This window comes from Variovorax sp. YR750, from assembly GCF_900109805.1.
Lineage (GTDB): Bacteria > Pseudomonadota > Gammaproteobacteria > Burkholderiales > Burkholderiaceae_C > Variovorax > Variovorax gossypii.
In genome coordinates this window covers 111890-318380 of record NZ_FOBJ01000007.1, presented here as the reverse complement: position 1 = coordinate 318380, position 206491 = coordinate 111890, and the positions used below count along the sequence as shown (strand labels likewise).

The 206491-nt window shown below is 68.2% G+C and carries 209 protein-coding genes and 2 riboswitches (1 of these 211 only partly in view); of the genes, 105 read left to right on the top strand and 104 right to left on the bottom strand.

Features of this window, described 5'->3' with window-relative positions; genetic code table 11:
- The first annotated feature begins 63 nt into the window (after positions 1 to 63).
- The 8 genes from BMY35_RS16965 to BMY35_RS16935 all read left to right on the top strand — a co-directional run bounded on the left by BMY35_RS16965 (position 64) and on the right by BMY35_RS16935 (position 9587).
- Positions 64 to 3546, top strand: coding sequence for an RHS repeat-associated core domain-containing protein (locus tag BMY35_RS16965; protein ID WP_256228658.1), 3483 nt, complete (start codon positions 64 to 66; stop codon positions 3544 to 3546).
- A 1-nt stretch (position 3547) separates the two neighbouring features.
- The gene (locus BMY35_RS37725; RefSeq protein WP_143080696.1) at positions 3548 to 4153 is read left to right on the top strand and encodes a hypothetical protein; all 606 of its coding nucleotides are present in this window, start codon (positions 3548 to 3550) and stop codon (positions 4151 to 4153) included.
- Between the two features lie 244 nt (positions 4154 to 4397).
- Positions 4398 to 4868, top strand: coding sequence for a hypothetical protein (locus BMY35_RS16960; RefSeq protein WP_093201240.1), 471 nt, complete (start codon positions 4398 to 4400; stop codon positions 4866 to 4868).
- A 38-nt stretch (positions 4869 to 4906) separates the two neighbouring features.
- The gene (locus BMY35_RS16955) at positions 4907 to 5197 is read left to right on the top strand and encodes a DUF7710 domain-containing protein (protein ID WP_093201238.1); all 291 of its coding nucleotides are present in this window, start codon (positions 4907 to 4909) and stop codon (positions 5195 to 5197) included.
- Between the two features lie 361 nt (positions 5198 to 5558).
- Positions 5559 to 6575 carry a sugar ABC transporter substrate-binding protein gene (locus BMY35_RS16950; RefSeq protein ID WP_093201235.1) on the top strand — a complete coding sequence of 339 codons (1017 nt, stop codon included), beginning with the start codon at positions 5559 to 5561 and terminating at the stop codon, positions 6573 to 6575.
- 33 nt (positions 6576 to 6608) lie between these two features.
- The gene (locus tag BMY35_RS16945; RefSeq protein ID WP_093201233.1) at positions 6609 to 7568 is read left to right on the top strand and encodes an ABC transporter permease; all 960 of its coding nucleotides are present in this window, start codon (positions 6609 to 6611) and stop codon (positions 7566 to 7568) included.
- Positions 7568 to 8368 (top strand): ATP-binding cassette domain-containing protein, encoded by an 801-nt coding sequence (locus tag BMY35_RS16940; protein ID WP_093201230.1) that lies wholly within the window; start codon positions 7568 to 7570, stop codon positions 8366 to 8368. The genes BMY35_RS16945 and BMY35_RS16940 overlap by 1 nt, the downstream gene beginning before the upstream one ends.
- Entirely contained in the window at positions 8361 to 9587 is a 1227-nt protein-coding gene (locus tag BMY35_RS16935) for an ROK family transcriptional regulator (protein ID WP_093201228.1), read from the top strand. The genes BMY35_RS16940 and BMY35_RS16935 overlap by 8 nt, the downstream gene beginning before the upstream one ends.
- On the opposite strand, the gene BMY35_RS16930 is transcribed toward BMY35_RS16935, so the two are convergent.
- From BMY35_RS16930 to BMY35_RS16900, 7 genes are all read right to left on the bottom strand, one after another.
- Positions 9584 to 9991 (bottom strand): DUF6194 family protein, encoded by a 408-nt coding sequence (locus BMY35_RS16930; protein WP_093201225.1) that lies wholly within the window; start codon positions 9989 to 9991, stop codon positions 9584 to 9586. The genes BMY35_RS16935 and BMY35_RS16930 overlap by 4 nt on opposite strands.
- Positions 9992 to 10014: 23 nt before the next feature.
- Positions 10015 to 11028: a Bug family tripartite tricarboxylate transporter substrate binding protein gene (locus BMY35_RS16925; protein WP_093201222.1), complete on the bottom strand. Its 1014-nt coding sequence runs from the start codon at positions 11026 to 11028 to the stop codon at positions 10015 to 10017.
- A 13-nt stretch (positions 11029 to 11041) separates the two neighbouring features.
- Positions 11042 to 12469 carry a sensor histidine kinase gene (locus BMY35_RS16920; RefSeq protein WP_093201220.1) on the bottom strand — a complete coding sequence of 476 codons (1428 nt, stop codon included), beginning with the start codon at positions 12467 to 12469 and terminating at the stop codon, positions 11042 to 11044.
- Positions 12470 to 13135: a response regulator gene (locus BMY35_RS16915; protein ID WP_093201217.1), complete on the bottom strand. Its 666-nt coding sequence runs from the start codon at positions 13133 to 13135 to the stop codon at positions 12470 to 12472.
- Between the two features lie 132 nt (positions 13136 to 13267).
- Positions 13268 to 14278, bottom strand: a complete 1011-nt coding sequence (locus BMY35_RS16910; RefSeq protein ID WP_093201215.1) for a Bug family tripartite tricarboxylate transporter substrate binding protein — start codon at positions 14276 to 14278, stop codon at positions 13268 to 13270.
- Positions 14279 to 14345: 67 nt separating this feature from the next.
- Positions 14346 to 15011, bottom strand: a complete 666-nt coding sequence (locus tag BMY35_RS16905) for a hypothetical protein (protein ID WP_093201212.1) — start codon at positions 15009 to 15011, stop codon at positions 14346 to 14348.
- Between the two features lie 8 nt (positions 15012 to 15019).
- Positions 15020 to 15814, bottom strand: a complete 795-nt coding sequence (locus tag BMY35_RS16900) for an IclR family transcriptional regulator domain-containing protein (protein WP_093201210.1) — start codon at positions 15812 to 15814, stop codon at positions 15020 to 15022.
- 199 nt (positions 15815 to 16013) lie between these two features.
- On the opposite strand from BMY35_RS16900, the gene BMY35_RS16895 reads away from it, so the two are divergent.
- The 15 genes from BMY35_RS16895 to BMY35_RS16825 all read left to right on the top strand — a co-directional run bounded on the left by BMY35_RS16895 (position 16014) and on the right by BMY35_RS16825 (position 32340).
- A complete protein-coding gene (locus BMY35_RS16895; protein ID WP_093201207.1) occupies positions 16014 to 16937 on the top strand; it encodes a shikimate dehydrogenase family protein in 924 nt (307 codons plus the stop codon).
- Between the two features lie 28 nt (positions 16938 to 16965).
- Positions 16966 to 17799 carry a shikimate dehydrogenase family protein gene (locus tag BMY35_RS16890; protein ID WP_093201205.1) on the top strand — a complete coding sequence of 278 codons (834 nt, stop codon included), beginning with the start codon at positions 16966 to 16968 and terminating at the stop codon, positions 17797 to 17799.
- Between the two features lie 19 nt (positions 17800 to 17818).
- Complete coding sequence (gene pcaB / locus BMY35_RS16885; RefSeq protein WP_093201202.1) at positions 17819 to 19033, top strand: 3-carboxy-cis,cis-muconate cycloisomerase; 1215 nt, start codon at positions 17819 to 17821, stop codon at positions 19031 to 19033.
- Complete coding sequence (locus BMY35_RS16880) at positions 19030 to 19461, top strand: carboxymuconolactone decarboxylase family protein (protein ID WP_093201199.1); 432 nt, start codon at positions 19030 to 19032, stop codon at positions 19459 to 19461. Before pcaB ends, BMY35_RS16880 begins: the two co-directional genes overlap by 4 nt.
- On the top strand, positions 19458 to 20690 hold the full coding sequence (locus BMY35_RS16875) for an MFS transporter (protein ID WP_177213654.1): 1233 nt from the start codon (positions 19458 to 19460) through the stop codon (positions 20688 to 20690). Before BMY35_RS16880 ends, BMY35_RS16875 begins: the two co-directional genes overlap by 4 nt.
- Positions 20687 to 21451 (top strand): alpha/beta fold hydrolase, encoded by a 765-nt coding sequence (locus tag BMY35_RS16870; RefSeq protein ID WP_093201197.1) that lies wholly within the window; start codon positions 20687 to 20689, stop codon positions 21449 to 21451. Before BMY35_RS16875 ends, BMY35_RS16870 begins: the two co-directional genes overlap by 4 nt.
- Before the next feature lie 134 nt (positions 21452 to 21585).
- Positions 21586 to 23481 (top strand): bifunctional sugar phosphate isomerase/epimerase/4-hydroxyphenylpyruvate dioxygenase family protein, encoded by a 1896-nt coding sequence (locus BMY35_RS16865; RefSeq protein WP_093201194.1) that lies wholly within the window; start codon positions 21586 to 21588, stop codon positions 23479 to 23481.
- Positions 23482 to 23541: 60 nt separating this feature from the next.
- The gene (locus BMY35_RS16860) at positions 23542 to 24951 is read left to right on the top strand and encodes an MFS transporter (RefSeq protein WP_093201191.1); all 1410 of its coding nucleotides are present in this window, start codon (positions 23542 to 23544) and stop codon (positions 24949 to 24951) included.
- 65 nt (positions 24952 to 25016) lie between these two features.
- A complete protein-coding gene (locus BMY35_RS16855; RefSeq protein WP_093201189.1) occupies positions 25017 to 25706 on the top strand; it encodes a DsbA family oxidoreductase in 690 nt (229 codons plus the stop codon).
- 121 nt (positions 25707 to 25827) lie between these two features.
- Positions 25828 to 26298, top strand: a complete 471-nt coding sequence (locus BMY35_RS16850) for a hypothetical protein (RefSeq protein WP_093201186.1) — start codon at positions 25828 to 25830, stop codon at positions 26296 to 26298.
- 53 nt (positions 26299 to 26351) lie between these two features.
- Complete coding sequence (locus BMY35_RS16845; RefSeq protein ID WP_093201183.1) at positions 26352 to 27902, top strand: DUF1800 domain-containing protein; 1551 nt, start codon at positions 26352 to 26354, stop codon at positions 27900 to 27902.
- 158 nt (positions 27903 to 28060) lie between these two features.
- Positions 28061 to 29272, top strand: a complete 1212-nt coding sequence (locus BMY35_RS16840) for a DUF1501 domain-containing protein (protein ID WP_093201181.1) — start codon at positions 28061 to 28063, stop codon at positions 29270 to 29272.
- Positions 29273 to 29615: 343 nt separating this feature from the next.
- Entirely contained in the window at positions 29616 to 30983 is a 1368-nt protein-coding gene (locus tag BMY35_RS16835) for an NHL repeat-containing protein (RefSeq protein WP_093201179.1), read from the top strand.
- Between the two features lie 60 nt (positions 30984 to 31043).
- A complete protein-coding gene (locus BMY35_RS16830) occupies positions 31044 to 31559 on the top strand; it encodes a hypothetical protein (protein WP_093201176.1) in 516 nt (171 codons plus the stop codon).
- Positions 31560 to 31593: 34 nt separating this feature from the next.
- Positions 31594 to 32340: a tRNA-uridine aminocarboxypropyltransferase gene (locus tag BMY35_RS16825; protein WP_093201174.1), complete on the top strand. Its 747-nt coding sequence runs from the start codon at positions 31594 to 31596 to the stop codon at positions 32338 to 32340.
- A gap of 19 nt (positions 32341 to 32359) precedes the next feature.
- Here BMY35_RS16825 and BMY35_RS16820 read toward each other — a convergent pair whose 3' ends face one another.
- From BMY35_RS16820 to BMY35_RS16810, 3 genes are all read right to left on the bottom strand, one after another.
- Positions 32360 to 33187, bottom strand: a complete 828-nt coding sequence (locus tag BMY35_RS16820) for an HDOD domain-containing protein (RefSeq protein WP_093201171.1) — start codon at positions 33185 to 33187, stop codon at positions 32360 to 32362.
- A gap of 155 nt (positions 33188 to 33342) precedes the next feature.
- On the bottom strand, positions 33343 to 33729 hold the full coding sequence (locus BMY35_RS16815; RefSeq protein WP_093201168.1) for a VOC family protein: 387 nt from the start codon (positions 33727 to 33729) through the stop codon (positions 33343 to 33345).
- A 21-nt stretch (positions 33730 to 33750) separates the two neighbouring features.
- On the bottom strand, positions 33751 to 34203 hold the full coding sequence (locus BMY35_RS16810) for a helix-turn-helix transcriptional regulator (RefSeq protein WP_093201166.1): 453 nt from the start codon (positions 34201 to 34203) through the stop codon (positions 33751 to 33753).
- Between the two features lie 180 nt (positions 34204 to 34383).
- Between BMY35_RS16810 and BMY35_RS16805 the strand changes: the two genes are divergently transcribed.
- Positions 34384 to 34806 (top strand): hypothetical protein, encoded by a 423-nt coding sequence (locus tag BMY35_RS16805; RefSeq protein WP_093201163.1) that lies wholly within the window; start codon positions 34384 to 34386, stop codon positions 34804 to 34806.
- A 71-nt stretch (positions 34807 to 34877) separates the two neighbouring features.
- Complete coding sequence (locus tag BMY35_RS16800) at positions 34878 to 36002, top strand: 3-deoxy-7-phosphoheptulonate synthase (protein WP_093201160.1); 1125 nt, start codon at positions 34878 to 34880, stop codon at positions 36000 to 36002.
- A gap of 46 nt (positions 36003 to 36048) precedes the next feature.
- Here BMY35_RS16800 and BMY35_RS16795 read toward each other — a convergent pair whose 3' ends face one another.
- Both BMY35_RS16795 and BMY35_RS16790 read right to left on the bottom strand, forming a co-directional pair.
- Positions 36049 to 36399 carry a nuclear transport factor 2 family protein gene (locus BMY35_RS16795; protein WP_093201158.1) on the bottom strand — a complete coding sequence of 117 codons (351 nt, stop codon included), beginning with the start codon at positions 36397 to 36399 and terminating at the stop codon, positions 36049 to 36051.
- 44 nt (positions 36400 to 36443) lie between these two features.
- On the bottom strand, positions 36444 to 36845 hold the full coding sequence (locus BMY35_RS16790; RefSeq protein ID WP_093201155.1) for a RidA family protein: 402 nt from the start codon (positions 36843 to 36845) through the stop codon (positions 36444 to 36446).
- A gap of 211 nt (positions 36846 to 37056) precedes the next feature.
- On the opposite strand from BMY35_RS16790, the gene BMY35_RS16785 reads away from it, so the two are divergent.
- A complete protein-coding gene (locus BMY35_RS16785) occupies positions 37057 to 37713 on the top strand; it encodes a dihydrofolate reductase family protein (RefSeq protein WP_093201153.1) in 657 nt (218 codons plus the stop codon).
- A gap of 21 nt (positions 37714 to 37734) precedes the next feature.
- Here BMY35_RS16785 and BMY35_RS16780 read toward each other — a convergent pair whose 3' ends face one another.
- Positions 37735 to 38028: a DUF1330 domain-containing protein gene (locus BMY35_RS16780; protein ID WP_093201150.1), complete on the bottom strand. Its 294-nt coding sequence runs from the start codon at positions 38026 to 38028 to the stop codon at positions 37735 to 37737.
- 108 nt (positions 38029 to 38136) lie between these two features.
- On the opposite strand from BMY35_RS16780, the gene BMY35_RS16775 reads away from it, so the two are divergent.
- A complete protein-coding gene (locus BMY35_RS16775; protein WP_093201148.1) occupies positions 38137 to 38571 on the top strand; it encodes a GFA family protein in 435 nt (144 codons plus the stop codon).
- A 14-nt stretch (positions 38572 to 38585) separates the two neighbouring features.
- Here BMY35_RS16775 and map read toward each other — a convergent pair whose 3' ends face one another.
- Both map and BMY35_RS16765 read right to left on the bottom strand, forming a co-directional pair.
- On the bottom strand, positions 38586 to 39377 hold the full coding sequence (gene map, locus BMY35_RS16770) for a type I methionyl aminopeptidase (RefSeq protein ID WP_093201145.1): 792 nt from the start codon (positions 39375 to 39377) through the stop codon (positions 38586 to 38588).
- Positions 39377 to 39634: a ParD-like family protein gene (locus BMY35_RS16765; RefSeq protein ID WP_093201142.1), complete on the bottom strand. Its 258-nt coding sequence runs from the start codon at positions 39632 to 39634 to the stop codon at positions 39377 to 39379. The genes map and BMY35_RS16765 overlap by 1 nt, the downstream gene beginning before the upstream one ends.
- Before the next feature lie 170 nt (positions 39635 to 39804).
- Between BMY35_RS16765 and BMY35_RS16760 the strand changes: the two genes are divergently transcribed.
- The 7 genes from BMY35_RS16760 (at position 39805) to BMY35_RS16730 (ending at position 48016) form a co-directional block, all read left to right on the top strand.
- Positions 39805 to 40158 carry a hypothetical protein gene (locus BMY35_RS16760; RefSeq protein WP_093201140.1) on the top strand — a complete coding sequence of 118 codons (354 nt, stop codon included), beginning with the start codon at positions 39805 to 39807 and terminating at the stop codon, positions 40156 to 40158.
- 250 nt (positions 40159 to 40408) lie between these two features.
- Entirely contained in the window at positions 40409 to 41554 is a 1146-nt protein-coding gene (locus tag BMY35_RS16755; RefSeq protein WP_256228643.1) for a TolC family protein, read from the top strand.
- Positions 41551 to 42189 carry a hypothetical protein gene (locus BMY35_RS16750; RefSeq protein WP_256228642.1) on the top strand — a complete coding sequence of 213 codons (639 nt, stop codon included), beginning with the start codon at positions 41551 to 41553 and terminating at the stop codon, positions 42187 to 42189. Before BMY35_RS16755 ends, BMY35_RS16750 begins: the two co-directional genes overlap by 4 nt.
- The gene (locus BMY35_RS16745; RefSeq protein WP_093201135.1) at positions 42186 to 43328 is read left to right on the top strand and encodes an efflux RND transporter periplasmic adaptor subunit; all 1143 of its coding nucleotides are present in this window, start codon (positions 42186 to 42188) and stop codon (positions 43326 to 43328) included. Before BMY35_RS16750 ends, BMY35_RS16745 begins: the two co-directional genes overlap by 4 nt.
- A 15-nt stretch (positions 43329 to 43343) precedes the next feature.
- Complete coding sequence (locus BMY35_RS16740; protein WP_093201132.1) at positions 43344 to 46487, top strand: efflux RND transporter permease subunit; 3144 nt, start codon at positions 43344 to 43346, stop codon at positions 46485 to 46487.
- A gap of 145 nt (positions 46488 to 46632) precedes the next feature.
- Positions 46633 to 46953 (top strand): hypothetical protein, encoded by a 321-nt coding sequence (locus tag BMY35_RS16735; RefSeq protein WP_256228641.1) that lies wholly within the window; start codon positions 46633 to 46635, stop codon positions 46951 to 46953.
- A gap of 7 nt (positions 46954 to 46960) precedes the next feature.
- Positions 46961 to 48016, top strand: a complete 1056-nt coding sequence (locus tag BMY35_RS16730; protein WP_093201126.1) for a DMT family transporter — start codon at positions 46961 to 46963, stop codon at positions 48014 to 48016.
- A gap of 41 nt (positions 48017 to 48057) precedes the next feature.
- Here the strand turns inward: BMY35_RS16730 and BMY35_RS16725 are convergent, their stop codons facing one another.
- From BMY35_RS16725 to chrA, 3 genes are read right to left on the bottom strand one after another with little or no spacing between them, the layout of a single operon-like run.
- Complete coding sequence (locus tag BMY35_RS16725; protein ID WP_093201123.1) at positions 48058 to 49320, bottom strand: MFS transporter; 1263 nt, start codon at positions 49318 to 49320, stop codon at positions 48058 to 48060.
- The gene (locus BMY35_RS16720) at positions 49317 to 50270 is read right to left on the bottom strand and encodes a Fe-Mn family superoxide dismutase (protein WP_093201120.1); all 954 of its coding nucleotides are present in this window, start codon (positions 50268 to 50270) and stop codon (positions 49317 to 49319) included. The genes BMY35_RS16725 and BMY35_RS16720 overlap by 4 nt, the downstream gene beginning before the upstream one ends.
- Before the next feature lie 10 nt (positions 50271 to 50280).
- Complete coding sequence (gene chrA / locus BMY35_RS16715) at positions 50281 to 51657, bottom strand: chromate efflux transporter (RefSeq protein ID WP_093201117.1); 1377 nt, start codon at positions 51655 to 51657, stop codon at positions 50281 to 50283.
- A 456-nt stretch (positions 51658 to 52113) separates the two neighbouring features.
- On the opposite strand from chrA, the gene BMY35_RS16710 reads away from it, so the two are divergent.
- On the top strand, positions 52114 to 52467 hold the full coding sequence (locus BMY35_RS16710) for a hypothetical protein (protein WP_093201115.1): 354 nt from the start codon (positions 52114 to 52116) through the stop codon (positions 52465 to 52467).
- 14 nt (positions 52468 to 52481) lie between these two features.
- On the opposite strand, the gene BMY35_RS16705 is transcribed toward BMY35_RS16710, so the two are convergent.
- On the bottom strand, positions 52482 to 53057 hold the full coding sequence (locus tag BMY35_RS16705) for a dihydrofolate reductase family protein (RefSeq protein WP_093201112.1): 576 nt from the start codon (positions 53055 to 53057) through the stop codon (positions 52482 to 52484).
- A gap of 243 nt (positions 53058 to 53300) precedes the next feature.
- Here BMY35_RS16705 and BMY35_RS16700 point away from each other — a divergent pair, with 243 nt between their 5' ends.
- Positions 53301 to 54446: a hypothetical protein gene (locus BMY35_RS16700; protein ID WP_093201109.1), complete on the top strand. Its 1146-nt coding sequence runs from the start codon at positions 53301 to 53303 to the stop codon at positions 54444 to 54446.
- Positions 54447 to 54477: 31 nt separating this feature from the next.
- On the opposite strand, the gene BMY35_RS16695 is transcribed toward BMY35_RS16700, so the two are convergent.
- From BMY35_RS16695 to BMY35_RS16680, 4 genes are all read right to left on the bottom strand, one after another.
- The gene (locus tag BMY35_RS16695; protein WP_093201107.1) at positions 54478 to 54918 is read right to left on the bottom strand and encodes a hypothetical protein; all 441 of its coding nucleotides are present in this window, start codon (positions 54916 to 54918) and stop codon (positions 54478 to 54480) included.
- 26 nt (positions 54919 to 54944) lie between these two features.
- Positions 54945 to 55601 carry a DUF1444 domain-containing protein gene (locus BMY35_RS16690; protein ID WP_093201104.1) on the bottom strand — a complete coding sequence of 219 codons (657 nt, stop codon included), beginning with the start codon at positions 55599 to 55601 and terminating at the stop codon, positions 54945 to 54947.
- A gap of 104 nt (positions 55602 to 55705) precedes the next feature.
- Entirely contained in the window at positions 55706 to 56119 is a 414-nt protein-coding gene (locus BMY35_RS16685) for a GFA family protein (RefSeq protein WP_093201101.1), read from the bottom strand.
- Positions 56120 to 56261: 142 nt separating this feature from the next.
- Entirely contained in the window at positions 56262 to 56906 is a 645-nt protein-coding gene (locus tag BMY35_RS16680; RefSeq protein WP_093201099.1) for a DUF2625 domain-containing protein, read from the bottom strand.
- A gap of 189 nt (positions 56907 to 57095) precedes the next feature.
- On the opposite strand from BMY35_RS16680, the gene BMY35_RS16675 reads away from it, so the two are divergent.
- Complete coding sequence (locus BMY35_RS16675; protein ID WP_093201096.1) at positions 57096 to 58397, top strand: UDP-N-acetylglucosamine 1-carboxyvinyltransferase; 1302 nt, start codon at positions 57096 to 57098, stop codon at positions 58395 to 58397.
- A 28-nt stretch (positions 58398 to 58425) separates the two neighbouring features.
- Here the strand turns inward: BMY35_RS16675 and BMY35_RS16670 are convergent, their stop codons facing one another.
- The gene (locus BMY35_RS16670) at positions 58426 to 59328 is read right to left on the bottom strand and encodes a DMT family transporter (RefSeq protein ID WP_093201093.1); all 903 of its coding nucleotides are present in this window, start codon (positions 59326 to 59328) and stop codon (positions 58426 to 58428) included.
- A gap of 59 nt (positions 59329 to 59387) precedes the next feature.
- A complete protein-coding gene (locus BMY35_RS16665; RefSeq protein ID WP_093201091.1) occupies positions 59388 to 60062 on the bottom strand; it encodes a helix-turn-helix domain-containing protein in 675 nt (224 codons plus the stop codon).
- Positions 60063 to 60165: 103 nt separating this feature from the next.
- Here BMY35_RS16665 and BMY35_RS16660 point away from each other — a divergent pair, with 103 nt between their 5' ends.
- Both BMY35_RS16660 and BMY35_RS16655 read left to right on the top strand, forming a co-directional pair.
- Positions 60166 to 61209 carry an NAD(P)H-dependent flavin oxidoreductase gene (locus BMY35_RS16660; RefSeq protein ID WP_093201088.1) on the top strand — a complete coding sequence of 348 codons (1044 nt, stop codon included), beginning with the start codon at positions 60166 to 60168 and terminating at the stop codon, positions 61207 to 61209.
- Between the two features lie 47 nt (positions 61210 to 61256).
- A complete protein-coding gene (locus tag BMY35_RS16655) occupies positions 61257 to 61934 on the top strand; it encodes an alpha/beta hydrolase (protein ID WP_093201086.1) in 678 nt (225 codons plus the stop codon).
- Here the strand turns inward: BMY35_RS16655 and BMY35_RS16650 are convergent.
- A complete protein-coding gene (locus BMY35_RS16650; RefSeq protein ID WP_093201083.1) occupies positions 61924 to 62541 on the bottom strand; it encodes a TetR/AcrR family transcriptional regulator in 618 nt (205 codons plus the stop codon). The genes BMY35_RS16655 and BMY35_RS16650 overlap by 11 nt on opposite strands.
- A 48-nt stretch (positions 62542 to 62589) precedes the next feature.
- On the opposite strand from BMY35_RS16650, the gene BMY35_RS16645 reads away from it, so the two are divergent.
- From BMY35_RS16645 to BMY35_RS16635, 3 genes are all read left to right on the top strand, one after another.
- Positions 62590 to 63708 carry a DUF2855 family protein gene (locus BMY35_RS16645; RefSeq protein WP_093201081.1) on the top strand — a complete coding sequence of 373 codons (1119 nt, stop codon included), beginning with the start codon at positions 62590 to 62592 and terminating at the stop codon, positions 63706 to 63708.
- Positions 63709 to 63835: 127 nt separating this feature from the next.
- Positions 63836 to 64741, top strand: coding sequence for a DUF3014 domain-containing protein (locus tag BMY35_RS16640; RefSeq protein ID WP_093201078.1), 906 nt, complete (start codon positions 63836 to 63838; stop codon positions 64739 to 64741).
- A gap of 142 nt (positions 64742 to 64883) precedes the next feature.
- A complete protein-coding gene (locus tag BMY35_RS16635) occupies positions 64884 to 65135 on the top strand; it encodes a hypothetical protein (RefSeq protein ID WP_093201076.1) in 252 nt (83 codons plus the stop codon).
- 67 nt (positions 65136 to 65202) lie between these two features.
- Here BMY35_RS16635 and gcvP read toward each other — a convergent pair whose 3' ends face one another.
- The 7 genes from gcvP to BMY35_RS16600 all read right to left on the bottom strand — a co-directional run bounded on the left by gcvP (position 65203) and on the right by BMY35_RS16600 (position 72964).
- The gene (gene gcvP / locus BMY35_RS16630) at positions 65203 to 68115 is read right to left on the bottom strand and encodes an aminomethyl-transferring glycine dehydrogenase (protein WP_093201073.1); all 2913 of its coding nucleotides are present in this window, start codon (positions 68113 to 68115) and stop codon (positions 65203 to 65205) included.
- 54 nt (positions 68116 to 68169) lie between these two features.
- Positions 68170 to 68541 carry a glycine cleavage system protein GcvH gene (gene gcvH / locus BMY35_RS16625; RefSeq protein WP_093201071.1) on the bottom strand — a complete coding sequence of 124 codons (372 nt, stop codon included), beginning with the start codon at positions 68539 to 68541 and terminating at the stop codon, positions 68170 to 68172.
- A 72-nt stretch (positions 68542 to 68613) separates the two neighbouring features.
- On the bottom strand, positions 68614 to 69822 hold the full coding sequence (gcvT, locus tag BMY35_RS16620) for a glycine cleavage system aminomethyltransferase GcvT (RefSeq protein ID WP_371287176.1): 1209 nt from the start codon (positions 69820 to 69822) through the stop codon (positions 68614 to 68616).
- 14 nt (positions 69823 to 69836) lie between these two features.
- Positions 69837 to 69943, bottom strand: a riboswitch (glycine riboswitch).
- A 12-nt stretch (positions 69944 to 69955) separates the two neighbouring features.
- Positions 69956 to 70046, bottom strand: a riboswitch (glycine riboswitch).
- A gap of 28 nt (positions 70047 to 70074) precedes the next feature.
- Positions 70075 to 70461: a YkvA family protein gene (locus BMY35_RS16615; RefSeq protein ID WP_093201366.1), complete on the bottom strand. Its 387-nt coding sequence runs from the start codon at positions 70459 to 70461 to the stop codon at positions 70075 to 70077.
- A 73-nt stretch (positions 70462 to 70534) separates the two neighbouring features.
- Positions 70535 to 71089 (bottom strand): hypothetical protein, encoded by a 555-nt coding sequence (locus BMY35_RS16610; protein WP_093201069.1) that lies wholly within the window; start codon positions 71087 to 71089, stop codon positions 70535 to 70537.
- A gap of 99 nt (positions 71090 to 71188) precedes the next feature.
- Positions 71189 to 71692 (bottom strand): L,D-transpeptidase Cds6 family protein, encoded by a 504-nt coding sequence (locus BMY35_RS16605; protein WP_093201066.1) that lies wholly within the window; start codon positions 71690 to 71692, stop codon positions 71189 to 71191.
- A gap of 81 nt (positions 71693 to 71773) precedes the next feature.
- Positions 71774 to 72964: an MFS transporter gene (locus BMY35_RS16600; protein WP_093201064.1), complete on the bottom strand. Its 1191-nt coding sequence runs from the start codon at positions 72962 to 72964 to the stop codon at positions 71774 to 71776.
- A 98-nt stretch (positions 72965 to 73062) separates the two neighbouring features.
- Here BMY35_RS16600 and BMY35_RS16595 point away from each other — a divergent pair, with 98 nt between their 5' ends.
- The gene (locus BMY35_RS16595) at positions 73063 to 73857 is read left to right on the top strand and encodes an AraC family transcriptional regulator (protein WP_093201061.1); all 795 of its coding nucleotides are present in this window, start codon (positions 73063 to 73065) and stop codon (positions 73855 to 73857) included.
- A gap of 9 nt (positions 73858 to 73866) precedes the next feature.
- On the opposite strand, the gene BMY35_RS16590 is transcribed toward BMY35_RS16595, so the two are convergent.
- From BMY35_RS16590 to BMY35_RS16565, 6 genes are all read right to left on the bottom strand, one after another.
- A complete protein-coding gene (locus BMY35_RS16590) occupies positions 73867 to 75159 on the bottom strand; it encodes a TRAP transporter large permease (protein ID WP_093201059.1) in 1293 nt (430 codons plus the stop codon).
- A gap of 11 nt (positions 75160 to 75170) precedes the next feature.
- Entirely contained in the window at positions 75171 to 75683 is a 513-nt protein-coding gene (locus BMY35_RS16585) for a TRAP transporter small permease (protein WP_093201056.1), read from the bottom strand.
- A 105-nt stretch (positions 75684 to 75788) separates the two neighbouring features.
- Entirely contained in the window at positions 75789 to 76763 is a 975-nt protein-coding gene (locus BMY35_RS16580; protein WP_093201054.1) for a TRAP transporter substrate-binding protein, read from the bottom strand.
- A 45-nt stretch (positions 76764 to 76808) separates the two neighbouring features.
- Positions 76809 to 77828 carry a D-erythronate dehydrogenase gene (gene denD, locus BMY35_RS16575; protein ID WP_093201051.1) on the bottom strand — a complete coding sequence of 340 codons (1020 nt, stop codon included), beginning with the start codon at positions 77826 to 77828 and terminating at the stop codon, positions 76809 to 76811.
- A 65-nt stretch (positions 77829 to 77893) separates the two neighbouring features.
- The gene (locus BMY35_RS16570) at positions 77894 to 78652 is read right to left on the bottom strand and encodes an anti-sigma factor (RefSeq protein ID WP_093201048.1); all 759 of its coding nucleotides are present in this window, start codon (positions 78650 to 78652) and stop codon (positions 77894 to 77896) included.
- Positions 78649 to 79254: an RNA polymerase sigma factor gene (locus tag BMY35_RS16565; RefSeq protein WP_093201045.1), complete on the bottom strand. Its 606-nt coding sequence runs from the start codon at positions 79252 to 79254 to the stop codon at positions 78649 to 78651. The genes BMY35_RS16570 and BMY35_RS16565 overlap by 4 nt, the downstream gene beginning before the upstream one ends.
- 117 nt (positions 79255 to 79371) lie before the next feature.
- Here BMY35_RS16565 and BMY35_RS16560 point away from each other — a divergent pair, with 117 nt between their 5' ends.
- Entirely contained in the window at positions 79372 to 79908 is a 537-nt protein-coding gene (locus tag BMY35_RS16560) for a DUF3455 domain-containing protein (RefSeq protein ID WP_093201043.1), read from the top strand.
- A gap of 44 nt (positions 79909 to 79952) precedes the next feature.
- Here the strand turns inward: BMY35_RS16560 and BMY35_RS16555 are convergent, their stop codons facing one another.
- Together BMY35_RS16555 and BMY35_RS16550 are read right to left on the bottom strand one after the other, a co-directional pair.
- Positions 79953 to 80438, bottom strand: a complete 486-nt coding sequence (locus BMY35_RS16555; protein ID WP_093201040.1) for a tetratricopeptide repeat protein — start codon at positions 80436 to 80438, stop codon at positions 79953 to 79955.
- 166 nt (positions 80439 to 80604) lie between these two features.
- Complete coding sequence (locus BMY35_RS16550) at positions 80605 to 82302, bottom strand: electron transfer flavoprotein-ubiquinone oxidoreductase (RefSeq protein WP_093201038.1); 1698 nt, start codon at positions 82300 to 82302, stop codon at positions 80605 to 80607.
- Positions 82303 to 82466: 164 nt separating this feature from the next.
- Between BMY35_RS16550 and BMY35_RS16545 the strand changes: the two genes are divergently transcribed.
- From BMY35_RS16545 to BMY35_RS16530, 4 genes are read left to right on the top strand one after another with little or no spacing between them, the layout of a single operon-like run.
- Positions 82467 to 83249 (top strand): SDR family oxidoreductase, encoded by a 783-nt coding sequence (locus BMY35_RS16545; RefSeq protein ID WP_093201035.1) that lies wholly within the window; start codon positions 82467 to 82469, stop codon positions 83247 to 83249.
- A gap of 20 nt (positions 83250 to 83269) precedes the next feature.
- On the top strand, positions 83270 to 84160 hold the full coding sequence (locus BMY35_RS16540; RefSeq protein WP_256228682.1) for a DMT family transporter: 891 nt from the start codon (positions 83270 to 83272) through the stop codon (positions 84158 to 84160).
- Positions 84157 to 84579 (top strand): acyl-CoA thioesterase, encoded by a 423-nt coding sequence (locus BMY35_RS16535; protein ID WP_093201030.1) that lies wholly within the window; start codon positions 84157 to 84159, stop codon positions 84577 to 84579. Before BMY35_RS16540 ends, BMY35_RS16535 begins: the two co-directional genes overlap by 4 nt.
- A 29-nt stretch (positions 84580 to 84608) precedes the next feature.
- Entirely contained in the window at positions 84609 to 85307 is a 699-nt protein-coding gene (locus BMY35_RS16530) for a M949_RS01915 family surface polysaccharide biosynthesis protein (RefSeq protein WP_143080695.1), read from the top strand.
- A 19-nt stretch (positions 85308 to 85326) separates the two neighbouring features.
- Here the strand turns inward: BMY35_RS16530 and BMY35_RS16525 are convergent, their stop codons facing one another.
- Positions 85327 to 86679, bottom strand: coding sequence for a sensor histidine kinase (locus BMY35_RS16525; RefSeq protein WP_093201024.1), 1353 nt, complete (start codon positions 86677 to 86679; stop codon positions 85327 to 85329).
- Positions 86680 to 86689: 10 nt separating this feature from the next.
- On the bottom strand, positions 86690 to 87364 hold the full coding sequence (locus BMY35_RS16520; RefSeq protein WP_093201022.1) for a response regulator: 675 nt from the start codon (positions 87362 to 87364) through the stop codon (positions 86690 to 86692).
- A 142-nt stretch (positions 87365 to 87506) separates the two neighbouring features.
- Here BMY35_RS16520 and BMY35_RS16515 point away from each other — a divergent pair, with 142 nt between their 5' ends.
- From BMY35_RS16515 to BMY35_RS16505, 3 genes are read left to right on the top strand one after another with little or no spacing between them, the layout of a single operon-like run.
- On the top strand, positions 87507 to 88211 hold the full coding sequence (locus tag BMY35_RS16515; RefSeq protein WP_093201019.1) for a phosphatase PAP2 family protein: 705 nt from the start codon (positions 87507 to 87509) through the stop codon (positions 88209 to 88211).
- The gene (locus tag BMY35_RS16510) at positions 88198 to 88791 is read left to right on the top strand and encodes a phosphatase PAP2 family protein (RefSeq protein ID WP_093201017.1); all 594 of its coding nucleotides are present in this window, start codon (positions 88198 to 88200) and stop codon (positions 88789 to 88791) included. Before BMY35_RS16515 ends, BMY35_RS16510 begins: the two co-directional genes overlap by 14 nt.
- A 46-nt stretch (positions 88792 to 88837) precedes the next feature.
- Complete coding sequence (locus BMY35_RS16505) at positions 88838 to 90589, top strand: phosphoethanolamine transferase (RefSeq protein WP_093201014.1); 1752 nt, start codon at positions 88838 to 88840, stop codon at positions 90587 to 90589.
- Between the two features lie 23 nt (positions 90590 to 90612).
- On the opposite strand, the gene BMY35_RS16500 is transcribed toward BMY35_RS16505, so the two are convergent.
- From BMY35_RS16500 to eat, 5 genes are all read right to left on the bottom strand, one after another.
- The gene (locus BMY35_RS16500) at positions 90613 to 91194 is read right to left on the bottom strand and encodes a peroxidase-related enzyme (protein WP_093201011.1); all 582 of its coding nucleotides are present in this window, start codon (positions 91192 to 91194) and stop codon (positions 90613 to 90615) included.
- A gap of 83 nt (positions 91195 to 91277) precedes the next feature.
- The gene (locus BMY35_RS16495) at positions 91278 to 92546 is read right to left on the bottom strand and encodes an HAD family hydrolase (protein ID WP_093201009.1); all 1269 of its coding nucleotides are present in this window, start codon (positions 92544 to 92546) and stop codon (positions 91278 to 91280) included.
- 115 nt (positions 92547 to 92661) lie between these two features.
- A complete protein-coding gene (gene eutC / locus BMY35_RS16490) occupies positions 92662 to 93450 on the bottom strand; it encodes an ethanolamine ammonia-lyase subunit EutC (protein ID WP_093201006.1) in 789 nt (262 codons plus the stop codon).
- Entirely contained in the window at positions 93447 to 94841 is a 1395-nt protein-coding gene (locus BMY35_RS16485) for an ethanolamine ammonia-lyase subunit EutB (RefSeq protein ID WP_093201004.1), read from the bottom strand. Before BMY35_RS16485 ends, eutC begins: the two co-directional genes overlap by 4 nt.
- Before the next feature lie 19 nt (positions 94842 to 94860).
- Positions 94861 to 96288: an ethanolamine permease gene (eat, locus tag BMY35_RS16480; protein WP_093201001.1), complete on the bottom strand. Its 1428-nt coding sequence runs from the start codon at positions 96286 to 96288 to the stop codon at positions 94861 to 94863.
- Between the two features lie 179 nt (positions 96289 to 96467).
- Between eat and BMY35_RS16475 the strand changes: the two genes are divergently transcribed.
- Positions 96468 to 96836 carry an FKBP-type peptidyl-prolyl cis-trans isomerase gene (locus BMY35_RS16475; RefSeq protein WP_176947602.1) on the top strand — a complete coding sequence of 123 codons (369 nt, stop codon included), beginning with the start codon at positions 96468 to 96470 and terminating at the stop codon, positions 96834 to 96836.
- A 3-nt stretch (positions 96837 to 96839) separates the two neighbouring features.
- Here BMY35_RS16475 and BMY35_RS16470 read toward each other — a convergent pair whose 3' ends face one another.
- The 7 genes from BMY35_RS16470 to BMY35_RS16440 all read right to left on the bottom strand — a co-directional run bounded on the left by BMY35_RS16470 (position 96840) and on the right by BMY35_RS16440 (position 104501).
- Positions 96840 to 97592 (bottom strand): glucose 1-dehydrogenase, encoded by a 753-nt coding sequence (locus BMY35_RS16470; protein WP_093200996.1) that lies wholly within the window; start codon positions 97590 to 97592, stop codon positions 96840 to 96842.
- Between the two features lie 199 nt (positions 97593 to 97791).
- Positions 97792 to 99390, bottom strand: coding sequence for an OpgD/OpgG family glucan biosynthesis protein (locus BMY35_RS16465; RefSeq protein ID WP_093200993.1), 1599 nt, complete (start codon positions 99388 to 99390; stop codon positions 97792 to 97794).
- 216 nt (positions 99391 to 99606) lie between these two features.
- Entirely contained in the window at positions 99607 to 100455 is an 849-nt protein-coding gene (locus BMY35_RS16460; RefSeq protein WP_093200991.1) for a class I SAM-dependent methyltransferase, read from the bottom strand.
- Positions 100456 to 100510: 55 nt separating this feature from the next.
- The gene (locus BMY35_RS16455) at positions 100511 to 100888 is read right to left on the bottom strand and encodes a gamma-glutamylcyclotransferase family protein (RefSeq protein WP_093200988.1); all 378 of its coding nucleotides are present in this window, start codon (positions 100886 to 100888) and stop codon (positions 100511 to 100513) included.
- Between the two features lie 11 nt (positions 100889 to 100899).
- Positions 100900 to 101625, bottom strand: coding sequence for a M24 family metallopeptidase (locus tag BMY35_RS16450; RefSeq protein WP_093200986.1), 726 nt, complete (start codon positions 101623 to 101625; stop codon positions 100900 to 100902).
- Positions 101612 to 102520, bottom strand: a complete 909-nt coding sequence (locus tag BMY35_RS16445) for a nitroreductase family protein (protein ID WP_093200983.1) — start codon at positions 102518 to 102520, stop codon at positions 101612 to 101614. Before BMY35_RS16445 ends, BMY35_RS16450 begins: the two co-directional genes overlap by 14 nt.
- A gap of 94 nt (positions 102521 to 102614) precedes the next feature.
- Positions 102615 to 104501, bottom strand: a complete 1887-nt coding sequence (locus tag BMY35_RS16440; RefSeq protein WP_093200980.1) for a sigma-54-dependent Fis family transcriptional regulator — start codon at positions 104499 to 104501, stop codon at positions 102615 to 102617.
- 236 nt (positions 104502 to 104737) lie between these two features.
- Between BMY35_RS16440 and adh the strand changes: the two genes are divergently transcribed.
- The 3 genes from adh to BMY35_RS16425 all read left to right on the top strand — a co-directional run bounded on the left by adh (position 104738) and on the right by BMY35_RS16425 (position 106907).
- Positions 104738 to 106258: an aldehyde dehydrogenase gene (gene adh, locus BMY35_RS16435; RefSeq protein ID WP_093200978.1), complete on the top strand. Its 1521-nt coding sequence runs from the start codon at positions 104738 to 104740 to the stop codon at positions 106256 to 106258.
- On the top strand, positions 106258 to 106635 hold the full coding sequence (locus tag BMY35_RS16430) for a DUF779 domain-containing protein (protein WP_093200975.1): 378 nt from the start codon (positions 106258 to 106260) through the stop codon (positions 106633 to 106635). Before adh ends, BMY35_RS16430 begins: the two co-directional genes overlap by 1 nt.
- A gap of 62 nt (positions 106636 to 106697) precedes the next feature.
- Entirely contained in the window at positions 106698 to 106907 is a 210-nt protein-coding gene (locus tag BMY35_RS16425; protein WP_093200973.1) for a TOBE domain-containing protein, read from the top strand.
- 1 nt (position 106908) lies between these two features.
- On the opposite strand, the gene BMY35_RS16420 is transcribed toward BMY35_RS16425, so the two are convergent.
- Entirely contained in the window at positions 106909 to 107829 is a 921-nt protein-coding gene (locus BMY35_RS16420; RefSeq protein ID WP_093200970.1) for a LysR family transcriptional regulator, read from the bottom strand.
- A 140-nt stretch (positions 107830 to 107969) separates the two neighbouring features.
- On the opposite strand from BMY35_RS16420, the gene BMY35_RS16415 reads away from it, so the two are divergent.
- The 13 genes from BMY35_RS16415 to BMY35_RS16355 all read left to right on the top strand — a co-directional run bounded on the left by BMY35_RS16415 (position 107970) and on the right by BMY35_RS16355 (position 123458).
- Positions 107970 to 108386, top strand: coding sequence for a YjfI family protein (locus BMY35_RS16415; protein ID WP_093200968.1), 417 nt, complete (start codon positions 107970 to 107972; stop codon positions 108384 to 108386).
- 11 nt (positions 108387 to 108397) lie between these two features.
- Positions 108398 to 109114, top strand: a complete 717-nt coding sequence (locus BMY35_RS16410; protein WP_093200965.1) for a PspA/IM30 family protein — start codon at positions 108398 to 108400, stop codon at positions 109112 to 109114.
- A 5-nt stretch (positions 109115 to 109119) separates the two neighbouring features.
- On the top strand, positions 109120 to 109503 hold the full coding sequence (locus BMY35_RS16405) for a hypothetical protein (protein ID WP_093200963.1): 384 nt from the start codon (positions 109120 to 109122) through the stop codon (positions 109501 to 109503).
- A gap of 25 nt (positions 109504 to 109528) precedes the next feature.
- Positions 109529 to 110182 (top strand): OB-fold-containig protein, encoded by a 654-nt coding sequence (locus BMY35_RS16400; RefSeq protein WP_093200960.1) that lies wholly within the window; start codon positions 109529 to 109531, stop codon positions 110180 to 110182.
- Positions 110183 to 110255: 73 nt separating this feature from the next.
- Positions 110256 to 112442, top strand: a complete 2187-nt coding sequence (locus tag BMY35_RS16395) for a hypothetical protein (RefSeq protein ID WP_093200957.1) — start codon at positions 110256 to 110258, stop codon at positions 112440 to 112442.
- Positions 112439 to 112984 (top strand): TFIIB-type zinc ribbon-containing protein, encoded by a 546-nt coding sequence (locus tag BMY35_RS16390; protein ID WP_093200955.1) that lies wholly within the window; start codon positions 112439 to 112441, stop codon positions 112982 to 112984. Before BMY35_RS16395 ends, BMY35_RS16390 begins: the two co-directional genes overlap by 4 nt.
- A 12-nt stretch (positions 112985 to 112996) precedes the next feature.
- The gene (locus tag BMY35_RS16385; protein ID WP_093200952.1) at positions 112997 to 118246 is read left to right on the top strand and encodes a DNA repair ATPase; all 5250 of its coding nucleotides are present in this window, start codon (positions 112997 to 112999) and stop codon (positions 118244 to 118246) included.
- Position 118247: 1 nt separating this feature from the next.
- Positions 118248 to 118985 (top strand): phospholipase D-like domain-containing protein, encoded by a 738-nt coding sequence (locus BMY35_RS16380; protein WP_093200949.1) that lies wholly within the window; start codon positions 118248 to 118250, stop codon positions 118983 to 118985.
- Positions 118982 to 119764 carry a magnesium transporter CorA family protein gene (locus BMY35_RS16375; protein WP_093200947.1) on the top strand — a complete coding sequence of 261 codons (783 nt, stop codon included), beginning with the start codon at positions 118982 to 118984 and terminating at the stop codon, positions 119762 to 119764. Before BMY35_RS16380 ends, BMY35_RS16375 begins: the two co-directional genes overlap by 4 nt.
- Before the next feature lie 135 nt (positions 119765 to 119899).
- Entirely contained in the window at positions 119900 to 121075 is a 1176-nt protein-coding gene (locus BMY35_RS16370; RefSeq protein WP_093200944.1) for a CaiB/BaiF CoA transferase family protein, read from the top strand.
- Positions 121072 to 122061, top strand: coding sequence for a hydroxymethylglutaryl-CoA lyase (locus tag BMY35_RS16365; protein WP_093200942.1), 990 nt, complete (start codon positions 121072 to 121074; stop codon positions 122059 to 122061). The genes BMY35_RS16370 and BMY35_RS16365 overlap by 4 nt, the downstream gene beginning before the upstream one ends.
- Entirely contained in the window at positions 122058 to 122438 is a 381-nt protein-coding gene (locus tag BMY35_RS16360; protein WP_093200939.1) for a VOC family protein, read from the top strand. The genes BMY35_RS16365 and BMY35_RS16360 overlap by 4 nt, the downstream gene beginning before the upstream one ends.
- A 51-nt stretch (positions 122439 to 122489) precedes the next feature.
- Positions 122490 to 123458: a Bug family tripartite tricarboxylate transporter substrate binding protein gene (locus tag BMY35_RS16355; protein ID WP_093200937.1), complete on the top strand. Its 969-nt coding sequence runs from the start codon at positions 122490 to 122492 to the stop codon at positions 123456 to 123458.
- Positions 123459 to 123474: 16 nt separating this feature from the next.
- On the opposite strand, the gene BMY35_RS16350 is transcribed toward BMY35_RS16355, so the two are convergent.
- Both BMY35_RS16350 and BMY35_RS38315 read right to left on the bottom strand, forming a co-directional pair.
- Entirely contained in the window at positions 123475 to 123945 is a 471-nt protein-coding gene (locus BMY35_RS16350; RefSeq protein WP_093200934.1) for an ASCH domain-containing protein, read from the bottom strand.
- 50 nt (positions 123946 to 123995) lie between these two features.
- The gene (locus BMY35_RS38315; RefSeq protein WP_177213653.1) at positions 123996 to 124142 is read right to left on the bottom strand and encodes a hypothetical protein; all 147 of its coding nucleotides are present in this window, start codon (positions 124140 to 124142) and stop codon (positions 123996 to 123998) included.
- A 224-nt stretch (positions 124143 to 124366) separates the two neighbouring features.
- Between BMY35_RS38315 and BMY35_RS16345 the strand changes: the two genes are divergently transcribed.
- Positions 124367 to 124864 carry a GNAT family N-acetyltransferase gene (locus BMY35_RS16345; RefSeq protein WP_093200931.1) on the top strand — a complete coding sequence of 166 codons (498 nt, stop codon included), beginning with the start codon at positions 124367 to 124369 and terminating at the stop codon, positions 124862 to 124864.
- Here BMY35_RS16345 and BMY35_RS16340 read toward each other — a convergent pair.
- The gene (locus BMY35_RS16340; RefSeq protein WP_093200929.1) at positions 124861 to 125427 is read right to left on the bottom strand and encodes a LuxR C-terminal-related transcriptional regulator; all 567 of its coding nucleotides are present in this window, start codon (positions 125425 to 125427) and stop codon (positions 124861 to 124863) included. The genes BMY35_RS16345 and BMY35_RS16340 overlap by 4 nt on opposite strands.
- A 115-nt stretch (positions 125428 to 125542) precedes the next feature.
- Here BMY35_RS16340 and BMY35_RS16335 point away from each other — a divergent pair, with 115 nt between their 5' ends.
- From BMY35_RS16335 to BMY35_RS16325, 3 genes are all read left to right on the top strand, one after another.
- The gene (locus BMY35_RS16335; RefSeq protein ID WP_093200926.1) at positions 125543 to 126346 is read left to right on the top strand and encodes a CoA transferase subunit A; all 804 of its coding nucleotides are present in this window, start codon (positions 125543 to 125545) and stop codon (positions 126344 to 126346) included.
- Position 126347: 1 nt separating this feature from the next.
- Positions 126348 to 126986, top strand: coding sequence for a 3-oxoacid CoA-transferase subunit B (locus BMY35_RS16330; protein WP_019652014.1), 639 nt, complete (start codon positions 126348 to 126350; stop codon positions 126984 to 126986).
- A 74-nt stretch (positions 126987 to 127060) separates the two neighbouring features.
- Entirely contained in the window at positions 127061 to 128134 is a 1074-nt protein-coding gene (locus BMY35_RS16325; protein WP_093200924.1) for a DUF4241 domain-containing protein, read from the top strand.
- Positions 128135 to 128138: 4 nt separating this feature from the next.
- Here the strand turns inward: BMY35_RS16325 and BMY35_RS16320 are convergent, their stop codons facing one another.
- A complete protein-coding gene (locus BMY35_RS16320; RefSeq protein WP_093200921.1) occupies positions 128139 to 129308 on the bottom strand; it encodes a pyridoxal phosphate-dependent aminotransferase in 1170 nt (389 codons plus the stop codon).
- 33 nt (positions 129309 to 129341) lie between these two features.
- Positions 129342 to 130301, bottom strand: a complete 960-nt coding sequence (locus BMY35_RS16315; protein WP_093200918.1) for a LysR family transcriptional regulator — start codon at positions 130299 to 130301, stop codon at positions 129342 to 129344.
- 153 nt (positions 130302 to 130454) lie between these two features.
- On the opposite strand from BMY35_RS16315, the gene BMY35_RS16310 reads away from it, so the two are divergent.
- From BMY35_RS16310 to mmsB, 4 genes are read left to right on the top strand one after another with little or no spacing between them, the layout of a single operon-like run.
- On the top strand, positions 130455 to 131978 hold the full coding sequence (locus BMY35_RS16310) for a CoA-acylating methylmalonate-semialdehyde dehydrogenase (RefSeq protein WP_093200916.1): 1524 nt from the start codon (positions 130455 to 130457) through the stop codon (positions 131976 to 131978).
- A 12-nt stretch (positions 131979 to 131990) separates the two neighbouring features.
- Positions 131991 to 133145 carry an acyl-CoA dehydrogenase family protein gene (locus BMY35_RS16305; protein WP_093200913.1) on the top strand — a complete coding sequence of 385 codons (1155 nt, stop codon included), beginning with the start codon at positions 131991 to 131993 and terminating at the stop codon, positions 133143 to 133145.
- Between the two features lie 28 nt (positions 133146 to 133173).
- Positions 133174 to 134289: an enoyl-CoA hydratase/isomerase family protein gene (locus BMY35_RS16300; RefSeq protein WP_093200911.1), complete on the top strand. Its 1116-nt coding sequence runs from the start codon at positions 133174 to 133176 to the stop codon at positions 134287 to 134289.
- Positions 134290 to 134329: 40 nt separating this feature from the next.
- Positions 134330 to 135229, top strand: coding sequence for a 3-hydroxyisobutyrate dehydrogenase (mmsB, locus tag BMY35_RS16295; protein ID WP_093200908.1), 900 nt, complete (start codon positions 134330 to 134332; stop codon positions 135227 to 135229).
- Positions 135230 to 135259: 30 nt separating this feature from the next.
- On the opposite strand, the gene BMY35_RS38310 is transcribed toward mmsB, so the two are convergent.
- Both BMY35_RS38310 and BMY35_RS16290 read right to left on the bottom strand, forming a co-directional pair.
- A complete protein-coding gene (locus tag BMY35_RS38310) occupies positions 135260 to 135421 on the bottom strand; it encodes a hypothetical protein (protein ID WP_176947600.1) in 162 nt (53 codons plus the stop codon).
- Complete coding sequence (locus BMY35_RS16290) at positions 135393 to 136703, bottom strand: MFS transporter (protein WP_093200906.1); 1311 nt, start codon at positions 136701 to 136703, stop codon at positions 135393 to 135395. Before BMY35_RS16290 ends, BMY35_RS38310 begins: the two co-directional genes overlap by 29 nt.
- 151 nt (positions 136704 to 136854) lie before the next feature.
- Between BMY35_RS16290 and gcvA the strand changes: the two genes are divergently transcribed.
- Positions 136855 to 137844 carry a transcriptional regulator GcvA gene (gene gcvA, locus BMY35_RS16285; RefSeq protein WP_093200903.1) on the top strand — a complete coding sequence of 330 codons (990 nt, stop codon included), beginning with the start codon at positions 136855 to 136857 and terminating at the stop codon, positions 137842 to 137844.
- Here the strand turns inward: gcvA and BMY35_RS16280 are convergent.
- Together BMY35_RS16280 and BMY35_RS16275 are read right to left on the bottom strand one after the other, a co-directional pair.
- Entirely contained in the window at positions 137745 to 138185 is a 441-nt protein-coding gene (locus tag BMY35_RS16280; protein WP_093200901.1) for a hypothetical protein, read from the bottom strand. The two genes, gcvA and BMY35_RS16280, sit on opposite strands and share 100 nt — an antisense overlap.
- Positions 138186 to 138242: 57 nt before the next feature.
- Positions 138243 to 139169, bottom strand: coding sequence for a LysR family transcriptional regulator (locus BMY35_RS16275; RefSeq protein ID WP_093200898.1), 927 nt, complete (start codon positions 139167 to 139169; stop codon positions 138243 to 138245).
- Positions 139170 to 139270: 101 nt separating this feature from the next.
- Between BMY35_RS16275 and metE the strand changes: the two genes are divergently transcribed.
- The 5 genes from metE to BMY35_RS16250 all read left to right on the top strand — a co-directional run bounded on the left by metE (position 139271) and on the right by BMY35_RS16250 (position 145263).
- The gene (metE, locus tag BMY35_RS16270; protein WP_093200896.1) at positions 139271 to 141616 is read left to right on the top strand and encodes a 5-methyltetrahydropteroyltriglutamate--homocysteine S-methyltransferase; all 2346 of its coding nucleotides are present in this window, start codon (positions 139271 to 139273) and stop codon (positions 141614 to 141616) included.
- Positions 141617 to 141667: 51 nt separating this feature from the next.
- Positions 141668 to 142522, top strand: a complete 855-nt coding sequence (locus BMY35_RS16265) for a hypothetical protein (RefSeq protein ID WP_093200893.1) — start codon at positions 141668 to 141670, stop codon at positions 142520 to 142522.
- A gap of 141 nt (positions 142523 to 142663) precedes the next feature.
- Positions 142664 to 143647, top strand: a complete 984-nt coding sequence (locus BMY35_RS16260; RefSeq protein ID WP_093200890.1) for a tripartite tricarboxylate transporter substrate binding protein — start codon at positions 142664 to 142666, stop codon at positions 143645 to 143647.
- A 41-nt stretch (positions 143648 to 143688) separates the two neighbouring features.
- The gene (locus BMY35_RS16255; RefSeq protein ID WP_093200888.1) at positions 143689 to 144657 is read left to right on the top strand and encodes a Bug family tripartite tricarboxylate transporter substrate binding protein; all 969 of its coding nucleotides are present in this window, start codon (positions 143689 to 143691) and stop codon (positions 144655 to 144657) included.
- 252 nt (positions 144658 to 144909) lie between these two features.
- Positions 144910 to 145263, top strand: a complete 354-nt coding sequence (locus BMY35_RS16250) for an alpha/beta hydrolase (RefSeq protein WP_093200885.1) — start codon at positions 144910 to 144912, stop codon at positions 145261 to 145263.
- 86 nt (positions 145264 to 145349) lie between these two features.
- On the opposite strand, the gene BMY35_RS16245 is transcribed toward BMY35_RS16250, so the two are convergent.
- Positions 145350 to 145934 carry a DNA-3-methyladenine glycosylase I gene (locus BMY35_RS16245; RefSeq protein WP_093200882.1) on the bottom strand — a complete coding sequence of 195 codons (585 nt, stop codon included), beginning with the start codon at positions 145932 to 145934 and terminating at the stop codon, positions 145350 to 145352.
- A gap of 64 nt (positions 145935 to 145998) precedes the next feature.
- Between BMY35_RS16245 and BMY35_RS16240 the strand changes: the two genes are divergently transcribed.
- Both BMY35_RS16240 and BMY35_RS16235 read left to right on the top strand, forming a co-directional pair.
- The gene (locus tag BMY35_RS16240; protein ID WP_371287175.1) at positions 145999 to 147738 is read left to right on the top strand and encodes a dipeptidase; all 1740 of its coding nucleotides are present in this window, start codon (positions 145999 to 146001) and stop codon (positions 147736 to 147738) included.
- A gap of 139 nt (positions 147739 to 147877) precedes the next feature.
- The gene (locus tag BMY35_RS16235) at positions 147878 to 149617 is read left to right on the top strand and encodes a dipeptidase (protein WP_093200880.1); all 1740 of its coding nucleotides are present in this window, start codon (positions 147878 to 147880) and stop codon (positions 149615 to 149617) included.
- On the opposite strand, the gene BMY35_RS16230 is transcribed toward BMY35_RS16235, so the two are convergent.
- From BMY35_RS16230 to BMY35_RS16195, 8 genes are all read right to left on the bottom strand, one after another.
- A complete protein-coding gene (locus tag BMY35_RS16230) occupies positions 149571 to 150158 on the bottom strand; it encodes a MerR family DNA-binding protein (RefSeq protein ID WP_093200877.1) in 588 nt (195 codons plus the stop codon). The two genes, BMY35_RS16235 and BMY35_RS16230, sit on opposite strands and share 47 nt — an antisense overlap.
- A gap of 102 nt (positions 150159 to 150260) precedes the next feature.
- Entirely contained in the window at positions 150261 to 150578 is a 318-nt protein-coding gene (locus tag BMY35_RS16225; RefSeq protein ID WP_093200875.1) for a chaperone modulator CbpM, read from the bottom strand.
- A 2-nt stretch (positions 150579 to 150580) separates the two neighbouring features.
- Positions 150581 to 151543 (bottom strand): DnaJ C-terminal domain-containing protein, encoded by a 963-nt coding sequence (locus BMY35_RS16220; RefSeq protein WP_093200872.1) that lies wholly within the window; start codon positions 151541 to 151543, stop codon positions 150581 to 150583.
- Positions 151544 to 151598: 55 nt separating this feature from the next.
- Positions 151599 to 152243, bottom strand: coding sequence for a histidine phosphatase family protein (locus BMY35_RS16215; protein ID WP_093200870.1), 645 nt, complete (start codon positions 152241 to 152243; stop codon positions 151599 to 151601).
- A 23-nt stretch (positions 152244 to 152266) separates the two neighbouring features.
- The gene (locus BMY35_RS16210; protein WP_093200867.1) at positions 152267 to 154669 is read right to left on the bottom strand and encodes an acylase; all 2403 of its coding nucleotides are present in this window, start codon (positions 154667 to 154669) and stop codon (positions 152267 to 152269) included.
- 94 nt (positions 154670 to 154763) lie between these two features.
- Positions 154764 to 155345: a glutathione S-transferase family protein gene (locus BMY35_RS16205; RefSeq protein WP_093200865.1), complete on the bottom strand. Its 582-nt coding sequence runs from the start codon at positions 155343 to 155345 to the stop codon at positions 154764 to 154766.
- Between the two features lie 54 nt (positions 155346 to 155399).
- The gene (locus BMY35_RS16200) at positions 155400 to 156038 is read right to left on the bottom strand and encodes a CDP-alcohol phosphatidyltransferase family protein (RefSeq protein WP_093201361.1); all 639 of its coding nucleotides are present in this window, start codon (positions 156036 to 156038) and stop codon (positions 155400 to 155402) included.
- A 123-nt stretch (positions 156039 to 156161) separates the two neighbouring features.
- A complete protein-coding gene (locus tag BMY35_RS16195) occupies positions 156162 to 156908 on the bottom strand; it encodes a glutamine amidotransferase (RefSeq protein WP_093200862.1) in 747 nt (248 codons plus the stop codon).
- A gap of 108 nt (positions 156909 to 157016) precedes the next feature.
- Here BMY35_RS16195 and BMY35_RS16190 point away from each other — a divergent pair, with 108 nt between their 5' ends.
- From BMY35_RS16190 to BMY35_RS16180, 3 genes are read left to right on the top strand one after another with little or no spacing between them, the layout of a single operon-like run.
- A complete protein-coding gene (locus BMY35_RS16190) occupies positions 157017 to 157487 on the top strand; it encodes a hypothetical protein (protein ID WP_093200860.1) in 471 nt (156 codons plus the stop codon).
- A gap of 10 nt (positions 157488 to 157497) precedes the next feature.
- Entirely contained in the window at positions 157498 to 157974 is a 477-nt protein-coding gene (locus BMY35_RS16185) for a ribonuclease HI family protein (RefSeq protein WP_093200857.1), read from the top strand.
- A gap of 45 nt (positions 157975 to 158019) precedes the next feature.
- Positions 158020 to 158268, top strand: coding sequence for a DUF3297 family protein (locus BMY35_RS16180; RefSeq protein WP_093200855.1), 249 nt, complete (start codon positions 158020 to 158022; stop codon positions 158266 to 158268).
- Between the two features lie 13 nt (positions 158269 to 158281).
- Here the strand turns inward: BMY35_RS16180 and BMY35_RS16175 are convergent, their stop codons facing one another.
- From BMY35_RS16175 to BMY35_RS16145, 7 genes are all read right to left on the bottom strand, one after another.
- Entirely contained in the window at positions 158282 to 159289 is a 1008-nt protein-coding gene (locus BMY35_RS16175; RefSeq protein ID WP_256228569.1) for a DUF2272 domain-containing protein, read from the bottom strand.
- A gap of 83 nt (positions 159290 to 159372) precedes the next feature.
- On the bottom strand, positions 159373 to 160149 hold the full coding sequence (locus BMY35_RS16170) for a DeoR/GlpR family DNA-binding transcription regulator (protein WP_093200852.1): 777 nt from the start codon (positions 160147 to 160149) through the stop codon (positions 159373 to 159375).
- A 158-nt stretch (positions 160150 to 160307) separates the two neighbouring features.
- Positions 160308 to 162539, bottom strand: coding sequence for a phosphocholine-specific phospholipase C (locus BMY35_RS16165; RefSeq protein WP_371287174.1), 2232 nt, complete (start codon positions 162537 to 162539; stop codon positions 160308 to 160310).
- Positions 162540 to 162554: 15 nt separating this feature from the next.
- Positions 162555 to 162743 (bottom strand): hypothetical protein, encoded by a 189-nt coding sequence (locus tag BMY35_RS16160; protein WP_093200849.1) that lies wholly within the window; start codon positions 162741 to 162743, stop codon positions 162555 to 162557.
- A 70-nt stretch (positions 162744 to 162813) separates the two neighbouring features.
- Positions 162814 to 164901, bottom strand: a complete 2088-nt coding sequence (locus BMY35_RS16155; RefSeq protein ID WP_256228566.1) for a LamG domain-containing protein — start codon at positions 164899 to 164901, stop codon at positions 162814 to 162816.
- Between the two features lie 246 nt (positions 164902 to 165147).
- Positions 165148 to 165684, bottom strand: a complete 537-nt coding sequence (locus BMY35_RS16150) for an SRPBCC family protein (protein WP_093200847.1) — start codon at positions 165682 to 165684, stop codon at positions 165148 to 165150.
- A 66-nt stretch (positions 165685 to 165750) separates the two neighbouring features.
- Positions 165751 to 166098 (bottom strand): ArsR/SmtB family transcription factor, encoded by a 348-nt coding sequence (locus tag BMY35_RS16145; protein ID WP_093200844.1) that lies wholly within the window; start codon positions 166096 to 166098, stop codon positions 165751 to 165753.
- Between the two features lie 174 nt (positions 166099 to 166272).
- On the opposite strand from BMY35_RS16145, the gene bla reads away from it, so the two are divergent.
- Positions 166273 to 167160 (top strand): class A beta-lactamase, encoded by an 888-nt coding sequence (gene bla / locus BMY35_RS16140; RefSeq protein ID WP_093200841.1) that lies wholly within the window; start codon positions 166273 to 166275, stop codon positions 167158 to 167160.
- Between the two features lie 27 nt (positions 167161 to 167187).
- On the opposite strand, the gene BMY35_RS16135 is transcribed toward bla, so the two are convergent.
- Positions 167188 to 168075 (bottom strand): amidohydrolase family protein, encoded by an 888-nt coding sequence (locus tag BMY35_RS16135; protein ID WP_256228563.1) that lies wholly within the window; start codon positions 168073 to 168075, stop codon positions 167188 to 167190.
- A gap of 58 nt (positions 168076 to 168133) precedes the next feature.
- Positions 168134 to 168589 carry a hypothetical protein gene (locus tag BMY35_RS16130; RefSeq protein WP_256228561.1) on the bottom strand — a complete coding sequence of 152 codons (456 nt, stop codon included), beginning with the start codon at positions 168587 to 168589 and terminating at the stop codon, positions 168134 to 168136.
- A gap of 300 nt (positions 168590 to 168889) precedes the next feature.
- Here BMY35_RS16130 and BMY35_RS16125 point away from each other — a divergent pair, with 300 nt between their 5' ends.
- Positions 168890 to 170092 carry an NAD-dependent formate dehydrogenase gene (locus BMY35_RS16125; RefSeq protein WP_093200836.1) on the top strand — a complete coding sequence of 401 codons (1203 nt, stop codon included), beginning with the start codon at positions 168890 to 168892 and terminating at the stop codon, positions 170090 to 170092.
- A gap of 18 nt (positions 170093 to 170110) precedes the next feature.
- The gene (locus BMY35_RS16120) at positions 170111 to 170599 is read left to right on the top strand and encodes an HPP family protein (protein ID WP_093200833.1); all 489 of its coding nucleotides are present in this window, start codon (positions 170111 to 170113) and stop codon (positions 170597 to 170599) included.
- Positions 170600 to 170603: 4 nt separating this feature from the next.
- Here the strand turns inward: BMY35_RS16120 and BMY35_RS16115 are convergent, their stop codons facing one another.
- Positions 170604 to 171518 (bottom strand): LysR family transcriptional regulator, encoded by a 915-nt coding sequence (locus tag BMY35_RS16115; protein WP_093200831.1) that lies wholly within the window; start codon positions 171516 to 171518, stop codon positions 170604 to 170606.
- 149 nt (positions 171519 to 171667) lie between these two features.
- Between BMY35_RS16115 and BMY35_RS16110 the strand changes: the two genes are divergently transcribed.
- The gene (locus BMY35_RS16110; RefSeq protein WP_143080694.1) at positions 171668 to 172174 is read left to right on the top strand and encodes a molybdopterin-binding protein; all 507 of its coding nucleotides are present in this window, start codon (positions 171668 to 171670) and stop codon (positions 172172 to 172174) included.
- Positions 172175 to 172189: 15 nt separating this feature from the next.
- Here the strand turns inward: BMY35_RS16110 and BMY35_RS16105 are convergent, their stop codons facing one another.
- From BMY35_RS16105 to BMY35_RS16090, 4 genes are all read right to left on the bottom strand, one after another.
- Positions 172190 to 173107: a bestrophin family protein gene (locus tag BMY35_RS16105; RefSeq protein ID WP_093200826.1), complete on the bottom strand. Its 918-nt coding sequence runs from the start codon at positions 173105 to 173107 to the stop codon at positions 172190 to 172192.
- A 36-nt stretch (positions 173108 to 173143) separates the two neighbouring features.
- Positions 173144 to 173767: a PAQR family membrane homeostasis protein TrhA gene (locus BMY35_RS16100; protein ID WP_093200824.1), complete on the bottom strand. Its 624-nt coding sequence runs from the start codon at positions 173765 to 173767 to the stop codon at positions 173144 to 173146.
- Between the two features lie 31 nt (positions 173768 to 173798).
- Positions 173799 to 175235, bottom strand: coding sequence for a glycerophosphodiester phosphodiesterase family protein (locus BMY35_RS16095; protein ID WP_093200821.1), 1437 nt, complete (start codon positions 175233 to 175235; stop codon positions 173799 to 173801).
- A 109-nt stretch (positions 175236 to 175344) separates the two neighbouring features.
- Positions 175345 to 176298, bottom strand: coding sequence for an AraC family transcriptional regulator (locus BMY35_RS16090; RefSeq protein ID WP_093200819.1), 954 nt, complete (start codon positions 176296 to 176298; stop codon positions 175345 to 175347).
- Between the two features lie 75 nt (positions 176299 to 176373).
- Here BMY35_RS16090 and BMY35_RS16085 point away from each other — a divergent pair, with 75 nt between their 5' ends.
- On the top strand, positions 176374 to 177192 hold the full coding sequence (locus tag BMY35_RS16085; RefSeq protein WP_093200816.1) for an SDR family oxidoreductase: 819 nt from the start codon (positions 176374 to 176376) through the stop codon (positions 177190 to 177192).
- A gap of 15 nt (positions 177193 to 177207) precedes the next feature.
- Here BMY35_RS16085 and BMY35_RS16080 read toward each other — a convergent pair whose 3' ends face one another.
- From BMY35_RS16080 to BMY35_RS16060, 5 genes are read right to left on the bottom strand one after another with little or no spacing between them, the layout of a single operon-like run.
- Positions 177208 to 177978 (bottom strand): class I SAM-dependent methyltransferase, encoded by a 771-nt coding sequence (locus BMY35_RS16080; protein ID WP_093200814.1) that lies wholly within the window; start codon positions 177976 to 177978, stop codon positions 177208 to 177210.
- A gap of 18 nt (positions 177979 to 177996) precedes the next feature.
- Positions 177997 to 179751 (bottom strand): IlvD/Edd family dehydratase, encoded by a 1755-nt coding sequence (locus BMY35_RS16075; protein WP_093200811.1) that lies wholly within the window; start codon positions 179749 to 179751, stop codon positions 177997 to 177999.
- 48 nt (positions 179752 to 179799) lie between these two features.
- The gene (locus BMY35_RS16070; RefSeq protein WP_093200809.1) at positions 179800 to 180306 is read right to left on the bottom strand and encodes an O-acetyl-ADP-ribose deacetylase; all 507 of its coding nucleotides are present in this window, start codon (positions 180304 to 180306) and stop codon (positions 179800 to 179802) included.
- On the bottom strand, positions 180303 to 180896 hold the full coding sequence (locus BMY35_RS16065) for a hypothetical protein (RefSeq protein WP_093200806.1): 594 nt from the start codon (positions 180894 to 180896) through the stop codon (positions 180303 to 180305). The genes BMY35_RS16070 and BMY35_RS16065 overlap by 4 nt, the downstream gene beginning before the upstream one ends.
- Before the next feature lie 19 nt (positions 180897 to 180915).
- Positions 180916 to 181425: an anthrone oxygenase family protein gene (locus BMY35_RS16060; protein ID WP_093200804.1), complete on the bottom strand. Its 510-nt coding sequence runs from the start codon at positions 181423 to 181425 to the stop codon at positions 180916 to 180918.
- Between the two features lie 193 nt (positions 181426 to 181618).
- Here BMY35_RS16060 and BMY35_RS16055 point away from each other — a divergent pair, with 193 nt between their 5' ends.
- Positions 181619 to 182605 carry a sialic acid TRAP transporter substrate-binding protein SiaP gene (locus BMY35_RS16055; RefSeq protein WP_093200801.1) on the top strand — a complete coding sequence of 329 codons (987 nt, stop codon included), beginning with the start codon at positions 181619 to 181621 and terminating at the stop codon, positions 182603 to 182605.
- Here the strand turns inward: BMY35_RS16055 and BMY35_RS16050 are convergent.
- The 4 genes from BMY35_RS16050 to BMY35_RS16040 form a co-directional block, all read right to left on the bottom strand.
- Complete coding sequence (locus BMY35_RS16050) at positions 182602 to 184026, bottom strand: GTPase/DUF3482 domain-containing protein (protein WP_093200798.1); 1425 nt, start codon at positions 184024 to 184026, stop codon at positions 182602 to 182604. The two genes, BMY35_RS16055 and BMY35_RS16050, sit on opposite strands and share 4 nt — an antisense overlap.
- A complete protein-coding gene (locus tag BMY35_RS16045; protein ID WP_093200796.1) occupies positions 184023 to 185399 on the bottom strand; it encodes a DUF2868 domain-containing protein in 1377 nt (458 codons plus the stop codon). Before BMY35_RS16045 ends, BMY35_RS16050 begins: the two co-directional genes overlap by 4 nt.
- Positions 185400 to 185542: 143 nt before the next feature.
- On the bottom strand, positions 185543 to 185743 hold the full coding sequence (locus tag BMY35_RS38540) for a hypothetical protein (protein ID WP_143080693.1): 201 nt from the start codon (positions 185741 to 185743) through the stop codon (positions 185543 to 185545).
- 2 nt (positions 185744 to 185745) lie between these two features.
- On the bottom strand, positions 185746 to 186351 hold the full coding sequence (locus BMY35_RS16040) for a TetR/AcrR family transcriptional regulator (RefSeq protein ID WP_093200793.1): 606 nt from the start codon (positions 186349 to 186351) through the stop codon (positions 185746 to 185748).
- 70 nt (positions 186352 to 186421) lie between these two features.
- Here BMY35_RS16040 and BMY35_RS16035 point away from each other — a divergent pair, with 70 nt between their 5' ends.
- On the top strand, positions 186422 to 186850 hold the full coding sequence (locus tag BMY35_RS16035) for a VOC family protein (protein ID WP_093201348.1): 429 nt from the start codon (positions 186422 to 186424) through the stop codon (positions 186848 to 186850).
- Positions 186851 to 186857: 7 nt separating this feature from the next.
- Here BMY35_RS16035 and BMY35_RS16030 read toward each other — a convergent pair whose 3' ends face one another.
- Both BMY35_RS16030 and BMY35_RS16025 read right to left on the bottom strand, forming a co-directional pair.
- Positions 186858 to 188714, bottom strand: coding sequence for an ABC transporter ATP-binding protein (locus BMY35_RS16030; RefSeq protein ID WP_093200790.1), 1857 nt, complete (start codon positions 188712 to 188714; stop codon positions 186858 to 186860).
- Between the two features lie 21 nt (positions 188715 to 188735).
- Positions 188736 to 189695, bottom strand: a complete 960-nt coding sequence (locus BMY35_RS16025) for a LysR family transcriptional regulator (RefSeq protein WP_093200787.1) — start codon at positions 189693 to 189695, stop codon at positions 188736 to 188738.
- A gap of 116 nt (positions 189696 to 189811) precedes the next feature.
- Between BMY35_RS16025 and BMY35_RS16020 the strand changes: the two genes are divergently transcribed.
- Positions 189812 to 190651 (top strand): DODA-type extradiol aromatic ring-opening family dioxygenase, encoded by an 840-nt coding sequence (locus BMY35_RS16020; RefSeq protein WP_093200784.1) that lies wholly within the window; start codon positions 189812 to 189814, stop codon positions 190649 to 190651.
- A gap of 4 nt (positions 190652 to 190655) precedes the next feature.
- Here BMY35_RS16020 and BMY35_RS16015 read toward each other — a convergent pair whose 3' ends face one another.
- Positions 190656 to 192119: a glycosyltransferase family 2 protein gene (locus BMY35_RS16015; RefSeq protein WP_093200781.1), complete on the bottom strand. Its 1464-nt coding sequence runs from the start codon at positions 192117 to 192119 to the stop codon at positions 190656 to 190658.
- Positions 192120 to 192258: 139 nt separating this feature from the next.
- Here BMY35_RS16015 and BMY35_RS16010 point away from each other — a divergent pair, with 139 nt between their 5' ends.
- Positions 192259 to 192819, top strand: coding sequence for a cytochrome b (locus BMY35_RS16010; protein ID WP_093200778.1), 561 nt, complete (start codon positions 192259 to 192261; stop codon positions 192817 to 192819).
- Positions 192816 to 193655: an alpha/beta fold hydrolase gene (locus BMY35_RS16005; RefSeq protein ID WP_093200775.1), complete on the top strand. Its 840-nt coding sequence runs from the start codon at positions 192816 to 192818 to the stop codon at positions 193653 to 193655. Before BMY35_RS16010 ends, BMY35_RS16005 begins: the two co-directional genes overlap by 4 nt.
- A 3-nt stretch (positions 193656 to 193658) precedes the next feature.
- On the opposite strand, the gene BMY35_RS16000 is transcribed toward BMY35_RS16005, so the two are convergent.
- Both BMY35_RS16000 and BMY35_RS15995 read right to left on the bottom strand, forming a co-directional pair.
- The gene (locus BMY35_RS16000) at positions 193659 to 194672 is read right to left on the bottom strand and encodes a Bug family tripartite tricarboxylate transporter substrate binding protein (protein WP_093201345.1); all 1014 of its coding nucleotides are present in this window, start codon (positions 194670 to 194672) and stop codon (positions 193659 to 193661) included.
- A gap of 5 nt (positions 194673 to 194677) precedes the next feature.
- Positions 194678 to 195673 (bottom strand): Bug family tripartite tricarboxylate transporter substrate binding protein, encoded by a 996-nt coding sequence (locus BMY35_RS15995; RefSeq protein WP_093200772.1) that lies wholly within the window; start codon positions 195671 to 195673, stop codon positions 194678 to 194680.
- 155 nt (positions 195674 to 195828) lie between these two features.
- On the opposite strand from BMY35_RS15995, the gene BMY35_RS15990 reads away from it, so the two are divergent.
- The 7 genes from BMY35_RS15990 to BMY35_RS15960 all read left to right on the top strand — a co-directional run bounded on the left by BMY35_RS15990 (position 195829) and on the right by BMY35_RS15960 (position 203966).
- Complete coding sequence (locus tag BMY35_RS15990) at positions 195829 to 197289, top strand: FAD-dependent oxidoreductase (protein ID WP_093200769.1); 1461 nt, start codon at positions 195829 to 195831, stop codon at positions 197287 to 197289.
- Between the two features lie 105 nt (positions 197290 to 197394).
- Positions 197395 to 198243: an IclR family transcriptional regulator gene (locus tag BMY35_RS15985; protein ID WP_093200766.1), complete on the top strand. Its 849-nt coding sequence runs from the start codon at positions 197395 to 197397 to the stop codon at positions 198241 to 198243.
- A gap of 51 nt (positions 198244 to 198294) precedes the next feature.
- Positions 198295 to 199590: an aconitase X gene (locus BMY35_RS15980; RefSeq protein ID WP_093200764.1), complete on the top strand. Its 1296-nt coding sequence runs from the start codon at positions 198295 to 198297 to the stop codon at positions 199588 to 199590.
- Positions 199587 to 200039 (top strand): aconitase X swivel domain-containing protein, encoded by a 453-nt coding sequence (locus BMY35_RS15975; RefSeq protein ID WP_093200761.1) that lies wholly within the window; start codon positions 199587 to 199589, stop codon positions 200037 to 200039. The genes BMY35_RS15980 and BMY35_RS15975 overlap by 4 nt, the downstream gene beginning before the upstream one ends.
- Positions 200036 to 201736, top strand: a complete 1701-nt coding sequence (locus BMY35_RS15970; RefSeq protein ID WP_093200758.1) for a dihydroxy-acid dehydratase — start codon at positions 200036 to 200038, stop codon at positions 201734 to 201736. The genes BMY35_RS15975 and BMY35_RS15970 overlap by 4 nt, the downstream gene beginning before the upstream one ends.
- A gap of 119 nt (positions 201737 to 201855) precedes the next feature.
- Positions 201856 to 202989: a porin gene (locus tag BMY35_RS15965; RefSeq protein WP_093200755.1), complete on the top strand. Its 1134-nt coding sequence runs from the start codon at positions 201856 to 201858 to the stop codon at positions 202987 to 202989.
- Positions 202990 to 203003: 14 nt separating this feature from the next.
- Positions 203004 to 203966: a Bug family tripartite tricarboxylate transporter substrate binding protein gene (locus tag BMY35_RS15960; protein ID WP_093200752.1), complete on the top strand. Its 963-nt coding sequence runs from the start codon at positions 203004 to 203006 to the stop codon at positions 203964 to 203966.
- Here the strand turns inward: BMY35_RS15960 and BMY35_RS15955 are convergent.
- The gene (locus BMY35_RS15955; protein WP_177213652.1) at positions 203953 to 204894 is read right to left on the bottom strand and encodes an aldo/keto reductase; all 942 of its coding nucleotides are present in this window, start codon (positions 204892 to 204894) and stop codon (positions 203953 to 203955) included. The two genes, BMY35_RS15960 and BMY35_RS15955, sit on opposite strands and share 14 nt — an antisense overlap.
- Before the next feature lie 91 nt (positions 204895 to 204985).
- Here BMY35_RS15955 and BMY35_RS15950 point away from each other — a divergent pair, with 91 nt between their 5' ends.
- Positions 204986 to 205903, top strand: coding sequence for a LysR substrate-binding domain-containing protein (locus tag BMY35_RS15950; RefSeq protein WP_093200746.1), 918 nt, complete (start codon positions 204986 to 204988; stop codon positions 205901 to 205903).
- Here the strand turns inward: BMY35_RS15950 and BMY35_RS15945 are convergent.
- A protein-coding gene (locus BMY35_RS15945) for a 2-hydroxychromene-2-carboxylate isomerase (protein ID WP_093200743.1) crosses the window boundary here: on the bottom strand, positions 205892 to 206491 show its 3' portion. Its footprint extends 9 nt past the window's final position; only the last 600 of its 609 coding nucleotides appear in the window; its start codon lies off the right edge, out of view — the gene reads right to left on this strand; its stop codon occupies positions 205892 to 205894. The genes BMY35_RS15950 and BMY35_RS15945 overlap by 12 nt on opposite strands.

The window sequence follows — 206491 nt, the reverse complement described above, 5'->3', positions numbered from 1 at the left end:
GCCAGTGACCTCGATGCCTTCGACCGAGGCAGCCTTGGTGCGCGCTGGATCACCCCGTACGGCATGCGCGTGGACGTGGCCACGCCTGTGCGTGGCGCTCGCCAGGGCAAGGCGAGCCTGGTCCATCACGCCGCCGACGGCCGCAGCCATGCCTACCCGCTGCTGGAGGTGGGCCAGACCTGGTTCGACCGCATCGAGGAAGTCAGCCTCTCGCGCCTGAGCGAGAGCCTGCTGGTGCTGGACTTCGGCAAGCCGCTGCCTGCGGGCGAGCAAAGCGAGTGGCGCGAGATCTACGAGTACGTCGACAGCAAGCAGCCTCACTTCCGGCTCGTGACGCAGCAGGCGAAGGACGGCATGTCCATCGGCCTGCGCTACGACCACGTCGTTGCGGCAACGGGCGAGCGCGTGCTCAGCGACATCATCAGCAAGCATGGCGAAGCCGTCATGGCGCACGTGGGCACGAAGCCCGATGCGCAGACAGGGCTCATCCAGTCGCTGTGGGAGCTCAAGGACGGCCAGGTCGTGCGCCAGTTGGCCGCCTACACGCACGACGCGCAGCGCGATCTCGTCGCCGCGCAGGACGAAGACGGCGCGAGCTGGAGCTACACCTACAGCCACCACCTCGTGACCCGCTACACCGACCGCACCGGCCGGGGCATGAACCTCGAGTACGACGGGACGGGAGCAGATGCCAAGGCCGTGCGCGAGTGGTCCGACGACGGCAGTTTCGCACTGAAGCTGGAGTGGGACAGGAACATCCGCTTGACCTACGTGACCGATGCATTGGGCGGCGAGACCTGGCACTACTACGACATCGAGGGCTACACCTACCGGATCATCCATCCCGACAAGCTGCAGGAGTGGTTCTTCCGCGATGACGCGAAGAACGTCACGCGCCACGTGCACACAGACGGCACGACAGACGACTACACCTACGATGCCGACGGCAACCTGCAGACGCACACGCGTGCGGACGGCAGCCGCGTGCACTTCGAGTACGACAGGTTGCACCGGCTCACGGGCATCCGCGACGCGGAAGGTGGCGTGTGGAAGCGCGACTACGACGCCCAAGGCCATCTCACGGAAGAGATCGATCCGCTGGGCCACAAGACCGAGTACGCCTACGACAAGGCCGGCAGGCCCGTGCGCATCACCGATGCGAAGGGGGGTGTGAAGGCGCTGGCCTACTCCGCATCGGGGCAACTGCTCAGCTACACCGACTGCTCCGCCAAGACCAGCCGCTGGGAGTACGACGACCGGGGTCGGCTGACCAAGGCCACCGATGCCGCCGGCAACGCAACCGGATACCGCTACACCGCCGGCCAGCTCGAGGAAATCGTGCAGCCCGACCAGACGATCGAGCATTTCGAGCACGACGCCGAAGGCAGGTTGCTCAAACACACCGACGCACTCGGGCGTGCCACGCGCTACAGCTACACGCGCGCCGGCCTGATCGCCGGCCGTACCGACGCCGCGGGCCGCTCGCTCAAGTACTACTGGGACCTGCTGGGCCGCCTGACCGAGCTGCACAACGAGAACGGCAGCCGCTACGACTTCCGCTACGACCCCGTGGGCCGCCTGCTGGAGGAGAACGGCTTCGATCGCAAGGCCACGCAGTACGTCCATGAAGAAACCACCGGCATCCTCGCTGAAGTGGTCGAGGCAGGCCATCGCACCGAACTCGAATTCGACCCGCTGGGCCGCTTGAGCGAACGCCGTGCCGGCGAGCAGTCCGAGCGCTTCGCCTACGACCGCAACGGCCGCCTGCTCGAAGCGACCAACAGCGACGCGCGCCTGCAGTGGTTCTACGACCCAGCCGGCAACCTGACGCGCGAACATCACCACTACGTGGAGCGCAAGCGCACTGCAGTCTGGCAGCACCGCTACGACGAACTCAACCAGCGCATTGCCACCGTGCGCCCCGACGGGCACGTCACCCAGTGGCTGACGTATGGCTCCGGCCACGTGCACGGCTTGATGGTCGATGGCCAGAACATCCTCGACTTCGAGCGAGACGACCTTCACCGCGAGATTGCGCGCGAGCAGGGCAACGGACTGAGCCAGCGACAGAAGTACGACCCGGCGGGTCGGCTGCTCGAACAGCAGATCTCGCGCACCAAGCCCGGCGTGATCGAATCGATCGCCGGCATCCGGCGCAGCTACAGCTACGACAAGGCGGGTCAACTGGTGGGCATCGGCGACAGTCGGCGCGGCAACCTGAGCTACCGGTATGACCCGGTGGGCCGTCTGCTCGAAGCCAACAGCCGCTTGGGGCGCGAGACCTTCGCATTCGACCCCGCAGGCAACATCGTCGACCCTCCGGCGACCAACGACGCACTCAGGCACCCGGCCAGCAAGTTGCTGGACAACCTGTTGAAGAACTACGCCGGCACCAGCTACCGCTACGACGAGCGCGGCAACATGACGGAACGGATGCGCAACGGCTGGCGCACCGTCTTTGCATGGGACAGCTTCAACCGCATGACGGCAGCGACCGACCAGAGCGGCATCACCACCACCTTCAGCTACGACGCACTGGGGCGCCGACTGTCGAAGAGCTCGGGCGAGACGACGACGCTCTTCGGCTGGGACGGCGACGTGCTCGCGTTCGAGAGCACGCAGAGCCGGTCAGCGATCGAAGAAGGAGGCGAGCACGGCTGGAGCGTGCACTACATCCACGAGGCGAACTCGTTCGTGCCGCTGGTGCAGGTGCGTCGTGCGAGCGCGATGGCGCTGAGCGAGACGACGGATGCGAAGGCGTTGATGGAGGCCAACGGAGGCGTCTACGACATCGAGCAGGATCCGCTGTGGAATGGCGAGCAGAGGCATGTGCCTCGAGCGTTCGACAGGAAGGAGATGGCGTTCTACCAGTGCGATCACCTGGGTACGCCGCAGGAGCTGACGGACCACGGAGGCAGTGTGGCCTGGTCGGCGCAGTACAAGGCGTGGGGAGAGGCGCGGGAGGCGATCAGCGAGGCGGGGAGAAGGGCGGGGTTCAGGAATCCGATCCGGTTTCAGGGGCAGTACTGGGATGAGGAAACCGGGCTGCACTACAACCGGTATCGGTATTACGAGCCACGCCTAGGCCGGTTTCTTTCTCGAGATCCGATGGGCTTGCTGGGAGGAACCAACACTCATGCATATAGCCTCAACCCGACGGAGTGGGTCGATCCTTTGGGGCTGAGCGCAAGAAAGCCCCAGTGTCCGATCAATGGCGCCGCAATCTATGCGGATAAACGCGCTCGGATCGAAGCACTCATTGCGCAGCATGACTATGCTGATGCAGGGCACATCAACTCCAACCCTCAAATCCCCGGCGGTGTATCGGGCGCAATATTGAATGAAAGAACAACTGGGCTACCGACCGGAGGGAAATGGCATACCCAAAAAGGAAGCGATATATTGGGGCGTTTAAAAAAAGAACTCAAGAGTGTGGATAATTCTTATGATATGTCGGATTGCGATAAGAAGAAATTGCACGACCTTGCCGATCCATATGTCATGCGTCTGCAAAATGCCTTGAAAACTCCTATGAAGACTCCATGAAATGAAAAGTGAATACGGTTTTTTTATCTCTACCTTGTCGATTTCAATTTCCATTGAGGAGTTAATTGTGAGGGATGAGGGCGTTGGGCCGTTTGTGTGGGTGCGACCTCAAAACATCTCAGGCATAGATGCCTCTGTGATTCTTGCTAAAAATTTGAAACTAAGACAAGAGGTGGAGCGGCGTTTTGATGATGAGGATGTATTGCCGGAGGCTTCCATCTGTAGCTATCTTGAGTCATGTGTAAGGCATAAATCAGCTCAATCGAATATTAATGTCGATGATGTCATGGATGCTTGTGTAGATATCATGGTGCGATGGGGGAGTTCACTTCCTGCACATGGTTTTTACGGCAATATTGACCTTCTTTCTTTTGAGAATGCGTCCAGGGTTTTGAAGGTTATTAAAGACGTCTACGAAAGTTTGAGTAATGAAGTTTTGCGGCAGAATATTCGTTATTTCGTGGGTGAGCACTATCAGGTAAGTGGAGTGTGGGCATTGGGTGGGAAGTCTAGATTTGCTGACGTGCTAGATACCTCGGATTTGGGATTTGTGTCGAGATTGAAATCTGATGAGGCTAATTCCAGCTTGAACTTTTCTGGTGGATGAAATTGCTAAGCACGCGCGATAACGTCGATGCCTACGACGTCGGGCAGGATCCGCTGAGGAACGACGGGCAGAGGGTGGTGCCGCGGTCATGACCGGAAGATGGCGTTCTACCAGCGATCATCTGCGCGCCGCAGTGAGGGGGCACTGCGCGGCCGGCGAAGTACTAGGCAGGGCGGAGATCTAGCAGGCGGATTCAACTGCGTGCACAGATGATGCTTCTCGTCAGTTTAGCTTTGAGGGAAAAATGATGGATTTCGCCTTGATTGAATGTTCCAGAATTGACTGGAGCAAATATGAAGAGGCCCAAGGGCGAGCCGATTCCATCCCGCTCGCCTTGGAGGCTTTGTTGAGTTCTTCAATAGAAGAGGCGGAAAAATACTATTGGGAAATTGAAAATCATGTTGTTGTTCAAGGGCGTCTCTTTAGTGCTGCTGAGCCGACGCTTCAGGTGCTTATTGCCTCGCTTTTGAATGCTCGCCCTAAGCATGTCAAAATTGACACGCTTGAGCTCATATTCCAGATTGTTGCCGCGTCCAGTGCGGAGGTTTCCAACGAGGAATACAAGGAAATGCAGCGGCGAGTTCGACTTCGCGTTCTCGAAGGGTTATGGATTTTCTATCGGGAGTTGAATGGAGAGCATGCCGAAGCTGCGTGCGAAGTGTTGGATCTGATTGACCCGTCGCGTTTGAAATTTTTTCTTGACGCGGGCAAATGATTTACGTTTATTCTTGTTAAATATAGAAGTTGTTCTTGATGGGTGAAATAAAGGAAGTCTGGGTTTTTAACGGGCCAAAAGCGAGATTTCCTTCGGCCATTTTTACAGCCAAGGCGGACGCGCTGGATTGGATAAAAAATTACAGATTGACCGGCACTTTGACCAAGTACCCTGTGGGTGTTTCGGTCTATGAGTGGTCGATTGAAAGCGGGAATTTCAAAGTGAAGTCGGAAAGAGATTTGACGCCGGACTTCATCGGGAATTTTTCGAGTGCAGCGCAAGAGCACATGCATTTTGAGAACGGGGCCACAGCAAGCGCGGCAACATGATCAAGCGCGGGCGGTCGACGAACCGTCCTTCGCATCGGGCGACCTCCGCATGACCGGGGTGATCGACCAATGGGACATCACCCGTTGCCTTCAACTACGACGCGCCGGCTTCCGGCTGTACAACGCTCACGGGGCAGCCTCGAAACTGTTTGACTGAAGGTCTCCATGAGGCCCTTTCGTCTTCTCGCTGATGCAAGCGCCTCGGTAGCCCCTTCTTCATCTTCGGGTTTTCGATAACTAAATCACCTTGATTTAGTCCCTCGGCTGCTCGATAGTCCCCTTGCGCCCGGATGCCCGCTTTCCACCACGCGATCCGGATCCAAAACCGCAGGCGCAAACCGCCCGCCCAAGGAGACAACCCATGCACACCAGCCCTCGCTCCGTCCTCGCCCTGGCAGCACTGTCGCTCGCCGCACTCACCGCTTCGTCCTCCGCCTTCGCCGCCGACCAGCCCGTCATCGGCCTCGTCACCAAGACCGAAACCAACCCCTTCTTCGTCAAGATGAAGGAAGGCGCGCAGGAAGAAGCCAAGAAGCAGGGCGCGAAGCTGCTTTCCGGCGCGGGCAAGGCCGACGGCGACAACGCGGGCCAGATCACGGCGATGGAAAACATGATCGCGGCCGGTGCCAAGACCATCCTCATCACGCCGAGCGACGCCAAGGCCATCGTTCCCGCGATCAAGAAGGCGCGCGACAAGGGCGTGATGGTGATTGCGCTCGACAGCCCGGCCGATCCGCCGGACGCGACCGATGCGCTCTTCGCCACCAACAACTACACGGCCGGCGTGCTGATCGGCGAGTACGCCAAGGCCGCGATGGCGGGCAAGCCGGCGAAGATCGTCGCGCTCGACCTGCTGCCGGGGCACCCGGTGGGCGCGCAGCGCCACAACGGCTTCATGAAGGGCTTCGGGCTGCCGGCCAACGACGCGAAGTCGAACGAGCTGTCGAAGGCGCCCGAGATCGTCTGCATGGCCGACAGCTTCGGCGACCAGGCCAAGGCGCAGACGGTGATGGAAAACTGCCTGCAGAAGGCACCCGACGTGAACCTGGTCTACACCATCAACGAGCCCGCCGCGGCCGGTGCGTACAACGCGCTGAAGCGCGCCGGCAAGGAGAAGGGCGTGATGATCGTCTCGGTCGACGGCGGCTGCCAGGGCATCAAGGACACGGCCGCCGGCATCATCGCCGCGACCTCGCAGCAGTACCCGCTGAAGATGGCCGCAATGGGCGTGGCCGCGGGCGTCGAGTTCGCGAAGACGGGCAAGAAGGCCTCGGGCTATGTCGACACCGGCGTGACGCTGATCGCCGGCAAGAGCGTGGCCGGCGTCGACAGCAAGGACACGAAGACCGGCACCGAGCTTTGCTGGGGCAAGAAGTAATCAACTGACAGCCCTCCGGGGAGGAGTATCTCGATGGCGAAATCCGCGACGCACCACATTCCGTGGGGCGCCCTGGGGCCGTGGCTGGCCCTGCTCGGCGCATGCATCTTCTTTGCGACCCAGTCCGACCGCTTTCTCACGGGCGGAAACCTGTCGCTGATCCTGCAGCAGGTGATGGTGGTCGGCGTGATCGCCATCGGCCAGACGCTGGTGATCCTCACGGCGGGCATCGACCTGTCGTGCGGCATGGTGATGGCGCTGGGCGGCATCATCATGAGCAAGTTCGCCACCGAGCTCGGCCTGCCGGCGCCGGTGGCCATCCTCTGCGGCATCGGCGTGACGACGCTGTTCGGCCTGCTCAACGGCCTGCTGGTCACCCGCATCAAGCTGCCGCCCTTCATCGTGACGCTGGGCACGCTGAACATCGCCTTCGCGATCACGCAGCTGTACTCGTCGTCGCAGACCATCACCGACCTGCCCGGCGGCCTCACGGGCCTGGGCGCCACCTTCGCCATCGGCGGCGCCGAGGTGGCCTGGGGTTCGGTGCTGATGGTGGCGCTCTACTTTCTCGCGTGGTTCGTGCTGCGCGAGACGGCGGCGGGGCGGCACGTCTACGCCGTGGGCAACAACGCCGAGGCCACGCGGCTGGTCGGCATCCCGACCCAGCGCGTGCTGCTGGGCGTGTACGTGATGGCGGGCGTGCTCTATGGCATTGCCTCGCTGCTGTCGGTGGCGCGCACCGGCGTGGGCGACCCGAACGCTGGCCAGACCGAGAACCTCGACGCCATCACGGCCGTGGTGCTCGGCGGCACCAGCCTCTTCGGCGGGCGCGGCATCGTGCTGGGTTCGCTGATCGGCGTGCTGATCGTGGGCGTGTTCCGCAACGGTCTTACGCTGATGGGCGTGTCGTCGATCTACCAGGTGCTGGTGACGGGCGTGCTCGTGATCCTGGCCGTCACGGCCGACCAACTCTCGCGCCGGGGAGCCCGCTGATGACCTCCGCTGCAAACCCCCGCAAGATCGTCATGCAGGCCAAGGGCCTGGTGAAGCGCTACGGCCAGGTCACCGCGCTCGCCGGCGTCGACTTCGAACTGCGCGAAGGAGAAATCCTCGCGGTGATCGGCGACAACGGTGCGGGCAAGTCATCGCTCATCAAGGCGCTGTCGGGCGCGATCGTGCCCGACGAAGGGCAGATCCTGCTCGACGGCGAGCCGGTGCATTTCCGCAATCCGCTGGAGGCGCGCCGCGCCGGCATCGAGACGGTCTATCAAGACCTGGCCGTGGCGCCCGCCATGACCATCTACGAGAACCTGTTCCTCGGCCGCGAGCTGCGCCGCCCCGGCTTCATGGGCAACGTGCTGCGCATGCTCGACAAGAAGAAGATGCTGCAGGAAAGCACGGCCCGCATGGCCGACCTGAAGGTCGGCATCCAGTCGATGACGCAGGCGGTCGAAACGCTTTCCGGCGGCCAGCGCCAATGCGTGGCCGTGGCGCGCAGCGCGGCCTTCGCGCGGCACGTGGTCATCATGGACGAGCCCACCGCCGCGCTCGGCGTGAAGGAGGGCAACATGGTGCTGGAGCTGATCCGCCGCGTGCGCGATCGCGGCTTGCCCGTGGTGCTCATCAGCCACAACATGCCGCACGTGTTCGAGGTGGCCGACCGCATCCACGTGGCGCGCCTCGGCCGGCGAGCGGCCGTGCTCGACCCGAAGAAGATCAGCATGAGCGACACGGTCGCAGTGATGACTGGCGCGATGCCTGCCGACCAACTGCCTGCGGAGGCGCATGCCTGATGCGCACGCACCCGCTGCGCGCACGCCCGACCTGCTGCGGCCCCGCGGCTCCAACCAGGTCGGCATGCGCCAGTTCAACGAACGCACGGTGCTGCAGGCACTGCGCGTTCACGGCAGCCTGCCCAAGGCCGAGCTGGCCCGGCTGACCGGGCTGAGCGCGCAGACCATCGGGCTCATCACCGCGCGGCTGGAGGAGGACGGGCTCATCGTCAAGCAGAGCCGCGTGCGCGGCCGCATCGGCCAACCTTCGGTGCCGCTGGCGCTGAACCCCGACGGCGCCTTCGCCATCGGCATCAAGGTGGGGCGGCGCGGCGCCGAGTGGCTGCTGATCGATTTCACCGCGCAGGTGCGCGAGCGCCACGCCATCGGCTACGACTTTCCCGACGCGGAAGAGCTGCTGCCCGCCATCGCGCAGCACATTCATCGCCTGCGCGACGGGCTGGGGCCGCTGGCCTCGCGCAACGTGGGCGTGGGGCTGGCCGCGCCGTTCCTGCTCGGCGGCTGGCACCGCACGCTGGGGCTGTCGAAGGCGCAGTCCGACCTGTGGAACCAGATGGACCTGGCTGCCGAGGTGCGGGCGCGCACCGACGTGCCGGTGAGCTTCGCGCGCGACACCGTGGCCGCCTGCGTCGCCGAGCTGGTCGGCGGGCGGGGGCACGACCTCAAGAGCTTCCTGTACATCTTCGTCGACACCTTCGTGGGCGGCGGGCTGGTCATCAACTCGCATCTGCACACCGGCGCGCATGGCAACGCGGGTGCGCTGGCGTCGTTGCCGATGCAGCCGCCGGGCAGCCGCGGCGCGCTACCGCCCCAGCTGGTTGCGCAGGCGTCGCTGTGGGAGTTGGAGCAGCGCCTGAGCGGCGAAGGCCTCGACCCGATGGCCGCCTACGACGACCGCGCGCTGCAGCCGCCTTTTGCGGGCGCCACGCTGGCCTGGCTGGCGAGCGCATCGCAGGCGCTGGCGCATGCCATCGTCTGCGGTACCGCCATGCTCGACCTGTCCGACGTGGTGGTCGACGGCTCCATGTCGCGCCCGCTGCTGCAGGCGCTGCTCGACCAGACCCGCGACGCGCTCGACCACTGCAACTGGGAAGGCCTGTGGCAGCCGCAGCTGCACGGCGGCAAGGCCGGCGCACAGGCCTGTGCGCTGGGCGGCGCGATGCTGCCGCTGCACGCCAACTTCGCGCCGGACCACGACGTGTTCCTGAAGGCTGCCTAGCCTGCCTGGCCGGTCTTCCGCGATCGCGCGAGGCTCAGCGCCTCGGCGATCAGCGGCTTCACCGTCTCGAAGGTCTTCGCGCTCGGGTTGATCACGCTGACCCAGTACATCTTCCCGTACACCGGATGCGGCATCAGCGTGTCGAGCGCGCTGTGGTCGACGGCAGTCGGCTCCTCGCCGAACAGTGCCCGAAAGCGCTCCTTGCCCATGCCGACGTTCAGCCGGAACACGCCAGCGCGGTCCAGCTTCGAGGCGTTGTCGAACTCGTTGTCCTTCGTCACGATGGTGGCGAAAGGGAACTTGTCGTCCCCGTCGTGGAAGAAGAAGGTGTTGTCGTCGGCGATCTGGAAATGGCCGCCGGCCAGCATGTCGATGATGTGTTGGGTGATGGCGTCTTCGGTCATGAACGCGATCTTGCCTGCATTCCTCAGGAGGGCCAGCGCCGCAGGCCCAGTTCGTCCGCCAGCCGGCGGTAGGACTTGATCTGTGCCTGTACGTAGTCGTCGAGCGCGGCGCCTGTGAGCGCGAAAGGGTAGAGGCCGTGCTGCTCGCGCAGCGCGGCGTAGCCGGGTGCCGCGCTCGCCTCGCGGAAGGCCCTGGCCCACGCCTGCGCGGCGGCGTCGGGCACGTCCGCGCTCAGGTACAGGCCCCGCACGGTCGGCCACACGAGGTCCACGCCTTGCTCGCGCGCGGTCGGCACGCCGGTGAGCGCGCCGCCCAGGCGGTTTTCCGACAGCACCGCGAGCAGCCGCACGGCGGCGCCGCCCGCAATGGCCTGCATCGCCTCCGCCGCGTCGCCGGGGAATGCATCGACGTGCCTGCCCTGCAGGGCGCTCAGGGCGTCCCCGCCGCCTTCGAAGGACACGAAACGCATCGCCTTGTGGTCGCGACCCGCGGCGCGCACCAGCAGCGCGGCCTTCACCCAGTCCTGGCTGCCGACCGTGCCGCCCGCTCCGAAGGCGATGCGCGACGGGTCCTGCCGCAGCGCGGCGACGAGGTCCTGCAGGCGCTTGAAGGGCGAGTCGCGGTGCACGGCGATCACGCCGTAGTCGGTTCCCAGCGTGGCGATCCAGCGCACGGCCGAGGGCGAATGCGGACCGAAGCGGCCCTGTGCCAGGTTGAGCAGCGAGCCGCTCGAGAACGCCACCAGCGTGCCCGGCCCGCCGAGCTTGCCGGTGGCGATGCGGTCGAAGGCCACGGCGCCGATGCCGCCCGGCAGGTAGCGTTGGGCAAGCGGCGGACGGGCGGGCCGCACGGCCTGCAGCGCGTCGCGCGCGAGCGCACAGGTCAGCGCGAAACCGCCGCCGGCCTTGGCGGGGATCACGCAGTCGGCGGGCTCCTCGGAAGGATCGCCCGCAGCCAGCGCGCGCATGCCGAGCGACGGCGCAAGCAGCGCGCACAGCACACGCAGTGCATGGCGTCGATTGGAGGAGTGAGGCATGGCGGCGGACTTGTCAGGTGGCAGCCGGGGCGGGAGTACGTGGCCACCAGATGATCGCATGCAGCCCCGGCCCGGCTTCGCGCGCCTCGAGCCGCAACTCGCCCTGGTGCCGCTGCGCGATGGAGCGCGCAATGGCCAGCCCGAGCCCGAAGCCGCCCTTGCCCGCGCGTGCGCCGCGACGGAAGCGCTGGCCCAGCGCGGCGCGCTCCTCTTCGCCGATGCCGGGTCCGCTGTCTTCCACATTCAGGCTCCAGCCCGCTGCGTCGCCCGCGGCAAACAGCGTGATGGTGCCTTCGGCCGGCGTGTAGGTGATCGCGTTGGTCACCAGGTTGCCCAGTGCCTCGCGCATCAGCCCGCGATCGGCCACTGCTGGAAATTCGGGGGAGGGCGAATGGATGCCCAGATCAATGCGTTTTGCGCGCGCCAGCGGCAGCAGGTCGACGGCCACTTCGCGCAGCAGCGCCGCCAGATCGAACTCGGCGGGCTCCACCGACACCGTGTCGCTGCGGCCCAGCGCCAGCAGCTGCTGCGCGCTGCGCGTGGCGCGGCCGATCTCGGTGCCGAGCGCGTCGAGTGCCACGCGCACCTGCGCCGGGTCTTCCTCGCGCCGCGCGTAGTCGGCCTGCATCTGCAGCGTGGTCAGGTGGGTGCGCAGTTGGTGCGAAGCGTCGTCGAGAAACTGGCGCTGCTGGGCCACCAGATCCTGCGTGCGCGACATCTGCTGGTTGACGGCCGCCACCAGCGGGCGCACCTCGGCGGGGAGGTCGGTCTCCGCGATGCGCGTGAGGTCGTCGCTCGTGCGCGCGCTCACCTCGCGCGCCAGCCGCGAGAGCGGACGCAGCGCCGCCGCGAGCGCAATCGCGGTGCCGCACAGCAGCATCGCCAGCACCAGCCCGTCGCGCAGCGCCGCGCTGCGCACGAAGCGCGCGCTGAACTCCTGCCTGGAGCGTGTGCTTTCGCCGACCTGGATCAGCACGCTGCGCCCGGTGCTGCCGGCGGGCGCGCGGTCGAGGTCGCGACGGTAGGCCGCGAGGCGCACCGCCTCGCCGAAGTAAGTGGCGTCGTAGAAGGCCGGCACGCCCATCTTCAACTCGGCTGGCGGGGTGGGCAGGTCGGCGCTGCCGAGCTCGACCAGCCCGTCGGACGTGGAGACACGGAAGAACACTTGGCCGCTCGCCGTCAGCTCGAAGAACTCGAACATCGTGTACGGCAGCTCGACCGAGAGGCCGCCAGAGGCGGTCGAGATGTTGGCGTCGATGGACTTCAGCGCGCCCAGCAGCGAGCGGTCGTAGGCCGCATTGGCCGCGGCCAGCGCGTCGTGCCGCGTCATCCACAGTTCGATGCAGGTCACGACCAGCAGGGCGGGGAAGAGCAGCAGCGCCAGCCGTTGCCACAGGCTCGCGCGCCGCAGGCGGTGCGCCACGTCGGCCACCACGCTCATTCAGTCTGCTTCCAGCACATAGCCCAGCCCGCGCAGCGTGACGATGCGTACGCCGCTGCCATCCAGCCGCTTGCGCAGCCGGTAGACGAAGACCTCCACCGCCTCGGGGTGCACTTCCTCGTCGTCGGAGAACACCCGGTCGAGGATCTGCTGCTTCGACAGCGGCTCTCCGCTGCGCTGCACCAGCACGCGCAGCACGGCCAGCTCGCGCGGCGAGAGCGCCAGCGCCTCGCCGTTGAGCGTGAAATGCCTGCGCGCGCCGTCGTACACCAGCGGGCCGCAGGCCTGGCGCGGATGCTCCACGCCACGCGCGCGCCGCACCAGCGCATGCAGCCGCGCCTCGAGTTCGGCCAGCGCGAAGGGCTTGGCGAGGAAGTCGTCGGCGCCCGCATTGAGCGAGGCCACGCGCTCGTTGAGCGAGTCGCGCGCCGTGAGGATCAGCGCCGGCAGCCGCTGGTCGCGTTCGCGCAGCCGCTGCAGCACCGTATGACCGTCGAGCCCGGGCAGGCCCAGGTCGAGCACCAGCGCGTCATGGTCGCGCTGCTGCAGCGCCCGGTCGGCCAGGCGGCCGTCGTCCACCCATTCGACCTGGATGCCCGCGTGCTCCAGCGCCTTGCACAGCCAGGTGCCCAGGGTGTGTTCGTCTTCGGCAAGAAGGATGCGCATCAGTCGATCCTAGTGGCCCTGGGTCTTTTTTGCGAAACACCGCGGAACCGGCTTTGCCGGGCCGCAGGTGTTGCCCCCTGCAAGGGGGTTGGCGTAGCGACACGAAGTGCGCGAAGCCTGGGGGTTTGCCAATTAGTCGGGCTTGATGTTTGCCCTTGCGATGACCTTCTGCCAGCGGGTTTGCTCGGACGCGATGAATTGCGCGAACTGCTCCGGCGTGCCGCCGATGGCCTCGGCAGCGTCGTTGGTCAGCCGCTGCATCGAGTCGGGCGACTTCACCGCCTTCATCGTCTCGGCCGAGAGCTTGGCGAGCTGCTGCGGCGTGATGCTGGCCGGGGCGAGCATGCCGTACCACTGCGTCATCTCGAAGCCCGGGAAGCCCTGCTCGGCCACGGTCGGCACGTCGGGCAGCTGCGGCAGGCGCTTGGCCGAGCCGGTCGCGATGCAGCGCACCTTGCCCGCCTTGATGAACTGGAGGACCGCCGCCGCCCCGATAGCCGAGGCGTCGAGCCGGCCCGAGAGCAGGTCGGTCACCATCGGGCCGGTGCCGCGGTACGGCACGTGCAGCATGAACACGTCGGCCGTCATCTTCAGGTACTCGAAGGCCAGGTGGCCCGCGCTGCCGTTGCCCGCCGAGCCGTAGCTGAGCTTGCCAGGCTTCGACTTGGCGTAGGCGATGAACTCCTTGAGGTTCTTTGCCGGCACGTCGGGGTGCACCACGTACAGGCTGGGCACCTTGGCCAGCAGGCTCACGGGCTTGAAGTCCTTGTTCGCGTCGTAGGGCAGCTTGGCGAAGATGTACGGGTTGACGGCCAGCGTGCCGATGTGGCCCAGGATGATCGTGTGCTGATCGGTGGCACGCGCCACCTCGCCCATCGCGATGTTGCCGGCCGCGCCCGGCTTGTTGTCGACGAACACGCTCTGGCCCAGGGTGCGCGAGAGCTCGGCGGCGGTCGAGCGCGCGACGATCTCCGAGCTGCCGCCGGGCGCGAAGGGCACGACGAAGCGGATCGACTTGTTCGGCCAGGTGTCCTGCGCGGAGGCCATTGAGGGCAGCAGGCCGCCGAGAGCCAGGGCGCCGCCAGCTTGCAGGAGGCCGCGGCGGTTCAGGCGGGCGTCGTCGGGGGAAAAGAGGTCGGACATGGATTGTCTCCAGCGCTTTTTGGATTGAAAGCGCGCATCCTGCCCGGCGGATGCTGTCGGAATCCTGTCAGTTGCCGTTCGTCCAGTAATCCCGGCCGAATTCGCGCGCGAGCCGGGCGATCAGGGTTTCCACGCGCGCCAGCACGCTCTCGACCTGGGCGCGCACCGGCTCGTAGGCGAAGCACAGGTTGTGGAAGGTCTCGCCTTCGTCGGGGTCGTCGTCGCGCAGGTACAGGGTGCCGTCGTGCAGTCGCAGGTCGAGGAACCAGCCCTGCTCGTAGTCGGAGAAGACCTCGCCGGGCGTGCCCGCGGTGAGCGACTCGATGAAGGCCCGGCCCTCGCTGAAGCGGTCGTGCCACGGAAAGCTCAGCAGGAAGCGGCCGGGCGCATGGACTACCGGCCTGTTCCAGAAGTGAGGGCCCCTGGCCGGGTCCTTTCCATGGCGCGTGGCCTTGGCCAGCACGTCGCGGTAGTGGCTGCAGAGTTCGTCCTCGTGGCCGATGCAGTCGGCCGACAGCACGAAGCCCTGCGCCGCGCCCGGGATGGCCGGCTGGTACAGCGGCTCGCGCAGCCTCTCCCATTGCCCCGCTGTGATGTTCGAGGACGGGCCGTAATAGAACGAGGGCTCGATGATGAATGCGATGTCGATGCGCACGTCCTCCACGGGTTTCGACTGCGCGGCCCAGTCGGGCAGCGCGGTCTGGCTCGATGGCCCGGGCGTGTCGGCGGTCACGGCGACTCTCAGATCAGGTTGCGCATCGCCTGCGCCGTCTCCCGCAGCACCGGCAGCACCCGCGCCACCGCGTCTTCCGAACTCTCGTGCCCCATCGGCATCGTGATGTTCAGCGCGCCCACCAGCGTGCCGTGCCGATCGCGCAGCGGCACCGCGATGCCGCGCGAGTTCAGGTCGAGCTGCTGTTCCGACAGTGCCCAGCCCTGCGCCCGGATGCGCGCGAGCTCGAGCTTCATGCGCTCCATGCTCGCGATGGTGTGCGATGTGAACACGGTGAGCTGCTTCGTCGTCAGCCATCCGTCCAGCTCGGCATCGCTGCGCAGGGCCAGCATCAGCATGCCCGAGGCGGTGACCTGCGCCGGCACGCGTGCGCCGAGCACGTAGCCGGTGCTCATGCTGCGGTTGGGGCCGTTGCGTGCGATGTAGACGACCTCGTCGCCGTCCATCACGCTGAGGTACGCGATCTCGTTGGTGCCGGCCGCCACCCGCTGCAGGAAGGGCTGCACCACGCGCGGCAGGCGCGCCGATTCCAGGTACGACTGGCCCAGTCGCAGCACGCGCGGCGTGAGCCAGAACAGCTTGCCGTCGCTGGCCACGTAGCCCATGTGCTGCAGGGTCAGCAGGTAGCGCCGCGCGGCGGTGCGGGTCATGTTCGTGCGCTGGCCGGCCTGGCTGGCGGTGAGGCGCGGGTTGGCGTCGTCGAAGGCTTCGATGATGCTCACGCCGCGCTCGAGGCCGGCGATCCAGTCGCGCTTGTCCAGGCCGGGAGGCGGCGCCGGGTCGTCCTTGCTGTCCTTGCTCATGGGCGGAAGTGTGCCTTCGCGGAAAGGGGCCGGGTTTGCATTCGGTGCAGGTGAAAACCCTCGAATTGATCGATCAATGCATTTTAAAGATCGATGATCGCACGATTTGATGCCCCAAAGGCTGCAGGGATTGGCCGAAGAGACTATAAAGCTCGCCATCCGGCCTCGAAAAGAGCGATTGACGAACGGAAGCATGCACATGAGCCATTCCATCAGCGGCAGCACCCAGGCTTACCTGATCCCCGGCGACCCGGTTCGCAACGTGCGGCTCCCGCGCATGTTCAACGCGGCCTTCGAGCGCTTCGGCATCGACGCGGTGCTGCTGCCCATGCAGGTGCCGGTGCGCGACTTCGCGGTGTTCTTCAAGTCGGCATTTCTCGCGCGCAACGTGCGCGGCATGGTGATCGCGCCGCCGCACAAGCCGCTGGTGGTCGACCTGCTCGAAGGATGCGGCCTCTTCGGCCGCGTGGCGGGTTCGGTCAACGTGGTGCGACGCACCGAAGGCGACCAGCTCGAGGGCGACCTCTTCGACGGCGAGGGCCTGATCGGCGCGCTCGACCACTACAACATTCCCTTCCGCGGCAAGCGCGTGCTGATCCTCGGCGCGGGCGTGAGCGCCGCAGCCATCGGCGTCGCCCTGGCCGAGGGCGGCACGGTGAACGGCGCGGCGCACATCGCCATGTACGACAAGGCCGCCGGCAAGGCGGCGGGCGTGGCCGCCAAGCTCGACGCCTTCTTCGACGCGAACGTGGTCGTGGCCGACAGCAATGCACCCGAGGGCTACGACCTCGTCGTCAACGCCACCCAGCTGGGGCTGAGCGACGACGACGCGCTGCCCGTCGACGTGGCGCGCATGGACGGCCACGCGGCGCTCTTCGACATCCTGCTGCGCAACCAGCCGACGCCGCTGGTGCGCGCGGCCCGTGCGCGCGGGCTCAATGCGCAGGCTGGCTTCGAGATGCTCATCCAGCAGATGCCGCACTACTTCCGCTATTTCGGCCACATGGACGCGGCGGAGGCGATGCAGGCCGACGCCGGCTTCCTGCGCGAAATCATCTATCCGCCGGCGATGCACGCCGAGATCGCGCAACCCCTGCGCTATCACTCACCAAGCGTGGCCTGAGCCACGCTTCAACCCCGAAACGACCCACATGATTTCCGGCAAGTCCACGCTCATCGCCCACATCGGCTACCCCACGGAGACCTTCAAGGCTCCGATGATCTACAACCCCTGGTTCGACAAGCAGGGCATCGACGCCGTCGTGGTGCCCATGGGCGTGAAACCCGAGGACTACGCGGCGTCGCTGCCGCAGATCTTCAAGTTCAGCAACATCCGCGGCGCGCTCGTGACGATGCCGCACAAGGTGACGACGATGTCGCTGGTCGACGAGGTGACGCCCACCGCGCGCGTGGCCGGCGCCTGCAACGCAGTCCTCAAGCGCCCCGACGGCACGCTGCTGGGCGACCAGTTCGACGGCGCCGGCTTCGTGCGCGGCGTGGAGCGCAAGGGGCGGCTCTTCAAGGGCACGCGCGTGCTGGTGTCGGGCACGGGCGGCGTGGGCTCGGCCATCGCCGCGTCGATCGCCGCTGCCGGCGCCGCGGAGCTGATGCTGTTCGACATGAGCGAGGCCTCGGCCGGCGCGCTGGCTGCGCGGCTGCGCGAGCACTATCCGCAGATGAAGGTGGCCACGGGCTCGAAGGACCCGGCCGGCTACGACGTGGTCGTCAACGCCACGCCGCTGGGCATGAAGGAGGGCGATCCGCTGCCCTTCGACGTGGACCGCATCGACCCGTCCACCTTCGTCGGCGAGGTCGTGATGAAGACCGAGTACACGCCGCTGCTGCAGGCCGCCAAGGCCAAGGGCTGCCAGGTGCAGGTGGGCACCGACATGCTGTTCGAGATGATTCCGGCATACCTGGAGTTCTTCGGCTTCGGCACCGCCTCGCCCGAAGAGCTGCGCGCCGTGGCGCAGCTGAAATACTGAAGAAAGGAAGGCTCGTGCGATGAGTATTTTCGAAGGCTTCCTTTCCACTTCCGAAACGCTAGGCGCCTTCAGCGACCGCGCCTTCGTCGACGCCATGCTGCGCTTCGAGGCAGCACTGGCGCGCGCGCAAGCCGCCGAAGGGCTGATTCCCGAGAGCGCCGCGCATTCGATCGTGAGCAGCTGCAAGGTCGAGCTGTTCGATGTCGCCAAGATCGTGCGCGAGAGCGGCCGCGCGGGCAGCGTCGCGATCCCGCTGGTGAAGGCGCTGCGCGAGGCGGTCGGCCTCTTCAATGCCGAGGCCGCGCCCTTCGTGCATTTCGGCAGCACCAGCCAGGACGTGATCGACAGCGCGATGGCGCTGGTCACGCGCGAGGCGGTCGCGCTCGTCGAGACCGACCTGGCCAAGGCCGCCGACGCGCTGCTGCGCCTGGCCGTGACGCACGCCGAGACGCCGATGCTCGCGCGCACGCTGATGCAGCCGGCCTCGGTCACCAGCTTCGGCTTCAAGTGCGCCGGCTGGGCCGCGCCGCTGGTGCGCAGCCGCATCCGCCTGCGCGACGCCGCGAAGCATGCGCTGCAGCTGCAGCTCGGCGGCGCCATCGGCACGCTGGCGCAGATGAAGGGGCAGGGCGCGGCGGTGCGCAAGCGCATGGCCAAGGAACTCGGCCTGGGCGACCCCGGCGCGACCTGGCACACGCAGCGCGACGAATGGGTCGCGCTCGGCTGCGAGCTGGGCCTCATTACCGGCAGCCTGGGCAAGATCGCGGTCGACATCTCGCTGCTCGGGCAGTACGAGGTCAGCGAAGTCACCGAGCCCAGCGAGCCGGGCCGTGGCGGCTCGTCGGCTATGCCGCACAAGCGCAATCCGGTGGCCTCGATGGTCGCCATCGCCGCCGCGCACCGCGCGCCGCAGCGCGTGGCCGCCTTGCTCGGCGCCATGCCGCAGCAGCACGAGCGCGCCCTCGGCGCCTGGCAGGCCGAGCTGGCCGAATGGCCGCAACTGCTGATGTCGGCGCACGGCAGCGTGCGCGCGATGGCTGCCGCCTTGCCCGGCCTGCAGGTCGACGCCGCGCGCATGCGCGCCAACATCGACCGGCTGCGCGCCGAACTCCCGCGCGACGCGGCGGACGAATGGTTCGACCCCGCGCTCGCGCACAACGCCGGACAGACCGCGCTCGCCGAAGTGAAGGCGCTGCAGGCCCGGCTCGATACAGACAAGGAACTCTCCCGATGACCACCCCCGAAAACCCGCCCGTCCAGCCCGGCGTCTATGAAGCCGGCCTCGTCAACCGCCGCCGCGTGCTCGGCGACGCCTGGGTCGACAAGTCGCTCGCCAACCGCAACGGCTTCAACGCCGAGTTCCAGGAACTCATCACGCGCCACGCCTGGAACGACATCTGGGGCCGCCCCGCGCTGGGCGACAAGACGCGCCGCTACATGGTGCTGTCGATGATGCTGGGCATCCACGCCTACGAGGAGTTCGCGATGCACGTGCGCGCCGCGCTCGACGCGCCGCCCGAGTCGCGCCTCACGCCGGACGACATCAAGGAAGTGATCATGATGGCCGCCATCTACTGCGGCGTGCCGGTGGCCAACCACGCCTTCGGCATCGCGACGGGCATCCTGCGCGAGAAGGGCCTGCTGCCTGCGGCGCCCCAGTGACCGCGCCGGTCACTCCCGGCAAAGACCGGAAAGGCCGCTTCGGCATCACTTTCACTTTGCTGTTGCCGCTGCTGCTGGCGGCGCAGCCGGTGGCCACCGACAGTTATCTCCCCGCGCTTCCCGCCATTGCGAAGGAGCTCGGCTCGGCCAGCACCAGCCTCACGCTGTTCGTGCTGGCCTTCGGCTTTGCGCAGCTGCTGTGCGGCCCGCTGGCTGATCGCTTTGGGCGGCGACCGGTGTTGCTGGCAGGGCTGGGCTGCTACACCGTCGCGGCGCTGGGCGGCGCGTTCGCCGACAGCGTGGCGCTGCTTGCCGGGTGGCGCACGCTGCAGGGCTTCTCGATGGCGGCCATCCTGGTGTGCGCGCGCGCCGCGGTGCGCGACCTCTATCCCGCGCACGAAGGTCCGCACGTGATGGCGCGCGGCCTCACGGGCCTCGGCATCGTCGGGCTGATGGCGCCGCTGCTCGGCGCGTGGCTGGTGCAGGGCGCGGGCTGGCGCTGGGTGATGGCTGCGATGGCCGTCTATGCCGCGGTGCTGTTCGTGCTCTGCTGGCGCTCGTTCGGCGAAACGCGCCGGCCGGTGGGCGAGGGCGAGTCGTCCGCGCCGCGCGGCAGCACGCGCGCCGTGTTCGCCAGCCGCTCGTTCCGTGCCTGGGCCTCGGTGGCCGCCACCACCTACGGCGGGCTGTTCTGCTTCCTGCTGCTCTCGCCGATGGTCTACATCGGCTATCTGGGCTGGTCGCCCGCTTGGTACGGCTGGATCCCGGCCGGCGGCTCGCTGGTCTACATCTTCAGCACGACCATGTGCCGCAGCCTGCTGCGGCGCTACGGGCCCGTGCGCACGGTGAAGCTGGGCGCGTCGCTGAGCCTCGCCGGAGCCACCATCCAGGCGCTGGGCTGCTGGCTCATGCCGCTGAGCGCCGTGCCGCTGCTGTTCGGCCACGCGGTCTACTGCCTGGGCCACGGCATCCACCAGCCCTGCGGGCAGGCGGGCGCGGTGGGCGACCTGCCGCACCTGGCGGGCCGGGCCGTGTCGTGGTCCGGCTTCGGCATGATGATGGTCGCGTTCTGCGCGGGGCAACTGGCCGCGCGTTTCGTCGACGCCGATTTTTCCAACGGCGCCTGGCCGATGGTCGTGCCGATGCTGCTGGCCGGCAGCATGCTGGTGGCCATCGCATTCCTCTGGCTGCCGCGTCTGCAACACCCGAGAAAGGAAACCACACCATGACCCGTTTGAATGTCGTTCGCGAGGGCGATGGCCCGATCGTCGTGCTCAGCCATGCGCTGGGCTGCGACCTGAGCATGTGGGACGGCGTGGCCGCGCAGCTCTCGCGTGCCCACACAGTGCTGCGCTACGACCACCGCAACCACGGCGCTTCGGAAGTGGTGCCCGGCGCGCTGCGCATCGAGACGCTGGCGCAAGACGCGGCAGAGTTCATCCGGCGCGAGGCGGGCGGAGAGCCCGTGCACTTCGTCGGCCTCTCGATGGGCGGCATGACGGGGCAGGCGCTGGCTGTGAGACACCCCGAGCTGCTGAGGACGATGGTGATCGCCAATTCGGCCGCCTACTACCCCGACCAGTCGACTTGGCGCACGCGCGTCGAGACGGTCGCCGCCAGGGGCGTGGCCGCCATCGCCCCCGGCGCCGTGTCGCGCTGGCTCACGCCGGCCTACGTGGGCACACCCGAAGGCGCAGTCGCTGCGAAGACGCTGCACGACGTGCTGGTGCGCACCGACGCGCAGGGCTACATCGAGAGTTGCAACGCCGTCGCGGCCATCGATTTCCGCGAGAGCAATCGCCGCGTTGCGGTGCCCACGCTGGTGATCGGCGGGCTGCAGGACGAGGCCACGCCCATGGCCATGTCCGAGGCCATGGTGGGCGCCATTCCGGGCTCGCGCCTGGCCACCATCGACGCGGCGCACCTCAGCGCGGTCGAACGGCCGGTGGAGTTCACACAGCTGCTGATCGATTTCTGGCGCAGCCTTTGAGGGGCGCGAGCGGGGCGGCCGGCCTAGGTGTATCCCGTATTTCGTGCGAATGATGGACGTATGTGATCGATCATCGATCAAAAGGCCGCTGAATTGATTGTGGAGCGGTCCGGGTGTTCCTAAAGTCCACCCCCATGCATCGCTCCATTGCCACCGTCTCGCTCAGCGGAACGCTCCGCCAGAAGCTCGAAGCCGTCGCCGCCGCCGGCTTCGATGGCATCGAGCTGTTCGAGGCCGACTTCATCAACTTCAAGGGCACGGCCGCCGAGCTGCGCCGCATCGCGGGCGACCTGGGCCTGAGCATCGACCTGTACCAGCCGTTCCGCGACTTCGAGGGCATGCCCGAGCCGCAGTTCCGCCGCAGCCTGGAGCGCGCCGAGCGCAAGTTCGACCTGATGGAGGCCATGGGCGCGCCGATGGTGCTGTGCTGCTCCAACACCTCGCCGCTGGCCATCAACGATCCGTCGTTGGCCGCCGCACAACTGCACGAACTGGCCGAGCGCGCCGCGCGCCGCAATCTGCGAGTGGGCTTCGAGGCACTGGCCTGGGGCCGCCACACCTCGCTGTACGGCCAGGCCTGGGAGATCGTGAAGCAGGCGAACCACCCGCACCTGGGCTTGATCCTCGACAGCTTCCACACGCTGTCGCTGAAGGACGATCCGGCGGGCATCGCCGCCATTCCGGGCGACAAGATCTTCTTCCTGCAGATGGCCGACGCACCGCTGCTGTCGATGGACGTGCTGCAGTGGGCACGCCACCACCGTTCGTTCCCGGGGCAGGGCGACTTCGACGTGGTCGGCTTCTTCGAGCAGGTGCTGCGCGCGGGCTACACCGGGCCGCTGTCGCTGGAGATCTTCAATGACATCTTCCGCGAGACGCCGAACCGCCGTACCGCCGTGGACGCGATGCGCTCGCTGCTGTACCTCGAGAGCGAGGCGCGCCAACGCCTGTCCGCCACCGGCCGCATGCAGCCGCAGCGCGTCGAGCTCTTCAACCCGCCGCCGGTGCCCGCGCTCTCGGGCCTGTCGTTCATCGAGTTCGCAGCCGACGAGGCTTCGGCCGCGACGCTGGCCACGCTGCTCGGGCAGTTGGGCTTCCGCCGCATCGGCAGGCACCGCTCCAAGGCCGTGACGCTGTACCGCCAGGGCGAGATCAACCTGATCGTCAACGCGCAGCCCGATTCCTTCGCGCGCGAGCGCTTCGAGGCGCACGGCACTTCGGTCTGCGCGCTGGGCGTGCGCTGCGACGATCCGCTCGCCGCGGTGGGTCGCGCCACCGCCATGCGCTCGCAGCGGCACGACAGCCCGGTCGGCCCCAACGAGCTGCGCGTGCCGGCCATCGTGGCGCCGGGCGGCAACCTGATCCATTTCGTGCCCGAGGCACTGGGCGCCGACGGCCTGTACGAGGCCGACTTCATCCTCGAGGACGAAGGCGCTGGCGCCAATGAAGCCGGCCTGCAGCGCATCGACCACGTGGCGCTGGGCCTGGCTGTCGACCAGCTCGACACCTGGGTGCTGTTCACGCGCGCCGTGCTCGGCCTGGAGCCCGGCGAGAGCCTGGAGCTGGCCGACCCGTTCGGGCTGATCCGCAGCCGCGGCGTCGCCAACGCCGACCGCAGCCTGCGCCTCGTGCTCAACGTGTCGCTGAGCCAGCGCACCCGCACCGCGCGCACGCTGAGCGTGACCGGCGGCGGCGCGGTGCACCACATCGCGCTGAGCTGCGCCGACATCTTCGAGGCGGCCGCGAAGCTGCGCGCCAACGGCACGCGCTTCGTGCCCATCTCGGACAACTACTACGACGACCTGGCCACGCGCATCGACATCGAGCCCTCGCTGCTTTCGCGCATGCGCGAGGCGGGCGTGCTGTTCGACCGTTCGCCGGCCGGCGACTACCTGCACATCTATACCGAGAGTTTCGAGGGCGGAATGTTCTTCGAGGTCGCGCAGCGCGTGGGCAGCTACGACGCCTACGGTGCCCTCAACGCACCGGCGCGCATGGCCTCGCAGGCGCAGGACCGATCGACAGATTGACTTATTGATTGACCGACAGAGAGCCGATTTCATTTTTTTCGTCACCACTGGAGACAACACATGGCAAGCAACACAGCCCGTGAGCCGCAAGGCAGGCACCAGTCGAAGAAGGCCGCGGCAAGCGGCTGGATCGGCTCGGCGCTGGAGTACTACGACTTCTTCATCTACGCCACCGCCGCGGCGCTGATCTTTCCGCAGATCTTCTTCCCGAAGGGCGACCCGACGACGGCCATCGTCGCCTCGCTCGCGACCTATGGCGTGGGCTATGTCGCGCGTCCCATCGGCGCCTTCGTGCTCGGCCACTGGGGCGACACGCACGGTCGCAAGCAGGTGCTGGTGCTGTGCATGTTCCTGATGGGCTTCTCCACCGTGGCCGTCGGCCTGCTGCCGACCTACGACCAGGTCGGCCTGCTGGCTCCCGTGCTGCTGGTGCTGCTGCGCCTGGTGCAGGGCTTCGCGGTGGCCGGCGAGATCTCGGGCGCGAGCTCGATGATTCTCGAACACGCCCCCTTCGGACGCCGCGGCTTCTTCGCGAGCTTCACGCTGCAGGGCGTGCAGGCCGGCCAGATCCTGGCGGCCGCCGTGTTCCTGCCGCTGGCGCACTACATGCCGGAAGAGGCGTTCAACTCGTGGGGCTGGCGCATTCCGTTCCTGCTGAGCTTCCTGGTCATCGTGGCGGGCTACATCATCCGCCGCGAAGTCGACGAGACGCCGGCCTTCGCCGAAGTCGACAAGAAGGGCGAAACGGCCAAGGCGCCGATCATCCAGGCCTTCACCGACAGCTGGGCCGACATGCTGCGCGTGGTCTGCATGGCGCTGATGAACGTCATTCCGGTGGTGGCCACCGTGTTCGGCGCGGCGTATGCCGTGCAGGCCGCCTACGGCATCGGCTTCCAGAAGGACGTGTACCTGTGGATCCCCGTGCTCGGCAACATCCTCGCGGTGATCGTCATTCCGTTCGTGGGCAACCTGTCGGACCGCATCGGCCGCCGCCCGCCGATCATCTTCGGCGCGCTGGTCTCGGGCCTGCTGTCGTTCGTGTACCTGTACGCCATCAGCATCCGCAACGTGCCGCTGGCCATCTGCATGTCGCTGCTGATGTGGGGCGTGGTCTACCAGGGCTACAACGCGACCTTCCCGAGCTTCTATCCGGAGCTGTTCCGCACCCGCAACCGCGTGTCGGCCATGGCCATCTCGCAGAACATCGGCACCACCTTCACCGCGCTGCTGCCCGCTCTGTTCGCCGCTGTCGCGCCTCCCGGCTCGACCAACGTGTGGTTCACCGTGGGGGCCATCACCCTTGCGGTGACGGTGCTGGCGGCCCTGGCCGCGCTGAGCGCCCGCGAGACCTACCGCATCCACATGCGTGACCTGGGCGACCCGAACGCGGTGCCGGTCGACAAGCAGGAGTACGACCGCATGCGCGAGCAGACGATGCAGGAAGCTCGCCTGGCCAAGGCTGCCGCCTGAGAGGCCATTCGCAGGACGAAGACCTTTCGCCTGCCAAGGGTTGTGGCGCCGGGAAGAATGGCGCCATGACCTCCACATCTTCCCCCTCCCGCCTCAAGATCGACTTCGTCTCCGATGTGTCCTGTCCCTGGTGCGCCATTGGCCTGAGTTCGCTCGAGGCGGCACTGGGGAAGGTGGCACCGGAGATCACCGCGGACCTGCACTTCCAGCCCTTCGAGCTGAACCCGCAGATGCCGCCCGAAGGCCAGGACACCTTCGAGCACCTCAACCAGAAGTACGGCTCCACGCGCGAACAGCAGGCGCAGTCGCGCGAGATGATCCGCCAGCGCGGCGCGGCGGTGGGCTTCGAGTTCAGCCCCGAAGGCCGTCCGCGCGTCTACAACACCTTCAACGCACACCGGCTGCTGCATTGGGCCGAGCTCGAGAGCCCGCAGAAGCAGGCGGCGCTGAAGAAGCTGCTGCTGAAGGCCTACTTCACCGACAGCCAGAATCCCTCCGACCCCGAAGTGCTGGTGCGCGCCGCCACCGAAGCGGGGCTCGACCCGGCCCGTGCACGCCAGATCCTGGACGGCGAGGAGTTCGCGCAGGAAACCCGCGAACGCGAGCGCATGTACACCGACGCCGGCATCCACTCGGTGCCCGCGATCATCATCAACGACCGCCACCTGATCTCGGGCGGCCAGCCCGTCGAGGTGTTCGAGCGGGCCCTGCGCCAGATCGCCGGAGCTGCACCTTCGGGCCTTGCCACAGCCTGACTTGGCCGGTGCTCAGGCGCCAGCTTTGCGCAGCGTTACGACGGTAAAGAGCGTCAACGCGAATGGGCTTGCGGTGGTTGAGGAGGCGTCCCTACAGTCCTCAATCACTGGAGCCCCGAAGATGAATAAGAAAAGCCTAATTGCCGCTCTCGCCCTCATGGCCGCGGCTTCGTTGCCGGCACTGGCGGACGAATACGGAAGGCACCCGTTCTATCTCCACGCCTTGTCCGACCTGCGCACCGCGGCCTGGAAAGTGGAGCACCGCCGTCCCGAGGACGGGCAGGTCTCGCGCGACGAGCAGGTGGTGATCGACGAGATTCACGCCGCCATCGGCGACCTGCAGCACGCCGCATGGCTCGATGGCAAGCCCGTCGAATGGCGCGAGCCCACCGATGCATGGATGCCGCCCGAAGGCCGCCTGCATGCGGCGGTCGACCTGCTGCGCAAGGTGCGCTCCGACGTCGCACGCGAAGAGGACGATCCGCGCTCGCGGCCGTTCCAGCAGCGCGGCCTTGCGCATGTCGACCTTGCGCTCGCCACCGCGCAGCATGCCATCGGCGACGTTCGCCGCCACGACCTGCGCAGGGAGTGAGGGCCGTGCCGGCCACTACCGTCTTGCCGTTTTTCTCCACGCGGCGCGCGTCGATGGCGCTGGGCGCATGCGCGCTGGCGCTGCTCGCGGCCTGCGCGAGTACCGAGGGAGATCGCCGGCCGCTGGTCTCGGTGTCGCTGCCCTCGGCGCAGGTGAACGATGCCACGCGGCTGCGCTGGCTCGATCGCGTGAGCTGGGGCGCCAATGCGAGCAGCGATGCGCAGCTCGCGAAGCGCGGCCTGTCGCTGTGGATGCGCGACCAGCTCAACCCGCGACCCGCGCCGCTGCCGGCGGCCGCGCAGGCGCAGATAGACGCGATGGAGATCTCGCGCATGCCGCTCGACCAGCTCGTCACCGAGCTCGACGCGCAGCGCAAGGCGGCCGACGCGCTGCCCGACGAAGACCAGAAGAAAGCCGCGCGGCAGGCCTACCAGCAGCGGCTCAACGGGCTGGTGCGCGAGGCGCAGCAGCGCTTCGTGCTGCGCGCGCTCTATTCGCCCAACCAGCTGCAGGAGCAGATGACCTGGTTCTGGATGAACCACTTCAACGTCAACCTGCGCAAGGACAACATCCGCGCGATGGTGGGCGACTACGAGGAGAACGCGATCCGCCCGCACGCGCTCGGCAGGTTCCGCGACCTTCTCGGCGCCACGCTGCATCACCCCGCGATGCTGCGCTACCTCGACAACGCGCAGAACGCCGCCAACCGCATCAACGAGAACTACGCGCGCGAGCTGATGGAGCTGCACACGCTGGGCGTGGGCGGTGGCTACACGCAGGGCGACGTGCAGGAGCTGGCGCGCGTGCTCACCGGCGTGGGCGTGAGCTACCAGCCGCTCGATGCACCGCCGCCGAACGTGCGGCCGAACCTGCGCGCCGACTACGTGCGCAAGGGCCTCTTCGAGTTCAACCCGAACCGGCACGACTACGGGCCGAAGACATTGCTGGGCCAGCCGATACAGGGTAAGGGTCTGGCCGAAGCCGACGAGGCGCTCGACCGCCTCGCGCGCGCGCCGGCCACCGCGCGATTCATCTCGCGCAAGCTGGCCGTGTACTTCGTCTCCGACGATCCGCCGCAGGCGCTGGTCGACCGCATGGCTGCGGCCTTCACGCGCAGCGACGGCGACATCGCCGTCACGCTGAAGGCGCTGTTCGAGTCGCCCGAGTTCACCGCCTCGCTGGGCCGCAAGTTCCGCGACCCGGTGCACTACGTGATCGCCGGCGTGCGGCTCGCGTACGACGACCGTGTGGTGTCGAACGTGAACCCGATGCTCGGCTGGATCAACCGCATGGGCGAGCAGCTCTACGGCCACGAGACGCCCGACGGCTATCCGCTCAACGAGGCCGCCTGGGCCAGCGCGGGGCAGATGAACACGCGCTTCGAGATCGCGCGGGCCATCGGCGCGAACGGTGCCGTGCTGTTCCGCGCGGACGACAAGGCGCCGCTGGAGAAGCCTGCGTTTCCGCCGCTGGCCGATTCGCGCGCGGTGCGCACGATGCAGGGCAGCATGAGCACGGACACGCGCGAGGCACTGGCGCAGGCGAAGAACCCGCAGGAGTGGAACACCTTCCTGCTGGCTTCGCCCGAGCTGATGCGCCGCTGAGGTTGGGGTTTTTCTCCCTCCCCCGCTGGGGGAGGGCAGGGGTGGGGGCACAGCGGCGTTCGATGAAGCGCTGAGGCTGAACAAGCGCCGCATGCCCCCATCCCAACCTTCCCCCAGAGGGGGAAGGAGCAAGGCAAGAAGAAAGAAAGGACACCGTCATGCAACGTCGAGAACTCCTGAAGCTCGCGGCCGCCGTGCCGTTCGCGGGCGCCGCCGCCAGGGTGATGGCCGCGCCCTCCGCGGAAGGCGCCAAGCTGCTGGTCGTGTTCCTGCGCGGCGCGTACGACTGCAGCAACCTGCTCGTGCCCACGAGCAGCGACTTCTACTACGCCTCGCGCCCCAACATCGCCATCGCGCGGCCCGGCTCGCCCAACGGCGCGCTGCCGCTGGACGGCGACTGGGGCCTGCACCCCGCGCTGGCGCAGAGCGTGATGCCGATGTTCCAGCAGAAGCAGGCTTCGTTCATCGCCTTCGCCGGCACCGACGACCTCACGCGCAGCCACTTCGAGACGCAGGATTCCATCGAGCTCGGACAGGCGCTCGACAGGCGCCGCGACTACCGCTCGGGCTTCCTCAACCGGCTGGCCGGCGTGCTCGGCGCGGGGCCCGTCACCGACGTGTCGCCCATCGCCTTCACCGATCAGTTGCCGATCTCGATGCGTGGCAGCGCCAAGGCCGCCAACATGGCGCTCGCGGGCAATGCGCGCTCGGGCATCGACGCGCGGCAGAGCCAGGTCATCACGGCCATGTACCGCAACACCCCGCTGGCCCAGCCTGTGGCTGAGGGCTTCCAGGTGCGCGACGAGGTGATGCGCGCGGTGCAGGCCGAGATGGACGCCGCCAGCCGCAACGCCATGTCCGCCAAGGGCTTCGAGCTGGTGGCGCGCCGCATGGCGCTGCTGATGCGTGACCGCTTCGACCTCGGCTTCGTCGACGTCGGTGGCTGGGACACCCACGTGGGGCAGGGCGGCGCCACCGGCTATCTCGCCAACCGCTTCGAGGAGCTGGGCCGGGGCGTGGCCGGTTTCGCGCAGGAGATGGGCGACGACGCGTGGCGCCAGACCGTGGTGGTCGTCATCAGCGAGTTCGGCCGCACCTTCCGCGAGAACGGCAACCGCGGCACCGACCATGGCCACGGCACCGTCTACTGGGTGCTGGGCGGCGGGCTCTCGGCACAGGCAGGCGGGCGCATCGTCGGCGAACAGCAGGCGCTGACGCAGGCCACGCTGTTCCAGAACCGCGACTATCCGGTGCTCAATGAATACCGGGCGGTGTTCGGCGGGCTGTTCCAGCGGATGTACGGGCTTTCTCCGGCGCAGCTCGCGAAGGTGTTCGACGGCGTGGCGCCCAAGGACCTGCGGCTGGTCTAGCCGGCGGCGCCGATGCCGGCCGCAGTGGCGACGGCCGGCCTTCCTTTTCTTCCTTTTCTCTTCCCTCGAGGGGCCTGCGTTTCAGGACGCCGGCCCCGCGCGTGCTTGCGTCCAGATATCCCCAATTTCGGTGATAGCTGGGACACAAATAGTTAACGAAGATAAGGATCTTCAGACTTCTCGGCAGCTCTCGCGGGGGCGTTTTTTGCTCCGTCCGGGGTCTTCGCGCTTCAACCAAGACCTATCGCTGCCTCTGGAATTTTTCTTCCGGAGCCAGCCACGGCTGTCGAAAACCGTCGTTTCGCCGCCAGGCGCAGCGCCCAAGAACAAGAAAAGGAAACCGATGTTCTCGCTCCGTTCGACTCCTCTTGCCCGCTTCTGCGCCATCGCCGCTGCCGTCATGGTCCTGGCTTCCTGCGGGGGCGGCTCCGGAGGAGGCGGCTTCGTTCCGCTGGCGCCCGTCGTACAACCGCAGCCTCAGCCCGAGACACCCATCGCGACGCATGCGATCGGCGGAACCCTCAGCGGCATCACCAGCGGCAAGCTCGTGCTGCAGAACAACGCGGGCGATGACCTGACGCTCACTGCGGACGGCAGGTTCAGCTTCGCGACTCCCGCCAAGGAAGGCAGCGCCTATGCCGTCACCGTGCGCACACAGCCGCTGTGGCAGTTCTGCACCGTGGGGAATGGCAGCGGCAATGCAGCCGCCGAGGTCACCGGCGTGACGGTCACCTGCGCGGAGGCTCAGGCGACGGTCTCGACACTGGCCGGCTCGGGCACCGAGGGCAAGCTCGACGGCGACGGGCTCGCCGCCGAGTTCGCCAGGCCCAGGGGCGTGAGGGTGGATGCAGCCGGCAACCTCTACGTGACCGATACCCGGTACAAGCTGATCCGCAAGGTTTCTCCCTCGGGCGCCGTCACGACCGTGGCGGGCAGCGGCGCTGGCGGAACCCTCTCCGATCCTTTCGACCTTGCCCTGGATGCCGACGGCAACATCTATCTGACCGAGCTCATGGGCAACACGGTTCGCAAGGTCACGCCGGCAGGGGCGGTGAGCACGCTGGCGGGGTCCGGCAGCTTCAGTTCGGTCGACGGGCACGGCACCGGCGCATCTTTCAACCAGCCTTCGGGCGTTGCCTTCGACGCACAGGGCAACCTTTTCGTCGGCGACTCGCAGGGTCAGAAGATCCGCAAGATCGCGCCCGACCTCGAGGTCAGTACCTTCGCAGGGTCGGGCGCCCAGGGCACAGCCGACGGCACCGGCACCAGTGCGACCTTCAGCGTGCCCGCCGGCATCGCGATGGACGCCGCGGGCAACATGCTCGTGACCGACTTCGGCAGCCACGTGATCCGCAAGATCACGCCGCAGGGCGTGGTCACGACGCCGTTCGGCAAGCGGAGCACCAGCGGTTCCGTCGACGGGAAGGGCAACGACGCGACCTTCTCCTTCCCGGTGGGCATCGCGATCGACTCCAGCGGCAGCCTCTACGTGGCCGACAGCACGACCCACGTGATCCGCAGGATCACGCCGGACGGCATGGTCAGGACCCTGGCGGGTACCGCGGGCAGATCCGGGGCGAAGGACGACGTGGGCAAGGCAGCGTCGTTCAACACTCCCTACGGCGTGGCGGTGGACGCCGCAGGCAACGTCTACGTGGCCGACCAGTTCAACCACAAGATCCGCAAGATCACGCCGACGCCCGCGCCCTGAGCCGCCAGGGCCCTCATGCGCCATGATCCGGGCCGACGTGCGAGAAGGATCGAGACAAACATGGCCGTGATCGGTGAACACCTGCGAATGCCCGAGCTGCAGCGGCTCGGCTTGTCTGCCCCGCTGATGCAGCTGGCGGCCGGCCAGTGCATCCACGAGGCGTTCCGCGGCTCCTGCCTGGGGCCGCCGTTCTATGCCTACCGCGGTGCCGGCGTGCCCGAGGGGCCGACGCTGGTTCCGCTGTGGGACCACGGCAGCAGGGTCTGTGGCCTCCGGGAGACGGCGGGCGGCCTGGAGTTCATCGAGTTCAGCATCGAAGACCCTGCCGGGTTCGAGCGCGTCGCCGGCACGGAGCAAGGGTTCTGGGCAACCCGATTCGACTTCCTCTACGAATGCGAGCTGCCCGACGAAACCCTGCGCGAAGCTGCGGCGCGGGTCGGCTTCCGCTTCCTGGAGCGGCATCTGGCGCAGAGAGAGGCCGCCGAGGAGCAACTCGGGGGCTTCAGCAGCCACCGGGCATGGCTGCGAGAACTGGTGGCGGGCATCGACCGCGACGCAGCTGGAACTGCCGCCTGATCGCAGCGGCGGCGACACCGCCGAGAATCCCCGCATGCCCCATGCCGTTTCCCTTCTTCGTGCCGCGCGCCTGGCACGAAGCGCCAAGCCCTTTCTTGCCCGTGGCGGCTTCAAGCGCGAGCGCTGCGCGGGCTGTCGCCTGGTGCCCAGCCATTGCATGTGCGCCATGCGCCCGTCGATCGCAACGCGCGCGGGCGTGTGCCTGCTCATGGCGGACATCGAGCCGCTCAAGCCCACCAATACTGGTTGGCTGGTCGCCGACGTGGTGGCCGATACCTTCGCCTTCGGCTGGGCCCGCACCGAGACCGATCCGGCGCTGCTGGCGCTGCTGAACGACCCGCAATGGCAGCCGTACGTGGTGTTTCCGGGGCAGTACGCGGCGCCCGAGAGGGTGGTGGAGGCTGTTCGGTCGCCCGGCTCCGAGGGCAGCGCTGCCGGGAAGCGGCCGCTCTTCATCCTGTTCGACGCGACCTGGGCCGAGGCGCGCAAGATGTTCCGCAGGAGCCCATACCTCGACCGGCTGCCGGTGCTCAGCCTGCAGCCGCAGCAGATCACCCAGTACAAGCTGCGCAACTCCGGCCGCGACGACCACTTCTGCACCAGCGAGGTGGCCGCGATGTGCATGAACCTGGCGGGCGAGCATGTCGCCGAGCAGACGCTGGAGGCCTATCTGACGGTGTTCACGCACCACTACCTGCGTGCGAAGAACCAGCAGCCCGTCTTGTGGGAAGGCGCAGCCCACCAGAGGCTGCGCGAGGTGGCCGGCCTGCGGCCTGGATGACTGCCGGGCGGCAGCGCCGTCAGGCGATCATCGATTCGAGATCGGCCGCAAGCTCGCGCGGCGCCGGCATTTCCTGGACGATGTCTTCGGTGATGCCGACCGCCATTGCCGACTGGCTCGGCCAGAAGCCGCCGATGTTGCCCAGGTCCACGCCCTGGCGCTCCAGCGCAACGCGCCACACGGCCAGGTGCAGGATGCCGCCGAGCACATCGGGGTGTTCCGACTTGGCCGGGCTCACGAAGCTGGAGAGCGCGCCGACCAGGTCGGGGGCGAAGCCCCAGCGCTGCGCCAGGGAGGCGCTCACGTCGCCGTAGTGATAGCCGAACTCGACCAGCTCGAGCTGCGCGCGCCCCAGTGCCTCGAAGGGGTGGGTTGCGTTCAGCGCCGCGACGCGGGCGGGCATCGCCTGCGCCATGATCAGGTGGCCAATGGCGTGCATGCTGCCCGCGGTGAAGGCCAGGTTGGGGTCGACCTGCCGCGTCTTGGAGGCCAGGTACCTCGAGACCGAGGCCACGCGCAGGCTGTGCGCCCAGAAGGCGGGGAGGCCGACGCCGTCCACCTTTCGGAAGGCGCCCGCCAGGCCCGAGCTCACGACCACCGAGCGGATGGCGGAGAGCCCCAGCATCAGGATCGCGCCCTGTATCGAGGAAATCTTGCGCCGCAGCCCGAAGAGCGGCGAGTTGACCATCTGCAGCACCTTGGCGGCGAGCACCTGGTCGAGTTCGATCCGGTGCGCGATGGCTGCGAAGGACACCTCGTCGTCCCGCAGCATCTCCATCAGATCGGACACCACCCTCGGTACGGTGGGAAGCGACTCGTCATTGGCAAAGAGTTCGTCGAGTGTCATGGCGCTGGGTTTTGTTGTCTGGCCTATGTATGCAAAAGATTGTCCTCCAGCACACCCCCAGGCAAACGCCCGAACAGACGCGAATACGCAATTTCTACTGATTCCGGTAGGTCCGGAGCCACTCCTGCAGGCCCTTTGCGGGGTTCGGCGGGGTTCTACCCTCGAAGCTGGTAGATCTGGATCAGGTTGCCGCAGGTGTCCGCGAAGATCGCGAGCCTGACCTGCCCATGGTCGATGGGGTCGGTCGTGAAGCGCACGCCGTGCTCCCGCAGGCGTTTGACGTCGGCCTCGATGTCGTCGCTCTGGAAGGCGGTTGCGGGTATACCCTGACTCATCAGCGCCTGCTGGTAGGCGCGGGCGGCGGGGTTCGCGTCGGGTTCGAGGGACAGTTCCGTTTCGCCGCCTTCGGGCGAACGGACCGTGAGCCACCTGTACTTGCCGGCGGGCAGCTCCCGGCTTTTCACGAAGCCCAGGACCTGGGTGTAGAAGGCCAGGGCCTTGTCCTGGTCGTCGACGAAGATGCTCGTGAGGTTGATGCGCATGATGTGGTGGGACGAAAGGCGTCAGCGAAGTGCGGGGCCGCCATCCTGCCCCACATCGCCGCGCGCGACTTCGCCGAAATCAAGGTCGCGGGCATGGGCCTGGTTCATGAGCGCGATGCATCCGAGGGGCGCCACGAACGGCTCCGCCGTGCGCCTGTATCTCCTGGGCGGCATGCCGAAGTGCCTGCTGAACAGGCGGGAGAAGCTCCCCTGGCTGGCGAAGCCCAGCGCAAGGCCGATCTGCGTGGCCGGCTCGTCGGTGGACACGAGCATCTCCCGCGCGCGCTCCAGCCGTGCTCGCGTGCGGCATTGCAGCGGCGTCTCGCCGAAGAGGGCGCTGAACTGGCTGATGAAATGCGAGGTCGACAGGCGGGCTTCCGCCGCCAGGTGCGCCACGCTGGCCGGCGGCTCCAGTTCGCACTGGAGGCGCCGGCGGGCATCGCACATTCGCTTGAGCAGGCCGGGGGAGATCATGGCGGGGCAGGGCGGAGGCCGGGCGTGGTTGCGCGCATTGTCGCCACGCCCCGTGCCGGACGCCACCTATGAGCCCGCCTGCCGATGTGGCACCATCGCCGCCTGCGGACAACGGCCCTGCCTGCCGGGGTTGCCGGATTGGCCGCTGCCGGGCTCTCCCACCGCTTGGAGGAAGTCAAGATGTCTGCAGCCATGTTCGCCGCCTTGTTCTTCACGGTGGCACTCCTCGTCACTACGGCGTACTTCATCATGGGCTCCATCCCGCTCCTGGTGCTGAAGCACGACACGCCGCTCGACGCCCGCTTCGTGCGGGGCTTCTTCAACATCTACTACGTCGCGGCATTCGTCACCGCCTCGGCGACCGCGCTCAGCTTCGCCACTGCCGGCCGCCTGTGGATCGCCGCCGGTGCCGCCGTGCTGGCGGCGATCTCGGTCGTCCTGCGCCGGAAAGTCATTCCGAAGATGGACGCGCTCGGGGCGCAGATCCAGTCGAACTACATGGATGCGATACCGGGGTTCCGCAGGACCCACGTCATCGCGATCCTGATCAACATCGCTCAGCTGGCGGCCATCGTCTGGTGCCTCATCGCGGTGGGAAAGTGAGCCTCCGCGCCGCGGGGCGGCGTCGATAGGACAATCGGGGGCAGCCATCAATTCCGAACACAGCCACGACCATGTCCCGTCTCGACGACCCCCTCCACGACGCCGAAATCGGCTCCCGCGACAGCACCCTCGACACCACCCGCATCGACGACGTGCGCATCGGCGCCGTCCGTCCGCTCATCACCCCGGCGCTGCTGCAGGAGCGCGTGCCCGTTCGCGACAACACGCTGGCGCTGGTCGAAGGTAGCCGCGCCGCCATCGCCGACGTGCTGCACGGCCGCGACGACCGGCTGGTGGTGGTGGTCGGCCCCTGTTCCATCCATGACCACGACCAGGCCATCGAGTACGCGCAGCGCCTGAAGAAGGTGGCCGACTCCCTGCAGGACGACCTGCTCATCGTGATGCGCGCCTACTTCGAGAAACCGCGCACCACCGTCGGCTGGAAGGGCTACATCAACGACCCGCACCTGGACGGCAGCTTCGCGATCAACGAAGGCCTGGAGCGCGCGCGCCGCCTGCTGCTCGAGCTGACCACCCTGGGCCTGCCGACCGGCACCGAGTTCCTCGACCTGCTGAGCCCGCAGTTCATCGCCGACCTGATCGCCTGGGGCGCCATCGGCGCACGTACCACCGAGAGCCAGAGCCACCGGCAGCTGGCGTCGGGCCTGAGCTGCCCGGTCGGCTTCAAGAACGGCACCGACGGCAGCATCAAGGTCGCGGCCGACGCCATCCTCGCGGCGCGTGCGCCGCATGCCTTCATGGGCATGACCAAGATGGGCATGGCCGCCATCTTCGAGACCCGCGGCAACGACGACTGCCACGTGATCCTGCGCGGCGGCAAGGCCCCCAACTACTCGGCCGCGGATGTCGCGGCCTGCTGCGACACCCTGGCGGCAAGCGGCCTGCGGCCCCAGGTGATGATCGACGTCTCGCACGGCAACAGCAGCAAGCAGCACCAGCGGCAGATCGTGGTCGCCGAGGACGTGGCGACGCAGATCGCGGGCGGCGAGAGCCGCATCACCGGCATCATGATCGAGAGCCACCTGGAAGAAGGGCGGCAGGACCTGAAGCCGGGCGTCGCGCTGAAGCACGGTGTCTCGATCACCGATGCATGCATCGGCTTCGCGCAGACGGTGCCTGTGCTGGAGGGGCTGGCCTCGGCGGTGAAGGAGCGGCGGAGGTTGTCGAAGGGGTGAGGCTGCGATGGCGCGCCGCGCCATCAGGGCCGATTTCCCTCTGCCCCTACGGTGAGGGAACGACGAAAGCCCGCAGCTCGGCCATCTTTCCATCGCGGAATCGCCAGACATCGCAGTACGCATGGGGCCGTGCGTTTCCCTCCTGGTCCGGTAGCGTGATCTCGCCGAGTGCCGCAACGAAGTCGCCGTCGCCGATCATCTGGTGAACCTCGAACTGGGGCGGCTCCTTGTACGCGACGGCCATCCATTCGCGAACGGCCTGCTTGCCCCGCAGGATCGTGTCGCCCACGAAGTTCCAGACGGTGTCTTCGGTGCAGAACGTCAGGAACCCTTCGAAGTCGCCCTTCATGATTGCGGCGTTGGCGTTCGCGAGGACTGTCTTGTGGTCTTCGGGCATCTTGGCGTCTTCTTCATCAATGGCGGTGGGGCCCGCGCGAGCGGTCAATGAATCACGGCCGTGACGCGCATCTCGAATCGCATCGCCGGTGCCGCGAGCTCAGCGACGCCGACCTCGGTCCAGATGGGGGCGTGGTCCGGCATGTACTGGCGGTACAGCCGCGCGATGGTCCGGTTCACCTCGGGAGGAAATCCTCCGACGTGATACGTGTTCACATGCACGACATGGCCCCAGTGCGCCCCGGCGGTTGCCAGGGTCTTCTCGACGTTCCGGAATGCCTGCGTGATCTCTTCCTCGAGCGACTCGGGGAATTGCATTTCGTCGTTCCAGCCTCCCTGGCCTGAGATTTCGACACGGTCGCCGATCTTCACGGCTTGCGAGTAGTGCAGCGCCTCGTGCAGGGCGGGCCCATATCCGGGAGTGACGAAGAATTCGGGTCGGGTCATGGCAGTCCTTTGATCGGTTGATTGATTTGTTGCTTGGCGAAGGCGCTTCTCCTTCTGCATGGTCTGTACTCTAGTGACCGGACATGCGCCGATAAAGAAGCAATGCCGGCCATCACAATTTGGCCAACCCAAACAATCGCGACCGCGATTCGCGGGGGCCGAACCCTCAAGGTCTAAACTGCAACCCCGCTTCTTGCAGGAGACAAACCTCATGACCCGATTGCTCGTGCGCAGCTTCGGCGTTTCGCTCGACGGTTTCGCGGCCGGCCCCGATCAGAGCCTGCAGCACCCATTGGGCGTTCGCGGCCCCGAACTCATGGACTGGTTCTTTCCCACGCGCGTCTGGCAGCAGATGCAGAAGACGGGCGAGACCAACGGCGAGACCGGTGTCGACAACGAGATGGCCGAGCAGGGCTTTGCCGAGATGGGCGCCTGGATCCTCGGGCGCAACATGTTCGGGCCGGTGCGCGGCCCGTGGCCCGACGAGAGCTGGAAAGGCTGGTGGGGCGACGAGCCCCCGTACCACGTGCCGGTCTTCGTGCTGACCCACCATGCCCGCGCGCCGCTGGCAATGAAAGGCGGCACGACCTTCCACTTCGTCACCGGCGGCATCCACGATGCGCTCGAGCAGGCAAGGGCCGCCGCGGGTGGTCGCGACGTGCGCCTGGGCGGCGGTGCGGCTACCGTGCGTGAATACTTGAAGGCCGGCCTGATCGACGAACTGCACCTGGCCGTGCGGCCGGTGCTGCTGGGCAAGGGCGAAGCACTGTTCGCCGGCCTGGATCTGCCGGCGCTGGGCTACAGATGCGAACGGCAGGTGGCGGGCGAGCGCGCCACGCACATGTTCCTGCGCCGCAACGGGTCTTGATACGAGCGGTCCGCCGCGCGGCTACTCGGCCCCTTCAACAATCCGCATATCCCGCTCCGCGCCATCGCCCAGGGCTGCAAGCGCCGCCTGGTACGCGGGGCTGTCGTGCACGGTCGTGGCTTGCTCGACACTGTCGAACTCGATCAGCGTGGTGCGCTCGGCAAGGCCGTGTTCGTAGACCTTGGCCGGCAGGCCGCGTGCCAGGAAGCGACCGCCGCCGGCGGTGATGGCGGGGGCGGCCAGCTTTGCATAGGCCGCGAGCTTGTCGGTGTCCTTGATGGCGCGGTATGCGCTGATCCAATAGGCTTTTGCCATGGTGATTCCACTCCGTTGTTCGGCGAGCAATATAAAGCGAACACCGTGAACGCATCGGGGCCATGAGCCGAAAGCCCCGTGCCTGTACTGCCCGAAGGAGGCCGATCGATGCTGAGAGGAAGCTGTCTCTGCCAAGGCGTGGCGTTCGAGATCGACGGCGCGCTGAAAGACCCGCTCTACTGCCATTGCTCGATGTGCCAGAAGGCGCATGGCACCGCCTTCCGCGCGCGAGCCAAGGTGCTGGCGAAAGAGTTTCGCTGGAGCAGGGGTGAAGAACTGGTCCGCTACTACGAGTCGTCGCCCGGCGAGTACCGCGGGTTCTGCTCGGTGTGCGGCTCCAGCCTCATCAGCAAGTTCGACGTGAAGCCGGCCGTCTATGGGCTGGCACTCGGCGTGCTCGACGACGATCCGCAGGTCAGGCCTCTGTGCCATGTGTTCGTCGGGTCGAAGGCGCCGTGGTTCGAGATCACCGACTCATTGCCCCAGCACGAGGCGCTGCCTCCCGGTGCAGGCAAGCCCAGGGAGCCGCACGCCGGCACCTGAGTGCCTCGACCAGATCACACCGGCGCGTAGGCCCCCGTGCCTCCGGGCCAGCGCGTGAGCACCTCGTAGCCCTCGGGCGTCACGGCCACCATGTGTTCCCACTGGGCGGACAGCGACCGGTCTTTCGTCACCACCGTCCACCCGTCGGCCAACTGCCTGGTCTCGCTCCTGCCTGCGTTGAGCATCGGCTCGATGGTGAAGATCATTCCCGGCACCAGCCTGAGCCCTTCGCCGCGCCGTCCGAAGTGCAGCACCTGCAGGTCCTCGTGATAGACCTGCCCGATGCCGTGCCCGCAGTATTCGCGCACCACGCTGAAATGCTCGCGGTGGGCGACCGACTGGATGGCGTGGCCGACATCGCCAAGAGTCGCTCCGGGCCTGACCTCGCGGATGCCGGCCAGCATGGCCTCGTACGTCGTCTCCACCAGGCGCCGGGCCAGCACGCTGGGCTCTCCCACGAAGAACATGCGACTGGTGTCGCCGAACCAGCCGTCCTTGATGACGGCGACGTCGATGTTGACGATGTCGCCCTTCTTCAAAATCTTGTCGGCCGAGGGGATGCCGTGGCACACCACCTGGTTGACGGATGTGAGGATGGTCTTGGGATAACCCAGGTACCCCACGTTGGCCGGGATGGTGCCCTGCACGTTCACGATGTAGTCGTTGCAGATCCGGTCGAGCTCTTCCGTGCTCACGCCGGGCACGACATGGGGCTCGATCATGCCCAGGACCTCCGCTGCGAGCCTGCCTGCCTGCCGTGCCAGCTCGATCTGCTCGGCGGACTTGATGACGATGCCGCGTGCCATCAGCGCTTTCCGGCGGCGGAAGGCGACCGGGCCTTCGCTGGTTGGGCTGTGGCAGCCGCGAGGATGTCCAGGCCACCCGAGAGTTCGGCCTGTATCAGCAGCTGGCAGATTTCCCGGTGGTCCAGCTCCGGGTGCAGCTCGGTCAGCATGCCGACGCGCATCCAGTGCTCGGCCTGGCCGTTGATGGACCTGCCCAGGGCGTTGCCTGCCACGCGCAGGTTTTCGTGCATGAGGTCGGAGATTTTGACGATGCCCATCGGTAGATTTTGTATGAAACGTATGCGAAGTGTATATGTTTCGTAGGCGCAATGAAAATCCCGGCAAACCAGCCAGATCCAGCCAGGTCGACTGGGCACACGCTGCAGGAGGCCCATCGGCAGCACGGGCATTTCCGTTGACCGCCGGCCCCGTCCGCTAGACTTCCCCGATGCGTCGGCGTTTCGCAATTTTTCTGGTCCTGCTTTCGGTGCTCTGGCAATCCTTTGCCATTGCCGGGCAAGCGACCGCATTCGCCGACGCGGAGGAAGTCGCCCACGCGGCACTTCACTGGCAGGAAGAGGGCCACCACCATCACGACGATGGCTCGGTCACCCAGGACGATTCCGACGAATCGCTCCAGCATCTCGCCTTCGACGGCTGCCTGAGCACCTCGGTGCTCTGGCAGAGCGCTTCCTTCTCGTTCGCGCCGATCGGCGGCGCGCCTCCCCTGATCGCGGACGAAGCCGCGATTCCTTCGCCGCACCTCGCCGGCCTGCGACGACCTCCCAGACTGACCGCCTGAAAACGTCCTTGCTCACCCTGCGCTCGCGCGGGTGGGTCGTTTTCATGCGGGCGACCACTGCCGACTGATTCCGCACGCCTTTCGCCGCGCGGAGTCGGCGGGCACTGTCGCCGCCACCTCAGTCAGGAGTCTTGTGAAATCCGTCCCATGGTTCGTTCCCTGCGCCATCGCAGGAAGCGTGCTTCTCGGGGCCGTGCCTGCCATCGCGCAGCCGGCTCCTCCCGTTCCTTCTGCCGTTACGCCGGGTGGCGTGACGCTCACTCAGGCCTTCGAGGCAGCGTGGCTGCGAGCCGTGCAGGCCCGGGAGTCCGATGCCCAGAGCCGACGCGCACGCGCCGAGCAGGCGGCGGCGGGCAGCCTCTGGGCCGCGCCGCCGGCCATCGAGGTGAATCACCTCAACGATCGCCTGCATTCCAACGCCGGGCGCCGTGAGACCGAGGTCGGCCTCGTCTGGCCCTTGTGGCTGCCCGGCCAGCGCGACGCCCGTGCCGCGGCAGCCGACGCGGAGTCGAAGCTGGCGGATGCCGGTACCCAGGCCGCGCGACTTCGCCTGGCTGGCCAGGTGCGCGAGTCGGCATGGAGGCTGTCGTCGACTCGGGCCGAAGCCGCATCGGTGGCCGCGCAGGCGCGCTATCTGCAAGGCGTTTCGGACGACGTGCAGCGGCGGGTCCGGGCCGGAGACCTGGCTAGGGCCGACGCACTGGCCGCGCGCGCCGAGCTTCTGGAGGCGCAGTCCGCTCAAGGCGATGCCGATCAGCGATTGCAGGCGGCTCGCGCCCAGTGGCGCACGCTGACCGGGCTCGAGGCCCTGCCGCAGGTTCAACCGCCATCGCCGGCAAGCCTTGCCGATGCGGCCCTGCCCAGCGAAGAGCATCCTGAACTGCGCGTTGCCGCCCAGTCGGTCGAGCGCGCGCGCAAGCGCCTGGATTCGGTCAACCTGTCGCGCCGCGACCCGCCCGAACTCTCCGTGAAGTACCGCGAGGAATCGCCGGGCTACGGTGAAGCGGCCCAGCGCGGCATCGGCATCGGCCTTCGGATTCCGTTCGGCACCGAAAGCAGGAATGCTCCTTTACAGGCTGCTGCCATAGGCGAGCTCGATGTGGCCGAAGCCGCCGAGCAGCGGGTGCGGGCACAGCACGACGCGGACCTGATGCTGGCCCGCAGCGCGCTGCAGAACGCGGCGAGGCAGCTCGACGCCACGCGCGACCGCGCCGGGCTGCTGCGCGAGCGCGCCCGGCTGATCGATGCCTCGTTCAAGGCCGGCGAAACGTCTCTTCCCGATCTTCTGCGCGCCGCCAACGCGGCGGCACAGGCCGACTCGGCGTTCGCACGCCAGCAGGCGGCACTGGGCCTGGCACACGCCCAACTCCAACAAACACTCGGACTTCTTCCATGATCGATTTTTCCAACACCTTGCAGCACGGGTGGCGGCGTCTGCTGTCGCCGCTCGCTGCCTTTCTGGTCCTGCTCTGCACTGCAGGCGCTGCCATGGCCTCACCGGGTGCGCACGGCCCCAACGGCGAGCACCTCGACGGCCCCGCCCAGGCCGTGACCGGCGCCAGCAGCGCGCCGCGCATGGAGGCCAAGTCCGAAGCCTTCGAGCTGGTCGGATACCTGCGCGACGACGAGTTCTCGATGCTGGTGAACCGCTTCGAGACCAATGAGCCCGTGCTCGACGCGAAGGTGGAAGTCGAGACCGGCGCACTGAAAGCACCGGCCAGGTTCCACTCGGACCTCGGCGACTACGCGGTGGACGATGCCGCCTTCCTCAAGGCCCTGAAGGCACCGGGCACTCACGCCGTGGTGGTCACGATCATCGCGGGAGCCGAATCCGACCTGCTCGACGGCACCCTTCAAACCGCTGGAGCAACAGCGGGCTCGGGCGCGCATGCCCATGACGACGGACACGGCCATGGCATCCCGGTGGCGGCCTGGCTTGCCATCGCCCTGGCCGCAATCGGCGGCCTGATCTATGCCCTGAGCCGCTGGCCGGCTCGCAAGGTCGCAGCACAGAACGGAGGTGCCCGATGATCCGCAGCCGCAGAAGCATTGCCGCGGGTATCGCCGTCGCCCTGAATCTGGCCGCATCCAGCGGCGCATTCGCTTCCCCGGGGGCCCACGGCCCCAACGGCGAACACCTCGATGCGCCGGGCAGCGGCAGCACCGCGAGCGGGCTGGCCCGGTTGCCGGACGGCAGTGTGCAGGTGCCGATGCTGGCCCAGCGGCGAATGGCCATCCGCACGATGCTCGCCAGCGAAAGCGACGCCAACGCCACGGTCGAGCTTCCGGGCCGCGTCGTGATCGACCCCAACGCGGGTGGCCGCGTGCAGGCGGTGCATGGCGGCCGTGTCGAGCCGGGGCCGGCAGGCCTCCCGGTCGCCGGTCAGGCGGTGAAGAGGGGAGAGGTACTGGCCTATGTGCAGCACCACGCGGAACCCTATGCGCTCGCCAACCAGCAGGCGCAACTGGCGGAACTGCGCAGCAACCGCGAGCTGGCCGCGCAGCGGCTCCAGCGCCTCCAGTCGCTGGAGGGCACCGTGCCGCGCAAGGACATCGATGCCGCACGGGCCGAATTCCAGAGCCTGTCGGCCCGGGAGAAGAGCATCGGTGCCAGCCTCGGTTCACGCGAGACACTGACCGCGCCCGTCTCCGGCGTCATCGCCCGGGCCGATGCGGTCGCGGGGCAGGTCGTCGATGCACGGGAGGTGCTGTTCGAGGTGGTCGATCCCTCCCGTGTGCTGGTGGAGGCGACTACGGCCGATTCGGCACTGCCGGCGCGCGTCGGCGATGCTTCGTTGCAGGGCGTGGCGGGCGTCAGGCTCAAGCTGCTCGGCGCGGCGCGCTCCCTGCGCGACGGCGTGCTTCCGCTCACCTTCCGGGCGCAGCCGGAGAAGGCGGGCACGGCAATGCCCCTGGCGGTCGGGCAGCCGGTCACGGTGGTGGCCGCACTCGACGAGCGCGTCAAGGGCTTCGTGCTGCCCGCCCAGGCCGTCGTGCGCAACAGCGCCAACGAGCCGGTCGTCTGGATCAAGTCCGGCGCCGAGCGCTACGTCCCGCAGCCGGTGCGATATCGCTCGCTCGATGCCGCCACGGTCGTCGTCGTCCAGGGCCTTGGCGCCGACAACCGCGTGGTGGTGCAGGGCGCACCGCTTATCGCGCAGATCCGCTGAACGGAGCAGCCACTCATGTTCAACTGGATCGTTCGAAACAGCCTGCACAACCGCCTGTTCGTCCTGGCGATTGCGCTGCTGCTGCTGGTCTACGGCGCCATCACCGCATGGCGCACTCCCGTCGACGTCTTCCCGGACCTCAACAAGCCGCTGGTGACGGTGCTGACCGAAGCCGGAGGCATGGCGCCGGAAGAGGTCGAGCAGCTCGTCACCTTTCCGCTGGAAACGGCGCTCAACGGAATGCCGGGCGTGACCCGCGTGCGTTCGACCTCCGGCGTGGGCCTTTCCGTCGTGTATGCGGAGTTCGACTGGGGCACCGACGTCTACCGCAATCGCCAGCTCGTTGCCGAGCGCCTGGCACAGGTGCGCGAGCAGCTGCCCGCGGGCATCGCTCCGATCATGGGGCCCGTCTCCTCGATCATGGGCGAGGTGATGCTGATCGCGCTGCCGCTGTCGGCGGGTGACGGCAAGACCGGTGCCGACCCGATGCGGGCGCGCGAGTACGCCGATTTCGTGCTGCGGCCGCGCCTGCTCTCCATTGCCGGCGTGTCGCAGGTGATCCCCATCGGCGGCGACGTGCGGCAGCTGCGCGTGGAGCCCGACACGGCCCGCATGGCGCAGTTCGGCGTCTCCCTCACGCAGGTCGAGCAGGCGCTTCGCGGCTTCGCGGGCAACGCGGGCGGAGGTTTCATCGACCTCAACAGCCGCGAGTACCTGATCCGGCACCTGGGGCGCACCAACCGCGTGGAAGACCTGCAGGGCATCGCCGTCGCCTGGAAGGATGGCCGCGCCGTCCTGCTCAGCCAGGTGGCCGAGGTCCGCTTCGCGGCGAGCATGAAGCGCGGGGACGCTGGCTACAACGGCGCGCCCGCAGTGATCGTGAGCGTGCAGAAGCAGCCCGCGGCCGATACCGTGCAACTCACGGGTGCCATCGAAGCTGCACTCGGCGAACTCAAGCAGGGTCTGCCGGCGGGCCTGGCAGCGCCGAAGGTGCTCTTCCGGCAGGCCGATTTCATCGAAGCCTCCATCGGCAACGTGAGCGAAGCCCTTCGCGACGGCGCCATCATGGTGGCGATCGTGCTGTTCGCGTTCCTGCTTTCGGCCCGAACCACGATCATTTCGCTGGTGGCGATTCCGCTGTCTCTGGCGGTCACCGCGCTGGCCTTCAAGCTGTTCGGGCAATCCATCAACGTCATGACGCTCGGTGGACTGGCCATCGCCATCGGCGAACTGGTCGACGACGCCGTGGTCGACGTCGAGAACATCGTGCGCCGGCTGAGGCAGAACCGTGCCGCCGGCAGCCCCTTGTCCACGCTGGAGGTGGTGCGCAGGGCCAGTGTGGAAGTCCGCTCGGGCATCGTGTACGCCACGGTGATCGTGGTGCTGGTGTTCGTGCCGCTCTTCGCGCTGCCGGGCATCGAGGGCCGTTTGTTCTCGCCCCTGGGCATTGCCTACATCGTGTCCATCCTGGCCTCGATGCTGGTGTCGATGACCGTCACGCCGGTGCTGTGCCACTACCTGCTGCCGAGGATGAAGCGGCTCGACCATGGCGACAGCCCGCTGGTCGCGCGCCTGAAGCGCTGGGACGAGAAGGTGCTCGGCTGGTCGTTCGGCCGCGCGAAGATGCTGATCGCCATGGCGGCGCTGGCGGTCGCGGCTGCTGCCGCGAGCGTGCCGTTCTTTCCTCGCGCCTTCCTGCCGGCCTTCAACGAGGGCTCGCTCGTGCTGGGCATGGTCTTCAACCCCGGCACGGCGCTGGCCGAGGCCAACCGCATGGGCGCGCTCGCCGAGACCCTGATTGCCGGGGTTCCCGAGGTCACCCAGGTCGGGCGGCGCACCGGCCGGGCCGAGCTCGACGAGCATGCCGAAGGCGTGCACTCGGCCGAGATCGACGTCGATCTGAAGCGCTCCGCGCGCGACCGCGAGGCCGTGATGGCCGACATCCGCGCGCGGCTCTCGGTACTGCCTGCGCAGGTTGCCATCGGCCAGCCGATCTCCCACCGGCTGGACCACCTGCTGTCGGGCGTTCGCGCGCAGATCGCGCTGAAGATCTTCGGCGACGACACCGACACGCTGCGCGGCCTCGGCGAGCAGATGCGGCAGGGCCTCTCGGGCGTGCCGGGCCTCGTCGACCTGACGGTGGAGAAGCAGGTGCTGATCCCGCAGATCACCGTGCGCCTCGATCAGCGCAAGCTCGCCCAGACGGGGCTTGCGCCAGGGGAGGCCATCCGCATCCTGCAGGCTCTGACCGACGGCGCCCACGGCGCGGAGATCGTCGACGGCCTGCGGCGCTACGACCTCGTCCTGCGCCTGCCCGACGGCAAGCGCAGCCCGCAGGACCTTGCCGCGACGCTGATCGACACCCCCGCCGGGCGGCTGCCGGTATCGGCCATCGCAACGGTCGAGGAAACCGACGGGCCGAACCAGATCGGGCGCGAGAACGGGCGCCGGCGCATCGTGGTGTATGCGAACACCGATGGCTCGGACATGGCGCGCGTGATCAAGGACATCCGCGCGGTGATCGCCAGGACGAACCTGCCGCCGGGAACCTTCGTGAGCCTCGAAGGCCAGTTCCAGGCGCAGGAGCAGGCCGTCACGCTCATCGTGGGCCTGTCGCTGATCTCGCTGGCGATGATCTTCCTGGTGCTGTACGCGCGCTACAAGTCGGTGGTGCTGGCCGGTATCGTCATGGCCAACATCCCGCTCGCGCTCATCGGCAGCGTGGTGGCGATGTGGCTCGCGGGCGTGAGCCTTTCCGTCGCCTCGATGGTTGGCTTCATCACCCTGGCCGGCATCGCAACGCGCAACGGCATCCTGAAGATCAGCCACTACATCAACCTGTGCAGGTTCGAGGGAGAAAGCTTCGGGCAGGCCATGATCGTCCGCGGCTCGCTGGAACGCCTGACCCCGGTGCTGATGACCGCGCTGGTCGCCGCCTTCGCACTCACGCCGCTGCTGCTGGCCGCGGATGCGCCGGGCAAGGAAATCCTGCACCCGGTCGCGGTCGTGATCTTCGGCGGCCTCGTCAGTTCGACGCTGCTCGACACGCTGCTCACGCCGGTCGTCTTCTGGCTCGTCGGCAAGGAGCCCATGGAGCGTCTGCTTCGCGACGAGCCGGAAAGCTCATCTTCGTCTTCGGGGCTGCAGGAGGCGTACTGACGCACGGCTCCGGTTCTCCAGGCCCCCTCGGCGCCGCCTTTCGAAGTGCGCCGAAAATGAACACAGGAACCCAGACATCATGAAATTCCCGGCATTCAAAAGCCTTTGCGCAGCCGTCTTGCTGTCCTCGTCGGCAGTAGCCACCATGCCCGCGCTCGCCCACGGCGCGGCGCCGGCCCGGCACGGCGGCGTGGTGCAGACCGCGAGCGACATGTCCTTCGAACTCGTGGCCGTTGCCGATGGCGCGGCCCTCTACGTGGTCGACCACGACGATGACTACGACGCCAAGCAGATGAGCGGCAAGCTGACCGTCCTCAACGGCACCGAGAAGTCCGAGGCCGAGCTGAAGCCGGCTGGCGGCAACAAGCTGGAGGCCAAGGGAGTCAAGCTCGGCAAGGGCGCCAAGGTGGTCGCGGCGGTGACGGAAGGCCGCAAGACCATCACCGTCCGTTTCACGGTGAAGTAGGCCTCTCATGACCACAACGCACCTCTCCCTGCCTGCCGTACGTGGCGGATTGCTCGCGCTGCTTGCAGCGCTTCTCTTCGGCGTCAGCACGCCGCTCGTCCAGCATTTCGGCAAGGGACTGGGTGCATTCACGACCGCCGCGTTGCTCTACGCGGGCGCGGCGGCCGTAGGCCTGGCCTCGCGCCAGCGGATAGAACGGGAAGCCCGCGTGGTGCGAGGCGATGTGCCACGGCTCCTGTCGATGGCTGCGTTCGGCGCCGTGCTCGGTCCCGTGGCGTTGGCCTGGGGGCTGCAACATACGAGCGGCACCAGTGCTTCGCTGATGCTGACGCTGGAAGCGCTGTTCACGGCGCTGCTGGCGCGGCTGCTGTACCAGGAGACGATGGACCGGCGCGTGTGGGCCGCGATGCTGCTCCTGCTGGTCGGCGGTGTGGCGCTGGTGCTGGACCAGGGGCGCAGCGGCGCCACGCAGCTGTGGGGCATGCTCGCCGTGCTGCTCGCCACCGCCGCCTGGGGCGCGGACAACACGCTCTCGCGGGCGCTGGCGGAACGCGACCCGGGGCAGGTCGTGCTGGGAAAGGCGGCCATCGGAACGATGGCGACTACCGTTCTCGCGTGGCTGCTCGGCGAGCCGTTGCCGGGCTGGAGCGCCGCAATGGTGCTGTTCGCAATCGGCGCGAGCGGCTACGGGCTGAGCCTGCGTTTCTATCTGCTCGCCCAGCGAGCCTTCGGCGCGGCGCGCACCGGTTCTGTGTTCGCCTTTGCTCCGTTCATCGGCGCCGCCTTCGCCATTGCGCTGGGCGACCGCAGCGGAACATGGGTGATGGCCGCCGGCGGCATCCTGATGATGCTGGGCGTTGCGTTGCACCTGGCGGAGTCGCATGGCCATGAGCACGAGCATGAGCGCCTGGAGCACGAGCACGCTCATCGCCATGACGACGGCCATCACGATCACACGCACGACGTGCTCCCGGTGGGATCGCACAGCCATCCGCATGTGCACGAGCCGATCCGGCACGCGCATCCTCACGTTCCCGACGTGCACCATCAGCACATTCATTGAGTCGGGGGCTGGCGTGATCCGGCTGCGATGCGTCGCGGCTGCTAGTCCCCGTCCAGCCGATCCCGCCGCATGGCGCGCCAGAGAGTGAGGTCGTAGGTGATCTTCAGAAGCCCGCACGCGATGAGCGGCAACGAGATCCATCCGGCCGCGAACAGCGCGCCGCTGATCGTCGGGCTGATGGCCGCGGCCAGGCTTCGCGGCACGGCGGTGAAGCTCGCGGCCGCGCTGCGTTCGGCCGGCGTCACCACCGCCATCACATAGGCCGTTCGCGTGGGCACGTCCATCGAAGACAGCGAGCTGCGGATCATCAGCAGGCCCAGCGCGACCGGCAGGCTCGGCGCCAGCGCCGCGAGCACGAGGCAGACGTTGGCCGGCAGGTGCGTGAAGACCATGGTGTTGAGCAGGCCGATGCGCTGCGCGACCACAGGTGCCGCCAGTTGCGATGCCGCGCCCAGCAGGCCCGTCCAGAAGAAGAACACGCCTGCCTGGGCCAGCGATAAGCCGAACCGCTCCAGCAGCCAGAGCGACATCAGCGCGTTGACCGTCAGCCCGCCGGCGAAGGCGTCCACGCTGAAGAGCGCCGCCAGTCGCATCACGACACCGCGCGAGGGCCCGAGGGGTGCGGGCGCGACGGGGAGGCTGTCGGCGCTGCCGGCGCCTGCATGGGTCGGCAGATTCCGATAGAGCCAGAAGACGACCAGTCCGATCGCTGCATAGACCACGAACATTCCGCGCAGCGCATCGAGCCGCCCGAACCCGGTGTGCAGCACCAGCCAGTCCGGCACCGCCGCAGCCAGCGCGCCCAGGGCTGCGCACAAGGCGCCGAGCAGGCTGTAGCGGGCGAAGAGCGCGGTTCGTGCGTGGCCTTGCGCCGCGCTTGCCAGCCGTGCGTGCTCCAGAGGAAGGAACACGCTGACATCGCCCGAGCTGGGGTTGAGCGTGCCGACCAGCGCCACGACCAGCAAGGGCCAGAACGAGGAAAGGCCCGCGAAGCCGATGCCGGTGGCGGCCATCAGCAAGGCTGCGCCGCGAAGCAATCGCCCCGCCGCGAAGCGATACCCCCAGGCACCGACCGCGAGCGTCGCGAGTGCCGAGCCCAGCATCGTTGCCGTGCTGACGATGCCGACCTCCAGCGTTCCGAGCCCGATCGACAGCAGGTAGGCCGGCAGCAGCACGGCCATGTAGCCGTCGCCGAAGGCGCGAAGCCCCCGGGCGACGAGCAAGGGCAGGGCGCCCGGGTCGACCCCGGAGGGCAGCAGGCGCGCGAGGCTCATGCGTGAACGAGGAGCAGAAGTCGTGCTCATCGGCCTTGTCCCGGCGGACACGTCGAGCCGGCCGCATTCCCGCCTGGCAGCCTGGCCTCGAGAGGCCGGCCCGCGCTCTGCCACCCGTCGATGCCTCCGCGCAGGTAGCGCGCGTTCAGGCCCGCAGCGCGCAATCGCATGGCCGTGCTGCGCCCGACCTCGTGCCCGTAGACGCAATAGACGATCAAGGCGCGGTCCGGCGGAAGCTCGCCGGCCCAGCGGTCGACCTCGGCCGGGTCGAGCCAGCGCGCGCCCGGGATCGTCGACGTGGCCTTCTCGAACACCCCGGCTCGGCGAACATCGAGCAGCACGGCCCCGGCCACATCGTCCTGCGCCGCGCCGAAAGGCTCGCTGGCGGCATGCACTGCATGCTGGTAGCGCTCGTACACGCGGGCCCAATGGATGTTTTCCATGAAGGCATCGACATAGGCGCCTGCCGCGGCGCCGTGGTCGAGGTGGTAGGCATGCTCGTACATGTCGAGCGCCAGGATCGGCACGCCGCCCGCCAATGCGTGGGTATGGTCCGCGGCCCATTGGTTGACCAGCGTGCCCTCGCGCCGCTGGAAGACCAGCAGCACCCAGCCCGAGCCGCCGCCGAGCGCCTTGCCCATGGCCGAGAACTCCTCGCGCCATCGCTCCATGCTGCCGAAGCTGGCCGCGAGCGCCAGCGCCATGGCCGGCTCCATCGTGTGGCCATCGCCCCCGAGCGATGAGAAGTACAGCTCGTGCAGCAGCATCGAGTTGCTCGCGATCAGCTCTTCCCGCTTGAGGCCGTTGAGCTCGAAGCCCGGGGTGGCTGCGAACGGCGTTGCGGCGAGCCGCGTGCGGATGGCGTTGAGGCGCTTGACGGCGCCACCGTAGTTGTTCTGGTGATGGCTGTTCAGAAGCTTTGCCGACAGGCCACGCAGCGTGGCGGGATCGAACGGCAGGGCCTGGATTCGTGCGTCCATGGCGACTCCTTCAGCGCAGCAAGGGCAGCGACAAGGTCACCGCCAGCCCGACGGCCGCGCAGGCACCGAGCAGCGGCATCACGCCGACCTTGAAGCGGAACAGCGCAATCACCGCGGCCACTGCGATCAGCGCCGAGGCCGCGTCGAAATGGCCGCCGAAGCCCTTGGGCCACAGCACGTGGTAGGCGAAGAAGAGCGCCAGGTTCAGGATCACGCCCACCACCGCCGCCGTGATGGCCGACAGCGGCGCGGTGAAGCCCAGCTTGCCGTGCGTGGCCTCGATGGCGGGGCCGCCCGCCAGCACGAAGATGAACGACGGCAGGAAGGTGAAGAAGGTCACCACCGTTGCTGCCAGCGCGCCCGCCAGGAACAGCGAGTCGGGTCCCAGCACCTGCTTCAGCCAGCCGCCGACGAAGCCGACGAAGGCCACCACCATGATCAGCGGCCCCGGCGTGGTTTCTCCCAGCGCCAGCCCGTCGATCATCTGCGCGCCGGAGAGCCACTGGTGGTGCTCGACGGCACCCTGGTAGACGTAGGGCAGCACCGCGTAGGCGCCGCCGAAGGTCAGCAGCGCCGCCTTGGTGAAGAACCAGCCCATCTGGGCGAGCGTGCTGTCGAACCCCAGTACTGCGACGAGGGCTCCCATGGCCAGCAGCCAGAGGCCCATCCCGAAGGCAATCACCTTGAGCAGGTGCCGGCGCGAGAAGCGGGCATGCGGCGGCGTGGGCGTGTCGTCGTCGATCAACGCGGGGCCGTAGCCCTGCCTTGCGTTGCCGTGGCCACCACCGAGCGCGAAGACGCCGGGCGCCCGTCGTGCGCCGAAGTGACCGATGAGGCCGGCTGCAAGCACGATGGCGGGAAACGGCGTGTCGAAAGCAAAGATGGCCACGAAGGCCGCGCCCGCGATGCCCCACATCCACCCGTTCCTGAGCGCGCGGCTGCCGATGCGGTGCGCCGCGTGCAGCACCAGCGCCGTGACCGCCGGCTTGATGCCGTAGAAGATGCCCGCCACCACCGGCACGTTGCCGAAGCGCAGGTAGATCCACGACAGCGCGATCAGGATGAACAGCGAGGGCAGCACGAACAGCGCACCGGCCACGATGCCGCCCCAGGTGCGGTGCATGAGCCAGCCGATGTAGGTGGCCAATTGCTGGGCTTCGGGGCCGGGCAGCAGCATGCAGAAGTTCAGCGCGTGCAGGAAGCGCTTCTCGCTGATCCAGCGCCGCCGCTCGACCAGCTCGGCGTGCATGATCGCGATCTGTCCGGCGGGGCCACCGAAGCTGATGAAGCCGAGCTTGAGCCAGAAGCGGAAGGCTTCGGCGAAGGAGATGGGCTCGGGGGGCGCGGAAGGCGCGAGTGAAGAAGTGTCGGGCAAGGCGGTGTCCACGGAAGGCTCCGTTGTGAGTCACCAGCGCTTGGACGGGACACCGTCTTTCCTTGCAGACCGGGAGGCTGTTTTCCCGGGGAAACAATCGTAGCAGAGCCAAAGCGCCATGAAACGCGTTGCCCGGGAACGCGCGCCGCGACCAGTGCCATTGCCCCAAGGCCGTGCCGGATTCGAGCTTGACGCCCGCCGTCGGCACCGCTTACATTGCCCCCGCCTCGTGATGAGCGGGGCCGGGTTTGGAAGCCCGCTGACATCCTGCGACGAAAGCCGCAGCTACCGCACATGGTCTGCGGCTTTTTCGTTTGCGCCTATTTTTTAGGCGGCTCGAACGGGAGGGCTCGCGCCCTGCCGGTTTCCGCAAGGATGTCCCGGTCTTCCAACCCGTTCGAGCTGCCGCCTTCGTTTGGAAGCGAGGGCGTCGGTTTCTGCAAATCGACATCCTTGGGAGGCCCACACATGGCCAATGCTTCTTCAAATGACGCGGGCACGAGCACCCGTGCCGCCAGTGCTTCGTATCGCCCCTCGGCCCAGTTCAAGCCCTTCGAATGGGTGCAGGGCGACCGGCTCGATTCTTCCCGGCAGTGCCAGGCCGAATTCCTGAACGTCGCCCGCGACATCGTTCAAGGCGCGCAAACGCTGGTCCAGCTGCTCGGCTGGGACGAAGACAGGCGCGATGCCGCCGCATCAGATGCAGACCCCGCGCCGCTCTTCGAGGCGAGCCAGCGCGACTCGCTGCAGCGGCTTCTGTCCGCGACGCTCGGCATGCTTCACGCCCGGATCGAAGTCCAGTGCGAGGCACTGACGGGCTAGGGCCGGCGCCTGTCCTATCCGGCCTTCAAAGGGCCGGCGAACCTGTAGGTATTGAGAAGGAGCCCGGACGGCGTCGTCTTCGTGCTGACGAATTCGAAGGCGCGTCCCGGCGTTCCCTCGGCGAAGAAGCGTTTGCCCGTACCCACGAGAACCGGATAGACGATCAGCATGACTTCATCCGCGAGCCCGTGCTCGAGCAGCGCAGACGTCAGCGTGGAACTGCCCCAGAGAACCAGGTCCGGGCCGGCCCGCGACTTGATGCGCCGCACGCCCTCGACGGCGTCCGGCCCGACGGCCTCGAACGGCCCCCACGCGAGGCTTTCCGGACGATGGGTGACGACATGCTTCGTTGCCGCATTCAGGCCGTCCGCCATCGGCCCCGTCGCCTTCGGCCAGAAGTCCGACCACATGTCGTAGGTGCGCCGGCCCAGCAGCAGGTCGAAGCGTGCGCCGTGCGCGGCGAGGACTTCATCTCGCCCGGCCGGGGTTCGATAGGGCGCGGTCCAGTCGGCGTAGGGAAAGCCGTCTTCGCCGGACGGCTGGATCACGCCGTCCAGCGATATGTGCTCCATGATCTTGAGCTTTCTCATTCGGGTCTCCGTGTGTGGTTGTTGGGGTTGGAGTGCCGGGGATGCTGAACTGTCCCCGGTATTCGCGCAACTCCATTTCTCATTGCAACTTTCTGTTGATCGACAAGACGTTCATCTGCAGCAGCCGGATGAGATGAATGACTTTCGTCAGATGGCAGGGAGTGCCTTTTCTTCCAGAATCGCGCGCCGGTGCCGCGGATGCCATCCGCGGACGCGAAGCTCGACAACGAAAGGGAAGAAGCAATGGGTTACGACGTCAGCAACCTTGCCGTGGATGTGCGCCTCATCCGGGAGCGCCTTGTTCCGTACATGCGCGCAGCCACCACGGATGGGCTGGATGACGTCGTGCGCGATGCGGCCCGCCGGCAACTCGTGGCCCATCATGCAGGCGCCTGGTGCAAGCGCCTCGTGAACCTGCAGCGCGCCATCTACGCCAGCCAGGAGAAGGCAGTGCGCGAGCGCGCCGGCGTGCCGCCCGGGGAGTCGTTCTCACAGCCGCTCGGTGGTACCGGCATTCCCGGCTTCGACGCGTACCAGGCGCATTGGGGGCGTCCCTATTACATCGAAGCCGACGACGCCGAAGAGGCCCTGCGCGAGCTGGCGGCCTACGAGGCTTGCGACATCGCCGCCGGCAAGTCGGTCGTCGATGCGGTCGCGTTGCGCATGCTCGCGAAGCTCGACGCGCGGCGCCATCTCGTCCGGCCCGATGCCAGACCCGAGGCCCTCGCCGTGCTCGATGGCTTCTATCCGCTGGCCGCGCACCTGCCGCCCGAAGAGGGCGCTCCGGACGAGGCGATGACTCCCGATGCCTTGAGGGACCGGATGCGCCGCCGCCTCGAACAGTGGCGGCACATCTGGGAATGCCGGGAAGACACCACGACCGAGATCGAGGCCGAAGGCTTCATGTGGCCCGAGCCGGCGAGCGAGCTCGTGGGCTCGATCTCCTACGAGATCGTCAACCTCGCGGCGCAGGTGCTGCCGAGCTGGCAGAGCCGGGGGCGGGTCTGGCCGACCGCATTGTTCGAACGCATCGGCGTGGACGTATCGCACGTCTTCGAGACGCCCGCCGCACTGTTCGCCGATCTGCTCCGTGACTTCCCGATGCTTCAGGAGAAGATGCGGACCACCATCCATTTCAACTACTCGCTCGGCGGTTACGTGCCGCCCGAGAAAACGGGGCTGCTGGTGGAGCTGCTGCAGAAGCACCGCCGCGCGCTCATCTTCGCCTGGGACGAAGACCCCGGCGGCGACGACATCGAGGCATTCGCGTCCGACTACCAGATGATTCTGGAGCCCGCGCTGCTGGCTGTGCGCAATGGCTACGGTTTCGTGGAGGCCTCGGAAGTCCAGCTCTGGCCTGCGAAGGATGAACTGGTCGAGGAAGGCTGACGATTGAATTGAAAGGGCGCGTTGGTCTCGCTCACCGGTACGGTGGCCTCTTGATCTGTCGATTGAGCTGATCCAGCCGTTCCATGGGGCTCATTCGCCGCTGCGCAGCGGCACGTTCGTCGCGCTCGCGCTCCCGCGCATCCCGCTGCAGGTTTTCCTTGAACGACTGCATCTGCTGCTCCTTGTCCCGCTGTTCGCGTTCGCGCATGCGCTTGTATTCGTCGTCCCTGCGCTTTTCCTCCTGCCACTTTTCGCGTTCCTCCCTCTCGCTCCATTCGTCGCGCCGGGGGCGACTTGCCGCCGATGTGTCGTCGTTCGAGGTACCTCTTGAAGATGCACACCCGGCGATGCCTACAAGCAGCATCGTCAGCGACAGTGCGCCCAGGCATGCGCGCCTCGACGGCGCCCTGTCCGGATGCATGGCGATGAGTTCCTCCGGTCGGGAATGGTTCTTGTGCTGGATCGGGCGCATGGGGGCTCCGTCTTCTTCCGCATGTCTCAGCTGCTGCTCAGCGATGAAGCAGGATCCGCGAAGCTGCCGCGCACGCGCCAGCCGTCGGGGGTGAGGGCCAGCACCTTGTCCGACAAGCCGTGCGGGCCGGCTTCGGCCCTGATCTTTCCGGCCGCAGCGCACATCAGCCCGAGGATCTGCCCGGGGCCGATCGTTTCGCCCGAAGCCTCGAAGCCGGCCTTGCTGTCCATGAAGTAGATGACGTTGCGGCTCGGGACCACCGTGAGCAGTTCACCCTGGAAGTCGTTGGTCAACTCCTCCCAAAGGCCCGGCACAAGCAGCATGCAGGCCTCGAAGTCGCCGCCGGACACCAGGGCCTTGTAGAGCACCAGGTCCTGCGTGCCGAGCTGGGGCAGCACTTTCGCGAGCATGTTGTCGACTGCCCGGACATGCAGCTCCTCCGGGGTCAGCCCCAGACTCGCCATGCCTTCGTTCGTCAAGGTGATGAACCGGGTCGGCGTGTCGAGCGCATAGGTCACCAGCAGGCCGCCGTCGCCGGCGAAGGGATAGGCCACGGGCGTCTGCGCCTCGCGATCGCCGCCCAATGCCTCGATCTCGTCGAGCCTGGGCTGGACCGACTGGAGGAAACCAGCGGTCCTGATGCGTGGGTAGACGGACGATGGCGAAGGCGGGTTCGACGACATGGCGACGCATTGTCGAAGTGGCCTTCGCGCCGCGATAAGTGCACAAAGTCATGGAGCTGGCGCAGCCCGAGTGCAAGCGGATCGCGCCTTCCTTGGCCCTCGCCTCAGGCTGTCGGCATCTTGTCGAACTTGACCAGCTCCGGATCCAGAAAATCCCACGCATGCCCGCGCACGCCATACGTGACCGCCTGCGGCTTGAACCGGCTGGGGTCATCGAGGCTCGCCGCATGCACGGTGATGACGTCGGGCATCGCCGCATAGGTCATGTACACGGGCGAGCCGCAGGTGGGGCAGAAGGCGCGGGTCTTGACGTTGCCGCTGTCGCCGACCATGTCCCACAGCGTGGCCCGGCCGGTCTGCTTGGCGCCGCCGCGCGGAAAGCTGAGGTACGAGCCGTGGCCGGTGCCGCTCTTGTGCTGGCAGTCGAGGCACTGGCAATGGTTCTGGAAGATCGGTTCGGCCGGAATTTGGTAGCGGATGGCGCCGCAGGCGCAGCCGCCGGTGTAAGCGTGGCTCATTTGTCTTGTCCTTTCGAGGTTGCCTGGCCAGCGGGGCTGGCTGGAGGCGACCAATCTATTTGGACAAGGGTGGGGCGGGTGAGTAACAAGTTCGTCGCGAATCGTGGCCCGACATGAGTTTCACGCCGCGGCGAAGCTCGAGCTACCCACCCATGTTTGCTGCCAGCTCCGTATTGAGCGCATATTGCTCGGCAATGCTCACGGCCTTTCGGGCGCTGGTTTGCACAGCCCCTTCCTTGGTCCACAGGAAGGGGTAGAAGTTGAAACACTGGTCCGCCCCGATGCTCTTCATCTCGGCTTCCCAGCCGCTCCAGCGCAGGTCGGCGTAAAAAGCCTGCAGCCGGTCGGTCGATGCCCATTCGATGAAGTCGCTGTAGCCGATCTCGAGCGGTTCCCACGCCAGGCTATCCGGTGCCCAGTAATACATGGCGCCAGCGTCGTCTCCGAGCCCGCCACCGTTGATGGCGAAGAAGCCTCCGACCACGTCGTCCGCAACCAGCAGGAAGCCGGCGGAGCGCTCCTTGTTCCAGTCAACGATGTTGCGAGGCAGCTTCGGGTGCCCCGAGCCCAGCACACGCAGCCAGCCGTGGTCGAGCAGCAGGCCGCCGGTTTCGTATGCAACGGCACCCATGGTCGAGCGCGTCGTGACCTGGAGTGCGAGCAGCACGCGCTCCCTGTCCTGGGAGGGAGGCAGAACCTCGAATGAATGTTTGGTGCCTTGCGCCCATTCCTTGACCAGAGGCAGGGCGGAGTCTTCGGTGTCGATCAGGTCGTCAAGCGTGCGCATGGGAGTTTGGCTCGAAAAATAAGCTGCATGTAACGCGAAAGAATTGTTATTGCGACGGCTTCTGCTTTGAAGTTCTTACAACTTCAAGGCTGTTCATGCCGCTTTCAGACGGTAAAGTTCCCGCTTCCGGTTTCGGATTGTCTCCGCACCTTTTCTCCACCGCCTCCCGCTTCCGTCTCGCTTTCCTCCATGTCCAACCTCATCGTGCACGGCGGTACGCCGCTGCGTGGCCGTGTCACCCCCTCCGCCAACAAGAACGCCGTGCTGCCGGTGCTCTGCGCCACCTTGCTCACCTGGGAGCCGCTGCGCCTGCATGGCGTGCCCGACATCACCGACGTGCGCAAGATCCTCGACATCTTCCGCACCCTGGGCAGCGACGTGCGCATGGACCACGAGACGGGCACGCTCGAGCTGCACCACCGCGAGACGGCCTTCGACGCGTCGCGCCACCGGCTGCCCGAGGAGATGCGCTCGTCGATCATGCTGGTGCCGCCGCTGCTGGCGCGCTTCGGCGTGGCGCGGCTGGAGGACAACGTCAAGGGCTGCACGCTGGGCGTGCGCGAGATCGATCCGCACGTGGAGGTGTTCCAGCGCTTCGGCGGCGAGGTGGAGCGCACCGAGGGCTCGCTGCTGGTTCGCAGCAAGAGCAGGCTCACGCCCACCGACCACTGGCTGGACTACGCCTCGGTCACGACCACCGAGAACTTCGTACTGTGCGCGGCTGCGACGGACGGCACCTCGACGCTGACCAATGCGGCCTCGGAGCCGCACGTGCAGGAGTTCTGCCGCTTCATGACCATGATCGGCGTGCGCATCGAGGGCATCGGCACTTCGCGGCTCACGGTGCACGGCGGCGGCACGCTCAAGGGTGGGGAGTTCCGCTTCGACGAGGACTTCCACGAGATCACCACCTTCCTGGCGCTGGGCGCCATCACGGGCGGCGACGTGATCGTGCGCAACAGCGCGCCGGAAAACTTTCCGCTGCTGGACCGCACCTTCGCGAAGTTCGGCGTGCAGATCGTCCACGAGGACGGCTGGTCGCGTGCCGTCCGCAGCGGCCCGCTGAAGGTGCAGACGCCTTTCACGAGCAACGTGCTCACCAAGGTGGAGGCGGCGCCTTGGCCTTACTTCCCGGTGGACCTGCTGCCGATCTTCATTGCGCTGGGCGTGCGCGCCCAGGGCAACGCGATGTTCTGGAACAAGGTGTACGACGGGGCGCTGGGCTGGACGGGCGAGCTCTCGAAGTTCGGCGCGCACGTGTTCTCTTCCGACCCGCACCGGCTCATCACCTTCGGCGGCAATCCGCTGACGCCCGCGGTGGTCGAGAGCCCCTACATCATCCGCGTGGCGATCGCGCTGTTCATGGTGGCGGCGAGCATCGAGGGCCGCTCGGAGATCCGCAACGCAGCGCCTATCCGCCGTGCGCATCCGCGCTTCGTGGAGAACCTGCGCAGCCTGGGCGTGCGCGTGGAGTGGACGAGCGAAGAGTAGGCAGGTAGGCCGCCCTGGCCGGGCGGGCTCACGGGGCCCGGCGCGCCTCGGCCCACACCACGATCAGCAGGCCCGCCAGCACCATCGCGAGTCCTGCAAAGGCCGAAGGGGCCTGGCGCTCCTGCACCACGAACATGGCCAGCGCGAAGGCCGTGACGGGTTCCGCCAATGCCAGCGTGACGCCCGAGGCGCCGGAGATGTGCCGCAGCGCATGGCTGAACAGCAGGTAGGCGACGCCGGTCGACACCAGGCCCAGATAGGCCACGAGGACCCAGCCGGAGGGCGTGCTCGCGAAGGGGCCGGAGATCGCGAACGCGGTCGGCATGGCAACCACGGACGCCACCGCGAAGAGCCACAGCGTGACTGTCGCCGGCGGCGCCCGGCTCACGAGGCGCTGGCTGACCAGCGTGTAGATCGCGTAGCAAAGTCCCGAGCCCAGGCACAGCGCCAGTCCGGCAAGGTCGACGCGCAGGTCGCCGCCTGAAGCCGGCAGCACCATCAGGCAGCCACCGCCGATTGCGAGCAGCGTGCCCGCCCACCAGATCGGGGCGGGCGGCTTGCGGTAGGCGAGCGCCTGCAGCAGTCCGGCCCAGGCCGGCCCGCTGCCCACGGCGATCGCGGTGCCGATGGCCACGCCAGTGGCCTTGACGCCCGCGAAGAAGCTCAGGTTGTAGCCCGCCATGCAGATGCCCGCGAGCAGCAGCCATGGCAGTGTGGCCGGTGCCATCGACAGCGGGAGGTGCGCGCCGCGTTGGCGCCGCCAGCCGATGAATGCCGCGAAGAAGAGCGTGGCGATCAGCATTCGCAGCGTGCCGATCCAATAGGGCGATGTGTTCGCGGGCGCGAAGCTCTGGGCGGTGCCGGTGGTGCCCCAGAGGGCGGCGGCGGCAATCACCATGCAGGCGCCGGCGACGGATGCGTTGTTTGTCATGCGCGCATCCTCGGGCCCCGCGGCCCGGGCAAATGTCGAGAGACTCTCGACCTTGGAGCTCAGTCCGCGCGCGTGCGCCGCGCGCCCGACTGCCGGTCGCGCCGCAGCGCGAAGCCGAGGGCGCTGGCCGAGCGGTAGCCGACTCGCAGGGCAGTCGCTTCGAGCGAAAGACCGCCCCGCAAGAGGCGCTGTGCCGTGTCGAGCCGGCGCGAGCGCAGGTAGGCCTGCGGGGACAGTCCCGTCAGCTCGAGCAGCCGTGCGTGAAAGCGCTGTGGGCTCAGGAAGAAGAGGGCGGCCATGCGCGCGGTGTCCCAGGGCTCGTGCGGTGCGCGGTCGAGGGCGGTGTCGAGCCGTGCCAGGTCGATGCTGCGGCGCGAGAGGATCGAGGGCGCTTCCAGCACATGGGCCAGATGCAGCGCGGCCCTGGCGGGATCGACATCGTTCCTGCATGCGGCCGTGACCGCGAAGCGCCGGATGCGGTCGACGCCGGTGTCTTCGGGCGTGTCGATGACCACCATGCGCACGCCGCGCGGAGACATGAAGGTGTGGGCCACGCCCGCCGGAATGATCATTCCGCAGGACGTGTCGGTGAAGGCGGCGCGGCCGCCGATCTCCAGTTCCATGCGGCCGTCCAGCGCGAACATGATCTGCGCGTGCGCATGGTCGTGGCCGGCGTATTCGCCCGCGTAGCTGCGCACGCTGTAGTCGATTCCGGAAGCGGACGGACTGTGCATGCCCGCGATTGTGCCGAAGCGGGCCCGCCATGACCCCGCCGACGGAATGACCTCCGGCTTGGCGAGAGAATGGCCGGCACCGACACACTCAGAGAGATTTCGCATGACCACGCTGACGCAAATTCTCGGCACCGAACTCCCCCTCATCCAGGCCCCGATGGCCGGCATCCAAGGCAGCGCGATGGTCATCGCCGTCAGCAACGCCGGCGGCCTCGGTTCGCTGCCGGGCGCCATGCTGAGCATCGACACCATGCGCAGCGAGCTCGCCGCCATCCGCGCGGGCACCGGCAAGCCCTACAACGTCAACTTCTTCTGCCACACGCCGCCCGAGCCGAGCGCCGAGCGCGAGGCGACCTGGCGCGCCGCGCTGGCGCCGTACTACGCCGAGTACGGCATCGATGCGGCGGGCATCCCTGCCGGCCCGGGCCGCAACCCGTTCAGCGCCGAGGTGGCCGACCTGCTGACGGAGTTCAAGCCGCCGGTGGTGAGCTTCCATTTCGGGCTGCCGCCCGAGGCGCTGATGGCTCGGGTGCACGGCTGGGGCGCGAAGGTGCTGGCCTCGGCCACCACGGTGGAGGAGGCGCAGTGGCTCGAGGCGCGCGGCGTGGACGCTGTCATCGCGCAGGGGCTGGAGGCCGGCGGGCATCGCGGCCACTTCCTGTCGCACGACCTGACGCGGCAGCTGGGCACCTTCGCGCTGCTGCCGCAGCTGGTGCATGCGGTCAAGGTGCCGGTGATCGCGGCCGGCGGCATCGCGGACGCGAACGGCGTGGCCGCGGCCATGGCGATGGGCGCGGCGGGCGTGCAGATAGGCACGGCCTACATGCTGACGCCCGAGGCGACCACCAGCGCGGTCCATCGAGCGGCGCTCAAGGGCAAGGCCGCGAGGCACACGGCGCTCACCAATCTCTTCACCGGCCGGCCGGCGCGCGGCATCGTGAACCGCGTGATGCGCGATCTCGGTCCCATCGGCGCTGCGGCGCCGGAGTTTCCGCTGGCCACCTCCGCCATCGCGCCGCTGCGCGCCAAGGCAGAGGCACAGGGCAACGGCGATTTCTCCCCGCTGTGGTCGGGGCAGAACGCGACCGGCTGCCGCGAGATTCCGGCGGCCGAGCTCACGCTCGAGCTGGCGCGCGGGTTCCGCTGAAGGAAAAAGAAAGAACGAAAGAAAGAACCGAAGAAAGAAGAAGGCCAATGACCCAGCAACTGCACCTGCCCCTGAAGTTCCTCGCGCAAGGCGCGCAACCCGATGTCCGCGAGCCCTGGCTGCTGGTGCTGATGCACGGCGTGGGCAGCAACGAGCAGGACCTGTTCGGCCTGGCGCGCATGCTGCCGCCGCAGTTCCACGTGCTGAGCCTGCGCGCACCGTACGTGCTGTCGCCCGACTCGTATGCGTGGTTCGAGTTCGACGTGCTGCCCAGCGGCGAGCGTCGCATCGACGAGGAGCAGGAGCGCGAAAGCCGCTTCCTCGTCGGCGAGATGGTCGCCTCGGCTTCGCAGCAGCTCGGCGTGCCGCCGGAGCGCATCGTGGTCGGCGGCTTCAGTCAGGGCGGCATCATGGCGTTGTCGCTGCTGCTGACCAAGCCCGAGAGCGTGCGCGCCGCATTGGTATGGCACAGCCGGCTGCTGCCGCAGGTGGTGCCGCACATCGCGCCGCCGGAGGCTTTCGAGGGCAAGGCGCTGTGGGTGAGCCACGGCAGCGCCGACAACGTGATTCCGCCTAGCGCCGCGCAGGCCACACGAGAGCTGGCGCGCACGCTGCCGCTGAAGCTGTCGGGCACGGATTTTCCGGGCGCGCACGAGATCCGTCCTGCCGAGCTGCAGGCCACGCTGGCGTGGCTGCAATCGCTGGGCGCGCCGGCTAGCGTGTAGCCAGCCGCGCCATGACCATCGCCTCCATTTCGGCCACCCATTCGTCGTTGCCCGTTTCGGGCTGCACCAGCAGGCGATAGCGGCGGCCGCCCCACGCCGCGGTCAGCAGCGCGTGGACTGTGGCGGGCGAGGGCTGCGGCTTCAGGTCGGTGCAGGCGGCAAAGGCCTCGAGCCACCTGTCCGCAAGTTCGTCATACACGCGGCGGTGGTGCTTGGGCTCGGCCACGCGGTGTTCGAGCATCAGCATCTGGTGGTCGAAGGCGGGCAGTCCTTCGAGCCGCGTGTCGCAGGTGATGCGCACCAGGCGCTTCACGCGCGCCTGCCAGTCGATGCCGGCGGGTGAGATCGCTTCCGCGTCGAGCCGCGCCAGCAGTGCCTCGATGCAGTGACGCACATAGCCCGAGAGCAGGGCTTCCTTGTCGGGAAAGTAGTCGTAGAGCGTGCCGACGGCAATGCCGGTTTCCAGCGCCACGGCGCGGGTGGTCACGCCTTCCCAGCCGTGCGCGGACCAAATCCGAACAAAGGCGTCGTAGATCGCCTGCACGGTGAACTTCGCGCGTGCCTGCGTGGGGCGTTTCAGGGGCTTGGAGCGGGGTGCTTCCGGCATCGACGGTTTCCGAACCCGCCGCGCGGCGGGCCGCCATACAGTTTGCGAATGAACAACGACGCATTCACTTTAACCCGGCTCCAGACGCGCAAGAACGCCCTCGGCACCACCCGTGTCGTGGCCACGCAGGACAGCGGCGCGCTGCAGCCCGGCGAAGTGCTGATGAAGATCGGCCGCTTCTCGCTGACCACCAACAACATCACCTACGCGGCCTTCGGCGACGCGGTCATGAAGTACTGGCAGTTCTTTCCGACCGGCGATGCCGACTGGGGCCACATGCCGGCGTGGGGCTTCGCGGACGTGGCGGCGTCGAACGTGGAGGGCGTGTCGGTGGGCGAGCGCTTCTACGGCTACTTCCCGATCGCGAGCCACCTGCGCATGCAGCCGGTGCGCGTGACGGCGCGCGGCTTCTACGACGGCGCGCCGCACCGCGGCGAGCTGGTGTCGGCCTACAACCAGTACATGCGATGCAGCAACGACGCAGGCTACGTCGCCGCACTGGAGGACTACCAGATGCTGGTGCGGCCTCTGTTCATCACCTCTTTCATGCTGGCCGACTTCCTGGAAGACAACGCCTTCTTCGGCGCGAAGCAGGTCGTGGTGTCGAGCGCATCGAGCAAGACCGCGTTCGGCACGGCCTTCTGCCTGCGCCGGCGCGAAGGACTGCAATTGATCGCGGCCACGTCCAACGCCAATCGCGCTTTCGTGGAGGGCCTCGGCTGCTACGACCGCACGCTGGCCTACGAGGAAGTGACGACGCTGCCGGCCGACGTGCCCACGCTGTACGTCGACTTCTCGGGCAACGACGAGCTGCGCGCCACCGTTCATCATCACTTCGGCGAAGCGCTGGTGTACGACTGCTACGCCGGCTCCGCGCAGAAGACCGAGTTCCTCGGAGACACAGCCTCGCTGCCCGGCCCCACGCCGCAGCTCTACTTCGCTCCGGTGCAGATCAGGAAGCGCAATGCCGACTGGGGTCCGCAGGAGGTCAACCGCCGCTTCAACGAGGCCCAGGGCAGCTTCATCGCGGAGCTCAGCAGGCCCGGCAACCGGTGGATGGCTCTGGCGCAGGGCGAGGGCTTCGCGCATGCGCAGTCAGTGATCGCGGACCTGCACGCGGGCAGGGTCGATCCGCGGCAGGCGCACGTCGTTCGGCTCGTTGACTGAACGAGGGTGAACTTCCGCGTCGGGGGCGCGTCACAGGGCGTTACGACGACAAGGCTGGCGTGCAGCCCGTTCTGGGGCACCATAGCCGTTCGCTTCCTCTGACATTCCCGCACAAGGAGCCGCCCTCATGCCAGACACCGATACCCGAGAAGCCCCCGAGTTCACTCCCCGCCGCGAAACGCCCGTCGGGGCCATCGTCGCCGTCGTGCTGGTGCTGCTCGTGGCGGCTTTCTTCGGCTGGCGCTGGTATCAGGAGCAGCAGAAGCCCGCCGAGCCCGTGCCGGTGGCAACGGCACCCAATGACGCGCCCGCACCGCCACCGCCTCCTGCAGCGGCACCCACGGGTCCGCAGAACCCGGTCGACGCGCTCGCGCCGCCCGACCCCGCATTGCCCAAGCTGGCCGATTCCGATGCGCGCGTGACGAAGGCGCTGGCCGATCTGATCGGCGGCAAGAACGTCGCCGAGTTCCTGCGCTCTGACGGCATCGTGCGGCGCTTCGTCGCCACCGTCGACAATCTCGCGCGCGAACAGGCTCCCGCCAACGCATGGCCGGTGCAGCCCACGGGCCAGCGCTTCATCACCGAGGGGCCGCAGGGCCAGGTGCAGACCATCGCGGCCAACAATGCCGCGCGCTACAACGCCATCGTGCTGCTGGCGCAGTCGGTCGATCCGGCAAAGGCGGCGGCCGTGTATGCAAAGCTCTATCCGCTGTTCCAGCAGGCGTATGAAGAGCTGGGCTATCCGGGGCGCTACTTCAACGACCGGCTCATCGCCGTGATCGACCATCTGCTGCAGGCGCCCGAGCCCACCGGCCCGGTGCAGGTGCGGCTGGTGGAAGTGAAGGGCGACGTGCCCTCGACCCGGCCGTGGGTGCGCTACGAATACACGGACCCGAAGCTGGAATCGATGTCCTCAGGCCAGAAGATCATGGTGCGCATGGGGCTGGAGAACGAGCGCAAGGTGAAGGCCAGCCTGCGCGGCCTGCGCCAGCAGATCGCCACGGGCGAGGTGGCGAAGAAGAAGCAGCCCTGACGCACACGCGCACGCGCGGCGTGCGATGGCACGGGCGCCGCCGGGCGTTCTTCCGTCGCGCCGTGTAGGCGGGGACCGATTGCGTGCCGCACGGACCTCCCGCAGGCTTGGTTTCCGAAACCAAGCTCCGGAGGACAACCGTATGAACCTGATGAGCGTCGACCTCTACCAGAGTGCCACCGATTCGGAGAAATTCCTCGCGCTTCCCGCGGGCACCGATCCCGCCGAACTCATGGGCCCGATGACCTTCGACCGCGACTATGCGCAGGTCAGGCGATACCGCGAGGCATTCCAGTTCGATCCGTCCGAGGCCTATGCGGGCGTGAATGCCGCGAAGATCGCGGCGGACATCCTGACCGTGAAGTGGGCGACCTACCGCCGCGAGTCGCCGTAGCGCATTGCGCAGAGGTACAAGGCGGCGCGACGGCGGCACCGGGCCGCCGTGCGCCACCGCCTCTTCTTCAGGCCTCTTCGGCTTCCTCGTCGTACTCGGAGACCGGCACGCAGCTGCAGAACAGGTTGCGGTCGCCGTACACGTTGTCGACGCGGCCGACGGGCGGCCAGTACTTGGCGTTCTTGAGCGCGGCCAGCGGGAACGCGCCGAGTTCGCGCGAGTACGGGTGGCTCCACTCGCTGCCCAGCAGGCTCGCGGCCGTGTGGGGCGCGTGCTTGAGCGGGTTGTCTTCCTTCGGCCAGACGCCTTCCTCGATGCGGCGGATCTCGCCGCGGATGGCGATCATCGCGTCGATGAAGCGGTCGAGTTCGGCCAGCGGCTCGCTCTCGGTGGGCTCCACCATCAGCGTGCCGGGCACGGGGAAGCTCAGCGTGGGGGCGTGGAAGCCGTAGTCGATGAGGCGCTTGGCCACGTCTTCGGCGGTGACGCCGCTGGTGTCCTTGAGCGGGCGCAGGTCGAGAATGCACTCGTGCGCAACGTGCCCATTGGGGCTCGCGTACAGCGTGGGGTAGTGGTCCTTCAGTCGCGCGCTGATGTAGTTGGCGCTGAGGATGGCCGTCTCGGTCGCGGCCTGCAGGCCCTTGGCGCCCATCATGCGGCAGTACATCCAGCTGATCGGCAGCACGGCCGCGTTGCCCAGCGGCGCGGCCGACACGGCGCCCACGCCGTTCGACGCCACGCCCGCCGTGGCATGGCCCGGCAGGTAGGGCACGAGGTCTTCCACCACGCAGACCGGACCCACGCCGGGGCCGCCGCCACCGTGCGGGATGCAGAAGGTCTTGTGCAGGTTCAGGTGGCTCACGTCGCCGCCGAACTCGCCCGGCGCGGCCACGCCGACCAGCGCGTTCATGTTGGCGCCGTCGACGTACACGCGTCCGCCGTGCTCGTGCACCAGCTCGCACAGCTCCTTCACGCGGGTCTCGAACACGCCGTGCGTGCTGGGGTAGGTGATCATCACGGCGGCCAGGTTGGCGCTGTGCTTCTCGCAGGCGCGCTTCAGGTCGTCCATGTCGACGTTGCCCTGCGCGTCGCAGGCCGTCACCACCACCTGCAGGCCCACCATCTGCGCGCTGGCCGGGTTGGTGCCGTGCGCCGAGGAGGGAATCAGGCAGATGTTGCGATGGCCCTCGCCCTTGGCCTCGTGGAAGGACTTGATGGCCAGCAGGCCCGCGTACTCGCCCTGCGAGCCCGCGTTGGGCTGCAGGCTGATGCCCGCGTAGCCGGTGGCCTCGCACAGCCAGGCGCGCAGCTGGGCGTCGAGCTGGGCGTAGCCCTGCAGCTGGTCGGCCGGCGCGAAGGGGTGGATGCTGGCGAACTCGGGCCAGGTGATGGGGATCATCTCGCTGGTCGCGTTGAGCTTCATCGTGCAGCTGCCCAGCGGGATCATGCTGCGGTCGAGCGCGAGGTCCTTGTCCGACAGGCTGCGGATGTAGCGCAGCATCGCCGTCTCGCTCTTGTGCGTGTTGAACACCGGGTGCGTGAGGAATGCGCTGGTGCGGCGCAGCTCCTCGGGAATCAGCGGTACGGTGCTGCCCGAGAGATCGTCGAAGCGCGGCGCCTGCGTGCCGGCGGGCGCGAACAGGCCCCACAGCGTTTCGACATCGGCGCGCGTGCTGGTCTCGTCCAGCGAGATGCCCAGGTGCTGCTGCAGGCGCTGGCGCAGGTTGACGCCCGCGGCCTGCGCGCGCTCGATGATCGACTGCGTGTCTTCGCCGGTGCGGATGGTCAGCGAATCGAAGGCGGTGGCGTTCACCGGCTCGCGGCCCATCTGCGACAGGCCCTTGGCGAGCACCGCGGTGAGCGCCGCCACGCGCTGGGCGATGCGGGTGAGGCCGTCGGGCCCGTGGTACACGGCGTACATGCTGGCCACCACGGCCGGCAGCACCTGCGCGGTACAGATGTTGGAGGTGGCCTTCTCGCGGCGGATGTGCTGCTCGCGCGTCTGCAGCGCGAGGCGGTAGGCGGGCTGGCCGTGCGTGTCGACGCTCACGCCCACCAGGCGGCCCGGCAGCGAGCGCTTGAACTCGTCGCGGCAGGCCAGGTAGGCGGCGTGCGGGCCGCCGTTGCAAAGCGGCATGCCGAAGCGCTGCGTGGTGCCGCAGACGATGTCGGCGCCCCATTCGCCGGGCGGCGCAAGCAGCGTCAGCGCCAGCAGGTCGGCCGCGACGATGAATGCCGCGTCGCACTGGTGCGCGTGGCCCGCGAGCGGACGCAGGTCGTGCACGTGGCCGGTGGTTGCGGGGTACTGCGCGAGCACGCCGAAGAAGGCGCCGCTCACCATCAGGTGCGGCAGCGTTTCCGACACGGTGCTGACCTTGACCTCGATGCCCAACGGGGCGGCGCGCGTCTTGATCACTTCGATGGTCTGCGGATGGCAGTCGCCGGAGACCAGGAACACGTTGCTCTTGCTCTTCACGCTGCGCTTGGCGAGCGTCATCGCCTCGGCCGCGGCCGTGGCTTCGTCGAGCATGGATGCGTTGGCGATGGCCATGCCCGTGAGGTCGCACACCATCGTCTGGAAGTTGAGCAGGGCTTCCATGCGGCCCTGCGAGATCTCGGCCTGGTAGGGCGTGTAGGCGGTGTACCAGGCGGGGTTCTCGAGGATGTTGCGCAGGATCACGCCCGGCGTGTGGTTGCCGTAGTAGCCCTGGCCGATGAAGTTGCGGAACACCTTGTTCTTCGACGCCATCGCCTTCAGCTCGGCCAGCGCGTCGGCTTCGGTCACCGGCGCGGGCAGGCGCATCGGCTTCGCGCGGCGGATGGCCGCCGGCACGATGCCGTCGATGAGCTCCGCGCGCGTCTCCGAGCCGATCGCCGGCAGCATGCGCGCCTCGTCCGCCGCGTCGATGCCGATGTGGCGGGCGAGGAATTCTTCGGCGTTCTCTAGTTCTTGCAAAGAAGGAAGGGCGGGCGTCGGCATGGCGGTGAAGGCTCGGAGGGAAAGAACAAAGGTGCTGCTGAAAAATTCAGCGGATCAGGACTCGGCGGCGAACTTGTCGTAGGAGGCCGCGTCCAGCAGGGCGTCGAGCTGCGCGGGGTCGCTCAGCTTGACCTTGAAGAACCAGCCGGCGGCCAGCGGGTCGCTGTTGGCGAGCGACGGATCGGCGCGCAGGGCTTCGTTCACCTCGGTGATCTCGCCCGACACGGGCATGAACACGTCGGCCGCGGCCTTGACCGATTCGACGACGCCGGCGACTTCACCCTGGGCGAAGGTCTTGCCGACTTCAGGCAGGTCGACGAAGACCACGTCGCCCAGCGCGTCCTGCGCATGCACGGTGATGCCGACGGTGGCTGCGTCGCCCTCGGCCGACACCCATTCGTGGTCCTTGGTGTACTTGATGCTCATGGTGGAAAAACTCCTCGTGGAAAAAATGGATCGGGGTGCAGAGCCTAGCCGGTCGATCTGACTGGGCGGCGCTCAGCCCCGGTAGTAACGGGTGGGCACGAAAGGCATGGTCGAGACCTCCATCGGCACCGGCTTGCCGCGCACGATGGCCTGCACGCGCGTGCCCGGCTCGGCGAAGGCTGTGGCCACGTAGCCCATGGCGATGCAGCGGTCGGCCGTGGGGCCGAGCAGGCCGCTGGTGACGAGGCCGATGTCCTGGCCCTCGAAAGACTGGAGCACCGTGCCGTCGCGCACCGGAATGCGCTCGAGGGCGACGAGGCCCACGCGCTTGCGCTTCAGGGTGTCGTGGTCGGTGTGGCCGGCGGCGCCCGCGGTAGCCGCGGCGAGCTGGGCGAGGATTTTCGCGGCGCCCGGGAAGCCGCCTTCGCGTGCCCCGCCCGTGCGGCGCACCTTCTGCATCGCCCAGTTGAGCGAGGCCTCGACCGGCGTGGTGGTGGTGTCGATGTCATTGCCGTAGAGGCACAGGCCGGCTTCGAGCCGCAGCGAGTTGCGCGCGCCCAGGCCGACGGGCTTGACCTCGGGCTGTGCCAGCAGCAGGCGGGCGAGGCGCTCGGCGTCGGATGCGGCCACCGAGATCTCGAAGCCGTCCTCGCCGGTGTAGCCGCTGCGGGTGACGAAGGCCGGAATGCCGCCGATCTGCACAGCGCCGCCCGTCATGAACACGAAGCGCTCGACACCGGGCGACAGCCGCGCCAGCGTGGCCGCGGCCTGCGGGCCCTGCAGCGCGAGCAGCGCGTGGTCGGGCAGGGGGCGCACCTCGCAGCGCGAGCCGATCTTCTGCTGGATGTGGGCGATGTCGGCCACCTTGCAGGCCCCGTTGACGATCACGAAGATCGAGCCGTTGCCCTCGTTGAAGAACATCAGGTCGTCGAGGATGCCGCCCTCGTCGTCCAGCAGCAGGCCGTAGCGCTGCTTGCCGGCGGGCAGGTCGATCACGTCGACGGGCATCAGGGTCTCGAAGGCGGCTGCCGCGTCGGGCCCGACCAGGCGCAGCTGGCCCATGTGGGAAATGTCGAAGAGGCCGGCCGCGTCGCGCGTGTGCTTGTGTTCGGCCATCAGGCCGGCGGGGTACTGGACCGGCATCGAATAGCCGGCGAAGGGCACCATGCGGGCGCCCAGTTCCAGGTGGAGGTCGTACAGCGGCGTCTTGAGAAGCTGGGCGTCGGGGGTAGCGGAGGAAGAAGCAGCCACGGGGCACTCCAAAGGGCAGTCGAAATCCATGACGCAAGCCATGGGCCACCCCTGCTGTCCGCTTTACCTGAGAGATTCGCCCCACGATCGGGGTTTGCTCCTTCGGTGGACCGCCGCCCGTGGGCAACGGCCTCTCTCCAGCAAGGAAACGCCGGCTTTCACCGGCGCCTCGTCAGTCCTTTTGCCTGAGCGTTCGGGAAGTCCCTGCGCCTTCGGCGGCCCCGGCACGCGGGGCTCTCTCCTGACCCCGGGAAGTGTAGTGGATCGCGCGGGCCCTTCGCGCTATCCCGACCAAAGACGCCACGCCCCGAAGCAGGCCGCGGCCCACACGGCCACGACGAAGGCCGCGCCCCAGCGGCTGACCGGCCTGGCGCCGCGCTCGCGCAGCCATTCGTCCGCCCTGGCGCGGCAATCCGCGAGCACCGCGGGGGGAATCAGCCGGATGGCGAGCCAGATCAGCCCCGGCAGCAGCAAAACGTCGTCGACGTAGCCCAGCACCGGAATGAAGTCGGGAACGAGGTCGATCGGGCTGAGCGCGTAGGCGACCACGAAGGCGCCCAGTGCCTTGGCATGCCATGGGGTGGACGGGTGCCTGCCGGCGAACCAGAGCGTGACGCCGTCGCGCTTCAGGCGCTTCGCCCAGCTGCGAAGGCGCCCGGACAGGGGGATTGCGGGAGGCGGCGAGTTCACCCGGCGATGGTGTCACAGCCCCGGCCGGGCATCTCGCGTATCCCTTTTGTCGTCAATGCACGACTTCGGCCGGCGGCAGCAGCCGGTCGATGCGCTCGCGCAGCGATTCGGCACGCTCCACGCCCGCGCTCTTCTCGATCTCGGTGAGCATCAGCGCGGCGATGGTCAGCATGGCGTTGCGGTCACGCGCCTCGCGCAGCGCGTCGCGCATCTGCAGCGCGAACTTGGGGTCGCGCCGCACGAACATGCGCTCGCAGATGTCGAAGAGGAACATGCGGGTGGTGGCCAGCGAACGCTTGCCGTCGAAGGTGTCGGCCGAGGTGGCCACCTGGATCGGCTGGGCGGCGGGGATGGGCGAGGGCGCGGGCTGCGCGGGAGGCTCCGCCGGGGCGGCCGCTGCCGCTGCCTTCGGGCTCTGCAGGTAGCCCTTGTCGATCAGCGCCTGGATCGCCTGCTCGGCCTCATCCCGGTTGGAGAAGAGCGGGCTGAAGTCGGTAAGGGAGCGCCGGCCGTCGGCCATCAGCAGCAGGGCGCGTTCGCGCTGGCTGAGCGTGCGCTGTCCGCCCTGAAGTTCGTCGCGCGCCTTGTCGGTCTTGGTGGGAAACATGGCAGCCACAGCTTTCGGGAATCGAGGGCTGCAGCATCGTTGCAAGTAGTGACATCTCCATGAACCGTTTGGCTTACAGGGGCAATTCCGCGGCGGTCTTCAGCCGGCGCTTTCCTTGCGTATGAGCCACCGGTTGCCCATGCGCTGCAGCTCCAGCGTCTTGCGGCCTTTCTCGCGGAACTTGTCGGCGCTGTAGGTCTGCTCGAAGGTGGCGGTGGCCGATTGACCCTGGACGCTGATGACGAGGCTCTCGATGCCCACGTTGATGACGGCCTTGTCCTCGATGCGCGCGCGGCGGTCGGCCTCCCACGCCTTGCGGTCCTGGCCGCGCGGCGGGGCGAAGTCGGGCGCATAGGCGGCAAGGTAGCGCGCCACGTCCCGCGCGGACCAGGCTGCGGCCCAGGCCCGCACGGCGGCTTCGACTTCGCGGATGCCGGCGGCGGGATCCACCGGCGCTGCCGCCACCGATGCAGGGGCGGCCTGCGTGGCGGGCGCCGCGGGCGGGGCGCCGAAGGCGGCCGGTGCCAGCAATGCGCCGCCCATCACGCTGCCCATCACGCTGCCTGTCACGCCGCTTGTCAGGCAGCTCAGGAATCGATTCATGGCGCAGTCCCCTCCTTGTCGGTTGTCGCCCGATTCTGGCAGCGAACATGCGTGGGGCCGACCGGCCCCCGGGACCCGTATTCAGGCGGCAGCCCCTTCGGTTTCCGCCGGCAAGGCCTGCAGCGTCCGGTTGCGCAGGCGCAGCGCCATCACCGCCGCGGCGCACAGCACGCACAGCACCGTCGTCAGCGTCACGCCGAGCCCGCGCGCGTCCGAGAGCATGCCGAAGAGCGGCGACACCAACCCGCCCACCGACAGCGCCAGCCCCAGCGCGATGCCGCTGGCCGTGGCCGGGTTGCGCGGCAGGTAGTCCTGCGCCAATGTCACCTGCGCGGCGAAGGGCAGGAACATGCAAAGGCCGAAGAGCCCGGTGCAGGCCAGTGCCCAGCCGGCGGTCGGCGCGAGCACGATGCCCGCGAGGGACGGCAGCGCGAGCAGGTAGCCCGCGCGGATCGTGCCCATGCGCCCGATGCGGTCGCCCAGCCAGCCCCCGAGCAGCGTGCCCACCGCGCCCGCGGCCGTGAATGCGGTGAGCGCCGCCGCGCCCTGGAAGGCCGAGCCGTGCAGGTCGCGCGTGATGCGCAGCGACAGCATCGACAGCACCGTGACGTACGGAATCGACCAGCCCACGATGGTCGCCACCAGCAGCGCGAAGGCGCGCCAGTCGTTGTGCGGCTTCATCAGATGGTCGCCGGCCTTCCGGGCTGCCGCGGCGCTGCTGTCCGAGGCCGCGCCGCGCCGCGCGTTCGCGGCGAACCACACCGCGCCCATCGCCAGCGCCGGCAGGCCCAGCAGGTAGCTGTGCGACAGGCTCCCGTTGCCCACCACCGTGGCCGCCAGCACCGGCGCGAACGAGGCGCCGATGGTGCCGCCCACCGAGAACACGCTCATCGCCTTCTGCGAGCCGCCGCCGGCCGCGCGCGCAGCCACCGTGGCCGGCGGGTGGTAGGCCGCGATGCCCAGCCCGCACAGCACCATGGCGATCCAGGTCAGCAGGTAGCTCTGACTGATGCCCGCCAGCACCACGCCCAGCGCGGCCACCAGGAAGCCCGTGGGCACCAGCCAGCTGCGCGGGTGGCGGTCGGCGTACAGGCCGAACAGCGGCTGCACCACGCTCGACAGGCCGGTGGCCGCCAGCATCAGGCCGCTGACGGCCGTGTAGCTGTAGCCGCGCTCCAGCACCATGAAGGGCAGCAGCGCGGGCACGAGGCCCTGGTAGAGATCGTTGACGGCATGGGTGCCGGTGAGCAGCCCGAGTCGGCGCTTGTTCATGACGAATGCTTCTTTCGTTTGCAGGGAGGGAGGAAAAAAGCATCGTAGAAAGCCGTGAGAAGATGTTCTTGCTACGAATCCTCAAGCGTCGTCGAGAAATGGACAAACCGGCCCAGGCAGCGATCAACCTGCGTCCCGAGCAAGGGGAGTCGACCCCGCGCGCCGTCGCGGCGCTGGCGACCGACCCTGTCGGCGACGCCTTCATCCCGCCGCACACGCACCGGCGCGGGCAGCTCATCCACGCGATCTCGGGCGTGATGCTGGTGAGCGCCGCGGCCGGCAGCTGGGTGGTGCCGACCGGGCGCGGCGTGTGGGTGCCCGGCGGCATGGAGCATCAGATCCGCATGGCGGGCGAGGTGCGCATGCGCACCGTCTTCGTCGAGCCGGGCATGCGCGCCGACCTGGGTGGCGAATGCCGCGTGATCCAGGTGAGCGAACTGCTGCGCGCGCTGATCGTCGCGGCCGTGTCGCTGCCGCTGGACTACGCGCCGGGCGGCCGAGACGAGCGCGTGATGGAACTGCTGCTCGACGAGATGGAGGCCGCGCCCGCGCTCTCGCTGCACGTGCCGATGCCGCGCCATGCAAGGCTGGCCGCGTTGTGCGAGGAACTGGTGCGCGACCCCTCGCTGCCCGCCACCCTCGACGACTGGGCCCTGCGCCTGCACATGAACAGCCGCACGCTCGCGCGCCTGTTCCAGCGCGAGACGGGCATGAACTTCGGAGCCTGGTGCCGGCAGGCGCGGCTGCTGCTGAGCCTGCCCCGGCTGGCGGCGGGCGCGTCGATCCTGGAGGTGGCGCTGGCGCACGGCTACGAGAGCCCGAGCGCCTTCACCGCCATGTTCCGACGCACGCTCGGCGTGCCGCCGAGCCAGTACCTGCACCGGTCCGGCTGAACGGCTTCGCTACTTGAACCCGAGCGTGTGCGGCAGCCAGGTGCTCAGCGCCGGCACGAAGGTCAGGATCAGCAGCACCGCGCCGTGCGCCCACAGGAACGGCACCAGCTCCTTCACCAGCGCAGTCATCGGCACCTTCGACACGTTGCAGGTCACGAACAGCAGCCCGCCCACCGGCGGCGTGATCATGCCCAGCGTGAGGTTGAAGATCACGATCATCGCGAAGTGCACCGGATCGACGCCCAGCTTCACGGCCACCGGCGCGAGGATCGGCGCCAGCACCATCACGCCCGGCAGCGGCTCGATGAAGATGCCGAACAGCAGCAGGAACACGTTGACGATGATCAGGAACATCCACGGCGAGAGGTTCATGCCGATCAGCCATTCGGCCATCTGCTGCGGAATGCCCTCGATCGTGAGAATCCACGCGAACGAGGCCGACAGGCCGATGATGATCAGCACCGAGGCCGACAGCAGGGCGGAGCGCGAAAGAATGTCCGGCAGCGCCTTCCATTCGAGCGTGCGGTAGATGAACTTGCCGCACACCAGCGCGTAGAACACCGCCACCACCGATGCCTCGGTGGGCGTGAACCAGCCCGCGCGCATGCCGCCGAGAATGACCACCGGCAGCAGGATCGCGGGAATCGCCTTCCACGTCGTCACCAGGATCTCGTGCAGCGGCGGCGTCTGGCCGTCGCCCTTGTAGTTGCGCTTCTTCGAGACGTGGAAGTTCACCAGGCACATCGCCACCGCGATCAGGATGCCCGGCAGGATGCCCGCGGCGAACAGCGTGCCGACCGAGACCGTCTCGTCCTGCAGCGCGTAGATGATCATGATGATCGAGGGCGGAATGATCGGCCCCACGATCGCGGTCGAGGCCGTGAGCGCCGCCGCGTAGGAGCGGTCGTAGCCGGCCTTGTCCATCATCTTGATGAGCATCGACCCAGGACCCGCCGCGTCGGCCAGCGCCGAGCCCGAGATGCCCGAGAAGAAGGTCAGCGACACCACGTTGGTGTAGCCCAGCCCGCCGCGCCGGTGGCCCACGAACTGGCCCGCGAAGCGAAGCAGCACCTCGGTGAGCGAGCCGCCGCTCATGAGCTCGGCCGCCAGGATGAAGAAGGGCACGGCCATCAGCGGAAAGCTGTCGATGCCGGTGAAGGTTTCCTTCAGCAGCACCATCAGCGGGTAGTTCTCCGCCAGGATCAGCGTGGTGACGGTGGAAAGGCCCAGCGCGAAGGCCACCGGCACGCCGATGGCCAGGAACACGCAGGCGGAAACGATGAGAACGAGGCTTGCATCCATGGCCGTTCTCCTTACAGCGACGCGCTGGCGTTGGCGTCGAAGTGCGCGTCGGACGCGAACTCGCGGTTCATCACGTAGCCGCGCACTACCAGCAGCCAGTGCACGACCAGCAGCACGCCGCCGAACAGCATGGCGCTGTAGATGTAGGCGAAGGGAATCTGCGTGACGGCCGTGAGCTGGAACATCGTGCGCTGCATGTACAGCCAGCCGTACCAGACCATGAAGCCGAAGAAGGCGAAGAGCAGCCCGGCCACCACGATGCGCAGCGCCACGGCGGCGGGGCGGGGCAGCGCGTCCTGCAGGTTCTCGACCGCGATGTGCCCGCCGTAGCGCAGCACCGGCCCGGCGCCCAGGAAGGTGAGCCAGATCATCATGTGGCGCGACACCTCCTCGGCCCATTCGAGCGACTGGCTGGTGGTGTAGCGCAGCACGACGTTGGTGAAGATGATGACCGACATGGCGGCCAGCAGAAGAATCAGCGCCCAGCGGTTGGCGGCGAGAAAGTAGCGCTCGAAGGCTTGCACTTTGAGTTGTTCTCTGTGTTTTGTCGAAGAAGAAAAACGAAGCGCCCGGCGCACGCGTGCGTACCGGGCGCGTTGCCGGAAAGCCGGCCGTAACCAGCTCGCGGCTTACTTGACGTCCGTGATCTTCTTGATGTTGTCCGCGCCGAATTCCTTGGCGTAGCTAACGTACGCCGGCTTCAGCGCCTCGCGGAAGGCCGCGCCGTCGACGGTGCGCGTGACCTTCATGCCGTCCTTCTCGAGCTGGGCGATGCCGTTGTTCTCGTCGTCGTTGACCTTCTTGCGCTGGGCGATGGCGGCCTTCTTCGCGGCTTCGGTGAACACCTTCTTGTCGGCGTCCGACAGCTTGTTCCACACCTTCGGCGACAGCAGCAGCAGCGCCGGCGAGTACACGTGGCCCGTGAGCGAGAGGTGCTTCTGCACCTGCGAGAACTTCGAGGCCAGGATCACGGGAATCGGGTTCTCCTGTCCGTCGACGGTGCCTTGCTGCAGCGCGCCGAACAGCTCGGGGAAGGCCATGGGCGTGGGCAGGATGCCGAAGGTGCGGTAGCCGTCCATGTGCACCTTGTTTTCCATGGTACGCATCTTCAGGCCGGCCGCGTCGGTGGGCTTGACGATGTCGCGCTTGCTGTTCGTCATGTGGCGGAAGCCGTTCTCCGTCCAGGCCAGCGCGATGATGCCCTTGCTCGGGAACTTGGTCAGGATGTCCTGGCCGATCGGGCCGTCCATCACCTTGCGTGCGTGGTCGTAGTCGCGGAACAGGAAGGGGATGTCGACGATCTTCACCTCGGGCACGAAGTTGCCCACCGGGCCGGTCGAGGTGTTGACGAGGTCCTGCGTGCCGAGCTGGATGGCCTCGATCTGCTCGCGCTCGCCGCCCAGCGCCGAGTTGGCGAAGTGCTGGCACTTGTAGCGGCCTTGCGTGCCCTTCTCGATCTCTTCGCAGAACACCGTGGAGCCCACGCCGTAGTGCGACTCCTTGGAAGTCGCGTAGCCGATCTTGAGAACGGTTGGGGCCTGGGCGAAGGCGGAAGTGCCCAGGGCGAGCGAAAGGCAGGCGGCGGCGATGTGGCCGAGTTTCATGATGTCTCCGGGGGTTGAAGTCAGGTGCGCGTCAGGCGCACGCGACTATGCAACACCGGAGAGCTTCACCGCGTCGGGATTTTCACGGACGTACTCGCGGATGACCGCCTCGAAGCTCTCGTCCGCCGAGAGACCCAGCGCCTTCGCGCGCGCGGTCTCGATGCGGCCGGGCCAGGTCTTCACGATACGCATGATCGCCGGGTCGGGCGTGCGGTCGAGCAGGGCGGTGGCCGCCTTGCCGGCCACGCGTTCGAGGGCCGCGGCCATCTCGCCGACCGTGGTGGCCAGCGAGGGCAGGTTGAGCGCGGTGCGCGGGCCCCATTGCGCGTCGCTCGCCTCGGCGGCGCGGATGATGCCCTCGATGGTGCGCGCCGGTGACGCAATGGCGACAGGCGTCTCGTCCGGCACCGGGCAGGCCGCGCGCAGCCCCGCCAGCGGCTCGCGGATCATTCCGCTGAAGAAGCCCGAGGCGGCGCCGTTGGGCTTGCCCGGGCGCACGCTCACCGTCATGAGCCGCACGCTGCGTCCGCGCACGAAGCCCTTGCGCGTGAAATCGGCCACCAGTTGTTCACCAATGAATTTCTGGATGCCGTAGCTGGTTTGCGGCGTGGGCAGCGTGCGGTCCTCGATCACCTTCGGCAGCGGCTGCTCTAGCGAGTCGCCGAACACCGCGAGCGAGCTCGCGAACACCAGCACGGGCCTGGTTCCGAGCGCGCGCACCCGTTCGAGCAGCGCGTGCGTGGCCGCGAAGTTGCTGCGCATGCCGAGGTCGAAGTCGGCCTCGCATTCGCCGCTCACCGCCGCGGCCAGGTGGAAGATGGCGTCGGCTTCGCGCCAGGGCGCGGCATCCGCTTCGGCCGCGAGCTGCGCGTTGAGGTCGCCGGTGATGGCTGCGATGCGCGCGTCGGCCGAGAGGTCCGCCGGCGGGGCCGCGCGGTCGACCAGCGTGATGCGTTCGATGGAACGGGCCGGCTCGCCAGCCAGGGAAAGGCTGCCTTGCTTCAGCAGCGTGCGCGCGAGTCGCGCGCCCAGAAAACCGGCGCCGCCGGTGATGACGATCTGCATGGGTCTTGTCTCCTGTGAGCCGCAAGAATAAGCGAGGCTCACCGGATCGGCTCACGAGACGAAGCTCACCAGAGCTTGGCGCAGGCCCCGCTAAGCACCACGTCGGCGCTGGGCGCGGCGGGCGATGCATTGCGTTCGCGCGTCACGATCAGGCGCGAGACCTTCGACAGGAGCTTCTCGGATGTGTCTGGCAGCGCCAGCGTGCCGGCGCCGCTCGTCGGTACCGTGCCGATGGCGAACGGCGCCGCGTCGGCGGGCAAGGCCCACAGCACGAGCCGCTCCTCGCCCGAGACGGGCAGCGCCGCCCCGCCCAGCACCTTCAGCGTGACCGTGCGGCCGTAGCGCAGCGAACTCACCAGCAGCCGGCCCCGGCCCTCGGTGTCGGTGAGCACGCCCACATAGCTCTGCGGCAGGCGCTCGCCGGAGCGCATCGCGAGCTGGTCGCTGGTGATGAAGATGCCGGGCACCGCGAGGAACAGGGCGCTCGCGGCGATCACGCCCGCGGCCAGTCCGCCGACGCCGAAGCCCGCGGGCCGCAGCCAGCTGGTCCAGCGCGAGGCGCGTGCCTTCGCCGGGGCTCGTTCCGATGTGCTGACGGGTTGAGTGCGCGCCGCGATCGCGCGCCACAGGTCGGGCGAAGGCTTGCGCTGCGGCACCGACAGGGCAAGCTGCCCGAGCCGCTGCTCCCAGTGCGCCACCACGTCGCGCACGTCGGCGCGGTCGCGCATCAGCCGCTCGAAGCGCCGGCGCGCGCCGCCGGCCAGCGTGCCCAGCGCATAGGACGAAGCCAGCGCGTCGAGCAGGCGAGGGTCGGTGTATCTCATGGCACCACCCCCTGCGCGTCGAGGCAGGCGCGCAGCTTGTCGAGGCCGCGCCGTATCCATGCCTTGACTGTGCCGAGCGGCGCATTCAGTTGCGCTGCGACCTCGGTGTGCGACATGCCCTGGTAGTAGGCCAGCGCGAGGCTCTGGCGGAAGCTGCCGTCGAGCGCCGACATGCAGCCTTCGATGCGCAGCGCGTGCATGGCCTGGTCGAAGAGCTGCGCGGCGCCGGGGGCGGGGTCGGCCGTGGTGTCGGCTTCGTCGTCCGCATCCGCATCTACGGCCTGCGGCTGCTCGTGGGCATGGCGCCGCGTGCGGGCGCGCAGCGCATCCAGCGCCTTGTTGCGCACGATCGCGATCAGCCAGGTGATCGGCTGGATCTCCTGCCCGTCGACGCTGGAGCGGTAGCCGCCCGCGTTCTTCCAGATGCTCACATAGGCCTCTTGCAGCACGTCCTCGGCCGCCTGTTCGTTGCCCAACATACGAACCGCCACGCCGAACAGATGCATGTGCGTGCGTTCGTAGACCTGGGCAAAGCAGGCATGGTCGCCACGGGCCGCGCCGGCGATCAGCTCCTGCAGGCTCATCAGAATATTTCTATTCATGCGCTCGAGTATTGCATCCGTTTTCGCGCGGGTGTCGTTTCTGGGGAAGGGCCGGGAGCTCCGGCCCGCATCCGTTCGCTTCTCTTTCCATCTTTTCTTCCAGAACCGGAAAACACCATGACATCGATCTCCACGCGAATCCTTCCCTCGGCGGCTGCCTTGCTGGGCGCCGCATTGCTCGCCGCCTGTGCAACGCCGACCGCCGAACTGCCGGCCGCCATCAAAGCCCCAGTCGGCGAGCGCGCCGCCTTCACCTGGCACGCGACGGGCGTGCAGATCTACGAATGCCGAGCGGGCGACAAGGGCGCGCTGGCCTGGCAGTTCGTCGCGCCTGAAGCGGAGCTCTTCGGCCCCGGCGGAGTGAAGGCCGGCACGCACGGCGCCGGCCCCCACTGGACCGCGCTCGACGGCAGCAAGACGATCGGCACCGTGAAGGCCCGTGCCAACGGGCAACGCGAAGCCGACATCCCCTGGCTGCTGCTGTCCGCCAGGTCCGCGGGTGGTCCCGGCAGGCTGGCCGAGGTCACCGGCGTTCAGCGCATCAACACCATCGGCGGCAATGCGCCGGCGAAGGGGTGCGAGGTGCAGGCCGACGCCGGCAAGCGCATCAGGCAGGACTACAGCGCGGACTACGTCTTCCTGGTTGCCAGGTAGTCTCCGGTTGCCCCATGAAGCGGGCCGGCCGGCCCGCTTCATGCTCAGCTCTTCTTGCCGCCGCTGGCCTTGAAGCTCTCGACCGAGGCCTTCAGGTCCTTGTATTCGGGGCAGGCCATGTTGCAGACCTGTCCCAGCGCGGCCAGGCGTTGTTCGGCCTTGGGCAGGTCGCCCATCGAGATGTACAGCTCGCCCGAGTATTCGAGTGCGCCGACGTGCTTCGGATCGATCTTCAACGCCGCGTCGTAGTACTTCTCCGAGGCGCTCCACTTGCCCGCGCCGGACTTGCGCAGGGTGTAGCCCATCAGGTTGTTCCAGTCGGCGTTGCCGGTGTCGTTGACGCGCTCGAGCTCGCTGATGGCCGCGGTCCACTTGCTTTCGGCGATCAGCGCGCGAGCGGCAGCGAGCTTGTTGGCGGGTGCGGCCTTGGCGGCCGGCGCGGGGGCGGGCGCCGGGTCCGCGGCGAGTGCGTGACCGACGGCGACGGTCAGAGCGGCGGCGATGGCGATGCGATGGAGCAGGGTGTTCATGGCGAAAGATCCTCTTCGAGAAGTTGAATGGGTTGGCGGACGGCGACTTGGACTTGCATCGCCGTCCTGAACCCACTTACGCCACCGGTTTCGAAACGGACGCATCGGCGCGAAAAGAAAAAAGCCCTCCGAAGAGGGCTTTCCATTTCCATGCAGGCGCGGCGCCTTACATCCCCACGTAGTTCGGCCCGCCGCCGCCTTCGGGCGTGACCCACACGATGTTCTGCGTCGGGTCCTTGATGTCGCAGGTCTTGCAGTGCACGCAGTTCTGCGCGTTGATCTGCAGGCGCTGCTTGCCGTCCTCGGTGCCTACGAACTCGTACACGCCGGCGGGGCAGTAGCGGCTCTCGGGGCCTGCGAACTTCGTGAGGTTGACGTTCACCGGCACCGTCGCGTCCTTGAGCGTCAGGTGGGCCGGCTGCTGCTCTTCATGGTTGGTGTTGCTGATGAACACGCTGGAGAGGCGGTCGAAGGTGAGCTTGCCGTCGGGCTTGGGGTAGACGATGGGCTTGCACTCCGCAGCGGGCTTCAGGTACAGGTGGTCGGCCTTGGTGCGGCGCAGCGTCCATGGAATGTGGCCCTTGAGCAGCCACTGCTCGACGCCGTTCATGAAGGTCGCGATGCCCAGGCCCTTCTTGAACCAGGCCTTGAAGTTGCGGGCCTTGTTCAGCTCGGTGTGCAGCCAGCTCTTCTCGAAGGCGGCCGGGTAGGCCGTGAGTTCGTCGTGCTGGCGGCCGGCCACGACCGCGTCGAAGGCGGCCTCGGCGCACAGCATGCCGGTCTTGATGGCGGCATGGCTGCCCTTGATGCGGCTCACGTTGAGGTAGCCGGCCTCGCAGCCGACCAGCGCGCCGCCCGGGAACACCGTCTTGGGCAGCGACATCAGGCCGCCGGCCGTGATGGCGCGCGCGCCGTAGCCGATGCGCTTGGCGGGCTTGATTCCCTTGGACTCGTCGCCTTCGAGGTACCAGCGGATGTTGGGATGCAGCTTCCAGCGCTGCATTTCCTCGAAGGGGCTCAGGTAGGGGTTGCTGTAGTCCAGGCCCGTGATGAAGCCCATGGTGACCTTGTTGTCCTCCATGTGATAGAGGAAGGCGCCGCCGTAGGTGTCGCTCTTCATCGGCCAGCCGGCGGTGTGCAGCACGAAGCCGGGCTGGTGGCGCTTGGGGTCGATTTCCCAGACTTCCTTCACGCCGAGGCCGTAGGTCTGCGGGTCCTTGCCGGCGTCGAGCTTGTACTTCGCGATGAGCTGGCGGCCCAGGTGGCCGCGCGCGCCTTCTGCGAACACGGTGTACTTGCCCAGCAGCTCCATGCCGAGCTGGAAGTTCTCGGTGGGCTCGCCGTCCTTGCCGACGCCCATGTTGCCGGTGGCCACGCCGCGCACCGAGCCGTCTTCGTTGTAGAGCACCTCGGCGGCCGGGAAGCCCGGGAAGATTTCCACTCCCAGGTTCTCTGCCTGCTGCGCCAGCCACTTGGTGAAGGCGCCCAGGCTGATGATGTAGTTGCCGTGGTTCTGGAAGCAGGCCGGCAGGAAGAGGTTGGGGGTGCGCAGGCCCGACTTCTCGCCCAGGAACACCATCGCGTCGTCGGTGACCGGCTGGTTCAGCGGGGCGCCGAGTTCCTTCCAGTCGGGCAGCAGCTCGTTGAGCGCGCGCGGATCCATGATGGCGCCCGAGAGGATGTGCGCGCCGGGCTCGGAGCCCTTCTCGAGCACCACGACCGAAATCTCCTTCTCGTGCTGCGCGGCGAGCTGCTTGAGCCGGATCGCGGTCGACAGGCCGGCGGGGCCGCCGCCGACCACGACCACGTCGTATTCCATGGCTTCGCGAGGGCCGAACTGGGCGAGGATTTCGTCGTGCGTCATGTGGGTTGGATCGATAATGATTTTTCGGGGCGCGGGGGCTTCCCGGGATTGCGGGGCATTTTATGCGGCGTCCGGGCATGCTCCCTGTCGCGTCCAGGCATGCTCCCTACCGCTCGCGGGCGGGGTTTCCCGCGTCACCTGCGCGACTCCACAGGATCCAGTCCATGGCTTACAGCATCGATCTCTCCGGCCGCGTGGCCTTCGTCACCGGGGCCTCCAGCGGGCTCGGCGCCCAGTTCGCGAAAACGCTGGCGCGTGCCGGCGCGGCCGTGGTGCTCGCGAGCCGCCGCGTCGAGAAGCTCAAGGAGCTGCGCGCGCGCATCGAAGGCGAGGGCCACGACGCCCATGTGGTCGAGCTCGACGTGACCGATGTCGACAGCATCAAGGCTGCAGTGGCACGCGCCGAGACCGAGGTAGGGCCCATCGACATCCTGGTCAACAACTCGGGCGTGAGCACCACCCAGCGCCTGCAGGACGTGACGCCCGACGACTACGACTACATCTTCGACACCAACGTGAAGGGCTCCTTCTTCGTGGCGCAGGAGGTCGGCAAGCGCATGCTGGCGCGCGCCAGGGGTACGGCGCCGGGCACCTACATCGGCGGGCGCATCATCAACATCGCCTCGGCCGCGGCGCTCAAGGTCATGCCGCAGATCGGCACCTACTGCATGAGCAAGATCGCGGTGGTGCAGATGACCAAGGCCATGGCGCTCGAGTGGGGTCGCTTCGGCATCAACGTGAACGCGCTGTGCCCGGGCTACATCACGACCGAGCTCAACGAGGAGCACTGGAGCACCGAGGGCGGCGCCAAGCTGGTCAACATGCTGCCGCGCAAGCGCGTGGGCAAGCCGGAAGACCTCGACGGGTTGATCGTGCTGCTGGCCAGCGGCCAGAGCCACTTCGTGAACGGCGCCGTCATCGCGGCCGACGACGGGTTCGCGCTCTGAGCCCGCGGGCGTGGGTCGGCATCGCGGCCGGTTTGGCCGCGGGTGCGCTCTGGGGGCTGACCTTCGTGGCGCCGCGCATGGTGGGCCACTTCGGCATGGTGGACATCACTGCCGCGCGCTTCGCCGTGTTCGGCGCCGTCTCGGCGCTGGCGGTGTTCGGGCGGCCGGCCGCCGTGCGCTGGCCTGACGGGCGGCAGGCGCTCGCGGCGCTGGGGCTCAGCGTGCTGGGCTTCACCGGCTACTACCTGCTGCTGGCCTTCGGCATCCAGGCAGCGGGCACCGAGGTGCCGAGCCTCATCATCGGCACGATCCCCGTCTGGATGATGCTGCTGGGCCGCCCGGCGGGCCTGCGCATGAGCGCTCTGCTGCCGGGGCTGCTGCTCACGGGCGCGGGCATCGCGCTGATGATCTACGGCGCATGGTCGGCGCAGCACGGTGCCGGGGGCGAGACCGGCGCCCGCTTCGGTTGGGGCATCGCGCTGGCGGTGGCCTCGATGGTGAGCTGGACCGTGTACGGTCTGCTCAACGCCGCCTGGCTGCAGCGTCACCCCGGCCTCAACGCGACCGACTGGGCCAACTGGCTCGGCGTTGCGACCGGCCTCGGCGCCTTGCTGCTGTGGGCCGTCGCGGGCAGCGACGTGGCCACGCTCCGGGTGCAGCCCGACGGCATGCTCTTCGTCTGGATCGCGCTGGCCAGCGGCTTCGGCTCCTCGTGGCTCGCGACCATTCTCTGGAACATCGCGAGCCAGCGGCTGTCGGCCAGCCTCTGCGGGCAGCTGATCGTCAGCGAGACGCTGTTCGCGCTCTTCTATTCCTTCGTCTGGGACGGCCGCTGGCCGCAGGCCACCGAGTGGGCCGCGGCGGCGTTGTTCGTGCTGGGCATCCTCGCATCCATCAAGGCGCACCGATGAGAATCGAAATCCCCGAAAAGAAGAAGCTGGTGTACGAGACGTCCATTCCCATCCGCTGGGGCGACATGGACGCCATGGGCCACCTGAACAACGGCACCTACTTCCGCTACCTCGAAACCGCGCGCATCGACTGGATGCACTCCATCGGCTTCGAGCCGCAGCCGAACGGCGAGGGCATGGTGATCGTCAACGCCTTCTGCAACTTCTACCGGCAGATCGAGTACCCGGGCAACGTGCTGCTCAAGATGTACGTGAGCGACCCGGGCCGCACCACCTTCGAGAGCTGGGCCACCATGGCCCGCGAGGCGGAGCCCGACGTGATCTGCGCGGCCGGCGGCGCGACAACGATCTGGGTCGACTTTCCGAAGCAGAAGGCGCTGACCTTGCCGGACTGGCTGCGCGCGCTGGTGAGCGAGTGAACGGGCGAGTGAGCGGGCTGCAGGCACCGGTGAAGCGGAAGTTCGTGGCGCTCGCGCTCCTGGCGCTGTTCTGCACCGGTGTCCACGCCCAGGCCAGGCCCGGCAAGACCGAGTGCGCCGTCGACGAGCCATACCTGCGCGCCGGGCCGCTCGGCCAGGCCGGGTTCGAGCTCCCCGTGTTCAAGCGCTATTGCTATACCGACAAGTCGGGCAGCCACGTCCTGCTGCTCGGCGAGAAGCAGGACCGGCCATTTCCCGGGGAGCAGCTCTCCTCGGCCATACAGGCCTCGCTCTACAAGGTGGGCGGAGACAAGGCCTCGCTGACGCGGGAGTGGTCGATCCGCGATTTCGCCGGCAAGGACGAGGCCGGTGTCAATTTCCGATCGAAGCTCATCGAGCTTTCGGACATCGACGGTGACGGGCTGGTCGACCCGGTTCTCGTCTACCGCTTCTTCGACCCCGACGGTGCCGATCGCATCGACAACGACGACTTCGTGGGGCGCATCAAGATCATCGTGTTCCACCAGGGCAGGAAGGCGACGATACATGCCGTCACCGGCCATCTGGACGGCGATCGCAAGACCGTCGGCAATGACGGCTACTTCGCGCTGCCGAAGCCGGTGCAGCAGCACCTGGTGAAGAAGATGGCGGCGATGTACGCAGCCGGGCAGTTCGGTTTCGACAATTCCTACGGCTTCGTGCCGAAGAGGGAAACCGCCGGCCGCTGACGCTGCCGGCGCGGCTCGTTCAGGCCCGCTGCAGCACGATGCGCGCCTCGAAGCCCTGCGCCGCACCCGCCGGCGGCGACGACAGCTCGAGCTTCGCGCCGTGCTTCTCGACGATGGTGCCCACGATCGAGATGCCCAGGCCGTAGCCGGCGCGGTCGGAGCTGTGGCGCACGTGGCGTTCGCGCAGCGTGGTGAGCTGCTCGGGGGTGACGCCGGCGCCGGAGTCGCGCACGGCCAGCGTGCAGGGTTCCATCACCTCGATGACGACGCGACCGCCGCCGTAGCGCAGCGCGTTCTCCACCAGGTTGCGCAGCGCGATCGCGAGCGCATCGACGTCGCCCAGCGCCAGCGGCGCATTGCTGTCGGGCACCTTGAGCGCAAGGCGCTCGATGTTCTGCGGGTCTTGCCAGAAGTCCTGCGCCACGGTGCCGGCGAGCTGTACCAGGTCGACCTGCATCCGCGTGAGCGAGGCGCCCGATTCAGCGCGCGACAGCTGCAACAGCTTCTCGGTGCGGTGGCTCAGGGTGCGCAGCGCGTCCAGCGCGGCCTGCACGTCGTTGCGCCGCAGGTCGTGCTCGAGCGCGGTCTGCAGCCGCAGCCGGACGGCGGCGAGCGGCGTGCGAAGCTCGTGCGCGGCATTGGCCGCGAGGGCACGCTCCACGTCGAGCGAATGGGACAGCCGGTCGAGCAGCCTGTTGACGTGGTCGCCGACGATGCGCAGCTCCTTCGGCAGCCCCGGCAGGGTGATAGGGCTGAGGTCCGCGCCGCTGCGTTTCTCGATCTCGCCGGCCAGCTGCTGCAGCACCCGCAGTTCTGTACGCGCCACGTTGCGCAGTACCAGCGCGAGCAGCGGCAGCACCGCGCCGAGCGGAATGATCAGGCCGAAGAGCGTGCGGTTGAGCGCGCGCCGGCGCTCGTCGAGCGGGTCGGCCACCTGGAAGAACAGGCCCAGCGTCGGGTGGCGCACGGTGTAGATGCGCCAGGTCGGGTTGTTCGCGAAACCGGCGGCCAGTGGCACGTCGAAGGTGTCGGGCGGCGCTTCGGCGGAGCGCAGCAGCACGTGCTCGTGCAGGTCGACGATCTGGTAGATGACGGCGTCTTCCGAGAAGAGCTGCTTGGGCGCGATCAGCGGCTGGCGCGGCGGCTCCTCGCCCGGGTGCTGCAGCTTCTCGAGCTCCTGCACGGCCATCGCGAACATGCGGTGCGAGACCTCCACCAGTTCGTTGTCGAAGTTGTGGTTGATCTCGCGGTCCACGTACCAGACCACGGCGAACACGCACAGCAGCCATACCCCGCCGACCCACACGATCAGCGTGCGGGTCAGGCGTCCGGCGAGCGAATCGCGGCCGGCCGCGAAGCTGCTGGCGTTCAACGGGCGGGCCTCATTCGTCGTCGTCCGTGGAGAACGACAGCCGGTAGCCGAGGCCGCGCAGCGTCTGGATGTGGCTGCGGCCGAGCTTGCGCCGCAGGCGGCTGATGAAGACCTCGAGCGTGTTGCTGTCGGCCTCGTCGCCGAAGCCGTACAGCGCGTCGGCGAGGTTCTCGCGCGTGTGGATGCGCTCGGGCCGGGTGGCCATCACGCGCAGCAGCGCCCATTCCTTCTGCGTGAGGGTGATCGGCAAGCCGTTCCTGCGCACCATGTCGTGCGCCAGGTCGATCTCCAGAGTGCCGAGTTGCAGCACCGGCGAGCTGCTCGCGCTGCGACGGCGCTCGACGGCGCGCAGGCGCGCCAGCAGTTCGGCCGGGTCGTAGGGCTTGATGAGGTAGTCGTCGGCGCCGGCGTCCAGGCCGCGGATGCGGTCGGTGACCTGGTCGCGCGCGGTCAGCACGATGACGATGGGGCGCTCGGGCAGGGCGCGAACCTGCGGCAGCAGCGAGAGGCCGTCGCCGTCGCCCAGGTGCAGGTCGAGCAGTACTGCCGCGTACTGCACCGAGAGCAGGGCGCCGCGCGCGTCGGCGAGGCTCGGGGCCACGTCGACCACGAAGGCCTTGGCCAGAAGGTAGCTGCAGACGGCATCTGCCAATGCAGTGTCATCTTCGACCAGCAATATGCGCACGCCATGTCCTTCCAGGAAAAATCGAAGTCTAGCGCCACCGAGTTGCACCGGGCCTTTCAGTCAGGTTCGGTTCATCTTGCTTCAGGCTCGGTTCATTCCGCAAACGTAGGCTCGCGGCTGGTTTCCAGTCCTGCCTTCGTTCATGACACGCTTTCCCAATCTCCGTCTGGGGGTCTTCACCCTCGCTGCACTGATTGCATTGATGGCGTGGGACGCGACAGGCGCCGACCTGCTGCTGGCGCGCATGGCGGGCTCCCATCTCGGCTTTCCCCTGCGGGACAACCCCTTCATGGTCCACGTCATGCATGAGGGCGCGCGAAACCTCAGCTGGGCGCTGGTGATCCTGCTCTTCGCGGCGATCCGCTGGCCCTTCGGCCTGCTGCGCCGGCTCGACACGGGCGCCCGCGTGCAGCTGGCCCTGACCGTGCTGGGATCGGTGATCGCGGTCAGCATCCTCAAGCACGCGAGCCACACCAGCTGCCCCTGGGACCTGCAGGAGTTCGGCGGCGTGGCGCGCTACGTATCCCACTGGTCGTGGGGCATCGGCGACGGCGGTCCGGGCGGCTGCTTCCCGGCCGGCCATGCTTCCGCGGCTTTCGCCTACGTGGGCGGGTACTTCGTCCTGCGGCGGGTATCGTCCCGCGCCGCGGCAATCTGGCTGTGGACGGCCGTGGCGGCCGGGCTGGTGCTCGGCGTGGCGCAGCAGCTGCGCGGCGCGCACTACATGAGCCACACCCTGTGGACCGCCTGGGTCTGCTGGACGGTGGGCTTCGCCGTCGAGGTGGCCGTCTCGCGCTTCGGCTCGCACTCATCGAGGCCGGCGGTGCCCGCACATGCAGGGTCTTGATTTCGCGCTCTTTGGAATGATCAACGCGGGGCCCACGGTGCCGCCGTGGAGCTTGGGCTTCGCCGAGTTCTGCTCCGACCTGCTGCCGGCCCTGCTGACCCTGTCCATCGGCGTCTGCGCGCTGTTCAGCCGGCGCTGGCGCTACGCGCTCTTCACGGTGCTTCTGAGCGTTCTGGCCGCATGGCTGGTAGTGAACCTTATCCGTACGCTGGCGCCGATCCCCCGGCCCGCGTTCTACGGCCTTGGCATCCAGTGGGTGCCGCAGGGCGTGCGGCCGGGTTTCCCGAGCATGCATGCGGCCGGCACCTTCGCCGCGGCCTTCGCGCTCTGGTGCCTGCCTTCGCGCGTGCCCATGCTGGCGGCGCTGGTGGTGGCAGCCCTGGTGGCCTGGAGCCGCGTATACCTTGGTCTGCATTTCCCGTCCGACATCGTGGCGGCCACCATGCTGGGGGCGCTGGTGGCGATCCTGGTGGAGCGCGGAATCAGCCGTCCGCTGGGCCAGGCGGCGTCCGGCGCGATGGTTGCGCGGCGGCGTTCGGCGAGGCTGCGGCTGCGCAGGGCGAGTTTGAACACAGACTGAAGGGCCAATTCAGCCTCGCTTCAGGCGGGCTCGTTACATTCGCCCGATGTCTGTTTCGCGAATTGAGCCTGCACCTTTGGAGCGGGAGGGTTTTTCCGAGTCAAAAACGCCACAGTTGCCGCCTTCCGGCGCTCCGTGGACGCGGCTCGACCTCTGGTTGCAGCGGCCGCGCTCGGCCGCCATGGTCGTGCTCTGGCTCAGCCTCTATCTGGTGCTGACCACCAACTGGCCGTTGTGGAACGAGCTGGCCCGCATCGGCGGCGCGCCCAGCAGCTACATGTCCTCCGTCCTGTCCATGAGCCTGCTCACGCTGTGCGGCTCGGCCGCCATGTTGTCGTTCACCGCCTGGTCGCGCTGGATGAAACCGCTGTGGTTCCTGGTGGTGGTGGTGGCGGCCTCGGTCCAGCACTACATGCTCGAGTACCGCGTGGTGATGGACCCCACCATGATCGCCAACGTGCTGCAGACCGATCCGAACGAGGCGCGCGACCTGATGAGCTGGCGCATGGCCTTCAACATCGCGGTGGTCGTGCTGCCCGCGGCCTTGCTGCTGTGGCGGGTGCGCGTGATGCCGATGCGCTTCCTGCCCAAGCTGCTGCGCAACGTGGGCCTGCTGTTGCTGGCGTTGGTCGTGGCGGTGGGCACCATCGTGTCCATGAACCGCGAGCTGGCACCGCTGATGCGCAACAACGTCCACCTGCGCTACATGATGAACCCGATCGCCGCCCTCTACTCGACGGGGGCCGTGTTCATCAGGCCGCTGTTCAAGCACAGCGGCAAGCTGATCTCCATCACCGCCGGTACGACGCTTGGCGCGAGCTACGCCTCGCAGGCCAAGCCGCCGCTCTTCGTGGTGGTGGTGGGCGAGACGGCGCGGGCCGACCACTTCGCGCTCAACGGCTACGCACGCGACACCACGCCCGAACTGGCCAGGCGCGGCGTGCTGAGCTACCGCGAGGTGCGCTCCTGCGGCACCAACACCCTGGCTTCGGTGCCGTGCATGTTCTCGCCGCTGGGCAAGGAAGGCTACGAGTCGCGCAAGGACGATTACGAAACCCTGGTCGACGTGCTGCAGGCTGCCGGCCTTGCCGTGTTCTGGCTCGACAACCAGGCCGGCTGCAAGGGCGTCTGCGAGCGCATCCCGAACGCCTCCGCCTTCGACGGCCTCGACGCCGCCACCAAGAAGGCACTGTGCGACGGCGACGAGTGCCTCGACGACGTCATGCTCAAGGGCCTGGACGAGCGCATCGCCGCGCTGCCGGCCGAGCGCCGCGCCAAGGGCGTGGTGCTGGTGATGCACCAGATGGGCAGCCACGGCCCCGCGTACTACAAGCGCTCGGCGCCCGACGTGAAGCGCTTCCTGCCAGAGTGCAAGACCAATGCGCTGGCCGACTGCGCCCATGCCGAGCTGATGAACGTGTACGACAACTCGATCGCGCAGACCGACCGTTTCCTCGGCCAGACCATCGACTGGCTGAAGACCCAGTCGAAGCAGTACGACCCTGCGCTGCTGTACGTGAGCGACCATGGCGAGTCGCTGGGCGAATACGGCCTGTTCCTGCACGGCGTGCCGTACAGCTTCGCGCCCGACGCGCAGAAGCACGTGCCCATGGTCACCTGGTTCAGCGAAGGCATGAGCGAGCGCCGCAAGCTCTCGCGTTCGTGCATGGAGGCGGGGCTCGACGCGCCGCTCACGCACGACAACCTCTATCACACGGTGCTCGGCGTGATGGACGTGAGCACGCCGACCTACAAGCCTGCCCTGGACGCCCTCGCGTCCTGCCGGGCGAAGGGCTGAGACAGGCAGGCGGCGCTGCCTGCCTACTTCTTCTCGCGGGGCACGCGCCCCATGAGGAAGAACTCGTCGTTCGGCCGCATGCCGCTGAAGCTGGCCAGCCGGTTGCTCAGCCCGAAGAAGGCGGTGATGGCGGCGATGTCCCAGATGTCCTCGTCGTCGAAGCCGTGGGCGTGCAGCGGCGGGAAGTCGCTGTCGTCGATCTCGTGCGAGCGCAGGCAGACCTTCATCGCGAAGTCGAGCATCGCGCGCTGGCGCGGCGTGATGTCGGCCTTGCGATAGTTCACCGCCACCTGGTCGGCCACCAGCGGCTTCTTCTCGTAGATGCGCAGCAGCGCGCCGTGCGCCACCACGCAGTAGAGGCACTGGTTGGCGGCGCTGGTGGTGGTGACGATCATCTCGCGGTCGCCCTTGGTGAGCGAGCCTTCTTCCTTGAGCATGAGCGCGTCGTGGTACGCGAAGAAGGCGCGCCACTCGGCGGGGCGGCGCGCGAGGCCGAGGAACACGTTGGGCACGAAGCCGGCCTTTTCCTGCACGGCGAGGATCGCGGTGCGGATGTCCTCGGGCAGGTCTTTCAGCTCGGCGAGGGGATAGCGGTCTGCAGCCATGTCTGTCTCCGTTGTGGTTTGCCTTGACGGGGCCATCATAGGCAAGCCGCGCGGGAGACCGCGCAACCGCTTCCTTTCCTCGCTTACTTCAGCGCCTTGCCCTGGGTGGCGCCCAGCGGCGTGTGCAACTGCGAGCTCACCCACGAGCCGGTGTTGTCGTCGCGCCCCTGCAGCAGGTAGCGCGTGTCGACCTTGCCGTAGTTCTGCACCGCCAGCGCGGAGAACTTTCCGATGTCGGTCTTCGGATCGCGCAGGCGGTTGACGATCAGCACCTTCTTCGTATCGGCGAAGTCGGCCATCATGTTCTGGTCGCCTTCGCTGTCGCCGGCCACGAAGCTCGGACCGTAGCCGTACTTGCTGACCAGGAAGCGCCGGATGTTCTTCGTCTTGCCCGGGCCCTGCGTCTGGTCGTAGCCGCGGCGGAACTCGGGCTGGATCACGCCCTTGGCGTCGCGTTCCAGCTCCATAGCGAGCACGCGCTCGGGCGGGTTGTTGTAGCCGAAGGCCGGGTTCGACGAGATCTCCTTGATCACGTCGACGAAGGAGGCCGAGCACACCCACACGTCGAAGCCCGCGTTGCGGAAGGCGGCGTAGAGCTGCTGCATCTCGGGCTGCAGGCGAAGACCGTTCTTCCAGTTCACCGAGACCACGCCGGCGCGTCCCGGCAGGGCGGCGGGCGAAGTCCACTTGACCTTGGTCACGGGCTCCTTCAGCTGCCAGGCCACGGTGTCGGCGGTGAGCTTGCGCACCTGCGCCTCGGTCATGCCGGCGAAGAGGTAGGTGACCCACGGGTAGGCCGTGTCATGGTCGAAGGTGTCGCCGATGGCCTCGTAGAGGTAGCGCACCTTGGTGGTGAATGCACCGTAGTGCGGGCTCATCGCCACCACGGCCAGCGACTGGTCGCCCTTCAGGCCCTTGTAGTTCTGGTAGAGCCACGTGTAGCTCGCGACGATGTCGGGCACCACGGCGTCGATGTTCACCGGCTGGCCGGCCGCGTTGTTGTAAGCGGGCAGGAAGTCCTTCTTCGGGATGTTCCGGCGCAACGCCACTTCGAGTTGCGCGGGCGTGGCGCCGAAGACCAGGTTCTCCAGCTGGTAGATGAGCGCGGCTTCCTCGATGTCGAGGAAGACGCTGGTGTTGTCCCAGTCGAACACCACGTACGGCGGCTTCGCGGCGTCGTAGCCCGGGCTGCCCTTGCCGAGGCCGGCGATCAGGCCCTCGATCTGCGAGCGGTTGAAGGCGTCCCAGTTGCCGGGCGCGAGAACCGGGCCCTTCGCGGCCGACAGGCTGGCGCAGCCGGTTGCCGCGAGTGCCGCGGCCAGCGGCGTGAGGAGGACGAGGCGACGTTGCATTGCGTTTTTCCTTTTTGAGTGAATGCGGTGTGCGAAAAGTCATACGGAAAGTCGAGCGAAAGAGATCGGCGAGCGTACGAAGCGCTCGTGACAGTTCCGGCGTTGCCGACGGCGTTCAGCGCGAGATGGAAGGAGTCCGGCCCGGCTCGTCGAGCACCGCGAGGTCGCTCTCGTCCTTGAGCCCGACGCCCGTCAGCCCCCTGCGCAGGGACTCTCGCATCAGCCATGCCAGCTTGAACGCGGCCGCCTCGTAGGGCAGGCCCTCGGGGCGCACGTTCGAGATGCAGTTGCGCTCGGCGTCGTGCCGGCCGCGCTTGGGCGTGTGGGTCAGGTAGATGCCGAGGCTGTCGGGCGAGCTCAGGCCCGGGCGCTCGCCGATCAGCATGACCGACAACGCCGCGCCGAACAGCTCGCCCACTTCGTCGGCCAGCGCCACGCGCGCCTGCGTGGCGACGACCACCGGGGCGAAGCGGATGTCGGGCGGCAGGTGCGAGCGCAGCGCCGCCAGCAGGGGCACCGCGTGGCGGGCGACGGCCAGCGAGGAGAGCCCGTCGCCGATCACCACGCAGACGTCGCAGCCGTAGCGCCGCTCGCCGAGCAGACGGGTGGCGTAGTCCTCGTCGAGCTGGCGGCCGAGGTCGGGCCGGCGCAGGTATTCGGTGCGGTCCGCGGCACGGCTGCGCGCGCGGGCCACTTCCCAGTGCTGCGCGGCGAGCGCCGCCTCGAGCGCGTCCACGTCGAGCGCGGCATGGATCGCGTCGCGCGCCATCGCGTGCGCCCAGCCGAAGCGCAGTGTCTCGTCGGTGGGCATGCCCGAGCCGGCGCGGCCCAGCGCCAGCCGGGCGGGCGTGGCCGAGCGCCATTGAGCCCACGGGTTGGGGGTGACGGGCGATTCGTCGCTCATGGCGCGAGCGCGGAGAGCCCGCTCATGTCGGCCAGCAGCCGGTTGGAAGATGGCGGCGCCAGCCGGCCGGCCGCGTCGGTGATCTGCATGCGCTGCAGCCATGCCTCGAACTCGGGCGCGCGCTTCAGGCCCAGTGTTTCGCGCAGGAACAGCGCGTCGTGGAAGGAGGTGCTCTGGTAGTTGAGCATCACGTCGTCCGCCCCGGGAATGCCCATGATGAAGTTGATGCCCGCCGTGCCAAGCAGCACGAGCAGCGTGTCCATGTCGTCCTGGTCGGCCTCGGCGTGGTTGGTGTAGCAGACGTCGCAGCCGATGGGCAGGCCCAGCAGCTTGCCGCAGAAGTGGTCCTCGAGCCCGGCTCGGATGATCTGCTTGCCGTCGTACAGGTACTCCGGCCCGATGAAGCCGACGACGGTGTTGATCAGGAAGGGCTTGTAGCGTCGCGCCAGTGCATAGGCGCGCGCCTCGCAGGTCTGCTGGTCGACGCCGAAGTTGGCGTTGGCCGACAGCGCGCTGCCCTGGCCGGTCTCGAAGTACATGACGTTGTCGCCCACGGTGCCGCGCTTGAGCGACAGCGCGGCCGCGTAGGCCTCGTCGAGCAGCTCGGGCGTCACGCCGAAGGAGAGGTTCGCCTTCTCCGTGCCCGCGATCGACTGGAACACCAGGTCCACCGGCGCGCCGGCTTCCGCGAGCTTGAGTGTGTTGGTCACGTGCGTGAGCACGCAGCTCTGCGTGGGGATCTCGAAGCGCTGGATGACCTCGTCGAGCATGTGCAGCAGCCGGCCGAGCACGGGCATGCTGTCGGAGGCCGGGTTGAGGCCGATCACCGCGTCGCCCGCGCCGTAGAGCAGGCCGTCGAGCGTGGAGGCCGCCACGCCGCGCAGGTCGTCGGTCGGGTGGTTGGGTTGCAGGCGTACCGAGAGATGACCGGGCAGGCCGATGGTGTCGCGAAAGCGCGTGACCACGCTGCACTTCTTCGCGACCGACACCAGGTCCTGGTTGCGCATGAGCTTGGAAACGGCCGCGACCATCTCCGGCGTGAGGCCCGGTGCGAGCGCGCCCAGCGTCGCGGTGGTGGCAGCCCCGGACAGAAGCCAGTTGCGGAAGTCGCCGACCGTGAGATGCGACACCAGCGCGAAGGCCTGCGCGTCATGGCTGTCGATGATGAGGCGGGTGACGTTGTCGCTCTCGTAGGGAATCAGCGCTTCGGCGAGGAACTGCTTGAGCGGCGTTTCGGCCAGCACGTGCCGCGCGGCCATGCGCTGCTGCGCGGTGGCCGCGCCGATGCCCGCGAGGTAGTCGCCCGAACGGGCCGGGCTCGCGAAGGCCATGACCTGTCGCAGGTCCTCGAAGGCGAAGACCTGGCCGGCGATGGTGGTGCGGTAGAGCATCTTTCTGCGGGATCCGGTGTCAGGCGCCGGTGGTTTTGGAAGACAGCATCTCGTCGGGCGCCGCGGCACTGCGCTGCCCCGATGTCAGCAGGAAGTAGCCGTAGGCGGCGGCCATCAGCACGATGAAAAGCAGCGTGAGCATGCCGTTGAACCACACCATCGCACCCAGGCACACCACGCCGAGGCCGAGCGCGATGGCGGGGAACACGGGGTAGAAGGGCGCGCGGTATGTGCGCAGCAGGTCGGGCTCGCTGCGGCGCAGCTTGAAGAGCGCCGCCATCGAGATCAGGTACATCACGATGGCGCCGAGCACCGCCATGGTCACGATGTTGGCGGTGAGCGTCTGGCCGCCGAACTGCACCCACTCGTCGCTGAAGATGGCGATGACGCCGATCACGCCGCCGGCCAGCAGCGCGCGGTGCGGCGTGTCGAAGCGCGGGCTCAGGCCGGCGAAGTAGCGCGGCAGGTAGCCAGCGCGCGCCAGCGCGAAGATCTGCCGCGAGTAGCCCATGATGATCCCGTGGAACGAGGCGATCAGCCCGAAGAGGCCGATCCACACCAGCATGTGCAGCCAGCCGCTGTTGTCGCCCACCACCGCCTTCATGGCCTGCGGCAGCGGGTCGTTGATGTTGGCGAGCTTTCGCCAGTCGCCCACGCCGCCCGCGAAGATCATCACGCCGAAGGCCAGCACCACCAGCGTGACGATGCCCGTGGTGTAGGCGATGGGAATGGTGCGATGCGGATCGCGCGCCTCCTCGGCCGCCATGGCCGCGCCCTCGATCGCGAGGAAGAACCAGATCGCGAACGGAATCGACGCGAAGATGCCCGCGACCGCTGCGCCGTTCAGCACGCTGCCGCCGGCCCAGCCGTTGGCCACGAAGTTCGCCATGGTCCAGCCCGGCGTGACCACGCCCATGAACACCAGCAGCTCGACGATGGCCAGCACCGTCACGAAGAGTTCGAAGGCCGCGGCGATGCCCACGCCGATCCAGTTGAGCCCGATGAAGATCACGTACGCGCCGAGCGCGAACCACTTCGGGTTGATGCCCGGGAACTGCACGTTGAGATACGCGCCGATGGCCAGCGCGATGGCCGGCGGCGCGAACACGAATTCGATCAGCGTCGCGAAGCCCGCGACGAAGCCGCCGGTGGGCCCGAAGGCGCGTCGCGCGTAGGCAAAAGGACCACCCGCGTGCGGTATGGCGGTGGAGAGCTCGGTAAAGCTGAAGATGAAAGTGGTGTACATCGTGGCCACCAGCACCGTGGCGACCAGGAAGCCGAGCGTGCCGGCCGTGTTCCAGCCGTAGCTCCAACCAAAGTACTCACCCGAAATGACGAGGCCCACCGCGATGCCCCAGAGCTGGACTGGGCCGAGCACTTTCTTGAGATGGCCTGTGCCGGTATGGGCCGGCGACGCGCCCGAGCCGGCAGCGGTGGTGGAGTTCATTCGACTTCCTCTCTTCGTGAATGTTGACAGTGCACATTCGCCAAAGCAAGGGCCGTTCCAACAAGGCCGGCGGCGCATGGCGGGAGCGGCGTGGACCGCTGGCCATAATCGGGGTCTCCCAACCTTCGAGGTGTTCTGTGAAGTCTCTTTTCTGTGCCGCTCTCGTGTCCGTCCTTGCAATGCCCGCCGCGTTCGCGCAGTCCGCGCCCGTGACCACGTCCAGCGGCCTGATCTACCAGTCGCTCAAGGAAGGCACCGGCGCCTCGCCCGCGGCCACCGACGTGGTCAAGGTGCACTACCGCGGCACCTTCCCCGACAGCGGCAAGGAATTCGACAGCTCCTACAAGCGCGGCGAGCCCACCGAGTTCCCGCTCAATGGCGTGATCCCGTGCTGGACCGAGGGCGTGCAGAAGATGAAGCCGGGCGGCAAGGCCAAGCTGACCTGCCCGCCGTCGATTGCCTACGGTTCGCGCGGCGCGGGCGGCGTGATTCCGCCGAACGCCACGCTGAACTTCGAGGTCGAGCTGATCTCGGTCACGAAGCGCTGATCGTCAGATCTGCGCCATGCCGCCGTCGACGAACAGCTCGACGCCGTTCACGAAGCTGCTGTCGTCGGAGGCCAGGAACACCACGGCCTTGGCGATTTCGTCGGGCGTGCCGACCCGGCCGAGCGGGATGTTCTGGGCCTGTCCCTCGATGAAACCCTGCACCTGTTCCGCCGTGAGGCCCAGCAGGTCGTAGGCAGGGGTCGGCACCACGCCGGGGCTCACGGCGTTCACGCGGATGCCGGCGTCCTTCAGGTCCACCGTCCAGCTGCGCGCGAAGCTTCGCACCGCCGCCTTGGTGGCGCTGTAGACGCTGAAGGCCGGATTGCCCTTGATGCTGGTGATCGAGGCGTTGAGGACAATCGATGAGCCCTTGGGCATCAGCGGCAGCGCCTTCTGTACCGTGAAGAGCAGGCCGCGCACATTGGTGCCGAAGATCTTGTCGAAGTGCTCCTCGGTAATCTGCCCCAGCGGCAGCAGGCTGCCGCCGCCCGCGTTGGCGAACAGCACGTCGAGGCGGCCTTTTTCCTGCTTGATGGTGGCGTAGAGCCGGTCGAGGTCTTCGAGCTTCGACACGTCGCCGAGCACGCCTGTCACGTTGCGCCCGATGGCTTTCACTGCCGCGTCGAGTTCGGCCTGGCGGCGGCCGGTGATGAACACGTGCGCGCCTTCGGCCGCGAAGCGTTGAGCGGTGGCCAGGCCGATGCCGCTGGTGCCGCCGGTGACGAGGGCGATCTTGTCGTCGAGCTTGAGGGTCATGACTACTTCCTTGGTTGTTGCTGCAATGCAGCGTTGTCGGTGGGAGGAAGTTTGGGCACGACCCTCGCGCGGACCAAGATGACGCGCGGGATTTGTCTATTCACGAATCACCAACAATCCGGCAACGGGCCGGATCGCCGCCACGCGTGTTTGCCCGTGGCGTATCCGATCAGCCGGCACCTGCGCGCCAGGCTGGGTTTCAGCCTGGCTGGTACTGGTACAGCCAGGTCTCGGTGAGCGTCTGATCGCCGTTCTTCAGGTACAGGCGCATGTCGATCGGCTCGTTGCCTTCGGGCGTGAAGTCGAACTGCGCGCGCCAGTGGCCGGGCACGCCGTTGGGCACGGCCTCGGCGAAGACGTACGAGAACTTGCCCCGTGCCGCCGTCAGCACCACCTCGGGCTTCACGCCGAAGGGCACGGTCGTCAGCGGCTGGCCGATGAACTCCACCATGAACTTGCGCACGCCCTGCGGACGCGGCTGGCCCGGCTGGCCGCCGCGGCCGATGCGCGTGGCCACGCAGCGCGCGAGCGGCGACGGAAAGGGCTCCTGGTCGGTCCAGTGCAGCCGGTACTGCAGGCTGTAGCTGGCCCCCGCCTTCGCGTCGGCCTTGGGCACCCAGAAGGCGACGATGTTGTCGTGGATCTCGTCGTCGGTCGGAATCTCGATGAGCTGCACCGAGCCCTCGCCCCAGTCGCCCAGCGGCTCGATCCACAGGCTCGGGCGCTTCTCGTAGTTCACGCCGTCCTGGTAGTGGTCGAAGGCGCGGTCGCGCTGCAGCAGGCCGAAGCCGCGCGGCTTGGTGTCGGCGAAGGCCGAGGCGCGCGTCTGCGTCGGGTTGTTCAGCGGGCGCCAGATGCGTTCGCCTGCGCCGTTCCAGATGGCGAGGCCGTCGGAGTCGTGCACCTCGGGGCGCCAGTCGATGGCGGTGGGCTTGATGGTTTCCGAGTACCAGTACATCGACGTGAGCGGCACCAGGCCCAGGCGGGCCACGTCCTTGCGCACGAAGATGCGCGCGTCGATGTCCATGATGACGGCCTTGGTGCGCTGCATGACGAACTTGAACACGCCCGTCACGCTCGGCCCTTCGAGCAGCGCGTAGACCGTCATCGAGGTCGTGTTGTTGGCGGCCGGCGTCTCGAAGTAGAAGCGCGTGAAGTTCGGGAACTCCTCGGGCCTGTCGGGCACCGCCACGTCGAGCGCGATGCCGCGCGCCGACAGGCCGTACTGGTAGAGCTCGCCGATGGCGCGGAAGTACGAGGCGCCGAGGAAGGCGACCCAGTCGTTCTTCTGCCAGTCGAGCTTGCCCTGGTCGCCGAGGCGGCTTTCCTGCAGGCGGAAGCCGGCGAAGCCCGCACCCGGCGGCAGCGAACGTGCGGGGCTGTCGGGCGGCATCGAGAAGTACGAGGGGCTGTAGAGCACCTCGCGCGCGAACGCGTCGCCGTCGGTGTTCTCGAGCACGTTCATGCGCACCGGCGTCTGGAAGAAGCGGCCGAGGTGGAAGAAGGTGACGGGGAAGGCGCCCGGGCCGTCGCGGAAGAGCGCGTTGGCGGGGTCGAACCTGATCTTGCCGTGCGCGTCGTAGTCGATGCGGTCGAGCACCTCGGGTGCCAGCGGCGCGGCGGCCGCGTACGGCTTCGCGGCGAGGGACTTCGCCTGCGCGACCAGCGCGTCGAAGGAGAAGGGCGTGGGCTGGCTCAGCTGGAGACCGTTGGCGGCCAGTGCCTCTTCGGGCAGTCCGAGGGCGGCGAGTGCGGCAGCGGCACCACCGGCGGCAAGGAAGGATCGGCGATCAAGCATGTGGTTCTTGAGGGTTGCGAATCTTTGGGGAAGAGGGGAAAGAAAGAAGATCAGGCGGAAGGCGGGAACGATAGAGCATTCTCCGCCCCATCCCCGCCCGATGACCTGGAACACCCCCGAGCTTGACCCGGCCCGGCCGCCTGGCGCGTCAGCCAATCCGCGCAGCGCAGGCCGGACAAAGCCGGCAATCCGCCATGTCGCCGGAAAATTGTGCGTTTATGTATCGGCGGCGGCTTCGTCCGTCGCCGTCAGCGCATAGAGCGCATACAGCGGCACGCCGAGGAACAGCATGACCATCGGTGCGAACAGCGTGTAGGGCAGGCCGATGCCTTCCAGCACGCGGTAGGTGCCGCTCAGCTGCAGGCGCGGATGGGGCTGCGTCAGCTCGGCCGCGCGGCGGATGCCCCACTTGAATTCGGCGCCGGTCACGCGCACGGACGGATGCTGCTTTCCGCGCCCCACCGCGAGCCAGCACATGGCGTCGAAGGCCAGCACGGAGCCTGCGGGCGCGCGCTCGCCGAAGGTGGCTAGCACCGCCTGCACCTGCTCGGGCTCCAGGTACATCAGCACGCCCTCGGTGAACAGGAACACCGGCTGGGCGTTGCGCTTGCGCGGCAGGCCCAGTTGCTCCCACCAGCCGGGGGACGTGAGGTCGAGTTCGCGCACGTCGTGGCGCTCGTTGGTCTCGGGGATCAGCTGGCGGCGCAGTTCGAGCACTTCGGGCAGGTCGGCGTCGGTCATGCGCGACTTGTCGTCGTCCAGCCACTGGAAGTAGTGGCTCAGGCCGCAGCCCATGTTCACCACGCGCGCACCGGGGTGCAGCTTGAGGAAGTCCTGCGCCAGGCTGCGGAAGCGCCGCGTGCGCGAGAGGATGCTGTAGATGGTGGCCCGGTCTTCCGGCAGCGCATGGCCGTCGTCGCGGATCTGCTCGAGGATGCCCGCGGCGTATGCGTCGCGCACCGCCAACTGCGGGAACATGGCGTCGCCCGAGGCCCGTGCGGCCAGGGGAATCCGCAAGGTGGACGGGACTGCCGACAGCCGGCGTACGGATTTGCTGGTGGTCATGAATGCTGGAGTTGCGCCAGCACAAAGTCTGGCGGCTCCGGCACCCAGCGGCAAGTCAGTCTTTGGTTACGCCGGACGGCGGGTGGCGCGCGTCCACGTAGGCCCAGGCCCGTACCCCCGACGCCAGCACGACGCGGTCGCGGCGGTAGTCGTCCACCTCGTAGGCATCGGCATGTGCCAGCTCGGCGGGCGTGATGGCGAAGACCGCGCCGTCGACGCCGTCGTCCGGCGCGGCGCTGGGCGAGACGATGGGGTGATGGGTCTTGCCGCTGGTTGCGACCACGGCTGTGTCCCGGATGGCGAGCTGTTCGAGCCGGTAGCCCGGCAGGCGGTCGGGGTGGCCGTCGAGCAGGCGCCCGAAGGTGGCGATCTGCACCGCGGGCAGCTGCAGCGTGCCGTAAGAGAAAAGTTGCTCGGTGGCTTCGTCTTTCATGGATTCCCTGTTCAGCCCGCCACGAGTTCGGCGGCGGCGGCCGTGCCATTGTCGGGCTGGGCTTCGTCCTCCATCAGCAGGTCTTCGTAGAAGGCGCCGAAGGGGCGGGTGGGGTGCGCGATCTGGATTTCGAGGATCCAGATGCCGGTCGCCGGGCAGAGGCCGAAGTCGCCGAGCCGGCCGGCCTGGTAGATGGCATGCGGAAAGTCGCAGACGCGGTGGCCCTTGATGTCGAGGTTGAGCCGCCAGCCCATGGCCTGGGCGCGTTCGGCCGCCCAGGCATAGAGCGCCTGGCCGCTGAGGCGGTCGGCGCGCCAGCGGTCGGCCACCTCGTGCCACAGCGTGCGCGCGGCCTCGGCGCAGGCGTGCATCTGCGGATCGTCGCCGGTCACGAAGGTGTCGCCGGCATCGCCCTCGTGGCCCTCCCAGACCGGGCCGATGTCGACGAAGAAGATGTCCTGCTCGCCGAGCACGCTAGCGGGGTCGGACTGCTCCCTGAAGGTCTTCAGCGTGTCCTCGCCGAAGCGGATGACGACGGGGTGCCAGTTGCGCTCCATCTCCAGCTTCTGCAGCGTGGCCATCGCCAGGTCGTGCGCCTGCGAGTGCGTCATGCCGGGGCGCATGCCCGAGGCGATGCGGCGAACCGCGAGCTGCGAGAGGGCACGCGCGTTCTGCATCGATTTCAGCGAGAACTTCGCTCCGGTGGCTTCGGTGCGTCCGGCTTCAGGTCTTGTCATTGGCAATGTCCAGTCTCAGGTTCAGGGATTCGGATGGCTGCCGCGCGGGCTGTTCCGTGGCTGCCGCGGGCGGCACCCAGGCGGACCAGACCTGGCCCGGCAGCGCATGGCCGCGCGGCGGCGGGGCCTCGGCCACGCTGCCCAGGCTCACGAAGCCGGCAAGGAATTCGTCGGGGCCGATGCCCAGCTCGGCGCCAAGCACCGGGTCGAAGCAGCGTTCGCCGCTGAGCACGATGGCGCCGAAGCCGAGCTGGTGTGCCGCGTTGAGCAGATTGCCCAGCGCCGCGCCAGCCGACAGCCATTGCTCGCGGGCCGGCACCTTGCTGCGGGCGCGCGGCGCCACGACGAAGGCCAGCAGCACCGGCGGCCGCGTCGCATGCTCGCGCGCCCGGCGCAGGTCGGCGGGCGAGGCCAGCGGATCGCGGCGGCGCTTTTCCGCCTCGAAGCGCTCGGCCAGCGCGGCGCGCTGCGCCTCGCGGAACTCCACCACGCGCCAGGGATGCAGGCCGCCGTGGTCCGGCGCGCGCAACGCGGCCTGCAGGATCAGGTCGATGTGCTCCGGATCCGGGCCCGGCGCGCGCAGGCGCTTGGGCGAGACGGAGCGGCGCTCCAGCAGCGGGGCGAGGGCGGCTTCCTCCCGCGAGGCCCGCAGCTCGCCGCGCAAGGCCTCGCTGTGCCGCAGGAGGCCGCGCGCCCAGCCCAGCACCTGCTCGCCCTGCTGCGTGAAACCCTCGAAACGGGGCCCGGGCTTGACGAGCGCGTGGCCGTATTCGCGCTCGAGCACGCGGATCGCATCGAGCAGTTCGGGCTGCGAAACCTGGCTGGCCTGCGCGGCGCGGCCGAAGTGCCGTTCCTCGTCCAGGGCGACGAGGCAGCGAAGTTGCGGGGTGAGCATGAAGAGCGTTTTCGGGCGGGTGTTCGGACAGTGCTTCGCTGTATTCTAGAAAACATAGCGAAACGTTGCCCGGGCCAAGCCCGTTGTCGCCCCGTCAATGCCCGGCCGGCTTGCCGCGCTGGCGTGCGATATGGCGGTAGATGGTGCTGCGATGAACGCCCAGCCTGCGCGCGGCCTTCGCCACGTCGTGGTCGCTGGCCTTCAGCGCCTCGTCGATGGCGTGGCGCGTGATCGTCTGCAGGGGCTCGACATGCGGCGTGGCGAGCGGTTGCGGCTGGCCAGGCGGAGAAGAGGGCTGGTCACCCGCCAGGTGCGCGGGCAGCGATGCGGCCGTCACGGAGTCGCCCGCGTCGGCCAGCGCCACGATGGAGCGCAGCGTGCTGCGCAGCTCCCGCACGTTGCCCGGCCAGCGCCAGGCGGCCAGCGCCTCGAGCGCATCGGCTTCCAGCCGCAGGTGCTTGGCCGCGCCGCCCGCCTCCAGGAACAGCCGCGAGATCAGCGTGCGCCGGTCGTCGCGCTGCCTCAGTGGCGGCAGGGCGACGGTGAACCCGGCCACCCGGTACATCAGGTCGGCGCGAAAGCGACCGGCCTCCACCAGCGACGGCAGGTGGCCGTGCGTGGCGCAGACCAGGTCGAAATCAACGGCCACGCCCTGGCCGCCGCCCAGCGGCGTGACCACGCGCTCCTCGAGCACGCGCAGCAGGCGCGTCTGCAGGGCCAGCGGTATCTCCGCGATCTCGTCGAGGAACAGCACGCCGCCGTGGGCTTCGCGGATGCGGCCAGCCATGCCCTTGCGCTTTGCGCCGGTGAAGGCTCCCTGTTCGTAGCCGAACAGTTCGGACTCGATCAGCGTCTCCGGCAGCGATGCGCAATCGACGGCGACGAAAGGTCCTGCCGCGCGCCGGCTGGCGGCGTGCAGTCGGCGCGAGAAGACTTCCTTGCCGCTGCCGGTCTCGCCGTTGACCAGCACGGATACGCCTTCGTTGAGCACGCGCACCGCCTTGTGCAGCAGCGGCTGCACGTCGTCGACCTCGACGTCGGAGCACGCCGGCGACGCAGCATGCCTCGCGGACGGACGGGCGCTGCCCGGCGTGCCCGAGCGCTCCATCACCGTCGCGATCTGCCGTCCGCCCGGCAGCGTCAGCAGGCCGCGCCGGTGTTCCATGCGCGGCCAGTTCGCGCCGAGGAAGGTCTCGGCGTCCAGGTCGAGCAGGTCCTTCCACGAGCGGCCGAAGAGATCGAGCGCCACGCGGTTGGCCGCCACGATGCGTCCCCCCTCGATCACCATCAGCCCCTCGCGGGCCGTGCCGATGAGCGCCGGCCGCGAATGGAAGCGCAGCACGTGGCCGCCGGCCTCGGCCAGCATCATCCGGTGCTCGACCTGCTGGGCAGCCATGCGCACCAGCCCCAGCGCGTGGGTGTTCACGCGCACCGTTTCGCCGGAGATGTCGAGCGCGCCCGCCAGTTCGCCGCGCCCGGTGAAGATCGGCGCCGCCGCGCAGCCGAGCCCGCCGTTCTGGGCCAGGTAGTGCTCGCCGCCCAGCACCATCAGCGCCTCGCGCTCCGCCAGCGCGGTGCCGATGGCGTTGGTGCCCCGGTTGTGCTCCGACCATTCCACGCCGGGCTGCAGCGCGATGCGCTGGGCCTTGGGCAGGAAGTCGGCGCTGCCGATTTCCTCGAGGATCAGCCCGCTGGCGTCCGACAGGATCACCACGCAGCCGTTGCCGACCGCATGCTCGGCCAGGCCGTCGAGCTCGGGCTGGGCACAGCTCAGGAGCCGCACGGCCTGTTCGCGCCGCTCGCTCAGCAGGGCCAGCGCCATCGGCTCCGGGTCGATGGCGTGATGGTCCACCGGCCGGCTGCGTTGCCAGGAGCGCGAGATGTGCGGCGCGATCCACGGCGCGGGGTCGCGGCCCTGCCCGAAGAAGAGCTCCCGGGCCTGTGCCACTGCGATCGACGGCAACTGCGCTTCAGCACTCATGCGTGTCTCCGATAGGTTTTCGCCTTGTGCGACATCCTAGTCGCTATGTTCTCGCGAACATGTCGCAGATTGCGAATGAAAACCCGCTGCCACACGCGATTACGGAGTGGTTCCAGGGCGGTTGCCGGGCGGAAGTACTCAGGGATTGTCCCGATCCGGCCGGGTACGCGGCTTGCGGTTCAGCGCGCGGCCGCCGCATGTCGCGGCGCCACCACCCTGCACATGGAGACAACGTCATGAACATGCTCGAACCGGGCAAATTCGGTACCGCGGTGCCGTTCAAGAAGCGCTACGGCAACTACATCGGCGGCGAATGGGTCGCGCCGGCGGACAACCAGTACTTCGAGAACATCACACCTGTCACGGGCAAGGTCTTCTGCGAGGTGCCGCGCTCCACCGCGGCCGACATCGACCGGGCGCTGGATGCCGCCCACAAGGCCAAGGGCGCCTGGGGCCGCACCTCGACCACCGAGCGCGCCAACATCCTGAACAGGATCGCCGACCGCATGCAGGAGAACCTCGCCGTGCTCGCGGCCGCGGAAACCTGGGACAACGGCAAGCCCATCCGCGAAACCACGGCAGCCGACCTGCCGCTGGCCATCGACCACTTCCGCTACTTCGCCTCGTGTATCCGCTCGCAGGAGGGCGGCATCAGCGAGATCGACCATGAAACCTTCGCGTACCACTTCCACGAGCCCATCGGCGTGGTCGGCCAGATCATTCCGTGGAACTTCCCGATCCTGATGGCCGTGTGGAAGCTGGCGCCCGCGCTGGCGGCCGGCAACTGCGTGGTGATCAAGCCGGCCGAGCAGACGCCGGTGTCGATCCTGGTGCTGATGGAAGTGATCGGCGACCTGCTGCCGCCGGGCGTGGTGAACGTGGTCAACGGCTTCGGCGTGGAGGCGGGCAAGCCGCTGGCGTCGAGCAACCGAATCGGCAAGATCGCGTTCACTGGCGAGACCACCACGGGGCGGCTGATCTCGCAGTACGCGAGCCAGAACCTGATTCCGGTCACGCTGGAGCTGGGCGGCAAGTCGCCCAACATCTTCTTCGCCGATGTGATCGACAAGGACGACGCCTTCTTCGACAAGGCACTCGAAGGCTTCGCGATGTTCGCGCTGAACCAGGGCGAGGTCTGCACCTGCCCGTCGCGCGCGCTGATCCAGGAATCGATCTACGACCGCTTCATGGAGCGCGCGCTGAAGCGCGTGGCCGCCATCAAGCAGGGCAGTCCACTCGACATGGCAACCATGATCGGCGCGCAGGCCTCCAGCGAGCAGCTGGAGAAGATCCTGTCGTACCTCGACATCGGCAAGCAGGAAGGCGCCAGGGTGCTGATCGGCGGCGAACGCAACAAGCTGGAAGGCGACCTGGCGGAGGGCTACTACGTGAAGCCGACCGTGTTCAGGGGCAACAACAGGATGCGCATCTTCCAGGAGGAGATCTTCGGCCCGGTGGTCTCGGTGACCACCTTCAAGGATGAAGAAGAAGCGCTGGCCATCGCCAACGACACCCTCTACGGCCTCGGCGCCGGCGTGTGGAGCCGGGACATGAACCGCGCCTTCCGCATGGGCCGCGGCATCCAGGCCGGCCGCGTGTGGACCAACTGCTACCACCACTATCCGGCGCACGCGGCCTTCGGCGGCTACAAGCAGTCGGGCATCGGCCGCGAGAACCACAAGATGATGCTCGACCACTACCAGCAGACCAAGAACCTGCTGGTGAGCTACAGCGAGAACAAGCTGGGCTTCTTCTGATGACCGGCGATGTCCTGCGCGTCACCGCGACCGATGCCGCGCTCGCGTTGATCGACAGGCTCGCCGCAAAGCACGGCCCGCTGATGTTCCATCAGTCGGGCGGCTGCTGCGACGGCAGCGCGCCCATGTGCTACGCCCAGGGCGAGTTCATCGTGGGCGACTACGACCGGCTGCTGAGGCACATCGGCGGCATGCCGTTCTACATCAGCGGGCCGCAGTTCGAGTACTGGCAGCACACGCAGCTGATCATCGACGTGGTGCCGGGGCGCGGCGGCATGTTCTCGCTCGAGGGGCCGGAAGGCCTGCGCTTCCTGACGCGCTCGCGGCTCTTCACCGACGAGGAGTGGGCGGTGCTGGAGGCCGAAGAAGCGAAGTAGGGCGGGGAGGGCGTGGCGCCGATAGACTGGGTCGTTTCCCGATCAACCCCAAGGAGCACCCCATGAAGATCAGCGCCCGCAACGTCCTTTCCGGCAAGGTCATCTCCATCGTCCGCGGACCCGTCACTACAGAAGTCACGCTGGAGATCGCTCCCGGCGTGCAGATCGTCTCGACCATCACCAGCAACTCGGCCGATTCGCTGAAGCTGGCTCAAGGTGCAAATGCCTATGCGGTGATCAAGGCTTCGAGCGTGATGGTGGGTACCGACTGAGTCATTGGCCGGTCGGATGCAGAAGCTGCCGGACCAGCAGCTGAGTCGCCGGCGAGAGAGTGGCCCCCGTCTTCGTCGCCATCAGCAACCGCCGCGTGGCCCACGCATCCTTGAGCCGCACCACCTTCAGGTCGAGCGCCTCCACCTGGGCCTTGCAAGCCGCCAGTGGCACCACGCCGATGCCGAGGTTGGCCGCGATCATGTGGCACATCGCGTCGAAGCTGCGCACCTGCACGCGCAGGCGCATCGGGATGCCGGCCTGCTCGGCCGCGCGGGAGGTCAGCTCCAGCAGCGAGCTGCTGCGATTCAGGCCGACGAACTCGTGCGCGAGGCAGGTCTTGAAGTCGGTCTGCTTCACGCGGCTTCGTGCCAGTGGATGCTGCTTCGCGCACAGCACGACGAGCTCGTCGGTCTGGAAGGGCGCGACGTCCAGGCCATAGGCGGGCGTGTTCTCCGCGAACACGCCGACATCGGCGAGGCCGTCGACGAGTGCGCGAACGATGTCGCCGCTCAGCTGCTCTTCCACTTCGACGCGGATGTCCGGGTGCTGCGCGAGAAAGGTTGCGAGCGTCGTGGGCAGGAATTCCGTCAATGCCGACATGTTGGCCCACAGGCGCACGTGGCCGCGGACGCCGCTCGAATAGTCGTTGAGCTCGTTGCTGAACTGCTCGAAGCCCTGGAAGAGCCGCATCGCATGCTGCATTGCCACATGGCCCGCCGGCGTGAGCGCGATGCCCTGGGAGCTGCGCTCCAGCAGCTTCGATCCCGTCGCAGCCTCGAAGTCCGAGAGCCGCCGGCTCGCGGCCGACAGCGCGAGGTGGCATGCCTCCGCGCCCTTGGTGATGCTGCCGGATTGCGCCACCGCGCAGAACAGGCGCAGCGTCACGAAATCGACACGCGCGGGGTTGATGGTGCTGGCCATCGGCGGATTCTAGAGAGGGCGCCAGTGCCGAAAGTCATGGGTGGCGCGAAAGAAATTTTTTGACATGTTATGTCACCGCGCCTATAGTGAATCCATCGAAGCATCGCTCGCTTCCAACGGTATTCACCACAAGGAGAGGTATGCAACCACTGCTCGATCAACTGAAGGGACTGGATGTGCTGGCAGGCGCCGAGATGGGCGGGCGGTCCGTGCAGCTGCAGCCCATTCCGGGTCATACGCCCGTGATCCAGGTGAGCATCGAGGGGCGCGACGAGCTGCCGATCTTCGTCACGAGTTCGGACATGCAGATCATCTGCATCTGCTACCTCTGGGCTGAGAGCGAAGTGAAGCCGGCGCGCCGCACCGAGCTGCTCGAATCGTTGCTCGACCTGAATCCTTCCGTTCCCTTGTCTTCCTTCGGTCGCGTCGACGGCCGTTACGTACTCACCGGCGCGCTCGGCCGCGACGCCAGCGTGCAGGACATCGCACGCGAGGTGGCGGTGCTCAGCGACAACGCGCTCGATGCACTCGACGCCCTGTCCGAATTCCTGAATTAAGCGGAGGTCCCATGACAGTCATCAAGAAGCTCGTCACCCTGCTGCGCGGCAGCGCGCGCGAAATCGGCGAGAGCGTGGTCGACAGCAACGCCACGCGCATCTACGAGCAGGAAATCATCGATGCCAAGCACAGCATCGAAAAGGCCAAGGGCGACCTCACGGGCGTGATGGCCAAGGAAATGCAGTCCGCCCGCGAGATCGAGCGACTGAAGAACGAAGTCGCGCGCTACGAGGGCCTTGCGCTCGAGGCGCTCAACAAGACGCAGGAAGGCCTGGCGCTCGACGTCGCGGCCAAGGTCGGCACGCTCGAGCAGGAGCTGGAAGAGCAGGCCAAGGCGCACGCTTCGTACGCGCTGCAGGTGTCCAAGCTCAAGGACCTGATCAAGTCCGCCGAGGCCCGCATCCGCGAGCACGAGCGCGAGATCGGCATCGCCAAGACCACCGAGAGTGTCTACCGCGCCACGCAGTCGATCTCCGAGAACATCGGCAGCGGCGGCTCGCGGCTGGCCAATGCGCGCGAATCTCTGGAGCGCATCCGCGCGCGCCACGAAGACCTGTCCGACCGCATGACTGCCAGCAAGCAGCTCGAAGACGAGTTCGGCCACGGCGCGCTCGAGAAGAAGCTGGCTGCCGCGGGCATCGGCAGCGACGCCGACCGTACCGGCAAGGTGATGGAGCGCATCCGCGCCCGCCAGGCCAACAAGCCCTCGGGTCCCGAGGCGCAATAGGCATCATGCGCGTCAAGCCGGTTCGCTGGCAGGGTTCGGACGAGGCGATACGCGCCGTGCAGGTCGCGTTCGACGTGGAAGAGGCCGTGCTCGAGGCCGTGCGCAGCGCGGCCTTCAAGCAGCACGTTTCCACCTCGGACCAGATCCGGCAGGTGCTCGGCCTCGCCACCACCTCGAAACCGAAGCGGCCGCGCCTCACGGTGTCGCTGAACGCCGCGGACTATGAATTCCTGGCGAAGCGCTACGGCCTCGCCGCAGACGACAGACTAGCCATCAAGGAGAGGGCCACGCGCGACCTGATTGCCTTCGCGGGCAAGCCGGCCGCGGCAACGAAGAAGAACAACACCGGCGTGAGGACGCCGGTTCGCAGCAGCAAACAGAACAACTGACAACAACCCGTACGCGGGAGGATCAATGGGCGATTTCATGGGAGCGGTGACGGGGTACCCGACCGCGATCTACACGGTGCTACTGGGCGTCGTGGTGATCTACTGGGTGCTCGCGATGCTCGGAATGGTCGACATCGAACACAGCGGCCTGGATGTCGACGTCGACGTGCACACGCACGCAGACGGCGACACCAGCGACATAGGGCAACTGGCCAGCTACGTCGTGGCCCTCGGGCTGAACGGCGTGCCGTTCTCGGTGGCCGTGAGCCTGCTGGTGCTCGTCGCGTGGACCGTGTCCTGCCTCGGCGGCGAATGGCTGCTGCCGCTGGTGCCGACCATGCCCCTGCAGTTGCTGGCCGGCACCGTACTGCTGGTGGCCAGCGCGGTCATCGCCATTCCGATCACGGCCGTTGCCATCCGCCCCCTGCGCGGCCTGTTCGTGAGCCACACGGCCGTGAGCAATGCGGCCCTCGTCGGCCAGCTCTGCCGTGTAGTGACCGGCGTGGTCAACGAGAAGGACGGCCGCGCCGAGGTCGCGCGGCGCGGCGCCAGCCTGAACATCCGCGTATGGGCCACCACGCCCAACACGCTCAAGCGCGGTTCGCAGGCGCTGATCGTCGAGTACGACGAGGTCGCCGGGCGCTACCTCATCGCGGCGCACGACGAAACCTCCGCCTGAGCGCGCGCTGCCGGGCGGCGCGCCGCACACCCTTCACCCGTTTCTTTCGCTCTCAAGCATTTCTGGAGAAAAAATGGAGCCCATCATCTTCGCCATCGTCATACTGGCCGTCGTCATCCTCGGCCTGTTCGCGATGTTCGCCAAGTTCTATCGCAAGATCGAGCAGGGCCACGCGCTCATCGTGAACACGCTGCGCGCGGAGCCCGAGGTGACCTTCACCGGTCGGATGGTCTACCCGATCATCCACAAGGCCGAGCTGATGGACATCTCGGTCAAGACGATCGAGATCGACCGCTCGGGCAACGAGGGCCTCATCTGCCGCGACAACATCCGCGCGGACATCAAGGTGAAGTTCTTCGTGCGCGTGAACAAGACGGCCGACGACGTGCTGAAGGTGGCGCAGGGCATCGGCTGCGCCCGGGCCTCCAACCACGAGACGCTGGAGGAGCTGTTTTCCGCCAAGTTTTCCGAAGCGCTGAAGACGGTGGGCAAGTCGATGGACTTCGTCGACCTCTACCAGGCGCGCGACAACTTCCGCGACCAGATCGTGAGCCAGATCGGCAACGACCTCTCGGGCTACGTGCTGGAAGACGCGGCCATCGACTTCCTCGAGCAGACGCCGCTGTCGGAACTCGACGCCAACAACATCCTCGATGCGCAGGGCATCAAGAAGATCACCGAGCTCACGGCCGTGGAGCACGTGCGCACGAACGAGCTGCGCCGCAACGAGGAAATGCAGATCAAGAAGAAGAACGTCGAGACGCAGGAAGCCCTGCTCGAACTCGAGCGCCAGCAGGCCGACGCCACCGCGCGCCAGCAGCGCGAGATCGCCAGCGTGCGTGCCCGCGAGGAGGCCGAGACCGCCAAGATCCAGGCCGAGGAGCGCACCAAGTCCGAAACCGCCCGCCTGCTCGCCGAGCAGTCGGTGTCGGTGCAGCAGGAGAACGTGCAGCGCGAGAAGGAAGTGGCCGAGAACAACCGCAAGCGCGCGGTGGCCGTCGAGGAGGAAAAGGTCATCCGTGCCCGTGACCTGGAGATCGTCGACCGCGAGAAGGAAGTGACGCTGCAGCGCATCGAGAAGGACAAGGCCGTCGAAGTGCAGAAGAAGGCCATCGCCGACGTGATCCGCGAGCGCATCGTGGTCGAGCGCACGGTGGCCGAGCAGGAAGAAGCCATCAAGGAACTGCGCGTGGTCGCAGAGGCCGAGCGCACCAAGAAGTCGGTCGTCATCATGGCCGAGGGCCAGGCCGACGAGAAGATGGTGCTCGACCTGAAGGCTGCAGAGACGCAGGAAAAGCGCGCCCGCCACAAGGCTGCTGAAGAACTCACGCTGGCCGATGCCAAGCTGAAGGTGGCCGAGCGCGAGGCCGAGTCGAAGAAGCGCGAAGCCGAAGGCGTGGAAGCCATCTCGGCCGCGCCGGGGCTGGCCGCCGCCAAGGTCGAGATCGCTACCGCGCAGGCCAAGCTCGCGAGCTTCGAGGCAGAAGCCTCGGGCAAGGAAAAGCTGGGCCTTGCCGACGTGCACGTGCGCCAGGCCGATGCCGACGCGATCCTCAAGGCCGGCCAGGCCGACGCGCAGGTGATCGAGGCCCGCTCGCAAGCCGAAGCCGCCGGCATGCGCGCCAAGTTCGAGGCCGAGGCTTCGGGCAAGGAGAAGCTCGGCCTCGCCGAGGTCAACGTGCGCACGGCCGATGCCGAGGCCACGCTCAAGTCGGGCCAGGCCGATGCGCAGGTCATCGAGGCGCGCTTCGGTGCCGAGGCGAAGGGCCTGCACGAGAAGTTCGAGGCCATGAAGGCCATGAGCCCCGAGACGCGCGACCACGAGGAATTCCGCATGCGCCTGGAGAAGTCGCACATCGAGACCCTCAAGGGCATCGACGCGCAGACCGCCATCGCCAAGGAACAGGCCGAGGTGCTGGGCACCGCGCTGGGCAACGCCAAGATCGACATCGTGGGCGGGCAGGGCGACTACTTCGACAGCTTCGTGCGTTCGCTCTCGGTGGGCAAGGGCATCGACGGCGTCATCTCCAAGAGCAATGCGCTGCAGGTCGCCTTCAAGGACCAGCTTTCCGGCGAACGCGACGTGGTGAAGGACCTGCGCGACATCGTTGGCGCGCTGGGCAGCTCGTCGGGCGAGGTCCAGAACCTCAGCGTGGCTGCGCTGATGAACAAGATCGCCAGCCATGGCAACGAGAGCCAGAAGAGCGCGCTGCAGAACCTGGTCTCGACCTTCCGCAACGGTGCCGGGGAAGCGCGATGAACGCGAACCTGAAGTGCAGCTGTGCAGCGCACTCGCCGATGCGGGCCGTGGCGTTGGCCGAGGCGTTGCTCGCGGTGCAGTGCGGCGACTGCCAAGGCATGGTCATGGACATGGAGGACTGGCGCGCCTGGAAGGCCGCCGACGAAAGCCGCGTGCCGCATGCGGTCGACGACGAGATCATCGAGGTGTTCGATGCCGCATCGGTGCGCCACTGCCCCGAATGCGACCGCCTGATGCAGCGCCTGCGCGTGAGCGCGGGCCCCGACTTTCGCATCGACCGCTGCGTGAACTGCCAGAACCTCTGGTTCGACCCGGGCGAGTGGCGCGCCATCGTCAGCCGCGGCCTTGCCGGCCGGCTCGACGAGCTGCTCTCCGACGGCTGGCAGCGCCGCCTGCAGACCGAGGAGGTGCGCGGCGCGCGCGTTGCCGCGCTGCGCCGCCGCTACGGCGACGAATGCATCGACGAGCTGGACCGCATCCGCGCCTGGCTCGATACCCAGCCTCACCGCGACGAACTGCTCGCCCTGCTGCGCGCGGACTGACCGCGCCGACATATGCAACCAACGGATGAAAAGGGCGCGCCGCCCGGCGACGCCGAGTCGCAGACCGAGGCGCTGGTGTCCGGCAGCGGCAGCTACGACCTGCTGAAGAAGCGGCTGGAGAACCAGGGCGAGAGCCTGCTGAAGAAGACACAGGCGCTCAACGAGCAGCGGCTGGCCGAGTTCGGCCGCTCCGACCAGGCCCTGATCCTGCGCACGCGCGCGCGCACCGAGAACAACGCGGTGGCGCGCGACCTGGTGCGCATCGGCGACCTGCTGCTGTTCGGCTACAACGTATTCATCGGGCTGCGCAAGGAAACCGCGGTCGGCGACGTGTTCGGCCTGTACCGGCTGGTGTCGCCCGGCGAGGCCGGGCAAGGCGCGGACAGCGACGAGCTGCAGCCCGTACAGCTGGCGGGCAGCTTCCTGGAAGACCCGCGCTTCGTTTCCGACTTCCGCGAGCTCTACGCCTACTACAAGCAGGCCACGCTGCTGCAGCTGCGCGTGACGCAGGACAAGCTGCTCGCCGCATTCCAGATCGGCCAGCAGCTTACCGACGTGCGCGTGTTCCGCTGGGCCATCGAGCGCGACGGCCGCATCCAGTACATCGACAACCGGGGCGAGCGCGACATCGCGCTGCCGGCGAGCCACGACTTCGAATGGACCGTGGCCACGCGCGAAGACCACGTGGGCGGCAAGCATCCGCACATCAACGTGCTCGACACGGTCTTCGTCGAGACGCTGGGCGGCGACCTCACGATCAAGATCGAGAACAACACCGAGACCGGGCTGGGCATCTACAACGAGCCGGTGGACGACCGCAGCCAGTCGCTCGCCGACGCCGAGATCGCCTGGGCGAAGCTCGGCATGCTGATCCTGCTGCGCGTGAAGCCCTACCGCGAGCAGGTCACGCGCTACCTGGTGTTCAACATCCGTACGCAGCAGGTGGAGCGCATCGACGCCATCGGCGGCTCCTGCGTGCAGCTGCCCGAAGACCACGGGATCATCTTCCCGGGCGGCTACTACCTGCAGTCCGGCGAGTACAAGCGCTTCGACCTGCCGGCGGAGATGGTCGAGAACCTGCGCTTCAAGCGCATGCTGCGTTCGCCCAACGGCGAGGACGTGGCCTACATCTTCTACGACCCGAGGCCTGGCCGCTACGCGCTCTTCAACTACAACCTGATCGACAAGAAGCTCGGAACGCCGATCATCGCGAACGGCTATGCGCGCTTCGCCGACGGCCGCATCCTGGTGTTCCACGACGGCAACGGCGAGCCGACCCGCGTGCACCCGATGCAGCTGTGGCAGACGCCGTTCGCCAGCGAGGAGCATGTGAGCGCGCAGCCGCCCGCTGCCGGCTTCTTCGGCAAGATCGGCAACGCCGAGCTGGTGCGCGGCGTGAGCGACCTGATGGGCATCGCCCGCGCGGTGCGCGAGCAGGCGCCGACCAAGGCCGCTTACGAAGACCTGATCCGCCAATGCACGCGCGTGAGCGACGCCTACTTCTGGCTCGATGCGCCCGAAGCCGCCGGAACCATGGGCGAGCTGCGCAGCATTGCCGAGGTGGCGCGCGGCACGCTGGCGGAGTTCGAGAAGGTCGACACCATTCGCCGCGAAACGGCCCGTGCGCTGGCTCGCGCCGAGGACGAGCAGCACGCGCTGTTGGTCGACATTGCCAGCGCGCTCTGGCGGGCACCCGACGATTTCGTGAAGGCGCTGGGCCGGCTGCGCGAGCGGCGCGGCGCGCTGCAGATGCTCAAGGAGTTGCGCTATGCCGACCTGCCGCGCATCGCCGCGATGGACGGTGCGCTCGAGGCCGAGCAGCAGCGCGTCGGCGAGCGCGCCATGCAGTTCCTGGCGGCGGACACCGCCTTCGCGGGCCAGCGGCAGACGCTGGACAAGCTCGCGGCCGAACTGCCCAACCTCGCCACGTCGCCGGCGCTGGGGCAGTTGCTCGCCACGCTCGACGAGCAGGCGGCCGGCCTCGACCTGCTGACCGAGCAGCTCGGCAGCCTGCCGGGCGGCGATGCGGTCATCCGCACCTCGATCCTCGACCGCATCTCGCTGATCTACGCCGACATCAACCGCATGCGTGCCGATGCGCGCGCGCGGCGCAAGTCGCTGGGCGCGACCGAGGCGCGGGCCGAGTTCGGCGCGCAGTTCAAGCTCTTCGGGCAGGCGGTGGAGAACGCGCTGGAGTTCGCCGACACGCCCGAGAAGTGCGACGACGCGCTCACGCGCCTGCTGGCACAGCTGGAGGAAATCGAAGGCCGCTTCGCGGAGCAGGATGAGTTCCTGGGCGACATCGCCGAGAAGCGCGAGAACGTCTACGAGGCGCTGTCGGCAAGGCGCCAGAGCCTGGTCGAGGCCCGCCAGCGCCGTGCGCAGGGCGTGATCGACGCGGCGGGGCGCATCCTCGACGGCATTCCCCGCCGCATCGCGCAGCTCGCCGAGCTGGGCCAGGTCCACAGCTACTTTGCGGCCGACCCGATGATCGGCAAGCTGCACACGCTGATCGCCGACCTGCGCACGCTGGGCGCGGCGGTGCCGGCCGACGAACTCGACACCCGCCTGAAGACCGCCCGAGACCAGGCCCTGCGCGCGGTGCGCGACAAGCGCGAGCTGGTGAGCGAGGGCGGCGACACGCTGCGCCTGGGCCGACATGCCTTCACCGTGCATCGCCAGCCGGTCGACCTGACGCTGGTGGCCCGCGAAGAAGGCATGGCCTACCAGGTGACGGGCACCGACTACCTGAGCCCGGTGGACGACGAGCGGCTGCGCGCGCTGCAGGCCTACTGGGGCCAGTCGCTGGTGTCGGAAACGCCGGAGCTGTCGCGCGCCGAATACCTTGCCGGCCGCCTGCTCGAGGCCTTGCTCGAAGGCAAGGCCGAGCGCAGCTGGGCCGACGTGCGCACGCTGCTGGCCGAAGACCCGCAGCATCCGCAACTGCTCGAAATGGTCCGGCGCTTCGCCGCCGCGCGCTATCAGGAGGGCTACCAGAAGGGCATCCACGACGACGACGCGCTTCGCCTGCTGGCCGCGCTGGCCGGCATGCAGGACCAGGCCGGCCTGCTGGCCTGGGGCCCGACCGAGCGTGCGCTGGCCTTGCTCTACTGGCAGCACGGCCACCTGATCGCGCACCGCGAGTCGCTGCTGCGGCGCGCGCGTGCCGCGCTGCAGATGCAGGACCTGTTCGGTCGGCGCGATGCTCTCGATCAACTCGAAGCAGACGTCGCCCGCTCGCTGGGCCACTTCGTGCGCGAGGTGCTGCCCGATCTGCTACCTCCGCTCGCGGATGCGGAAGCAGAAGAAGAGCAGGAGTCTCGCAAGGCGCTCGTCGCCACGCTGTGCGACCAGTCCGCAGCCTACCTCGTGCGCGAGCTCGCAGCGCATGGCGGCGACACCTGGGTGGTCTCGGGCGCGGGCGAAGACCTGGCCGCCGCGCTGCTGCGCGAACTGGACCGCGGACGCCGCCGCGAGGCCTGGCAAGCCGACCTCGACGCCGCGCCGCCGGCCGAGCGCTGGCGGCTGGCGCGCGACTGGGTGCGTGCCTACGCCGTGCACCAGTCGCCGCAATCGGTCGACTGGGTCGACGACGCGGCCAGCGTGCTCGCCATGCCCCTGCAGCGCGCCCGCGTGAACGTGGCGCTCGACCAGACGGTCGAGGGGCTGCGCGGCGAGCACCCGCGCGTGGCCGACGGCCGCCTGACGTTGAACCTCAACGATTTCTGGCGCCGCTTCCTGTTCCACACGCAGCATGCGGTGCCGGGCTTCGAGGCGCTGCATCGGCTGCGCCACGAGCTGCTCGAAGGCGAGAAGGCCCGGCTCAAGCTGAGCCAGTTCCAGGCCAGGCCGCTGTCGACCTTCGTGCGCAACCAGCTGATCGACGAGCTGTACCTGCCCATCATCGGCGACAACCTCGCCAAGCAGATCGGCTCGGCGGGCGAGGGCAGCCGCACCGACCGCATGGGCCTGCTGCTGCTGATCTCGCCGCCCGGCTACGGCAAGACCACGCTGATGGAATACGTGGCCGATCGCCTCGGGCTGATCTTCGTGCGCATCAACTGCCCGGCGCTGGGCCATGGCGTGACCGCCATCGACCCGGCCAACGCGCCCAACAGCGCTGCGCGGCAGGAACTCGAGAAGCTCAACCTGGGCCTCGCCATGGGCAGCAACGTGATGCTGTACCTGGACGACATCCAGCACACGAGCCCCGAGTTTTTGCAGAAGTTCATCGCGCTGGCCGACGGCACCCGCCGCATCGAGGGCGTGTGGAACGGCGAGCCGCGCAGCTACGACATGCGCGGCAAGCGCTTCGCGATCGTGATGGCGGGCAACCCGTACACCGAGTCGGGCGACGTGTTCAAGATCCCGGACATGCTGGCCAACCGCGCCGACATCTACAACCTCGGCGACGTGCTCTCGGGGCGGGAGGCGGCCTTTGCGCTCTCGTACATCGAGAACAGCCTGACGTCGAATCCCACGCTGATGCCGCTGGCCTCGCGCGATCCGAAGGACGTGCAGCTGCTGGTGCAGATGGCGCAGGGCCACGAAGTGCCGAGCAGCGCGCTGTCGCATGCCTACAGCGCGGTCGAGCTGGAGGAGATCAAGGCGCTGCTGCAGCGCCTGTTCCGTGCGCGCGATCTGCTGCTCAAGGTCAATCTCGCCTACATCGAGTCGGCTGCGCAGCAGGAGTCCTACCGTACCGCGCCGCCGTTCAAGCTGCAGGGCAGCTACCGCAACATGACCAAGCTCGCGGGCAAGATCACCGCGCTGATGCGCGACGAGGAGCTCGACGCGCTGCTGCGCGACCACTACCGCGGCGAGGCCCAGACCTTGACCACGGGCGCCGAGGAGAACCTGCTGCGCCTGGCCCAACTGCTCGGCAGCCCGACGCCGGAGGAGGGCGCGCGCTGGAAGGAAATCTGCGAGGAGTTCGTGCGCCAGCGCAAGCTGGGCGGCGCCGACGTGGACGGCAGCCAGCGCATCGCCAGCAGCATGCTCGACGTGGCCCGTGCGGTGGATTCGCTCAAGCCCGAGCCCGCGCCGCCTGCGGAGGGGCCGAGCGAAGGCCAGCGCCTGGCCGATGCCATGCTGCAGATCGCCGTCACCTACCGCGAGCTGATCCTGCCGCTGGTAACGGCCACCGAGCGCCGGCTGGAGCTGGACCGCTCCATCGCCCAGAACATGGAGCGGCTCGCGGCGGAGGCGATGACCATTCGAACGGCGCCGAAGCGAGCGCCCAAACCGGACAAGGAGCAATGAGATGGCGGCCCAGCCCGCGACCGCGACCACTGAAGCGCCGCCCGCGCTCCCCGAGCTGCTGGCCCAGCTCGACGACACCCTTGCCGATGCCCGCCTGAGCGACGACGAGCGCCGTGTGCTGGTCCACACGCTGCGCGAGGCCCAGCCGCCCGAGGACGGCCTGCGCCAGCTGCGCAACCGGGCTTTCGACCTGGTGCGGGCACGCACCGCCGACCCCGAGCAGCTGGCCCTGCTGAAGTGGCTCGAAGGCGTGGTCCGCGCCATCGACACGGGCCGCTCGCCCGACAGCGTGGCCGTGCGTTCGCAAGCCTTCTTCAGCCCCGGCACGGCCTGCCTGCAGGCCATCAACCAGCAGCTGCGGTCGGCCAGGCATTCGGTGGACCTGTGCGTGTTCACGCTGTCGGACGACCGCATCACGGCCGAGATACTGGCGGCGCACCGGCGCGGCGTGTCGCTGCGCTGCATCTCCGACAACGACAAGGAGTTCGATCTCGGCAGCGACATAGGCCAGCTGCGCGCAGCGGGCATTCCGGTCGCGGTGGATCGCACCGAGGCGCACATGCACCACAAGTTCGCCATCTTCGACGGTGCCCGGCTGCTCAACGGCAGCTACAACTGGACGCGCAGCGCCTGCGAGTTCAACGAGGAGAACCTGGTGCTGACCAACGACCCATCGCTCGTGCGGCGTTTCGCCGACGAGTTCGACTCCTTGTGGAAAGAACTGCAGGCCTCCCGATGAGCACCCGACGCATCGACTACGACTGGGAGCTGCCCGCCGAGATGCAGCAGCGCCTGGGCAGCTCCAGCTACGGCGCGCAGCGCGTCATTCACGAGCAGGGCCACCTGATGGTGATCCTGCACGAGCCGCCCGCGGGTACAGGTTCGGAGCGCAAGTCGGCGGTGTTCCTGCGCAAGCCCGACGGTACCTGGCTGCACAAGGGCAACAACCCGGGCGAGCGCGCGTTGGGCAAGCTGATCGAGAGCTATCGCGCGTCGCTGGCTACCTTCGAGGTTCGGCACGAGGCTGCCGACAACTCCGAGGCGCTGTTCCAGATCCTCGGGCCGCTGATCCCGCTGGCACGCGCCGCCTCGAACATGCAGGCGGCCCTGCAGTCCGCGCGCGAGGCCGTGCCGGAGGACGCGATGATCACCGACCTGCGCGACCGCGCGGTGGAGATCGTGCGCGGGCTCGAACTGCTGCTGGCCGACACGCGGATGTCGCTCGACTACAGGCTCGCGCATGCGGCCGAGCAGCAGGCGCGCGCGGCCAACGAGGTCAGCCGGGCGCAGCACAAGCTCAACACCATCGCGGCGCTGACCTTTCCGCTGATGGCGGTCGGCGCGGCTTTCGGCATGAACCTGCACAGCGGCGCGGAGAACCTGCCCGGCTGGGCGTTCTGGGCGATCTTCGGTGCAGGGCTCTTCATGGGCGTGCTGCTGCGCGGATGGGTCAAGGCGCCGGAGCCGCCGCCATCGCTACCGCTCGCAACCGGTTCCGGCTTGTCGAAGAAGAAGTAGGCGCAGCAGGCGCAGGCGGCCAGGCCGACCGGCCCCTTCGCGTTTTGCGAAGGGGTGCTGCCGTCATGGCAATTCCGCATTCCGCGATCCGTTCCTAGAGTCGGGGCCAGCCCAACAAAGGAGACGGACGCGGATATGAATGCACTCGAAGGCCTGAAGGTGCTGGAGCTCGGCCAGCTCATCGCCGGCCCCTTCGCCGGCAAGACACTGGCGGAGTTCGGCGCCGACGTGATCAAGGTCGAGCCTGCGGGTGTCGGCGATCCGCTGCGCAAGTGGCGGCTGTTGCGCGACAACGGCACCTCGGCATGGTGGGAGGTGCAGTCGCGCAACAAGCGCTCGGTGTGCCTGGACCTGCGCAGCATTGAAGGGCAGGAGGCCGTGCGTGCACTGGCGATCGAGGCCGACGTGCTCATCGAGAACTTCAAGCCCGGCACGCTCGAAGGCTGGGGCCTGGGCTGGGAGCAGCTGCATGCGCTGAACCCGCGACTCATCATGCTGCGCATCTCGGGGTATGGGCAGACCGGGCCCTATCGCGACAAGCCCGGCTTCGGCGTGCTCGGCGAATCGATGGGCGGGCTGCGCTACCTGAGCGGCGAGCCTGGCCGGGTGCCGGTGCGCGTGGGGGTGTCGCTGGGCGACACGCTGGCGGCGCTGCATGGCGTGATCGGCGTGCTGACCGCGCTGCACCACCGCACCGCCCATGGCGGAGAAGGGCAGTTCATCGACGTGGCGCTCTACGAGTCGGTGTTCAACGTGATGGAAAGCCTGCTGCCCGAGTACGACGCCTTCGGCGCCGTGCGCGAGCGCGCCGGCAGCGCGTTGCCCGGCATCGCGCCGACCAACGCCTACCGCTGCGAAGACGACCACTACGTGCTGGTGGCCGGCAACGGCGACAGCATCTTCCGTCGGCTGATGCGCGCCATCGGCCGCGAAGACCTGGAGAACGACCCCGGGCTCGTGCACAACGACGGCCGCGTGCTGCGCGTGGACGAGATCGACGCCGCCATCGAGGCCTGGACGCTCCGGCGCAGTCGCGACGATGTGTTGGCCACGCTCGATGCCGCCGGCGTGCCGGTCGGGCGCATCTACACCGTGGCCGACATCGCGAGCGACCCCCAGTACCTGGCGCGCGGGATGATCGTGGAGGCGCCCACCTCCGATGGAGCCACGCTGAAGGTGCCGGGCGTGGTGCCCAAGCTCAGCGCCACGCCGGGTCGCATCGCGCACCCCGCGCCGCGGCTGGGCGAGCACGACCGCGATCTGGGCGGTGCCGGCTGGCCCGCGCGCCGCGTGGAAGGGGTTGCGGTATGAAGACGGGCAACGGCACGAGGCTCTTCATCAACGAGGTCGCCACACGCGACGGCTTCCAGATGGAAAGCCGCTTCATTCCCACCGACGACAAGATCGCCCTCGTCGACCGGCTGAGCGGGCTGGGCTACGCGAAGATCGAGGTCACGTCCTTCACTTCGGCGAAGGCGATACCCGCGCTGCGCGACGGCGAGCAGGTGATGCAGCGCATCGCCCGCCGCCCCGGCGTGGTCTACACCGCGCTGGTGCCGAACGTGCGAGGCGCGAAGCGCGCACTGGAAAGCCGCATCGACGAGTTCAACATCGTCATGTCGGCGAGCGAGACGCACAACCTCGCCAATCTGCGCATGACGCGCGAGCAGTCGTTCGCTCAGCTGACCGGGGTGATCGCACTGGCGAAGCAGGCCGGCGTGCCGGTGAACGTGTCGCTGTCGTGCGTGTTCGGCTGCCCGATGGAGGGCGAGGTGCCGCTGGCACAGGTGCAGGGCTTGATCGACCGATTCGCCGCGCTGGAGGTGCAGGGCATCACGTTGTGCGACACGACGGGCATGGCTTACCCCACGCAGGTGCGGGATATCTGCGAGGCGGTCATCTCCAGCAAGCCTGCGATGGAATGGACGGCCCACTTCCACAACACGCGCGGCATGGGGCTGGTGAACACGGTGGCAGCGGTGGAGGTCGGCATCCGCCGGCTCGACATGTCGCTCGGCGGCATCGGCGGCTGCCCCTACGCGCCGGGCGCGACAGGCAACGTGGCGACCGAGGACGTGGTCCACATGCTGCAGTGCATGGGCTATGACACGGGCATGGATCTCGCGGGCCTGATTGCCGCCGCTGGCGAGCTGGAAGCACTGGTGCAGCACGACCTGCCGGCCCAGGTCTCGCGCGCGGGCCACCGGCTGACGCGGCATGCGCCGCCGCCGGATTTCAACGACATCGCGGCTCGCGCCCGGGAGCGCGGGCACGCACCGAAGGAGCTTCATCAATGATCGACCACCTGGACCACCTCGTGCTGACCACCGCGCACGAAGACGCCTGCATCCGCTTCTACGTCGACGTGCTGGGCATGTCGCTGGAGAGCTTCGGCGCCGGCCGCAAGGCTTTCCGCTTCGGCAACCAGAAGATCAACCTGCATGTGAAGGGCCACGAGTTCGAGCCCAAGGCGCAGCTGCCGACGCCCGGCTCGCTGGACCTGTGCTTCATCGCCAGCGTGCCGCTCGAGGAAGTCATTGCGAGCCTTGGCGAGAAGGGCGTGCCCATTCTCGAAGGGCCGGTGATGCGCACGGGCGCCACTTCGCGCATCCGTTCGGTCTACGTGCGCGACCCGGACCTGAACCTGATCGAGATCTCGGAACTTTCGCCCTGACGGCGCGGCGCCGAAGACAGCCAGCAAATACAAAACCACCGGAGACAAACCATGAAACCCATTCACCGCCTTCTCGCGGTCGGCCTTGCGCTGGCCGCTTCGGCCGCGTCCGCCAGCGACGCGTGGCCCTCTAGACCGATCACGATGGTCGTGCCCACCGCACCGGCCGGCTCAACCGACATCATGGCGCGCCTGGTCGGCGATCCGCTGCAGCGCGCGCTGGGCCAGCCCGTGGTGGTCGACAACAAGCCCGGCGCCAGCGGCAACATTGGCACCGAGTTCGTGGCGCGCGCCGCGCCCGACGGCTACACGCTGCTGATGCAGTACTCGGGCTACCACGTGGGCAACCCGTCGCTCTATCCGAACATCAAGTGGAGCCCCACCAAGGACTTCGTGCCGGTGGCGATGGTGATGCGCGCGCCGCACGTCGTCGCGGTGAGCGGCAAGCTGCCGGTGAAGTCGATGAAGGAACTCATCGAGTACGGCAAGAAGAAGGAGGGCGGGCTTTTCTACGCATCCTCGGGCAACGGTTCTATCCAGCACATCGCGGGTGAACTGCTGTCGCGGCAGTCGAAGCAGGCGATGACGCACGTGCCCTACAAGGGCTCGGGGCCGGCGATCAATGACCTGATCTCGGGCAACGTGGACATGTTCATCACCACGCCGCCCTCGGTCATCGGCCATTTCGCGGGCGGGCGCATCAAGCCGCTGGCGTACACGGGCAGCAAGCGCCATCCGTCGATGCCCGATGTGCCGACCTCGGCCGAGGCGGGGTTGCCGGGCTACGAGGTCGAGTCGTGGTTCGCCGTGTTCGCGCCGGCGAAGACGCCGCCTGAGATCGTCAACAGGCTGAGCGCGGAACTCCGCAAGATCGTCGAGAGCGAAGCCTTCCGCAAGAAGGTGGACGAGCAGGGCGCCTTTGCGACCTACATGGACCCGCCGACGCTCGCGAAATTCGTCGACCAGGAGCTTGCGAGCTGGTCGAAAGTGATCAAGTCGGCGGACATCAAGCCCGATTGATCGATACGGCGGCCAATCAGCCTTCGCGGTAGACGACCTCGAAGGTCTCGCACAGCACCGGCATGCGCATGTCGGGCTTCCTGCCGATGCGCTCGCATTCGCCGCTGAAGTACTGCCAGTGGCCTTCGCGCCAGTAGCGCAGCGAGCCGTCGTCTTCGGCCTCGACGGCCGCGAAGTCCTCGCCGACTTCGTCGAAGGGCATGACGACCACGCTGCGTGTCTCGATCACGCACAGCGGCCTGCCATGCCAATCGGTCACCACGCTGAGGTCACCGGGCCTGGGGCGCGGCCTGCCGGTCGATTCGAAGGACCATTCGAGGCTCGCCGTGCCGCGCTTGCGCCCCTCCAGCACGAGCTGCGCCAGCTCGGTGGCGCCGGCCTCGTTGTCGTCGAAGTGGAAGGCTTCGCAAAAACGGGTGGAGGCATCGGCGCCCGCGGCGCTCTGGAATCGCTCCCAGAAGGGGAGGACGTGGGCTGGAATGGTCATGTGTGGCGGGCCTGGAGCCGCAGCGCCGAGCCTGCCACGGGCACGACCGGCTACAGCTTGACGTTGATGATCGACAGGATGATCGCAGAGAGCGTCATCGCGACCGGCAGCTTCTGCACGGCGAGCGCACGGACGCGGGCGACGGATGCCCGGGTCTGCAGCAGAAGGCTGCGTTCGGAATGGATGCGTGTGGACATTTCGGACTCCTGTGTGTTGCGGGCTTCTTGCCCCGGATGGCCTCCACGATAGGCTTCGCAGGGCGCTGCGGCGCAGGCCTTTCGAGGACACGGCGTTTCTGTTTTCGCAACGATCCGTCGGCGTTCGGCCGGAACTTCCGTCAGGTTTTCCGGATCGGCGAGGCTGCGCGCGGCGCGAGAATCCGGCCCCGGCAACGAACGAACAAGAAGGCAGGCAGAGCGAAATGAAGAGCAAGACGGCGACGCTCCGGTCGCAGGTGCGCCGAGCAACTCCCGACGATCCGACACCCTGGGCGCTGCTGCTGGCCGCCGACGGCCCGCGCGCCGAGATCCGCAAATACCTGTCGCGCGGCGAACTCTGGTTGGCCGAGGCTGCCGGCCAGGTCGTCGGGCAGATGGTGCTGCTCGAAACCCGCGTCGGCACATGGGAAATCATGAACATCGCGGTGAGCGACGAACTGCGCGGCCATGGCGTGGGCACCGCGCTGCTGCGCAAGGCGAAGGCAGTGGCCATCGAGCACGGGGCGCACCTGCTCGAAGTCGGCACGGGCAACAGCAGCCTGCGCGAGCTGGCCTTCTACCAGCGCTTCGGCTTCCGCATCACCGGCGTGGACACCGATTTCTTCGTGCGCCGCGCGGGCGGCGGCAGGCTGCAGAAGCAGAACGGCATCGTGCTGCGCGACATGGTGCGCATGCGCATCGAGCTCGCAAGCCAGCCCTAGCCGGCGATCAGCTTCTGCACCAGCTCGGCCGTGGTCGCAGCCGCGTACTTGCGCATCAGCCGGGCGCGGTGCAGTTCGACCGTGCGGTGGCTGATGCCCAGCGCCTTGCCGATCTCCTTCGAGGTCAGCCCGCGCATCACCTGCGCCGCCACCTCGCGTTCGCGCGGCGTGAGCTCGGCCTTGACGGCGCGGCGCGAGCCCAGGTCCTCGAAGGTCCAGATGCCGGCCTCGTGGGGGGCGTCGCGGTTGAGCGCGTGGCCGGTGACGTGGCACCAGAAGGTCTCGTCGGCGATGGCGCCGTGCAGGCTGCCCAGCCGCTTCATCATGCGGTTGTCGGCGTAGTGCCCGCTGGCGTTCAGGAACGGTTCCATGCGCTTGCCGATGCGCTCGAACTCGGCCACGCTGGGATAGAGGATGCTGAACGAATGCCCGACCAGCGCGGAGGGCGTTGCGCCGAAGATCTCGCAAACGCGCACGTTGCACGCCACGATGGTGCGGTTGCTCGACACCACCATGCCGACGGGTGCGTGCTCAAACGCCAGCCGGTAATCGATCTCGGGCATCGGGGGTCTCCATTACGAAATACTACGTATGCGAGTAGGTAGTATCGTTCAGGGGTTTCCCACCCCTTTCAGCCCTTTTCTCCACCCACTCTCATTCATCCATCAAGGAGCCCGAGTGAACAAGATTTTTCCCACCGCTGACGCGGCACTCAAGGGGGTCGTCGCCGACGGGCAGATGCTCGCGGTCGGCGGCTTCGGCCTCTGCGGCATTCCGGAAGCGCTGATCGACGCGCTCAAGGACTCCGGCGTGCAGAACCTCACCGTCATCTCCAACAACGCGGGCGTCGACGGCTTCGGCCTCGGCAAGCTGCTGGAGACGCGCCAGATCAAGAAGATGATCGCGTCCTACGTCGGCGAGAACAAGGAGTTCGAGCGCCAGTACCTCGCGGGCGAGCTGGCCCTCGAATTCACGCCGCAGGGCACGCTGGCCGAGAAGCTGCGCGCCGGCGGCGCGGGCATCCCGGCCTTCTTCACCAAGACCGGCGTGGGCACCCAGGTCGCCGAGGGCAAGGAGCTGCGCGAGTTCGACGGCGAAACCTACGTGATGGAACGCTCGCTGGTGCCCGACGTGGCGCTGGTGAAGGCCGACGTGGCCGACAAGTCGGGCAACCTGCGCTTCCGCCTCACGGCGCGCAACTTCAACCCGGCCGCTGCCATGGCCGGCAAGATCTGCATCGTCGAGGTCGAGAAGATCGTCGAGGTGGGCGAGCTGGCTCCCGACGACATCCACCTGCCGGGCATCTACGTGCACCGCATCGTGCTCAACGCCAACCCCGAGAAGCGCATCGAGAAGCGCACCGTGAGCGCCTCGGTCGACGCCGCCGCCGCGAAGGTCGAGGCCCAGACCGCCATCGCCGTCGCCGCTGCTGCCGGCAGCGAAGTGCCCGCCAAGGTCGTCAACAAGAAAGAAGGAGCCTGAGATGCCCTGGACCCAAGACCAGATGGCGGCCCGCGCCGCCCAAGAACTCGAAGACGGCTTCTACGTCAACCTCGGCATCGGCATTCCCACGCTGGTGGCCAACCACACCGGCGACAAGGAAGTGTGGCTGCAGAGCGAGAACGGCATGCTCGGCATCGGCCCGTTCCCGACCGAAGACCAGGTCGACGCCGACCTGATCAACGCCGGCAAGCAGACCGTCACCACGCTGCCCGGCTCGGCCATCTTCGGCAGCCATGACAGCTTCGCGATGATCCGCGGCGGCAAGATCAACCTGTCGATCCTGGGCGCCATGCAGGTCAGCACCAAGGGCGACCTCGCCAACTGGATGATCCCCGGCAAGATGGTCAAGGGCATGGGCGGCGCGATGGACCTGGTGGCCGGCGTGAAGCGCGTGATCGTGCTGATGGAGCACGTGGCCAAGAAGAAGGACGGCACCGAGGACCTGAAGATCCTCGAGAAGTGCACCCTGCCACTGACCGGCGTGGGCGTGGTCGACCGCATCATCACCGACCTGGCCGTGATGGACGTGGTGCCCGAGGGCCTGAAGGTCGTCGAGCTGGCTCCGGGCGTCACCTTCGACGCGCTGCAGGCCAAGACGGGCGCGAAGCTGATCCAGTAAGGGCAGCCGCAACCGGCAGTACGCAAGGGCCGCTTTCGCGGCCCTTTGTCATGAGGGGGTGAGACACTGCGCGCATGGCCTACCTCGACCTCGACAACCTTCGCACCATTTTTCTCGACGAAGAGGCGCTGCGCGTGCGACGCCTGCAGCGGCAGCCCTGTGGGTCGCTCCATGTCACCAGCGGCCGCATCGTGGCCTGCGATCCGCTGGTGCAGCCCGAGCGCCAGCCCTTCGTTCGCAGCGTGAGCGGTCGCGGCGCCTTCGCCGCGGAGGTGCTGGAACATGAAGGCCGTCATGCCCTGGCGGTGCTCTGGCTGCGCGAGCGCGGTGGACTGGAGCCTGCAAACCTGCGGTGGGAGCCCGCACTGCTCGACGGGCAGTCGCAGGACGACCTGGGCGACGACGAGTTCTACGGTTACCCGGTCGATGCCGGCGTCGGCTGCTTCATGGATGCCGACTGCGCGGCGGCCATCGCCGAGCGCGAGGCGCGCGAGTCAGCGGCCAACCCCGACTACGTCAGCTACTACGACGACGTACTCGACGAGGAGCTGGGCTCCAAGGACATGGCGAATCACTATCCCCTGGGCGAGGGCTGCGCGAACAACGTGCTGATCTTCAGCTCGGGCTGGGGTGACGGCAGCTATCCGAGCTTCTGGGCGCTCGACGCCGCCGGCGAGCCGGTGGCGCTGGTGACCGACTTCATGACGATGCACGGCGGCGATGCGCGCAGCGAGGACGACAAGCGCGACGACGCCTACGCGGCGAGCCTGTCGCCCGAAAGGCTCGCGGCGCTCGAAGCCCTTGGAGCCGCGGCGATCAAGGGAGATGCGGCCACGATCAGATCCCTGCTCGACGGTGGACTCGCGGGGCCGAACGACATCATTCCGTCGCTCGGCGAAACCGCGCTTCTCAGCGCAATCCGCATGAACCAGCTCGAAGCCTTGCGTGTGCTGCTGGGCACCGCACCATGTCCCGCCATGCCCGAGCAACTGCGCATCGAAGGCGAGGCGGAAAGCTACCTGGCCTTTGCACGATGGCTCAGGAAGCCGCGGGTGCCAGGGCTGGTCGAACTGCTCGAACAGTCCGAGGCCGTGGCTCCCGCCGAACCGGCAGCCGGCAAGAGCTTCCTGAAACGCCTCTTCTCATGAGCCGCTAGGCGCCCAGCGCGGCCCGCACCTTGTCTCCCAGCCCGCGCAGCCGTTCCACCGGCTCGTTGGAGAACACGAAGCGCAGGTACTGCGCCCCATGCGTCTCGCCCCAGCCCTTCATCGCGGTGGCGCAGACGCGGTGCTTCAGCAGGCGTTCCGACAGCGTTTGTCCGTCGATGCCGAAGTCGCTCGTGCGCAGCAGCAGCGACCAGCCGCCGCCCGGCACGCCGACCGGCAGGCCCCTGAGTTCGTCGAGGAGCGTGTCGCGCCGCCGTTCCAGTTCGGCCACGTAGGGTGCGAGCGTGCGGGGCGATTGCTCCAGCGCCGTAGCCACAGCATCCTGCGCGATGCCGACGGGCACCACCACGTTGGCCAGCGAGACGGCCACGAGGTCGGGCATGTAGCTCTCGGGCGCCACGGTCCAGCCCACGCGCCAGCCGATCATGCGCAGTTCCTTGGCCGATGAGCCCACGGTGATGGTGCGCTCCGCCATGCCGGGCAGGCCCGCAGGGTGGATGAGCTTGCGGCCATCGAAGAGCAGGCGTTCCATGGCGCTGTCGAGGATCAGCGTGAGATCCTGCTGGACGCACAGCGCCGCGATGGCGCGCCAGTCGTCCTCGTCGAAGCAGCCGCCCGTGGGCATCGACGGCGACATCAGCAGCATCGTGCGCACGCGCGGGCCGACGGCGGCCTGCAGTGCGGCGCGGTCGAGCTTCCATTCGCCGCCGGGCGTGAATCCGAAGGGCACGTACTTCGGCGTGCCGCCCGCTAGCCGGATGCGGTTGAGCAGGCCGGCGTAGGTCGGATCGGTCACCAGCACTTCGTCGCCCACCTCGACCGTGGCGAGCAGCGCGTTGAGGATGCCCGAGAGCCCACCCGCCGAGATCACGCAGTTGCGCGCGCCGCTGTACTCCACGCCCGACAGCGCCGACACATGGCGCGCCGCCACGTCGCGCAGGCGCGACTGGCCGACGAAGGGCAGGTAGCTGTTGTCCGGGTCGAACGAAGCGGCGTGCACGGTGCGTGCGACGGCTTCCGCGTCGGGCGGAATGTCGACGTCGAGGTTCTCGAGCCGCAGGAATGGCGGCCCATCCGCGTCGTCGGCGATGGCGCCCATGCGGTCGACGCCGATGCCGGCGATGTGTTCCAGGCGGGCGGGGCGATGGCGTGGCATGGGCGTGTCTCCGTGTCGGGCTTCCGTGGCTTGTCAGGGGGATGGCTTGCGCGGGCGGGCGGGTCGTTGCGAGGCGCCGCTCGCGTCATTCTCTTCGCCGGGCGGCGTCAGCAGCAACAGCGGCTGCCGCTCCTGCACCGTCTCGCGCAGGAAGCTCCACACCGCCTGCATGCGCGCGAGGTGCTTGGTCTCCGCCGGCATCGACATCCAGAAGGTCCGCGTGAAATTTGCCTGCCCCGGCAGCACGGGGCGCAGCGCGGCGTCGTGTTCGGCGATGAAGGCCGGCAGCACCGCGATGCCCGCGCCTGCCGCCACGGCGCTGTGCTGCGCGAGCACGCTGGTGCTGCGCAGCGCGAAGGCGTCGGGGCGGTGCAGCTCGTCGAGGTACTGCAGTTCCTTGCTGAAGAGCAGGTCGTCCACGTAGCTGATGAAGGTGTGGCCGCGCAGGTCCTCGCGCGTGCGGATGGGCTTGTGCGCCGACAGGTACTGCTTCGACGCGTAGAGCCGCAGCGTGTAGTCGGTGAGCTTGGCGACCACCACCGGGCCGCGTGCCGGGCGTTCGAGCGAGATCACGATGTCGGCCTCGCGCCGCGACAGGTGCACCAGCCGGGGCATCGCGAGCAGGTCGATGGTGAGCTTCGGGTGCCGCACCGCGAACAGCGCCAGTTGCGGCGCCAGCACCACCGTGCCGAAGCCTTCGGTGGCGCCGATGCGCACCAGTCCCGAGAGGCCTTCCTGCGAGGCGGGCGCGGTGCTTTCCACCGCCTGGAACGCACTCTCCATTGCCTCGACCTGCGGTTGCAGCCGCCGGCCCGCCTCGGTGAGCCGGTGGCCGCCTGCCTCGCGCGAGAAAAGCGGGGCACCGACTTCCTTCTCCAACGCCTGGATGCGGCGCGCCACGGTGGTGTGGTCCACCTCGAGCCGGCGCGCCGCGCTCATCAGCGTGCCCGAGCGGGCGAGCTCCAGAAAGTACCGCAGGTTGTCCCAGTCCATGTGCCTTCGTTTCCCCGATTCCGGGCTCTGCATTTTTGCAAAGCCGCCGCGCATATTTGTCTATTGTCATGGCAAATCTGCAAAGCTAGGATGCATGACCGAACCGGCAATGCCGGGCGCCCGATTTCACAGGATTCACAGGAGACAAACCCCATGGACGCCACCACCACGCCCTCGACCCAGGTCGCCACCGTCAAGCTGCTGATCGGCGGCAAGCTGGTCGAATCGAAGACCACCGAATGGCGCGACGTCGTCAACCCGGCCACGCAGGAAGTGCTGGCGCGCGTGCCCTTCGCCACGCAGGCCGAACTCGACGCCGCGGTCGCTTCCGCGAAAGAAGCCTTCAAGACCTGGCGCAAGACGCCCATCGGCGCCCGCGCTCGCATCTTCCTGAAGCTGCAGCAGCTCATCCGCGAGAACATGGGCGAGCTCGCCGCCATCCTCACGGCCGAGCAGGGCAAGACGCTACCGGACGCCGAAGGAGACGTGTTCCGCGGCCTCGAAGTGGTCGAGCATGCCTCGAACATCGGCAACCTGCAGCTCGGCGAGCTGGCCAACAACGTGGCCACCGGCGTCGACACCTACACGCTGCTGCAGCCGCTGGGCGTGTGCGCCGGCATCACGCCGTTCAACTTCCCGGCCATGATCCCGCTGTGGATGTTCCCGATGGCCATCGTCACCGGCAACACCTTCGTGCTGAAGCCCTCCGAACAGGACCCGATGGTCACCATGCGCCTGTGCGAGCTGGCGCTCGAAGCCGGCGTTCCGCCCGGCGTGCTGAACGTGGTGCACGGCGGTGAAGCAGTCGTCAACGGCATCTGCGATCACAAGGACATCAAGGCGATCAGCTTCGTCGGCTCCACCAAGGTCGGCACGCATGTCTACAACCGCGCCACGCTGGCCGGCAAGCGCGTGCAATGCATGATGGGCGCGAAGAACCACGCCATCGTGATGCCCGACGCCAACAAGGAGCAGACGCTCAACGCGCTGGCCGGCGCGAGCTTCGGCGCCGCGGGCCAGCGCTGCATGGCGGTGTCGGTGGCCGTGCTGGTCGGCGAGGCGCGCAACTGGGTGCCCGAACTCATCGAGAAGGCGAAGACGCTGAAGGTCGGCGCCGGCACGGAGAAGGGCGTGGACGTGGGCCCGCTGGTCTCGTGCGCAGCCTACGACCGCGTGAGCAGCCTGATCGAACGCGGCGAGGCCGACGGCGCCAAGCTGGTGCTCGACGGCCGCAAGCCCACCGTGCCCGGCTACGAGAAGGGCAACTTCGTCGGCCCGACGATCTTCACCGGCGTGAAGCCCGGCATGACGATCTACGACCAGGAAATCTTCGGCCCCGTGCTTTGCGTTGCCGATGCCGAGAACATCGACGAGGCCATCGAGCTGATCAACAGCAACCCGAACGGCAACGGCACGGCGATCTTCACGCAGTCGGGCGCGGCGGCGCGCCGCTTCCAGGAAGACATCGACGTGGGCCAGGTGGGCATCAACGTCCCGATTCCTGTGCCGGTTCCGATGTTCTCGTTCACCGGCTCGCGCGCTTCGAAGCTCGGCGACCTGGGCCCGTACGGCAAGCAGGTCGTGCTGTTCTACACGCAGACCAAGACGGTGACGGCGCGCTGGTTCGACGACAGCACCGTGTCGCACGGCGTCAACACCACGATCAGCCTCAAGTAAGAAGTCCGGCGGATGGACTTCGAACTTTCCGAGGAACAGCGCGCCTTCGCAGAGACGGCGCGCGACTTTGCACAGGCCGAGTTCGCGCCGCATGCGGCGCAGTGGGACGCGGAAGCCATCTTCCCGAGGGAGGCGATCGCCAAGGCCGGCGAACTCGGCTTCTGCGGCCTGTATGCGCCCGAGCGCATCGGCGGCCTCGGCCTGCCGCGGCTCGACTCCGCGCTGGTGTTCGAGGAGATGGCGGCGGTCGACCCTTCGACCACCGCTTTCATCACTATCCACAACATGGCGACGTGGATGCTCGGCACCTGGGCCACCGACGAGGTGGCGAAGCAGTGGGGCGAGGACCTGACGAGCGGTCGCAAGCTCGCGTCGTATTGCCTCACCGAGCCCGGCGCCGGATCGGATGCGGGTTCGCTCAAGACGCGCGCCGAGCTGCAGGGCGCCGAGTACGTCATCAACGGCGGCAAGGCCTTCATCTCGGGCGCGGGCTCGACCGACGTGCTGGTGCTGATGGCGCGCACTGGCGGCGCGGGCGCGAGCGGCATCTCGGCCTTCGCGGTACCGGCCGACGCGCCGAGCATCAGCTATGGCAAGAAGGAACACAAGATGGGCTGGAACAGCCAGCCGACGCGCACCATCAACTTCGACAACGTGCGCATTCCCGCGCAGAACCTGCTGGGCAAGGAGGGCGAGGGCTTCCGCATCGCCATGAAGGGGCTGGACGGCGGGCGCATCAACATCGCGACCTGCTCGGTGGGCGCGGCGCAGGGCGCGCTCGACGCGGCGCGACGCTACCTGCACGAGCGCCAGCAGTTCGGCAAGCCGCTCGCGAGCTTCCAGGCGCTGCAGTTCAAGCTGGCCGACATGGCGACAGAACTCGTCGCGGCGCGGCAGATGGTGCGGCTCGCGGCTTCCAAGCTCGACGCCGGCCATGCCGACGCCAGCACCTATTGCGCGATGGCCAAGCGCTTCGCGACCGATGCGGGCTTCAACGTCTGCAACGATGCGCTGCAGCTGCACGGCGGCTACGGCTACCTGGGCGAGTTCCCGCTGGAGCGCCTGGTGCGCGACACGCGCGTGCACCAGATCCTCGAAGGCACGAACGAGATCATGCGCGTGATCGTTGCGCGAAAATTGCTGGAAGGGGACAGCGACATCCGCTGAAGCCCCGCATCCGGAACCTCTCAAGACAATGACAGACAACGTAGTTCTCTTCGACGAAATCAAGACCGCCGGCGGCCAGCGCTTCGCAGTGGCCACGCTCAACGCACCGGCTTCGCTCAATGCGCTGTCGGTGGACATGGTGCGCCTGCTCACGCCCAAGCTGCGCGAATGGGCCAATGACGCCGGCATCGTCGGCGTGCTGCTGCAGGCCGCGGGCGAGAAGGCCTTCTGCGCCGGCGGCGACCTGCGCCAGCTCTACCAGACGCTGCTCGACTGCGGCCCCGCGCGCAACACCTACGCGGAGGACTTCTTCCGCGAGGAGTACGAGCTCGACTACCTGATCCACACCTTCCCGAAGCCCTTCCTGTGCTGGGGCCACGGCATCGTGATGGGTGGCGGCGTGGGCCTGCTGGCCGGCGCCTCGCATCGCGTGATGACGCTGCAGAGCCGCATCGCCATGCCCGAAATCAACATCGGCCTGTACCCCGACGTGGGCGGCAGCTGGTTCCTGCGCCGCACGCCTGGCCGCACGGGGCTGTTCCTGGCGCTCACCGCCGCGAACATCAACGCGGCCGACACCATCTTCTGCGGGCTGGCCGATGTGCTGGTGCCGCAGGAGCGCAAGGGCGAGGTGCTCGAAGCCATCGCCGCGACGCAGTGGGCGGGCGAGCAGAAGGCCGACCGTGCCACGCTGTCGCGCATCCTCGCCAAGGCGGGCGAAGGCACCGAAATGCCCGCCTCGAAGGTGCGCGAGCACTACGACACCATCAACGCCCTGATGGCCGGCGACGACCTGCTCGACATCGCGAAGCGCCTGAGCGAGCTGCAGAGCGACGACGCATGGCTGCAGACCGCCGCCAAGACCTTCGCCAAGGGCGCGCCGAGCTCGGCCGCGCTGAGCTTCGAGCTGTGGCAGCGCGTGTTGCGCATGTCGCTGGCCGAGGTGTTCCGCCTCGAGTACTGGGCCTCGCTGGGCTTCTGCGCGCACAAGGACTTCGCCGAGGGCATCCGCGCGGTGCTGGTCGACAAGGACCGCAACCCGCGCTGGAACCCGGCCACGCTCGAGGAGATCACGCCAGCCTTCATCGAAGACCACCTGCGTCCGCGCGGCGAGATGCCGGCCGAGCTGGCGTCGCTGGCCTGACCCTCACTACTTCCTGCACAGAACAACGGAGACAAGACACATGAAGATCGCATTCATCGGCCTGGGCAACATGGGCGGCCCGATGGCCATGAACCTGCACAAGGCAGGCCATACGCTCAGCGCCTTCGACCTCTCGGCCGAGGCCTGCAAGAAGTTCGGCGCCGATGGCCTGCCCATTGCGAAGTCGGCGGCGGAAGCGGCGGCCGATGCCGAGGTCGTCATCAGCATGCTGCCGGCCAGCGCGCACGTCGAGGGCCTGTTCCTGGGCGGTGCCGGCAAGCCCGGCCTGCTCGACAGCATTCGCGCCGGCACGCTGGTGATCGACAGCAGCACCATCGCGGCGGCCACGTCGCGCAAGGTGGCCGAGGCCGCCGCGGCCAAGGGCATCGCGATGATCGATGCGCCCGTTTCGGGCGGCACCGGCGGCGCCATCGCCGGCACGCTGACCTTCATGGTCGGCGGCGAGACGCAGGACCTCGAGCGCGCCCGTCCGGTGCTCGAGAAGATGGGCGCCAACATCTTCCATGCCGGAGCGGCCGGAGCGGGGCAGACCGCGAAGATCTGCAACAACATGCTGCTCGGCATCCTGATGATCGGCACCTCCGAGGCGCTGGCGCTGGGCGTGGCCAACGGGCTCGATCCGAAGGTGCTGTCGGAGATCATGCGCCGCAGCTCGGGCGGCAATTGGGCGCTCGAGAAGTACAACCCGATGCCGGGCGTGATGGAAACCTCGCCCGCCTCGAAGAACTATGCCGGCGGCTTCGGCACCGACCTGATGCTCAAGGACCTGGGGCTGGCCCAGGAAAACGCAACCGCCGTGCGCGCGGCCACGCCGCTGGGCGGGCTGGCACGCAGCCTGTACGCGGCCCACAGCCTCGCGGGCCATGGCGCGCTCGATTTCTCGAGCGTGCTGAAGCTGGTGCAGAAGAAGGCGCCCTGAACCAGGCGTCGAGCCGGGCGCCGGTGGCGGTCAGCCGTAGCGAGACTGCACGGCCCACAGCAGGCCGATCACCACCACGAACAACACGGCGAAAAGAACCCAGGCGCGCATGATCGCCTGGTTCTCCGTGATCTCGACAGGGGCCGCCGACACGGGTGGCGGGCTAGAAGCGGCGGGCTGTGCTTGGGTCATGCGGCACTGTACTCCGCGCCGGGCCCGCCGTGGCAGGCTTTGCAGGGGCGAAAGCATCCGCCCGCGACATCGTCCACATGATGGCTGCCGCCACCAGGTTGGCTCCCACGCTGAACAGGATCGGCAGCAGGTAGCTGCGGCTGAGGTCGAAGGCGTAGCCCGCCGCGGCCGGGCCGACCAGCGTGCCGAAGGCCACGCTGGTGTAGAGCACGCCGATGATCGCGCTGATGTTTCGCCCGCCGAAGTAGTCCATGACCAGTGCCGGCAGCAGCGCGACGAAGCCGCCGTAGAACGCGCCGTAGAAGAAGGCGAACACCGCCAGTCCCCAGAAGCCGCTGGACGCGGCCCACACGAGCAGCGACAGCGCCATGCCGGTCGACATCAGCAGCATGGTCTGCGCGCGGCCCATGCGGTCGGCCAGCCCGCCAAGGAAGAAGCGCCCGGCCGTGCTGCCCACGCCGATGGCGCCCAGCAGCAGCACCGCCGAGCCGCCGGGCACGCCATGGTCCAGCGCATAGGGCACGAGATGCACGAAGGGCACGAAGAGGCCGAACGAGCTGATGAGGCAGGCCACGTAGAGGCCGGCGAAGCGGCGCGAGCGGACTGCGTCGCGTACCGCGAAGCCCTCGGGCCTGGCCGATGCGGCCAGAGGCTGCGGCGGGTCGCCGTCGGGGCCCAGTCCGCGATCGCGCGGGTCGTTCTCGATCAAGAGCGACATGCCTACGCCCACCACCACGGCCAGGATGCCGAGCGCCAGGTAGGCGTGGCGCCAGCCCAGCGTCTCGATGAAGAGCGATGCCAGCGGCGGCATCACCAGCGTGCCCACGCCGATCCCGCTCACGGCCAGCCCCGAGGCGAAGCCGCGCCGCCTGACGAACCAGCGCTGCACCGCGCCGAGCACCGGCACGTATGAGGCGCCCACTCCCAGCCCGACGCCCAGCCCGTAGGCGAGATAGATCTGCGTCAGGCTGCGCGCCTGCCCCGCGAGCGCCAGGCCCAGCCCGACCAGCACCATGCCGGCGACGGCCAGCCTCCGCGAGCCCCAGCGGTCGGCCAGCGGCCCGCTGAGCACGCCGAGGCCGAAGTAGAGAAAGCCCGCCAGCGAGAACACCAGCGAAACCGAGCCGCGCGAGGCGCCGAAGTCCTTCTGCAGCGATTCGAGAAAGGCGCTGAAGGTGTAGGCGCAGCCGAAGCCCACGAAAGTCACGGCGAAGGCGCCCGCGACCACCAGCCAGCCGCGGAAGAGGCCAGCGCCTTGCGATGGAGAAGGGGTATTCGTCATGCGGATCTCTGGATCAAAATATCTAAGGCTGTGGAGCCGGGTGTTCGAGGCAAGAGGCTTCTTTCCGGCAATGCCGAGGCAGATGTTCCCGCTTCGCGGTCTTCACGGCAAACCAGAATTTCTGCCTTATTCAGATCAGATTGGCTAAACCATGGAACACCAGCTTCCACCGCTCAACGCGCTGCGCGCCTTCGAGGCCACCGCCCGCCATCTCTCGGTGAAGAACGCGGCGGACGAACTCTGCGTGACCCCCGGGGCTGTGAGCCAGCTCGTCAAGACGCTCGAGCTGCATCTGGGCGTGCAGCTGTTTCGCCGCGTCAACCGAGGCATCTTCCTGACCGATGCGGGCCAGGCCTACCTGCCGCCCGTGCGCAATGCATTCAGGCAGATCAGCGACGCCACGCAGAAGCTGGCCGTGCCGGCCGAGAGCGGCCTTCTCACCGTGAGCACCACGCCGTTCTTCGCCTCCGCCTGGCTGGTGCCGCGCCTCAAGTCCTTCCAGGAGGCGCATCCCGACATCGACCTGCAGGTGCAGGCCGGCAACACGCTGGCCGACTTCGCGCGCGACGGCGTGGACGTCGCAATCCGCCACGGCACGGGCCAGTACCCCGGGCTCGCCAGCCAGCTCGTGCTGACGGTCGAGATGGTGCCCGTCGCCTCGCCCGAGCTGGCGGCCGAGCTGGGCAAGCCCGCGAGGCCGGCCGACCTGCTGCGCTGGCCGCGCGTGAACGACGCGCAGCGCAAGGGCTGGCGCCTCTGGTTTGCCGCTCAGGGCGTGGCCGACTCCGGCCCGGCCCGAGGGCCGTCATTCGACGATGCGGGGCTGCTGCTTGGCGCCGTGCAGGCGGGGCAGGGCGTGGGCCTGCTGCCGGCGGCGCTGGTGGCGGACGACGTCGCCGCGGGCCGGCTGGTCAGGCTCTTCAAGGCCGCATGGATCGATGGCTTCGCCTACTACCTCGTGTACCCGCAGGCCAGCCACGACCGCCCGAAGTTGGCCGCCTTTCGTGCCTGGATCGGCGAGGCGATGCGTGGCGGTGGCGGTCAGACCGCGGCGAGAAAGGCGTCGGCGTCTCCGCCTTCGCACTTCCAGTCGGCGAAGACGCCGACGAGGCTGCAGCTGGTGCAGCGGCAGCCGAGGTAGTACCAGCGCACGTCGTTGCTGTCGGTGTAGAGCGCCACTCCTGACAGCAGCTCGAAGGTCTCCTCTCCGCAGACGCATTCGTGGCCCTCGAGCTCGGCCTCGTCCGCGTACTCGGCGCTGTCGCCCATCAGGTGCACGCTGCCGCAGGCGGTGCAGGTGCGCCGTGCCGCGCCTGCTTCCTCGTCGCTTTCGAGCCTGAACGAGCGATGGCCGCAGGTGCATGCCGACGCGGCGAAGCGCGTGGCGACATAGGCGTTTGACTTGCTGTAGCGCTGCACCTCGACTTGCGTGTCTTCGGGGCCGTCGCCGTACCAGTAGCGGCCTTTCTTCCTCAGAGCCATGCGGTTCTTCCTCTGTGTTCCTCGGGTGGGTGTGCGGGCGATTCTGCTGCGCCTGCGCTACAGCAGCTCGATGCCCGGGAGGCTCTTGAAGCAGCTCTCGCGCGTGATGCGCACGAAGTCGGCGAGCCATGGCTGTGCGGACGTGCCTTGCGTGCACGCCATGTAGAGCCGCCCGGTCAGCCCCTTGCTGCCCACGCGGCGCGCCGTGACGTAGCCGCGGTCGAGGTAGTTCTGCACCGCCCACAGAGGCAGCGTCGCCACGCCGCGTCCGCTCGCCACCAGCTGCAGCATTGCCACCGTGAGCTCGGTGGTGCGGCGGTGCGCGGGCTCCACGCCCGCGGGGCCGAGCACCTGGCGCACGATGTCGAGCATGTCGTCGGGCACCGGGTAGGTGATGAGCGTCTGGTCGGTGAAGTGCCGTGCCGTGAGGTATGCCTTGGCCGTCAGCGGATGGTCGTTGGCCAGCAGCGCCATGATCTCGAAGCGAAACAGCGCGTGGTAGTCCACGGTTTCGCCGGGGTCCTGCTCGGACACGATGGCCACCTCGGCGCGGTTCTGCATCACCAGTGCGATGGGGTCGGGGTGGAAGCCCGAGACGATGTCGAGTTCGATCTCCGGCCAGCGCTGGCGGAAGGCGTCCATGGCCGGCATCAGCCAGTCGAAGCAGGTGTGGCACTCGACCACGATGCGCAGCTGGCCGCTGCGTCCCAGCGCGAGCCGCGCCACGTCGCGCTCGGCTTCCTCGACCAGCGGCAAGGCGGCGTCGGCCAGCTGCAGCAGGCGCAGACCGGTGGTGCTGAATTGCGGCGGCACCGACTTGCGCTCGAAGAGCTGCGCGCCATAGCGGTCTTCGAGCAGCTTGATCTGGTGCGACAGCGCCGACTGCGTGAGGTTGAGGAGTTGAGCCGCGCGCACGAGGCTGCCGGTGTCGCGCAGAGCGATGAGCGTGCGCAGGTGGCGAATTTCAAGAATCGATTGCTGCATGAAAAATATTCAATCGAATGGGCAAAAGGTTTCGTTTGAATCATATGCCTCAAACGCCGACCATCGCTGGTTTCCAAGATCAGCGACCGGATTACCTGCAAATGACCACCCGTACCCACACCCTCGGCTTTCCGCGCATGGGCGCCCACCGGGAACTCAAGTTCGCCCTCGAGAAGCACTGGCGCGGCGAGATCGACCGCGCCGCGCTCGAAGCGGTCGGCGAGCAGTTGCGCGCCCGCCACTGGCAGGCCCAGCGCGATGCGGGGCTCGACTTCGTGACTGTGGGTGACTTCGCCTACTACGACCACGTGGCCAACCACATCCAGCTGCTCGGCTGCGAGCCGGAGCGCTTCGGTTTCCATGGCGACGAATCCGAACTTTCGCGCTACTTCAAGATGGCGCGCGGCGTGGAGAGCGAGGTCGGCCATGTGCACGACGAGAGCTGCAATCACGGCGCCGAAGGCACCTTCGCGCTGGAGATGACCAAGTGGTTCGACACCAATTACCACTACCTCGTGCCCGAGTTCAAGGCGGCCACGCAGTTCAGGCTCGCGTCGACGCGCCTCTTCGATGAAGTGGCGCAGGCGCAGCAGGCCGGCCACCCCGTCAAGGCGGTGCTGCTGGGGCCGCTGAGCTTCCTGTACCTGGGCAAGGAAAAGGAAGCCGGTTTCGACCGCTTCTCGCTGCTCGATGCGTTGCTGCCGGTGTACGAGCAGGTGCTCACGCGGCTGAAGCAGCAGGGCGTGGAATGGGTTCAGATCGACGAACCCATCCTCGGCCTCGACCTGCCCGAGGCATGGCGCAATGCCTTCGAGCGTGCCTACTGGCAACTGGCCCGCAGCGCCCCGAAGCTGCTGCTGGCGACGTATTTTTCCGCGCTGTCGGACAACCTGCGCCTGGCCTGCCAGCTGCCGGTGGCCGGCCTGCACGTCGATGCGGTGCGCTCGCCGCAGGAGCTGACCGGCGTGGCCGACTGGCTGCCGGCGCACAAGGTGCTGTCGGTCGGCGTGGTCGATGGTCGCAACATCTGGCGCACAGATGTCGATGCCGCACTGGCCAAGCTCAAGCCCGTGGCGGAGAAGCACAAGGGTGAGCTGTGGATCGCGCCGTCGTGCTCGCTGCTGCACGTGCCTTTCAGCCTCGCGGCGGAGACGAAGCTCGATGCCGAGCTGAAGTCGTGGCTCGCCTTCGCCGTCGAGAAGCTCGACGAATTGCGCGTGCTGCGTGCGGCCGTCGATGGCGACGAAAGCTCGGTCGCTGCCGAGCTGGCAGCCGCCCGCGCCGCGGTGGCGGCACGCCGCGCCAGCCCGCGCGTGCATCGCCCCGACGTGGCCCTGCGCCTTGCGCGCAGCGTGGCCGGCGACGACAGCCGGATCTCGTCCTTCGGGCTGCGCCAACTGGTGCAGCGCACGCGCTTCGCGCTGCCCGCGCTGCCGACCACCACCATCGGCTCGTTCCCGCAGACCGCCGACATCCGCGCCGCGCGCGCCGCATTCAAGCGCGGCGAACTCGACTCGGCCGGCTACAACGAGAAGATGCGCGCCGAGATCGCGCTCGCCGTGCGCAAGCAGGAAGAACTGGGCATCGACGTGCTGGTGCATGGCGAGGCCGAGCGCAACGACATGGTCGAGTACTTCGGCGAGCAGCTCGACGGCTTCGCCTTCACCGCCAACGGCTGGGTGCAGTCGTACGGATCGCGCTGCGTCAAGCCGCCGGTGATCTTCGGCGACGTGGCGCGCCCCGCACCGATGACGGTCGAGTGGACCGCCTACGCGCAAAGCCTCACGAAGCTGCCGATGAAGGGCATGCTGACCGGCCCCGTCACCATCCTGCAGTGGTCCTTCGTGCGCGACGACCAGCCGCGCGCCACCACCTGCGAGCAGATCGCATGGGCGATTCGCGACGAAGTGGTCGACCTCGAAGGCGCGGGCATCGGCATCATCCAGATCGATGAGCCGGCCATTCGCGAAGGGCTGCCGCTGCGTCGCGCCGGATGGCCCGCGTACCTGAAGTCGGCCACGCGGGCCTTCCGCATCAGCGCCTCGGGCGTGCGCGACGAGACGCAGATCCACACCCACATGTGCTATTCGGAGTTCAACGACATCCTGCCGGAGATCGCTGCGATGGACGCCGACGTGATCACCATCGAGACCAGCCGCTCCGACATGGAGCTGCTGCGGGGTTTTGGTGGAGAGAACGATGCGGGCGGCTTCCGCTACCCGAACGAGATCGGCCCGGGCGTGTACGACATCCACTCGCCGCGCGTGCCTTCGGTCGAAGAGATCGTGCGGCTCATGCGCAAGGCCGCCGACGTGGTGCCGCCCGCCAACCTGTGGATCAACCCCGACTGCGGTCTGAAGACCCGCGGCTGGCCCGAGACCGAGGCGGCGCTGTCGAACATGGTGGCGGCGGCGAAGCTGCTGCGCAAGGAATTGGCCCCGGCCTGACGAGGGAGGCGGCGGTGAAGAGGGGAATGCAGCCGTGCCAATAATGGCGCCATGCTTTCCCCGAACCGTCTTTCCCCGTTCCGTTTCCTTCTGTTGCTTTCGGCCTTCCTGGCTCCTTTGTCGGGCTGGGCGCAGAGCCGTGCGGAAGCGCTGCTGCAGTTCGAAGGCGTGCAGCCGCGCTACCAGGCGTCCTACGGGCCCGGTGCCGTCTCGCGCGGTGCGAGGGAGCTGCTGGAGCCCGACGACCAGGCCATCGCCGACAAGGCGCTGAAGGCGCTGGACACGGCCGCGACACGCGCATTCAACACGGCCGCCTCGGTCGCATCCATCCAGCAGGAAGTTGCATCGGCCGGTAACGGCGCAGCCGCACCCAGCCCGCAACTGCTCGCTGCCGTGGCCCGTTTCGTGAAGCTGCGCACCGACTATGCGGCGATGAGCGAAGCCGGCAAGGCGGAGTTCTTCAATCGCGAGCGCGCGAAGCCCGTCGATCCCGCGCGCGCCGAACTGCTCGAACGCATGGCCGTGGCCGACGTGCGCGAGATCGATTTCTCGAGCCAGCTGCTGATGAGCGCCGTGGTCAAGCAGCTGGCGCGCGGCAACGGCGGCCAGTTCAGTTCGCTGCCGGACCGCACGCTCGACATGGCCCTCGACACGCTGTGGTCGCGCGGCGTGACCTCGACCCGCCCGCGCAACCTGATGCTCGTGGCGCGCGAATTCGAGCGACAGGTGACGCAGGCGTTGCTCGCCGCGCTGCCCGATGCCGACGTGGCCGCCTTGCTCGCATGGCGCAACGATCCGCAGGCCGCGGCCGAGCGCGAGGCGCTGGTGGGTACGTACCGCGCCGAGGTCAAGGGCAGTGGCGGCGTGGCGCTGCGCACGCTGATACGCGCCTGGCCGCGCTCCTGAGCGTCGAGGTCGCGGGCGGTCGAAGTCGCTGCTAGGACAAATCCCGAGGCCCAAAACGGGCCCGAGGGCGTGCAATGCTCGGAGCCCTTCACGGGCTTGAGCGGCGCGCGGCTGCGCCCTCAACTTCGGGACAACAACTCCATGAACATCGACCGTCGAAGCTTTGCCGCGCTGGCTCCCGCGTTCGCGTTGGGCGGACTCGTTCCGCGCATCGCACACGCGCAGGCCGGCGCGTTTCCATCCAAGGCCATTCGAATCGTCTGCCCGTTCGCGCCGGGCGGCGGCTCGGACTTCATCGCGAGGCTGACCGCGGCGCGGCTGGCAGAGCGCATCGGGCAGCCCGTGCTGGTCGACAACAGGCCCGGCGCCGGCGGCACGCTCGGCACCGATATCGGCGTGAAGGCCGCACCCGACGGCTACACGCTGCTGCTGGTGGCGGGCAGCTACACGGTGAACCCGGCGCTCTACAAGCTCGGCTTCGATCCGGTGGCTGACATCACGCCGGTGATCCAGCTGTCGCGTGGCGCGTACGTGCTGTGCGTGAACCCGCGCGTCGAGGCCCGCAGCCTGCAGGAGCTGCTGGCGCTCGCGCGCAAGGACCCGGGCAAGCTCACCTTCGCATCGAGCGGTGCGGGTGGGCACCTGCACGTGGTGACCGAGTACATGTTCGAGATGGCGAAGGCCAAGGCCACGCACGTGCCCTACAAGGGCACCGGGCCCGCGGTGAGCGACCTGCTGGCCGGCAACGTCGACATGCTCTTCGCGGGCACCGAGGCGCTGATGCAGCACGTGAAGGCCGGCAAGCTGCGCGCGCTGGCGGTGAGTACCGCGAAGCGGCTGCGGGCGTATCCCGACATTCCGTCTGTTGCCGAGAGCGGCCTGCCCGAGTACGACGTGGTCGCCTGGCACGGCCTTGTGGCGCCGAAGGGGCTGCCGCCGGCCGTGCTCGCGAAGCTCGGCACCGAGCTCAATGCCATGCTGCGTGCCAAGGACGTCGAGGAGCGCCTCGAGCCCACGGGCGTCGGCGCGGCGGGCGGCACGCCGGAAGAGTTCGGTGCGCTGATCCGCGCCGAGATCGTGCGCTATGGCAAGGTGATACGCGAGGCCGGCATCAAGGCCGAATGACGACTCCCCAATCCAACACACAACACACAGGAGAACTCCCCATGCTTTCCACCCGCATTGCTTCGCTCGCCGTCGGACTTGCCGTGTCCGTCCTCGCGCAGGGCGCCGCCGCGCAGGCCTGGCCCACCAAGCCGATCAGGCTCGTCGTTCCCTTTTCCGCCGGCGGTGCCAACGACCTGATGGCGCGTGCGGCGGCCGAAGGGGCGTCGAAACAATTGGGACAACCGGTCGTCGTCGACAACAAGCCCGGCGCCGGCGCGATCCTCGGTGCAGACGTGGTCGCCAAGAGCGCGCCCGACGGCTACACCTTTCTCGTGAGCGCGGCCGGCGTGGTGTCGAACAGCATGATCAAGAAGAGCATGCCGTACAAGGACGATGCGCTGGTGCCCGTGGCCATGATCGGGCTGGCGCCCTCGGTGGTGGTGGTGCCGGCCGATGCACCGTACAAAGACCTGAAGGAGTTCGTCGCCGCGTCGAAGAAGTCGGGCAGCGGCTTCCACTGGGCCACTGCGGGCACGGGCAGCACGCCGCACTTCGTCGAGGGCATCCTGCAGACGAAGTACGGCAGCAAGCTCGACGTGGTGCCCTACAAGAGCGGCTCGGAGTCGATCACGGCCGTGCTCGGCAATCAGGTCGAGGCGACCTCGGAGGCCAGCATCGTGGTGCTGCCTTACGTGAAGAGCGGCAAGCTCAAGGCGCTGGCGGGAACGTGGACGCAGCGCATCTCGGCCTATCCGGAACTGCCGACGGCGGCGGAGGAGGGCTTCCCCGAGATCCGCATCGCCCACTGGGCCGGCGTGCACGCGCCGCGCGGCACTCCCGACGCGATCATGGACAAGATGGCCGCTGCCGTCGACGCGGCGATGAAGTCGCCCGAGATCTCGAAGCGCCTGAAGGACATGGGCATCGAGCCCGTCGGCGGCACGCGCGCGAGCTTCTCGAAGTTCGTCGACGAGGAGCGCGCGCGGCTCGGGAGCGTGGTCAAGGCCACCGGCATGAAGGAAGACTGAGGCAGGGCGCCTAGCACTTTTTTCCGAAAGACAGCGGCTGGCCTGCAAGTTGCTACTTGACGGTCTAGAGGAAAAGTATGCAAACTTCGCGCGTTTTCGACGACTGAAAGGGCACTTGGATTAGCGTTGTCTAAAAGTTCCCGGTCATTGTTTCAATTTCGTGAACACTGCGATTCATTCTTCATAGGGTTTGCCCTAGTGATCGTAGTGCACACTAGCGGCATCAAAAAGCCCAATGAAGAAGGAATTGAAATGAAGACCTCGAACATCCTCGCTGCCGCCGCTCTGTCCCTGCTCGCCGCCGCTGGCGCCCACGCAGAAACCTACGAAGGCGTTCAGCCCCTGACTTCCGGCTACAGCCGCGCCGACGTGGCGCCCCAGGCCGTGGCCGCCGCCCGTGTCGGCAACGCCTATGGCGACAACGAAGGCGCTGCATCGACCGCAACGCCCGCCCTGGCCGCTTCGGTCGATCGCGCCACTGTCCGCAGCCAGGCAGTTGCCGCTGCGCACGCACCGGGCCAGAACCTGCGTCCCGAAACCTTCGCCGGCAGCGTGATCCCCGCGCAAGCCAAGGGCCTGACCTTCACGCGTCAAGCCGGCCTGTAATTCGAAGGCGGCGCAAGCCGCTTTTCATCGAATCACAAGTCACACATCAGGAAAAACCGGACCTGCGAAAGCAGCGTCCGGTTTTTTCATTGGGGCTTCGGTTTGTGTTTCGCCCCGTGCCGGTGGCAGTCGTGCGCATGGTCATCGACAATGCCTGTGGCCTGCATCCACGCGTAGACGATCACCGGCCCGACGAACTTGAAGCCGCGCTTCTTGAGCGCTGCGGAAATGTCCTCCGACAGTGGCGTCTTCACCGGCACGCTGCCCGTGCGGTTCACGATGGGCTTGCCGCCCACCATCCCCCAGATGAATTCCGAGAAGTCCTCGCCCTTGGCCTGCATCTCGAGGTAGGCGCGCGCGTTGCCGATGGTGGCCTCGATCTTCGAGCGCGAGCGCACGATGCCGGCGTCCTGCATCAGCCGCTCGACGTCGGCCTCGGTGAATTTGACGATCTTCTCGGGCACGAAGCCCTTGAAGGCCTTGCGGAAGGCGTCGCGCTTGCGCAGGATGGTGAGCCACGAGAGCCCGGCCTGGAAGCCGTCGAGCATGAGCTTTTCCCACAGCGCGCGGCTGTCCCGCTCGGGCACGCCCCATTCGGCGTCGTGGTAGGCAGCCAGAAGCGGGTCGGTTTGGGCCCAGGCGCAGCGGATCTTGTCGGTGCTGTTGCTCATTGTTCGTTCGATTCTTCGCTCGGCTATCGTCGCGGGATGTTTTCAGAATGAGGGGGAGACCCTGATGCAGCAATCTCGATTTTCATTGTCGGCGCTTTCGCTGGCCCTTGCGCTGACCCTCGGCTCGCAGGCGCATGCCGAAACGATCAGGAAGCCCCAGCTCGATCAGCTCGCCGCCGCATGGCAGGCCGGCAAGCCGCCCGCCGACTTCGATGCCTTCCTCGCGCAGGCGGCGAAGAGCCAGCCCGCACTGCAGGGCAGCGTGAACGCATACCGCGGCAAGAGGACGCCGCTGGCCGGCGACGACCTCGTCAACATCGCTCGCCTGCTCGGCCTCTACAACCGGCTGAAGAACCAGCAGGCCGTGATCGCGAGCATCGGCACCATGGTGGCGATCCCGACGGTGCGCAACGTGCAGGTGCCGCCCCACGAAAGTGCGCCGATCATCGAGTTCGGCCAGCTGGTCGAGAAGATGGCGCGCGACTTCGGGCTTGCCTACCGCAATGTCGACAACCGCATCTTCGAAGTGAGCCTGAAGGGAAGGGGCGCGGAGGAGTTCGGCATCCTCACGCATGCCGACGTGGTGCCCGCCGTGCTGTCCGAGTGGGTGCTCGACGACGGCACGCGGCTCGACCCCTTCAGGATGACGCGCGTCGGCGACTTCCTCTACGGCCGCGGCACCATCGACGACAAGGGCTCCATCGCGGCAGTGCTCTACGCGATGAAGGCTGTGAAGGAAAGCGGCCTGCCCATCGACCGCAGCATCCGCCTGATGATCGAGACTACCGAGGAAACCGGCGGCGACGCGATGCAGTACTACCGCACGAAGACGCAGCTGCCGGCCTACAACATCGTGCTCGACAGCAAGTACCCTGCAGTGGTGGCCGAGAAGGGCTCGGGCGCGCTGAAGGTGCTGTTCCCCGCGGAAGCGGTCGACGCGGCGTCGACCGCGATCACGGCGATGACGGGCGCCGCATCGGCCAATGCGATCTCGCAGACGGCCACCGCCACGCTCAAGGGGGGCGATCTCGCGGCAGCGCTCGCGAAGCTCGAGGCCTCGAAGCCGGTCTTCCTGAAGAAGTACGAGGGCCAGGGCGGCAAGTTCGCCATCGACATCGCACGCGGCACTGACAGCATCGAGCTGAAGGTGACGGGCGTATCCGCCCATGGCTCGCGGCCCGAGGAAGGCGTGAATCCGCTGCCGCGCCTCGCGCTGTTCCTGCAGGAGTCGGGCGTGTCGCTGGCCTCCAATCACTACCTGCAGGCCGTGAAGTACATCGATGCGCTCTACGGCACCGGCTACCTCGGCGAGAAGATGGGCCTCGGCTACGCCGACGACTTCATGGGCCCTCTGACCTTCTCGCCCAACCTCGTGCGCATGGGCAGCGACGGCAGGCTCGAGGTGACGGTCAACGTGCGCATGCCTCGCGGGCGCACGCCCGAGGAGCTCAAGGCGCAGGTCACGCAGAAGATCGATGCCTGGGTGAGCACGAACAGCGTGAAGCTCGAAGTCGCCTACGAGCAAGGCAACTGGATGGCGCGCGACCCGAAGGGCGCGTGGCTGTCCACGCTGCTGAACATCTACGGCGACACCACCGGTCTCGAGGCCAGGCCCGTGCCTACGGCCGGCAGCACCACCGCGAAGCTGATGCCCAACGCGATCAACTTCGGCCCCGCGATGCCCGGCAAGAAGTACACCGCGCACAACGCCAAGGAGTACAAGGAAGTGCCCGACCTCGATGTCGACATGCAGATGTTCACCGAGATGCTGGTGCGCATCGGCAATCTGCAGCAGATGCAATAGGGAGTGCGGCATTCGCGAACTTAAAGACGCGCTTTCTCCCTTGTGCGCAACGTTTCTTCGTAGTGTGTGAGAGCCTCTTGCGAGGCGCGGCTCGGGTATCTTTGAAGGCTTCCATTTTCGTGAACAGGGAGTCACTTTCATGCCCCAATTTCGCTTCTCGTTGCCGGCCCTCACCATGGGCCTGATGGCAGTTGGCCTCACCGCACCGGCCTTCGCAGAGACGATCAAGAAACCTGAGCTCGACCGCCTCGCTGCAAGCTGGCAAGGCGGCAAGACCGCATCGAGCTTCAACGCCTTCCTGGCGCAGGCCGAGAAAGCCAACCCGGCGTTGAAGCCGGCGGTTGCCGCCTATCGCAAGAAGGCGCCGCTGGCGGGCGACGACCTCACCAACATCGCACGCCTGCTCGGGCTCTACAACCGCCTGCACAACCAGAAGGCGGTGATCGCGAGCCTGGGCGCCATGGTGGCGATCCCGACGGCGCGCAACGTGCAGATTCCGCCGCACGAGAACCCGACGATCATCGAGTTCGGCAAGCTGGTGGAGAAGACCGCGCGCAACTTCGGGCTGGAGTACCGCAACGTCGACAACCGCATCTTCGAGGTGAGCCTGAAGGGCAAGGGCAGCGAGGAGTTCGGCATCCTCACGCACTCCGACGTGGTGCCGGCAGTGCTGTCTGAATGGGTGCTCGACGACGGCACCCGGCTCGACCCGTTCACGATGGTCCAGGTGGGCGACCGCCTCTACGGCCGGGGCACCATCGACGACAAGGGTTCCATCGCCGCCGTGCTCTACGCGATGAAGACGGTGAAGGAAAGCGGCTTGCCCATCGAGCGCACCATGCGCCTGATGATCGAGACCACCGAGGAAACCGGTGGCGACGTCATGGAGTACTACCGCGGAAAGGTGCCGCTGCCGGCCTACAACATCGTGCTCGACAGTGGCTATCCGGCGGTCGTGGCCGAGAAGGGCGCAGGCTCGCTGAGCGTGTTCTTCCCCGCGGAGAAGGCCGACGGCAGCGTCACCGCGATCACCGACATGGGGGCGGCCGCCGCGGTCAATGCCATCTCGCAGACCGCCACCGCCACGCTCAAGGGCGGCGACCTCGCGGCCGCATTCGCGAAGCTCGAGGCCGCCAAGCCGGGCTTCCTGCAGAAGTACGAACCGCAGGGCGGCAAGTTCGCCATCGCCGTCACGCGCGGCACGGACAGCATCGACATCAAGGTCACGGGCACCTCGGCCCATGGCTCGGAGCCGCAGAACGGAGTGAACCCGCTGCCGCGGCTGGGCCTTTTCCTGCTGGAGTCCGGCGTGACGCTGGCCGACAACCAGTTCCTCAAGGCGGTGAAGTACGTCGATGCGCTCTACGGCACGGGCTACCTCGGCGAGAAGATCGGCCTTGGCTACAAGGACGACTTCATGGGGCCGCTGACCTTCTCGCCCAACCTGATCCGCACCGGTGCCGACGGCCGGCTGGTGGTGGCGGTCAACACGCGCATGCCGCGCGGCCGCACGCCCGAGGAGCTCAAGGCCCAGGTCACGGCGAAGATCAACGAGTGGGCCGGCGCGAACAAGGCCGCGGTCGAGATCAAGTACGACCAGGGCAACTGGATGGCGCGCGACCCCTCCGGCCAGTGGCTGACGACGCTGCTCAACATCTACGGCGACACAACCGGCCTCGAGGCCAAGCCGGTGTCGGCGGCCGGCGCCACCACCGCCAAGCAGATGCCCAACGCGATCAGCTTCGGCCCGGGCATGCCCGGCAAGAAGTACACGGGGCACAACGCCAAGGAATACAAGGAAGTGCCCGATCTCGACGCCGACCTGCAGATGTTCACCGAGATGCTGGTGCGCATCGGCAACCTGAAGCAGATGCAGTAGCCGTCGGCGGCGGCCGGCCCGCCTCGTGCTCCGACTGCGAGGAGAACGAGGAGGACGAGGGGGACGAGGAGAAGCCCTTGAGCTCCAGCAGTTCGTCGAGGATGGGGCAGGCGGGCTGGTGATCGCCGAGGCACAGCCCGGCGAGGCGCTCCAGTACGCGCTTCATTGCCTGCAGCTCCTCGATGCGCGATTCGAGCTCCTCGGTCCGGTTCAGCGCGATGTACTTCACTTCGGCGCTGCTGCGATGCTCGTCGTGCCGCAGCGCGAGCAGCCTGACGATGTCGTTCATGCCGAAGCCCATCGCGTGGGCCCTGCGGACGAAGCGCAGCACGGCGACGTGCTCGTGCGTGTACCGGAGCCCGTAGGCGCCTTGCAGCAGGCCGTGGGCTTCGCACTGGCGCAGCAGTCTTTCCGAGACGCCCGCGCGGGCGATGACCTCTTCGATGCCCAGTCGCCGGCCTGCCTCCGGCGCGCGGCTCGTGGTCGTTGCTGCTTCGGGCGTGCCGGCGCGTCCGTGCGACGCATTGGTGCGAGGGTTCATGCGAGCTCCTGTTGAAGAGGCTCGCAGTCTTCGGCTTCGCACGGTGTCAAGGTCAAGCGGGCGATCCGCTTTCCCCTGAGGCCGCAGGGGCGATGCGGCGTGTCAGCCCAGCCCGCGCGCGTGCAGCGCCGCCTTCAGCCGCCGCACTTCGTGCTGCAGGTCGAGGATCAGTGCGGCCGCGTCGAGGTTCACGCCGAAGTCGCGCTCCAGCCTGCGCGCCTCGAGTGCGCATTGCAGGTCGGTGCTGGAGAACTGCCAGCGCTCGGGCGCCTTCTCGGCGGTTTCGATATGCAGGATGCCGACCTCGACCAGCTGCACGACCCACGCGGTATCGGCGCCGACGGCATGCGCCAGTTCGTTCGCCGCGAGCGGCTGCGATGCGCTGATGGCGGTGGTGCTCGTGAGAGTGAAATTCACCATGCTCAGACTCCCAGATGCTGGCGTGGATGGAAGGATGCGGTGGCTTGAGCCAGCTGCTCGTAGGCCTTGCGTGCATCGTCGCCGTCGGCGGGCGGCAGCGCGATGTCGATCAGCAGGTACAGGTCGCCCGGCGTCTTGCCCGCGAGCCCGCGACCCTTGAGCCGCAGCTTCAGGCCGCTGCGCGCATTGCGCGGCACCGTCACCTCGACCACTCCGCCGGTCGGCGTGGGCACCTGCACCTGCGCGCCCAGCGCGGCCTCGGTGGGCGTGACGGGCAGCGTCATGTACAGGTCGCGCTCCTCCACGCGGTAGAGCTTGTGCGCCGCGATGCGCACTTCGAGGTACAGGTCGCCCGCGGGCTCGCCGCCGTGGCCCGGCATTCCTTGCCCGGCAAGGCGGATGAACTGGCCCGGGTGCACGCCCGGCGGAATCTTCACGCTGAGCGTGCGGTTGGTCCACTGCGGATGGCCCTGCGCGTCGAGGGTCTGCGCGCGCAGCGTGATCTCGCGCTCGGCGCCGTTGAGCGCGTCTTCCAGCGTGATCTCGATGGCCGCATGGTGGTCTTCGCCGCGCGCGCGGAAGTTCTGCCGCGCGGCGCCGCGGCGCTCGGCCTCGCCGAACAGCGACGAGAAGAACTCGCTGAAGTCGGCATGGTCGGCCGGGCCCTGGTGTGGGCCGCGGTGGAACTCGAAGCCCTCGTCCCAGCCGGGCGGCGGGCGGAAGTCGCCCTCGGGGCTGCCGCCGCGCGCGACGCGGTCGGCCAGCGCGTCATAGGCGGCGCGCTTTTCCTTGTCGCCCAGCACGTCCTTGGCCTCGTTGATGTCGCGCATGCGCTGCTCGGCATCGGGCTCCGTGCTGACGTCGGGGTGGTATTTGCGGGCGAGCTTGCGATAGGCCTTTCGCACGTCGTCGTCGGACGCGGTGCGGTCGATGCCCAGAGCGCTGTAGTAGTCCTTGAAGTCCATGGTGCGTGATGGTTCGTTGGGTGGACGGCATCGCGGTCAGGAAGGTCCCGGGCGGCTAGGCCAGGGCTGCATCGCCGTCGGCATGCCGCAGCAGCGGCGTAACGGCCCATGTGGGGCCGCGGCGCTCGAAACGCAAGGGCTGGGCGTTGCCGAGCAGGCCGAGGTCGACGGGCACGCCCAGCAGGGCGGCCAGCGCGTAGAGCGTGCCGCCGTGCGCCACCACCAGCGCCGGTGCCGGCAGCCGCAGGGCGGTGTCGATGGCTTCGCGCGTGCGCGCGACGAACTGCGTGAGCGTCTCGCCGCCCTCGGGCTCGCAGGCCCAGTCGATGTTGGCGGACGAGGTGCCGATGAGCGCGCCGAAGTTGCGCTCGCGCAGCGTGGCCTGCGCGGCCGGCACGAGATTCAGCGCGGTGGCGACCGCGTAGGCGGTGTCGTTGGCGCGCCGCGCGTCGCTGCACACCACGGTGCGGATCGGCTCGCCAGCCAGCAGCGTGGCGGCGCGCGCCGCCTGCTGCAGGCCCAGCTCGCTCAGGGGCTCGTCCACCGCCTGGAAGATGCGCAGCGCGTTGCGGCCCGTCTGGCCATGGCGCAGGAAGTAGAAGTGGTCGCAGTCGGGCGAAAGCGGTTGCGTCGCCGCGATGCGGATCAGCTCGTCGAGCCCGTTCGGGCTCTTGTGGGAAGTGGCGGTCTGTTGCGACATGGATGGACTGGTGTCAACTGCTGTCAGTACGCGAGCTGCAGCGGCGAGCCCTCGCGCTGTGCCCGCACGTCGGCGGGGTGGAAGGGCAGCGGATGCCACTGCTTGGCCGCGAACAGTGGCAGCTGGTCGTAGGCGCGCGGCGAAGCGAGGTCGCTGCTCTGGCCGTAGGTCAGCAGGCCCTGGGCGACCGGGCCGTTGGCGTCGAAGGTCACGACCTGCATGTAGCTGCTGCCGTAGTTGATGTTGTAGCCCTTGGGGTCGATCAGCGACTGGCCCTGCGACTCCAGCTTGTTGAGCACGCCCTCGAACTCGTCGCCGCCGTGCAGCGCGATCTTCTGGCCGCGCACCAGGCGCGACTGCGGCACGCCCAGCGGCACGTCGGCCGCGAAGCCGGCGGTGCGAAGGATGCCGACCGCGTCGCCCAGCGCCTTGAAGACGACCTCGCGCGTGGCCGGCGTGGCCATGTCGAGCCCGGCCGGCGTGGTCACGGGCTGCGCGGGATCGAAGGGCACGCGCCAGACCTTCGGGATGTCCTTCGTCTTGCGCCAGAACTCGCGGAAGAGCGGCGCGCCCTTCGAGTCGGCATTGCTGGTGCGGTCCCAGGCGGAGAGCACGCGGCAGCCCAGCGCCTGGTCGGCGGTGAGCGCGCCGCCGGCGGCGCTGCAGGCGGCCTGCAGGTCGTTCATCACCAGCATGCCGGCGAGGTTGCGGTCGCGGAAGATCACGCTGCGCAGTTCGGCCGCGCCCATGCGGTTGCCGGGCAGGCCGTCGCTGCCCGCGAGCCGGCCGCGGATTTCCATGATCCCGCTGCGCGTGCGCAGCCGCTGCGGCACGCCCACCGGGCCCACCAGCGGCGAAACGCCCGCCGCCGGCGCGACGTCGGGGTTGCTCAGCCAGAAGCTGTCGTTGCTGTTCTGCACGTAGTCGGGCGTGACGAGCACCGGCATGCGCGCCGGCGGGATGATGCCCGGCGAAGCGGCCGCGCTGTCGCGGTTCCAGGCACAGGCGCCGCGCGAGCCGTCGAGCACCGCCAGCCCGGCCGCGTTGAGCAGAGCGGCGGCGGCGGGCGAGGGCGCGCAGCTCTTGAGCATGTCGGCCGACACGTCGGGCACCACCGACAGGTCGGCATACATCGCGTTGCCGTCACGGTCGGCCGCGATGGTGTTGATCCACGGCATGCCCTGGTTGCCCATGGCTGCGCGCAACTCGGCCACGTTGCGGGCCTGCGCCATCTTCATCCAGGCCTCGGCGGAGCGCACGTTGAGCGTGTTGGCGTCGCGGATGGCGTAGGCCTTCTGCGCGGTCCAGCCCAGGCCGGCGCGCGGCAGCGAGATCACCGGGCCCCAGTCGGTCGAATAGAAGGTGTGCTGCACCGGCGGGGTGCTGCCGCCCGTCGCCGCTGCGGGCAGCGTCACGGTGCGCGCGACCATCTTCCTCGGCCGGCCGTCGACCAGGTACACCGTCGGGTCGGCGGGGTCGAGCTTCAGTTCGTACAGCGTGAAGCGCTTGCCGGTCGAGACGGTGTGGGTCCAGGCCACGTCCTTGTTGAAGCCGATGGCCACCACCGGGCTCAGGCCGCCGGTGGCACCCATCACGTCGAGCTTGCCGGGAATGGTGAGGTGCATCTGCCAGAAGCGGTTGGTGCCGTTCCACGGGAAGTGCGGGTTGCCCAGCAGCAGGCCTTTGCCGTCCGGCGTGGCGTTGCGCCCGAAGGCCCAGCCGTTGGAGCCGAGCTCGCCGCCCTCGGGGTTGGCGTTGAAGCTGTGGCGGCCGATCTCGGCGACCGCTTCCTTCAGCTCGACCGGTGCGGCGCCGGTCTTCGCACCGGGCGCGGGCGGCACCGCGGCTAGCACGGCGCCGGCCAGCGCGCCGAGGCCGCCCTGGATCATCGACATCTCGGTGGCGCGCGACAGGTCGGAGGCCGTCATCGGGCGCACCCAGGGCTTGCCGCGGCAGGCTTCGGGCAGGCCGTTCGGTCCGGCATCCTGCAGGTAGCGGTTGTAGCCCGCGACGTAGCCGCGCAGCGCGGCCTGCACGTCGGGGCTGGTGGTGGCGCCTGCGCGTGCCAGCGCGGCGTCGTCCATGTGGTAGCGGATGAACAGGTCGATCTGCGCGTTCGGCGCGCGGCCCAGGCCCAGGTCTCCGGTGTTCTGCGCGCCCAGGAACTGCGAGCGCTCGCCGCGCAGCGTGAGCAGGTGCTCGGCCGTCTGACAGACGTTGTCCTGCGCGTGCGCATAGGCGCTGCCGTACGCCAGGCCTTCGTAGTCGGGCGCGGTGACGTGCGCGATGCCGAAGGTGGTGCGCTCGATGGTCACGCTGCGCGCGCCGGGCGGCGGCGTGCTCGCGCAGGCGGCGAGCAGGGCGGCCAGGCCCAGGGAAAGGGCCGTGAGCGGAAACCGCGAAGGCGTGGCGTTCTTCGATGTCATGCGGGCGTCTCTCTTCTTGGAATGGAACAAGGAAGCCGATTAAAGGACGTGCCTTCGCCGCGCGTTGTCACCAGCGCGGCACGCCGCGCCGTGTTCAGCCGAACCGCATGGCCTTGGGGCGGGCCTGCAGCCGGTCGATGTAGGCGTCGATCTTCGGGCGGTTGGTGCGGCCGCCGAATGCGCGGTGCCAGATGAACATCGAGCCGATCATCACGTCGGCCGCCGTGAACTGCGCGCCGAACAGGTAGGGGCCGTAGCGCAGCTCGCGCTCGACCGCATCCTTGGCCGCCTCGAAATGGGTCCAGCCGCGCGCGCTGTTGTTGCTGCGGATCTTCAGGATGGCGTCGCCCATCGAGGGCTCCAATTGCGCGGTCGAATAGACCATCAGCGACAGGTAGCGGCCCCGCTCGGGCGAGCCGAGCGGCGGCGCGAGCCGCTTCTCGGGAAACTTCTCGGCCACGTACAGGCAGATGGCGGCGTTCTCGAAGACGCGCGCCTGGCCGTCGACCAGCGCCGGCAGCTTGCCCGCCGGGTTGATCTTCAGGAACTCGGGCGTCTTGTGGGCCTTGTCCTTGATGAGGGTGGTCACGATCTCGTAGTCGACGCCGGCTTCGTCGAGCATCCACTTGGCGACGTGGGAGCGACTGTGCGGGTCGAAATACAGCTTCATGGTCATGGGCGTGTCTCCTGCGGTCTTCTTGCGGTCTTCTTGAGATTGGCGGTCGATCGGTCAGAACTTCGGGATGCGCAGCGTCTTGCTGATCATGAGCGTGCCCGAGAGCGCGAACAGCAGCGCCAGCGGATGCAATTGCCACGGCCCCACGATCCAGGCGCCGCCCCACAGGTCGGCGCCGATGCGGCCCTGCCAGGCGGCATACGCCAGCACGCCCACCAGCACCACGCTGGTCGGGATGGGCGTGCCCTCGAAATACTTCACCTTGTCGGAGCCGGCCGAAAGCGCCTCGGCCGTCACGTTGAAGCGCGCGAGCCGGCTCACGCCGCAGCAGACGAAATAGACCAGGATGACGCAGTCCCAGCCGCCGTTCAGGCCGGCCGCGAAGCCGAGCGCGGCGGGTGCCACGCCGAAGGAGATCACGTCGGCCAGCGAGTCGAGTTCGCGCCCGAGGGCGGACTGCGTCTGGCGCCAGCGCGCGATGCGGCCGTCGAGCACGTCGAAGACGAAGGCGGTAGGGGCGAGCGCGGCCGCCCACAGGAACTGCGCGAGCGACTGGCTCGCCATGAATGCCATCGCCAGGAACACGGCGCCCACGCCACTGGCCGCGTTGCCGAGCGTGAACGCGTCGGCAAGATGGAACTCCCGGATCATCGAAAAATGCTTGCGGGCCGGCACGGGGGAAGGGGTGGTCATGAAAGGGAAGAAAAGGAGCTGGCGGGCGGCCAATGGACCGCACCATAACCGAAGCGGCGAGCGTAGCCTGTAGTCGCGATCCGACGCACGGGCGCCGCCTGTCGGACGGATTTCAGGGGGCGGTCAGGCGACGCCGTGGCGGGTCTCGACGATCCGCGCAAAACGCCCGAGCAGGCTGGCGGCGGCATCGGTGTCGACCACGCGCTCGCGCATCGCGACCGGGTCGGCGCCCTTGGACGCCAGTTCGCCGGCCAGCATCTCGATGTAGCCGCGCATGGCGTCGGCATCGAACTCCGGGTGGAACTGCACGCCCCATGCATGCCTGCCGACGCGGAAGGCATGAATCGGCTCGTGCTCGTTGCCGGCCAGCCGCACGGCGCCTTCGGGCAGGCGCAGCGCGCTCTGCCAGTGCACCGCGTGGGCCGGGAACCGGGCGGGCAGGCCGTTCAGCAGCGGATCGGCGGCTGCTGCTGCTTCGTCGAGGCTGACGGTGACGGTACCGACCTCCGCGCCGTGCGGATGGTCGCCGGCCTCGCCGCCGAGCGCGTGCGCGAGCAGCTGGTGGCCGTAGCAGATGCCCAGCACCGGCGTGTCGAGTGCCACGACCTGCGCGAGCCAGGCGGCGGTGGCCTCGCTCCAGGGCTCGCGGTGCGACACCATCGCATGCGAGCCGGTGACGACCACCCCCGACACGAGGGCCGGGTCGGGCAGGGCGTCGCCGCGGCGCGGATCGACCACCAGCAGGGGCAGCGCCTGCACCCCGAGCCCGTCGGCGATCCAGTGCTCGAAGTCGCCCTGCCGCGCGCGCAGCGCTTCGAAGGTGCTTCCGAGCTTGACGATGACGAGGGGATGCGGTCGTTGAGTGTCCATGCCGCGATCATGCCGCAGGTGCACAACGGGCCCGCAGCGGCTACAGTGGGTGACCCGGGGCTGTTCCCGGGGTTCCGACCTGACTGCGATTCCGCCGAGAACCAATCGATGCGCACCCTGGCTGCTTCCCTCGCGATCTTCGCCGCGGCGCTTGGCGCGCAGGCGGCGGAGGTGGTGCGCTGCACGGATGCCAGCGGGGCCATCTCGTACACGAACGTCGCCTGCCCGCCGGGCAGCAAGCAGTCGCGGCAGGTGTCCATCCTCGAATCGCCGCCGACCGATCCGGCGCGCCGCGACTATTCCGCACCGCAGCAAAGCTCCGCGCCACCTGTCGTGCCGCCCAGCCAGGTGGCGGGCAATCCGCCCTCGGGGCCGGCCATCATTCCGCGCTATCCGGCCGAGACGCAACCGCAGGCCGCGGCCGATCCGCCGGGCGTCGTCATCCTGAGCCCCGATCCGTACTACGACGGCGTGCGGCCCATCCGCAGACCACGGCCGCCGCATGCGCAAGACCCCGGCCCGCCGCCCGGGCAGCGCCCTTGCCAGAACCTGGCGGGCATCAAGCGCTACAACTGCTGAAGAAGGCCGGATGAGTGGTGCAGAGGAGACCGGGGCCGGCAGCCCCGCGTGGACCGTCTATTGCGACGGCAGCGCCATGCCCAATCCGGGGCGCATGGGCATCGGCGCGGTCATCACCGCGCCGGACGGCAGCCGGCACACGCTGTCGCAGGCCACGCACACCACCGGCTGCAACAACGAAGCCGAACTGCTCGCATTGACGCTCGCGCTGCACGACCTGCGCGAGCGCGGCGCGAAGGCGGTTCGGGCCTACAGCGACAACAGCATCCTCGTGGAGCAGCTCGGAGCGACCGGCGGCCAGGCCGTCGCGCCGATCGTGCGGCTGGCCGGCCTGTTCGACGAAGCCCGAGCCCTGCTCGGCAGCTTCGACGACGTGCGCGTGCACTGGATTCCACGCCACCGCAACGGCGAGGCCGACGCGCTGGCACGTGCCGCGCTGGGCTTTCCGCCCAAGCCGCCCGCGCGGCGGACCAGGAAGCGCCGATAGGCGCCGGCAGGGGCAGGCTCCCGGGAGCCCCTATCATCACGCGCCATGACAGAAGCCACTTCCCGCCCACCTCTTCCCGACCACCTCTCCATCGACCCGCGCAGCCCGCACCATGTGGCCGCCGCGTTCGAGCACGACATCGGCATCCGCTTCAACGGCAAGGACCGCCTCGACGTCGAGGAATACTGCATCAGCGAAGGCTGGATCAAGGTGCCCGCAGGCAAGACGCTCGACCGCAAGGGCAAGCCGCTGCTGCTCAAGCTCAAGGGCACCGTCGAGGCCTACTACAAGTAAGCCCACGTCTCCATCAACGCCACTGCAGCAGCAGCGACCAGGGCTGGCGGCTCATGTGGCGATCGACGCACCCGGGCACGCCCGGCGTGCATCCCTCGGGCAGGTAGCTCGGGTCCAGCCAGCGCGTGCCGGGCGCGAAGTCGAGCCGGCGCCGCGTGACCGACTGCAGCACGTTGCCGCCCACCGTGTCGAAGCCAGTGGCATCCACGGCCACCACCACGTCGCAATGCATGGGCAGCGGCTCGCCGCCGGTGTCCCGGGCGGCCAGCACTTCCCCGATCTTGTCGAAGGTGTCGAGCCCGGCGCCCGCGCCGCGCGCCTGGCAGACCAGGTCGCCGACGCGCGGCGGCGTGCGCGTGAGGTCGCAGGCGCGCAGGGCATAGCGCGGATTCCGGCCCGCTGCCTCGTCGATGCCGGCTTGCCACGCGGCCCCCGCGTAATCGGCATGCGCCTCGGAAAACACGAACTCGTCGTCCGCCAGCCCGGCCTGTCGCGCCAGCCAGCTGACGAAGGCGGCGGACCACGGCGTGTCGATCACCGCGACCCGCGCGAGCGCGGCCTGCACGGCGCGCAGTTCCACCGAATCCAGCCCCTCGTCGGGACCGACGCCCATGCCTTGCAGACGCCCGGCCGTCGCCTCGTTGAGTGCCTGCATCAGCAGATGACGGTCGGCGGGGCGCAGGGCGCCGAAGCGCACCTGCGAGGGCAGGCGCGGGTCGACGGCCTGCCAGTAGCCCAGCACCCGTTGCCATGGCGCCAGGCCCGGGACCGTGCGACGCGTGTCTTCGGCCTCGGAGTCGCCGGCTTCGGTCATGCGGCCTTCGGCATCCATCGCCTGGCCGCCGAAGGCTTCGTGCTCCTGCACGGCGAAGCTCGCCATGGCGAGTGCGCGCGAAGGCGAGGGGACTTGCGTGGCCGTATCGAGGCAGCTCGATGCTGCGAGTGCCGTGACGGGCGCGAAGGCGAGCCACAGCGTGCCGAGCAGCGCGGCAACAGTCGGTAGCGGAATGGAGGAAGGCAAGGGTCGCGGCATGTGGTCGCGCAGCATAGCCCGATGGCCGTGCGCGGACCGGGCCGGCGTCACGGTCCGTTCATCGCGGTCGCTCAGGCCAGGATCACCCGCTCGCAGGCCTTGCGCAGCCCCGAAAGCCCCGGCAGCTCGCGCGCCTTCGCGTCGGTGACCACGACGTCGATGTCCGCCGTGCGCGAATAGGTCACGCGGCTGGCCTGGCCGATCTTCGCGTGGTCGGCCAGCAGCACCAGCTGCTGCGCCTGCTCGGCCATGGCGCGTGCCACCGTGGCCTCGTGGTGCTCGAAGCTCATGGCGCCGTGCTTGGCGTGCAGCCCCACCGGCGACAGCAGCGCGACGTCGGCACGGTAGCGGTGGATGGCCTCGACCGTGGTGTCGCCGAAGGTGGCCTGGGTCTTCACGTCTATCTCGCCGCCCAGCAGGATGGTCTGGTTGCCCGTGAGCCGGCCTTCGCCCGCGCCCGCGAGCTTGAGCGCGATGCTCACCGAGTTGGTGATGACCGTCATGCCGCTCAGCGTGGCGAGTTCCTCCGCGCAGATCGACATGGTGCTGCCCGCGTCCATGAAGATGGTCTGCCCCGGCTGGAGCAGGGCGACCGCCGCCTTGGCGATGGCGCGCTTCTCGCGCTGCCGCGCCACCAGCCGCACCGCGAGCGGCGGTTCGGGCTCCGCCCGGATCGAGATGGCGCCGCCGTGCACGCGGCGCAGCTCGCCCAGCCCCTCGAGTTCGAGCAGGTCGCGGCGCACCGTTTCGCGCGACACCGCGAGGTCCTGCACGATGCGCTCCACGCTCAGACGGGAGAAAGTGGCCAGCAGGCTGCGGATGCGCAGGAATCGTTCTTCTTGGAGCATTGGATGCGGCGTATGAAAAATGAAAAGGGCGGCGTCAGTTCGACGGCCGCCCCGGTCTGCATGTGTGTCGGGCAGGCACGGGAAGTCCGCGCCATTTTGCCGTTGCTCGTGCCGCCGGCCAGCGCCCCGATGCGGGCGCCGGCGCGGCCGCCGTGCGCTCAGAGGTCGGCGAGGCCCATGGCCGGATCGCTCACCGAGTGCCTGCCGGTCTCGACACGGCCGGCAAAGCGGCGGTAGAAGGCCGGGTCGGCATCGCAGGTGACCGCGAAGTCGTACCACTGGCCGCTGCTGGCCAGCACCCACGCCTGCTCGGCCTTGGCGCCGCCGGCCACGGTGGCAGTCCACGGGCCGTCGTCGCGGTAGGCCTTGGCGCGCACCGTGAACTTGCAGTTGCCGCCGCCGCCGTTGAGCATTTCCACCGAGACGTTGCCGTTGGTCACGTCGTAGCACACGCGCACCTCGGGGTTGGGCACGCCGCCGGCGCGAAGCCTGTTGAGGTCGCCCTTGAAGTGGCGGTGGAAGCCGTTCGGGCCGAGCACCCACAGGTCGTAGAAGCCGCTGTTGTCGGCAGCGGGGTTCCAGGTGTCGTCGAGCTGCTTGCCGGGCTCGACCATGTAGCGGCGCGGCAGGCGGTCGAGGTTGAGCTTGTCGTAGACGTGGAACACGGCCGCGGCCTTGCCGCTGTTCTTGAAGATCAGCCGCATCTGGCCGTTGATGGCGTCGGCGCGTCCGCTCACGTGCAGTTCGTAGGGCAGGGCGCGCGAGGGGCGGGTGCCGGTGGCCTGGCGCGGCAGTTGGGGGTCGAGCGGCAGTGCCACCTGCGCCAGCGCCTGCTGGTCTGCGCGCAGCTTGTCGGCGTCGGTCCGGGTGGTGCGTCCGGTCAGCGTGGGCAGTGCCTCGTTGTTGGGCGTGGCGAAGTTGAACGCGCTCGTGAGGTCGCCGCACACCGCGCGGCGGAACGGCGAGATGTTGGTCTCCTTCACCCCGAAGCGTGCTTCGATGAAGCGCAGCACCGATGTGTGGTCGAAGGCCTGCGAGTTGACCCAGCCGCCGCGGCTCCACGGCGAGATGACGTACATCGGCACGCGCACGCCGGGGCCGTACACGCGGCCGTCGGGTGCGGGCTGGCTGGTGGTGCCCGGCGGCTTCGGGTGCGTGAAGCGTTCCACGGCGAGGTCGGCATCGGGCAGCGTGGTCTTGCCGGCCATCGTGCCGTCGGGGTTGAGCGAGGGCGCGGCCGGCGAGGGGTAGTGGTCGAAGTAGCCGTCGTTCTCGTCGAAGTTGATGAGCAGCGCGGTCTTGCTCCACACGTCCGGCATGGCGGTGAGGGCGTCCAGCACTTCCTGGATGTACCAGCCGCCCTGCACCGGGCTCGACGGTCCGGGGTGTTCCGAATAGGTGGCGGGCGCGACGATCCACGACACCTGCGGCAGCTTGCCGTTCTTGATGTCCTGGCGGAACTGCTCGAGGAAGCCGCCATCGGGCATGGTGTTGGCGATGCCCTTGTACAGCGGATTGCCTGCATCGTCGCTGGCCGGGTCGTAGGCGGGCGACACGGCACCGTTGCTCACCGGCTTGCCGGAAGCCTCGTTGGCCTTGCGGTACTGCTTGAAGCCGGCCAGCGGGTTGTCGGTGAAGTTGTCGGGCATGTTCTGGTAGATGAACCAGCTGACCTTGGCTTCCTGCAGCCGCTCAGGATAGGTCTTCCATTCGTAGCCTTCTGTCGAGGCACCGATGTCGTCCCACTCATTGACGACCGAGGCAACGCCCGCCACGCCGGTGCCGACCTGGCCCGAGGGGCCGTTGGTGCCGGTCCAGTGGAACATGCGGTTCGAGTTGGTGCCGGTGTGCATGCTGCAGTGGTAGCCGTCGCACAGCGTGAAGGCGTTGGCCAGCGCGTACTGGAAGGTGACTTCGGCTTCCTTGAAGTAGCCCATCGACGGGTTGTTCTTGTAGCGCGGCCACTGGTAGGCGCGCCCGCCGTCCCAGGCGTTCTGGCCATCGTTCCAGGAGTGCGGCGTGCCGCTCACGCGCTGCGCGTTGCCTTTGCGGCTGTCGAGATGGTAGGGGAGGATGACCTTGCCGGTGGCATCGCTTTGCTGCCACACGTTCAGGCCCTTGGGCAGCGGAATGGTGAAGCGGTCACCGAAGCCGCGCACGCCCATCAGCGTGCCGAAGTACTGGTCGAACGAACGGTTCTCCTGCATCAGGATGACGATGTGCTCGACGTCCTTGATGGTGCCGGTCGCGTTGTTGGCCGGAATGGCGAGTGCGCGGCGGATGCTTGGCGGAAACGCGCTGAGCGCGAGGGCGGCCGCGCCCGTGGTGGCGGTACCGGTGAGGAATTTGCGACGGGAGTTCGTCATGGGCTTGTTGTTCTGGTTGGACATGGGGTGTGGCTCGGCTCAGGGTGCGCAGCTCTTCACGGGAGCGGCGCCGGTGTCGGGTTGCGTCGGCGTGGTGGGCGTGGTCGGGGTCGTCGGCGTGCCGCCGACGAAGCCGCCGCCACCACCGCTTCCGCCGCAGGCGGAGAGGGCAGAGGCAAGGATGAGCGCGGACGCGAGGCGCGCGCTGGAGAGAGCTTGGATTCGCATGGGAGGGGTCCTCTTGTTTCGTTATGGCCTCGGGGGCTCTTGGGCTGGGGGTGATCGGGGGTGATTGGGGTTACGGGAGCGTCGACAGCGGCTGGCCCGACTTGAAGATGCTGTTGAGCTCGTCGCTCGTGAGCGCGCGGTTCCAGATCGCGAAGTCGTTGAAGTCCATGGCGCCGCGCGGCGAGGAGGTTTCGCGCTGGTAGTAGAGGCCGGTGCCGTCCTCGTTCAGGCCCAGGCCGTTGCCCAGGCCGCCGAGCTTGTCGACCAGTGCGGTCGTGATGGCGGTGCTGTTCGTCTGCATGGTCCTGGCCGGATCCAGCACGTAGCCCCGCATCGTGAGCGCGGTCTTGTCGATCACCACCGCCACGTAGGCCCACTGGCCGGCGCTCAGGCTGTAGCCGTTGCTGTCGGCGCGGGCGCTGCCCGTGCCCACGTTGAAGCGGATCTCGCAGCTGCCGAACAGGCCGATGGCCAGGCCTGCGTTGCCGCCGGTGGTGTAGTTCTTGTTGCCGATCACCGTGCCGCCGTTGCTCACCCCCTGGCTGCAGGTGTTGTCGGTGCGCATCCAGAAGCCGATGGTGAAGGCGGTGACTGCCGGGTTAGTGGTGACGTCGTTGTTCTGCACCAGGCGATAGCCGGCCGTGCCGCCGGCGTTCTTCACGGTGCTGTCCACGCGCAGCGCCTTGGCCTTGTTGGGTGCCACGAAGCCGTCGTCGACCAGCGAGCCGCCGTTGGCGTCGGCTGCCCAGGGGCCGAGCGTGGATGCGTTCTTCGCGTCGACGGCAGGCAGCGCGTCGAGCGGGTAGTAGTTGACGAGTCCGTTCGCCAGCGTCGGCGCGAGCGTTACCGGAGCCTCGGGCTTGACGTAGGCGATCTGCGCGAACAGCGCCACGCTGGCCTCGCCGCTGACGAGCGTGTACTGGTAGCCGTAGACCCCGTCGCTGTCGGCCACGATGGGATCGGTGTAGGTGGTGGTGCCGGCCGGCAGCGTGGTCACCAGCTTGCCGTCGCGCAGCACCTGCACCGGTGCAGTGGTGGTGCCTGCGAGCGTCCACGACAGCACGATGCTGCGCTTGTCTGCTCCCGTCTTTGCGGACAGCCCGCGCAGCGACGTGGAGGCCTGCAGCGCCTGGCCGTTGAAGCGGTAGTCGGCAGCGGCGGGCAGCGCGCCTAGATGGCGCAGCACGGTCGGCGCGATGTCGGTGGCCGCGGCGAGCGAGAGCAGGGCGGCGTCGGTGGGAGCCGCGGTGCCGACGCCGGGTTGCGCCGCAAGCGTCCTGTTGCTCGCGATGAAGATGGTCTTGCCGTCGTTGTCCTGCAGGCCGGAGGCGCTGCCGAAGGCATCGAGGCCGTGGCCGGTCGTGAGGATCACGAGCCAGTCTTCCTTCGGATCGTTGGCGGTGCGCTGAGCGATGCGCGCGAGCAGCTGGCCCACGCCCGCGGCGGTGTCGGCGATCGCGCGCTGGTAGGCGTCGCTCTTGAGCCCGTTGCCCGCCGCAGCGGCCGGTGCTCCGTACTGCGCCACCAGCAGGTCGTAGCCCGTGTCGATGAGCTGCGCGGTGCGGTCGGTGACGCAGACATCGGCGCCCGCGCAGTCGACGGCGCTGTCCACGGTGCCGGTTTCGTTCGCGAGCAGCAGAGGGTAGAGCGCGCCCGAGGTGACGGATGCCGTCTTGTAGCCGGCCGCCTTGTTGTTCTGCCTGGCGAGAGCGAAGACCGAGGGTGCGAGCTTGACATCGATGCGCTGGTCGGCCGTGTCCCAGCGGACGCCGTGGCGCTGTGCCCATGTGCCGGTCAGGAGCGTGGCCCAGCCAGGGCCGTCGGTGGTGCGTTGTTCGCTGGGCGTTCCGTTGGCGCCGCCGGTCCAGGCCGGCGAGAGGCGCAGCGACTGCAGGGCCGGCACCTTGTTCTGTGCCATCGCATCGCGAAGCGCCGCATGCGTGAGGCCGTCGATCTCGACCACGAGGGCCTTGGGCCCGCTCTTGCCCTGGTTGGTGGTCGGTGCGGGGTTGCTGCCCCCGCCGCCGGGCGACGGCGAGCCCACGGGCGTGAAGCCGATGCCGCCGCCACTACCCCCACCGCCGCAGGCGGCGAGAAGCAGCAGCGCGCAGATGTTTCCTGCCGCCCACACGCCGCGCGTGTTCGTTCCTCTGGTCATGTTTCCCTCGAAGTCTTGAGATGCGCGCCCCTCGGCCATGCGAGGGGCCGTGGGCATTCATCTGCGTTTTTGCAGATCGGTGCATTTGCAACAAAACGCACAAATGCTCTTAATGCCTCAGATATTGCGGTTCGCGGGTGACAACGGTTTGACAGGACCGTGAAGGTTGATGACCAATAAAAACGGGGCCCGAAGGCCCCGTACGAGAGAAACGCAGATGAAGGTGAAGAGAGCTAACGCGCAGGCTCAGTGGATATGCGCCTCGTACTTCTGGCCGATCGCGACGAGATTCGTCCAGAAGCCCTGCGGCTTGCCGCCAGCCAGCGTTTCGATGAGCACGTCGACATGCGCGTGCCAGCCGCTCGCCACGCTGAGCATGCCCTTGCGGTTGGCCAGACGGCTGTGCGTGAGCACGAGCCGCGTGGTGTCGCCTTGCGGCTCGAGTTCGAAGGTGACTTCCGACGGCGTCGCGCCGCCCTCGTTCCAGCTGATTGCCAACAGCCTGGGCGGCTCCACCCGCAGGAGCCGCGACTTCTGCAGGATCGGCTCGCGGCAGTCGGCAAAGCGATCGGGCGCCACTTCACCGGTGAGGCCGGTGTGGTCGAAGCGCAGTTCGAAGAGTTCGCCCGGCGCTCGCGGCAGCGCGCCGCCGGCCAGCCAGGTGGCGCGCTTGTCGGAGTCGGCGAGATAGGCCCATACGCGCTCGATGGGCGCCGGGAGGACGCGTTCCATGCGCAGGGTGGTGGAGTCGACCTGGGTGCCCAGGCTTTGCTTGGTCGTCATTTGCGGATGCTCCTTGGGTTGGATGGGGAGAAGACGTCGTGGCGGAAAAGAAAAAAACTGGAAAGCTCATTTGCGAGGCTGCGAATCGCGCCGCAGCTCCTGCTCCAGCGCATCGAGGCGATTGCTCCAGAAGCCCTCGTAGTAGCGCAGCCACATGTTCGCCATGGCCAGCGCCGCGGGTTCCAGCCGGCAGACGTGTGCGCGGCCCTGCACGGTGCGCGAAACCAGCCCCGCGCGCTCCAGCGTCTTCACGTGCTTGGACGCCCCCGCGAAAGACATGTGGAAAGGCGCGCCGAGTTCGCCCACGCTGCATTCGCCGTGGGACAGGAGCTGCAGCATCGTGCGGCGCGTGCTGTCGGCTAGGGCGTGGAACACGGCGTCGAGCCGTTCGTCTGCGAGTTCTAGTTCAACCATGAGGTTGAATATAGATGCGTTCCGGGTAATATTCAACTATTCGGTTTAATAACCCTGCCCGTTACACCGGATACACCCGGGACGGGAAGCGCCGGCATGAGGCTGGCCCGGGGCAAGGGGCGCTCCTAGGATTCGTTCCGTTCCATCCACTCGCAGAAAGAAAGAGAAAACGAAATGACATCTCCCGTCCAGCGCCGCACCCTGTTGCTTGCCGCCTCCGTCCTGCCGCTTGCCGGCGCCTGCACAGCGTGGTCCGGCACGGGCTCCCAGTCTTCCGCCGAAGCGCAGCTCGCCGAGCTGGAGCGCACGTCGGGCAGCCGCCTGGGCGTGGTCGGCTTCAACACCGGCAGCGGCGCGCGCGTGCAGCACAGGCCGCACGAGCGCTTTCCGCTGTGCAGCACCTTCAAGCTGATGCTGGCGGCCGCGGTGCTCGAGCGCAGCACCAAGGATGGCAGCCTGCTGTCGCGCAACCTGAGCTACGGCAAGAGCGACCTGATCGACCATTCGCCGATCACCGAGAAGCATGTCGCCACCGGCATGACGGTGGCCGCCATGTGCGCAGCGACCATCCAGTACAGCGACAACGCCGCGGCCAACCTGCTGCTGAAGGAACTGGGCGGCCCCGCTGCCGTCACGGCCTTCGCGCGCGGCATCGGCGACCAGGTCTTCCGGCTCGACCGCATGGAGCCCGAGCTGAACACCAGCATCCCCGGCGACCCGCGCGACACCACCACGCCCGCCGCCATGTCCGACAGCCTGCAGCGGCTCGTGCTTGGCGACGCACTGGGCGCGGCACAACGCGACCAGCTCAAGACCTGGCTGCTGGGCAACACCACCAACACCGATCGTTTCCTGTCGGGCGTGCCGGCGGGATGGAAGGTGGGCGACAAGACCGGAGCGGGCTCGTACGGCACCACGAACGACGTCGGCGTGCTGTGGCCGCCCGCCGGTGCGCCGATCGTGCTGTCGGTGTACCTGACCTTTCCCCGCAAGGATGCGAAGGGGCGCAACGACGTCGTTGCATCGGCGACGCGGATCGCGGCAACCGCGCTGGCCGCCTGACGACCGGCCCGGCGGCGCGGCGGCCGTTCAGCGCAGGCCGAACAACCCGGCTGCGTTGCCCCAGGCGATGCACCGCGCCACGTCGTCGGGCAGGTCGCCGAGCCAGGTCCGGTAGCCACGCATCGTCTCGTCGTAGGCGCTCCAGCGCTGGTTGACCCAGGTGTCGGAGCCGACCATGAAGCGCTCCGGGTACTTGAGGATCAGCGCGCGCCATTCGGGGCACAGCCTGCCGCCTTCGCAGGTGAGCCCCGGCCGGTAGGAGAGTTCGCCCATCAGCAGCGGATATCGCTCCAGCAGCGCCTGCACCCGTTCCACCGGCGTGCCGCCGATGCCCGTGTGGGCCCAGATGAGGCGCAACGACTGTCCCTTCGACGGCGCATTCGCCATCAGCAGGTCGACCGCCACGTCGTCGACGTGCGCGAGCACCGCCAGCTTCTCCTTTTCCGCCAGCACGATCAGCTTCTTGGCCACCGGGCCGTTGGCATTGGCGCTGTCGTACAGGTGGAATTCGCCGAGTCCGCGATAGGGGCCGCTCGCGGTGCCGCGAGCGAGCTCGGTCTGCACCATCTGGTAGATGGTTTCGTCGCGGAACCAGTTGGTGTAGTCGTCGCGGTTGCGGTAGAGGCGCACGAAGGGCACGACCGTCACGCCGGCGGCGCGAGTCTCACGCGCAGCGGCCAGCGTCTGCGTGCCTGCGTTGGGGCGCGAGTTCGCGATGATCGCCTTGACGTTGTTGCGCTGCATGCGCGCGAGCGCCTCGGTGGGCGGGAAGGGGCCGGTGTTGCCGTCCCAGGCTTCCTGGTTGTAGTGCAGGTGCGTGTCGAAGAGCGGGCCCGTGTAGTCGCCCTGCGTCCCCTGGGCGAACGCCGTGCCGGCGGCCAGAAGCACGGCAATGGCAGGTGCGATGGCTCTCATGCATACCCCTCGTGATGGAAGGAGCCGGATTATCCGGCCGGCCATGAAGCCTTCGGCGCTAGAGCCTTTTCCAGATGAGGCCATCGGCGGAGCGATAGGTGCCGCCGCTGGCGCAGCAGCCGCCGGCACCGAAGGCGCGTCGACCGAGCCTCGCCGTGACCTGTCCCGCATCGAAGCTCAGCGACTGGCGCTCGCACGAGGTCGGGAACGGATAGGGCTCCGGGGCCAGCACGCTCTTCCATTCGAGCCGGCCCTGTGCGGTCTGCCGAACGCTCAGGACTTCGCAATCGTGGACGACCAGATGCACCGTCTGGCCCGCCAGCGTGCCCTGGAACACCTGCTCGGGAGGTGCGGTGCGGATGGCGATTTCTTCCGCACTGGGTTGCGTGGATTGCGTCGAGGCGGAAGACCCGATGCGGTCGCAGCCGGAGAGAAGGCCGGCCATGCCCGCGATGGTCAGGAACATGGCGCCGGCCGGGCGGGCGATGCGTTGGATGATGCTGTGCGAGGTCATGCTGGGCCGCCAGACTACCAGCAAGCATGCATGCGCGGCCCCGGCTCGGCCGCGCGCTCCTCAGGTGCCGCCGTCTGCGCGTGGGCATTGTGGTGCTGGCGTTCAGGGACGGCAGGAAGGAAGCCTGACCGGCCACTGCCTCCCGTGCGCGACGTGGCCTGATAAGACAGGCCTATCACACGGTCGAATCAAACGATTGGCACCCGGAGCTCCATCCGGGAAACATGCGTTCCAGGCAGCGGCACTGCTGTCGAACAAGGCACGTCATCCGGCGCGCCATTCAAACCAGGAACCAAAGACATGGCCAAGATTGTTTGTGTGCTCTACGACGACCCCGTCACCGGCTACCCCAGGACCTATGCCCGCGACGACCTGCCGCACCTGGAGCGCTACCCCGACGGGCAGACGCTGCCCACGCCGCGGCGCATCGACTTCCAGCCGGGCACGCTGCTGGGCAGCGTCTCGGGCGAGCTGGGCCTGCGCAAGTACCTCGAATCGAACGGCCACGAGCTCGTGGTCACCTCCAGCAAGGACGGCGCCGACAGCGTGCTCGATCGCGAGCTGCACGACGCCGAGATCGTGATCTCGCAACCCTTCTGGCCCGCCTACATGACGGCCGAACGCATCGCGAAGGCGCCGAAGCTCGGGATGATCGTGACCGCCGGCATCGGCTCCGACCACACCGACCTGCAGGCCGCGATGGACCGCGGCATCACGGTGGCCGAGGTCACCTACTGCAACAGCAACAGCGTGGCCGAGCACGTCGTGATGATGACGCTGGGCCTGGTGCGCAACTACATCCCCTCGTACAACTGGGTGGTGAAGGGTGGCTGGAACATCGCCGACTGCGTGGCCCGCTCCTACGACCTCGAGGGCATGCAGGTGGGCACCGTGGCGGCGGGTCGCATCGGGCTGCGCGTGTTGCGCCTGCTCAAGCCCTTCGACGTGAAGCTGCACTACCTCGACCGCCATCGCCTGCCCGAGTCGGTGGAGAAGGAACTCAACCTGACCCACCACACCAGCCTGGAGAGCCTGGCGAAGGTGTGCGACGTGGTGACGCTGAACTGCCCGCTGCATCCCGAGACGGAGCACATGATCAACGCCGAGACGCTGAAGAAGTTCAAGCGCGGCGCCTATCTGATCAACACCGCGCGCGGCAAGCTGTGCGACCGCGACGCGATCGCCGCGGCGCTGGAAAGCGGCCAGCTCGCGGGCTATGCGGGCGACGTGTGGTTCCCGCAGCCCGCGCCGGCCGACCATCCGTGGCGCACGATGCCGAACCACGGCATGACGCCGCACATCTCGGGCACCAGCCTGTCGGCGCAGGCCCGCTACGCGGCGGGCACGCGCGAGATCCTGGAGTGCTATTTCGAGAACCGGCCTATCCGCAACGAATACCTGATCGTGCAGGGCGGCAAGCTGGCCGGCGTGGGAGCGCATTCGTACAGCGCGGGCAACGCGACCAAGGGCTCGGAAGAGGCCGCGCGCTTCGCGAAGAAGTAGGCAGGAAAGGACGCCCGCGTGCCTCTTTTCTCCTCTGCGAGCACGGCGAAGGCCGCGGGCGTGTCGCGGCGCGGCCGGGTCGCCGGCATCCTGCTGGCCGGCCTGGGCGCGTTCGCGGCGCTGGCCACCGTGGGCGCGCTGGCCGCGGCCACGGGCCATGCGTGGGTGCTCGGCTCCTTCGGCGCATCGTGCGTGCTGCTGTTCGGCTTTCCGGATGCGGCGTTCTCGAGGCCGAGGAGCGTCATCGGCGGGCACCTGCTGTCGTCGACGATCGGCCTGCTCTTCCTCCACTGGCTGGGGCCGGGTTGGATGGCGATGGCTGCGGCGGGGGCTTGCGCAGCCATGCTCATGATGGCGACCGACACGGTGCATCCGCCTGCCGGCAGCAACCCCGTCATTGTCTTCCTGTCGCAGCCGGGGTGGGACTTCCTGGTGCTGCCGACGCTGGCCGGCGCATGCCTGTTGGTCGTGATCGGCAGGCTGTACGGCAGGGCCGTGCGGAGGTGAGCGTTCAGGGCTGAGGCAGGAAACCGTCCACCCAGCCCTGCAGGTCGAGCTCGCGGAACTGGCGCATCGCCGCATCCAGCAGCGGTGCGCGCGGCAGCTGTCCCGAGAACACCAGTCCGATGTCGCGCTGGAGCTGCGGCACCATCGGCACCGAGAAGAGCTGCTGCGCCGGCTCCGTCAGGCAAAGCACGCTGTGCGGCAGGATGCTGTAGAGCCCGGCCCGGCGCACGTGGGCCCACAGCGCGGTCATGGAGTCGGTCTCGACCTGCGGCGCGGCCTCCACGCCCGCGGCCGCGAAGGCCGCGTCCATGCCGCGCCGGCACTGCATGTTGGTGGTGAAGAGGCAAAGCGGAAAGCCTGCGGCTTCCGACCACGACATCGATGCGACGCCTTCGAGCATCGACTTCTCGGCCGCGACGAACACATAGCGTTCGCGGAAGACAGGCAGCGTCGCGAAGGCGTCGAGCCGTTCGTCGTCGAGGTAGCTGAGCCCCAGGTCGAGCTCGAAGCCGCCGATCTTGCGCAGGATCTCGGTGGCCGACAGCGTGTAGATCTCGTGCCGCATGCGTGGGTAGCGCTGCAGGCAGCACTGGGTGAGCATCGGCACCAGCGGCAGGGAGGCAGGAATCACGCCCATGCGCAGCGTGCCGACCGGGTCGTCCTCGCTGGCGCGGGCGTCCTGGCGCAGGTTCTCGCAATCCGCCAGCACACGGCGCGCCCATGCGAGCACGCGTTCGCCGTCCTTGGTGAAGCCCTCGAAGCGCCGGCCGCGCTGGACGATGACGACACCCAGCTCCTGCTCGATGCCGCGGATCGCGCCCGAGAGCGCGGGCTGCGACACGTTGCATGCCGCGGCGGCGCGGCCGAAGTGCTTTTCCTGCGCGAGCGCGACGATGTAACTCAGCTGTCGGATGAACATAAGTCGGGCAAGGCTGCCATCACTGTATTCTTATGAATATAACGAAACGAGAATATCCGGATGAGCGCGATATGCGAAAGTGGATCGCGCCTACCGGGTTCCTGCCGCAAGATCCCGCCCATCCGTCAAACGAACACATGGAAGCGACGATGAACACAGATGCCGTTGCAAGCCCCGCACTCCGCGAATCGCCTGTGGATTCATCGTTCCTCGCGGGGAACAGCGTGCTGGAGGTCCTGGGCCTCGTGCCGCGGCCGGGCTCCTTCGCGCTCGAAGCACTCGAAGGGCTGCCGAGGCACGACCTGGGTCCCACGCAGGTGCTGTGCTATTCGGGCCGGCCCGTGGCGCAGGTGGACAGCTATGCCGGCGCGCGTCTCATAGACCTGCTCGATGCCTGCGGGCTCTCGGAGAGGCCGCGCTCGGAGCTCAAGCGCTGCGTGGTGGTCGCGCGCGGCGACGACGGCTACCAGGCCATCTTCAGCTGGAACGAGCTCTACAACAGCACCATCGGCGAGAAGGTGCTGGTGCTCTACGAGAAGAACGGCGAGGCGCTTGATGCGCACCTGGGCACGATCTGCCTGATCTCCGCCGGCGATTCGCGCCTGGGGCCGCGCCACTTGCGGGGGCTGCGGCAGGTGGCGGTGAAGATGCTCTGAGCCGGGCAGGCCCGTTCAGGTCTGCAGGTAGTCGGCGGGTTCGGCCCCGGCCGACGGCTCCGGCTGGTGCTCGCCGAGCATCTCGCGCAGGGTCGACTCGATGGTGCGCGACATCGCATCCAGCGCCAGGTCGTTGGGCTGCGTGCCGAAGGGCTCCTCGATTTCCGCGCCCAATGCTTCCAGCGCGAAGAAGGTGTAGGCGATGAAGGCGACCACCACCGGCGTCATCGGGCCGATGGCATCCACCAGCCCGAAGGGCAGCAGCATGCAATACAGGTAGATGGTGCGGTGGATGATGACGGAGTAGGTGAACGGTATCGGCGTGCTCGCGATGCGCTCGCAACCGCCCAGCGCTTCGGTCAGCCGCCCCAGCGGGAGCTCCATGGCCTGCACCAGCGACGGGTCGAGCCGGCCTTGTTTGCGCTGGTCGCGCATCCATTCGCCCACCATCAGCAGCAGCATCGCCGGCTTGAAGCGCGCGGTGCGCAGGCGGGCGCAGTCCTCGTCGGGCAGCAGGCGGGCCAGGTCGGCCGCCGGATCGGTGCCGCGCAACTGGTGGCGAAGCGCATGGACGAAGGCTATGAGGCGCATCGCGGCCGTGCGGGCTTCGGAAGGGCCTTCCGTGAGGGTCAGTGCCTGCCGGACCAGCGCACGGGTTTCGTTCAGCAGCGTGCCCCACAGCGTGCGGGCCTCCCAGAAGCGTGAATAGCTCGTGCTGTTGCGAAAGCCCAGGAAGATGGCCAGCGTCAGGCCGATGAGGGAGAAGGGCACGAAGTTGAGCGGTACCTTCCACTGGAACAGGCGGCCGTGCAACACCGTCACCAGTACCGCGAAGGCGGTGGTCCACAGGAGCTGGGGTGCGATGTCCGACAGGACGGAGCCGCGCCATACGAAGAGCATGCGCAGCCAGTGGGGGCGGGGTCGGACGATCATCGGTCGGCGATTATCCCCGCGACCGGCAGCGGGGAGCTAAAGCACGAACCAGCCCACCGCCACGTAGTGGCTCGTCGTTCCCGCGAGCACGAACAGGTGCCACGCCCCGTGCGCATGCCTGAAGCCTGACCGGTTGCGATAGAACACCGTGCCCGTCGTGTAGAAGGCTCCGCCGATCAGGAGCCACATCAGGCCCTCCGAGTCGAGCCGCGCGGCCAGCGGCGCGGCGGCCAGCACGACGAGCCAGCCAAGGCCGATGTACAGCGGCAGCGAAGGTTTCTTCGGCATGCCGTTCCTCGCCGGCATCAGCTCGCGCCGGATGCCGAAAAGCGCCACGCCCCAGATCGCCGCCAGCAGCAGGCAGCCCCAGAGACCTTCCATCGTGACCAGCGCGAAGGGCGTGTAGGTGCCCGCGATCAGCAGGTAGATGGCGCAATGGTCGGCGCGCTCCCAAACGCCCTTGAGGCGCCCTCGCGTGCTGTGAAAGAGGGTAGAGGCCGCGTAGAGCGCCACGGCCGAGAGCGAGAACACCAGCGCCCCCGCGATGCGCGCGGGGTCGCCGGTGGGCACGGTCTTCACGAGCAGCAATGCCATGGCCGGCAGCGCGAGCACCAGGCCCAGCAGATGGCTGTATCCGTTGAGCCGTTCGCCTGGGTACATCGCCGTGCTTTGCCTTGCCCGCCGCGGCGCCTCAGCGGCCCGTTTCCTTCAGGTAGGTCTTGCGTGCCGCGAACGCTGTGTTCGCGAAGTCCGAGAACACGCCGTCGATGCCGGCGCGGAAGTAGGCAAGGTACTCGGCCGTCGGGTCTCCCTTGTACACGCCCGCCAGGTATTTCGCCTCGTTGCGGAAGGTGTAGCTGTGCACGAAGAGGCCTGCCTTGTGCGCGTCGGCGATCAGGCTGGTGGGCTTGATGGTGTTCACGTCGGCCAGGCCCTTGCCCGCGACGAAGGGCACGATGGTGTGCGCCATCACCTGCGGCTTCCAGGGGCCGATGCCGTCGGCATAGGTCTTGACCTCGGCCAGGCCGGCGGGCGTGAGCATCTCGCCGAACCACTTCGGGTTGCCGGCCAGCGTCCAGCTGTAGGGGCGGCCGTCGACGAAGGTGTAGACGTCCTTGGTGACGTAGATCATCTCGCCGGTCTGGTAGTTGACGTCGTTGCCGTCCACCAGCTGCACCGCGCGGGCCTTCATGCCGGCCGAGCGCAGGTACTTCAGGCTTTCGGGCTCGAAGCTCTGCACGAAGATCGGCGCGTCCTTGCGGTTGAGGTCGTTGAAGTTCATGACCTTCAGCAGCGCGTCTTCCAGCGGATGGCTGCCCGCCGGGCCGCAGCCGTTGGCGATGGCCTGCGCGTTGTTCCAGATCGGGTTCTTCGTTTCCGGATACACGGTGAGCGTGCGGCCGGTGGCGGCGCTCTTGGCCTTGGCGATGTCGATCAGTTCCTGGAAGCTGATGATCGGCAGCTTGCCGTTGAGGTCGGTGGGGCGCTGGTCCTTGGCGTCGTAGGTGGTGCCGCGGATCCACTGGCGCAGCTCGTCCATCGTGAAGTCGGTGATGGACCAGTCGTTGGTGTGATCCTCGCCGTCGACGATGAGCGACTTGAGCACCGACTTCGGATCGTTGGGGTCGGTCAGGTCGCTCAGGTACTGGGCCGGGCCGTTGGCCTCGATGGGCGGGTACTTCACGTTGACCAGCACGCCGGGCACGGTGCGCTTGCGGCCCGCGACCGTCGCGTTGGTCTGGGCGACGTCGGCGATGTTGGTGTTGTCGCTCAGCCAGGGGTTGTGGCGCGCGACGAGCACGCAGTCCTTGGTGAGGTGCAGGTCGGTCTCGAGCGAATCGGCGCCGGCATCGGCCGCGGCTTCATAAGCAACCTTGGTTTCCTCGGGGTACAGGCCCGGCAGGCCGCGGTGGCCGATGACCAGGGGCACGGAGCCGTCGAGCGTGCCCAGCGGCGTGGGAGCAGGGGGAGCCGGCGTTGGGGCGGGGGCCGGTGCGGGCGGAAGGACCGGAAGCGAGATGCCTCCTCCGTTACCGCCACCGCAGGCGGCTATCACCAGGCTGCCGCCGATGGCTGCGATGGTGGCGAGAACGGGGCGGGGCGCAGGCGCAGGAACGCTCTTTTTCATATGTGGTTTTCAGATGTTGTTGAAAGAGAAACGAAGGCGGCCGGATGCTAGGTTTGCCCCGTGACGGGACAGTGACCAGCCAGGGGCCGCTGCGCCGGAGCGAGCCCGCTCAGGTGCCGCTGCTGCTGCCCACGCGGCCGGTGCGCGCGAACGAGCTCGGAGACTGCCCCACCGAACGGCTGAAGGCGGTGCTGAACGCACTGGCCGATTGATAGCCGATGGCATGCGCGACCTCGCCGAGCGAGAGGCCGTCGTGCCACAGCATGTCCCTGGCAAGCGCCATGCGCCATCGCAGCACGTATTCCATCGGCGGCACGCCGAGGATGCGAGCGAAGTGCGAGGCAAACGCTGCGCGCGACATGCCCACCTTCCTCGCGAGATCCTCGATGGTCCAGCGCCGCGCCACGTCCTCGTGGATGAGCCGCAGCGCCTGCGCCATTCGCGCGTTCGCGAGGCCCGCCAGCAGGCCGGAGATCGGTGCATCGTCCTGCGCCGGATGCCAGCGCAGGGCCTCGATCAGCATGATCTCCACGAGGCGCTGCAGGATGGCGTCGCCGCCGGGCCTGGGCGTCGTGTTCTCCTCGTCGATGGCGCGCGCGATCCAGCTCAGGCGCGCCGCGCCGGCGTCGCTGGCCCTTATGTGGACCACCGCCGGCAGGAGCCCCACGAGCAGCGGTGCGCTCGTCGGATCGAACAGGAAGTAGCCGCCGAGCATCCGGACGGCCGCCTCGTCTTCCTGCGCGCCATGACGAATTTCTCCCACCGGGCTCGCATCGGCGACGCGCATGGTGGGGCGCTTCATGGCCTCGAGGTCGCTGCCCATGCGGAAGCCGGGCGTCGCGGGCAGCAGGACGTAGTCGCCGGCCTCCATCAGGAAGGGCTCCGCGGCATCCAGGCTCAGCCAGCAGGAGCCCTCGAGCATCAGGCAGAAGCTGGGATGCCCGTGGTTCGGGTACTGCACGGCCCAGCTGCCTGCACCGCTGATGAACTTCGAGAGCACGGTCCGCGGACGGAGCAGGGCCACGATGGAAGCCAGTGGGTCCGGATTTAGACGATCACGCATGAAACTGAGATTGCACGCGATGGATCGTCTCTGTCAACAAACCTAGCATCGCCCGGTCTTGAAAGGAAACCGAACTTGAAAACCGCACTCATCACCGGCTGCTCCTCGGGCTATGGCAAGGCCACGGCAGAGCACTTCCTGAAACAGGGCTGGAACGTCGTCGCGACGATGCGCAGGCCCGATCCGTCACTGCTGGGCGAGCCGTCGCCGCGCCTTCGCGTGGTCCGCCTCGACGTGACGGATGCCGGCGGCATCGCGCACGCCATCGGCGAAGCCACGGCAGCCTTCGGCAGCATCGACGCGCTGGTGAACAACGCCGGCATCGGCCTGTTCTCGGCCCTCGAAGTCACGCCGATGGACACCATCCGCGAAGTGTTCGAGACGAACACCTTCGGCGTCATGGCAATGACCCAGGCCGTGGTTCCGCTCATGCGCGAGCGCGGGGACGGGACCATCGTCAACGTCACCTCCAGCGTCTGCTTCGCGGGCATGCCGCTGGTCGCGCCTTATGCGGCGAGCAAGTTCGCCATCGAAGGCTTCACCGAGGCCCTGTTCTTCGAACTCGAATCGGTCGGCGTGCGCGTCAGGCTCGTCGAGCCCGGCTACGGCCCCGGAACGGCCTTCACGGCCAACGGCATGGAGCGCATGAACGGCTTGATCTCGCCGCCGTACCAGGCCTACGCGGGGCAGCTCATGGCGCAGTTCGCGAACGCCGGCGCGGTGACGACGCCCGACCAGGTCGCGGAGGCCGTCTTCGCCGCGGCGACGGAAGAGTCGCAGCGGCTGCGCTTTCCGGCCGGGCCGGACAGCGCGCACCTGGCGGATGCGCGGTGGAACAGCACCGACGAGCAGTTCCTTGCCGGCATGCGCTCGATGCTGCGCATGAAGAGGTGAGCCGGGCCCGAAGGCTCAGCGCCGCGTGCCCACCAGCACCGGCTGGAAGAAGGTGCCGTCGATGCGCCGCACGTCCTGCAGCCCCGCTTCCTGCATCAGCTCGCATAGCCGCGTCGTCGGAACGGCGTAGTAGCGCGAGCGCATCACGCGCGTGCTCACGGCGCCGGTGGCGAGGTCTTCGGTGACGAAGAAGAAGCCCAGGTCGTAGTGATCGCCGGTGCCTCCGTTGTCGAAGTCCCAGACCTGGAACAGCACGTGGCGCTTGCCGTCCTCCACGCGCGCGCCGTAGTGCTTCACGAGGTTGCTGCCGCGCTCTTCCTTCGCGTAGTCGCGCACGCTCACGACGCAGCCGCCGCCGGGGCGCAGGCAGGCCGTCATCTGGCGCAGGGCGGTGAGCAGGTCTGCGTCGGTCTGCAGGTGCGGCATCGAGTTGTCGCACGAGATCACGATGTCGAAGCCGCCGCCGTGGTGCGTGTGCGCCTCGCGCATGTCGCACACCGAGAAGGCGATGTCGAGGCCACGCTGGCCGGCTTCCCGCTTCGCGCGCTCGATCTCTTCGGGCGACAGGTCCGAAGCCGTCACCGCATGGCCGAGCGCCGCCAGTCCCAGCGTCTGCGTGCCGATGCCGCATGACACGTCGAGCACCTTGCGATGCGCGCCAGCGCCGGGCCATTCGGAAGCGATGAGCTGCGAGAGCCTGTCGCCCTGCACGCGGATGCTCTCGTTCCAGTCCGGATAGATCAGGTGATAGAGCGGTGCGAGTTCGTCGTAGAAGTCGTTGGTCATGCGTGCATTGTGCGGGGGCTAGCGCGGCACCTTGCCCAGGGTGTCCGGCGCGCGGAGGAAGTCGAAGTCCACGCCCTTGTCGGCCTGCGTCACCGTCTGCAGGAACAGCTTGCGGTAGCCGCGCTCGGCGGTGGGCTCGATCACGGGGGCTTCCTTCGCACGGCGCGCCAGTTCGTCGTCGGCCACCAGCAGCGAGATCTCGCGGTTCGCGACGCTGAGCCGGATGCGGTCGCCGCTGCGCACGTAGGCCAGCGGCCCGCCGATGGCCGACTCCGGCGTCACGTGCAGCACGATGGTGCCGAAGGCGGTGCCGCTCATGCGGCCGTCGGAGATGCGCACCATGTCTTTCACGCCGGCGCGCGCTAGCTTGCGCGGGATCGGGATGTAGCCCGCCTCGGGCATGCCCGGCGCGCCCTTGGGGCCGATGTTCTTGAGCACCAGCACGTCGTGCGGCGCGACGTCGAGCTCGTCGCTGTCGATGCGCCGCGCAAGGTCTTCCGCGTTCTCGAAGACCACCGCTCGGCCCTCGTGCTCCATCAGCGCAGGGTCGGCGGCCGACTGCTTGATGATCGCGCTGCCCGGCGCCAGGTTGCCCCACAGCACTGCGATGCCGCCCTGCGGGTAGATCGGCCGCGTCGCCGTCCGCACCACGTCCTGTCTGAAGCCTGGCCCGGCGCGCTCGATCTCCTCGCCCAGCGTGCGGCCGGTGACGGTGAGCGCGTCGAGGTGCAGCAGCGGCTTGAGTTCGCGCAGCAGCGTGGCCATGCCGCCGGCGGCGTGGAAGTCTTCCATGTAGTGCTGGCCCGAGGGCTTCAGGTCGAGCAGCACCGGCGTCTCGCGGCCCATGCGGTCGAGCGCGTGCAGGTCGATGTCCAGGCCCATGCGCCCGGCGATGGCCGCGAGGTGCACGATGCCGTTGGTCGAGCCGCCGATGGCCAGCAGCACGCGCATCGCGTTCTCGAAGGCAGCCGGGGTCAGCACCTTGTCGATGGTGAGGCGCTCGCGCGCGATCTGCACCGCCTGTGCGCCGGTCTGCTCGGCGATGCGGATGCGGTCGGCCGTGACCGCGGGCGGAGAGGCACCGCCCGGCACCGTCATGCCCAGCGCCTCGGCGATGCAGGCCATGGTGCTTGCCGTGCCCATGACCGAGCAGGTGCCCACGCTCGCCACCAGCTGGTTGTTGACGTCGGCGGTTTCTTCCGCGTCGATCTCGCCCGCGCGGTACCTGGCCCAGTAGCGCCGGCAGTCGGTGCACGCGCCCACGCGCTCGCCTCGATGGCTGCCGGTGAGCATCGAGCCGGTGATGAGCTGGATGGTGGGCAGGCCGGCCGAGGCGGCGCCCATGAGCTGCGCCGGCACGGTCTTGTCGCAGCCGCCGATGAGCACCACCGCGTCCATGGGCTGCGCGCGCACCATCTCCTCGGTGTCCATGGCCATCAGGTTGCGCAGATACATGCTGGTCGGCGCGGCGAAGCTCTCGTGCACCGAGATGGTCGGAAACTCCATCGGCAGGCCGCCCGCGAGCATCACGCCGCGCTTGACGGCCTCGATGAGCTGCGGTGCGTTGCCGTGGCAGGGGTTGTAGGCGCTGCCGGTGTCGGCGATGCCGACCACCGGGCGGTCGAGCGCGGCATCGGTGTAGCCCGCGCCCTTGATGAAGGCCTTGCGCAGGAAGAGCGAGAAGCCGCGGTCGCCGTAGCTGGTCAGGCCCTTGCGCATGCCGGCATTGCTGCCGGCGGCGTTGTCGTCGGGCTCGAAGGGTGATTCGGACATGGGTGTGGGGCTCGTTGTGTGGGGGATTCTTCCTGTCGGCGGTGCCGGCTATGCCAGCGCCGCCTCGTAGACCGCGAGGTCGCCCGGCGAGAAGCAGCAGAAGACGACTTCCTCCAACGTCGTGGAGCCCGCCAATGCCTCGCGCACGGTGTCCACCGCGATCTTCGACGCCAGCTCGACGGGATAGCCGTAGATGCCGGTACTGATGCTGGGGAATGCGATGCTGCGCACGCCTTGCCCGGCGGCCAGCGCCATCGAGCGGCGGTAGCACGACGCGAGCAGTTCGGGCTCGCCCGATTCGCCGCCTCGCCAGACGGGGCCGACCGTGTGGACGATGAAGCGCGCGGGCAGGCGATAGCCCTTCGTGAGCTTCGCATCGCCCGTCTTGCAGCCGCCCAGCAGCCGGCATTCGTGCACCAGCTCGGGCCCCGCCGCGCGGTGGATCGCGCCGTCCACGCCACCGCCGCCGAGCAGCGAGGAGTTGGCCGCGTTGACGATGGCGTCGACCTGCAGTGTCGTGATGTCGGCGCGAATGGCGCGAAGCGTGGCTGTCATGGCGTGGCCTGCGATTTCTTTTCCGATACGGCGAGCGAATTGAGCACGGCGGTCACGGTTTCGCGATTGGAGTTGCCGGCGCCGAGAGTCGTCACCGAAATGTGCACGTCGATCCAGGTGCCTGCGCGGACGTAGTGGGCCCGCACGTGGGAGTTGGAGATGCCGGGCAGCTGTTGTTCGTAGAAGACCACGGCCCAGTCGTTGACCTTGCCGGAAGAGACGTCGGTCGGCGGCGGCAGGCCGTTTTTCTTCGATGCGGCCAGGTCGGCCTGCCATGCCGAGTCGGCACCCGGGAACTGGCTGGCGGGCTCGAACCAGCCCGAGATGACCAGGCCGCGTGCCTCGTCCGAGAAAAAGAAGTACCGCGGATTGTTCGTTGCGCCGCCCGCGCGCGGGTTGCCCTGGACCAGCCTGTCCGAGGGAACCGCGAGGCTCAACCGGCTGGCCGGCACCGTGAGCACATAGGAGCCGGGCTGTTGCGTGAGGGAGATGCGATCGGGCGACGACTGCGCCAGCGAGGCTTGCTGAAGCAGCATCAGCATGCCGATGGCGACGAGAAGCCGGTGAAGGATGTGGCGGAGGGCGGGCATGGCGGGTCCGGGTTTCTCGTCACGCCGCGGTGGCGCGGCTCATCTGGACTGCGGCCAGCGTGAAGGCCAGCGCCGCCACGATGGAGGCCACCGTGCGCACATGGTTCCAGCGCAGCCACGGCTCCACATACGCCGGCCACTGCACGGCCGCGACGGCCGCGGTGGCGTCGGCCCGCGCGAGCGCGTCGTTCATCGGCACGTTGACGATGCGCGTGAGCGCGAAGGAGCCCACCACGTAGGCGAGCGCTCCCACGATCAGCCACACGGAGATCCAGCCGGCCGGCGTCAGCACCGCGCGCAGCCCCAGCACCACGCCCAGCACGGCGGTGCCCACGAAGATGCCGAGGAACACCGGGTTGAGGATGACGACGTTGATGTGCTGCATCGCCGCCATGCCCTGCTCGGGCGGCATGCGCGAGAGCGCCTTCATGATGGTGTTCGAGAAGGTGAAGAACAGGCCCGCGATGAGCCCCGATCCGAGTGCGGCGAGCACGGTGAGCGGAAGCACGTAGGCATTCAGGAACGACATGCGGGGTCTCCTCCGGTTCTGGTCTGGTGGGCAGGCATCGTAGGCGCGCCGACAGGAGTCGGGCAAACCCGCTCCCGATGTTTGTATCAAATCCTTACGATTCCCGCGCCGGACGAATTCGCCCGGCGTCCGCCTGCAGCCATGGCGCCGATCTTGCATGTGGCCGGACTGTTTTCAACCCGAGGGAGAGTCGATGAAAAGCTTGTTGCCGCGGCGCCGCGCCGGCTTGCTCTTTTGCATGGCGTTCGCCGCAGTGGCGGTGGCCCATGCCCAGGTGCTGCAGTTCAAGTGGGGCCATGTGTACGAGCCCGCGAGCATCTTCCACCAGCAGGCCGAGCTGGCGGCGCGCAAGATCGCCGAGCAGTCCGAAGGCAAGATCAAGATCGAGGTGGTGCCATCCTCGAAGCTGGGGCAGGAGGGCGACTTTCCGCTGATGCTGGCGAACGACTCGGTGCAGATCGCCTACGTCGGGCAGGCCACGCTGGCCGAGGGCTATCCGCCGCTGAGCCTGGGGAGCTATCCCTTCGCCTTCAAGGACCTCGACCACATGCGCAAGTACCTCGCGAGCCCGTTGCTGGCGGAGCTGATGAAGGGCTACAACGAGAAGAGCGGCAACCGCATGGTCGCTTCCGTCTACTACGGTGCGCGCCAGGTCACCTCGGCGAAGCCCCTGGCCAGGCCCGAGGACTTCCGCGACCTGCGCCTGTACGTTCCCGCCGCTGCCGCCTACCAGCTCTTCGCCACCGCGCTCGACGCCAAGCCGGTGACGCTGCCCTTCATGAGCCTCTACGGCTCGCTCAAGAAGAACGAGGTGGAGGCGCAGGAAAACCCGCTGGACATCGTCAAGTCGAAGAAGCTCTTCGAGGTACAGAAGTACGTGCTGCTCACCGCGCACGTCTACGACACGCTGGGCATCGTCATCGGCAAGGCCGCGTGGGGCCGGATGACGCCGCAGCAGCAGGCGATGGTCGAGAAGGTGCTCGCGGAAACCGCCAAGTGGACCAACGTCGGCGTGATCGCGGGCGAGCTGGAAGACGAGAAATTCCTGCGCGACAAGGGCATGACCGTGACGCAGGCCAACCGGCAGCCGTTCCTGGAGCGGGTCGTCAAGCGCTCCACGCCCGAGCAGCTCGGTGCGCGCCCGGGCGACTACGCACGGCTGCAGGCGCTGGCGAACTAGGGCGTTTCGACGAAGGCGCGCTGCAGCGCCAGCGACAGCTCAGCCACCAGCGCCTCGCGCTGCGGCGAAGGGCGCCAGAAGCTGCGCGTGGCGATGCCGCCCGACTCCCACTCGGGGTGGTTGCGTGCCGGCTGCGCACCGCGTACGGCAGCCGCGGCGGCCCGCGTGGGGGCGTCGCCGTCCCTGGGCGACTCGGCGGCGATGCGCTGAGTGGCGGCGTGGCCGCGCTGCTCCAGCGCCTGCGTGAGCTTCAGCTGCCACGCGACCAGCGTGAACAGCACGCCGTCTTCCACTGTGAGCTCGTGCACATCGCGCAGCTTGTTGGCCAGCTTGCGGCCCAGCGGCCCCCAGCCTTGCGACACCGCGCCGCCGATGGCACCGCCGAGGGCAGCGCCCGCGCCGAGCGAGATGCCGGCCACGGCGAGGTCGGCCACCACGCCCACAGCGGCGCCGATGACCGCGCCCTTGCCCAGGCGCAGGCCCGCGTCCTTCATGGCCTCGGGGCTGAAGAAGTCGAGCGTCCAGCGGCCTTCGATGATCGGCAGCGGGGCTTCGTCGGCGTCGCCCTGGCGGAAGCCGTAGAGCGCGAGCAGGTCGTCGGTGCAGCGCTGGGCCTTGTCGAACACGGCCTTCTGCAGCGCCGCGACGAGCGCCTTGCGGCGCGCATCGTCGGCGAATTCGGTGGATGAGACCGTGCGCCGCACCGCGGCGGCATCGACCAGCAGGCCGGCGATGCGCGTGCATGCCGACTGCCTGCGTTCGGCCGCTTCGGAGGCCAGCGCGTCGACCACGCCGCGCAGCAGGTCGCGGCGATCGCGCAGCAGCGTGGCGAGGTCGTCGTACAGGTCCTGCTCGGCGCCGACGAAGGGCGCCGCCGCATCGAAGCGCACCTGCACGTGCAGGCCGTAGGCGGAGAGCAGTTCTTTCCAGGCGGGCTCGCGGCTGGCGGCGTCGCGCACGAAGTTCAGCACCGGCAGCACCGGGCGCGCGCAGGAGTTGAGCAGCTCGATCTCGTCTTGGAACTTGGGCAGCACCGGCTCGCGCACGTCGATGACCAGGAAGGCCGCGTCGATGTCGAGCATGGTGCGCAGCACCTTGGCCTCCTGCTCGAACACGCCGTGGGCCTCGGGACCCTGCAGGAACTTGCGGATGCGCTCCGGCGGTGTCGCCTGCGCGTCGAAGCCGGCAAGGTGCTCGCGCAGCGCGACGGCGTCCTCGAGGCCGGGCGTGTCGAAGAAGCGCACGGCGGCCTCGCCGTTCACCTCGAGATCGACCGACTCGACATGGCGCGTGGTGCCCGGGCGCTGCGACACCTCGCCGAAGTCGACACGCCGCGTGAGCGTGCGCAGCAGGGAAGTCTTGCCCGCGTTGGTGTGGCCAACGACGGCGATGCGGACGGCTTGCTGTTGCTGCTGCGTCATGGCGCGATGTCCAGGCGGTCGCTGGCCGTGATGCGCTCCAGTCCGGTGTCGCGCAGCCAGTCGAGCCAGCGTTGCGTGGCGCCGGCATCGGGGGCGCCAGTCAGCCACAGACGGCATTCGCCGCAATGCATCAGCACCTCGCGCAGGAAGCGTTCGGTGCCCCGGTCGGGGCTCGATGCCGCATGGCAGACCACCAGCGCCGTGCGCGGGCGGGCCTGCGCCAGCTGGTCGAGCAGGGCGCGTCGCGCGGGGGCACTGCCGTCGATGCGCTGCGCGTGCGTTGCGAGTTCGGCGGGAAGCGCGGCCGGCGGCCAGGGCGTGTCCGGCGGCAATTCGAAGCCGATGACGAAGAGGGCGTCATGCAGTTGCGAGTCCGGCAGGCTTGCGGGCATGGCGCCGCGCAGGCGGCCCGGGTCGGCGTCGACGATGGTTGCCGGCGCCAGCGCGGTGAAGCGGGCCGCCAGCTTGCGGTAATAGGGCTCGTGCCATTCGGGTTGCAGCGCCTTGCGCCGGCTGCGCAGGACGGCCGCGCTGAGCAGCGCCAGCACGAGGCGCGGCAGCAGTCCGTAGACGACGATGCAGCCGGTGAGCCACAGCGCCCAGGTGCGCTGGCCGGCGGAGCCGGGGGCGGCGGCCATCACGGTGGCGGCATCGGGCACGGGAAAGCCGAGCTTCGCCGGCGCCCAGCCCAGCGCCTGCACCGCGCGCACGAAGAATTCCGGATCGAGGATCGTCGTTTCCCAGCTCAGCGTGTAGCTGCGGAACGCGAGCGCGAACAGCATCGCGGCCAGCACCACCGCGAACGACAGCGACCAGATGCCGTGGCTCACCAGCCCGAAGGCCCAGGGCAGCAGCTTCGCGCGCGACAGCAGCCCCGTGGCCGCGCGCACCAGCACGGGAGCCTGCCCGCGCTTGCCGCCGGCAACTCGCGCGGTGAGCGACAGCCAGATCCAGCCGAGCGACGCGGTGTTGACGGAGCCGAGCGGCAGCCACAGGCCCAGGAGCCAGAGCAGCAGCGTCAGCGCATGCAGGCCCAGCAGGCTCGCGAGCGCGACGATCACGTTGATGTGGCGCTCGCCGCCGCCGACCACGTTGCCCGCCAGCCCCAGACCCGCGACCACGATCAGCGCCGCGAGTCCGAGCAGCACCCAGGGCGCCCATTGCCGGGCACGCGCGAGTTCGGGCTGGAGGCCGATGCGCTCGCCGAGCAGCAGCGCGCGCTGGGTGATTCGCCCGTGGGCATCGGCTGTATGGGAAGCAGCCAGGCGCAGGGCCTGCGCGTCGTCTAGCGGACCGCTTTGTTCGGTCCATCGGATCGCCTCGGTGATCACCGCATCCGGAAAGGCAGGTTCGCGCAGCGCGGTGTTGGTCAACAGGGTCCCTTCGCAGCCAGTCGATGTCGCTCAATGAGGCCCCGTGCGGTGCAGGGGCGCGCAAATTATGCCCGGCACGTTCCGGCCGGCCACGACGAAGAACGGGGCCGCGAACGGCCCCGTTTCAGGGGATGCGCGTGGGCCTAGCGGAGGCCGAAGAACGAGAGAACGGCGACGACGACCACGACCAGACCGACGATGTAGATGATGGAATTCACGCGATGACTCCTCTGCTGTGTTGAAGACGAAATCAGCATTGCGCTTCCTTCGAGGCCTTGCTGTCGGCAGGGGGCGGCGGGCGCTGTAGGCGCGTGCGAAGCGCGGCACCACGGCTTGTCCGGCATCGTCAGCGCTTCCTGGCAGGGCCCAGCGTGCGTTCCAGCAGCCACAGCATCGCCGTGCGGGTTTCCTCCACGCCGGCACCGGCGTCGATGGCCAGCGCGGCCCGGTCGAAGGCCGCCGCGAGCAGGGGGGTGATGGCGTCGAGCGAGACCTCGTCCTTGCCCACGCCGGCGCGTGCCAGTCCCTCTCGAAGCGAGGCGGCCGAGGTCGCGTTGTCCATGGCCACGATCTCCTCCATGCCCAGCACCGCGGGGCCGTCGATCAGCAGCAGCCGCGTGCGGCCCGGCGCCGTCATCGCGTTCAGGTAGGCCTTGCTGCCCTCGAGCAGCGCCTCGCGCGGCGTGAGCTGCTCGGGCGCGGCCGCCTCGATGTCGGCCGCCACGGCCTGGCCCTCGCGCAGCAGCACCTGCCGGAACAGGTCGCGCTTGTCGGTGAAGTGGTGGTACAGCGCGCCGCGCGTGATGCCCGCGGCCACCGCGATCTCGGGCGTGGAGGTGTCGCCGTAGCCCTTGTCGACGAAGAGGGCGCGCGCGGCATCCAGCAGCGCGAGGCGGGTGGTTTCGGTGCGCTCGCGGTTGGTCCTGACCGTTGCCGATGTGGTCTTGCTCATTTACATGCAGTCTGTCTGTAAGTTATATTCAATTTACATGCAGTCTGTATGTTAAATGAAAGGACTCACCGTGAAAGTGACGAGCTACTACCCCGTTCTCATGACCAACGACGTCGCCGGAACGGCGGATTTCTACAAGGCGCATTTCGGCTTCGTGCCGTTGTTCACCAGCGACTGGTATGTGCACCTGCAACTGGCGGACGAGCCCTCGGTGAACCTCGCCGTGCTCGACGGCCGGCACGAAACCATCCCCGCCGCCGCGCGCGGGCAGGTGGCGGGCGGCACGCTGCTGAACTTCGAGGTGGACGACCCCGACGCGGTGCACGACAGGCTCAAGGCCGCCGGCCTGCCGATCCTGCTGCCGCTGCGCGACGAGGCCTTCGGGCAGCGCCACTTCATCACGCGCGACCCGAACGGCGTGCTGATCGACGTCATCAAGCCGATCCCGCCGAGCGGGGAGTTCGTCGCGCAATACGAGGCCGGCGCTTTGCCGACCTGAGGACCCCTCAGGCGCGCAGTGCCTCGTCTTCCTCGAGGCTGTCGCCCAGGAAGCCGCCGCTCTGGTGCGCCCACAGCCGCGCGTACAGGCCGCCTTGCGCCATCAGCGTGCGGTGGTCGCCTTCTTCCACCACGCGGCCCTCGTCGAGCACGATCAGCCGGTCCATCGCGGCGATGGTCGAGAGCCGGTGTGCGATGGCGATCACGGTCTTGCCTTCCATCAGTGCATAGAGGCTCTGCTGGATGGCGGCTTCCACCTCGGAGTCGAGCGCGCTGGTGGCCTCGTCGAGCAGCAGGATCGGTGCGTCCTTCAGCATCACGCGCGCAATCGCCACGCGCTGGCGCTGGCCACCCGAGAGCTTCACGCCGCGCTCGCCCACGTGCGCCTCGTAGCCGCGCCGGCCGCTCGCGTCGCCCAGCGTCTGGATGAAGTCGTGCGCCTCGGCGCGCTTCGCGGCCGCCTCGATCTGCTCCTTCGTGGCATCGGGCCGGCCATAGGCGACGTTGTCGGCCACCGAGCGGTGCATGAGCGAGGTGTCCTGCGTGACCATGCCGATGTGGCTGCGCAGCGAGTCCTGCGTGACGTGCGCGACGTCCTGCCCGTCGATCAGGATGCGGCCGCTTTCCAGGTCGTGGAAGCGCAGCAGAAGGTTGACCAGCGTCGACTTGCCCGCGCCCGAGCGGCCGACCAGGCCGATCTTCTCGCCGGGCTTCACCGTCAGCGTCAGGTCGTCGATCACGCGGCGGCCCGCGTCGCCATAGCGGAAGCTCGCATGCTCGAAGCGCACCTCGCCGCGCGGCACCTCGAGCGCCTTCGCGTCGGAGGCGTCGATCACCGTGCGCGGGCGCGACAGCGTCTTCATGCCGTCCTGCACCGTGCCGATGTTCTCGAACAGGCTGGTCATCTCCCACATGATCCAGTGCGACATGCCCTGCAGCCGCAGCGCCATCGCCGTGGCAGCCGCCACCGCGCCCACGCCGACCGAGCCGTGCGACCACAGCCACAGCGCAACGCCCGCCATGCCGGCCGTGAGGCCCATGCTCAGCGTGTGGTTGACGATCTCGAAGGCGCTCACCAGCCGCATCTGGCCGTAGCCCGTCTTCATGAATTCGCGCATCGCGTCGCGCGCGAAGCCGGCCTCGCGCTGCGTGTGCGAGAACAGCTTGACGGTAGCGATGTTGGTGTAGGCATCGGTCACGCGGCCGGTCATCAGCGCGCGGGCGTCGGCCTGCTCCTTGCCGACCTTGCCCAGGTGCGGCACGAAGTACACGAGCGAGCCGATGTACAGCGCCAGCCAGATCAGGAAGGGCCAGACCAGCTGCGCGTCGAGCACGCCCACCAGGATGATCATGGTGGCCACGTACACGCCCATGGCCACCAGCACGTCGGCCAGCACGAACACGGTGTCGCGCACCGCCAGCGCGGTCTGCATCACCTTGGCCGTGATGCGGCCGGCGAACTCGTCCTGGTAGAAGGCCATGCTCTGGCCCAGCATCAGCCGGTGGAAGTTCCAGCGCAGGCGCATCGGCAGGTTCACCGCGAGCGTCTGGTGCTTGACGATGGTCTGCAGCGCCACCACCAGGATGCTGATCACCAGGAACGCGGCCAGCCACATGAGCGTGTCGCCGCGGTCCTGCCACAGGCGCGAGGGCTCCTGGCCTGCAAGCCAGTCGACGATGCGGCCGAGGATCGCGAACAGCGCCGCCTCGAAGATCGACATCACGGCGGTGAGCAGCGCCATCACCCCGATCTTGCCCCGCACGCCGTGCGTGCAGGCCCAGAGGAAGGCGAGGAAGCCCTGCGGCGGCAGCGCGGGTTCGGCGGCGGGGTAGGGGTGAAGGAGTTTTTCGAAGAAGCGGAACAAGGGCGGAGTCTCCCGGAGAGCTCAGGACTTTAGCCGCGCATGCATGACCTTGCCCCGAAAAGGTGCGTTCTTCAGGAAGCGTTCAGCAGGCTCCATGCTGCCGAGCCTTTCGCCCAGGAAGTCGATGAAAGTACGCAGTTTGGGCGACATGTACTGCCGGCTGGTGTACACCGCGAAGAGCGTCACGGGCGTGGCCTCGAACTCGGGCAGCAGCCGCACCAGACGGCCCTGCGCGATGTCGTCGTCGATCAGCCACGCCGGCATGTAGGCGATGCCCATGTCCGCGCGCACCGCATGCAGCGTGAGCGTGGTGTCGTCGGAGCGCATGGCCGGCACCAGCCGCAGCGGAAACATCCGCCCGCCCGGCCCCTTGAGCGCGAGGTTGTCCAGGTTCACGTAGCTGGGCACGATCGCGCCCAGCCTCGCGAGGTCGGCCGGCACCGAGGGCAGGCCGCCCATGCGTTCCAGGTAGGCCGGCGTGCCCGCGAGGAAGAAGGGCACCCGGCACAGCGGCCGGGCGATCAGCGCGGGCGAGGGCTCCTGCGTGGCGCGCAGCGCGAGGTCGTAGCCGTCGGCCGCGAGATCGACCTTGCGGTTCTCCAGGTGCATGTCGACCAGCACTTCCGGGTACTTCTCGCGATAGTCGGCCAGCACCCGGGCGAAGCGCGGCGTGGCGCACCACACGGGCGCGCTCACCTTGAGCTGGCCGCGCGGCGTGTCGTGCGCCTGGCCGATGGCAGCCTCGGCCGCGTCGAGCAGGTCCAGCGCGCGACGGCTCTGCTCGTACCACGCGGTGCCGGCCTCGGTCAGGCTCAGGTGGCGGCTGGAGCGGTGCAGCAGGCGCGCCCCGAGCGACTTCTCCAGCTGCGCGACATGCTTGCTCGCCATCGGCGGCGACATGCCCATGCGCTCGGCCGCCGCCACGAAGCTGCCCGCCTCCACGACTTCTCGGAATACCCGCAGGCTGGTCATCCGGTCCATGAAAGAACGTCCTTCTCGAAGATTTCCTGGGAGGAACTGATTCGATGCATCGTAGCCTGTCGATTTCTTCCGGGGAAATGTCTAGAGTCGATGCAACGCTTTCAAGGAGCATCGACTTGACCCAGGACAACGCTACCGCCACGAATACTTCGTCTTCGCGCCTGCCGACCTACTTCATCTCCCACGGCGGAGGCCCCTGGCCCTGGATGAAGAAAGAAATGGGCCCCACCTACGACCAGCTCGAAGCCTCGCTGGCCGACATGCCGCGCCAGATCGGCCGCACGCCCAGCGCCATCCTCGTGGTGTCGGCGCACTGGGAGGCGCCCGCCTTCACGGTGCAGGGCAACCCCAAGCCACCCATGATCTACGACTACGGCGGCTTCCCCGCCCACACCTACGAGGTGCACTACGACTCGCCGGGCTCGCCCGAACTGGCGCAGCGCGTGCAGTCGTTGATCGCCGCGGCCGGCCTGCCGGCGCAGATCGACCCGCAGCGCGGCTACGACCACGGCATGTTCTCGCCGATGGCCGCGATCTACCCCAAGGCCGACGTGCCCGTGGTGCAGCTCTCGCTGCGGCGCGGACTCGATCCGGCCGAGCACCTGGCGCTGGGTCGAGCCATTGCGCCCTTGCGCGACGAGAACGTGCTGATCGTCGGCAGCGGCCTGAGCTACCACAATCTGCGCAACTTCGGCCCGCAGGCGCACGGCGTGTCGAAGGCCTTCGACGACTGGCTCGAAGCGGCGGTGGCGAAGAGCTCCGCCGGCGAGCGCAGCGCGCAGCTGCTCGACTGGGAGTCAGCCCCCGCGGCGCGCATGGCGCATCCGCGTGAGGAGCACCTGATTCCGCTGATGGTGGCCGTCGGCGCTGCCGAGGGAGAAGCCGGCGAGCGCGTGTATCACGAGGATGCCTTCATGGGTGGGCTCGTGGTGTCGAGCTTCCGGTTCGGCGGCTGAAGGTTCATCGATCGCGCCGCACCCCATCGGCATCCACCAGCCCCACGCGCGTCTGCCTTCCCCACGTACCGCGCCCCGTCAGAAACATCCACCACCCCCACGCCGCGCCCGTGTGCCGCAGGATCTGGAAGGTGAACGGCTCGATCAGCGCGGCCGCGAAGGCCTGCCCGAAGCCGGCCTTGCCGCTGCCGGAGCCGATCCAGCGCCGGTAGAGGTGCACCGACCACAGGTGGAAGGCAAGGTCGAGCACGATCTTCGCGCCGATCACGCCGGCCACTGGCGCCAGCACGCCGAGGTTGCCGCGCACCAAGTACACCAGCAGCAGCCCGAAGGCTGCCAGGCCGTAGAGCGGCTGCAGGGTGTCGACGGCCTTCACCGGCAGCATCGCGACGCCGAGCCAGCCGTAGCGCCGGTCGCCGACCATTGCGCGGTACCAGAACTGCGTCTGCAGGAAGCCGCCGAACCAGCGGCGGCGCTGGCGCAGGAAGGCGCCGGTGCTGCTCGGCGCGTCGGTGTGCGCTTGTGCTTCGCCGAGCACGCGCACCGTCCATGGCAGGCCGTGTGCCTGGGCGTGGCGATGCAGGCGGTGGATGAGCTCGTAGTCTTCCACCAGGCAGTCGGTGTCGAAGCCGCCCACGGCGCGCACCGCCTCGGTGCGAAAGCCGGCGAAGGCGCCCGAGATCAGCAGCAGGCCGTTGACGCGCATCCATGCATAGCGCGAGAGGAAATTGCGGATGTACTCATAAGTCTGGAACCACTGGAAGCAGCGGCCGGCCAGCGTGCGGCTGCACACGGGCGTGATGACGCCGGTGGCTGCGACGAGCCCCGGTTCTTCCGAGAAGGCGCGGCGCACGGCGCCGATGGCTCGGCTGTCGAGCAGCGTGTCGCCATCGACGGTGAGCACGATGTCGGTGTCGATGCACAGGACGGCCGCGTTCAGTGCCACCGCCTTGCCGCCATGGGGCAGGCGCAGCCAGTACAGCGAAGGATGCGTGGCGCTGGGGGCGCTCAGTTCGCCGAGACCCGGCGCTACGAGTCCGTATTGCGTGGCGAGCAGCTCGGCCGTGCCGTCGGTCGAGCCGTCGTCGGCGATCACGATGCGGTCGGGCGCGTCGGTCTGGCCGAGCAGGGCGGCGAGCGTCACCGGTAGCACGGCCGCCTCGTTGTGCGAGGCGACGATCACGCCAAGCGTGTTGCGTCGCGCGGTGGCCGCAGGTGAGGGCGCGGGCCGGGGCCGCAGTATCGGCAGGGTCATCCACGCGACGAACAGCAGCAGCACGGTGTCGTACAGCACGTAGGCCACGCCCACCGACCAGGCGCCTACGTTCACGGCCTTGAAGGCCATGGCGAAGAGCAGGGCCCACAGCACGAGCACGCTGCCGTGGATGAGCCAGCTTCTCAGCGGCGTGCCGGGTGGAGACAGGCGCGGCGAGGCGGCCAGGAAGGCGCGTTGGAGAGAGTCGTTCAAGGGATGTCGTCCGGGCGGCTGTCGGTCGGTGGTTCGCTGGTACGTAAAGACTCGGCCTGCGGTTTCGAAAAGCCCGGGGAATGCCGGGACAATCGCACGCGCTCCCGACTGAGTCGGCCCACGCCCGAAAATTCCCCGCATGCTCGCACAAACCCGCTACACCCGAACCGCCATCGCGCTGCACTGGCTGATCGCGGTGCTCATGATCTTCAACATCGCCCTGATCCTGCTGGTCGACCGCTATCCCGACGACTGGGTGCGTCCGGCCATCGACACCCACAAGTCCATAGGCATCACGGTGCTGGGCCTGGTCATCATGCGCATCCTCTGGCGTGCCACGCACAAGCCGCCGGCCATGCCGGGCTCCTACGGGGCCTTCGAACGCTTCGCGGCCCATGCGGCCCATGGCGTGCTCTATCTGCTGATGATCCTGCTGCCGCTGTCGGGCTGGATGCACGACTCGGCCTGGAAGGACGCCGCCACGCATCCGATGCAGCTCTTCGGCCTGTTCGAATGGCCTCGCATCGGCTGGATCATGGCCATCGAGCCGACTGTGAAGGAGGCATGGCACACCGTGCTGGGAGGCGTGCACGCATGGGCCGGCTATGTGCTGTACGTTCTCTTCGGCCTGCACGTGCTGGCCGCGCTCAAGCACCAGTTTCTCGACGGCGAACGTGAACTGCAAAGGATGTGGCCATGAACGCCGACCTCATCGCGCGCATCGACGCGCTCTCGACCCATCATGATCCGGTGCACGAGGGCGTGCGCGTGCGCTGGCGCCGCTTCGGCACGGACACCTCCCGCCCGCCGCTGGTGCTGCTGCACGGCGGCCACGGCAGCTGGATGCACTGGCTGCGAAACGCCGAGGCGCTGTCGGCCGGCCGCACGCTGTGGCTGCCCGACATGCCGGGCTTCAATGAATCTGACGCACCGCCGCGCGTGGCGTCCGGCGAAGACCCGCTGAAGCCTTTGCTCGCCGCGCTCGGCGGCACGCTCGACCAGCTCATCGGCGCGGGCACCGTCATCGACCTCGGCGGCTTCTCGTTCGGCGGACTGACGGCCGCGCGCTTCGGGGCCGGTCGCGGCGCGGTCCGCCGCCTCGCGCTCATCGGCAGCGGTGGCCACGGCACGCTGAGGCGCATGACGGCGCAGATGATCAACTGGCGCGCCGCCCCCGACCGCGAGGCTGAACGGGCCGCGCTGCTGAACAACCTCGCGGCGCTGATGCTGCACGACCCGGCCGCCATCGACGCGCTGGCCTTCGAGATCCACGATATCTCCTGCCATGGCACGCGCTTTCGCAGCAAGGAGGTGTCGCAATCGGGCGGGCTGCAGCAGGCGCTCGGCACATTGAATGTGCCGACGCTGCTGCTGTGGGGCGAATTCGACGTCACCGCCGACCCGCGCCCGCTGGTCGCGCAGCTGGCAACCGAAGGGCCTGCGCGCGAGGGCGTGGTGGTCGACGGTGCCGGCCACTGGGCGCAGTACGAGCGCGCCGACGAGGTCAACGCGCGGCTGGTGGACTTTTTCCGCTGATCCTTACTGCGACTGCTTCACCAGCCCCAGCTTGCGGATGATGTCGCCCCACTGGTCGTAGGTCGCGCGCGTCAGGTCGGCCAACTGCTGCGGGCTCGACGACTCGGCCTCGTACGCACCCTGGCGGAAGAACTCGCGAGTAGCCGGCATCGCCAGCACCTGCGCCAGCGCGGCGTTGAGCTTTTCGACCACCGGCGCCGGAATGCGTGCCGGTCCGTAGAAGCCCAGCCAGCTCGGCATGTCGACGCCGCTCACGCCCTGTTCGCCCATGGTGGGCACGTCGGGCAGCATCGGGCTGCGCTTGGGCGCTGCCACCGCCAGCATGCGCACCTTGCCGGTGGCGGTGTTCTGGATGGCGTTGGGTGCCGCGTCGAAGTAGTACTGCACGCGGCCTGCGAGAAAGTCCTTGGCCGCGTCGGCGCCACCCTTGTAGGGCACGTGCACCACGTCCAGGCCGGCCTGCCGTGCGAAGGCCTCGCCGTAGATGTGCGACGAGGTTCCGGTGCCGAAGGAGGCGTAGCTCATCTTCCCCGGGTTGGCCTTGATGTACGCCACCAGCTCCTGCACCGTTCGCGCCGGCACGCTCGCGTGCACCGTCAGCACCAGCGGGCCGCGCGCGCCGAGCGAGATGGGCGTGAGGTCCTTGAACGGGTCGTAGCGAACCTGCGCCAGCGTCTGCGGGTTCTGCGCCACCACGGAGGAGGGCGCGTACATGAAGGTGTAGCCGTCGGGCGCGGAACGGATCACTTCCTCGGTCGCGAGGATGAAGCTCGCGCCCGGCCGGTTCTCCACGATCACCGGCGTCTGCAGCACCTCGCCGAGCTTGTTGGCGACGAAGCGTGCCTGCGCGTCCGAGGCGCCGCCGGCCGCCAGGCCCAGCACGATGCGGATGGTGCGGCCCTTGTCCGGGAAAGGCGCGGCGGCATGCGCCGGCAGCAAGGGGCTCGCGGCGCCGAGCGCGAGCCAGGCGGCGAACCGGCGCCGGTGTAGCGGAAAGGAGAAAGAAGAAGCCTGCATGTCGCTCATTGTTTGACCAACCCGACCTGCTGCACCATCGCGCCCCAGCTGTCGTAGGTCGAGCGCGTGATGCCGGCGAATTCCTCCGGCGTGGTGGCGCCCGCCTCGTAGCCGCCGCTGCGATAGAACTCCTGCACCTGCGGCATCGCCAGCACCTTCGCGAGCGCCGCGTTGAGCTTCGCGACCACCGGCGCCGGCATGCGCGCCGGCCCGTAGAAGCCCAGCCAGCTCGGCAGGTCGAGCCCCGCGTAGCCCTGCTCGGCGAAGGTGGGCACGTCGGGCAGCGCGGCGATGCGCGCGCCGGCGGCCACCGCGAGGATCTTCACCTTGCCGGAGGAGGCGGTGATGATGGCCGAGGAGGCCGAGTCGAACATGTACTGCACGCGTCCGCCGATCAGGTCCTTCGCCGCGTCGGAGCCGCCCTTGTACGGGATGTGCACCGCATCGATGCCGGTCTTCTTCACGAAGGCCTCGCCGTAGATGTGCGAGGAAGTGCCTGCGCCGAACGAGGCGTAGCTCACCTTGCCCGGGTGCGACTTCACGTAGGCCACGAGCTCCTTCACGTTGTTGACCGGCACGCTGGTGCTCAGCGACAGCACCAGCGGCCCGCGCCCGCCCATCGAGATGGCGGTGAAGTCCTTGAACGGGTCGTAGGGCACCTGCGCGAATGTGTGCGGGTTCTGCGCCATGGTGGACGAGGGCGCGTACAGCAGCGTGTAGCCGTCGGGCAGGGCGCGCGACACCTCGTTGGCCGCCAGCATGGTGCTGGCGCCGGGCTTGTTGTCGACGATCACGCTGGTGTTCAGGACCTCGCCGAGCTTCTGCGCAACGATGCGCGCCTGCGCGTCGGTGCCGCCGCCGGCGGTGAAGCCCACGACGATGCGGATGGGCTTGCCGCGCGCCGGAAAGTCCTGCGCCACGGCCAGGGGCGCGAGGCCCAGCAGGGCCGCGGCACTGAGGGCCGAGCCGAAGGCACGGCGGGTGCCGTGAAGTTTCTTCATCGATGTCTCCGTTGGAATGCTTCTTCAATATTGATCTTGAAATCCATAAAAATCCATATTTGCTAGGGAATACCCCAAATATTTGCCTTTTGAGTTTGACAAAATGGAAAGTGAAATCAAAATACGACGAAACAAGCCAAGCCGAGAACGCATTCATGAAAACTGTCGTCCGTACCGACGAGCGCATCCTGTCCTCCGACATCTTCGACCGCGACAGCCGCGTCAAGCGGCCTGACCACGGCAGCTGGGCCGAGCCCGGCAAGAAAATTCCGGTCTATCACCGCTGCGGCGTGCTGGTGGTGGGCGGCGGCCCCTCGGGCACCGCCGCTGCCGCCGCCGCCGCCCGTGCGGGCGCCGACGTGGCGCTGCTCGAGCGCTACAACCACCTGGGAGGCTTGTCGACCGGCGGCCTGGTCATCTGGATCGACCGCATGACCGACTGGGAGGGCAAGCTGGTCATTCGCGGCTTTGCCGAAGAGCTGTTCGACCGCCTGCCGGCCGAGGCCATCGCCGGCCCGGTGCGCGAGGACTGGGGCTCGCAGGACACGGCCAAGGCCGCGCACTGGTCGCAGCGCACCGCCGCCTACCACGGCATCGTCACCTGGTCGCCCACCATCGACCCCGAGCGGCTGAAGCTGCTCTCGCAGGAGATCGTGCTGGAGCGCAAGGTCAAGCTCATCTACCACTCGTGGGCCGCCATTCCCATCGTGCAGGACGGCGCCGTCAAAGGGGTGGTGTTCGAGAGCAAGGAAGGTCGCATGGCCATCATGGCCGACGTGGTGGTCGACGCCACCGGCGACGGCGACCTGTTCGCCCGTGCCGGCGCCGAGTACGTGAACGACATCGAGGAAGCCGACGTGCATCACTGCATGAACACCTCCTGGCTCTTCGGCGGCGTGGACATGAACCGCTGGATCGAGTTCAAGGCCGGCCAGCCCGAAGCCTTCACCGCCTTCATGGCGGGCGGGCGCGAGCAGTGCGGCCTGTTCGAGCGGCCCTTCGTCTCGTGGCGCAACGACGTGGCGCTCTTCATGGGGCCGCGCCAGTCGGGCTACTCGGCGCTCGACGTGGACGACCTCACCGCCGTGGAGGTGCGCTCGCACCGCGCCATGGCCGCGCATCTCGATTACTTCCGCGCCCACGCGCCGGGTTTCGAGAACGCCTACCTGATGCTGAGCGCGCCGCAGATCGGCGTGCGCCATGCGCGGCGCCTCGTCGGCGTGGGCTCGGTGTTGCGCAGCCAGTGGCCCGACGGCGTGCCGCTGGCGGACGAGATCGGCGTGTCGCCCGCCGTCTCGCCCAAGTTCCCGAACATCTCCATTCCCTACGGCGCGCTGGTGCCGAAGCAGCTCGACGGCCTGCTGGCCTGCGGGCGCCACATCTCCTGCGACCGCAACTCGCACGGCTTCATGCGCGAGATTCCGCAGTGCTGGATCACCGGCCAGGCCGCCGGCGTGGCCGCGGCGCTGGCCTCGCGCGGCGGTATCGAGCCGCGCTTCATCGACGTGGGTGCGCTGCAGTCCGAGCTGCTGGAGCAGGGCGTGTACCTGCGTGCTGGTGCCGATGCGGGGCAGGGCGCGGCGACCTCGCCCGCCACTGCCGAAGCCGGTGCCTGATGAGCCTTCACCGGAACCTGCGCGGCCATGAACCCGGCAGCCCTCCACCCGCGAGCCTCTACATTCGGTAGTCCCGATCCTGAGAGTCTTGCGAAGGGTTCCTCCATGTCCACAGAAAAGAACGACACCTCTTTCTCCCCGGCCGAGCAGGCCGACGCGCGCGGCGAGCGCTCCGACACCGTGAGCGCGCTGGAGCGCGGCATCTCGGTGCTGCGCTGCTTCAGCGAAGAGCGCCCGGTGCTGGGCCATGCCGACCTGGCGCGCATGACCGGCATTCCGCGCCCCACCGTCAACCGGCTGGTCGCCACGCTGCTCTCGCTGGGCATGCTCAAGCCGGCGCAGGCGCCCGACCGCTTCATGCTCGGCCCGGGCGTGGTGTCGCTGTCGCGCGTGTTCCTCGGCAGCCTCGACGTGCGCGCCGCGGCGCGGCCCAGCATGCAGGCGATGGCGGAAGAGGTCGGCGCCTCGGTCTACCTGGCGGTGCGCGACGGCATGGAGATGGTGCTCATCGAAGCCTGCCGCCCACGCTCGTCGATGCTGTCCGCCCGGCTCGATGTGGGCTCGCGCGCGCCGCTGGCCAACTCGGCGCTCGGCCGCGCGTATCTCTCTGCACTGCCCGAGGCGCAGCGCAACCAGCTCGTCGATTCGATGCGCCTGCTGCGCGGCCCCGAGTGGGACAGCATCGCGCCCAACATGAACCGCGCCATCGGCGAATCGAAGCGGCTGGGCTATTGCCTGTCGCTCGGCGAGTTCCACCGCGAGATCAATTCGGTGTCGGTGCCTCTCATCGGGCCCGACGGCGAGGTGATGGCGCTCAACGGCGGCGGCGCCGCCTTCGTTTTCACCGAGGAGCGCCTGCGCAACGAACTCGCGCCGCGCCTGCATGACATCGCGCTGAGCATCGCGCGCGACATCGGCGGGCACGTACCTACCCCCACACCCTCGCCGGGCTAGCGGTCCGGCCGGGGCTCGACCCCACGACACAGAAGAACGGAGACACAGGTCATGCACCTGAGCGATGAAGAAAAAGCCATGTACGACGGGCGAGACGGCCCGGCCGTGCAGAAGGCGATGGACCTGCTGGTGCGCTACGGCGAAGCATTGGGCGCCGAGCGACTGGTCGAGACGCGCAACGTCTGCGCCACCATCACATCGACCACGCCTTTCCAGCGCGATTTCGCGCTCGCCAAGGGCGGCGGCATGGACGCGGTGTTCTCCGAATTCAGCCTCGACAGCCAGGAGACCGTCGAGATCCCGAAGTTCAAGGTCTTCACCAGCCACCTGCAGCTGGGGTTCGATCCCGGCCAGCCCGAACGCATGGGCGTGAGCGAGGAGATCGTGCGCTTCTACGAGAAGAGCGAGCGCCACGCCGCCGGCCTCGGCGCGCAGATCATGAACACCTGCACGCCCTACCAGGTCGGCAACATCCCGACGCGCGGCGAGCACTGCGCGTGGATGGAGTCGTCGGCGGTCGTGTACTGCAACTCGGTGCTGGGCGCGCGCACCAACACCGAGGGCCGCGAGAGCACCGGCGCCGCCATGCTCACCGGCCGCATTCCGTACTGGGGCTACCACCTCGACCAGAACCGCCGCGCCACGCACGTGGTCGAGCTCGACATCGAGGTCGAGTCGGTGCAGGACTGGGGCCTGCTCGGCTACTACATCGGCGAGCACGTGCAGGAGCGCGTGCCGGTGGTGCACAGCCGGCGAGGCATCTCGCGGGTGCCGAACCTGCCGAGGCTCAAGCACTTCGGCGCCGCGGCGTCGTCCTCGGGCGGCGTGGAGATGTATCACATCGCCGGCGTCACGCCCGAGGCGCTGACGCTGGAGCAGGCGCTCGGCGGAAAGGCGCCCGCGGAGGTGCTGCGCTACGGAGAGGCAGAGCGCCGCGCCACCTACGAGAAGATCAACATCACGGCCAAGGACGCCGAGGTGCAGTACGTGATGCTGGGCTGCCCGCACTACACCATCGAGCAGATCTGGGAAGCCGCGCAGCTCATAGAAGGGCGCAAGGTGCACCCCGACTGCGAGCTGTGGATCTTCACGCCGCGCGCCATCAAGGCGCTGGCCGACCGCAACGGCTACACGAAGATCATCGAGGACGCTGGCGGCATCATCATGGGCGACAGCTGCTCCGCCATGAGCCGCGCCGTGCCCAAGGGTACGAAGACCGTCGCGCTCGACTCGGCCAAGCAGGCCCACTACTTGCCCGCCATCCTCGGCGTGCAGGCCTGGTTCGGCAGCACGGCCGAATGCATCGACGCAGCCTGCACGGGCCGCTGGAACGGAGCCTACGCATGAGCGACGCAGTCATCACTGAACAAACCATCATCATCCGCGGTCGCAAGGTCGTGGGCGGCGTTGCGGAAGGCGAGGCGCTGGTCACGCGCGACCGCATCTCGGGCTGGGGCGGCATCGATCCGCGCACCGGCACCGTCATCGAGACGCGGCACGAGCTGCGCGGGCAGAGCTTCGCGGGCAAGGTGCTGGTGTTTCCGGGGGCCAAGGGCTCCTCGGGCTGGTCGGCCATGTTCCACATGACGCGGCTCATGAACTCGGCGCCGGCCGCGTTCCTCTTCAACGAGATGACGACCAAGATGGCGCTGGGCGCCGTGGTCACGCATTCGCCCGCGATGACCGACTTCGAGCGCGACCCGCTCGAATGCATCGAAACCGGCGACTGGGTGCGCGTGGATGCCGACCGAGGGGTGGTCGAGATCACGAAGAAGAGACTGGAAGGTGCCGCATGACCCGCCCCCTGCGCAGCAACTTCCCGCGTGGCTCCTATCTCTGGTCGGTGCGCAACGCTCACTGGCGCGCGCTCGGCATTCCGGAAGAGGACTGCGAGAAGCCCAAGATCGCCATCGTCAACAGCTCCTCGGAGCTGGCCGCCTGCTTCAGCCACCTCGACCGCGTGGCGGTGGAGGTGAAGGCCGCCATTCGCGCGGCCGGCGGCGTGCCCTTCGAGATCCGTACCGCCGCGCCCAGCGACTTCATCACGGGCGCTGGTGCGCGCGGCGCCTACATGCTCGGCGCGCGCGACCTGGTCACCAACGACATCGAGGTGGCGGTCGAGGGCGCGCAGCTCGACGGCATGGTGTGCCTCACCTCCTGCGACAAGACCGTGCCGGGCCAGCTCATGGCGGCCGCGCGGCTCAACATCCCGACGCTGCTCGTGCCCTGCGGCTACCAGCCCAGCGGCGAGTACAAGGGCCACCACATGGACATCGAGGAGGTGTTCATCGGTGCCATGCATGCCGTCACGGGCAACCTGCCGGTGGAAGAGCTCGTGGGCATGAGCCGCGAGGCCATTCGCGGCCCCGGCGTGTGCTCGGGCCTGGGCACGGCCAACTCGATGCACATCGTCTGCGAGGCGCTGGGCCTGGCCCTGCCGGGCAGCGCGCCGGTGGCGGCGCTGAGCCCGAAGATGATGGACGACGTGCGCGCGGCCGGCACGCGCATCGTGCGGATGGTGCTCGACGACCTGAAGCCGCGCGACATCCTCACACACGGCGCCTTCGTCAATGCGGTGCGCGCGGTGCTGTCCATCGGTGGTTCGCTCAACACGGCCAAGCATCTGCAAGCCGTTGCGACTGAAGGGGAGTGCGGCGTCGACGTGTACGGCCTCTTCGAAAGCCTCGGCCCGACGACGCCGGTGCTGGCCGGCGTGCGGCCCATCGGCGGACATTCCATCGAAGCCTTCGAGGCGGCGGGCGGTTGCCGCGCGCTGATGAAGCAGCTCGAGCCGCTGCTCGACACCGGCGTGCTCACCGTCACCGGCGGCACTGTCGCCGACAACCTGCGCAGCGCCGAAGTGGCCGACGCCGAGGTGATCCGCCCCATCGACCGGCCGGTGGCGCCGCTGCCGGCCATCGTGCTGCTGCGCGGCAACCTCGCGCCCGAGTCGGGCCTCATCAAGACCGGCATCGCCGAGCGCAAGGTGCGGCGCTTCACCGGCCCGGCCGTGTGCTTCTGGACTTCGGACGCGGCCATTGCCGCGCTGAAGAAGGGCGAGATCGTGCCCGGCCAGGTGATCGTGATGCGCGGTGCCGGTGCCTGCGGCGGTCCTGCCATGGGCGGCGGCGCATCGCGCGTGGTCTTCGCCGTCGACGGCGCGGGGCTCGGCGACCAGGTCGCGCTGCTCACCGACGGCCATCTCTCGGGCCTGGTTTGCAAGGGGCTCGTGGTAGCCGAGGTATCGCCCGAAGCCGCGCTCGGCGGCCCGCTCGGGCTGGTGCGCGACGGCGACGTCATCACCATCGACCTCGACGCGCGCCGCCTCGACATCGACCTGACAGACGCCGAACTGCAGGCGCGCCGCGACGGCTGGCAGCCGCCGCCGCCGGTGCATGACACCGGCTGGCTGCAGCAGTACCGGCGCAACGTGAGTCCGCTTTCCAAGGGCGCGGTGCTCGTGCGCACCGAACGCGCCGAGCCTCCGGGCTAGACCTTTTTCACCCCGGCCTTCGCCGACCGGTGCGGACCCCCGTCCGCACCCGGTGGCGCAGCCCTGCGCGTTCGTTCCGAGTTTTTCAACCCAAGAGAAGAAGCAGGAGACAGAAAACCATGAAGAGAATCTTGATGTGGTCGGCGCTGGGGCTTGCCAGCAGCGGCGTGGCACAGGCGCAATCCAGCGTCACCGTGTTCGGCGTGATGGACCTCGGCATCCAGTACACGAACGGCGCCGGTCCCGGCGGCGGCTCGGTGAAGGCGCTGTCGAACGGCGGGCTCTCCACGAGCCGGCTGGGCTTTCGCGGCACCGAGGACCTGGGCGGCGGCCTGCGCGCGGGCTTCTGGCTCGAAGGCAGCCTGAACCCCGACACCGGCACCGGCCGCCCGAGCAACAGCAACAACCAGACGAGCGGCGCGGGCACTGCGGGGCCGATCACCTTCGACCGCATGTCCTTCGTGAGCCTCTCGTCCGACACGCTCGGCGAGGTGCGGCTGGGCCACGACTTCATTCCCACGCACTACAACAGCATCTACTTCGACCCCTTCAACGCCAACGGCGTGGCGCGCGCGGGCAATCTCACCTTCGCTGGCGCGGGCACCGGGCCGCTGCCCACGGCCATCACCGGCAGCAATACCGTGAGCTACTGGCTGCCGCCCAACCTCGGCGGCTTCTACGGCATGGCGATGATCGGCACCGGCGAGAACGACTCCACCGTGGCGAACCGCGACGACGGCAACTTCGCCGGCGCGCGCTTCGGCTTCGCATCGGGCGCGTTCGACGTCGCGGCGGCCGTCACGCGCTCGAACTTCAAGTCCACCGCCACCATCGGCAACTACACGCACGCCAACATCGGCGGCTCGTGGGACGCGGGCTTTGCCAAGTTCTTCGCGCTCTACAACGCGGTGACGGTGAAGCTCGCGGGCGGCACGGTGCGCAAGAACACGACGGAGATCGGCGCGCACATCCCGGCCTTCGAGGTCGGGCGCATCCGTATCAGCTACGCCTACCTCGACGACCGCAGCGACGAGAGCCTGCGCAACGCCAACGGCATGCCGCGCAACCGCGACGACGCGCGGCAGTTCGGCATCGGCTACGTGCACAACCTGTCGAAGCGCACCGCGCTGTACGGCACCTATGCGCGGCTCATGAACAGCGGCCAGGCGCGCTACGTGGTCAGCGGCGGCGTGGCGCCGGCGGCCGGGCATCGGTCGACCGGCTGGGAATTCGGCGTGCGCCATCTCTTCTGACGCGGAGGCACCTCATGCGACGCAGAACCCTGACCCTGGCGGCGCTGGCCGCCGCGGCATTGCCCGGCACGGCGGCATGGAGCGCCGACGCGTATCCGAACAAGCCGCTGAAGCTGATCGTCGGCTTCGCCGCGGGCGGCGGCGCCGACGTGCTCACGCGCATCATCGCGGAGGGGCTGGGCAAGCAACTCGGCCAGCAGGTGATCGTGGAGAACCGCCCCGGCGCCGACGGCGTGCTTGCCGCGCAGGCCACCTCGTCGGCGAAGCCCGACGGCTACACGCTGCTGATGGGCACCAACACCGCGATGGTGGCCGCGCCCACGCTGCGGCCCACGCCGCCCTACGACCCCTTCAAGGCCTTCACGCCGATCAGCTCGGCCGGGCAGTTCTCGATGTTCCTGGTGGTACCGACCAGCCTGCCGGTGAAGAGCGTGAACGAGCTGCTGGCGCTGGTGGCGTCGAAGCCCGGGGCGCTCAACTCGGCCTCGAGCAACAGCGCTTCGGAGCTCGCGATGCTGCAGCTGCTGGGCGATCGCAAGGTGGTCAACGCGCGCTACAAGGGCGACATGCAGGCCATGACCGACCTGCTGGGCGGGCAGATCCAGATGATGTTCACCACCGGCACGCTGGCGCCGGGCTTCGTGAAGGAAGGGCGCATCCGCGCGCTGGTGACGCTGCTGCCTCAGCGCAGCGGCCTCTTGCCCGACGTGCCCACGGGCGGCGAGCTGGGGCTGGGCAAGCTCACCATCACGCCGTGGGCGGGCTTCTTCGGGCCGCCGGGGCTGCCGCAGGCGATCACCGACAGGCTCTCGCAGGAGCTGCAGAACACGCTGAAGCGCCCCGAGGTGCACGCGCAGCTGGTGCAGCAGGGCTTCGAGGGCTACGGCATGAGCCCTGCGAAGTTCACCGAGTTCTTCCGCACGCAGTACGACGCCTTCGGCGCCACCGTGCGCGAGCACAACGTCAAGTTCGAATAGAAGCGGCCTCGCGGCGCCAGAAGGCCGCGTCGGGAAAGCTGCCCCCGCCGGCCGCCGCGTTGTCCGCCATGTGCTCGCGGCGGCTGGTGCCCGGAATCGCGCAGGTCACGGCCGGATGGCTCAGCACGAACTTCAGCAGCACCTGCGCCCAGCTGGTGCAGCCGATTTCGGCGGCCCATGGCGGCAGCGGCTTGTCGCGCAGCCGGCGCAGCAGTCCGCCGCCGCCGAAGGGCATGTTGACGATCACCGCCACGCCGCGCTCGGCCGCCAGCGGCAGCAGGCGCTGCTCGGCCTCGCGCGCGTCCAGCGAGTAGTTGATCTGCAGGAAGTCGAGCTTCTCGGCCTTCAGCACCGCCTCCACCTCGCCGTAGGCCGAGGCTGTGTAGTGCGTGATGCCGACGTAGCGCACGCGGCCCTGTTCCTTCCAGCCGCGCAGCGTCGCGAGGTGGGTGCGCCAGTCGACGAGGTTGTGCACCTGCATCAGGTCCATGCGCTGCGTGCGCAGCCGGGCGAAAGATTGCTCCATCTGCGCGATGCCGGCCTCGCGGCCCGAGGTCCAGACCTTGGTGGCGAGGAAGGCCTTGCCCTGCTGCTGCTTCGACGCTGCAAGTAGCTCACCGGTGGTTTCCTCGGAGCGGCCGTACATCGGCGAGCTGTCGATCACCGTGCCGCCGGCCGCGAACAGGGCCTCGAGCACGCCGGGCAGGCGCGCGTATTCCTCGCTGCCGGGGCGTTGGTCGAAGCCGATCCAGGTGCCGCAGCCGATCACGGGCAGGGCTTCCCTGGTGGAGGGGATGGGGCGGGTGTTCATGGCGGGCAGGGGCTTTTGTTGCGCGAAGGCGGGGAACGCGGCGCCGGCGCACAGCGCGACGCCCAGGCGCAGCAGCTCGGCGCGGGTGAGGGCGGGGAAATCCTTCGGAGGCGGCATCGGCAACCAGTATCCGGCGGGAGGCGGCCGGGAGCGATGCCCGGGCCTGTGCTCCAATCCGCCTTTTCGCTGCCTCATATTCATCATGGGAATGCCACTCTCCCTGCTTCGCATGCCCTCGCTGGACCTGGTGCGGGGCTTCGTCGCGGTGGGCCGGCGCATGAGCATCTCGCTCGCGGCGCAGGACCTGTGCCTCACGCAGTCGGCGGTCAGCAAGCAGATCCATGCGCTGGAGGCGCAGCTCGGCGTGGCGCTGCTGGTGCGCGGCCATCGCTCGATCTCGTTCACGCCCGAGGGCGAGCGGTTGTTCCGCAGCGCTGACGGCGCGGTGCAGCAGTTGCAGGACGTGATGGGCGGCATCAGCCAGTCCGGCGAGCAGCGCCCCGTGACCCTGAGCGCGAGCATCGGCATGACGGGGCTGTGGCTGCTGCCGCGGCTGGGCAATGTGCAGAAGCTGCATCCGGGCGTGGACGTGCGCGTGTCCTCCAACAACCGGCTGGCCGACCTGCGCAACGACGGCATCGACCTGGCCATCCGCTACACCACGCCCGAACTCGCGCCGGCCGGCGCGGTGCGGCTCTTCGGGGAAACGGTGGCGCCGGTGGCGCATCCCTCGCTCGGATTGCGCTCGCTCGACGCGCCCGGTGCGCTGTCCACCCTGTGCCTGCTGGCCTTCGACGATCCGCAGCACCCGTGGCTGCAGTGGAAGGACTGGCTCGCGGCGGTGGGCTGGGCCGACGCGAAGCCGCAGGCGGTGCTGCACTTCAACCAGTACGACCAGCTGATCCAGGCCGCGCTGGCCGGGCAGGGCGTGGCGCTGGGGCGGCTGGAGCTGATCCAGCCGCTGCTCGACGACGACCGGCTGGTGCGCATCGCGGCGCCGGTGCCGGAGCAGCCCTCGGCCCACGCCTACTGGCTGATCCAGGCCGAGGAGTCGCCGCGCGAGGACGTGCGCCACGTCGCCGGTTGGCTGGTGGACGAGGCGCGGGGCTCGTCGTCAGTCCGCTGAAGCTTCCGCCTTGCAGAACGCGATCGCCTCGTCGAGCCGGTCGTTGCCCCAGAACATCTCGTCGCCCACGAAGAAGGTGGGCGCGCCGAAGATGCCTTTCTCGACCGCCGTCTCGGTCTGCCGGCGCAGTCGCAGCTTGTTGGAGTCCGACAGTGCCTCCTCGATGACGCGGTGCGCCGGCAGGCCGAGCGAGGTCAGCAGCTCGTGCATGGCCTGCGGCGAATCGATGTCGCGGTCCTCTGCGAAGTTCATCGACATCGTGCGGCGGCAGAACTCGCCCATCCACGGCTGCGTGGTGCCTGCCAGCGCTATGCGCAGCGGCAGCACGGCCGGGCGCGGAAAGTTCGTCGGCCGTTGCCACGGCAGGCCGTACTTGCGGCACTGGCGGGCCATGTCCTTCCACGTGTAGTCGCCTTTTTCCTTCTGCAGCACGAAGGGCGACGACTCCCAGCCGAAGGAACGGAAGATCGGCCCCAGCAGGAACGGCCGCCAGCGGATGCCGATGCCGTGCGCGGCGGCTTCGGCCTCGATGCGCATGGTGCTCAGGTAGCTGTAGTTGCTGCCGAAGTCGAACCAGAACTCGATTGC

Excerpts from the sequence above, each read along its gene's own strand:
- BMY35_RS16965 (WP_256228658.1), top strand. The coding sequence starts at position 64 with ATGCGCGTGGACGTGGCCACGCCTGTGCGTGGCGCTCGCCAGGGCAAG.
- BMY35_RS37725 (WP_143080696.1), top strand. The coding sequence starts at position 3,548 with ATGAAAAGTGAATACGGTTTTTTTATCTCTACCTTGTCGATTTCAATT.
- BMY35_RS16960 (WP_093201240.1), top strand. The coding sequence starts at position 4,398 with ATGATGGATTTCGCCTTGATTGAATGTTCCAGAATTGACTGGAGCAAA.
- BMY35_RS16955 (WP_093201238.1), top strand. The coding sequence starts at position 4,907 with ATGGGTGAAATAAAGGAAGTCTGGGTTTTTAACGGGCCAAAAGCGAGA.
- BMY35_RS16950 (WP_093201235.1), top strand. The coding sequence starts at position 5,559 with ATGCACACCAGCCCTCGCTCCGTCCTCGCCCTGGCAGCACTGTCGCTC.
- BMY35_RS16945 (WP_093201233.1), top strand. The coding sequence starts at position 6,609 with ATGGCGAAATCCGCGACGCACCACATTCCGTGGGGCGCCCTGGGGCCG.
- BMY35_RS16940 (WP_093201230.1), top strand. The coding sequence starts at position 7,568 with ATGACCTCCGCTGCAAACCCCCGCAAGATCGTCATGCAGGCCAAGGGC.
- BMY35_RS16935 (WP_093201228.1), top strand. The coding sequence starts at position 8,361 with ATGCCTGATGCGCACGCACCCGCTGCGCGCACGCCCGACCTGCTGCGG.
- BMY35_RS16930 (WP_093201225.1), bottom strand. The coding sequence starts at position 9,991 with ATGACCGAAGACGCCATCACCCAACACATCATCGACATGCTGGCCGGC.
- BMY35_RS16925 (WP_093201222.1), bottom strand. The coding sequence starts at position 11,028 with ATGCCTCACTCCTCCAATCGACGCCATGCACTGCGTGTGCTGTGCGCG.
- BMY35_RS16920 (WP_093201220.1), bottom strand. The coding sequence starts at position 12,469 with ATGAGCGTGGTGGCCGACGTGGCGCACCGCCTGCGGCGCGCGAGCCTG.
- BMY35_RS16915 (WP_093201217.1), bottom strand. The coding sequence starts at position 13,135 with ATGCGCATCCTTCTTGCCGAAGACGAACACACCCTGGGCACCTGGCTG.
- BMY35_RS16910 (WP_093201215.1), bottom strand. The coding sequence starts at position 14,278 with ATGTCCGACCTCTTTTCCCCCGACGACGCCCGCCTGAACCGCCGCGGC.
- BMY35_RS16900 (WP_093201210.1), bottom strand. The coding sequence starts at position 15,814 with ATGAGCAAGGACAGCAAGGACGACCCGGCGCCGCCTCCCGGCCTGGAC.
- BMY35_RS16895 (WP_093201207.1), top strand. The coding sequence starts at position 16,014 with ATGAGCCATTCCATCAGCGGCAGCACCCAGGCTTACCTGATCCCCGGC.
- BMY35_RS16890 (WP_093201205.1), top strand. The coding sequence starts at position 16,966 with ATGATTTCCGGCAAGTCCACGCTCATCGCCCACATCGGCTACCCCACG.
- pcaB (WP_093201202.1), top strand. The coding sequence starts at position 17,819 with ATGAGTATTTTCGAAGGCTTCCTTTCCACTTCCGAAACGCTAGGCGCC.
- BMY35_RS16880 (WP_093201199.1), top strand. The coding sequence starts at position 19,030 with ATGACCACCCCCGAAAACCCGCCCGTCCAGCCCGGCGTCTATGAAGCC.
- BMY35_RS16870 (WP_093201197.1), top strand. The coding sequence starts at position 20,687 with ATGACCCGTTTGAATGTCGTTCGCGAGGGCGATGGCCCGATCGTCGTG.
- BMY35_RS16865 (WP_093201194.1), top strand. The coding sequence starts at position 21,586 with ATGCATCGCTCCATTGCCACCGTCTCGCTCAGCGGAACGCTCCGCCAG.
- BMY35_RS16860 (WP_093201191.1), top strand. The coding sequence starts at position 23,542 with ATGGCAAGCAACACAGCCCGTGAGCCGCAAGGCAGGCACCAGTCGAAG.
- BMY35_RS16855 (WP_093201189.1), top strand. The coding sequence starts at position 25,017 with ATGACCTCCACATCTTCCCCCTCCCGCCTCAAGATCGACTTCGTCTCC.
- BMY35_RS16850 (WP_093201186.1), top strand. The coding sequence starts at position 25,828 with ATGAATAAGAAAAGCCTAATTGCCGCTCTCGCCCTCATGGCCGCGGCT.
- BMY35_RS16845 (WP_093201183.1), top strand. The coding sequence starts at position 26,352 with ATGGCGCTGGGCGCATGCGCGCTGGCGCTGCTCGCGGCCTGCGCGAGT.
- BMY35_RS16840 (WP_093201181.1), top strand. The coding sequence starts at position 28,061 with ATGCAACGTCGAGAACTCCTGAAGCTCGCGGCCGCCGTGCCGTTCGCG.
- BMY35_RS16835 (WP_093201179.1), top strand. The coding sequence starts at position 29,616 with ATGTTCTCGCTCCGTTCGACTCCTCTTGCCCGCTTCTGCGCCATCGCC.
- BMY35_RS16830 (WP_093201176.1), top strand. The coding sequence starts at position 31,044 with ATGGCCGTGATCGGTGAACACCTGCGAATGCCCGAGCTGCAGCGGCTC.
- BMY35_RS16825 (WP_093201174.1), top strand. The coding sequence starts at position 31,594 with ATGCCCCATGCCGTTTCCCTTCTTCGTGCCGCGCGCCTGGCACGAAGC.
- BMY35_RS16820 (WP_093201171.1), bottom strand. The coding sequence starts at position 33,187 with ATGACACTCGACGAACTCTTTGCCAATGACGAGTCGCTTCCCACCGTA.
- BMY35_RS16815 (WP_093201168.1), bottom strand. The coding sequence starts at position 33,729 with ATGCGCATCAACCTCACGAGCATCTTCGTCGACGACCAGGACAAGGCC.
- BMY35_RS16810 (WP_093201166.1), bottom strand. The coding sequence starts at position 34,203 with ATGATCTCCCCCGGCCTGCTCAAGCGAATGTGCGATGCCCGCCGGCGC.
- BMY35_RS16805 (WP_093201163.1), top strand. The coding sequence starts at position 34,384 with ATGTCTGCAGCCATGTTCGCCGCCTTGTTCTTCACGGTGGCACTCCTC.
- BMY35_RS16800 (WP_093201160.1), top strand. The coding sequence starts at position 34,878 with ATGTCCCGTCTCGACGACCCCCTCCACGACGCCGAAATCGGCTCCCGC.
- BMY35_RS16795 (WP_093201158.1), bottom strand. The coding sequence starts at position 36,399 with ATGCCCGAAGACCACAAGACAGTCCTCGCGAACGCCAACGCCGCAATC.
- BMY35_RS16790 (WP_093201155.1), bottom strand. The coding sequence starts at position 36,845 with ATGACCCGACCCGAATTCTTCGTCACTCCCGGATATGGGCCCGCCCTG.
- BMY35_RS16785 (WP_093201153.1), top strand. The coding sequence starts at position 37,057 with ATGACCCGATTGCTCGTGCGCAGCTTCGGCGTTTCGCTCGACGGTTTC.
- BMY35_RS16780 (WP_093201150.1), bottom strand. The coding sequence starts at position 38,028 with ATGGCAAAAGCCTATTGGATCAGCGCATACCGCGCCATCAAGGACACC.
- BMY35_RS16775 (WP_093201148.1), top strand. The coding sequence starts at position 38,137 with ATGCTGAGAGGAAGCTGTCTCTGCCAAGGCGTGGCGTTCGAGATCGAC.
- map (WP_093201145.1), bottom strand. The coding sequence starts at position 39,377 with ATGGCACGCGGCATCGTCATCAAGTCCGCCGAGCAGATCGAGCTGGCA.
- BMY35_RS16765 (WP_093201142.1), bottom strand. The coding sequence starts at position 39,634 with ATGGGCATCGTCAAAATCTCCGACCTCATGCACGAAAACCTGCGCGTG.
- BMY35_RS16760 (WP_093201140.1), top strand. The coding sequence starts at position 39,805 with ATGCGTCGGCGTTTCGCAATTTTTCTGGTCCTGCTTTCGGTGCTCTGG.
- BMY35_RS16750 (WP_256228642.1), top strand. The coding sequence starts at position 41,551 with ATGATCGATTTTTCCAACACCTTGCAGCACGGGTGGCGGCGTCTGCTG.
- BMY35_RS16745 (WP_093201135.1), top strand. The coding sequence starts at position 42,186 with ATGATCCGCAGCCGCAGAAGCATTGCCGCGGGTATCGCCGTCGCCCTG.
- BMY35_RS16740 (WP_093201132.1), top strand. The coding sequence starts at position 43,344 with ATGTTCAACTGGATCGTTCGAAACAGCCTGCACAACCGCCTGTTCGTC.
- BMY35_RS16735 (WP_256228641.1), top strand. The coding sequence starts at position 46,633 with ATGCCCGCGCTCGCCCACGGCGCGGCGCCGGCCCGGCACGGCGGCGTG.
- BMY35_RS16730 (WP_093201126.1), top strand. The coding sequence starts at position 46,961 with ATGACCACAACGCACCTCTCCCTGCCTGCCGTACGTGGCGGATTGCTC.
- BMY35_RS16725 (WP_093201123.1), bottom strand. The coding sequence starts at position 49,320 with ATGAGCACGACTTCTGCTCCTCGTTCACGCATGAGCCTCGCGCGCCTG.
- BMY35_RS16720 (WP_093201120.1), bottom strand. The coding sequence starts at position 50,270 with ATGGACGCACGAATCCAGGCCCTGCCGTTCGATCCCGCCACGCTGCGT.
- BMY35_RS16710 (WP_093201115.1), top strand. The coding sequence starts at position 52,114 with ATGGCCAATGCTTCTTCAAATGACGCGGGCACGAGCACCCGTGCCGCC.
- BMY35_RS16705 (WP_093201112.1), bottom strand. The coding sequence starts at position 53,057 with ATGAGAAAGCTCAAGATCATGGAGCACATATCGCTGGACGGCGTGATC.
- BMY35_RS16700 (WP_093201109.1), top strand. The coding sequence starts at position 53,301 with ATGGGTTACGACGTCAGCAACCTTGCCGTGGATGTGCGCCTCATCCGG.
- BMY35_RS16695 (WP_093201107.1), bottom strand. The coding sequence starts at position 54,918 with ATGCGCCCGATCCAGCACAAGAACCATTCCCGACCGGAGGAACTCATC.
- BMY35_RS16690 (WP_093201104.1), bottom strand. The coding sequence starts at position 55,601 with ATGTCGTCGAACCCGCCTTCGCCATCGTCCGTCTACCCACGCATCAGG.
- BMY35_RS16685 (WP_093201101.1), bottom strand. The coding sequence starts at position 56,119 with ATGAGCCACGCTTACACCGGCGGCTGCGCCTGCGGCGCCATCCGCTAC.
- BMY35_RS16680 (WP_093201099.1), bottom strand. The coding sequence starts at position 56,906 with ATGCGCACGCTTGACGACCTGATCGACACCGAAGACTCCGCCCTGCCT.
- BMY35_RS16675 (WP_093201096.1), top strand. The coding sequence starts at position 57,096 with ATGTCCAACCTCATCGTGCACGGCGGTACGCCGCTGCGTGGCCGTGTC.
- BMY35_RS16670 (WP_093201093.1), bottom strand. The coding sequence starts at position 59,328 with ATGACAAACAACGCATCCGTCGCCGGCGCCTGCATGGTGATTGCCGCC.
- BMY35_RS16665 (WP_093201091.1), bottom strand. The coding sequence starts at position 60,062 with ATGCACAGTCCGTCCGCTTCCGGAATCGACTACAGCGTGCGCAGCTAC.
- BMY35_RS16660 (WP_093201088.1), top strand. The coding sequence starts at position 60,166 with ATGACCACGCTGACGCAAATTCTCGGCACCGAACTCCCCCTCATCCAG.
- BMY35_RS16655 (WP_093201086.1), top strand. The coding sequence starts at position 61,257 with ATGACCCAGCAACTGCACCTGCCCCTGAAGTTCCTCGCGCAAGGCGCG.
- BMY35_RS16650 (WP_093201083.1), bottom strand. The coding sequence starts at position 62,541 with ATGCCGGAAGCACCCCGCTCCAAGCCCCTGAAACGCCCCACGCAGGCA.
- BMY35_RS16645 (WP_093201081.1), top strand. The coding sequence starts at position 62,590 with ATGAACAACGACGCATTCACTTTAACCCGGCTCCAGACGCGCAAGAAC.
- BMY35_RS16640 (WP_093201078.1), top strand. The coding sequence starts at position 63,836 with ATGCCAGACACCGATACCCGAGAAGCCCCCGAGTTCACTCCCCGCCGC.
- BMY35_RS16635 (WP_093201076.1), top strand. The coding sequence starts at position 64,884 with ATGAACCTGATGAGCGTCGACCTCTACCAGAGTGCCACCGATTCGGAG.
- gcvP (WP_093201073.1), bottom strand. The coding sequence starts at position 68,115 with ATGCCGACGCCCGCCCTTCCTTCTTTGCAAGAACTAGAGAACGCCGAA.
- gcvH (WP_093201071.1), bottom strand. The coding sequence starts at position 68,541 with ATGAGCATCAAGTACACCAAGGACCACGAATGGGTGTCGGCCGAGGGC.
- gcvT (WP_371287176.1), bottom strand. The coding sequence starts at position 69,822 with ATGGATTTCGACTGCCCTTTGGAGTGCCCCGTGGCTGCTTCTTCCTCC.
- BMY35_RS16610 (WP_093201069.1), bottom strand. The coding sequence starts at position 71,089 with ATGTTTCCCACCAAGACCGACAAGGCGCGCGACGAACTTCAGGGCGGA.
- BMY35_RS16605 (WP_093201066.1), bottom strand. The coding sequence starts at position 71,692 with ATGAATCGATTCCTGAGCTGCCTGACAAGCGGCGTGACAGGCAGCGTG.
- BMY35_RS16600 (WP_093201064.1), bottom strand. The coding sequence starts at position 72,964 with ATGAACAAGCGCCGACTCGGGCTGCTCACCGGCACCCATGCCGTCAAC.
- BMY35_RS16595 (WP_093201061.1), top strand. The coding sequence starts at position 73,063 with ATGGACAAACCGGCCCAGGCAGCGATCAACCTGCGTCCCGAGCAAGGG.
- BMY35_RS16590 (WP_093201059.1), bottom strand. The coding sequence starts at position 75,159 with ATGGATGCAAGCCTCGTTCTCATCGTTTCCGCCTGCGTGTTCCTGGCC.
- BMY35_RS16580 (WP_093201054.1), bottom strand. The coding sequence starts at position 76,763 with ATGAAACTCGGCCACATCGCCGCCGCCTGCCTTTCGCTCGCCCTGGGC.
- denD (WP_093201051.1), bottom strand. The coding sequence starts at position 77,828 with ATGCAGATCGTCATCACCGGCGGCGCCGGTTTTCTGGGCGCGCGACTC.
- BMY35_RS16570 (WP_093201048.1), bottom strand. The coding sequence starts at position 78,652 with ATGAGATACACCGACCCTCGCCTGCTCGACGCGCTGGCTTCGTCCTAT.
- BMY35_RS16565 (WP_093201045.1), bottom strand. The coding sequence starts at position 79,254 with ATGAATAGAAATATTCTGATGAGCCTGCAGGAGCTGATCGCCGGCGCG.
- BMY35_RS16560 (WP_093201043.1), top strand. The coding sequence starts at position 79,372 with ATGACATCGATCTCCACGCGAATCCTTCCCTCGGCGGCTGCCTTGCTG.
- BMY35_RS16555 (WP_093201040.1), bottom strand. The coding sequence starts at position 80,438 with ATGAACACCCTGCTCCATCGCATCGCCATCGCCGCCGCTCTGACCGTC.
- BMY35_RS16550 (WP_093201038.1), bottom strand. The coding sequence starts at position 82,302 with ATGACGCACGACGAAATCCTCGCCCAGTTCGGCCCTCGCGAAGCCATG.
- BMY35_RS16545 (WP_093201035.1), top strand. The coding sequence starts at position 82,467 with ATGGCTTACAGCATCGATCTCTCCGGCCGCGTGGCCTTCGTCACCGGG.
- BMY35_RS16535 (WP_093201030.1), top strand. The coding sequence starts at position 84,157 with ATGAGAATCGAAATCCCCGAAAAGAAGAAGCTGGTGTACGAGACGTCC.
- BMY35_RS16515 (WP_093201019.1), top strand. The coding sequence starts at position 87,507 with ATGACACGCTTTCCCAATCTCCGTCTGGGGGTCTTCACCCTCGCTGCA.
- BMY35_RS16510 (WP_093201017.1), top strand. The coding sequence starts at position 88,198 with ATGCAGGGTCTTGATTTCGCGCTCTTTGGAATGATCAACGCGGGGCCC.
- BMY35_RS16505 (WP_093201014.1), top strand. The coding sequence starts at position 88,838 with ATGTCTGTTTCGCGAATTGAGCCTGCACCTTTGGAGCGGGAGGGTTTT.
- BMY35_RS16500 (WP_093201011.1), bottom strand. The coding sequence starts at position 91,194 with ATGGCTGCAGACCGCTATCCCCTCGCCGAGCTGAAAGACCTGCCCGAG.
- BMY35_RS16495 (WP_093201009.1), bottom strand. The coding sequence starts at position 92,546 with ATGCAACGTCGCCTCGTCCTCCTCACGCCGCTGGCCGCGGCACTCGCG.
- eutC (WP_093201006.1), bottom strand. The coding sequence starts at position 93,450 with ATGAGCGACGAATCGCCCGTCACCCCCAACCCGTGGGCTCAATGGCGC.
- BMY35_RS16485 (WP_093201004.1), bottom strand. The coding sequence starts at position 94,841 with ATGCTCTACCGCACCACCATCGCCGGCCAGGTCTTCGCCTTCGAGGAC.
- eat (WP_093201001.1), bottom strand. The coding sequence starts at position 96,288 with ATGAACTCCACCACCGCTGCCGGCTCGGGCGCGTCGCCGGCCCATACC.
- BMY35_RS16475 (WP_176947602.1), top strand. The coding sequence starts at position 96,468 with ATGCCCGCCGCGTTCGCGCAGTCCGCGCCCGTGACCACGTCCAGCGGC.
- BMY35_RS16470 (WP_093200996.1), bottom strand. The coding sequence starts at position 97,592 with ATGACCCTCAAGCTCGACGACAAGATCGCCCTCGTCACCGGCGGCACC.
- BMY35_RS16465 (WP_093200993.1), bottom strand. The coding sequence starts at position 99,390 with ATGCTTGATCGCCGATCCTTCCTTGCCGCCGGTGGTGCCGCTGCCGCA.
- BMY35_RS16460 (WP_093200991.1), bottom strand. The coding sequence starts at position 100,455 with ATGACCACCAGCAAATCCGTACGCCGGCTGTCGGCAGTCCCGTCCACC.
- BMY35_RS16455 (WP_093200988.1), bottom strand. The coding sequence starts at position 100,888 with ATGAAAGACGAAGCCACCGAGCAACTTTTCTCTTACGGCACGCTGCAG.
- BMY35_RS16450 (WP_093200986.1), bottom strand. The coding sequence starts at position 101,625 with ATGACAAGACCTGAAGCCGGACGCACCGAAGCCACCGGAGCGAAGTTC.
- BMY35_RS16445 (WP_093200983.1), bottom strand. The coding sequence starts at position 102,520 with ATGCTCACCCCGCAACTTCGCTGCCTCGTCGCCCTGGACGAGGAACGG.
- BMY35_RS16440 (WP_093200980.1), bottom strand. The coding sequence starts at position 104,501 with ATGAGTGCTGAAGCGCAGTTGCCGTCGATCGCAGTGGCACAGGCCCGG.
- adh (WP_093200978.1), top strand. The coding sequence starts at position 104,738 with ATGAACATGCTCGAACCGGGCAAATTCGGTACCGCGGTGCCGTTCAAG.
- BMY35_RS16430 (WP_093200975.1), top strand. The coding sequence starts at position 106,258 with ATGACCGGCGATGTCCTGCGCGTCACCGCGACCGATGCCGCGCTCGCG.
- BMY35_RS16425 (WP_093200973.1), top strand. The coding sequence starts at position 106,698 with ATGAAGATCAGCGCCCGCAACGTCCTTTCCGGCAAGGTCATCTCCATC.
- BMY35_RS16420 (WP_093200970.1), bottom strand. The coding sequence starts at position 107,829 with ATGGCCAGCACCATCAACCCCGCGCGTGTCGATTTCGTGACGCTGCGC.
- BMY35_RS16415 (WP_093200968.1), top strand. The coding sequence starts at position 107,970 with ATGCAACCACTGCTCGATCAACTGAAGGGACTGGATGTGCTGGCAGGC.
- BMY35_RS16410 (WP_093200965.1), top strand. The coding sequence starts at position 108,398 with ATGACAGTCATCAAGAAGCTCGTCACCCTGCTGCGCGGCAGCGCGCGC.
- BMY35_RS16405 (WP_093200963.1), top strand. The coding sequence starts at position 109,120 with ATGCGCGTCAAGCCGGTTCGCTGGCAGGGTTCGGACGAGGCGATACGC.
- BMY35_RS16400 (WP_093200960.1), top strand. The coding sequence starts at position 109,529 with ATGGGCGATTTCATGGGAGCGGTGACGGGGTACCCGACCGCGATCTAC.
- BMY35_RS16395 (WP_093200957.1), top strand. The coding sequence starts at position 110,256 with ATGGAGCCCATCATCTTCGCCATCGTCATACTGGCCGTCGTCATCCTC.
- BMY35_RS16390 (WP_093200955.1), top strand. The coding sequence starts at position 112,439 with ATGAACGCGAACCTGAAGTGCAGCTGTGCAGCGCACTCGCCGATGCGG.
- BMY35_RS16385 (WP_093200952.1), top strand. The coding sequence starts at position 112,997 with ATGCAACCAACGGATGAAAAGGGCGCGCCGCCCGGCGACGCCGAGTCG.
- BMY35_RS16380 (WP_093200949.1), top strand. The coding sequence starts at position 118,248 with ATGGCGGCCCAGCCCGCGACCGCGACCACTGAAGCGCCGCCCGCGCTC.
- BMY35_RS16375 (WP_093200947.1), top strand. The coding sequence starts at position 118,982 with ATGAGCACCCGACGCATCGACTACGACTGGGAGCTGCCCGCCGAGATG.
- BMY35_RS16370 (WP_093200944.1), top strand. The coding sequence starts at position 119,900 with ATGAATGCACTCGAAGGCCTGAAGGTGCTGGAGCTCGGCCAGCTCATC.
- BMY35_RS16365 (WP_093200942.1), top strand. The coding sequence starts at position 121,072 with ATGAAGACGGGCAACGGCACGAGGCTCTTCATCAACGAGGTCGCCACA.
- BMY35_RS16360 (WP_093200939.1), top strand. The coding sequence starts at position 122,058 with ATGATCGACCACCTGGACCACCTCGTGCTGACCACCGCGCACGAAGAC.
- BMY35_RS16355 (WP_093200937.1), top strand. The coding sequence starts at position 122,490 with ATGAAACCCATTCACCGCCTTCTCGCGGTCGGCCTTGCGCTGGCCGCT.
- BMY35_RS16350 (WP_093200934.1), bottom strand. The coding sequence starts at position 123,945 with ATGACCATTCCAGCCCACGTCCTCCCCTTCTGGGAGCGATTCCAGAGC.
- BMY35_RS38315 (WP_177213653.1), bottom strand. The coding sequence starts at position 124,142 with ATGTCCACACGCATCCATTCCGAACGCAGCCTTCTGCTGCAGACCCGG.
- BMY35_RS16345 (WP_093200931.1), top strand. The coding sequence starts at position 124,367 with ATGAAGAGCAAGACGGCGACGCTCCGGTCGCAGGTGCGCCGAGCAACT.
- BMY35_RS16340 (WP_093200929.1), bottom strand. The coding sequence starts at position 125,427 with ATGCCCGAGATCGATTACCGGCTGGCGTTTGAGCACGCACCCGTCGGC.
- BMY35_RS16330 (WP_019652014.1), top strand. The coding sequence starts at position 126,348 with ATGCCCTGGACCCAAGACCAGATGGCGGCCCGCGCCGCCCAAGAACTC.
- BMY35_RS16325 (WP_093200924.1), top strand. The coding sequence starts at position 127,061 with ATGGCCTACCTCGACCTCGACAACCTTCGCACCATTTTTCTCGACGAA.
- BMY35_RS16320 (WP_093200921.1), bottom strand. The coding sequence starts at position 129,308 with ATGCCACGCCATCGCCCCGCCCGCCTGGAACACATCGCCGGCATCGGC.
- BMY35_RS16315 (WP_093200918.1), bottom strand. The coding sequence starts at position 130,301 with ATGGACTGGGACAACCTGCGGTACTTTCTGGAGCTCGCCCGCTCGGGC.
- BMY35_RS16310 (WP_093200916.1), top strand. The coding sequence starts at position 130,455 with ATGGACGCCACCACCACGCCCTCGACCCAGGTCGCCACCGTCAAGCTG.
- BMY35_RS16305 (WP_093200913.1), top strand. The coding sequence starts at position 131,991 with ATGGACTTCGAACTTTCCGAGGAACAGCGCGCCTTCGCAGAGACGGCG.
- BMY35_RS16300 (WP_093200911.1), top strand. The coding sequence starts at position 133,174 with ATGACAGACAACGTAGTTCTCTTCGACGAAATCAAGACCGCCGGCGGC.
- mmsB (WP_093200908.1), top strand. The coding sequence starts at position 134,330 with ATGAAGATCGCATTCATCGGCCTGGGCAACATGGGCGGCCCGATGGCC.
- BMY35_RS38310 (WP_176947600.1), bottom strand. The coding sequence starts at position 135,421 with ATGACCCAAGCACAGCCCGCCGCTTCTAGCCCGCCACCCGTGTCGGCG.
- BMY35_RS16290 (WP_093200906.1), bottom strand. The coding sequence starts at position 136,703 with ATGACGAATACCCCTTCTCCATCGCAAGGCGCTGGCCTCTTCCGCGGC.
- gcvA (WP_093200903.1), top strand. The coding sequence starts at position 136,855 with ATGGAACACCAGCTTCCACCGCTCAACGCGCTGCGCGCCTTCGAGGCC.
- BMY35_RS16280 (WP_093200901.1), bottom strand. The coding sequence starts at position 138,185 with ATGGCTCTGAGGAAGAAAGGCCGCTACTGGTACGGCGACGGCCCCGAA.
- BMY35_RS16275 (WP_093200898.1), bottom strand. The coding sequence starts at position 139,169 with ATGCAGCAATCGATTCTTGAAATTCGCCACCTGCGCACGCTCATCGCT.
- metE (WP_093200896.1), top strand. The coding sequence starts at position 139,271 with ATGACCACCCGTACCCACACCCTCGGCTTTCCGCGCATGGGCGCCCAC.
- BMY35_RS16265 (WP_093200893.1), top strand. The coding sequence starts at position 141,668 with ATGCTTTCCCCGAACCGTCTTTCCCCGTTCCGTTTCCTTCTGTTGCTT.
- BMY35_RS16260 (WP_093200890.1), top strand. The coding sequence starts at position 142,664 with ATGAACATCGACCGTCGAAGCTTTGCCGCGCTGGCTCCCGCGTTCGCG.
- BMY35_RS16255 (WP_093200888.1), top strand. The coding sequence starts at position 143,689 with ATGCTTTCCACCCGCATTGCTTCGCTCGCCGTCGGACTTGCCGTGTCC.
- BMY35_RS16250 (WP_093200885.1), top strand. The coding sequence starts at position 144,910 with ATGAAGACCTCGAACATCCTCGCTGCCGCCGCTCTGTCCCTGCTCGCC.
- BMY35_RS16245 (WP_093200882.1), bottom strand. The coding sequence starts at position 145,934 with ATGAGCAACAGCACCGACAAGATCCGCTGCGCCTGGGCCCAAACCGAC.
- BMY35_RS16240 (WP_371287175.1), top strand. The coding sequence starts at position 145,999 with ATGCAGCAATCTCGATTTTCATTGTCGGCGCTTTCGCTGGCCCTTGCG.
- BMY35_RS16235 (WP_093200880.1), top strand. The coding sequence starts at position 147,878 with ATGCCCCAATTTCGCTTCTCGTTGCCGGCCCTCACCATGGGCCTGATG.
- BMY35_RS16230 (WP_093200877.1), bottom strand. The coding sequence starts at position 150,158 with ATGAACCCTCGCACCAATGCGTCGCACGGACGCGCCGGCACGCCCGAA.
- BMY35_RS16225 (WP_093200875.1), bottom strand. The coding sequence starts at position 150,578 with ATGGTGAATTTCACTCTCACGAGCACCACCGCCATCAGCGCATCGCAG.
- BMY35_RS16220 (WP_093200872.1), bottom strand. The coding sequence starts at position 151,543 with ATGGACTTCAAGGACTACTACAGCGCTCTGGGCATCGACCGCACCGCG.
- BMY35_RS16215 (WP_093200870.1), bottom strand. The coding sequence starts at position 152,243 with ATGTCGCAACAGACCGCCACTTCCCACAAGAGCCCGAACGGGCTCGAC.
- BMY35_RS16210 (WP_093200867.1), bottom strand. The coding sequence starts at position 154,669 with ATGACATCGAAGAACGCCACGCCTTCGCGGTTTCCGCTCACGGCCCTT.
- BMY35_RS16205 (WP_093200865.1), bottom strand. The coding sequence starts at position 155,345 with ATGACCATGAAGCTGTATTTCGACCCGCACAGTCGCTCCCACGTCGCC.
- BMY35_RS16200 (WP_093201361.1), bottom strand. The coding sequence starts at position 156,038 with ATGACCACCCCTTCCCCCGTGCCGGCCCGCAAGCATTTTTCGATGATC.
- BMY35_RS16195 (WP_093200862.1), bottom strand. The coding sequence starts at position 156,908 with ATGGACACTCAACGACCGCATCCCCTCGTCATCGTCAAGCTCGGAAGC.
- BMY35_RS16190 (WP_093200860.1), top strand. The coding sequence starts at position 157,017 with ATGCGCACCCTGGCTGCTTCCCTCGCGATCTTCGCCGCGGCGCTTGGC.
- BMY35_RS16185 (WP_093200857.1), top strand. The coding sequence starts at position 157,498 with ATGAGTGGTGCAGAGGAGACCGGGGCCGGCAGCCCCGCGTGGACCGTC.
- BMY35_RS16180 (WP_093200855.1), top strand. The coding sequence starts at position 158,020 with ATGACAGAAGCCACTTCCCGCCCACCTCTTCCCGACCACCTCTCCATC.
- BMY35_RS16170 (WP_093200852.1), bottom strand. The coding sequence starts at position 160,149 with ATGCTCCAAGAAGAACGATTCCTGCGCATCCGCAGCCTGCTGGCCACT.
- BMY35_RS16165 (WP_371287174.1), bottom strand. The coding sequence starts at position 162,539 with ATGTCCAACCAGAACAACAAGCCCATGACGAACTCCCGTCGCAAATTC.
- BMY35_RS16160 (WP_093200849.1), bottom strand. The coding sequence starts at position 162,743 with ATGCGAATCCAAGCTCTCTCCAGCGCGCGCCTCGCGTCCGCGCTCATC.
- BMY35_RS16155 (WP_256228566.1), bottom strand. The coding sequence starts at position 164,901 with ATGACCAGAGGAACGAACACGCGCGGCGTGTGGGCGGCAGGAAACATC.
- BMY35_RS16150 (WP_093200847.1), bottom strand. The coding sequence starts at position 165,684 with ATGACGACCAAGCAAAGCCTGGGCACCCAGGTCGACTCCACCACCCTG.
- BMY35_RS16145 (WP_093200844.1), bottom strand. The coding sequence starts at position 166,098 with ATGGTTGAACTAGAACTCGCAGACGAACGGCTCGACGCCGTGTTCCAC.
- bla (WP_093200841.1), top strand. The coding sequence starts at position 166,273 with ATGACATCTCCCGTCCAGCGCCGCACCCTGTTGCTTGCCGCCTCCGTC.
- BMY35_RS16135 (WP_256228563.1), bottom strand. The coding sequence starts at position 168,075 with ATGAGAGCCATCGCACCTGCCATTGCCGTGCTTCTGGCCGCCGGCACG.
- BMY35_RS16130 (WP_256228561.1), bottom strand. The coding sequence starts at position 168,589 with ATGACCTCGCACAGCATCATCCAACGCATCGCCCGCCCGGCCGGCGCC.
- BMY35_RS16125 (WP_093200836.1), top strand. The coding sequence starts at position 168,890 with ATGGCCAAGATTGTTTGTGTGCTCTACGACGACCCCGTCACCGGCTAC.
- BMY35_RS16115 (WP_093200831.1), bottom strand. The coding sequence starts at position 171,518 with ATGTTCATCCGACAGCTGAGTTACATCGTCGCGCTCGCGCAGGAAAAG.
- BMY35_RS16110 (WP_143080694.1), top strand. The coding sequence starts at position 171,668 with ATGAACACAGATGCCGTTGCAAGCCCCGCACTCCGCGAATCGCCTGTG.
- BMY35_RS16105 (WP_093200826.1), bottom strand. The coding sequence starts at position 173,107 with ATGATCGTCCGACCCCGCCCCCACTGGCTGCGCATGCTCTTCGTATGG.
- BMY35_RS16100 (WP_093200824.1), bottom strand. The coding sequence starts at position 173,767 with ATGTACCCAGGCGAACGGCTCAACGGATACAGCCATCTGCTGGGCCTG.
- BMY35_RS16095 (WP_093200821.1), bottom strand. The coding sequence starts at position 175,235 with ATGAAAAAGAGCGTTCCTGCGCCTGCGCCCCGCCCCGTTCTCGCCACC.
- BMY35_RS16090 (WP_093200819.1), bottom strand. The coding sequence starts at position 176,298 with ATGCGTGATCGTCTAAATCCGGACCCACTGGCTTCCATCGTGGCCCTG.
- BMY35_RS16080 (WP_093200814.1), bottom strand. The coding sequence starts at position 177,978 with ATGACCAACGACTTCTACGACGAACTCGCACCGCTCTATCACCTGATC.
- BMY35_RS16075 (WP_093200811.1), bottom strand. The coding sequence starts at position 179,751 with ATGTCCGAATCACCCTTCGAGCCCGACGACAACGCCGCCGGCAGCAAT.
- BMY35_RS16070 (WP_093200809.1), bottom strand. The coding sequence starts at position 180,306 with ATGACAGCCACGCTTCGCGCCATTCGCGCCGACATCACGACACTGCAG.
- BMY35_RS16065 (WP_093200806.1), bottom strand. The coding sequence starts at position 180,896 with ATGCCCGCCCTCCGCCACATCCTTCACCGGCTTCTCGTCGCCATCGGC.
- BMY35_RS16060 (WP_093200804.1), bottom strand. The coding sequence starts at position 181,425 with ATGTCGTTCCTGAATGCCTACGTGCTTCCGCTCACCGTGCTCGCCGCA.
- BMY35_RS16055 (WP_093200801.1), top strand. The coding sequence starts at position 181,619 with ATGAAAAGCTTGTTGCCGCGGCGCCGCGCCGGCTTGCTCTTTTGCATG.
- BMY35_RS16050 (WP_093200798.1), bottom strand. The coding sequence starts at position 184,026 with ATGACGCAGCAGCAACAGCAAGCCGTCCGCATCGCCGTCGTTGGCCAC.
- BMY35_RS38540 (WP_143080693.1), bottom strand. The coding sequence starts at position 185,743 with ATGCCGGACAAGCCGTGGTGCCGCGCTTCGCACGCGCCTACAGCGCCC.
- BMY35_RS16040 (WP_093200793.1), bottom strand. The coding sequence starts at position 186,351 with ATGAGCAAGACCACATCGGCAACGGTCAGGACCAACCGCGAGCGCACC.
- BMY35_RS16025 (WP_093200787.1), bottom strand. The coding sequence starts at position 189,695 with ATGGACCGGATGACCAGCCTGCGGGTATTCCGAGAAGTCGTGGAGGCG.
- BMY35_RS16010 (WP_093200778.1), top strand. The coding sequence starts at position 192,259 with ATGCTCGCACAAACCCGCTACACCCGAACCGCCATCGCGCTGCACTGG.
- BMY35_RS16005 (WP_093200775.1), top strand. The coding sequence starts at position 192,816 with ATGAACGCCGACCTCATCGCGCGCATCGACGCGCTCTCGACCCATCAT.
- BMY35_RS16000 (WP_093201345.1), bottom strand. The coding sequence starts at position 194,672 with ATGCAGGCTTCTTCTTTCTCCTTTCCGCTACACCGGCGCCGGTTCGCC.
- BMY35_RS15995 (WP_093200772.1), bottom strand. The coding sequence starts at position 195,673 with ATGAAGAAACTTCACGGCACCCGCCGTGCCTTCGGCTCGGCCCTCAGT.
- BMY35_RS15990 (WP_093200769.1), top strand. The coding sequence starts at position 195,829 with ATGAAAACTGTCGTCCGTACCGACGAGCGCATCCTGTCCTCCGACATC.
- BMY35_RS15985 (WP_093200766.1), top strand. The coding sequence starts at position 197,395 with ATGTCCACAGAAAAGAACGACACCTCTTTCTCCCCGGCCGAGCAGGCC.
- BMY35_RS15980 (WP_093200764.1), top strand. The coding sequence starts at position 198,295 with ATGCACCTGAGCGATGAAGAAAAAGCCATGTACGACGGGCGAGACGGC.
- BMY35_RS15975 (WP_093200761.1), top strand. The coding sequence starts at position 199,587 with ATGAGCGACGCAGTCATCACTGAACAAACCATCATCATCCGCGGTCGC.
- BMY35_RS15970 (WP_093200758.1), top strand. The coding sequence starts at position 200,036 with ATGACCCGCCCCCTGCGCAGCAACTTCCCGCGTGGCTCCTATCTCTGG.
- BMY35_RS15965 (WP_093200755.1), top strand. The coding sequence starts at position 201,856 with ATGAAGAGAATCTTGATGTGGTCGGCGCTGGGGCTTGCCAGCAGCGGC.
- BMY35_RS15960 (WP_093200752.1), top strand. The coding sequence starts at position 203,004 with ATGCGACGCAGAACCCTGACCCTGGCGGCGCTGGCCGCCGCGGCATTG.
- BMY35_RS15955 (WP_177213652.1), bottom strand. The coding sequence starts at position 204,894 with ATGCCGCCTCCGAAGGATTTCCCCGCCCTCACCCGCGCCGAGCTGCTG.
- BMY35_RS15950 (WP_093200746.1), top strand. The coding sequence starts at position 204,986 with ATGCCACTCTCCCTGCTTCGCATGCCCTCGCTGGACCTGGTGCGGGGC.